Annotated in this window: 206 protein-coding genes and 1 tRNA gene (1 of these 207 only partly in view); 125 read left to right on the top strand and 82 right to left on the bottom strand. The window is 41.8% G+C overall.

Annotated features, from left to right (window positions below):
- Window positions 1-191: 191 nt before the first annotated feature.
- On the bottom strand, window positions 192-623 hold the full coding sequence (locus tag H0913_RS08755) for an SgcJ/EcaC family oxidoreductase (protein WP_181478550.1): 432 nt from the start codon (window positions 621-623) through the stop codon (window positions 192-194).
- Window positions 624-814: 191 nt separating this feature from the next.
- Here H0913_RS08755 and H0913_RS08760 point away from each other — a divergent pair, with 191 nt between their 5' ends.
- Complete coding sequence (locus H0913_RS08760; RefSeq protein WP_181478552.1) at window positions 815-1,807, top strand: acyltransferase family protein; 993 nt, start codon at window positions 815-817, stop codon at window positions 1,805-1,807.
- A 92-nt stretch (window positions 1,808-1,899) separates the two neighbouring features.
- On the opposite strand, the gene H0913_RS08765 is transcribed toward H0913_RS08760, so the two are convergent.
- Genes H0913_RS08765 through H0913_RS08775 form a run of 3 tightly spaced genes read right to left on the bottom strand, consistent with a single transcriptional unit; the run spans window position 1,900 to window position 6,475 of the window.
- On the bottom strand, window positions 1,900-3,135 hold the full coding sequence (locus tag H0913_RS08765; protein ID WP_181478554.1) for a c-type cytochrome: 1,236 nt from the start codon (window positions 3,133-3,135) through the stop codon (window positions 1,900-1,902).
- Window positions 3,132-3,683: a (2Fe-2S)-binding protein gene (locus H0913_RS08770; RefSeq protein ID WP_036954690.1), complete on the bottom strand. Its 552-nt coding sequence runs from the start codon at window positions 3,681-3,683 to the stop codon at window positions 3,132-3,134. The genes H0913_RS08765 and H0913_RS08770 overlap by 4 nt, the downstream gene beginning before the upstream one ends.
- Complete coding sequence (locus H0913_RS08775) at window positions 3,680-6,475, bottom strand: xanthine dehydrogenase family protein molybdopterin-binding subunit (RefSeq protein ID WP_181478556.1); 2,796 nt, start codon at window positions 6,473-6,475, stop codon at window positions 3,680-3,682. The genes H0913_RS08770 and H0913_RS08775 overlap by 4 nt, the downstream gene beginning before the upstream one ends.
- Window positions 6,476-6,682: 207 nt before the next feature.
- Here H0913_RS08775 and H0913_RS08780 point away from each other — a divergent pair, with 207 nt between their 5' ends.
- The 4 genes from H0913_RS08780 to H0913_RS08795 all read left to right on the top strand — a co-directional run bounded on the left by H0913_RS08780 (window position 6,683) and on the right by H0913_RS08795 (window position 9,269).
- Window positions 6,683-7,243, top strand: coding sequence for a nucleotidyltransferase family protein (locus H0913_RS08780; protein WP_181478558.1), 561 nt, complete (start codon window positions 6,683-6,685; stop codon window positions 7,241-7,243).
- Between the two features lie 25 nt (window positions 7,244-7,268).
- Window positions 7,269-8,234: an XdhC family protein gene (locus H0913_RS08785; RefSeq protein ID WP_181478560.1), complete on the top strand. Its 966-nt coding sequence runs from the start codon at window positions 7,269-7,271 to the stop codon at window positions 8,232-8,234.
- 137 nt (window positions 8,235-8,371) lie between these two features.
- Window positions 8,372-8,770 (top strand): hypothetical protein, encoded by a 399-nt coding sequence (locus H0913_RS08790; RefSeq protein WP_181478562.1) that lies wholly within the window; start codon window positions 8,372-8,374, stop codon window positions 8,768-8,770.
- 37 nt (window positions 8,771-8,807) lie between these two features.
- Window positions 8,808-9,269 (top strand): hypothetical protein, encoded by a 462-nt coding sequence (locus H0913_RS08795; RefSeq protein ID WP_181478564.1) that lies wholly within the window; start codon window positions 8,808-8,810, stop codon window positions 9,267-9,269.
- Between the two features lie 609 nt (window positions 9,270-9,878).
- Here the strand turns inward: H0913_RS08795 and H0913_RS08800 are convergent.
- From H0913_RS08800 to pth, 3 genes are all read right to left on the bottom strand, one after another.
- The gene (locus tag H0913_RS08800; protein WP_181478859.1) at window positions 9,879-11,390 is read right to left on the bottom strand and encodes a hypothetical protein; all 1,512 of its coding nucleotides are present in this window, start codon (window positions 11,388-11,390) and stop codon (window positions 9,879-9,881) included.
- A gap of 336 nt (window positions 11,391-11,726) precedes the next feature.
- Window positions 11,727-12,818 (bottom strand): redox-regulated ATPase YchF, encoded by a 1,092-nt coding sequence (gene ychF / locus H0913_RS08805; RefSeq protein ID WP_036954672.1) that lies wholly within the window; start codon window positions 12,816-12,818, stop codon window positions 11,727-11,729.
- 102 nt (window positions 12,819-12,920) lie between these two features.
- On the bottom strand, window positions 12,921-13,511 hold the full coding sequence (pth, locus tag H0913_RS08810; RefSeq protein ID WP_036954667.1) for an aminoacyl-tRNA hydrolase: 591 nt from the start codon (window positions 13,509-13,511) through the stop codon (window positions 12,921-12,923).
- A gap of 309 nt (window positions 13,512-13,820) precedes the next feature.
- Between pth and H0913_RS08815 the strand changes: the two genes are divergently transcribed.
- Complete coding sequence (locus tag H0913_RS08815; RefSeq protein WP_154638228.1) at window positions 13,821-14,093, top strand: DUF2583 family protein; 273 nt, start codon at window positions 13,821-13,823, stop codon at window positions 14,091-14,093.
- A 324-nt stretch (window positions 14,094-14,417) separates the two neighbouring features.
- Here the strand turns inward: H0913_RS08815 and prs are convergent, their stop codons facing one another.
- From prs to lolB, 3 genes are all read right to left on the bottom strand, one after another.
- Window positions 14,418-15,365 (bottom strand): ribose-phosphate diphosphokinase, encoded by a 948-nt coding sequence (gene prs, locus H0913_RS08820; protein ID WP_006661866.1) that lies wholly within the window; start codon window positions 15,363-15,365, stop codon window positions 14,418-14,420.
- A gap of 66 nt (window positions 15,366-15,431) precedes the next feature.
- Window positions 15,432-16,307 carry a 4-(cytidine 5'-diphospho)-2-C-methyl-D-erythritol kinase gene (gene ispE, locus H0913_RS08825; RefSeq protein ID WP_181478566.1) on the bottom strand — a complete coding sequence of 292 codons (876 nt, stop codon included), beginning with the start codon at window positions 16,305-16,307 and terminating at the stop codon, window positions 15,432-15,434.
- On the bottom strand, window positions 16,304-16,948 hold the full coding sequence (lolB, locus tag H0913_RS08830) for a lipoprotein insertase outer membrane protein LolB (protein ID WP_181478727.1): 645 nt from the start codon (window positions 16,946-16,948) through the stop codon (window positions 16,304-16,306). The genes ispE and lolB overlap by 4 nt, the downstream gene beginning before the upstream one ends.
- Before the next feature lie 356 nt (window positions 16,949-17,304).
- On the opposite strand from lolB, the gene hemA reads away from it, so the two are divergent.
- The 7 genes from hemA (at window position 17,305) to H0913_RS08865 (ending at window position 23,985) form a co-directional block, all read left to right on the top strand.
- Complete coding sequence (gene hemA, locus H0913_RS08835) at window positions 17,305-18,567, top strand: glutamyl-tRNA reductase (protein WP_036954652.1); 1,263 nt, start codon at window positions 17,305-17,307, stop codon at window positions 18,565-18,567.
- Window positions 18,568-18,598: 31 nt separating this feature from the next.
- Window positions 18,599-19,681 (top strand): peptide chain release factor 1, encoded by a 1,083-nt coding sequence (gene prfA, locus H0913_RS08840; RefSeq protein WP_006659989.1) that lies wholly within the window; start codon window positions 18,599-18,601, stop codon window positions 19,679-19,681.
- The gene (gene prmC / locus H0913_RS08845) at window positions 19,681-20,514 is read left to right on the top strand and encodes a peptide chain release factor N(5)-glutamine methyltransferase (protein ID WP_154638224.1); all 834 of its coding nucleotides are present in this window, start codon (window positions 19,681-19,683) and stop codon (window positions 20,512-20,514) included. The genes prfA and prmC overlap by 1 nt, the downstream gene beginning before the upstream one ends.
- 24 nt (window positions 20,515-20,538) lie before the next feature.
- Window positions 20,539-21,348, top strand: a complete 810-nt coding sequence (gene sirB1 / locus H0913_RS08850; protein ID WP_181478568.1) for an invasion regulator SirB1 — start codon at window positions 20,539-20,541, stop codon at window positions 21,346-21,348.
- A gap of 43 nt (window positions 21,349-21,391) precedes the next feature.
- Window positions 21,392-22,246 carry a 3-deoxy-8-phosphooctulonate synthase gene (kdsA, locus tag H0913_RS08855; RefSeq protein WP_154603938.1) on the top strand — a complete coding sequence of 285 codons (855 nt, stop codon included), beginning with the start codon at window positions 21,392-21,394 and terminating at the stop codon, window positions 22,244-22,246.
- 12 nt (window positions 22,247-22,258) lie between these two features.
- Window positions 22,259-23,161 (top strand): TIGR01212 family radical SAM protein, encoded by a 903-nt coding sequence (locus H0913_RS08860; RefSeq protein ID WP_181478570.1) that lies wholly within the window; start codon window positions 22,259-22,261, stop codon window positions 23,159-23,161.
- A gap of 71 nt (window positions 23,162-23,232) precedes the next feature.
- Window positions 23,233-23,985 (top strand): tetratricopeptide repeat protein, encoded by a 753-nt coding sequence (locus tag H0913_RS08865; protein WP_154603936.1) that lies wholly within the window; start codon window positions 23,233-23,235, stop codon window positions 23,983-23,985.
- 95 nt (window positions 23,986-24,080) lie between these two features.
- Here the strand turns inward: H0913_RS08865 and dauA are convergent, their stop codons facing one another.
- The 6 genes from dauA to H0913_RS08895 form a co-directional block, all read right to left on the bottom strand.
- A complete protein-coding gene (gene dauA / locus H0913_RS08870; protein WP_154638222.1) occupies window positions 24,081-25,796 on the bottom strand; it encodes a C4-dicarboxylic acid transporter DauA in 1,716 nt (571 codons plus the stop codon).
- 280 nt (window positions 25,797-26,076) lie between these two features.
- The gene (locus H0913_RS08875) at window positions 26,077-26,490 is read right to left on the bottom strand and encodes a hypothetical protein (RefSeq protein ID WP_154603934.1); all 414 of its coding nucleotides are present in this window, start codon (window positions 26,488-26,490) and stop codon (window positions 26,077-26,079) included.
- Entirely contained in the window at window positions 26,487-27,827 is a 1,341-nt protein-coding gene (locus H0913_RS08880) for a phosphatase PAP2/dual specificity phosphatase family protein (RefSeq protein WP_181478572.1), read from the bottom strand. Before H0913_RS08880 ends, H0913_RS08875 begins: the two co-directional genes overlap by 4 nt.
- A gap of 171 nt (window positions 27,828-27,998) precedes the next feature.
- On the bottom strand, window positions 27,999-29,765 hold the full coding sequence (locus tag H0913_RS08885; protein ID WP_181478574.1) for a bifunctional alpha/beta hydrolase/class I SAM-dependent methyltransferase: 1,767 nt from the start codon (window positions 29,763-29,765) through the stop codon (window positions 27,999-28,001).
- A 9-nt stretch (window positions 29,766-29,774) separates the two neighbouring features.
- The gene (locus H0913_RS08890; RefSeq protein ID WP_181478576.1) at window positions 29,775-30,398 is read right to left on the bottom strand and encodes a CDP-alcohol phosphatidyltransferase family protein; all 624 of its coding nucleotides are present in this window, start codon (window positions 30,396-30,398) and stop codon (window positions 29,775-29,777) included.
- A gap of 315 nt (window positions 30,399-30,713) precedes the next feature.
- Window positions 30,714-31,571, bottom strand: a complete 858-nt coding sequence (locus H0913_RS08895) for an AraC family transcriptional regulator (protein WP_154603930.1) — start codon at window positions 31,569-31,571, stop codon at window positions 30,714-30,716.
- A gap of 152 nt (window positions 31,572-31,723) precedes the next feature.
- Here H0913_RS08895 and H0913_RS08900 point away from each other — a divergent pair, with 152 nt between their 5' ends.
- The 5 genes from H0913_RS08900 to H0913_RS08920 all read left to right on the top strand — a co-directional run bounded on the left by H0913_RS08900 (window position 31,724) and on the right by H0913_RS08920 (window position 37,908).
- Complete coding sequence (locus H0913_RS08900; RefSeq protein ID WP_181478578.1) at window positions 31,724-32,674, top strand: 4-hydroxyproline epimerase; 951 nt, start codon at window positions 31,724-31,726, stop codon at window positions 32,672-32,674.
- A gap of 9 nt (window positions 32,675-32,683) precedes the next feature.
- Window positions 32,684-33,931 carry an NAD(P)/FAD-dependent oxidoreductase gene (locus tag H0913_RS08905; protein WP_154603928.1) on the top strand — a complete coding sequence of 416 codons (1,248 nt, stop codon included), beginning with the start codon at window positions 32,684-32,686 and terminating at the stop codon, window positions 33,929-33,931.
- A 15-nt stretch (window positions 33,932-33,946) separates the two neighbouring features.
- On the top strand, window positions 33,947-34,813 hold the full coding sequence (gene dapA, locus H0913_RS08910) for a 4-hydroxy-tetrahydrodipicolinate synthase (RefSeq protein ID WP_132495848.1): 867 nt from the start codon (window positions 33,947-33,949) through the stop codon (window positions 34,811-34,813).
- Window positions 34,814-34,824: 11 nt separating this feature from the next.
- Entirely contained in the window at window positions 34,825-36,309 is a 1,485-nt protein-coding gene (locus tag H0913_RS08915) for an aldehyde dehydrogenase (RefSeq protein WP_181478580.1), read from the top strand.
- Window positions 36,310-36,393: 84 nt separating this feature from the next.
- A complete protein-coding gene (locus tag H0913_RS08920; protein ID WP_181478581.1) occupies window positions 36,394-37,908 on the top strand; it encodes an alanine/glycine:cation symporter family protein in 1,515 nt (504 codons plus the stop codon).
- Between the two features lie 13 nt (window positions 37,909-37,921).
- Here H0913_RS08920 and H0913_RS08925 read toward each other — a convergent pair.
- Window positions 37,922-38,009 (bottom strand) — tRNA-Ser (locus tag H0913_RS08925).
- A gap of 340 nt (window positions 38,010-38,349) precedes the next feature.
- Here H0913_RS08925 and ghrA point away from each other — a divergent pair.
- The 3 genes from ghrA (at window position 38,350) to H0913_RS08940 (ending at window position 40,948) form a co-directional block, all read left to right on the top strand.
- Window positions 38,350-39,291, top strand: coding sequence for a glyoxylate/hydroxypyruvate reductase GhrA (ghrA, locus tag H0913_RS08930; RefSeq protein WP_181478583.1), 942 nt, complete (start codon window positions 38,350-38,352; stop codon window positions 39,289-39,291).
- Window positions 39,292-39,581: 290 nt separating this feature from the next.
- Window positions 39,582-40,142 (top strand): TorD/DmsD family molecular chaperone, encoded by a 561-nt coding sequence (locus H0913_RS08935; protein ID WP_181478585.1) that lies wholly within the window; start codon window positions 39,582-39,584, stop codon window positions 40,140-40,142.
- A gap of 86 nt (window positions 40,143-40,228) precedes the next feature.
- Complete coding sequence (locus H0913_RS08940; RefSeq protein ID WP_181478587.1) at window positions 40,229-40,948, top strand: YnfC family lipoprotein; 720 nt, start codon at window positions 40,229-40,231, stop codon at window positions 40,946-40,948.
- A 111-nt stretch (window positions 40,949-41,059) separates the two neighbouring features.
- On the opposite strand, the gene H0913_RS08945 is transcribed toward H0913_RS08940, so the two are convergent.
- Entirely contained in the window at window positions 41,060-41,620 is a 561-nt protein-coding gene (locus H0913_RS08945) for a lipoprotein (RefSeq protein ID WP_154603922.1), read from the bottom strand.
- Window positions 41,621-41,659: 39 nt separating this feature from the next.
- Complete coding sequence (gene mdtH / locus H0913_RS08950) at window positions 41,660-42,865, bottom strand: multidrug efflux MFS transporter MdtH (RefSeq protein ID WP_154603921.1); 1,206 nt, start codon at window positions 42,863-42,865, stop codon at window positions 41,660-41,662.
- 550 nt (window positions 42,866-43,415) lie between these two features.
- Between mdtH and H0913_RS08955 the strand changes: the two genes are divergently transcribed.
- On the top strand, window positions 43,416-45,671 hold the full coding sequence (locus H0913_RS08955; RefSeq protein WP_181478589.1) for a TonB-dependent receptor domain-containing protein: 2,256 nt from the start codon (window positions 43,416-43,418) through the stop codon (window positions 45,669-45,671).
- Window positions 45,672-45,810: 139 nt separating this feature from the next.
- Here H0913_RS08955 and H0913_RS08960 read toward each other — a convergent pair whose 3' ends face one another.
- Window positions 45,811-46,833 (bottom strand): alpha/beta hydrolase family protein, encoded by a 1,023-nt coding sequence (locus H0913_RS08960; protein WP_181478591.1) that lies wholly within the window; start codon window positions 46,831-46,833, stop codon window positions 45,811-45,813.
- Window positions 46,834-47,089: 256 nt separating this feature from the next.
- Between H0913_RS08960 and rimJ the strand changes: the two genes are divergently transcribed.
- The gene (gene rimJ / locus H0913_RS08965) at window positions 47,090-47,677 is read left to right on the top strand and encodes a ribosomal protein S5-alanine N-acetyltransferase (protein WP_154626691.1); all 588 of its coding nucleotides are present in this window, start codon (window positions 47,090-47,092) and stop codon (window positions 47,675-47,677) included.
- A 78-nt stretch (window positions 47,678-47,755) separates the two neighbouring features.
- Window positions 47,756-49,294, top strand: a complete 1,539-nt coding sequence (murJ, locus tag H0913_RS08970; protein WP_154638210.1) for a murein biosynthesis integral membrane protein MurJ — start codon at window positions 47,756-47,758, stop codon at window positions 49,292-49,294.
- Window positions 49,295-49,363: 69 nt separating this feature from the next.
- Here the strand turns inward: murJ and amtB are convergent, their stop codons facing one another.
- From amtB to argS, 3 genes are all read right to left on the bottom strand, one after another.
- Window positions 49,364-50,656 carry an ammonium transporter AmtB gene (gene amtB / locus H0913_RS08975; protein ID WP_181478593.1) on the bottom strand — a complete coding sequence of 431 codons (1,293 nt, stop codon included), beginning with the start codon at window positions 50,654-50,656 and terminating at the stop codon, window positions 49,364-49,366.
- Between the two features lie 12 nt (window positions 50,657-50,668).
- Window positions 50,669-51,007: a P-II family nitrogen regulator gene (locus H0913_RS08980; RefSeq protein ID WP_036954549.1), complete on the bottom strand. Its 339-nt coding sequence runs from the start codon at window positions 51,005-51,007 to the stop codon at window positions 50,669-50,671.
- 251 nt (window positions 51,008-51,258) lie between these two features.
- A complete protein-coding gene (gene argS, locus H0913_RS08985; protein ID WP_036954545.1) occupies window positions 51,259-52,989 on the bottom strand; it encodes an arginine--tRNA ligase in 1,731 nt (576 codons plus the stop codon).
- A 175-nt stretch (window positions 52,990-53,164) separates the two neighbouring features.
- Here argS and H0913_RS08990 point away from each other — a divergent pair, with 175 nt between their 5' ends.
- The 3 genes from H0913_RS08990 (at window position 53,165) to H0913_RS09000 (ending at window position 55,387) form a co-directional block, all read left to right on the top strand.
- Complete coding sequence (locus H0913_RS08990) at window positions 53,165-53,719, top strand: VOC family protein (protein WP_154603912.1); 555 nt, start codon at window positions 53,165-53,167, stop codon at window positions 53,717-53,719.
- Window positions 53,720-53,896: 177 nt separating this feature from the next.
- On the top strand, window positions 53,897-54,658 hold the full coding sequence (cutC, locus tag H0913_RS08995; RefSeq protein WP_154603911.1) for a copper homeostasis protein CutC: 762 nt from the start codon (window positions 53,897-53,899) through the stop codon (window positions 54,656-54,658).
- 300 nt (window positions 54,659-54,958) lie between these two features.
- Window positions 54,959-55,387, top strand: coding sequence for a hypothetical protein (locus H0913_RS09000; protein ID WP_154638208.1), 429 nt, complete (start codon window positions 54,959-54,961; stop codon window positions 55,385-55,387).
- 101 nt (window positions 55,388-55,488) lie between these two features.
- On the opposite strand, the gene cmoB is transcribed toward H0913_RS09000, so the two are convergent.
- The 5 genes from cmoB to H0913_RS09025 form a co-directional block, all read right to left on the bottom strand.
- Complete coding sequence (gene cmoB / locus H0913_RS09005; RefSeq protein ID WP_154603909.1) at window positions 55,489-56,460, bottom strand: tRNA 5-methoxyuridine(34)/uridine 5-oxyacetic acid(34) synthase CmoB; 972 nt, start codon at window positions 56,458-56,460, stop codon at window positions 55,489-55,491.
- Window positions 56,460-57,212, bottom strand: coding sequence for a carboxy-S-adenosyl-L-methionine synthase CmoA (cmoA, locus tag H0913_RS09010; protein ID WP_036948300.1), 753 nt, complete (start codon window positions 57,210-57,212; stop codon window positions 56,460-56,462). Before cmoA ends, cmoB begins: the two co-directional genes overlap by 1 nt.
- A gap of 108 nt (window positions 57,213-57,320) precedes the next feature.
- Window positions 57,321-57,719 (bottom strand): MAPEG family protein, encoded by a 399-nt coding sequence (locus H0913_RS09015; RefSeq protein ID WP_154603908.1) that lies wholly within the window; start codon window positions 57,717-57,719, stop codon window positions 57,321-57,323.
- A gap of 105 nt (window positions 57,720-57,824) precedes the next feature.
- A complete protein-coding gene (locus tag H0913_RS09020; RefSeq protein ID WP_181478595.1) occupies window positions 57,825-58,229 on the bottom strand; it encodes an NUDIX hydrolase in 405 nt (134 codons plus the stop codon).
- A gap of 72 nt (window positions 58,230-58,301) precedes the next feature.
- The gene (locus tag H0913_RS09025; RefSeq protein WP_132495863.1) at window positions 58,302-58,640 is read right to left on the bottom strand and encodes a DUF4377 domain-containing protein; all 339 of its coding nucleotides are present in this window, start codon (window positions 58,638-58,640) and stop codon (window positions 58,302-58,304) included.
- Between the two features lie 352 nt (window positions 58,641-58,992).
- Between H0913_RS09025 and aspS the strand changes: the two genes are divergently transcribed.
- The 6 genes from aspS to ruvB all read left to right on the top strand — a co-directional run bounded on the left by aspS (window position 58,993) and on the right by ruvB (window position 64,446).
- The gene (gene aspS, locus H0913_RS09030; protein ID WP_154603906.1) at window positions 58,993-60,762 is read left to right on the top strand and encodes an aspartate--tRNA ligase; all 1,770 of its coding nucleotides are present in this window, start codon (window positions 58,993-58,995) and stop codon (window positions 60,760-60,762) included.
- Entirely contained in the window at window positions 60,762-61,196 is a 435-nt protein-coding gene (gene nudB / locus H0913_RS09035) for a dihydroneopterin triphosphate diphosphatase (RefSeq protein WP_154603905.1), read from the top strand. The genes aspS and nudB overlap by 1 nt, the downstream gene beginning before the upstream one ends.
- 30 nt (window positions 61,197-61,226) lie before the next feature.
- Window positions 61,227-61,970: a YebC/PmpR family DNA-binding transcriptional regulator gene (locus H0913_RS09040; protein ID WP_154603904.1), complete on the top strand. Its 744-nt coding sequence runs from the start codon at window positions 61,227-61,229 to the stop codon at window positions 61,968-61,970.
- A gap of 225 nt (window positions 61,971-62,195) precedes the next feature.
- The gene (gene ruvC, locus H0913_RS09045; protein ID WP_036948281.1) at window positions 62,196-62,717 is read left to right on the top strand and encodes a crossover junction endodeoxyribonuclease RuvC; all 522 of its coding nucleotides are present in this window, start codon (window positions 62,196-62,198) and stop codon (window positions 62,715-62,717) included.
- An 84-nt stretch (window positions 62,718-62,801) separates the two neighbouring features.
- A complete protein-coding gene (ruvA, locus tag H0913_RS09050) occupies window positions 62,802-63,419 on the top strand; it encodes a Holliday junction branch migration protein RuvA (protein WP_006659946.1) in 618 nt (205 codons plus the stop codon).
- Between the two features lie 16 nt (window positions 63,420-63,435).
- Window positions 63,436-64,446: a Holliday junction branch migration DNA helicase RuvB gene (gene ruvB / locus H0913_RS09055; RefSeq protein WP_036948275.1), complete on the top strand. Its 1,011-nt coding sequence runs from the start codon at window positions 63,436-63,438 to the stop codon at window positions 64,444-64,446.
- Window positions 64,447-64,835: 389 nt separating this feature from the next.
- Here ruvB and H0913_RS09060 read toward each other — a convergent pair whose 3' ends face one another.
- On the bottom strand, window positions 64,836-65,816 hold the full coding sequence (locus tag H0913_RS09060; RefSeq protein ID WP_000082736.1) for an IS5-like element ISEc68 family transposase: 981 nt from the start codon (window positions 65,814-65,816) through the stop codon (window positions 64,836-64,838).
- A gap of 82 nt (window positions 65,817-65,898) precedes the next feature.
- Between H0913_RS09060 and H0913_RS09065 the strand changes: the two genes are divergently transcribed.
- A complete protein-coding gene (locus H0913_RS09065) occupies window positions 65,899-66,258 on the top strand; it encodes a hypothetical protein (protein WP_181478597.1) in 360 nt (119 codons plus the stop codon).
- A gap of 93 nt (window positions 66,259-66,351) precedes the next feature.
- Here H0913_RS09065 and znuB read toward each other — a convergent pair whose 3' ends face one another.
- Both znuB and znuC read right to left on the bottom strand, forming a co-directional pair.
- Complete coding sequence (gene znuB, locus H0913_RS09070) at window positions 66,352-67,137, bottom strand: zinc ABC transporter permease subunit ZnuB (RefSeq protein WP_036948270.1); 786 nt, start codon at window positions 67,135-67,137, stop codon at window positions 66,352-66,354.
- Complete coding sequence (znuC, locus tag H0913_RS09075) at window positions 67,130-67,897, bottom strand: zinc ABC transporter ATP-binding protein ZnuC (protein WP_154603903.1); 768 nt, start codon at window positions 67,895-67,897, stop codon at window positions 67,130-67,132. The genes znuB and znuC overlap by 8 nt, the downstream gene beginning before the upstream one ends.
- Before the next feature lie 72 nt (window positions 67,898-67,969).
- Here znuC and znuA point away from each other — a divergent pair, with 72 nt between their 5' ends.
- The 8 genes from znuA to H0913_RS18885 all read left to right on the top strand — a co-directional run bounded on the left by znuA (window position 67,970) and on the right by H0913_RS18885 (window position 77,427).
- Window positions 67,970-68,929, top strand: a complete 960-nt coding sequence (znuA, locus tag H0913_RS09080; RefSeq protein WP_154638203.1) for a zinc ABC transporter substrate-binding protein ZnuA — start codon at window positions 67,970-67,972, stop codon at window positions 68,927-68,929.
- A gap of 29 nt (window positions 68,930-68,958) precedes the next feature.
- Window positions 68,959-70,284, top strand: coding sequence for a murein DD-endopeptidase MepM (gene mepM, locus H0913_RS09085; protein WP_154603901.1), 1,326 nt, complete (start codon window positions 68,959-68,961; stop codon window positions 70,282-70,284).
- 117 nt (window positions 70,285-70,401) lie between these two features.
- A complete protein-coding gene (gene lpxM, locus H0913_RS09090) occupies window positions 70,402-71,376 on the top strand; it encodes a lauroyl-Kdo(2)-lipid IV(A) myristoyltransferase (RefSeq protein WP_181478599.1) in 975 nt (324 codons plus the stop codon).
- A 222-nt stretch (window positions 71,377-71,598) separates the two neighbouring features.
- On the top strand, window positions 71,599-72,456 hold the full coding sequence (locus H0913_RS09095) for a LysR family transcriptional regulator (protein ID WP_154603899.1): 858 nt from the start codon (window positions 71,599-71,601) through the stop codon (window positions 72,454-72,456).
- A gap of 186 nt (window positions 72,457-72,642) precedes the next feature.
- Window positions 72,643-73,164 (top strand): fimbrial protein, encoded by a 522-nt coding sequence (locus H0913_RS09100; protein WP_154603898.1) that lies wholly within the window; start codon window positions 72,643-72,645, stop codon window positions 73,162-73,164.
- Window positions 73,082-73,879 (top strand): molecular chaperone, encoded by a 798-nt coding sequence (locus H0913_RS09105; protein WP_154603897.1) that lies wholly within the window; start codon window positions 73,082-73,084, stop codon window positions 73,877-73,879. Before H0913_RS09100 ends, H0913_RS09105 begins: the two co-directional genes overlap by 83 nt.
- A gap of 3 nt (window positions 73,880-73,882) precedes the next feature.
- The gene (locus H0913_RS09110; protein WP_181478601.1) at window positions 73,883-76,396 is read left to right on the top strand and encodes a fimbria/pilus outer membrane usher protein; all 2,514 of its coding nucleotides are present in this window, start codon (window positions 73,883-73,885) and stop codon (window positions 76,394-76,396) included.
- An 8-nt stretch (window positions 76,397-76,404) separates the two neighbouring features.
- Entirely contained in the window at window positions 76,405-77,427 is a 1,023-nt protein-coding gene (locus tag H0913_RS18885; protein WP_181478603.1) for a fimbrial protein, read from the top strand.
- Window positions 77,428-77,501: 74 nt separating this feature from the next.
- On the opposite strand, the gene pyk is transcribed toward H0913_RS18885, so the two are convergent.
- Together pyk and H0913_RS09125 are read right to left on the bottom strand one after the other, a co-directional pair.
- Window positions 77,502-78,944, bottom strand: coding sequence for a pyruvate kinase (pyk, locus tag H0913_RS09120; protein WP_036948247.1), 1,443 nt, complete (start codon window positions 78,942-78,944; stop codon window positions 77,502-77,504).
- Between the two features lie 200 nt (window positions 78,945-79,144).
- Entirely contained in the window at window positions 79,145-79,990 is an 846-nt protein-coding gene (locus tag H0913_RS09125; RefSeq protein ID WP_154626743.1) for a MurR/RpiR family transcriptional regulator, read from the bottom strand.
- Between the two features lie 459 nt (window positions 79,991-80,449).
- Between H0913_RS09125 and zwf the strand changes: the two genes are divergently transcribed.
- On the top strand, window positions 80,450-81,925 hold the full coding sequence (zwf, locus tag H0913_RS09130) for a glucose-6-phosphate dehydrogenase (protein WP_154638197.1): 1,476 nt from the start codon (window positions 80,450-80,452) through the stop codon (window positions 81,923-81,925).
- 61 nt (window positions 81,926-81,986) lie between these two features.
- On the opposite strand, the gene H0913_RS09135 is transcribed toward zwf, so the two are convergent.
- Complete coding sequence (locus H0913_RS09135; protein ID WP_181478605.1) at window positions 81,987-82,295, bottom strand: hypothetical protein; 309 nt, start codon at window positions 82,293-82,295, stop codon at window positions 81,987-81,989.
- 77 nt (window positions 82,296-82,372) lie between these two features.
- Complete coding sequence (gene pdxK / locus H0913_RS09140) at window positions 82,373-83,221, bottom strand: pyridoxine/pyridoxal/pyridoxamine kinase (protein WP_181478607.1); 849 nt, start codon at window positions 83,219-83,221, stop codon at window positions 82,373-82,375.
- Window positions 83,222-83,876: 655 nt separating this feature from the next.
- Between pdxK and mdtJ the strand changes: the two genes are divergently transcribed.
- From mdtJ to H0913_RS09155, 3 genes are all read left to right on the top strand, one after another.
- Window positions 83,877-84,305 carry a multidrug/spermidine efflux SMR transporter subunit MdtJ gene (gene mdtJ, locus H0913_RS09145; protein WP_154603890.1) on the top strand — a complete coding sequence of 143 codons (429 nt, stop codon included), beginning with the start codon at window positions 83,877-83,879 and terminating at the stop codon, window positions 84,303-84,305.
- Between the two features lies 1 nt (window position 84,306).
- On the top strand, window positions 84,307-84,639 hold the full coding sequence (mdtI, locus tag H0913_RS09150; protein ID WP_154638195.1) for a multidrug/spermidine efflux SMR transporter subunit MdtI: 333 nt from the start codon (window positions 84,307-84,309) through the stop codon (window positions 84,637-84,639).
- Between the two features lie 543 nt (window positions 84,640-85,182).
- Window positions 85,183-87,465 carry an autotransporter domain-containing protein gene (locus tag H0913_RS09155; protein WP_181478608.1) on the top strand — a complete coding sequence of 761 codons (2,283 nt, stop codon included), beginning with the start codon at window positions 85,183-85,185 and terminating at the stop codon, window positions 87,463-87,465.
- An 87-nt stretch (window positions 87,466-87,552) separates the two neighbouring features.
- On the opposite strand, the gene H0913_RS09160 is transcribed toward H0913_RS09155, so the two are convergent.
- Window positions 87,553-87,900: a RidA family protein gene (locus H0913_RS09160; protein WP_036948225.1), complete on the bottom strand. Its 348-nt coding sequence runs from the start codon at window positions 87,898-87,900 to the stop codon at window positions 87,553-87,555.
- 148 nt (window positions 87,901-88,048) lie between these two features.
- Between H0913_RS09160 and H0913_RS09165 the strand changes: the two genes are divergently transcribed.
- From H0913_RS09165 to H0913_RS09205, 9 genes are all read left to right on the top strand, one after another.
- Complete coding sequence (locus tag H0913_RS09165; RefSeq protein WP_181478610.1) at window positions 88,049-89,974, top strand: ATP-dependent DNA helicase; 1,926 nt, start codon at window positions 88,049-88,051, stop codon at window positions 89,972-89,974.
- Window positions 89,975-90,077: 103 nt separating this feature from the next.
- Window positions 90,078-90,773, top strand: a complete 696-nt coding sequence (gene tsaB, locus H0913_RS09170) for a tRNA (adenosine(37)-N6)-threonylcarbamoyltransferase complex dimerization subunit type 1 TsaB (protein WP_181478612.1) — start codon at window positions 90,078-90,080, stop codon at window positions 90,771-90,773.
- Window positions 90,774-91,008: 235 nt separating this feature from the next.
- A complete protein-coding gene (locus H0913_RS09175) occupies window positions 91,009-91,611 on the top strand; it encodes a Slp family lipoprotein (protein ID WP_154603886.1) in 603 nt (200 codons plus the stop codon).
- Between the two features lie 333 nt (window positions 91,612-91,944).
- Window positions 91,945-93,633, top strand: a complete 1,689-nt coding sequence (gene fadD, locus H0913_RS09180) for a long-chain-fatty-acid--CoA ligase FadD (RefSeq protein WP_181478614.1) — start codon at window positions 91,945-91,947, stop codon at window positions 93,631-93,633.
- Between the two features lie 110 nt (window positions 93,634-93,743).
- Window positions 93,744-94,865, top strand: coding sequence for a ribonuclease D (gene rnd / locus H0913_RS09185; protein ID WP_181478616.1), 1,122 nt, complete (start codon window positions 93,744-93,746; stop codon window positions 94,863-94,865).
- A gap of 520 nt (window positions 94,866-95,385) precedes the next feature.
- Window positions 95,386-96,153 (top strand): Slam-dependent surface lipoprotein, encoded by a 768-nt coding sequence (locus H0913_RS09190; protein ID WP_154637758.1) that lies wholly within the window; start codon window positions 95,386-95,388, stop codon window positions 96,151-96,153.
- Window positions 96,154-96,232: 79 nt separating this feature from the next.
- A complete protein-coding gene (locus H0913_RS09195; protein ID WP_154637757.1) occupies window positions 96,233-97,681 on the top strand; it encodes a surface lipoprotein assembly modifier in 1,449 nt (482 codons plus the stop codon).
- Window positions 97,682-97,699: 18 nt separating this feature from the next.
- A complete protein-coding gene (locus H0913_RS09200; RefSeq protein ID WP_181478618.1) occupies window positions 97,700-100,729 on the top strand; it encodes a TonB-dependent receptor domain-containing protein in 3,030 nt (1,009 codons plus the stop codon).
- Window positions 100,730-100,779: 50 nt separating this feature from the next.
- The gene (locus H0913_RS09205) at window positions 100,780-101,559 is read left to right on the top strand and encodes an energy transducer TonB (protein ID WP_232368846.1); all 780 of its coding nucleotides are present in this window, start codon (window positions 100,780-100,782) and stop codon (window positions 101,557-101,559) included.
- Between the two features lie 72 nt (window positions 101,560-101,631).
- Here the strand turns inward: H0913_RS09205 and minE are convergent, their stop codons facing one another.
- From minE to minC, 3 genes are read right to left on the bottom strand one after another with little or no spacing between them, the layout of a single operon-like run.
- Window positions 101,632-101,928, bottom strand: coding sequence for a cell division topological specificity factor MinE (gene minE, locus H0913_RS09210; protein WP_036948203.1), 297 nt, complete (start codon window positions 101,926-101,928; stop codon window positions 101,632-101,634).
- A 3-nt stretch (window positions 101,929-101,931) separates the two neighbouring features.
- Complete coding sequence (gene minD / locus H0913_RS09215) at window positions 101,932-102,747, bottom strand: septum site-determining protein MinD (protein WP_154603880.1); 816 nt, start codon at window positions 102,745-102,747, stop codon at window positions 101,932-101,934.
- A 23-nt stretch (window positions 102,748-102,770) separates the two neighbouring features.
- Complete coding sequence (gene minC / locus H0913_RS09220) at window positions 102,771-103,496, bottom strand: septum site-determining protein MinC (RefSeq protein WP_154626774.1); 726 nt, start codon at window positions 103,494-103,496, stop codon at window positions 102,771-102,773.
- A gap of 129 nt (window positions 103,497-103,625) precedes the next feature.
- Between minC and H0913_RS09225 the strand changes: the two genes are divergently transcribed.
- From H0913_RS09225 to H0913_RS09260, 8 genes are all read left to right on the top strand, one after another.
- Entirely contained in the window at window positions 103,626-103,895 is a 270-nt protein-coding gene (locus tag H0913_RS09225) for a YcgL domain-containing protein (protein WP_036948197.1), read from the top strand.
- Window positions 103,896-103,944: 49 nt separating this feature from the next.
- The gene (locus H0913_RS09230; RefSeq protein WP_181478620.1) at window positions 103,945-105,048 is read left to right on the top strand and encodes a lytic murein transglycosylase; all 1,104 of its coding nucleotides are present in this window, start codon (window positions 103,945-103,947) and stop codon (window positions 105,046-105,048) included.
- 20 nt (window positions 105,049-105,068) lie between these two features.
- Window positions 105,069-105,725 (top strand): fumarylacetoacetate hydrolase family protein, encoded by a 657-nt coding sequence (locus tag H0913_RS09235; protein ID WP_154603877.1) that lies wholly within the window; start codon window positions 105,069-105,071, stop codon window positions 105,723-105,725.
- 17 nt (window positions 105,726-105,742) lie between these two features.
- Window positions 105,743-106,186 (top strand): YcgN family cysteine cluster protein, encoded by a 444-nt coding sequence (locus H0913_RS09240; RefSeq protein ID WP_196231028.1) that lies wholly within the window; start codon window positions 105,743-105,745, stop codon window positions 106,184-106,186.
- A 1,669-nt stretch (window positions 106,187-107,855) separates the two neighbouring features.
- Complete coding sequence (locus tag H0913_RS09245; protein ID WP_154603876.1) at window positions 107,856-108,431, top strand: fimbrial protein; 576 nt, start codon at window positions 107,856-107,858, stop codon at window positions 108,429-108,431.
- Window positions 108,432-108,519: 88 nt separating this feature from the next.
- The gene (locus H0913_RS09250; protein WP_132495887.1) at window positions 108,520-109,221 is read left to right on the top strand and encodes a molecular chaperone; all 702 of its coding nucleotides are present in this window, start codon (window positions 108,520-108,522) and stop codon (window positions 109,219-109,221) included.
- Between the two features lie 8 nt (window positions 109,222-109,229).
- On the top strand, window positions 109,230-111,704 hold the full coding sequence (locus H0913_RS09255) for a fimbria/pilus outer membrane usher protein (RefSeq protein WP_154603875.1): 2,475 nt from the start codon (window positions 109,230-109,232) through the stop codon (window positions 111,702-111,704).
- Complete coding sequence (locus H0913_RS09260) at window positions 111,695-112,711, top strand: fimbrial protein (RefSeq protein ID WP_154603874.1); 1,017 nt, start codon at window positions 111,695-111,697, stop codon at window positions 112,709-112,711. Before H0913_RS09255 ends, H0913_RS09260 begins: the two co-directional genes overlap by 10 nt.
- A gap of 236 nt (window positions 112,712-112,947) precedes the next feature.
- On the opposite strand, the gene H0913_RS09265 is transcribed toward H0913_RS09260, so the two are convergent.
- On the bottom strand, window positions 112,948-113,259 hold the full coding sequence (locus H0913_RS09265; RefSeq protein ID WP_181477127.1) for a helix-turn-helix domain-containing protein: 312 nt from the start codon (window positions 113,257-113,259) through the stop codon (window positions 112,948-112,950).
- Between the two features lie 620 nt (window positions 113,260-113,879).
- On the opposite strand from H0913_RS09265, the gene grxB reads away from it, so the two are divergent.
- Complete coding sequence (grxB, locus tag H0913_RS09270; RefSeq protein WP_154603872.1) at window positions 113,880-114,524, top strand: glutaredoxin 2; 645 nt, start codon at window positions 113,880-113,882, stop codon at window positions 114,522-114,524.
- A gap of 82 nt (window positions 114,525-114,606) precedes the next feature.
- On the opposite strand, the gene H0913_RS09275 is transcribed toward grxB, so the two are convergent.
- Both H0913_RS09275 and H0913_RS09280 read right to left on the bottom strand, forming a co-directional pair.
- Complete coding sequence (locus tag H0913_RS09275) at window positions 114,607-115,044, bottom strand: META domain-containing protein (protein WP_181477128.1); 438 nt, start codon at window positions 115,042-115,044, stop codon at window positions 114,607-114,609.
- A gap of 14 nt (window positions 115,045-115,058) precedes the next feature.
- A complete protein-coding gene (locus tag H0913_RS09280) occupies window positions 115,059-116,057 on the bottom strand; it encodes a 2-hydroxyacid dehydrogenase (protein ID WP_154603870.1) in 999 nt (332 codons plus the stop codon).
- Between the two features lie 276 nt (window positions 116,058-116,333).
- On the opposite strand from H0913_RS09280, the gene H0913_RS18650 reads away from it, so the two are divergent.
- The 4 genes from H0913_RS18650 to H0913_RS09300 all read left to right on the top strand — a co-directional run bounded on the left by H0913_RS18650 (window position 116,334) and on the right by H0913_RS09300 (window position 120,271).
- Window positions 116,334-116,843: an AAA family ATPase gene (locus H0913_RS18650; protein ID WP_232368774.1), complete on the top strand. Its 510-nt coding sequence runs from the start codon at window positions 116,334-116,336 to the stop codon at window positions 116,841-116,843.
- A gap of 235 nt (window positions 116,844-117,078) precedes the next feature.
- A complete protein-coding gene (locus tag H0913_RS09290) occupies window positions 117,079-119,721 on the top strand; it encodes a YdbH family protein (protein WP_181477129.1) in 2,643 nt (880 codons plus the stop codon).
- Window positions 119,722-119,759: 38 nt separating this feature from the next.
- The gene (locus H0913_RS09295) at window positions 119,760-119,945 is read left to right on the top strand and encodes a YnbE family lipoprotein (RefSeq protein ID WP_036948339.1); all 186 of its coding nucleotides are present in this window, start codon (window positions 119,760-119,762) and stop codon (window positions 119,943-119,945) included.
- Window positions 119,942-120,271 (top strand): YdbL family protein, encoded by a 330-nt coding sequence (locus H0913_RS09300; protein ID WP_154603867.1) that lies wholly within the window; start codon window positions 119,942-119,944, stop codon window positions 120,269-120,271. Before H0913_RS09295 ends, H0913_RS09300 begins: the two co-directional genes overlap by 4 nt.
- A 49-nt stretch (window positions 120,272-120,320) precedes the next feature.
- On the opposite strand, the gene H0913_RS09305 is transcribed toward H0913_RS09300, so the two are convergent.
- The gene (locus H0913_RS09305; RefSeq protein WP_181477130.1) at window positions 120,321-120,920 is read right to left on the bottom strand and encodes an FMN-dependent NADH-azoreductase; all 600 of its coding nucleotides are present in this window, start codon (window positions 120,918-120,920) and stop codon (window positions 120,321-120,323) included.
- 222 nt (window positions 120,921-121,142) lie between these two features.
- On the opposite strand from H0913_RS09305, the gene hrpA reads away from it, so the two are divergent.
- Window positions 121,143-125,042 (top strand): ATP-dependent RNA helicase HrpA, encoded by a 3,900-nt coding sequence (hrpA, locus tag H0913_RS09310; protein ID WP_181477131.1) that lies wholly within the window; start codon window positions 121,143-121,145, stop codon window positions 125,040-125,042.
- A gap of 242 nt (window positions 125,043-125,284) precedes the next feature.
- Here hrpA and H0913_RS09315 read toward each other — a convergent pair whose 3' ends face one another.
- The 3 genes from H0913_RS09315 to ydgH form a co-directional block, all read right to left on the bottom strand.
- Window positions 125,285-125,530 (bottom strand): hypothetical protein, encoded by a 246-nt coding sequence (locus H0913_RS09315; RefSeq protein WP_154603865.1) that lies wholly within the window; start codon window positions 125,528-125,530, stop codon window positions 125,285-125,287.
- 155 nt (window positions 125,531-125,685) lie between these two features.
- Window positions 125,686-127,077: an amino acid permease gene (locus H0913_RS09320; RefSeq protein ID WP_036948151.1), complete on the bottom strand. Its 1,392-nt coding sequence runs from the start codon at window positions 127,075-127,077 to the stop codon at window positions 125,686-125,688.
- 319 nt (window positions 127,078-127,396) lie between these two features.
- Window positions 127,397-128,347 carry a DUF1471 family protein YdgH gene (gene ydgH / locus H0913_RS09325; protein WP_154603864.1) on the bottom strand — a complete coding sequence of 317 codons (951 nt, stop codon included), beginning with the start codon at window positions 128,345-128,347 and terminating at the stop codon, window positions 127,397-127,399.
- A gap of 388 nt (window positions 128,348-128,735) precedes the next feature.
- On the opposite strand from ydgH, the gene pntA reads away from it, so the two are divergent.
- A complete protein-coding gene (gene pntA / locus H0913_RS09330) occupies window positions 128,736-130,265 on the top strand; it encodes a Re/Si-specific NAD(P)(+) transhydrogenase subunit alpha (RefSeq protein ID WP_154603863.1) in 1,530 nt (509 codons plus the stop codon).
- Window positions 130,266-130,278: 13 nt separating this feature from the next.
- Window positions 130,279-131,667 carry a Re/Si-specific NAD(P)(+) transhydrogenase subunit beta gene (gene pntB / locus H0913_RS09335; RefSeq protein ID WP_181478731.1) on the top strand — a complete coding sequence of 463 codons (1,389 nt, stop codon included), beginning with the start codon at window positions 130,279-130,281 and terminating at the stop codon, window positions 131,665-131,667.
- Between the two features lie 187 nt (window positions 131,668-131,854).
- On the opposite strand, the gene uspE is transcribed toward pntB, so the two are convergent.
- Together uspE and H0913_RS09345 are read right to left on the bottom strand one after the other, a co-directional pair.
- On the bottom strand, window positions 131,855-132,799 hold the full coding sequence (gene uspE, locus H0913_RS09340; protein ID WP_132495897.1) for a universal stress protein UspE: 945 nt from the start codon (window positions 132,797-132,799) through the stop codon (window positions 131,855-131,857).
- Window positions 132,800-132,925: 126 nt separating this feature from the next.
- Window positions 132,926-133,681: an FNR family transcription factor gene (locus H0913_RS09345; RefSeq protein ID WP_006659880.1), complete on the bottom strand. Its 756-nt coding sequence runs from the start codon at window positions 133,679-133,681 to the stop codon at window positions 132,926-132,928.
- A 342-nt stretch (window positions 133,682-134,023) separates the two neighbouring features.
- On the opposite strand from H0913_RS09345, the gene H0913_RS09350 reads away from it, so the two are divergent.
- From H0913_RS09350 to H0913_RS09375, 6 genes are all read left to right on the top strand, one after another.
- Window positions 134,024-135,034 carry an NAD(P)H-quinone oxidoreductase gene (locus tag H0913_RS09350; RefSeq protein ID WP_181477132.1) on the top strand — a complete coding sequence of 337 codons (1,011 nt, stop codon included), beginning with the start codon at window positions 134,024-134,026 and terminating at the stop codon, window positions 135,032-135,034.
- A gap of 403 nt (window positions 135,035-135,437) precedes the next feature.
- The gene (locus tag H0913_RS09355) at window positions 135,438-137,378 is read left to right on the top strand and encodes a pyridoxal phosphate-dependent decarboxylase family protein (RefSeq protein ID WP_154603862.1); all 1,941 of its coding nucleotides are present in this window, start codon (window positions 135,438-135,440) and stop codon (window positions 137,376-137,378) included.
- An 82-nt stretch (window positions 137,379-137,460) separates the two neighbouring features.
- Window positions 137,461-138,609 (top strand): tyrosine transporter TyrP, encoded by a 1,149-nt coding sequence (tyrP, locus tag H0913_RS09360; RefSeq protein ID WP_230086653.1) that lies wholly within the window; start codon window positions 137,461-137,463, stop codon window positions 138,607-138,609.
- 249 nt (window positions 138,610-138,858) lie between these two features.
- Window positions 138,859-139,419 (top strand): PadR family transcriptional regulator, encoded by a 561-nt coding sequence (locus H0913_RS09365; RefSeq protein ID WP_181477133.1) that lies wholly within the window; start codon window positions 138,859-138,861, stop codon window positions 139,417-139,419.
- 1 nt (window position 139,420) lies between these two features.
- Entirely contained in the window at window positions 139,421-139,639 is a 219-nt protein-coding gene (locus tag H0913_RS09370; RefSeq protein WP_154603859.1) for a DEAD/DEAH box helicase, read from the top strand.
- A gap of 177 nt (window positions 139,640-139,816) precedes the next feature.
- A complete protein-coding gene (locus tag H0913_RS09375; protein ID WP_072666889.1) occupies window positions 139,817-141,025 on the top strand; it encodes an IS4 family transposase in 1,209 nt (402 codons plus the stop codon).
- A gap of 143 nt (window positions 141,026-141,168) precedes the next feature.
- Here H0913_RS09375 and H0913_RS09380 read toward each other — a convergent pair whose 3' ends face one another.
- On the bottom strand, window positions 141,169-142,914 hold the full coding sequence (locus H0913_RS09380; protein ID WP_181477134.1) for an ABC-F family ATP-binding cassette domain-containing protein: 1,746 nt from the start codon (window positions 142,912-142,914) through the stop codon (window positions 141,169-141,171).
- A gap of 415 nt (window positions 142,915-143,329) precedes the next feature.
- On the opposite strand from H0913_RS09380, the gene H0913_RS09385 reads away from it, so the two are divergent.
- The 6 genes from H0913_RS09385 (at window position 143,330) to ahpF (ending at window position 151,645) form a co-directional block, all read left to right on the top strand.
- Complete coding sequence (locus tag H0913_RS09385; protein WP_132495902.1) at window positions 143,330-143,806, top strand: GNAT family N-acetyltransferase; 477 nt, start codon at window positions 143,330-143,332, stop codon at window positions 143,804-143,806.
- A gap of 400 nt (window positions 143,807-144,206) precedes the next feature.
- Entirely contained in the window at window positions 144,207-145,277 is a 1,071-nt protein-coding gene (locus H0913_RS09390; RefSeq protein ID WP_181477135.1) for an HlyD family secretion protein, read from the top strand.
- Window positions 145,274-148,030 (top strand): ribosome-associated ATPase/putative transporter RbbA, encoded by a 2,757-nt coding sequence (gene rbbA, locus H0913_RS09395; RefSeq protein WP_154603856.1) that lies wholly within the window; start codon window positions 145,274-145,276, stop codon window positions 148,028-148,030. Before H0913_RS09390 ends, rbbA begins: the two co-directional genes overlap by 4 nt.
- A gap of 2 nt (window positions 148,031-148,032) precedes the next feature.
- On the top strand, window positions 148,033-149,160 hold the full coding sequence (locus H0913_RS09400) for an ABC transporter permease (protein ID WP_036948121.1): 1,128 nt from the start codon (window positions 148,033-148,035) through the stop codon (window positions 149,158-149,160).
- Between the two features lie 220 nt (window positions 149,161-149,380).
- The gene (gene ahpC, locus H0913_RS09405; protein WP_006659869.1) at window positions 149,381-149,944 is read left to right on the top strand and encodes an alkyl hydroperoxide reductase subunit C; all 564 of its coding nucleotides are present in this window, start codon (window positions 149,381-149,383) and stop codon (window positions 149,942-149,944) included.
- Window positions 149,945-150,070: 126 nt separating this feature from the next.
- The gene (gene ahpF, locus H0913_RS09410; RefSeq protein ID WP_181477136.1) at window positions 150,071-151,645 is read left to right on the top strand and encodes an alkyl hydroperoxide reductase subunit F; all 1,575 of its coding nucleotides are present in this window, start codon (window positions 150,071-150,073) and stop codon (window positions 151,643-151,645) included.
- 109 nt (window positions 151,646-151,754) lie between these two features.
- Here the strand turns inward: ahpF and H0913_RS18890 are convergent, their stop codons facing one another.
- The 3 genes from H0913_RS18890 to H0913_RS09425 form a co-directional block, all read right to left on the bottom strand.
- Entirely contained in the window at window positions 151,755-152,081 is a 327-nt protein-coding gene (locus tag H0913_RS18890) for a hypothetical protein (RefSeq protein ID WP_181477137.1), read from the bottom strand.
- Window positions 152,082-152,326: 245 nt separating this feature from the next.
- The gene (locus tag H0913_RS09420) at window positions 152,327-152,908 is read right to left on the bottom strand and encodes a YebB family permuted papain-like enzyme (protein WP_154638500.1); all 582 of its coding nucleotides are present in this window, start codon (window positions 152,906-152,908) and stop codon (window positions 152,327-152,329) included.
- A gap of 95 nt (window positions 152,909-153,003) precedes the next feature.
- Window positions 153,004-154,491 carry a PLP-dependent aminotransferase family protein gene (locus H0913_RS09425; RefSeq protein WP_181477138.1) on the bottom strand — a complete coding sequence of 496 codons (1,488 nt, stop codon included), beginning with the start codon at window positions 154,489-154,491 and terminating at the stop codon, window positions 153,004-153,006.
- 102 nt (window positions 154,492-154,593) lie between these two features.
- On the opposite strand from H0913_RS09425, the gene H0913_RS09430 reads away from it, so the two are divergent.
- Window positions 154,594-155,052, top strand: coding sequence for a GNAT family N-acetyltransferase (locus tag H0913_RS09430; RefSeq protein ID WP_154603846.1), 459 nt, complete (start codon window positions 154,594-154,596; stop codon window positions 155,050-155,052).
- Between the two features lie 59 nt (window positions 155,053-155,111).
- Here H0913_RS09430 and H0913_RS09435 read toward each other — a convergent pair whose 3' ends face one another.
- Window positions 155,112-155,651, bottom strand: coding sequence for an NADAR family protein (locus tag H0913_RS09435; RefSeq protein ID WP_181477139.1), 540 nt, complete (start codon window positions 155,649-155,651; stop codon window positions 155,112-155,114).
- A 216-nt stretch (window positions 155,652-155,867) separates the two neighbouring features.
- Here H0913_RS09435 and H0913_RS09440 point away from each other — a divergent pair, with 216 nt between their 5' ends.
- Window positions 155,868-156,776: an AEC family transporter gene (locus H0913_RS09440; protein ID WP_154603844.1), complete on the top strand. Its 909-nt coding sequence runs from the start codon at window positions 155,868-155,870 to the stop codon at window positions 156,774-156,776.
- Window positions 156,777-156,854: 78 nt separating this feature from the next.
- On the opposite strand, the gene H0913_RS09445 is transcribed toward H0913_RS09440, so the two are convergent.
- Window positions 156,855-157,187, bottom strand: coding sequence for an MliC family protein (locus tag H0913_RS09445; RefSeq protein ID WP_132495912.1), 333 nt, complete (start codon window positions 157,185-157,187; stop codon window positions 156,855-156,857).
- Between the two features lie 464 nt (window positions 157,188-157,651).
- On the opposite strand from H0913_RS09445, the gene H0913_RS09450 reads away from it, so the two are divergent.
- The 4 genes from H0913_RS09450 to H0913_RS09465 all read left to right on the top strand — a co-directional run bounded on the left by H0913_RS09450 (window position 157,652) and on the right by H0913_RS09465 (window position 161,660).
- Window positions 157,652-159,118: an AMP nucleosidase gene (locus H0913_RS09450; protein ID WP_181477140.1), complete on the top strand. Its 1,467-nt coding sequence runs from the start codon at window positions 157,652-157,654 to the stop codon at window positions 159,116-159,118.
- Between the two features lie 18 nt (window positions 159,119-159,136).
- A complete protein-coding gene (locus tag H0913_RS09455; protein WP_181477141.1) occupies window positions 159,137-159,664 on the top strand; it encodes a GNAT family N-acetyltransferase in 528 nt (175 codons plus the stop codon).
- A 101-nt stretch (window positions 159,665-159,765) separates the two neighbouring features.
- Window positions 159,766-160,725: an acetyl-CoA carboxylase carboxyl transferase subunit alpha gene (gene accA, locus H0913_RS09460; protein ID WP_181477142.1), complete on the top strand. Its 960-nt coding sequence runs from the start codon at window positions 159,766-159,768 to the stop codon at window positions 160,723-160,725.
- Between the two features lie 44 nt (window positions 160,726-160,769).
- Window positions 160,770-161,660, top strand: coding sequence for a LysR family transcriptional regulator (locus H0913_RS09465; protein ID WP_181477143.1), 891 nt, complete (start codon window positions 160,770-160,772; stop codon window positions 161,658-161,660).
- A 57-nt stretch (window positions 161,661-161,717) separates the two neighbouring features.
- Here the strand turns inward: H0913_RS09465 and H0913_RS09470 are convergent, their stop codons facing one another.
- From H0913_RS09470 to H0913_RS09480, 3 genes are all read right to left on the bottom strand, one after another.
- On the bottom strand, window positions 161,718-162,185 hold the full coding sequence (locus H0913_RS09470) for a DUF1456 family protein (RefSeq protein WP_132495915.1): 468 nt from the start codon (window positions 162,183-162,185) through the stop codon (window positions 161,718-161,720).
- Window positions 162,186-162,286: 101 nt separating this feature from the next.
- Window positions 162,287-162,601 carry an AzlD domain-containing protein gene (locus H0913_RS09475; RefSeq protein ID WP_154603840.1) on the bottom strand — a complete coding sequence of 105 codons (315 nt, stop codon included), beginning with the start codon at window positions 162,599-162,601 and terminating at the stop codon, window positions 162,287-162,289.
- Window positions 162,598-163,299, bottom strand: coding sequence for an AzlC family ABC transporter permease (locus H0913_RS09480; protein WP_154603839.1), 702 nt, complete (start codon window positions 163,297-163,299; stop codon window positions 162,598-162,600). Before H0913_RS09480 ends, H0913_RS09475 begins: the two co-directional genes overlap by 4 nt.
- 460 nt (window positions 163,300-163,759) lie before the next feature.
- Here H0913_RS09480 and leuE point away from each other — a divergent pair, with 460 nt between their 5' ends.
- Both leuE and H0913_RS09490 read left to right on the top strand, forming a co-directional pair.
- Entirely contained in the window at window positions 163,760-164,401 is a 642-nt protein-coding gene (leuE, locus tag H0913_RS09485) for a leucine efflux protein LeuE (protein WP_154603838.1), read from the top strand.
- A gap of 367 nt (window positions 164,402-164,768) precedes the next feature.
- Window positions 164,769-165,368: a tetratricopeptide repeat protein gene (locus tag H0913_RS09490; RefSeq protein WP_181477144.1), complete on the top strand. Its 600-nt coding sequence runs from the start codon at window positions 164,769-164,771 to the stop codon at window positions 165,366-165,368.
- A gap of 103 nt (window positions 165,369-165,471) precedes the next feature.
- Here the strand turns inward: H0913_RS09490 and H0913_RS09495 are convergent, their stop codons facing one another.
- From H0913_RS09495 to H0913_RS09505, 3 genes are all read right to left on the bottom strand, one after another.
- Window positions 165,472-168,558 carry an efflux RND transporter permease subunit gene (locus H0913_RS09495; protein WP_181477145.1) on the bottom strand — a complete coding sequence of 1,029 codons (3,087 nt, stop codon included), beginning with the start codon at window positions 168,556-168,558 and terminating at the stop codon, window positions 165,472-165,474.
- On the bottom strand, window positions 168,555-169,646 hold the full coding sequence (locus tag H0913_RS09500; RefSeq protein WP_232368776.1) for an efflux RND transporter periplasmic adaptor subunit: 1,092 nt from the start codon (window positions 169,644-169,646) through the stop codon (window positions 168,555-168,557). Before H0913_RS09500 ends, H0913_RS09495 begins: the two co-directional genes overlap by 4 nt.
- Before the next feature lie 112 nt (window positions 169,647-169,758).
- Complete coding sequence (locus H0913_RS09505) at window positions 169,759-170,670, bottom strand: DMT family transporter (protein WP_181477146.1); 912 nt, start codon at window positions 170,668-170,670, stop codon at window positions 169,759-169,761.
- An 86-nt stretch (window positions 170,671-170,756) separates the two neighbouring features.
- Between H0913_RS09505 and H0913_RS09510 the strand changes: the two genes are divergently transcribed.
- Together H0913_RS09510 and H0913_RS09515 are read left to right on the top strand one after the other, a co-directional pair.
- A complete protein-coding gene (locus tag H0913_RS09510) occupies window positions 170,757-172,094 on the top strand; it encodes a PLP-dependent aminotransferase family protein (protein ID WP_181477147.1) in 1,338 nt (445 codons plus the stop codon).
- 28 nt (window positions 172,095-172,122) lie between these two features.
- Entirely contained in the window at window positions 172,123-172,602 is a 480-nt protein-coding gene (locus tag H0913_RS09515; RefSeq protein WP_232368777.1) for an NUDIX hydrolase, read from the top strand.
- Window positions 172,603-172,608: 6 nt separating this feature from the next.
- On the opposite strand, the gene H0913_RS09520 is transcribed toward H0913_RS09515, so the two are convergent.
- Window positions 172,609-173,232: a LysE family translocator gene (locus H0913_RS09520; protein WP_154638492.1), complete on the bottom strand. Its 624-nt coding sequence runs from the start codon at window positions 173,230-173,232 to the stop codon at window positions 172,609-172,611.
- Between the two features lie 202 nt (window positions 173,233-173,434).
- Between H0913_RS09520 and H0913_RS09525 the strand changes: the two genes are divergently transcribed.
- Together H0913_RS09525 and ddlA are read left to right on the top strand one after the other, a co-directional pair.
- Window positions 173,435-174,310: a LysR substrate-binding domain-containing protein gene (locus tag H0913_RS09525; RefSeq protein WP_181477148.1), complete on the top strand. Its 876-nt coding sequence runs from the start codon at window positions 173,435-173,437 to the stop codon at window positions 174,308-174,310.
- A 135-nt stretch (window positions 174,311-174,445) separates the two neighbouring features.
- The gene (gene ddlA, locus H0913_RS09530) at window positions 174,446-175,549 is read left to right on the top strand and encodes a D-alanine--D-alanine ligase (RefSeq protein WP_154603830.1); all 1,104 of its coding nucleotides are present in this window, start codon (window positions 174,446-174,448) and stop codon (window positions 175,547-175,549) included.
- A gap of 70 nt (window positions 175,550-175,619) precedes the next feature.
- Here ddlA and H0913_RS09535 read toward each other — a convergent pair whose 3' ends face one another.
- Window positions 175,620-176,408 carry a GNAT family N-acetyltransferase gene (locus H0913_RS09535; RefSeq protein WP_154603829.1) on the bottom strand — a complete coding sequence of 263 codons (789 nt, stop codon included), beginning with the start codon at window positions 176,406-176,408 and terminating at the stop codon, window positions 175,620-175,622.
- Window positions 176,409-176,930: 522 nt separating this feature from the next.
- Here H0913_RS09535 and H0913_RS09540 point away from each other — a divergent pair.
- Window positions 176,931-177,860, top strand: a complete 930-nt coding sequence (locus H0913_RS09540) for an acyl-CoA thioester hydrolase/BAAT C-terminal domain-containing protein (RefSeq protein ID WP_181477149.1) — start codon at window positions 176,931-176,933, stop codon at window positions 177,858-177,860.
- Between the two features lie 49 nt (window positions 177,861-177,909).
- Here the strand turns inward: H0913_RS09540 and H0913_RS09545 are convergent, their stop codons facing one another.
- Window positions 177,910-178,692, bottom strand: coding sequence for a GNAT family N-acetyltransferase (locus H0913_RS09545; protein ID WP_181477150.1), 783 nt, complete (start codon window positions 178,690-178,692; stop codon window positions 177,910-177,912).
- Between the two features lie 118 nt (window positions 178,693-178,810).
- On the opposite strand from H0913_RS09545, the gene yqfB reads away from it, so the two are divergent.
- The gene (gene yqfB / locus H0913_RS09550; RefSeq protein ID WP_181477151.1) at window positions 178,811-179,140 is read left to right on the top strand and encodes a N(4)-acetylcytidine aminohydrolase; all 330 of its coding nucleotides are present in this window, start codon (window positions 178,811-178,813) and stop codon (window positions 179,138-179,140) included.
- Window position 179,141: 1 nt separating this feature from the next.
- Here the strand turns inward: yqfB and H0913_RS09555 are convergent, their stop codons facing one another.
- The gene (locus H0913_RS09555) at window positions 179,142-180,008 is read right to left on the bottom strand and encodes a LysR family transcriptional regulator (RefSeq protein WP_154638490.1); all 867 of its coding nucleotides are present in this window, start codon (window positions 180,006-180,008) and stop codon (window positions 179,142-179,144) included.
- Window positions 180,009-180,116: 108 nt separating this feature from the next.
- On the opposite strand from H0913_RS09555, the gene H0913_RS09560 reads away from it, so the two are divergent.
- Window positions 180,117-181,040 (top strand): DMT family transporter, encoded by a 924-nt coding sequence (locus tag H0913_RS09560; protein WP_181477152.1) that lies wholly within the window; start codon window positions 180,117-180,119, stop codon window positions 181,038-181,040.
- Between the two features lie 45 nt (window positions 181,041-181,085).
- On the opposite strand, the gene H0913_RS09565 is transcribed toward H0913_RS09560, so the two are convergent.
- The 3 genes from H0913_RS09565 to H0913_RS09575 all read right to left on the bottom strand — a co-directional run bounded on the left by H0913_RS09565 (window position 181,086) and on the right by H0913_RS09575 (window position 184,261).
- Window positions 181,086-182,075, bottom strand: coding sequence for a D-cysteine desulfhydrase (locus H0913_RS09565; protein WP_181477153.1), 990 nt, complete (start codon window positions 182,073-182,075; stop codon window positions 181,086-181,088).
- Window positions 182,076-182,090: 15 nt separating this feature from the next.
- Window positions 182,091-183,518 (bottom strand): Na+/H+ antiporter NhaC family protein, encoded by a 1,428-nt coding sequence (locus tag H0913_RS09570; protein ID WP_181477154.1) that lies wholly within the window; start codon window positions 183,516-183,518, stop codon window positions 182,091-182,093.
- A 200-nt stretch (window positions 183,519-183,718) separates the two neighbouring features.
- On the bottom strand, window positions 183,719-184,261 hold the full coding sequence (locus tag H0913_RS09575; RefSeq protein ID WP_154603822.1) for a GNAT family N-acetyltransferase: 543 nt from the start codon (window positions 184,259-184,261) through the stop codon (window positions 183,719-183,721).
- 193 nt (window positions 184,262-184,454) lie between these two features.
- On the opposite strand from H0913_RS09575, the gene H0913_RS09580 reads away from it, so the two are divergent.
- The gene (locus H0913_RS09580) at window positions 184,455-185,297 is read left to right on the top strand and encodes an AraC family transcriptional regulator (RefSeq protein ID WP_154603821.1); all 843 of its coding nucleotides are present in this window, start codon (window positions 184,455-184,457) and stop codon (window positions 185,295-185,297) included.
- Here H0913_RS09580 and H0913_RS09585 read toward each other — a convergent pair.
- A complete protein-coding gene (locus tag H0913_RS09585) occupies window positions 185,294-186,193 on the bottom strand; it encodes a LysR family transcriptional regulator (RefSeq protein ID WP_181477155.1) in 900 nt (299 codons plus the stop codon). The two genes, H0913_RS09580 and H0913_RS09585, sit on opposite strands and share 4 nt — an antisense overlap.
- A 107-nt stretch (window positions 186,194-186,300) precedes the next feature.
- Here H0913_RS09585 and H0913_RS09590 point away from each other — a divergent pair, with 107 nt between their 5' ends.
- The 3 genes from H0913_RS09590 to H0913_RS09600 all read left to right on the top strand — a co-directional run bounded on the left by H0913_RS09590 (window position 186,301) and on the right by H0913_RS09600 (window position 190,535).
- Complete coding sequence (locus H0913_RS09590) at window positions 186,301-187,485, top strand: MFS transporter (protein WP_181477156.1); 1,185 nt, start codon at window positions 186,301-186,303, stop codon at window positions 187,483-187,485.
- Between the two features lie 76 nt (window positions 187,486-187,561).
- Window positions 187,562-188,626, top strand: coding sequence for a bifunctional DNA-binding transcriptional regulator/O6-methylguanine-DNA methyltransferase Ada (ada, locus tag H0913_RS09595; protein ID WP_181477157.1), 1,065 nt, complete (start codon window positions 187,562-187,564; stop codon window positions 188,624-188,626).
- 502 nt (window positions 188,627-189,128) lie between these two features.
- Window positions 189,129-190,535 (top strand): PLP-dependent aminotransferase family protein, encoded by a 1,407-nt coding sequence (locus H0913_RS09600; protein WP_230086646.1) that lies wholly within the window; start codon window positions 189,129-189,131, stop codon window positions 190,533-190,535.
- A gap of 97 nt (window positions 190,536-190,632) precedes the next feature.
- On the opposite strand, the gene ydeE is transcribed toward H0913_RS09600, so the two are convergent.
- Both ydeE and H0913_RS09610 read right to left on the bottom strand, forming a co-directional pair.
- Complete coding sequence (gene ydeE / locus H0913_RS09605) at window positions 190,633-191,826, bottom strand: efflux MFS transporter YdeE (RefSeq protein ID WP_181477158.1); 1,194 nt, start codon at window positions 191,824-191,826, stop codon at window positions 190,633-190,635.
- A 236-nt stretch (window positions 191,827-192,062) separates the two neighbouring features.
- Entirely contained in the window at window positions 192,063-192,875 is an 813-nt protein-coding gene (locus tag H0913_RS09610) for a helix-turn-helix transcriptional regulator (RefSeq protein WP_154603815.1), read from the bottom strand.
- Window positions 192,876-192,977: 102 nt separating this feature from the next.
- Here H0913_RS09610 and H0913_RS09615 point away from each other — a divergent pair, with 102 nt between their 5' ends.
- Window positions 192,978-194,396, top strand: a complete 1,419-nt coding sequence (locus H0913_RS09615; protein ID WP_181477159.1) for an MFS transporter — start codon at window positions 192,978-192,980, stop codon at window positions 194,394-194,396.
- A 58-nt stretch (window positions 194,397-194,454) separates the two neighbouring features.
- On the opposite strand, the gene H0913_RS09620 is transcribed toward H0913_RS09615, so the two are convergent.
- Window positions 194,455-195,612: an iron-containing alcohol dehydrogenase gene (locus tag H0913_RS09620; protein ID WP_181477160.1), complete on the bottom strand. Its 1,158-nt coding sequence runs from the start codon at window positions 195,610-195,612 to the stop codon at window positions 194,455-194,457.
- Window positions 195,613-195,713: 101 nt separating this feature from the next.
- Between H0913_RS09620 and H0913_RS09625 the strand changes: the two genes are divergently transcribed.
- From H0913_RS09625 to H0913_RS09640, 4 genes are all read left to right on the top strand, one after another.
- On the top strand, window positions 195,714-195,857 hold the full coding sequence (locus H0913_RS09625) for a hypothetical protein (protein WP_154638480.1): 144 nt from the start codon (window positions 195,714-195,716) through the stop codon (window positions 195,855-195,857).
- A 37-nt stretch (window positions 195,858-195,894) separates the two neighbouring features.
- Complete coding sequence (locus tag H0913_RS09630) at window positions 195,895-196,557, top strand: CerR family C-terminal domain-containing protein (RefSeq protein ID WP_154638479.1); 663 nt, start codon at window positions 195,895-195,897, stop codon at window positions 196,555-196,557.
- Between the two features lie 90 nt (window positions 196,558-196,647).
- Window positions 196,648-197,532: a 4Fe-4S binding protein gene (locus H0913_RS09635; RefSeq protein ID WP_181477161.1), complete on the top strand. Its 885-nt coding sequence runs from the start codon at window positions 196,648-196,650 to the stop codon at window positions 197,530-197,532.
- Complete coding sequence (locus tag H0913_RS09640) at window positions 197,533-198,051, top strand: ClbS/DfsB family four-helix bundle protein (RefSeq protein ID WP_154603809.1); 519 nt, start codon at window positions 197,533-197,535, stop codon at window positions 198,049-198,051.
- A 119-nt stretch (window positions 198,052-198,170) separates the two neighbouring features.
- On the opposite strand, the gene H0913_RS09645 is transcribed toward H0913_RS09640, so the two are convergent.
- Window positions 198,171-199,064 (bottom strand): alpha/beta fold hydrolase, encoded by an 894-nt coding sequence (locus tag H0913_RS09645; protein WP_181477162.1) that lies wholly within the window; start codon window positions 199,062-199,064, stop codon window positions 198,171-198,173.
- A gap of 136 nt (window positions 199,065-199,200) precedes the next feature.
- On the bottom strand, window positions 199,201-200,388 hold the full coding sequence (locus H0913_RS09650; protein ID WP_181477163.1) for an MFS transporter: 1,188 nt from the start codon (window positions 200,386-200,388) through the stop codon (window positions 199,201-199,203).
- A gap of 110 nt (window positions 200,389-200,498) precedes the next feature.
- Here H0913_RS09650 and H0913_RS09655 point away from each other — a divergent pair, with 110 nt between their 5' ends.
- Complete coding sequence (locus H0913_RS09655; protein ID WP_232368778.1) at window positions 200,499-201,425, top strand: LysR family transcriptional regulator; 927 nt, start codon at window positions 200,499-200,501, stop codon at window positions 201,423-201,425.
- On the opposite strand, the gene H0913_RS09660 is transcribed toward H0913_RS09655, so the two are convergent.
- The 3 genes from H0913_RS09660 to H0913_RS09670 all read right to left on the bottom strand — a co-directional run bounded on the left by H0913_RS09660 (window position 201,422) and on the right by H0913_RS09670 (window position 203,581).
- The gene (locus tag H0913_RS09660; RefSeq protein ID WP_036948015.1) at window positions 201,422-202,051 is read right to left on the bottom strand and encodes a helix-turn-helix transcriptional regulator; all 630 of its coding nucleotides are present in this window, start codon (window positions 202,049-202,051) and stop codon (window positions 201,422-201,424) included. The two genes, H0913_RS09655 and H0913_RS09660, sit on opposite strands and share 4 nt — an antisense overlap.
- 85 nt (window positions 202,052-202,136) lie before the next feature.
- Complete coding sequence (locus H0913_RS09665; protein WP_181477164.1) at window positions 202,137-203,105, bottom strand: threo-3-hydroxy-L-aspartate ammonia-lyase; 969 nt, start codon at window positions 203,103-203,105, stop codon at window positions 202,137-202,139.
- Between the two features lie 44 nt (window positions 203,106-203,149).
- Window positions 203,150-203,581 (bottom strand): RidA family protein, encoded by a 432-nt coding sequence (locus tag H0913_RS09670; protein WP_181477165.1) that lies wholly within the window; start codon window positions 203,579-203,581, stop codon window positions 203,150-203,152.
- Between the two features lie 388 nt (window positions 203,582-203,969).
- Here H0913_RS09670 and H0913_RS09675 point away from each other — a divergent pair, with 388 nt between their 5' ends.
- The 5 genes from H0913_RS09675 (at window position 203,970) to H0913_RS09695 (ending at window position 214,693) form a co-directional block, all read left to right on the top strand.
- Window positions 203,970-207,704: a DUF4132 domain-containing protein gene (locus tag H0913_RS09675; protein WP_181477166.1), complete on the top strand. Its 3,735-nt coding sequence runs from the start codon at window positions 203,970-203,972 to the stop codon at window positions 207,702-207,704.
- 38 nt (window positions 207,705-207,742) lie between these two features.
- Window positions 207,743-208,852 (top strand): ATP-binding protein, encoded by a 1,110-nt coding sequence (locus H0913_RS09680; RefSeq protein WP_154603801.1) that lies wholly within the window; start codon window positions 207,743-207,745, stop codon window positions 208,850-208,852.
- 63 nt (window positions 208,853-208,915) lie between these two features.
- Window positions 208,916-211,474, top strand: a complete 2,559-nt coding sequence (locus H0913_RS09685) for a DUF5682 family protein (protein WP_181477167.1) — start codon at window positions 208,916-208,918, stop codon at window positions 211,472-211,474.
- Window positions 211,467-212,627, top strand: a complete 1,161-nt coding sequence (locus H0913_RS09690) for a VWA domain-containing protein (RefSeq protein ID WP_181477168.1) — start codon at window positions 211,467-211,469, stop codon at window positions 212,625-212,627. Before H0913_RS09685 ends, H0913_RS09690 begins: the two co-directional genes overlap by 8 nt.
- Window positions 212,624-214,693, top strand: coding sequence for an SWIM zinc finger family protein (locus H0913_RS09695; RefSeq protein ID WP_181477169.1), 2,070 nt, complete (start codon window positions 212,624-212,626; stop codon window positions 214,691-214,693). Before H0913_RS09690 ends, H0913_RS09695 begins: the two co-directional genes overlap by 4 nt.
- A 49-nt stretch (window positions 214,694-214,742) precedes the next feature.
- On the opposite strand, the gene H0913_RS09700 is transcribed toward H0913_RS09695, so the two are convergent.
- Window positions 214,743-215,228 carry a MarR family winged helix-turn-helix transcriptional regulator gene (locus H0913_RS09700; protein WP_154603798.1) on the bottom strand — a complete coding sequence of 162 codons (486 nt, stop codon included), beginning with the start codon at window positions 215,226-215,228 and terminating at the stop codon, window positions 214,743-214,745.
- Between the two features lie 84 nt (window positions 215,229-215,312).
- Between H0913_RS09700 and H0913_RS09705 the strand changes: the two genes are divergently transcribed.
- The 3 genes from H0913_RS09705 (at window position 215,313) to H0913_RS09715 (ending at window position 218,010) form a co-directional block, all read left to right on the top strand.
- Window positions 215,313-216,191 (top strand): EamA family transporter, encoded by an 879-nt coding sequence (locus tag H0913_RS09705; RefSeq protein WP_154603797.1) that lies wholly within the window; start codon window positions 215,313-215,315, stop codon window positions 216,189-216,191.
- A 60-nt stretch (window positions 216,192-216,251) separates the two neighbouring features.
- Window positions 216,252-216,893, top strand: a complete 642-nt coding sequence (alkB, locus tag H0913_RS09710) for a DNA oxidative demethylase AlkB (protein WP_154604408.1) — start codon at window positions 216,252-216,254, stop codon at window positions 216,891-216,893.
- 91 nt (window positions 216,894-216,984) lie between these two features.
- Window positions 216,985-218,010, top strand: coding sequence for a threonine aldolase family protein (locus tag H0913_RS09715; protein ID WP_181477170.1), 1,026 nt, complete (start codon window positions 216,985-216,987; stop codon window positions 218,008-218,010).
- Window positions 218,011-218,057: 47 nt separating this feature from the next.
- On the opposite strand, the gene H0913_RS09720 is transcribed toward H0913_RS09715, so the two are convergent.
- Complete coding sequence (locus H0913_RS09720; protein ID WP_154638465.1) at window positions 218,058-218,645, bottom strand: TetR/AcrR family transcriptional regulator; 588 nt, start codon at window positions 218,643-218,645, stop codon at window positions 218,058-218,060.
- A gap of 111 nt (window positions 218,646-218,756) precedes the next feature.
- On the opposite strand from H0913_RS09720, the gene H0913_RS09725 reads away from it, so the two are divergent.
- The 4 genes from H0913_RS09725 to H0913_RS09740 all read left to right on the top strand — a co-directional run bounded on the left by H0913_RS09725 (window position 218,757) and on the right by H0913_RS09740 (window position 221,679).
- On the top strand, window positions 218,757-219,962 hold the full coding sequence (locus tag H0913_RS09725; protein ID WP_154603794.1) for an MFS transporter: 1,206 nt from the start codon (window positions 218,757-218,759) through the stop codon (window positions 219,960-219,962).
- A gap of 69 nt (window positions 219,963-220,031) precedes the next feature.
- A complete protein-coding gene (locus tag H0913_RS09730; protein ID WP_154603793.1) occupies window positions 220,032-220,490 on the top strand; it encodes a YaiI/YqxD family protein in 459 nt (152 codons plus the stop codon).
- A 109-nt stretch (window positions 220,491-220,599) separates the two neighbouring features.
- Window positions 220,600-221,247 (top strand): homoserine/threonine efflux transporter, encoded by a 648-nt coding sequence (locus H0913_RS09735; RefSeq protein WP_154638463.1) that lies wholly within the window; start codon window positions 220,600-220,602, stop codon window positions 221,245-221,247.
- 21 nt (window positions 221,248-221,268) lie between these two features.
- On the top strand, window positions 221,269-221,679 hold the full coding sequence (locus H0913_RS09740) for a hypothetical protein (protein WP_181477171.1): 411 nt from the start codon (window positions 221,269-221,271) through the stop codon (window positions 221,677-221,679).
- An 83-nt stretch (window positions 221,680-221,762) separates the two neighbouring features.
- Here H0913_RS09740 and mnmH read toward each other — a convergent pair whose 3' ends face one another.
- A complete protein-coding gene (mnmH, locus tag H0913_RS09745) occupies window positions 221,763-222,857 on the bottom strand; it encodes a tRNA 2-selenouridine(34) synthase MnmH (RefSeq protein ID WP_181477172.1) in 1,095 nt (364 codons plus the stop codon).
- Window positions 222,858-223,001: 144 nt separating this feature from the next.
- On the opposite strand from mnmH, the gene H0913_RS09750 reads away from it, so the two are divergent.
- Entirely contained in the window at window positions 223,002-223,265 is a 264-nt protein-coding gene (locus H0913_RS09750) for a DUF3811 domain-containing protein (RefSeq protein WP_132495964.1), read from the top strand.
- 173 nt (window positions 223,266-223,438) lie between these two features.
- Window positions 223,439-225,313, top strand: a complete 1,875-nt coding sequence (gss, locus tag H0913_RS09755; protein ID WP_181477173.1) for a bifunctional glutathionylspermidine amidase/synthase — start codon at window positions 223,439-223,441, stop codon at window positions 225,311-225,313.
- 67 nt (window positions 225,314-225,380) lie between these two features.
- On the opposite strand, the gene H0913_RS09760 is transcribed toward gss, so the two are convergent.
- A complete protein-coding gene (locus H0913_RS09760) occupies window positions 225,381-226,475 on the bottom strand; it encodes a porin (protein ID WP_154603788.1) in 1,095 nt (364 codons plus the stop codon).
- A gap of 292 nt (window positions 226,476-226,767) precedes the next feature.
- Here H0913_RS09760 and H0913_RS09765 point away from each other — a divergent pair, with 292 nt between their 5' ends.
- On the top strand, window positions 226,768-227,517 hold the full coding sequence (locus tag H0913_RS09765; protein WP_181477174.1) for a DUF4184 family protein: 750 nt from the start codon (window positions 226,768-226,770) through the stop codon (window positions 227,515-227,517).
- A 90-nt stretch (window positions 227,518-227,607) separates the two neighbouring features.
- Window positions 227,608-228,306 (top strand): DUF3592 domain-containing protein, encoded by a 699-nt coding sequence (locus H0913_RS09770; RefSeq protein WP_154603786.1) that lies wholly within the window; start codon window positions 227,608-227,610, stop codon window positions 228,304-228,306.
- Window positions 228,307-228,356: 50 nt separating this feature from the next.
- On the opposite strand, the gene H0913_RS09775 is transcribed toward H0913_RS09770, so the two are convergent.
- Both H0913_RS09775 and H0913_RS09780 read right to left on the bottom strand, forming a co-directional pair.
- Entirely contained in the window at window positions 228,357-229,547 is a 1,191-nt protein-coding gene (locus H0913_RS09775; protein ID WP_181477175.1) for an MFS transporter, read from the bottom strand.
- Between the two features lie 87 nt (window positions 229,548-229,634).
- Window positions 229,635-230,057 carry a MerR family transcriptional regulator gene (locus H0913_RS09780; protein WP_154603784.1) on the bottom strand — a complete coding sequence of 141 codons (423 nt, stop codon included), beginning with the start codon at window positions 230,055-230,057 and terminating at the stop codon, window positions 229,635-229,637.
- A gap of 212 nt (window positions 230,058-230,269) precedes the next feature.
- Here H0913_RS09780 and H0913_RS09785 point away from each other — a divergent pair, with 212 nt between their 5' ends.
- Window positions 230,270-230,686, top strand: the 5' end (the start) of a protein-coding gene (locus tag H0913_RS09785; RefSeq protein ID WP_154603783.1) for a LysR substrate-binding domain-containing protein. Its footprint extends 471 nt past the window's final position; 417 of the gene's 888 nt are visible here — the first part of the coding sequence; its start codon is at window positions 230,270-230,272; its stop codon lies off the right edge, out of view.

Here is a 230,686-nt window from a genome sequence, read left to right on the forward strand (position 1 = left end):
CATAAAAGTCTATAAGCGCTCAAATTATGAGCGCTTATAGTGATGCCAACTATTCAAAGAGAATATCTTGGGAATTTTATGCACGTAAATCACGCTATCAAAAATGCGAAAAAGCAGGGATATGGGGCTACTCAAGCTTGTTGCTTCTGTAACCCTACAATTACGTTAATTTAAACGCCAATTGAGCGTTTCTATTCCACATCTCTCAGCTTGATATGGCCTGTTCTCGGGTTAACCAAAGCTACATTTTCCAGTGCGCGGATTTGCCATGCATCATTTTGCTTGGTTAGAACCGCCATAATGACTGTATCAACTTTATGCGGACCAATAGGGTGCGCGTCTCCAGCCGATAATCGACTCCAAAAATGAACAATTACACTCTCTTCGCTTAAGGAAATAATATCGATAAGCTCATTCTTCATGGTTGAGTTACGATAGATAGTTTTGTGAAGGGGGATATGCATTTCGATAATTTCATTGATACCTTTTACATAATGTCCAAATCGATTTACAAACGTGGCATTAGCATGAAACAGCTCACCAAAGGCGTCCATATCATGGTGATTCCATGCAAATTCAAAGGATAAGGGTATATCTTCGGGATTTTTTACAACATGATTCACAGGAAAATCCTATCTTGGTTAGTTTGATATGTTATCAATACTAGACGAAATGCACGAATGTGGCAGATAGATGGAAAAATTTGCTAGGACTTTCCGCAAGGATTAGATTATTACTATGACGTTTGTTAAATTAGGGGAGTAGTTTTAAAGCACGAGGGTGCTAATCGAATAATGATAATACAGGGTGAAATATGCGTGATGGAACTCTTGCTATTCAGGTAAAAAATCGGCCTTTACCGAACTGGCAAACATTAAAATTAATATTGAGTTCTTTAATTGTCTTTAATTTTTATTTAAATGTTAATCCAGCTGTGAAATCCGATTATTCAATATTGATTGAAGTCTTTGATTGGGTATTAATCCCGATGTTTGTCTTTATCGCGGCATATTTAAGCAAAGGAATTTTATGGCAAGGTTTGCGAGCCCATTTAATCCCACCTTTAATTATCTATTTCACATTTCAAACGATAGATGCGATCCCGCTTTATTTTACAAATCGATTAACTATCGAAGAATATTTACTGTTCCCTCAAAATGGTGTTTGGTTTTTCTTAGCGGTACCGATATGGCAAGCCGTTTTTTTATTACTGCCCTCATTTATAAAGAATAATGTCGGGGGAGTGACTGTCACCTTGCTGTTATCCATCATTATTGCGTTTTTTTCTAAGATATACTTGTCGGATGTTACTGGTTTTTTAGCGATTTCCCAGTATTTTCCATTCTTTGTTATGGCTTACTTTTGTGATGATAGAAAAATAGCTTGGCTCAGACAAAATGTATTTTTTATCGTATCTGCAGTAATCGCCTTGGTTGTGATATATATTTACATCCCCGCAGGGATTGAGTCTGAGTTAATAAAGATTTTAGGTGAAAATCAACTTGCTTATCATTTCTTTGAACATGTTTTTGTATTTCTAATGGGCGTGTTAATTTCTATTGCGGTGATTTGTATTGCATTATCGACTGAGCGATTTGTGAAAATAGCCAATAACGCATTAGGGGTGTATTTAATTCATCCAATTATCTGTTTCTTACTATTGACTGGGTTAAACTCATTTCACATTGAAGCGGGTTTTCCACTTTTAATTTTACTGACTCTTTTTACTATTACATTAGCATTGTTTCTTGCCAAGAATTCGACCATTCATTGGTTTTTAAATCCTGAAATAAGGGCAAGGAAATAATAGAGAATGGTAAGATTAGGAGAGAACAAGTTTTATAAAATAAGGCTTACCGAATAATCTCGGTAAGCCTTTATTAAGAAGAGCAAAATGGTTTATTTACGCAGGGCTTTAACTTGTTCTGGAGTCACATCACCAGCTTGTCCGCCCCATTGAACGCGCAGGAAGTTGACCAAATCCGCGATTTGTTGGTCATTAAGCTTGTCGGCGAAACCTGGCATACTTTGCATGTTTTGGTTATTTGGGAACGCTTGCTCCGGCAAACCATCTAATACGGCATTAATGAGATTGGTACTGTCCACATCACGCAGGGTCGAATTACCTTTCATCGCCACTGCCACATTAGGTTTACCGCTGCCATCATAGGAGTGGCAACCTGAGCAACTTTCCAGATAAACCTGTTTACCTGCTGCGTTACCATCACCCATTTTGAGCGGTAATGTAGCTGGTGGATTATCACCCATTAGGTAGGTCGCAATGGCCTTATTATCTTCCGGGGTTAAATGTTGCGTGCTGAGGTAAATAACAGGGTGCATATCGCTGTAGGCTGAACCTTGCGGTGCTAATCCAGTCATAAAGAATTGCTGGAGATCTTCTTTTGTCCAACCACGGGCAGCCAGTGCTTCAGGGGTAATGTCAGGAGCAGTGAAACGGCCTAATGCGCCGCCTTTCATATACTTATCTAGCTCCATTTCGCCGAGTGCGCCTCTTGGAGTGTGGCATTCAGAGCAGTGTTCAAGCACATTGACTAAATACTTTCCGCGTTCCCATTCTGGAGAACTGCCTTGGGAGCTATTCGGCAATGGTTTATCATTGAAAAATAATAGGTTCCAGCCAATCATCGCCATGCGTTGGTTTAATGGGAAAGGCAGTGAGTTTTCTGGTGGTGCGACATCAACCGCTGGGCGACTCATTAAATAGCTGTAGATAGCGTCAGAATCACTGCGAGTTATCCCTTTATAGGAGGTATATGGCATCGCAGGGTAGAGGTTTTTGCTTGGTGGCGAAACACCCTCAGTTAATGCTTTATGGAACTCTTCTTTTGTCCAACGGCCAATCCCATAGTCAGCAGAAGGCGTTAAGTTACTACTATAAATAGTGCCAAAAGGCGTATCGAGAGGAAAACCGCCCGCTAAAGGTGCGTCGTTTGCGCTGGTGTGACATGCTGCACAGTCACCGGCAAGCGTTAAGTAACGACCACGCTCAATTTGCTCGGCACTCGCGGTGACTTTTTGTACAGGGCCGTCTGGTTTGCGACTCTCATACCAATACAGAATCGCCCAGACGACGATAGCTATCGCTATCAACCATAAAATAATACGTTTGATCATTTTATCGTCTCCTTGATTAGTCCCGGAGTACTCATCACCACATCACGCACTGCTTCATAATAACGAACATAACCCGTACAGCGGCAAATGTGATTATTTAAAGCCGTTTTGATGGCTTCTTCTAGCTCTTCCTCGGCAATCGGGTTGCGTTGCAATTCTTCAACGAAAATTGTCGCCGCATTGACAAAGCCTGGGGTGCAGTAACCACATTGGAAACTAAAGTGGTCGATAAACGCTTCTTGTACAGGGGATAATTTAACGTCACCATTTTCTTCTTTGGTGGCAGCCCCTTCGATGGTACGAATGCTTTTGTTGTTGAAAAAGTGTGCGCCTGTAATGCAGGTCCGAACTTCTTCACTAGTGCCTGATGGGTTATCCAAAATCACCACACAAGCGTGGCAAATACCTTGACCGCAGCCAAGTCGTGATCCCGTGAGGTCAACATACTCATGAAGAAAATCAATCATCATGAGACCTTCAGGAACATCCATCGGTCCATATTGTTGACCGTTAATGTTGATGGTGAGTGGTAGAAAATTTAGGCTCATGATAATACCTCTAGAATATCGTTAGGACGAACAGGCAGACTCAAGAAATGGTGCCCCGTTGCATCAGCAATCGCATTGACGATGGAAGAAACGACAGGGATCATAACAACTTCAGCGACCCCTTTTGGTGGGTCGGTATCGGATAACCCCGGCAGGATTTCGCTAGTTTGTTTCCAAACCGCAACATCATTTGCGAGGGGTAAGTGGTAACGGTTAAAGTTCCACGTTCCATTTCCGGGTCCATCTTCGTAGAGAGGTAAATATTCATGGAGCGCGTGACCAATGCCCATCGCTAATCCACCTTGAATTTGCCCTGAAACCAGTTGAGGAACAATTAAGTTTCCGCATTCAACCACGGTATGGTGGTCGAGTAATTCGACATGACCGGTGGCCTTATCAATGGCAAGTTCAGATAAGGTAGCGACGGCGCTGTAATAGGTAACGCCAGCATTGTTTCGTTGAGTATCAGGGTAATACGCTTTTTGGCGATGCCACACTTGATAATCTTTATTTGCAAAACGTAGGGAAAGACCATCAACAGGAAGGCGGCGGGTTTCATCATTAATTTTGAAATCAGCTTCAGCCCATTCCCAGCGGTTAAAGACATGGCAAACTGCGCCAGTTAAACCACCCATCTCAAATGTACGGTCGATTAAGCGTTGTAAGCTAAGCACTTCTAGCCCATCAGCGGTGAGACCATTGGCAACCCAACGGGCATCTTCACGACGAACCACGAGCGGCGCTGCTTGCCCACCACCAATGCCTTCTTGCCAAATTGACATTGCCGCTGGCCACAAACCATATTCAAAGACTAATCGAGCGGCTTCTTCCGTACTGTGGGTGAAATAATAAGCGGAGTTACTGGCACTGGCTGGAGAGCAGTAATTTGGTGTCCAGAGCGGGTTAGTGGCGAGGCGCTCTTGTTCATCTTGCGCCATCGCAAATGGGTTTCCTGTCGAAATCATCGGCAGAACTGACCAATCTACAACTGAGAAATGGGCTTCTTCCGCAGGTTTACCTAACCACTTGGCACAAACTACGGCTTGGGATGTGGACATCCCCGTACCAATCTCTGCACCACTATGATAAATGGCTATTTTTCCTTCAGGCGTGAGTTCAACGCGCGCAAAGGAGGATTCAGCACCTGTACCGAAGTCTTTTTGAACGCAAGAAATGCCGGTACCAAATAGTTTGCCTGCATTTTTAGCTTCAAAGTCGGCTTTACGTTTCGCTCTTTCTTTCCACATTGGATGCTCAGCGCAACGGCTTAGCACTTCATCTGCGCGAATTGCACCACCGGGGATCGCCCCTTGGGTATTCTTCATTCCTGACTTGATGATGTTATTCAGGCGAAACTCAATAGGGTCGGCCTTGAGTAATTTTGCAGCTTCTTCCATGATCATGTCAGTGGCAGCCATAGCCTGTAACGTACCATAACCACGGGCAGATCCCGCATCAACCGCACGAGAAGCGATACCCACCGCAGATAAATCACTGCGAGGAATATAGTAGATGGCTTGGGCGCCGGTGGCCGCAACCATTACAACGGAAGGTGTAAAGTTACATCGACCACCGCCATCCCCAATAAATGAGGCGGAAAGTGCTTCAATTTTATGGGTTTTCTTATTGACTGCGAGGGTGTAGTCCATGTCAAACGCATGGCGTTTGATGGTGGATTGGAACTGTTCATAACGGTCGTTGGCTAAACGGATCGGAACGCCATCACCATACAGAGTTGCCATCGCACCATAATAAGGGAATGGGGTGTGATCTTTCGAGCCATAACCCACCGTAAAGCATGGATGTAAGAATATTTGCTTTATCGGGAATTTGGATTTTGCGAGCATTTCAGGCAGTGATGCGGCCACTTCTTGCGGGGATTGGGTTGGGATCACTAAATGAAAAGATTGTGTTTTTGCATCATACCAGCCATTGGCGTTATCGGGTTCGAGCGCTGAGGTATCAATAGATTGCGAGAAGTATTTACGCTTGATAACCAGCCAATCTTCTGGCGGATTTTCTAACTGTTTTGCGAGTTCATCCGCATAATACATGCCTTCTTGATCAAGCTTTCCACCTTCACGACCTTCAGGCCAGATTGGGAGATGCTTTTTCATACCAATCGGGGAGATAGGCATATCTTTCATGCTGGAGTATGTATCAGGTGAGAATGGTGTTTCTCCGCCGATACGAACCCCACGATAAGTTCCCCAAGGATCTCGCAGTAATGGTCCCGTATAAGCACCATATTGGATGACATCATCGTGGAATTTGAGTGTCTCTTTAGCGAAGTTAAATTTGGCAAAATCATGATAAATCAGTAACGCGACGGCTTGCCCTAAGTAAGCAGGGGTTTTTCCTGTCGGTAATAGTAAATCTTCACCATAGAACTCCGGGAAGGCGACGCCATCTTTTTCTAAATCACTGGCGGTAACAATACGGTCAGGCATTAAGCCATCATTAAGTCGTTCGAGATTAAAACCTTCGTAGATTTTATCGGCTTGGGTGACACGTAGAAGAAAGGCGTGCCCTTGTTGTTTGGGCCAGTGAGGGATATCGCGGGCTCGAATATCTCTTGCAAAGACTTTTTCACCTTGCACTTTGGCATAGCCATCAATTCGGAATTTGATTTTTTTATCGACAGGGTTCCAGTCGGGAGCCTGAAGAATTTTTTCCTCGAATAGCACATCAAAAGCTCGGCTATACAAAGGGGCGATATAACAAGAGATCCCCGCAACAACAGCACATTTGATAAAGTGTCTGCGGGATAGTCCGACATGGTTATTGCTCATAATATACCCTTACACTTATTTTCATTGCTTCAATTATTATTTTTTATTTCATTGCTAGTTTCGTAATATAAATATTTATATATCCAATAATTTTCTATCGAAATATGAGTAGAATTGGATGGATAATAAAAATGATGACGATTAGCATAATCTGCATATTATTATTTATAATATAAACAATAAAATTAATTATGTATAATGTAAACCATGAATATAGGTATATTAATATTGGCAGCAGGAAAAAGTGAGCGTTTTCAACGTGCTGGTGGTGAAGGAAGTAAATTAAATTATCGAATTGACCAACAAACTGTGTTCGAAAAAACGCTTGTAAATTCAATGAATAGTGAACTGCCTATTCATGTGGTCACTCGCGCTGATAATGTGAGTGTCATTAACAATTGTTTACATTTTAATATTCCATTTTCCGTATTAAATAGCCATGGGCTAGGGGAATCGATTGCGTTAGGCGTAAAAAATACCTCTAATTGGAGTGGTTGGTTAATTCAGTTGGGGGATATGCCATATATTTCTCACGAAATATTTATTCGAGTTGCGAACGAATTAAAAAATTATTCATTAGTACGACCTGTATATAAAAACATACCGGGGCATCCTGTCGGAATATCAGAAAAATATCGACAAAACTTGCTTAATTTATCGGGCGATGATGGCGCAAAATCAATATTACATCATCAATTGGTTTACGAAATGCAGATAAATGATGAGAATGTCATTAAAGATATTGATTATCTTCCGAATAAAAACTAAGAATAAAAATCAATAGGGACTGAATATGCTACGTGAAGATGTTTTCGTGATTTCTCAAGCAATTAAGTGGGCAACGGATGAGCCAGTCTGGTTATGCACTGTGCTGAATACGTATGGTTCATCGCCGCGAAGCCCCGGCTCTTTATTGGTCGCTAAAGGAGATGGGATGTATGTAGGTTCTCTGTCTGGCGGCTGTATTGAAGAGGATTTTTTGCAACGAATTCAGCAAGGTCATTATTTAAAAGATAGCCAAGTTGTTCGCTATGGTCAGGGCGGGGTGGAAGCCAAAGTCAATTTACCTTGTGAAGGGAGTTTAGATGTTCTGATCGAATATTTACCCTGTAACCCGCATTCTCATCAATACCTCTCACAGATTCAAACAGCACTGCTCGGTTATACCGCCATCATCAAAAAACTGACACTCCCCCTGCGAAGTGAAATCACGACGGTGCCAAACTCACAACATCCCACCCATATTGAGCGCAATGGCGATGAGATCCAGTTTTATATCATGGCGCCACCCAAACTGATTATTGCGGGTATCTCTAATGTCGGCGTTTACTGTGCTAATTTCGCAGTCACATTAGGTTTTGAAGTTATTCTTTGTGAGCATCGCGATGACGAATTGTTACGTTTTGCTGGGCAAATTGCTGAACAAGTTGAGATTAAAAAAATATTCCCTGCCCGATTTTTAGAAGAGAATCCAAGCGCATCTAATACCGCTATTGTGTCTTTGACTCACGACCCTCGTATTGATGATTTAACATTAATGGAAGCAGTAAACACATCTGCATTTTATATTGGCGCAATGGGATCAACCCGAACCAGTGCCAAGCGGCGAGAGCGTTTATTAAACTCAGGGGGATTAACGCTTGAAATGCTAGACCAGATCCATGCGCCTATCGGTATTCCAATTGGCAGTAAAACTCCACCAGAGATTGCGTTAGCGATTATGGCAGACATAGTGGCGCATAAGAATGGGCGGGGTTAGTACTATAGTGAATCATTAGTCCTATTATGATGGGATCATATTTTGAATGAACAATTTAGGATAAGACTTGTTCATCGATTCTGATAAATCGATTATTCTAGACTATTCGCTAAAATCGATCCTGCAGGGAGGTTGTAATGTGGTATATCCATCCGACTCGGGCTCAATACATATTACTGTCACAGTACCTTTCTCCTCTAGAAGCAAGAATAGATGCGGGTTTGCTCAACTCTGAAGGAATTGATTCTCTATTATTAGACGAAAACATAGTCTGGAATAACCAAATGTATGCCCAAGCTATTGGTGGCGTTAAATTATTGGTACCAAAATGCGAGTTAGAGAATGCATTAAATGTCTTGGATAAACTGTACCAAGGTAAATTTGCGATCACAGATGAATATGAGGATGGAGAAGCTAAACCTAAAATCACGCAAAAAAATGGCGTTACCGACTATATGAATATGTTACTGGTCTTTTTGCTTTTTTTTGTTACTGGATTGGCATTACCAATTCAAAGAGATGAGAGTAAAAACTAAGAAAATCAGTATTTTTTAACATGTGAAGGGATTTACCATGCAATCAAAACTAATTTATCAATGGAAATATAAAAGACGAGCAAGATTATCTTTCTTAGGCGCGGAAATTTTTTGGATAATCGTTCTGAGTATCATTCAGGTATTAGTCTATCAATGGTATTTGGATTCACATCCCGAAGATGCTGAATTAGTGTTTAAAAGTAATTTTTATTACCAATTTTCTTTTAGCTTGTTTGGACTAATGGAATTAGTATCAGCGGCTGTTCAAATATATATTTTCTCACTTATTCTTACGCAACGAATTCGGGATATTGGCATTAAATATCCATTGGTCATTGCGCTTATCTTTACGTGTTCATCATTGTTTATCACGCCACTAACGTTTATCAATCAGTCTAGTTTCTTGATGATTTTTATGGCTATTCAGCTCATTTTTTCGCTGATTGTTTTATTTACGCCATCTGCGCGAGAAACAAAGGTTAGTGTAAAAATGATGTGATGAATTGAATAATAGAGAGGTTATTTGAAATTAGAAATATTTTAACTTTCATGCATATAGACTGTAAATAATATAAAAATCATGGTGATAATATTCACAATAAAATCTTGATAAGACTAAGGTAAATAGGTCTTATTCTTTAAGTAACAAGTAAATTATTTTTTTGATGTTATACTTATTTATTAAGTATAACAAAATTGGTACAGAATACACTATCATCAACTTTTGGTCTCGTCACTCTACGAATATTTCAAATGTCTATTTATTTGAAATAGTGAGATAAAATTAAGTGCTAGTGTATTTTTTCGTGCGGTAATAATCAAAGTTAGGCACCTAAGCGCTTAAACTGACTATTTTGTTAGACCTATTAAAAATAGTTGAAATTTTTAGTGGTGTATTAATTAATAATCAATAAGTTAAAATATAAAAATATAAAAATATAAAAATATAAAAATATAAAAATATAAAAATATAAAAATATATTATTTTTGCTAAAATAAAAATTTTCTTCTAGTTATAGTTGTCAACTTTTTAAAAAAATTAAGCTGACAACTAATAATGGTGAAATAAGATACTTTAATATAAAAATATCATCTGATATGAAGAATGCTATAATAACATCGATTTAATATCTCGAGGTATATTGCTACCGACACGCTTATCACTAGGTGTTTTTGCAAAAGTAACTTGGTATCTTGTATCATCAATAAATCTTAAATGATTGTGATTTCCATCTTCAATGATTTCCATCCCCATTTTTCTTAGTTCACTTTTAATTCTCGGGGTGATGCCATCGTAATTATTGAATATAGCTTTGCATTTTTCTAAATATGCTTTATTTAAGCCATCAATTTTATTGTTTTTAATCACATCTTGCAATAAATGCTGTTTTCGCGTATTTGCTTTGACACTATCTAAATGTGTTTTTAATATATCAAGGATATGATCTGATATCTCACCTCTGTAATGCTCTTTTTCATCACCATGAGCTAGTAGTAATTTACCTCGTTTATTATTACTTTGTTTTTGTTCTTTGAAACGTTGATCTAGGATATTATGACGCATAGTTAAATCGTCAAACTCATCTTGTAACATAATATTTTTATGCAGAGCATCGTATAGTTCTTTCTCATGCTTCTCTTTTAGTTGTTCAATAATATTTTCTTGTTCTTCTAATTGATCAAATGCTTGCTCAGCAAGATCTTGAAAATCATTGTCTTTTGTTAATTTATCAAAACGTTCTTTAAGCAACACTCGTTGGTCTTTTTGACGTTTTGCCCTAACATCTCTAGGGCTAAAGTGTTGTTTTTTATTGAAACCATTAGTTATATGAGTTATGTGTGAAAGGATTAAATGCATCACATTTATTCCTGATTCATTCTCATTATTAATAAAGGCTTTCGATAAAAGTTTGTTATAACATGTATCATTACCAAAGCAGGGGTAAATAATATTAATAGCACCATCCCATGCTGAATATCTTGGAGTTAAGACGGAAGACATGCTCCTACTATTAATTTTCTCTTCAGAATAGATGACTTGGGCTAAACCAAGAAGCTGTTCTTGTAATTTATGGGGATTAATAAGTGGTTTATTACTATCATTTAAATTACTGATAATTACTAGAGGGTAATCTCTATTCTCCCTATAAATTTCATGTTTTAATGCATTAAATGATACTGAAGAGTTTTCAAAGCTAAAAACTTTTAAACCAGGAGTGTCATGATGTAACTGAGCGTTTTTCTGTAAAAAATTTACTAACCTTGGTTTTGTAGATGAAGGGATTTCTTTTACTAATGTGCTCATATCTCTAGTTTCTAGCAATATAGAAATAGTAGTAGAATCATCAGACGTTCTAATTCCAATTTCAGTATCCCAATATCTTCCATTTACAGTATGGTCTGGATGAGTAAGTAATATTGAATATAGAAAAGGCTGTTTATCTACTGCAACGTAACTTCTTACCATTGCTTGGTCAACTTTAAATTCTTCACCGCTCTTTAAGTTATCAACTGTAAAGTGTCTTTTAGTTACACTTTTTAACCAACCAGATATTGTTTTAAAAGCAGTTTCTGAGCTGTTTTTCCCTATAAGCTCTAATTGATTCACATAGATTAACATTTAGGTGCCTTTTTAACATCGTATTAAATTTTATTGATGATGTTTATTATAAGTTCATTAATTATTAATTGCATTAATAACTATATGTAATCTATTTTTTAAGCTGAATATGCTATTTATTGAAAGAAGAGAAAAGACTAAATACGTTAAATTAAAGAAATCAAGACAAAAACTCGAGATAGAATGTAGATATATTTACAATACGAATTTCAAATTAATTGGTTTAAAACATAAGAGAATCGTACTATTTAAATTCAGTTAGGTATGTAGTTGGTGAGATTAAAATTAACCACCCATGAGACGGGTGGTTAAAGGTATACAAAAAATGTTAATTATTTACACGTTAAACAAGAAGTTCAACACATCACCATCTTTAACGATGTAATCTTTACCTTCTGCACGCATTTTACCGGCTTCTTTCGCGCCTTGTTCACCACGGAATTTGATGAAATCTTCGAATGCGATAGTTTGTGCGCGGATAAAGCCTTTTTCGAAGTCAGTGTGGATTTTACCGGCTGCTTGTGGAGCAGTTGCGCCAACAGGGATAGTCCATGCACGCACTTCTTTCACACCAGCGGTGAAATAAGTTTGCAGGTTTAATAATTCGTAACCTGCGCGGATCACACGGTTCAGACCTGGCTCTTCAATACCTAAATCAGCCATAAACTCATCGCGCTCTTCATCATCCAGCTCAGCGATATCAGACTCGATAGCCGCACAAACAGGCACAACAACAGAACCTTCGGCTTTAGCGATTTCGTAGACTTTGTCTAAATATGGGTTATTTTCAAAACCATCTTCATTGACGTTAGCAATGTACATGGTTGGCTTCAGGGTTAAGAAGCTTAAATAACGGATTGCGGCTTTATCTTCAGCGGTTAAATCTAGTGAACGCAGCATGCCAGCTTGTTCTAAGTGTGGCAGGCATTTTTCCAGCGCTTCTAATTCCGCTTTTGCGTCTTTATCGCCGCCTTTTGCACGTTTTTGTACGCGGTGAATAGCGCGTTCACAAGTATCTAAGTCAGACAGTGCTAATTCAGTGTTGATCACTTCGATATCAGCGGCTGGGTCAACTTGGCCAGCAACGTGGATGATATTGTCATTTTCAAAACAACGAACAACGTGACCAATCGCTTCCGTTTCACGGATGTTAGTCAGGAATTGGTTACCAAGACCTTCACCTTTTGATGCGCCTTTTACCAGACCCGCGATATCAACGAATTCCATCGTGGTTGGCAGGATGCGCTGAGGCTTCACAATTTCAGCTAATTGATCAAGACGTGGGTCTGGCATTGGCACAACACCCGTGTTTGGTTCAATTGTACAGAAAGGGAAGTTGGCTGCTTCGATGCCGGCTTTGGTCAATGCATTAAACAGAGTGGATTTACCCACGTTAGGCAGACCAACGATACCGCATTTAAAACCCATATGTTTCTCACCTTAATAGCGGGGGCAGGCGAGTGCTGCCCCTAATGTTTAGAAAATTGGCGCTGATTATACACAAAAACTCGTGTTTGATGAAATCAACTCTTAGGCTGTGGCTTTAAAACCATGTAAGCGATTGATAGCTTTGTCCATTCCGTCGGATAACAGAATGTCCGTGCAGCGCACAGATTCATCAATCGCATCATCAATAAGCTTCTGTTCTGACAGCGGTGGCTTGCCTAACACGAAACCAACAACTTTATTTTTATCGCCTGGGTGCCCAATACCAATACGTAAGCGGTAAAAGTTCGGGTTATTGGCAAATTTACTTTGAATATCTTTTAAGCCGTTATGTCCGCCGTTACTGCCACCGAGTTTCATTTTGGCAACACCCGGTGGTAAATCGAGTTCATCATGGGCGACTAAAATTTCATCCGGATTAATGCGATAAAAATTGGCCACTGCTGCGACGGATTTACCGCTCAAGTTCATAAAGGTGGTTGGAACCAGCAAGCGAATATCATTGCCATTAAGATTGATGCGAGCCGTATAACCAAAAAATTTAGGCTCTTCCTTTAACGATTGGTTATGGCGTTGTGCCAATAAATCAACATACCACGCACCAGCGTTATGGCGGGTTTGCGCATATTCAGCGCCCGGATTGGCTAATCCAACAATTAATTTTATTTTACTCACGGGGACTTTTTCACTGTCAATGTATAGAAATTGGCGACTAGTTTACCTCGTGTCGGGGTGGATGTACAAAATTGTCATTGATAAGATTGCGCTAGTGATAATTAGTTTATGAATTATTCGTCAATACTATCATCAGTTGTTAAATTGATAAAAAGCACTTTTTGAGTAGATATCCTTAAACTCTTCTATACATGTGAAGCTTATCGCAAATAATTTTACTTAAAGAGCTATACTCTTTACATAAATATAAAGTTTTATCGAACTTTTCTTCAATGCTTGCGTATCAGTTTACTGATATTGGAGGTAGATATGAAACGGAAAATGGTTACTCTCATTGGTAATGGCTTGATGGGTTTGGGTATGGTGGTGATGGGAGGAAGCATCGGTTTAAACCTGTTTTCTCATATTGTTGATTTAGGGTTGTCCGATGACATCATCAATGGCTCACTGTTTGGGATCTTTATCGGTGCGTTGGTTTGGTTAGTGGGCGCAAGAATGGGCGGTAAAGAGAAAGTGGAAGACCGTTACTGTTTGGTGAAACGTCAATTTCATTCCCGTAACGATAACCACCGCTACCCATAACGGGTTAGGCTGAAGTTCATTTGAAGTTTATCAATAGAGATGAACAGAAGTGTATTATTGAAAATAGATAAAATCTAAATAAGAGTGAAATTCGATATCAATGATTTCACTCTTATTTTTTGTCTAAAACCATGTAAAGCGAAGCGGCTCAAAAAATAAAGCCCCTACGGTTGATGAACAACAGTAGGGGCGCTACTTATAAATTTTTGTATCGTGACCACAATGCATGTGGTGCGATAAAGCACATTTCCCGTCTCAATAATTTCATGAAAAACGACTGAAACTAGGATGTTAAAACGGGGTCATTAAGACCCCGCTTTAGAATTAGTGCTCGAACATCGCAGAAATTGACTCTTCATTGCTGATACGGCGAATAGCTTCGGCCAGCATGCCTGAAAGGGTCAGGGTGCGAACTTTGTTCAGCGCCTTGATTTCAGGAGAAAGAGGAATTGTGTCACAAACAATGACTTCATCAATCACAGAGTTTTTGATGTTGTCTACAGCATTACCTGAGAAGATAGGGTGAGTTGCATAAGCGAATACACGCTTAGCACCGCGTTCTTTCAGCGCTTCAGCTGCTTTACACAGTGTGCCACCAGTATCAATCATATCGTCAACTAAGATACAGTCACGACCAGAAACGTCACCGATGATGTGCATGACTTGAGAAACGTTTGCGCGTGGGCGACGTTTGTCAATGATTGCCATATCAGTATCGTTCAGTAATTTCGCGATTGCTCTAGCACGAACGACGCCGCCGATGTCTGGAGAAACAACGATTGGGTTTTCTAAATCTTTCTGCAACATATCTTCCAGAAGGATTGGGCTACCAAATACGTTATCTACAGGAACATCAAAGAAGCCCTGGATCTGCTCTGCGTGTAAGTCAACAGTAAGAACACGGTCAACACCCACACTTGACAGAAAATCGGCAACAACTTTAGCGGTGATTGGTACACGGGCAGAACGTACGCGACGATCCTGTCTTGCATAACCGAAGTAAGGGATAACAGCGGTAATACGACCAGCAGATGCACGGCGCAGGGCATCGACCATAACAACGAGTTCCATCAGGTTGTCATTGGTTGGTGCGCAAGTTGACTGGATGATAAAAATATCACCACCGCGAACATTTTCATTAATTTGAACACTGACTTCGCCGTCGCTAAAACGACCAACAGCCGCGTCTCCAAGATTAGTGTAAAGGCGGTTAGCAACACGTTGTGCTAGTTCCGGTGTAGCGTTACCAGCAAAAAGCTTCATATCGGGCACGAGAAAAACCTCAGGCTTGCGTCCAGAGAGATATTGTTGACCAACAGCATGATGGATAAGTCATTACTATCGGTGCAATACACGGGTTATCCCAGCGCGGAATTTGTGCACAGGAGAAACATTCGCTCCTTGAGCGACGAATCCTTGCACCCACGATGGGGATTTATTTAACACCTTCAGGGCATCCGCTTGGGTTTCAAATTCAGAAAACACACAAGCGCCTGTTCCTGTTAGGCGAGACGGAGCATATTCTAACAGCCAAGAAACGAGCTGTTCAACCTCACGAAAACGTTTTCTTGCGATCGGTTCACAGTCATTTGCATACGGAGCCAGTAATAATGCGGCTAAAGAGCGTTTTGGAGAATTTCTATTTAATTCTGGATCTGTGAAGATCATCGGGGTTGAGATTTCAATTCCGGGGTGTGCGACTAAATACCAACGCTCTTTTGGTTCTGCGGGTGTTAAAATTTCGCCAATGCCTTCGGCAAAGGCAGCATGACCGCGAACAAAAACGGGGACATCGGCACCGAGGTGTTTACCTAATTCGGCTAAGACCTCATCAGAAACGTGAGTTCCCCAATGCTCGTTAAGCGCAATCAGCGTTGTCGCCGCATTTGATGATCCGCCGCCAATTCCACCGCCCATCGGCAGCACTTTGTTGATGCGAATATCCGCACCTAACGCCCCTTGATGATTGAAGGTTTCGCGACAATAGGTTTGCAAGCTTTTGGCGGCACGAATAATTAAGTTTTTTTCAACATCTACACCCGGCATCGGGGTGAGCAAATTAATCTGATCATCCGAACGCGTGGTAAAGGTGATTTCATCACCATAATCTAAAAATTGAAACAGAGTCTGTAGCTCATGATAACCATCAGCTCGCTGCCCAGTAATGTACAAAAAAAGATTCAATTTTGCCGGTGATGGCCACGTTAACGTCATTTTTTCAGTGTCCAACTATCCATTTTTAACTTGATGACTTTATCCCCTTGCTTCAGCTCCATGTGGTTCGGCAGCATTGGCGAGGTTTTGGTATCGTAAGAGAGATAATCCAATTTCCATGTTTCGCCATTGATTTTAAACGTCACGGATTTGAGCAGGTGGTTGCTATCGAGAGTGTATTCAGTGGCGCGTCCCGGTGAGCCGACCAACCAAGCGGTGAGATCGTCAATAGGAATATCCATGCCTGTTAACTGATAAATTAACTCACTCGGCACATCACTCATGTGAGTTTGCCCATCTTTAGTCGTTAATTTGGTTAAATCAGGCTCTACACTGAGTTCCAGTTCACGCGTGCCTAATGGGTTAGTCAGTAATAAACGGTATTTTTCTGGGGTATATTGCTGCCAGAAAAACTTCGCGTAAGTTTTGGTTTCTGTTCCGGTACCTTGACCGCCAATGTACACAAAGGAGCCACGAGTTTGATAGTCACGCAGTTCAACCACTTGCGATTGATGGGCTGTCCACTGCGCATCCGTTGAGGATGAAGTGCCTTTCGTGGTGTCTTGAGAGGTAGTCACACAGGCAGTCAGCAGCAAGCAGGAAAGGGGCATTAATCGCCAAAAATTTCTGGCTGGGCGCATAAACGACAGAGCTGAAGAAAGTTGCATATCGGTTCTCAAAAGGTAATTTTCAGGAATATTGCGCTAATCTGTAGTGGTTATCAATGAAAACCTACTCAAAAGTAGGGAATTTGCTTTCTGTGCCAAATAGCGGCATCCTTGATGCATCTTATTGATATTGATATCAGACAGTCCGATAATCAACGTAAATTTTGGTGTGCATCATCTTTCTGATTGTTGATGATAGGCTACCCGTAGAAACAGACGCGTTAATCATCTACAATATACGAATATAAATCGCAGTAATGAGCTAAATACTAGCATCATTCTGACAAATAAATTAGCAATGTGAGCAATGTGAGTAAGTCGTAAGCACAATGACCCTATTAGCCTTAGGCATTAATCATAAAACAGCACCAGTGGCTTTGCGTGAGCAAGTCGCTTTTGGTCCTGAAAAAATCGACCACGCACTTGAGGAGTTACTGAAACAACCTCAAGTGAGTGGCGGCGTTGTGCTGTCTACCTGTAACCGAACTGAACTGTATCTCAGCCTTGAGTCTCAAGAAAAAGCGCAGGAACAGTTAACTAAATGGTTATGTGATTTTCACGGGATCACCGCCAAAGATCTGCAACCTAGTCTCTATTGGCACCAAGATGCGCGCGCAGTCAGCCATCTTATGCGCGTAGCAAGTGGGTTAGATTCGCTGGTTCTTGGTGAGCCTCAAATTCTCGGTCAAGTGAAAAAGGCGTTTGCGCTTTCACAAGATAATCATTCTCTATCTAGCGAATTAGAGCGCTTATTCCAAAAATCGTTTTCTGTGGCTAAACGTGTGCGAACCGAAACTGATATCGGTGCGAATGCGGTCTCTGTCGCTTTTGCGGCTTGTACACTGGCGAGACAGATTTTCGAATCACTCAAACATTTGAATATCTTGTTAGTCGGGGCAGGGGAAACCATCGAATTAGTCGCACGTCATTTGCGTGAGCATGGCGTGCAAAAAATGATGATAGCTAACCGAACGCTAGAACGTGCTGAACTTCTCGCCAAAGAAGTGAACGCGCAAGTTATCTCATTAGCCGATATTGATAACCGTTTAGCTGAAGCGGATATTGTGATTAGTTCAACGGCTAGCCCGCTGCCAATTATTGGTAAAGGGATGGTCGAACGTGCGATGAAAGCACGCCGTAGTAAACCTATGTTATTGATTGATATCGCAGTTCCTCGTGATATCGAGCAGGATGTAGAAAAACTCAGAGATGTTTATCTCTACACTGTTGATGATCTGGAATCCATCATTGCCCAAAACTTGGCGCAACGTAAAGCTGCCGCGGTTGAAGCGGAATTTATTGTTGAGCAAGAAAGCGGTCATTTTATGGATTGGTTGCGCTCACAAGCCGGAGTCTCTACAATTCGCGAATACAGAGAGCAGGCGGAAGCAATTCGGGCAAGCATGACCGAAAAAGCACTTGCAGCCATTGCCCAAGGTGCCAACCCTGAGCAAGTGATTATGCAGCTATCACAACAGTTAACCAACCGCCTGATCCACGCTCCGACTAAATCTTTGCAGCAAGCTGCGGGAAATGGGGATGTTGAGCGTCTAAATCTACTTAGGGACAGCCTAGGGCTGGACCATCAATAACCACTTTTTAATCATAGGTCTGATATAACGAATGAAGCCTTCTATTGTCGCAAAACTAGAAGCATTACAAGAACGCTACGAAGAAATTGAAGCGCACCTTGCTGATGCGGGTGTGATTGCTGATCAAGACCGTTTTCGTGCTTTATCAAAAGAATATGCTCAATTAACGGATGTCGCGAAGTGTTTTACTGCGTGGCGCACCGTTCAGGATGATATCGAAACAGCCCAAATGCTGTTAGATGATCCTGAAATGAAAGAGATGGCTCAAGAAGAGCTAAAAGAAGCTAAAGAGCGCAATGAAGAGCTAGAGCAACAATTGCAATTGTTGTTACTTCCAAAAGATCCTGATGATGAATATAACTGCTTTGTGGAAATCCGCGCGGGCGCGGGTGGCGATGAAGCGGCAATTTTTGCGGGTGATTTATTCCGTATGTACAGCCGTTATGCGGAAAGCAACCGCTGGCGCGTTGAACTGATGAGCACCAGCGATGGTGAGCACGGCGGATACAAAGAAGTTATCGCAAAAATTTCGGGTGATAGCGTGTATGGCCGCTTGAAGTTTGAATCCGGCGGTCACCGCGTACAGCGTGTTCCTGAAACGGAATCACAAGGTCGTATTCATACCTCTGCTTGTACTATCGCTATTTTGCCTGAACTGCCAGAAGCGGAATTACCGGAAATTAGTCCAGCGGATTTACGTATCGATACGTTCCGTTCATCGGGTGCGGGTGGTCAGCACGTTAACACCACCGACTCTGCAATTCGTATTACCCATTTACCAACGGGGATTGTGGTTGAGTGCCAGGATGAACGTTCACAACACAAAAACAAAGCGAAAGCGATGTCTGTGTTGGGTGCGCGTATTCGCCAAGCTGAAATGGATAAACGCCATGCAGCAGAAGCTTCAGAACGCCGTAACTTATTAGGTTCCGGTGACCGTTCTGACCGCATTCGTACATATAATTTCCCACAAGGCCGAGTCACTGATCACCGTATTAACCTAACGCTGTACCGTTTGGATGAAGTGATGGAAGGAAAACTGGATACATTAATTCAGCCTATCATCAACGAATACCAAGCTGATCAGCTTTCTGCTTTATCTGAGCAGGACTAATGCGTTATAGCGAATGGTTACAGCAGGCAGTCGTCAGACTGTCTGCCAGTGATAGCGCTAAACGAGATGCGCAGATCCTGTTGCAACACACAACAGGGCGCAGCCGTACCTACATCCTCGCTTTTGATGAAACCGAACTCACTTCCTATGAACAACAGCAATTAGAGGCGCTATTAGCTCGCCGTGAACAAGGAGAGCCGATTGCCTACATTGTGGGTGAACGAGAATTCTGGTCACTACCGCTGTATGTTTCCCCCGCAACCTTGATCCCACGTCCAGATACCGAATGCCTTGTCGAGCAAGCGTTAGCGCGCCTTCCTCAAGACGCCTGTCGTATTTTGGATCTTGGCACAGGAACGGGGGCTATTGGGTTAGCCTTGGCGTCAGAGTTACCTAATAGTCGTGTAACGGGCGTGGATTTTAATCCCGATGCGGTGGCGTTAGCGCAACGAAATCAACAACGTTTAGCCATTTCAAATATTCAGTTCTCACAAAGTGATTGGTTTACTTCACTCCCCAATGAACTATTTGATATGATTGTGAGTAATCCACCTTATATTGATGAGAGTGATATTCACTTGAGCCAAGGTGATGTGCGTTTTGAGCCATCAACCGCGCTGATTGCTGATGAGCATGGTTTTTCAGATTTAGCACACATTATTGCCACATCAAAACAATACCTAAAACAACAAGGGTGGCTGCTGCTTGAGCATGGTTGGCAGCAAGGTTTAACAGTGCGAGAGCTGTTTAATGAAAATGGGTACACCAATGTCGAGACCTGTCTGGATTATGGTGGTAAAGAGCGAATTTCCCTTGGCCAATGGAATGGTTAAGCGGGCAATTGCAGTGGAATTGTAATGAAAACAATAGCAAATATTGAGTTTAATCAGTTACCGTTAAGCGAAGGCATTATGATGGTTTCACAAATCATTCGTGCCGATTTCCCCTTTATGCAGGTACAAACGCAATTAGATGATTTAGTCGCTAAAGCGCGTGAAGCAATTGATTTGACTGCTGATAATCAGTCAAAGATAGAGCAACTGATTGCACTGTTTTATGGTGAGTGGAAATTTGGTGCGGCGCACGGTGTTTATGCGCTATCTGATATGCTGTGGTTAGATAAAGTTTTAGTTTCTAAGCAAGGTACTCCGGTCTCTCTTGGCTCAATTTTCTTATTTATTGCTGAGCAGCTTGATTTAGAGATTGAAGCTGCAATTTTCCCGACTCAATTACTCTTTGTCTCGACAAAACGCGATGGTTCCCAGTGGTTTATTAACCCTGTTAGCGGTGAAACCTTGTCACAGCACACATTAACGATGTGGCTAAAAGGCACGGTTGATCCATACTCCGAATTTATTTTTGATGAATTGGATGTAGCTGAACATAGTATTATTGTTCGCAAAATTTTCGACACATTAAAAGCGGCGCTGATGGAAGAGAAAAAAATGGAGATGGCATTAAAAGTCTGTGAGACATTGCTGATCCTCGATCCTGAAGACCCTTATGAAATTCGCGACCGAGGGCTTATCCTCGCGCACTTGGATTGTAACCATGTGGCGCTGAGTGACCTTAACTATTTTGTTGAGCACTGCCCAGAAGACCCCGTGTCGGAAATGATTAAGATCCAAATTTATTCGCTGGATAACCTTCCAGTTGTACTGCATTGATTAACGTATAGACAGTTTTTGTCTTCCTATAAAGGGTAAGAGTATGCAACAGAAAGTAGTCAGTATCGGTGATATTAAGGTCGCAAACGATCTGCCATTTGTTCTGTTTGGTGGCATGAACGTACTTGAATCTCGCGATATGGCGATGAAAGTGTGTGAGCATTATGTCACTGTGACACAAAAATTAGGCATTCCGTATGTATTTAAAGCCTCTTTTGATAAAGCTAACCGATCATCTATTCACTCTTATCGTGGACCGGGTCTGGAAGAAGGTCTGAAAATCTTCCAAGAAATCAAACAGACTTTTGGCGTGAAAATCATTACCGATGTTCATACTCCAGAGCAAGCTCAGCCAGCTGCTGAAGTGGTTGATGTTATCCAATTACCTGCATTCTTGGCACGTCAAACTGACTTAGTTGCAGCGATGGCGAAAACCGATGCGGTCATTAACATCAAGAAACCTCAGTTCATCAGCCCGGGACAAATCGGCAACATCGTTGAGAAATTCATCGAAGGTGGCAACGATAACATTATCCTGTGTGACCGTGGTGCAAACTTTGGTTATGACAACTTAGTAGTTGATATGCTTGGTTTTAATGTCATGATGCAAGCTTCTAACGGTTGCCCTGTGATTTTTGACGTAACGCACTCACTGCAATGCCGTGACCCATTTGGCGCAGCATCAGGCGGTCGTCGTGGTCAAGTTGCTGAACTGGCAAGAGCAGGGATGGCGGTTGGCTTAGCAGGTCTATTCCTTGAAGCTCACCCAGATCCAGATAACGCGCGTTGTGATGGTCCTTCTGCATTACCATTAAACAAACTAGAGCCATTCTTACAGCAAGTTAAAGCCATTGACGAAGTTGTGAAAAGCTTTCCTGCGTTGGACACCAACAGCTAATCATCGTTTCAAATGCAATTAAATGATGTCGTTTCCATGTTCGGCGCTGATCTCCAGCGCCGATATGGTGAAAAAATCCATAAAGTCACCTTACATGGTGGCTTTAGCTGCCCAAACCGTGATGGTACGTTGGGGCGAGGTGGCTGCACATTTTGTAATGTGTCATCCTTCAGTGATGAGAAACAGTCCGAACAACCCATCACCCTTCAAATCCAGCAACAAGTCTCTCGAATTTCCCGCGCAAATCGCTATTTAGCGTATTTTCAAGCTTATACCAGTACTTACGACGAAGTACATCGTTTAAAACAGTTGTATGAAGAAGCGCTACAACAGGCGGATATGGTTGGCTTATGCGTAGGAACTCGCCCTGACTGTGTGCCTGAAGCGGTGTTATCGTTACTGTCGGATTATCGCCAACAAGGCTATGAAATTTGGTTAGAACTTGGCTTACAAACTGCTCACGACAAAACATTACACCGTATTAATCGCGGTCATGATTTTGCTGCTTATCAAGCGACCACCCAAAAAGCCCGAGCACTGGGGCTCAAGGTTTGTACTCATTTAATTTGCGGTCTGCCAAATGAAAATGCTGTCATGAATATGCAGACGTTAGAGGCGGTTTTGGCGTGTGGCACAGATGGCATAAAACTGCATCCGTTGCATATCGTTGAGGGTAGTAATATGGCAAAAAGCTGGCGAGCAGGTCGCTTAGAAACCCTATCTCTAGATGAATATACCGCAACCGCAGGGGAGATGATCCGCCATACGCCAACGGATATTCTGTACCATCGTATCAGTGCTAGTGCGAGAAAACCGACATTATTAGCGCCACAATGGTGTGAAAATCGTTGGGTAGGTATGAACAGTTTGTACCAATATTTGCTTGCTAATGGTGGGCAAGGCTCTGCGTTATAGCGTCTCAAGAACCGTTTTAAAAGCATCGTTTATCATCTGTATTAACGTTTATAAATAATAATAAGGCACCTATGTACCCAATCCTCTCTGCTATTAAAAATACCAGCCGCCAATTTTGCTTAGGCGCGGTGGGCTTAATGTTCTCACTACATGCAATGGCGCAATACGATATTACGCCTGAAGATAAGAAAATATTTGAACAGACCAAAACGGCGGCTCAAAACAATGACGCTAAAGCGCAATATGAATTAGCTGGAATGTATTTGGCGGGAATTGGTGTATTACAAAACCAAAATAATGCCAAGTTATGGGCAGAGAAATCAGCACAAGCAGGTAATGCAGATGCGTATTCATTATTGGCGGATATTACGTTAATTAGTGGAGACAGAACGTTTACTGAGGAATTTGTCAAAGCCCGTGAATATGCCACTAAAGCCGTTGCTGGTGGGAGTATTCGAGGGAAAATAAGCTTAGCTGAAACGTTGATTACTCCTGAGTCAGGTGACGTTGATTACCCGCGCGCCATTACGCTACTTGAGGAGGTCAGTGCGTTAAATGACAAAGATTATTTTAATGCGCCTTTATGGTTAGGCATCATTTATTATGATGGTAATGGGGTGCCGCAAGATGAGAAAAAAGCCTTGGAATGGTTTGCAAAAGCTGATGCATTAACCTTCGCTGGTTTTGCAGAAGGTATGGCTTCATTTCAATTTAATGATGGTAACAATGGTGCCGTCAGAGATGATGAGCAGAAAGCGACAAAACTCCGTGCGATGGCTTGTGAATTAGGTAAAACCGAAGGTAACGAAATGTACTGCTACTGATTTTTAGCATACAGAATTGAATAGAAAATGCCGCTCTTGTTCAGCAAGTGCGGCATTTTTATTGTCAGCGTTAAGCTAATAATACGGTAACGCTGTTATGACTTAAGCTGCTTTTTATTTTCCTGAATCTGATGAACTTCTTCTAATGCACTTTTCAGTGAATTTTGGAAGCTGAGCACGCCATCAATCGGACGAACATTGGCACGCGCTAATGTTTTCAGTGGTTGGAATGGAATATCACACACAATAATGTGGGTGTCTTTACGAACGATATCAATAAATTTATGGAAGGCTTCCAGCCCCCCTGCATCAAATACCGGTACTGCATCCCACTGCATCACAATCGTTTCATAACCGTGACTTTTTACCCGCAGCTCATCAAAAATACGCTCTGCGGCGGCAAAGAACAGGGGGCCATTCACTCGCACAACCAGTAGGCTTTTATCTTCTTGAGTCTCTGGTAGTTGGGTTACTCGTGTCATATTGGCAATTCGGCGCATAAACAGCAGTGATGCGATAACAATCCCGACAGTGATAGCAATAACCATGTCGAATAGGACAGTCAGTGACATACACAGCAGTAAAACAATAATGTCGTCTTTTGGTGCACGGCGGATCAACGTAAACACTTTGCCAGCGGCACTCATATTCCAAGCCACAATCAGCAGGAGTGAGGACATAGCAGCGAGCGGTAAATAGGAGAGCAATGGCGCTAAAATAAGCAGGGTCAGCAACACTAAAATAGAATGCACAATGGCAGAAATAGGGGATGTTGCACCTGCACGGACGTTTGCAGCCGAACGGGCAATCGCCGCGGTTGCGGTGATCCCACCAAAGAATGGAGCGGCAATATTCCCTAGCCCTTGGCCAATAAGCTCACTATTGGAATGATGCTTTTTCCCCGTCATGTTGTCGAGCACGACGGCACACAATAGGGATTCGATTGCACCAAGAACAGCCATCGACAAAGCGGCAGGCATTAATGCGGTGATCATCGACCAACTGATGGGCGCACTACCCGGTAACTCCCAAGGCAACATAAACTGCGGCAGAATAGGTGGAATACCGTTACCTTGAGTTCCATCCGGTAGTAAATAGCTAAATTTAGAACCGATAGTTTCCACCTGAATATCAAACAGGGTTAGTACCCACATAATTAGGGTACCGACAATAATTGCAGGCAAATGTCCCGGTAGGCGAACTTTGAGTTTAGGCCAGAAAATCAGCACCAATAAAGTTGCAAGCCCAATCAAGGTGTCACTGTATTGCAAGGTTGGAAATGCCTTAGTCAATGCAATTACTTTATCGACATAGTTTTCAGGGACATGCTCCATATGCAGACCAAAAAAATCTTTGATTTGCATGGTCGCTATCGTAATCGCAATCCCCGATGTGAAACCAAGCGTGACGGACACAGGAATATATTCGATAAACTTACCGAAGCGAGCAAAACCCATTGCCAGCAAGATAATCCCTGACATTAATGTCGCGACTAATAAGCCACTAAGCCCGTATTGTTGAGATACGGGGTATAAGATAACCACAAAGGCGGCAGTTGGCCCAGAAACGCTGTAACGGGAACCACCCGAAATTGCAATGACAATCCCCGCAATGGCTGCGGTGTAAAGACCATATTGAGGTGGAACACCACTGGCTATAGCGAGTGCCATAGCCAGTGGAATTGCAATAATCCCAACGGTAATACCCGCAATTAAATCCTTCATAAAGCGGGCTGCGGTGTATTTCTCTTTCCAACAGGAATCAATCAATGCGCTAAAAGGGCGCAATCTATTAATATTTTTTGTACTCATTAAAACCCTACCAAAATAACAGGGTGAAAAATAAACGAAATGAAGATATGAGGATACGCCTAACTGAATCAAAAAAATGTGTTATTTATCAATGAAACTACAATTATCATAACGTTTTCAGTATCAAAAGTAAAAAAGCGTTATTTACTCCGTTAAATATCATTAAACGTATTTAAAATAATTATTAACTATCGATTTGCTATTTTAAACGGCGATTTAAAAGGTGTGATAATTAATTAATAGTAAATTTACCGCTTATTTAAATATCACCCAAAACGAACTAAAAAATAAGCGAAAATAATAACCATCCCCACAAGAGAACCACGCAATAACTGGCACGCTGAAATAATTTACGAGTGCCTTCCCAGCGACTTTCCATACTTCGGTTTTCCCTATTTTGATTCCCTGAGGATTGAGGAAATAGGAACCCGAGTGCGTTATCAAAGGATTGAGTATCTCCCTGTCGATAAATCAGCGCAAAGAAATGGTGGTCTAGCCATAGGCGGAAAATAAAGTATTGGCTAGCCAAAAACAGCCCGACACTCACTGCGAGGCTAAAGTGTGATATCGAATCATGAAGCAGTAAAGCGAATTGCCCCAATAACGCGAGGATGGCACCTACGGCAAAATAGCGCCAACTGGCAGTGAATACTACAATCACATCTCCTTGGTTTTTATCCATCAGTGAACTCATTGGTGTGTTCTCCGTACATGAAATTGCTGATACCAGTGATGTAACTGCTCAACAGTCGCTGAATTTAAAATCACCTGAGGGCGAACGTGTTCCACATGGGCGATTGCCTCATCGATATTTCTCGCCATATTTTGATGCACCATCCAAGCTACCACTACCGTCGCACTACGAGAATAACCTAACTTGCAATGAACATACACCGAACCACTTTGGGCGAGTCTGTCCATAGTTGTAACAGCTTTCTCAATATCCTCGGGGCTTAGAGGTAACAAATCAATTTGCGGCTGACTACAATAATTTTTACCTTGGCTGTAATTATTGCGAGGCCACTCGCAAGTCATATCGAGAACAGCTTGAGTTTGCAGTGGATATAACGGGCGTCCTCCCAAAACAATTTTTTCGTTCACAATACTGGGTTGCTGGCAGCGCTTGGCGTAGTAATGATAGGTACCCCAAGCGATCAGGCGATAAGGAAGTAAAACTAATGTGGCAGAAGGAGAAACCTGTCCAGAGGCTGTTTTCTGGAATACAGAAGCACCAGCACCTAAATAGCCTAGTGTGACGAAAGTTAAGGCGATTGCAGGCCATAGGAGCCACCATGCTGCACCTTGCACGAGAAAGGCGAGAACATAGCAGGCGATAGCGCCAAGGCCATAGTTTTTCGCTATTTTCAGGCTACGAGGGCTACCGGTATAGCGCCATTGCCAGCGAGTGTTAATGGGTAACAAGTAACTGATAATGACACCAACGGCGAAGCCGGTGATCACATCGATAAAGTGATGCTGCCATGTGGTAAGAACGGAGATCAAAATAAGGATTGACCAACTGTGTAGCACCCAGCGCCATTGGGTTGGAGTATGAGCCCTGAAACGTAGCCACAATAACCACAGTAAAATAATATGCAGAGAGGGGGCTTGGTTATAGGGTAAGTCAAACAGCTCTAGGCTATCGAACATCCAGCCGAATGCCCCATTGGTTTCAGGGCGCGGAAAGCTGAATTTAAGTGGAAAAAGTAAAAAACCAGCACAGGCGATCAGCGAGGCGGTAACTAAGCGCAAACCATGGATGTACTGTTCACGGGGGGTGACACAGATAAACAAGGAAAGTCCATAGAACAGGTCGATGCTCCAATAGGGAATGATGGTCCACGGCAAAAATGGAATGCGTGTTTCCCATCCGTATACATAAGAAGGCACATTGGGCAGTGTCGCGGTGTAATTATTGACTTGCCCATAGGTTAAAAAGAAAAAAGGGGCTAAGAATAGCAACCAAACTAACCCATAGAGCCAAATCTGGCGTCGTGATGTCGGGCGCGTATCTTGGGCTAAATGGAGCATGGGTTCGGTTCCTATTCTTAATTAATCGCATCTTGATGTACTGATAAAGGTACATCAATAAGTCATCTGCAAGCCAAGTGAGTTATTCGCGGGCTAAATGAGTGCTGAGCAGATAAAAATACAGGTTATTGGTGATGATACCAATAACCTGTTAGTTAAAAAGAAAAGTAATTAACGGCGCCTTGCAAGGGAAACGCTAAAAATGCCCCAGTTATCGATGGACTGCGTGATTTTTTCGAAGCCAGCTTCTTCGACTAAAGCATCCATTTCGCCTTGGCTACGGCAGCGCATTACCCACGCTTGTCCACCTTGGTGACTTGGCAGTACTCGGGCAATCATTTCAACCTGTGGGTGCCATGGTTGGCAGGTGTAGACGAGTAAACCACCGGATGGAATGGCACGAGAAAGCCCATCAAGGGAAGCGCGGATCAGGTCATTGCTTGGGAAAAGCTCATATAGACCGCTGACGATTCCCAACGTTGGCACTGGAGAAACTGCCGCGAGGTCGTCGGCATCAAATGCGTTACCTTCTTCAAAGCGAACTTTGTCTTCTAAGTAACGTTCTTTGATATGTAAACGGCCTTGTTCAACGTTAATTGGGCTGTAGTCACGAAGTAGAACGGAATCGACTTTTCCGTAGTCATTAATGGCATCAAAAATGTAGCGACCTTGGCCCGCGGCAATATCCATAATACGAACGGGTTTTCCGGTATTAGTCAGTTCACGAATAGCTTGGCGAATAATGTTTTCAATGTTGACTTTGCGCTGGCGGATCCCTTGCCAGCCAATACTGTTGAGGTACTGCCTATCGATAATGCGACCAAACAGACCGGAACCTTGCGCCTCGTTGCGATAGACATAGTCGAGAGTTGAGCCGGAATCAAAGCCTTTGTCGTAGCCAATACGCACGCCTTCAGATGCTTTACCCAACGTGCTCATGGACTTGCTCATGATTTGATAAGCAAGGTTTTTCGGGCAGTATTGTGGCAGCGGTACACTCAATGAGCGGAATGCATCGGCACTGGTGCTCCAGGTATCTTCGAATTGATAATCATGTTGATACAGTGGAAGTGCAAATAATTTATCAACAAACTGGCGAATCATCTCGATAGGAATATGGCGCTCTTTTTCACCTAATATGTCGTGATAAAAACCGGGAAGAATGTGCTTCTCTTTAATTGGGGTATTTAGGCGGTCATAAAACTGATGCTGTGGTTTATGGTGAACCACATGGTCACTACCAGAAATAAACAACTGGGTTGGCAAAGTGATGGCAGCGGCATCCGCGACCACCCGGTCTGCGGTGGTATACAGTTCAAGAAGAATGTTCACGGCAATTGGACGGGTGATCAGCGGGTCATTGTTAAACGAGTGGATACGCTGCTCATCGTGGGTTAAAAACTTGGCTTTTACATAAGAATTCACGTAGAACAAACCGCGAATTTTTTGCATTAACCCTAAGCCTGTACGGGCAAATGGGACGTACAGTTTGACCTTAAATGCGGGGGAGGCTAGCACCATACCACGGATTTTAGGTGCATAGTCATGCACCCATGTAGAGACCAAGACTGCCCCAACACTTTGACCAATAACAATAATATTTTCGAGTGGGATCTGATATTGCTCTGATACGTAATGGACAAATTCATCCACATCACGGATGGACGTGCCTAGAGATGGGCTGTAGCCACGGGGGCCTTCATTTCGGCCGTGTCCACGAGCATCCCATGCAAACATAGCAAAATCAGGGAGATTCAACTCATCCACTAAATGCGCAACACGACCAGAGTGCTCATGACCACGGTGAAACAAAATAATGGCTTTATCGGTGATTTGTTCAGTTGGCCAATAACGATAAAACAAATTGGTATGATCACTGGTGGTAAATTGAGATTCGACAACGGGACGTTGAGTCGAATAGTCAGTTTGAGCGTTCATAATTCTTCCTTAATTATTTTCCGGTACTGCACTTAATTCAGTCAGTGCGCGGCGAATACGATTATAGCAGGTATAGAACAACAGCAAGGCAAGGATGACAAACAGGATATTGATCCAACTTGTGGTCATCAGTTGCGGAAAAATACAGACAAACAACCCGAGCGCGCCAAAAACAAAAGCACGATCACTTTTGCCTACGGGGCCATCATAACGACGAGATGCGCCAATCGCTTGAGCAATGACGCCGATAAATTCAGTCAAAACACTGAGGAATAGGATCAGTAAAATCCACCAAAATGCGTGCGGGAAAATCAGCACGAAAGGTAGGTATAAGGCAACATCAGAAATGACGTCGCCTAACTCATTTAGCATTGCGCCAAGGTGACTTTTTTGGTTATGTTCACGTGCCAGCATGCCATCAATAGCATTGAGCGCCATACGAATGAAAAGGATAAACGGCAGCAGGATAAACAAATAAGGGCTAGGGAAAATGGCTAATAGAGCGCCAACGATAATGGACAACCCTAATGCTGCGAGGGTGACTTGGTTGGCTGTAATTCCCGCCTCAAAGAGCTGACGAACGATAGGGCGTAACAGATTCTGAAACTTCGGCTTCAGATCATAAATGGTCATTCACTCATCCTTAATATATACCGCATAGCGTGCAGTTTAGTGCTATATCAATACGCGATTATGTTTTAGCTGCAATAAGAGCTGTCCTAAGTTCATGATTGCAACAATTTATCGTTACAACTATTTATCATGATAGCAATTCATCCTGATAGCAATTCATCGTGAAAGCGATTCATCGTGACAACAAAAAGAGGCTCAACGGTTTCTTTCTAAAAGAACAACTGAGAATTTAGAGGGAATGGATGGAAAAAAGTTCGCGTGTTTCAAAAAAGAAAAGACGCACATTTTTTAAAGAAAATGCGCGTTTTATGAGGGTTAAATAGAATAAGCCATATCCCATTTATTAACGGCTTTATTATCTATGTTTTTATTATCATTGTGTTTGTTATTATCAATAGTAGAACGCATACGTTTAAATTGGCTTGGGGTCATATTTGTGAGTTCTTTAAATTTACGGCAGAATGCGCTGTGATCGGCATAGGCACATTTAATTGAAATATCCGTAATCGAATAGTCCTCTTCTAATAACTCAATTGCGTGTTCAAGGCGTTTCTTCTGAATATATTGCTGGGGAGTAATATGAAAGACCGTTTTAAATTGACGATTGAGTTGTGATAATGACAACCCTGAAATTTCAGCCAATGTCGTTATTTTAATAGCGGTATCAAAATGCTGGCTAATATAGTGTTCAACGCGTCCCAATTGACCATTTAATTTGGGACTCACTGACTTCTCATCCTGCAAATCCACCGAAATTCCCGCAACACCGATAACCTGATTGTTAGTATCAAAAATCGGTACCTTGGTTGTTAAACACCAGCCTAATAATCCCGCCTTATAGAGATGTAATTCCAGTTTATTGATAACACTGATTTTTTTCTGCATCACCAAATAATCTTGGGAACTATAACTCTGACCTAAATCTGCATGGAAAATATCTTCTGCAGTTTTTCCTATTACGCCATTCGGTTGGTCGACTTTACACCGTTTAGCCAAATTTTCATTGGCAAGTAAGTATTTGGCATTACGGTCTTTGACGAAGAAAGTCACATTAGGAAGCGTATTAATCAGTGGCATCACCAATCCAAGATGATTTAACAAATTATTAATATTATCTACGGGGAAAAGCATGTTTTCCTGACTAATCAACAACAGTTTATTTAAATCAATCATATTGCGCTCCAATGCATTCAACTAATTTTAATAGTTATCTGAAATGTTTTTAAATTGTGCAGAAATACGCATGGGTTGATTCGAAAGATATCAAGAGTTGTTTACATAAATCAAGCATTCTATTAACAAATGATATTAATAAGGATGAACTGATGCAGAGTAAATATAAGAAAATTGAAGTCATTGACTCTCATACCGCAGGGGAACCGACACGTTTAGTGATTGAAGGTTTTCCTGATTTGGGGAATTCAGACATGGCGTCGCGCCTGCAAAAATTACGCACAGAATATGACCATTGGCGCTGCACGACGATTTTAGAACCACGTGGAAATGACATTTTAGTGGGCGCATTACTTTGCAAGCCAGTGAATCCAAAAGCGGTCGCCGGAGTGATTTTCTTTAATAACGAAGGCTACTTAGGCATGTGTGGTCACGGCACCATTGGTTTAGTTGCATCATTGCATTACTTAGGGCGCATTGGCTACGGAGAGCATTTAATTGAAACCCCTGTCGGGGATGTGACTGCTAAATTACATGAAGATGGTAGCGTGAGTATTCAAAACGTCTACGCATACCGTTATCGCAAAGCCGTTCAAGTCAACGTGCCGGAGGTTGGGTTAGTGACTGGGGATATTGCATGGGGCGGAAACTGGTTTTTCCTCGTCGAAAATTCACCACTCGCTATCCAATATGGCAACGCCAAAGCACTGACCGAAGTTTGCTTAAAAATCAAACAAGCCCTCGTTGACCAAGATATTTTTGGTAAAGATAACCAAGAAATCGACCACATTGAGCTGTTTGGCCACAGCGAAGGCGCGGATAGCCAAAGTTTTGTGTTATGTCCAGGCGGTGCCTATGACCGTTCTCCTTGTGGCACAGGTACAAGTGCCAAGCTGGCGTGTCTTGCGGCAGACAACAAACTCGCGGAAGGCAAAATTTGGCGTCAGGCAAGTGTCATCGGTAGTCAATTTCAAGCTAGCTATCAGATTGCAGATGCTAACGGCATCATCCCGACTATTCGCGGAAATGCCTATATCAGCGGCGAAAATACCTTGTTGATCGATGAAAACGACCCGTTCCGCTTTGGGATCACGGTGGAGTGAGGTAAGCCAATGGATAACAAATATTCTGTGATTGTGGTGGGTGGTGGCATTGTTGGGCTCAGTATTGCGTTATCTGTCCAGAATCAAGGCACGGACGTTTTATTGGTCGACAAAAACCAAATTGGCTCAGGCGCTTCGTTCGGGAATGCGGGGCATATCGCCACTGAGCAGGTGTTTCCTGTAGCGGACCCATCTGTTTTGAAATCAATTCCTAGCATGTTGCTCGACCCGTTAGGCGCACTACGTATTGATTGGCGCTATATATTGCCGCTGACACCATGGTTACTGAAATTGTTGGGTAATATGCGCCACAAGCCGTTTATGCATATTCATCACGTTCTCTCCATGCTCAATGGGGCGTCATTAGACGCTTGGCAGGCATTTTCGAAGCAGTGGCAGTTAGAGGATTTAGTCAAAATCCAAGGTTCGCTGCTGGTGGCTGAGAAACCACCGACCCTCGAAAAATTGCGTCGCCACGGAGAGTATTTAAATAGCATGGGGGTGCATAACCAGCTGTTGGATCAATCCCAACTGTTGGCACAGCAACCTGAACTTGCCAATAACCAGATTGGTGGATTGTTCTATCCTGAGACAGGACATGTGGTGGATCTCGCCTTGATGCATGAGCGTTTAACCCAAGCATTCGTACAGTTAGGGGGAAAAGTCCTGACTGAGTGTGAAGTCACGGCGATTGATTCGTCATCAGCGAGTCAAGCTCGCTTGACCACCTCACAAGGCGCATTTATCGCCGATAAAGTGGTGATTGCAGGTGGCGCATTTTCGAAATCGTTAGTGAAGATGGTGAGCCGCATTAATGTGCCGTTAGAAACGGAGCGCGGTTATCACTTGATGCTACCAAATGAAAAAGGGCGTTTATCCATCCCTGTTTCCAGTATGGATCGCCGTTTTATTATGACGCCAATGAACGGTGGGTTACGTCTTGCGGGTACGGTGGAATATGCAGGGCTAAAACGTCCACCGAATATGCAGCGCGCTCGTCACTTTTTACCGTTAGCTAACCCAATGCTAAAAACACCATTGGATAGCCAGAATACCAGTGAGTGGATGGGGTTCCGTCCCACTATTTCCGATTCCTTACCGGTCATAGACCAAAAAGGCCCGTATGTTTTTGCTTTTGGGCATCAGCATTTAGGGCTAACACAAGCGGCAATTACCGCAGATATCGTCAACAACATGATCCACGGGCAACCGACACCGCTCGATTGCTCGCCTTTTTCGATTAAGCGCTTTCTTTAATTCAGGAGAATTATAATGAATTTCCATGGCATCCTTGTTCCGTTAGTCACTCCGTTTCATGATGATCTTTCATTGAATATCACGGCGTTAGCAGAGTTAACCGAAAAACTGATTGCCAGTGGTGTGACAGGGTTAGTTGTCTGCGGCACCACGGGTGAATATTACGCGTTAAATGAAGATGAACGCAAAACTGTATTAACCACAGTCAGTAAAATCGCCAAAGGGCGTGTGACGCTGATCGCAGGGATTAATGACTTATCTACCGAGGGCGCAATTAAACGCGCAGCACAAGCGAAAGAACTGGGCTACGAAGGACTGATGCTGTCGCCACCTCCGTACAGCTTACCTGACCAAAATGGGGTTTATGCCCACTATGAAAAAGTGGCGAAATCCACCTCGCTACCAATCATTATGTACAACTTCCCAGCCCGTATCGGTATCGAAATTGAACTGGATACCGTGGTGAAATTAGCTGAAATCGACAATATCGTCGCTATCAAAGAGAGCAGTGGGAGCTTTAGCCGTGCTCTGCATTTGCTACAAACGCCATTTAAAAACTTCGAAGTCATTTGCGGTTGTGATGACCAACCTGTGGACTTTTTCTTCTGGGGCTCGAAAAGTTGGATTGCGGGTGCGGGCAACGTTTTCCCTGCGGAGCAAGTGGCGATTTTTAATGCCGCACAAAAAGGAGATTGGGCGAAGGCTAAGCAGATCATGCAAGAGATTTATCCTGCTATTTATTCAATGGAGTCAGGTAATTATAACCAAAAAGCCAAAGCGGGTTGCTTAAAAGGCACCTTTAACGTGGGGCCAGTTCGTTTGCCTCTGTCAAATATTAGCCAGCAAGAACGTCATGAGTTTCTTGCGTTGATCAAGCCGTAGGGAGGTTGACTATGTTGATCACCAAAGAGCAAATATTTGAACGAGCGAAACAGAGCCAACTGTGGGCGGGTAATTTAATTGCTGACTACCAAAGTGGTAGCGCCAAACTCAAAAATTATACGCCTATCGATAATAGTACGATTGGTTATATTGCCGATGGCAGCGCGCAAGATGTCCATGCAGCCGTGAATATTGCTCGTGAAACCTTTGAAGAAGGGTGCTGGAGTGGATTATCCCCTCAAGAGCGTAAGCAAGTGATGCTGCGCTGGGCACAACTCATTGAAAAACACAGTGAAGAGCTGGCAGCATTAGATTGCGTGGATGCGGGAAAACCGATTACAGAATGTTTGAATACTGACTTGCCCGCCACCGTCGAAACTTTTTATTGGTATGCGGAAGCCATCGACAAACTGTTCGGCAAAATTGCCCCAACGGGTCGCCAAGAAATGGGACTGATTGTTCATGAGCCGATTGGCGTTGTGGGGGCAGTTTTACCGTGGAATTTCCCTGCTCAAATGTTTGCATGGAAAGTGGCACCGGCCTTGGCTGTCGGAAACTCGGTGATTGTGAAGCCTGCAGAGTTAACTTCCTTAAGTGCCTACCGCATGGTGGAACTGGCTTATGAAGCTGGCGTCCCTAAAGGTGCGTTAAGTTTAGTGTGTGGGCTGGGTGAGAAAGTCGGGGAAGCCTTAGGGCGTCATCCTGATGTGGACGTGGTGTCGTTTACTGGTTCAACGGAAGTGGGGCGTTTATTCTTGAAATACTCCGCTGAAAGTAACCTAAAAGAGATTGTTTTGGAATGTGGTGGAAAAAGCCCGCAAGTGGTGTTTGAGGATGCGGACTTAGATGCGGCTATTCCACATATTATGGCGGCTGCGTTCTGGAATATGAGCGAAAACTGTAGCTGCGGTTCCCGTTTAATTGTGCATGAAAATGTCAAAAAGTCGCTGCTTGAAAAGTTAACGGCTGCAGCATCAACATGGCAAGTGGGCGATCCTCGCGATGCGAGTGTCTCTATTGGTCCAATGATTGAACAGGCGCATTTTGAGAAAGTGAAATCGTTTTTAGATACCACCGTCAAAGAGGGTGGAAAATTGGTGACAGGAGGAAAAATACGCAGTGATCTCGGCTCAGGATGGTATATCGAACCGACTATCTTTGATGCCGTTACGCCAGAAATGTCTCTCTTTCGACATGAAGTTTTTGGTCCCATTTTAGCCGTCACATCGTTTAAAACCGATGACGAGGCGGTCAATTTAGCCAATGACACTCACTACGGATTGGCTGCATCGTTTTATAGTCAAAATGTCCATCGAGTGATGAATATTGCACGTCGTATCAATGCGGGGACGGTGTCCGTCAACGGATTTAGCGAAGGTAATATCACCACGCCATTTGGTGGTTTCCGTCAGTCAGGTTTTGGTGGAAAAGACAACGGCTTAGAAGCCTTTGAGCAATACACCCAAACGAAAGTTATCTGGTTTATCAATCAGTAAAATGACATTGACCTGAACCTTGCGAGGTTCAGGTTTCGACCCTTGCAAATACACAAATACAATTACAATCGTCGAGGAGTACATATGGAAGCCATCGTTAATACCATCGTTGGTTACATCTGGGGTAATGCTCTCGTATTCTTATCTCTGGGTGTCGGTCTCTATTTCACATTAGCAACACGCGGTGTTCAGTTTCGTTACATCATAAAAATGGTCTGTTTATTAAAAGAAAATAAAGCATCAAAAGACGGGATCTCCTCATTCCAAGCCTTCTGTTTAGCATTATCGGGGCGTGTAGGGGTCGGTAATATTGCAGGTGTCGCAACAGCAATTGCAGCAGGTGGCCCCGGTGCAATTTTCTGGATGGTGGTCATGGGCTTACTCGGAGGCGCGAGTGCCTTTATTGAATCCACACTGGCGCAAATTTATAAGCAGCGCTCAGATGACCAATATCGTGGTGGTTCGCCGTACTATATTGAAAAAGGATTGAAATTAAAGCCTTTTGCTATCTTTGTTGCGGCTGTGATCTGTTTATCTTACGGTGTGTTGGTGCCGGGTATTCAAGCCAATACTATCGCGGATTCATTCCAAACGGCATTTAATATTCCACCAATGGCAACAGGTGCATTAGTTACCGTGTTGATGGCGTGGTTGATTTTTGGTGGCGTGAAACGTATTGCGAGCGCAGCCGATAAAATCGTTCCTATCATGGCATTAGCCTATATCGTGATGATGGTGATTATTCTGGGCAGTCACTGGGATAGCGTACCGGGTATGTTTAGCTTAATTTTCCGCAGTGCGATGGGAATGGATGCGGTATTCGGTGGGATCGTGGGAACCGCAGTATCTTGGGGCGTGCGCCGTGCTGTGTTCTCAAACGTAGCAGGGGCAGGTGAAGCGACGTTCAGTTCTGCAGCCGCAGAAGTGAGCCATCCGGTCAAACAGGGGCTCATCCAAGCATTTTCTATTTATATCGACACGGTGGTGGTGTGTACGGCCTCCGGATTGATGATCTTAGTTACCAATATGTACAACGTATTCCCTGATGGCTCAGCGACCGCGCTTGTGGAATATGTACCGGGTGTGGCGGCAGGCACAGCATGGACACAAATGGCCGTTTCCACCGTATTTACATCGGCGGGTGCGGGGTTTGTTTCTATCGCAGTATTCTTGTTCGCCTTCACAACGCTCATGGCTTACTACTATATTGCAGAAACTACCATTGTTTACCTTGACCGTAAGCTGAAATACCCTGTGCTTAAGCTGATTTTGAAATTTGTCTTCTTGGTGATTGTGTTTATGGGAAGCGTGCAATCAGTCAGTATTATGTGGGGGCTGGGTGATATCGGCTTCGGCAGCATGAGCTACTTGAACTTGATTGCGATTGTTTTCTTGTCGAAACCTGCGTTGAGAGCATTACGTGACTTCGAAAGACAAACCAAATTAGGCGTTGATCCAGTGTTTGATCCAAAAGCAGCAGGTGTAGAAAACGCAGAGTTATGGGAAGAAATCAGTCGTGAATATCATTCACAAGGTGTTGGGATTGATAAGATCGATGGTTCTGGGAAGATAAACGAGAAATTACTTAAGGAAGAATAACTTAGATTAGAAATGGCGGTGAGGGAGGGATTCGAACCCTCGATACGTTGCCGTATACACACTTTCCAGGCGTGCTCCTTCAGCCTCTCGGACACCTCACCGTTTTTCTAAATTTTGTTGTAGAATTTGTTATAAATAACTTGTCCTTCAACGGGGCGCTACTATAGGGAAAAGAGCGCCTTCCGTCAACTCCCAATTAAATAAAAATCTACTTTTTTCTATCGTTTAGCTAAATAAAAACCAATTTGGTTACTCTCTAATCTTAAACGATTATTGTTGATGAGAAATTAACAGAAAATTGTTTATTTAAACTTCAAGAGATTAATCTAAATTTCGTTAACTCCTTAACAAAATCCTTATGTTATGGTGACAAATGCGTAGTGTTGACTTGAAAATAAACACTATTACGCACACTCTGGTGGAAACCTATAAGGAGTTGCCATGAATATTTTATTTTACCATCCATTTTTTGATGCCAATCAGTGGATTGATGGCATGCGTGCTCGATTGCCTCAAGCCAATATTCGCCAATGGAAGCCGGGAGATACCCAACAGGCAGATTATGCCATGGTATGGCTTCCTCCTTATGAGTGCCTTGCGGGTCGCCAAGATCTAAAAGGGATTTTTGCGTTAGGCGCGGGGGTGGATGCCATTCTAAAGCAAGAGCATGATAATCCGGGAACATTACCCGCGGGTGTTCCGCTCATGCGCTTAGAAGACACGGGTATGGCCATCCAAATGGAAGAGTATGCCGCCGCAAAAGTGCTGTATTACTTCCGTCGCATGGATGAATACCGTCAATTGCAATCCCAACGTCAATGGAAACAACTGCCAGCTTACACCCATGACCAGTTTGTGGTCGGTGTGATGGGCGTAGGGGCGTTAGGTCAAGCAGTGGCAAAACGCTTAGCCAGTTTTGGCCTTAAAGTCAGAACATGGAGCCGCTCTGAAAAGCAAATTCCAAATGTGAAAAGTTACTATGGGCAAGAGCAGTTAGCGGATTTCTTGTCAGGAACCCGCGTGATTGTGAACTTGCTACCAAGCACGCCAGAAACGGTCGGTATTCTTAATCATCAATTATTCGGCCAGCTAGAACCAAATGCTTACATCATCAACCTTGCTAGAGGTGCTCACTTAATCGAGCAAGACTTGTTGGAAGCGTTAGAAAAAGGGCAAGTTGCAGGGGCCTCTCTCGATGTTTTTGCCACTGAGCCACTGCCGCACATGCACCCATTCTGGACACATCCACGTATCGCCATTACGCCACACGTTGCGGCGTTTACGTTGCCGAATGAAGCGATGGATATGATTGCGAGCAATATTCAACGGATTGAAAAGGGCGAGCGGCCAGAGGGGATAGTCAATTTAGCCCAAGGCTACTAAATCCTCTTCATACTTCACGCTGTGGCGTTGTTGTCTGCTCTCGGTCACTCGGGTCACATACTTTTGTATGCTCCCCGAGATAACCTCGTTTGACGCCTAGCCACAGCGCGAATTATTTTGAGGATGCTTCAGTTATCAGATGTCTGATTTTTTAAGAAATAGTCTCTATTCATCATTGATGTCTTATCTCGATTTCTCAAAGCGTGGGTTTTCTGTTTTTTCAGGTATACTGCATCGCATCATGATCACGAAAAAGTGATTGCAGGAAAATCGTCAACAGGAAGAAACCCATGAATGAATTCTCAATCGTCTGCCGCATTTTAGGTACCTTATTTCAACGCTCTCCGGACGATGCGCTTGTGAAGCCACTTATCGATATGATTGCGCAAGATAAGCTCAAAGCCTCATGGCCGTTAGAGCAAGATGAGCTGTGGGCAAGAATGGCGAAGGCCGTGGATCACAAGGCTATCACGGCGGATTATCAAGCAATGTTTGGTAGTGAACCCACGGTTCCACCTTTTGCTCATCGCTATGATGAAGAAATCACTGAAGCGGAAATTCGCGAATTCCTTGTGACCCGTGGAATGACCTTAACTGATGCCCCAACGGATGCATTTGGTGCGCTATTGTTAGCTGCATCATGGCTAGAAGACCAAGCCGCTGAAGATGAAACCGCCGCGCAGGAAGAGCTATTCGACAGCTATATTCTGAGCTGGTATGGCGTATTTCTGGGAAAAGTGGAAGCTCATGCAACAACGCCGTTTTACCGTACATTAGCGCAAATTACCCGAGATTCCGTAATTGCACTGCGTGATGAGTTAGAATCTGACTCAGAAAATGATGATGAATAAGTGACGGCGTCACTTAAAGGCGGATGATTGAGATAAGATAGGTGCGGAACTGTCTTCTCTCATCATAGGTTAAAAGGATAGACACGATGACCTCGACAAAACTTCATGGCTTGATGTTGCTCTTTATTTCACCGTTAGCACTGGCACAAGTGGATAATGATTTGCCTAGCTACAGTAAACGCATGGTCAATTACAGCACTGAATTTCAATTTGATCCGCTTTACGGAAAAGTAAAAGAATTAACGCAAATCATGAACGATGAAAAAGGGCTTAACAAAAGAGTGACAGTGTCCTTTAATCTCCACGGCTGTCTCAATAATTTAAGTTATTACAATCGAGACAGTGGAATAGCGTTTGTGATTGTCAGAAAATTTAAGCAGCTTTATTTCTTGACTGAGAAGAAAAAGTTCAAAGGTTATAGCATTGATAAGATGTGTAATTTACAAACCGGAGATCTGCAAGATTGGAAATATTATTACCGTGATGGCCTTGTTAATAAGATCATTCAAGGGAAGAAAGAGATAGCGACGTTTGTTTATGGTAAACATTTTTTACCGATAGAAACGACCTATTTCAATGAAGATGAAGTCATGAATACAAAAAACGAATACTTTTTCACTAATGGCTTAGTCACTAAAATTCTGTTTCATACGACGAAAAATCAGCAACCGTTTGTCGAAACTACTCAAAAATGCACGCATTATGATTCCCATAAAAACCCAACAGTATGTACCAGTGTGGTGACATACAGTGATGGACGGGTAGAAAAATTCGATTTTGAATACAAAACGAGTTATTACGAGTGACTTTTTAGTATTAAAGATAAATGGCATTCCAATAAAAAAGCAACCTATCACAAAGGTTGCTTTTTTCATTTTTAGATTATCAATTTATCAATCAAAAATATTTATGGTCAATTAATCAACCATTGGAATAACTAATTTACCCGGTTTGATTTCTAAACCTTTAGCGAGTTTTTTCGCGGTCGCTTCTGCGGCGCTGTTATCCGGGTTGAGCACATAGACAGGCTGAGTCGCGAAGAAGGTCTCAAGGGAGCTATTTAAATACGGGATCACCACGGAAATCGCGGTCTCCATATTTTCGGGTGTAATTTTATATTGGGTAATTTTCAGCTCTTTCAAATAGATAGAGCCTGTTTGTGCATCAAAAACAGGGCGCGCGGTTAAGGTCAGTGCAATATCGGCCGCCGCAGCACCAAGCAGTGAATTCATTGTGACAGTGGCTTCGCCTTTTAATGCAATAATGCCCGGTTCGCTACGACCAATTTCTGATTGCAAGTTATGCAAGGTGATATCCGCATCTGCAAACCCAGTAATACCGATATTATTTTCGTACTTAACCTTGGTCGCAAGGTAACTGTTAATTTGTGATTCACTGATAGTAAATTCGGTTAATTTGTCGCAACCCGTGAGAATAAATAGCAATCCAAAGATAGATGCTAAGAAAATGTTTTTCATAATCACTCCTTTATACAGTAATAACCCAAGTGTAACGTATTACTGCCCGCTCAACATGACTGTTTCAATTTTTTTACGGTTAAATTGGCGATGAAGCGCCCACAAGGTGATAAAACCAATAGTGCCGAGCAAGAACCAAGGAAGCTGAGGTATATTCCATTGATGCCCAATATCGTACATCCAACCGCCACCGGTATAGCCAACTGCACCGCCTAGCGCAAGACCGAGTCGACTAAAGCCCATATAGCTACCACGGGCACGAGGGTCGGCAAGGGAAGCGCTCAGGGTTTCACGAGCAGGATCCGCGGTGATAGTGCCTAAATAGAAAATGCCAATCAACACAAACAGTATATTAACCGATGCAGTCATACCAATAGGGAACATGCTCAGGCTCATTAAAAATAGCCCGGCCATCAAACGTTGTTCTAAGCGGAAATGTTTTTCGCTCCAACGGGCAATTGGATAAAGCAGTGTCAGGGAAATTGCCGCTTCAATGGCGTACATCCATTTCACCGCCGTTGGAGTTCCTGCCAATTCGTTAACGGCGATGGGAAACATCAGCATTACTTGTACTGACAGCATAAAGTAGCCAGAAAGGGTAATCACATAGGTCACAAAGCGGGTGTCTTTCAAAACGCGGCGCATCCCATCTCGAATAGGGGCTTTGATGGTGGAAATGCGATAAGCAGGAAGTAACCAAGCATTAAGTAGAGCCGCAATCACAAATACCGCCGCGCCAGCCCAGCAAACATAGTGGAAGTCATACTGCAAAAGCCAGCTACCAATTAATGCCCCAATCACCGCTCCGGCGCTATCCTGCATAAATAATAATGAGTAAAAACGCCCTCGCTCATAAGGGCGAGTCAATTTAATCACTAAAGCGGTACGAGGAGGGTCAAACAAGGTGCCGCCAAGGGCAGACAATATACAAGAAAGCCATAATACCCAAGGGTCATAAGCCAAAGCCATCAACACAAAACCAGCGGCACGCAATAGCATCCCAATAATAATTAACGGTTTTGCACCAAATCGGTCGGCAATCGCTCCCCCAAAAATTCCAAATCCTTGCTGCACAAATTGACGAAGTCCAAGGGCAAACCCAACCACCACAGCTGCCCAGCCAAGCTGCTCAACAAAGCGAATTGAAATTAAAGGGAAAACCACGAAAAAGCCAAGAACAACCAGCATATTATCGAGTAAAAGGAAATATTTGCCGAGGCTTCTTGCCCGTGATACCTGTGCCATGAAACACCATAAAAAAGTAGTAACGGAAGGAATGATTCTTATTAATAGTATCAGGAGTTTGGAGGGAATGATGGGGTGTTGACCATGATATTTTTTTATCGATAAATCCGTCATATTTCCCATTATAGGGGTGTTGGCTGCGCTCGCTCGCCCTCGTCACATACTGATGTATGCTCCTAGGGACTCATTTGCTTGCCGCCTACCTCTAATGTGAACTATTTAGTATTTGGTGAGAGGGATATTTCCATTATAGGGGGGGCTACGCTCGCTAGTGGGTCACTACATTACAAATATGATAATGATACTCATTATGATCTTGATAATTATTATCACTAATGTATATTTCAAAGCTTGTTAGCATTTGTAAGGGAAATGAATACGTAACCATTCAATAAATAAGGTTTTTCGAACGAGTTACATCTATGGCATTGCACTTAAATTTACTTTAAATGCATAAATTGAAAAGTATAAAAAATATATCCTCATATTTTTTATACGCTATTTCGTCACGTCTATTTAATCATCATTAATTAATGAAGGCATTACTTAAATGATATTTCAAAATAAAAACATAATTAGTTTAATTATTATATGTTCTACAAACACAGCCTTAGCAAATCAAACCAATACCTCGACTCAAAAAGATAAAATTCTCGTCACAGCCAGCAAAATAAAGCCAAATAGCAAGCAAATAGACGCCAATGATATTTCTACCGTAAGAGGAACAACCAATTCAGATATATTTGCTAATAAAACTTCATTGCAAGTTAATAATGCACGAAATGAAGCGGGTGCATTAGATATTGGAATTAGAGGATTGCAAGGAAATGGACGAGTGCCAATTATCATTGATGGCAGTTTGCAATCAACCAACACATGGCGTGGTTATCAAGGCAGTACAGATAGAACTTATGTGGATATGGATTTAATCGATACAATTGAAATCGAAAAAGGGGCTTCGATGAGTAAATTCTCAGGAGGAGCCATCGGAGGTACGGTTAAATTAAAAACATTATCAGCAAGCAGCATTGTTCCTGAGGGTGACCAATTTGGTTTCTTATTTAAGGGGAATATTTACAATAATAACCGACGCCCAACTATCGCTTCAGATGAAAAAGGAGAATCTGGGTATCGTGTTTCAAACGGCGTTAAAAATTCACATTTTAATAATGGCTCTATCACAACTGGGGTTGCATATCGAAATGATAAATTTGATATATTACTGGCACATAGTGATAGAAAACAAGGGAACTTCTTCGCCGGTAAAAATGGTTATCATAAATACGAAAATACAGATGCTCCTATTAAGCCAGGGCAAGAAGTGGTTAATACCAGTTATGAAAGCCAGTCAACATTATTAAAAACCAATATTTATCTTAACCCATACTCAAGTATTGAATTAAATTACCGCCATCATGAACAAAAAGCGGGTGAGGTTTTAGCGGCGTATTGGTATCAATACGATGGGAAAATGCCACAGTGGTCTTTAGGTACCGCAGATATTGATACTGCCTCTTTAAATTATTCTTATAAACCCGATTCATTATGGGTAGATATGAACTTAGGCCTATGGTGGACAAAAGGGAAATTTAAACAACGTAATGGCACAACGGATGATGTTACCGCTCACTATGGTAATCAATATCAGCACCGTTACACCGATGAGCGAGTGGGCTTTAATTTAGAAAATACGTCTGAGTTTGCAGATTATCCTATCGATATCACTTACGGTGTGGAATATATGCAACAAAAATCAAAGCCATTGACTAAAACCTATCAACCGATTTGGACTCCAGAAGGAACAATACCCGGTGAGGAATTAGACCCTGTAACGCGTAATGCTAAAGGAACGAATAAATCCGTCTTTACCAATATGGCATATCAAGGGGAATGGGTGAGTACTTTAGTCGGGTGGCGTATTCACGCTTTCGATGTTGATGACCATGTTTTAGGTAAAAGTATTAGCTACGGTCCGAAAAATGATTTAATGGGTGAACTGCGTTTTCATGTAACTGACGAATTTGATATTTATACAAAATATTCTGATAGCTATAGAGAACCGAGTTTATTCGAGAGCACTGTATCAGGACAAACCTATTCGTATTCTCCGGATGTTCCATTAAAACCAGAGCATGCTAAATCATTTGAAGTTGGGATGAATGTAGAAAAAGAAAATCTTATATTTGATGAAGATAATACTGAATTACGTGTGGCTTATTTTAATAATGATATTAAAGGGTATCTTTCTCAAGGTGTAAACCCAACGGGAGTTTATTCTCCATATGTGGTGATGAAAAACTATGACAGCTTTAAACTCTCAGGTTATGAAATTGAACTGAAATACGATTCTAATTACGCATTTGGTTCATTCGATGCGACTTTTTATAACAATTCTGAGTTATGTTCAAGAGATGAAATGGAGTTAGGTCGTCTCCCAACCGCATGTAATTCTGTTGGGTTTGCTTGGGGGTTATCACCTTCACGGATCCCACCGAAAAAGGTTGTGACCGGAATTGTTGGGGTGAAAATGTTTGATCAAAAACTACAAACAGGTTTACGAGTTCGTTATAACTCAGGCAAAGATTACCCTCATGAATGGCTAGCGGGAACCGCTGCTGCCCCAGTAACTAAGCTGTACTCAACCACGACATTTGATTTGTTAGGCCAATATCATGTTTCGAAAAATATTCATGTGAATTTCAATATTGATAACCTAACTAATCGCTATGCATTTGACCCAGGAACTGTGATTTATATGCCTATCCCTGGAAGAACGTTTAGGCTTGGTTTGGAAGCGAAATTTTAGTTAATATCGTGATTGTTACCTTAGGCTTATATTAGCCTAAGGTAACATAGAATTCTTTGAGTGGATTTAATGAATTGATTTTTATGGTTTTTTATGACACCTATGGCGTGCTACAAAGGCTTGACACCAGCTCCAACACCTATTTACGCATGTTGTTTATCATAAATTTAGAAATAAGCTCGGTCATTTCTTTATGTACTTCACTTCTATCTCTCTTGTTTCCATCCTTACAAATAATCCCTTCGCCAGCATACTCTGCATCCAATAAGGCAACTGCACCAGGTTTACATAATTGCATAAAGCTAAAATGCATAGTGTCAGGGATCACAATATAAGATGACGTATTTTTGGGGATATATTTATGTAAGTAACCTGACTCTAATTTAGCGGGCATATCACCAATATCGATACCAGCTGCAATAATCAATGTGGGAGTTTGAATTTTCGCCAAGCTTTCTTGAGAAAATCCTCTTAATAAACCGGCATCTAAGGATATAACGGTGGTGATCCTAGGGTCTGCCATGTTGTTATTTAATGCAGGATTATTCAGGTCTAAAGTTGATGATAATTTGCAAGCGGCTAGGATGGCGTGTTCAATACAATCTTCTTGAAATAGCTGGGTATCAAACCATCCACCCGCTAAAGCAACGACTGTCCAACCACCTAAAGAATGCCCGATAGCAATAATATTGTTGTTATCGATGCGCTTCTTAAATAAAGGGTCTAACGTTAAGTAATCGATAACTCGGCTGAGATCTCTGGGACGTTCCCACAGTTGTTTGGCTTGCTGGCTGTCTAGATTAAATGTTGTTGTACCCGGATGGTTAGGGGCGGCAACGATATACCCTTTATTAACAAGCTCGCTCGCTAGCCAACTTAAGTTATTCCAACTTCCCGCATAGCCATGAGAAAGAATAACTAATGGAGATTTAATATCAGAGGGTGATCCATCATTTATAACATCTATTCCGTAAAAAGCAGCATTATCACTGACTTTTATTGAGTTGTTATTGGGAGGAGTGGGGTACCAGATAGCAACATTTAGCGGTCTTTCGCTGTCTTTATCGATAGTGATATTTTTGAATCCAACGGACGATGAAATCTGTGCAATGACGGAATGAGAGAATAAGGTCAAGATTAAAGCGAAATATAATCGGGACATCGGAGGTTCCTGAAGTATTATTAGTTTATGTATTTCTAATGCTCTAGCTTAAGGTCAAAAGCACGAAATAGGAGTATCTAGGGTTTATCTGTAAACATCAATCGTGTGTTTTTTACGGACACATGAAATAAAACAAAACCAACCGCTCAAAAAATGACTTAATTATAGAGAGAATTGAATTAGTTAAGTGATAAATTTAAGTTATAATTCAAGCATCGAAAGTAAGACTGGTAACACTACTAATTAAGGGCTAACGATGTTTGGTTATCGTTCAAATGAACCCAAAGTGCGTCTAATGACTGACAGAATGATTATCCGTTTAGCCTATGAGCGAGATAATTACCGACTTGCAGATTATTACAGCTTAAACAAAGAATTCCTGACGCCATGGGAACCCACCCGTGATAGCTCCCATTTTAATCCTTCAGGCTGGAATAATCGCCTACATGCCATGAGCGAAATGCATCGCCAAGGCAGCGCGTTTCATTTCCTTTTATTGGATAAAGATGAAAACGAAGTGATTGGCGTCGCGAACTTTAGCAACATTTTACGTGGCTCATTCCACGCGTGCTATCTGGGCTACTCGCTGGGTGAAAAATGGCAGGGGCAAGGGCTGATGTATGAAGCCTTAACCCAAATCATTCGCTATATGCAAAAACACCAAGGCATGCATCGCATCATGGCAAACTATATGCCCCATAATATGCGCAGCGGAAGTTTGCTCACTCGCCTTGGTTTTGAACGTGAAGGTTATGCGAAGCAGTATCTCGAAATAAATGGAGAATGGCGCGACCACGTCTTAACGGCATTAACCGACAATGAATGGAAGTCGACTAAAGCCTAAACATTTACTCTACAATCGTAGTCAGTCTTGCCATCCGCTGTTAAACTGCTGCGATTGTCTTCTTTTAGTCTAGCAATCATGAATTTATTAAAATCTTTAGCGGCAGTCAGCTCGATGACGATGATGTCACGGGTTTTAGGCTTCATTCGTGACGCCATTATTGCCCGTGTCTTTGGGGCAGGAGCGGCTTCCGATGCCTTCTTTGTCGCCTTCAAACTCCCTAACTTATTACGCCGAATTTTTGCGGAAGGGGCATTTTCTCAAGCATTTGTTCCCATTCTTGCCGAATATAAAAACCAGCAAGGTGAAGAAGCTACTCGTACGTTTGTGGCCTATATTTCGGGAATGCTTACGTTAGCATTAGCGATTGTGACGGTTGTCGGCATGTTTGCTGCGCCGTGGGTCATTTATGTGACGGCACCGGGTTTTACCACGGATGCAGATAAGTTTGCGCTAACAACAGATTTATTGCGTGTGACGTTCCCCTATATTTTCTTGATCTCATTGGCATCATTAGCGGGTGCGATCCTTAATACGTGGAACCGCTTTTCGGTACCGGCGTTTGCACCGACGCTATTAAACGTCAGTATGATTTTCTTTGCGGCGTTTGCTGCGCCGTATTTTGACCCGCCGATTATGTCTCTGGCTTGGGCTGTTCTTGTGGGTGGTGTGCTGCAATTGGGTTACCAATTACCGCATTTAAAGAAAATCGGTATGTTGGTGTTACCGCGTTTATCGTTCCACAATAGCGGCGTTTGGCGAGTGATGAAGATGATGGGCCCAGCAATTATCGGGGTTTCCGTCGCGCAAATTTCATTGATTATCAACACGATTTTCGCTTCGTTCCTGCAATCCGGTTCGGTATCATGGATGTATTATGCAGACCGCTTAATGGAGTTACCTTCAGGGGTGCTTGGCGTCGCGCTGGGTACCATCCTGCTACCATCACTCTCTAAAAGTTTTACTAGCGGAAATCACCAAGAATATCGCCATTTAATGGATTGGGGATTACGTTTATGTTTGTTACTGGCACTGCCATGTGCGGTAGGGCTAGCGATACTGTCTGAAGCTTTAACGGTTTCACTTTTCCAATATGACAAATTTACCGCTCACGACTCCTTGATGACTCAGTATGCATTAATGGCCTATTGTGTGGGGTTAACGGGAATGATCTTAGTGAAAATCTTGGCACCAGGCTTCTATTCTCGCCAAGATATTCGTACTCCGGTCAGAATTGCGATAGTCACTTTGATCCTGACTCAGTTAATGAACTTAGCCTTTATTGGACCTCTACAACATGCTGGTTTAGCGCTGTCTATTGGGCTGGCGGCGTGTTTTAACGCGGGTGTTCTGTATTGGCAATTACGCAAGCAAGATATTTTCCAACCGCTAGCGGGCTGGCGTGGTTTCCTCGTTAAATTGTTTGTTGCCTTGGCGGTGATGGTCGTGGTGCTATTTGGTGTGCTGCACTTTATGCCACCGTGGCAAGACGGCAATATGCTGATGCGTATGTTACGCTTGATGGGTGTAGTGATTGTGGGAGCTGGTAGCTACTTTGTGGCGCTGTATGTGTTAGGCTTCCGCCCGCGTGACTTTATGAAGCGCAGTATTGCGTAGTTCTTAATCCCCATCTGTATTAGCTTTACATCGAACAAACTCCCCCCTCAATCGAGGGGGAGTAGACAATTACGGATGATAAGCGCGCTCGCCATGAGTGGTAAGGTCCAACCCATCGCACTCTTCTTCTGGGGAAACCCGCAGACCAACTAGCTTATCCGCCAGTTTAAAGGCGATAAATGCCACAACACCCGACCAAACAATGGTGACCACAATACTTTCAAGCTGAACAAAGACTTGGTGGGGTAAAGTGACGTTGTCACGATAACCGAGACCCCCAAACAGCGTCGAGGTAAATACGCCTGTGAGTACGCAACCAACAATACCGCAGGTACCATGGATACCAAAAACATCGCACACATCATCGGCTTTTAACCAACGCTTTAAGACGACAACACCCCAAAGCCCAATAATTCCCCCGACAATACCAATAACAAGCGCACCAATAGGACCAACAGTACCTGCTGCTGGCGTGATAGCGACTAATCCAGAGATACAACCGGAGCAGCTTCCGAGCATCGAAGGTTTTCCTCGCAATAACCATTCCGTGAATGTCCATGAAAGGATAGCACCAGCTGTTGCAATCACCGTGTTAATAAACGCCAATGCGGCAACATTATTGGCACTGCCTGCGGAACCTGCGTTAAAGCCAAACCACCCAATGTACAGGACTGCGGTACCCATAAAGACCATAGGTAAGTTATGGGGCTTGAGCACCACTTGGCTGTAATCACTGCGTTTACCCAGCAAATAGGCGCCGACCAGTGCAGCGACAGCGGCATTAATGTGCACCACGGTGCCGCCTGCAAAATCGAGAGCGCCATCATCGGCCAGCCATCCGCCTTCAGCCCATACCATATGTGCGATAGGCACATAGGAGAAAGTAAACCAAATCACGGTAAAAATCAGGAGTGCAGAGAAACGCACGCGCTCCCCTAGTGCTCCGACAATTAATGCGAGGGTAATAACCGCAAATGAGCCTTGGAAGGCAACATGGATATACCGATTAATGGAACCTGATAAATCGTCGATGGACATCGCGCTTAGAAACGTTAAAGAGCCATTCCCAAAGATTTTATTTCCTGCGGTGAAGGCGAGGCTGTAACCAAAGACAAACCAAAGAATAATCACCACACTAAAAATCAGCATGACTTGGGTGATCAGCGACAACACGTTTTTGCTGCGTAATAATCCGCCATAAAACAGTGCAATGCCGGGGATGGTCATAAAAAATACCAACGCCGTGCAGATCAACATAAAAGCATTATCCGCTTTATCAACGACATTCACTTCCGACGCATAGGCGGGAAGTGCGAAATAACTTAAGGCGAAGAGTGCGGCAGGTAACCATAATCGTCTCATCCTTTATCTCCCTTAGAGTGCGTCATCGCCGGATTCGCTGGTACGAATGCGAACGGCTTGTAGAAGTTCAAAAACAAACAGCTTTCCATCGCCCACTTTCCCCGTATCTGCGGTACGAATAATCGCATCGAGAGCGGGTTCCAGTAGGTCATCACTGATAGCGATTTCCATTTTGGTTTTGGGTAGAAAACTCACTTCATATTCGGCACCACGGTAAAGTTCCGCGTGACCTTTCTGTCTGCCATAACCTTTGACTTCACAGATGGTCATCCCTTGTATTCCTAATTCAGTGAGTGCTTCACGAACATCTTCTAATTTGAACGGTTTAATAATTGCGATGATGTACTTCATAAATCCCCCTGTCTTTTTGAAAAGGCAAAAGAGATAAAGCAAGCATCGTGCCAAATGTTAAATTTTTGTTTTTAGGGTGTAATGGATTGAAATGAGGGAAATAATGAGAGGTTGCTCACCAAATAAGTGCAAACTGACTATCGGTTACAAAAAGTTGCTCAAAAATAGTGCAGGCAAGAAGATGAAAAATAGAGAATGGAAGCTGGATAGTAAAAAGCCCACCGAAGTGGGCTTTAAACAAAAGAATAAAACTACATTCTTTCGACGGTTTCGATACCTAACGTATCCAGACCTGCTTTTAACGTTTTTTGCGTTAATAAGGCCAGTTTTAAACGGCTTTGACGCTGTGCATCGGTGTCTGCGGACAAAATAGGGCAATGTTCGTAGAAACTAGAGAACAGACCCGCTAAGTCATACAGATACGCACACATAACGTGTGGCGTCCCTTCACGCGCAACCGTTAAGATAGTCTCTTCAAACTGCATTAATCGTGTTGCCAATGCCATTTCGTGTGGTGCTTCTAATACGATTGGCAGCGTTAAATCCGCTTCGGTAATGTCTGCTTTTTTGAAGATAGAGGCAACGCGGGTATAGGCATATTGCATATATGGCGCGGTGTTACCTTCAAAAGCTAACATATTGTCCCAATCGAAAATGTAGTCAGTGGTACGGTTTTTAGACAGATCTGCATATTTAACCGCGCCGATACCCACGACATTTGCAAGATTCAGCAATTCCTCTTCTGCCATATCCGGGTTTTTCTCACGGATCAGCGTTTGAGCACGTTCAACGGCTTCATCTAACAGGTCGGATAGGCGAACAGTACCGCCTGAACGGGTTTTGAATGGCTTACCATCTTTTCCTAACATCATGCCGAACATATGGTGCTCAAGCGCCATGGATTCTGGGATATAACCCGCTTTACGGACAATAGTCCAAGCTTGCATTAAATGTTGATGCTGGCGGGAGTCGATGTAATACAAGGAGCGATCCGCATGCAAGGTTTCATAACGGTATTTTGCACAGGCGATGTCGGTGGTGGTGTACAGGAAACCGCCATCTTTCTTCTGGACGATAACGCCCATCGGTTCGCCTTCTTTGTTCTTGAATTCATCAAGGAAAACGACGGTTGCGCCTTCACTTTCTACGGCTAAACCTTTGGCTTTTAGGTCAGCAACGATGCCTGGCAGCATGCTGTTATACAGGCTTTCACCCATCACATCGTCTTCCGTCAACGTGACGTTTAAACGGCGATAGGTTTCTTGGTTTTGTTGCATGGTGATATCAACCAGTTTACGCCACATTTTGCGGCAGTATTCATCACCAGATTGTAATTTCACAACGTAACCACGAGCACGAACGGCAAAGTCTTCATCTTCGTCGTAATGTTTTTTCGCTTCGCGGTAGAATTCTTCGAGATCTGAAAGTGCCATGTCGCTAGCATCTTCATTTTGCACTTTTTCTAAGTAAGCAATTAGCATCCCGAATTGTGTGCCCCAGTCGCCCACGTGGTTAGCGCGGATCACTTTGTGACCGATAAATTCTTGGGTACGTGCCGCAGCATCACCAATAATGGTGGAGCGTAAATGACCAACGTGCATCTGTTTCGCAACGTTAGGCGCCGAGTAGTCAATCACGATGGTTTCGGCTTTAACAGGTGCTAGGCCTAAACGGTCGCTGGTCAGCGCGTTTTCCGCGTGAGTCGCAATCCATGTTGGGTCGATAAAAATGTTGATGAAACCGGGACCGGCGATTTCAATTTTTGATGCGATACCTTCGAGATCTAATTGGCTAACAATTTGCTCGGCCAGTTGTCGGGGAGGCAGGCCCATTTTTTTCGCAGCTCCCATCACGCCGTTAGCCTGATAGTCACCAAATTGCGCTTTAGCTGATTGACGAACAAGGGCGTCACAGCCTTCTGGAGCTCCCGCTGCTAGCATTGCAGCACTGATTTTATCTGAAAGAATAGCCTGAATATTCACCGGATTACCTTAAATAACGAACATAGTTACCGCATTGTGCCATTTCGTGGGCGTAACTAAAAGGTGGAAGAGAAAAAACGGCAGGTTTTATACCATATTTTGGGGGAGTCGTGCTACAGTCTGGCGCTTGTTTCACTTTTTATTATCTTTGTTTTCTATTTATAGAGTCATGTTAATGCTAGATTTCGATAAAATTCCTCAGTTAAATGATCTATGGTGCGACCTACCTGACTTTGATCAAAAGGTTGCGGCGATGGCGCACTCTCTCAATCTTTCCTTGACCGATTATGTGATTGACCATATTTCCGTGCGTTGCCACCATCAGGAAACTGCTGAGCGTTGGCATGACGGCCTATTACAATGCGCTGAATTACTTTCTGATAACCTGATTAACGGTCGCCCAATTCGTCTTTATGATCTGAAAAAGCCCATTCAAATCGCTGGGCAGGATGTCTATATTATTGAGCTCCCTTTTCCTAAAGATAAAACTTATCCTCAAGAGAGCTGGGAACATATTGAAATGGTCATTGAGGTCGCGCCCGAATTATTGGAAGAGACAGCGCGTCGTTTATTACCGGATACGTTACCGGAAGGATACTCCTATAAAGTGAGTCAACCTAAAGGTCAGCAAGAAAGACTACCAAATCCGACTTTGGCCGTGACAAACGGCTTAATTACTCTCAAATATCACCCATTTTCCCTTAGAAACATCGTTGAAAGCGAAAAATAAGTGATGCAATTAACGTTATTGATCATTATTTAGAGCCAACTCTAAATGGTGTGATATCACGCAGATAACATTTAACAAAAAGTGGCATAGTTAGTTGAATGCCTAATAAAAAGCACGTTTTGACCCTCAATTTTCAGCTCATATTCTACTGAGCTTATGACCATTTTGGAGAACTTCATGGCGAAACTGGAAATTTGCTGTTTTGGTATAGAGTGCGCCGAAGTCGCGCAAGAATATGGTGCAAATCGCATTGAGCTCTGTTCGGGGGCAGCAGATGGGGGGCTAACACCAAGCTACGGCTATTTAAAACTGGCGAGAGAGAAACTTCATATTCCTGTTCATCCCATTATTCGTCCTCGTGGTGGTGATTTTTGCTATAACGTGAGTGAATTTGATGTGATCCGTGAGGATTTACAGATGATCAAGGAGATGGGGTTTCCTGGCGCAGTGGTGGGGATCTTAGATACAGAAGGGCGCATTGATATCGAACGGATGCAGACCTTAATGGAAATTGCGAATGGAATGGAGATTACTTTCCATCGTGCTTTTGATATGTGTATCAATCCGTTACTGGCATTAGAGCAACTTAAAAACCTTGGGGTGGCACGTATTTTAACATCCGGTCAGCAACAAAGTGCTGAATTAGGTTTACCACTACTGAAAGAGTTGCACGAAAAAAGCCGTGAAATGAATGGTCCAATCATTATGGCTGGCGCGGGGGTTCGGTTGGCGAATATGACCAAGTTTATGGAAATTGGTCTAACGGAAGTGCACAGCTCCGCAGGGAAAACCGTTCCTTCCAGTATGAATTACCGCAAAGCGGGTGTAACCATGGCTTCAAACAGTGAAACCGATGAGTTCACGCACTACTGTGTGGATGGACCAACGGTGGAAGCGATGATGGACTTTATTTCTATAACGGAAAAAGTGCCTGCATAAATCATAAATTCGGAATAGGACTGACTGAATTTGTGATAGGGAGAGTTAAGATAGGGAGGTTAAATACCTCCCTGAGGTTGATAACAAAGAGGGATAAAAGCGTGGTTTTTCCCTCTTTGTGTTATCAGGCGAAAATCAATGAATTGATTTTCCTTGTTAATTTTACAACCCCAAAAGAGCCATTTCCAAACCTGATGGGTTTGTCAATGGTCTAAGGGAGGTTAAATACCTCCCTTTGTTGTTAGATTTTTGAACTGAGTAAAAACTAAAAACCGCTGAATGAATTTTAAGGAAAAAATCATGCTGAAAAAAATTGTATTAACGTCATCACTTTTGCTCATCACAACTTCCTCGTTTGCTTTTTCATTAGCTGAAAAAGAGAAGCACCAAAAGTATGAAACGGAAGTTTCCTCTCAAATCTCTGCATTAAATAAAACCTGTGGGTCAGACATTAAAGCGAACTTTGATTGGGCAACCTTTTCAAAAGAGCAACTCGAAACCATTGGTATCGATGGTTATAGCAAAGAGATGCTCAAGGGAATAGCCAATGTCTGTGAACACTCTGAACTCGCAAAACAGTCAGTCGGTGAGAAAATCAAAAACATTACCTATTCCTATACCAAGCCTAGAGCGATTGGGTTAAAAGATGGCACGCTATCATTAGGCATGGACTTTGATTCGGCTAATGACGCAAAAGCTGTTGAAGAGTATTTAATGAATAATTTGTAGTCGTTATTTTTGTGGCACAAAAATAAAAACCCCCGTGAGTTGTCGATAAACTTTTGGGGGTTTTGTTATGTACGGCCGGTGAGAATTGTCGCCTGACAAGATTACGGTTTTTTCGCCACTAAAATCGCACGTAGAGGGGCTGGATACCCTTCGATGGTTTTGGTTTGATCATTAGGGTCTAAAAATTCTGCTAATGAATCCGTTGGCATCCACTCTGTACGGCGCTGTTCGTCTAACGAAGTCACGGCTTGGTCAACAATGCGTACGTCGACAAAACCACATTTCTCTAACCACACTTTGAGCATTTTGGCGGAAGGAATAAAGTAAACGTTGCGCATTTGTGCATAGCGATCGCCGGGGATCAGGCATTGGAATTCATCACCTTCAATCACCAAACTTTCCAACACTAACTCACCTTCACTGACGAGTTGGTCTTTTAACTGCCATAAATGGTCGAGTGGGGAGCGACGATGATACAGAACGCCCATAGAGAATACGGTATCAAAGGCTTTTAATGCTGGCAGTTGTTCGATACCGAGCGGCAGTAAATGTGCGCGTTGGTCATCACCTAACAGTTTTCTAACGGCTTCAAATTGGCATAAAAACAGTTCGGTAGGATCGATACCGACGACAAACTCCGCTTCTTCGCCCAGCATACGCCACATGTGGTAGCCACTTCCGCAGCCTACATCTAACACATGGCGGCCTTTTAATGGGGAAATATGTGGCAGAACGCGATCCCATTTCCAATCTGAACGCCATTCGGTATCGATATTGACGCCATATAGGGAAAATGGCCCTTTACGCCATGGTTTCAACTGCCCTAAGATATTGTTTAAACGGCGAGTTTCGCCTTCGGTTAATTCTGGGTCGCGCGTCGCAGTAACGCTATTTTTAATATCTAACTGGGTCGGCGTCATCACTGGCAGGTTATCTAACATTTTCTCCCATGAAGAGAACCCACCGTGTAGACCTTCTTTTTTCCATGCCGCCAGTTGAGCGGGCAGGGTTTCTAACCAATGGCTAAGAGGGCCAACGGCAATTTGTTGATAAAAACGACCGAAATCGATCATTACTGCCCCTCTTTTAATGCTAATAATGAACCGAAGTTAAAACACTGGAACCAGACTTCACAATGTGTGAATCCGACGCGTTTTAAGCGAGCTTTATGCGCTTCAACAGAGTCGGTGAGCATGACATTTTCGAGCATGCTGCGTTTTTGGCTGATTTCGAGTTCGCTATACCCGTTGGCGCGTTTGAAATCATGGTGCATGTTAAATAACAACTCACCAATTTGCTTATCTTCAAAATTAAATTTCTCAGATAACACTAAAATGCCACCGGGTAGCAACCCTTGGTAAATTTTAGTGAGCAATTTTTCGCGGTCATCGGGATTTAAAAACTGCAATGTGAAGTTAAGGATAACCATGGACGCGTTTTCAATATGAATATCGCGAATATCTCCTTCGATAACCTCGACAGGCGTTTGTGCTTTATACGCATCAATATGACGGCGGCAGCGTTCGACCATAGCGGGTGAATTATCGACAGAAATGATTTTACAGTTTTCTACTGAAATATTTCGACGAACAGACAGGGTGGCGGCACCAAGGGAACAACCCAGATCATAGACTTGACTATTTGGTGTCACAAAACGACCCGCTAGCATCCCAATCATGGTGATGATATTGGAGTAACCCGGTACGGAACGTTGGATCATATCGGGGAAAACTTCAGCCACTTTTTCATCAAACTTCCAGTCACCTAAATTGGCGATCGGTGCGGAGAAAAGGCTGTCTTTATGGTTTGGATCCTGACTTGACATAGACTTGTATTAATTAGCAGAACAAAAGTAGTGGCGGATTGTAGCAGAAAGGCATATGACCTGAAAACAACATAACCTGAAAAACAATCCGCACAGAAGCTAAGGAAATTAAAAGGAGAACGACACCATTTGTACCCAAGGCAGGTAATAGGCATTGGCGATGACCATCAAGGCGAGAGCCAGATAAGTCCCCATCATTCCCATTCGGCGTTGTGAATAGTCATGGTTTTTTAAACCGTAAGAGTGGAGCATGCGGCTTGCAATCAGCAGAATGCCACAAACATGGATCATCCAAACTTTGGCGCCATTCATTTCCATTAACAGTAATAAAATTAATGAAATTGGAATGTACTCGATGGCATTGCCATGCACACGGATAGCGGTTTGCAATTCAGAAAACCCACCATCGCCAACAGACACACGGTACTGATTTCTTAGCTTTACGACATTGAGTGATAGTCTCAGTATCAGTAAGGCTCCTAGTACAGCGTATAAAGAACTGACCATTTTTTACTCTACCTCTGTGGAGATAAATTAAATTTTCTAAATTTTAAAACCTAATCAGTAAATCTACAAATAGAAATATATCGCTATTGATAATTCATTTTTGAATTACTTAATGAGATTATCCGCTTTGAGTTGTGCCAAGACAGCAATCGCAGTGATAGAGCAGCGGTCTGCATCATTGGAATCTAGCCACGCTAATTCAGCAATTTCAGCCGCGGGTTGAGGAATGCCGTCATAATCGGCTTGGTAACAACGGATACAAACCTGAGTGCCATCTTGTTTGCCATCAGCCAATCCGGTGAATTCTCCGTAGAAACGGATGGATTCAGGGTGCAAGGTTAATGTGAGCTCCTCATCGATTTCGCGAGCAAGCGCCTGTTGGTCAGTTTCACCTTGCTCACGTTTCCCGCCAGGAATATAAAATAGGGTTTTATTATGGGAACGAACCATGGCAACTTTGCCATTCTGAATGGTAATTAAACCTAATTTATCAATGATTTTAGTGCTCATTTTTAGCCTTAACGCGTTGTCGTTTGTCGTGACTCACAGAAAAGAGCAGGTGATTTTACACCTGCGCCGACATTATTTTTTCTCGATAACTTTGACTAACTCATAACGGATGCTTGGGGCATCAGCGGGTGGGTTAGGCACATCAAACTGTTGCACCTCTAGCACGTAGTTATAGCCCGGTTCATAGCTGAATCCTTGAATGGATGAGTAAAAATATTGCCAATCATCAGTTGGCTTTTCTTTAATTTTCATGCATTTCATCGGTGCAACGCCGACACAGTCAGCCAGAGAGGAGTCGATATAAAAGATTTTATTGTTGCTGTTGGTGGGCTTCATCGTATTGGTATTATTTCCGTTTTGGCATCCTGCAAGCAGAACAAGAAGGGATGATGCGAGTAGAATTTTTTTCATAAAGGTTCCTCTAGTTTCAGGCAAAAGTGTCTGAATATGAGTAATTATAGCAAAATGAAACGGGTAATTATTCCCAAAAAAATTATGATCTAACAAACAATCAGATTTTAATCATCAATTAGATGAGCAACTTTTCTTAGATTAGTTACGATCGTTTTGATAGATAAGAACCATTTTTATTGATTGGAGATGGTTTTTTTGTATCAATTTCGCAGTTAAGCTGTATAGCAAACTGTTTGTCTAACAGAATTTCCTATATAATGTCTGCCTTTTTTGACATTCTGAATTTTCAGCTAAATGCCAAATTCCCGCAGCAAGCAAAAGCACAACAAGCTGAGTAAAAGGATAGAGTATGCGTACTAATTATTGTGGGCAATTAAATATCGCTCATGAAGGCCAGAAGGTCACTCTTTGTGGATGGGTAAACCGCCGTCGTGACTTAGGTGGTTTGATTTTTATCGATATGCGTGATCGTGAAGGTATCGTTCAAGTTTTCTTCGATCCAGAGCGTAAAGACATATTTGAGAAAGCGTCAGAACTGCGTAACGAGTTCTGCATCCAAATCACAGGTACAGTACGTGCGCGTCCAGATAGCCAGAAAAACAAAGATATGGCAACGGGTGAAATTGAAATCTTTGCTGAAGGTCTGGAAGTCTTTAACAAATCTGAACCTCTGCCGTTAGACAGCAATCAAACCAACACGGAAGAGCGTCGTTTAAAATACCGCTATTTAGATTTACGCCGTCCGGAGATGTCAGACCGTCTGCGTACTCGCGCGAAAATCACCAGCTTTGTTCGTAACTTTATGGACAAAGAAGGCTTTATGGACGTTGAAACGCCAATGCTAACTAAAGCGACGCCAGAAGGTGCGCGTGACTACTTAGTACCAAGCCGTGTTCATAAAGGCAAATTCTACGCATTGCCACAATCCCCTCAGCTATTCAAACAGCTGCTGATGATGTCTGGTTTTGACCGTTATTATCAAATCGTAAAATGCTTCCGTGACGAAGATTTACGAGCTGACCGTCAACCTGAATTTACCCAAATCGATGTGGAAACCTCGTTCATGAGCGCGGAACAAGTTCGCGAAGTGATGGAGCGTATGATCCGCAACCTGTGGCTTGACGTGAAAGGTGTTGATTTAGGTGATTTTCCAATCATGACCTTCGCAGAAGCGATGCGTCGTTACGGTTCAGATAAACCAGACCTGCGTAACCCAATGGAACTGGTTGATGTTGCTGATATCGTTAAAGATGTTGAATTTGCAGTATTTGCGGGCCCAGCAAATGATCCTAAAGGTCGTGTTGCAGCCCTGAAAGTGCCAGGCGGCGCAGCAATGACCCGTAAACAAATTGACGAATACGGCAATTTTGTGGGCATCTATGGTGCGAAAGGCTTAGCGTGGATGAAAATCAACGAACGCGCGAAAGGCTTAGAAGGCATTCAAAGCCCAGTTGCGAAATTCCTAAGCTTAGAAATTATCGAACAAATTATTGAACGTACTGGCGCAGCCGATGGCGATATTATCCTGTTTGGTGCGGGTGCGAAAAATGTGGTGACTGACTCCATGGGCGCATTACGCCTGAAAGTGGGTCGTGACTTCGAATTGACCAACTTAAATAGCTGGCAGCCACTGTGGGTTATCGATTTCCCAATGTTTGAAGAAAATGGCGAAGGCGGCTTAACCGCAATGCACCACCCATTCACTTCACCGAAAGATTTCACACCGGAAGATCTGGCGAAGAACCCTGAAGATGCTGTTGCGAATGCCTACGATATGGTTATCAATGGTTACGAAGTGGGTGGCGGTTCTGTCCGTATTCACCGTAGTGAAATGCAACAAACCGTATTCGGTATTTTAGGTATCAATGAAGAAGAACAGCGTGAGAAGTTCGGCTTCCTGTTAGATGCACTGAAATATGGTACGCCACCACATGCAGGTTTGGCATTTGGTTTAGACCGCTTAGTGATGCTGTTAACTGGAACTGATAACATCCGTGATGTTATTGCCTTCCCGAAAACGACTGCAGCGGCATGTTTAATGACCAATGCGCCAAGCTATGCAAACCCAGATTCGCTGACTGAGTTAGCGATTGCAGTTGTGGCGAAAGAAGAAGAGTAATGAAAAGTTATAAGCGCCCAGAATCGGTATTAGTCATTATGGTGGCTGAAAACACGGGGCGGGTGCTTATGATGCGGCGTAAAGATGATCCAGACTTCTGGCAATCAGTGACCGGAAGTTTGGAACTTCATGAAAACAGTGCTGCGGATGCAGCGCTTCGCGAAATCAAAGAAGAGACGGGGTTTAACCCGCAACCAAGTCAGTTACATGATTTGTCGAAAAGTATCATCTTTGAAATTTTCTCGCATTTCAGACATCGTTACGCACCGGATGTAACCCACTGTAAAGAACATTGGTTTAAATTGGTGCTGAGTGATGAACAAACGCCATTACTGACTGAACACACTGAGTTTTGTTGGCTTGAACCGCAAAAGGCGGCTGAACTGACAAAATCGTGGAGCAACAGCCAGGCTATTTTAGAATTTGCTGTTTAATTATTTTATTGACGTTTTTGGAGATATTTCATGGCAGGTCATAGTAAATGGGCCAACACCAAACACCGTAAAGCGGCGCAAGACGCAAAACGCGGTAAGATTTTCACTAAAATTATTCGTGAGCTGGTCACTGCAGCACGTTTAGGCGGCGGCGATGTCGCAACTAACCCACGTTTGCGTGCTGCTGTGGATAAAGCATTATCAAACAACATGACCCGCGACACATTAAACCGTGCGATTGCGCGTGGTGTGGGTAATGATGAAAACGATAATATGGAAACCATCATTTATGAAGGTTACGGTCCTGGCGGCACAGCGGTTATGGTTGAATGTTTAAGTGACAACCGTAACCGTACCGTATCCGAAGTTCGCCACGCGTTTACTAAAACGGGCGGTAACTTAGGGACTGATGGTTCTGTATCTTACCTGTTCACCAAACGTGGCGTGATCACTTACGCACCGGGTGTGGACGAAGATGCACTGATGGAAGCAGCACTGGAAGCTGGTGCTGACGACGTTGAAACTTACGATGATGGTGCAATAGATGTTTACACCACCTTTGAAACGTTTGGTGCTGTTAAAGACGCACTAGATGCTGCTGGTTTCACTAGCGAAGCCGCTGAAGTTTCTATGATCCCATCGATTACGGCAGAACTTGATGTTGAAACAGCACCAAAATTAATGCGCCTGATCGACATGTTAGAAGATTCAGACGACGTACAGGAAGTTTATCATAACGGTGATATCTCTGATGAGGTTGCTGAGCAACTGTAATTAAGACGATATCTGCGTAGAGAAAGCGGGCTGTGTCCAGCCTGTTTTCTCTAACGCCTCTCCCATCTTCACCTTTTCTTTTATTTGCTATATTTATGATGGCAGGAATGCTATTTACACTGAAATTGCGGTGGAAACCGTGATATTCCCTTGTTGCCATTGTGGCTGTCATTAGATGGGGATAAGATGATATGAAAATTAATAAAGGGCAACTATAGGTTTTATATGGCGATTATTCTGGGTATCGACCCTGGTTCACGGATCACAGGATACGGTGTTATTCGCCAACAAGGTAGGCAATTACTCTATCTCGGAAGTGGGTGTATTCGCACTCAAGTTGATGATTTACCAAGCCGTCTGCAGCGTATTTATGCGGGAGTCTCGGAAATTATCACCCAGTACCAACCTGATGTTTTATCCATTGAACAAGTCTTTATGGCGAAGAATGCGGACTCAGCACTAAAGTTGGGGCAGGCACGTGGTGTGGCGATTGTCGCGGCAGCAAACCAAAATATTCCCGTTTTTGAATATGCGGCTCGCCAAGTCAAACAAACCGTTGTGGGAACGGGCGCGGCAGAAAAAAGCCAAGTTCAACATATGGTGAAATCTATCCTAAAATTATCGGCTAGCCCCCAAGCGGATGCCGCAGATGCGCTGGCAATTGCTATCACGCATTGTCATTTTAATCAAAACCTACTGAAAGTGGGGGATCCGCGTTTAGTGTTAACCCGCGGAAGATTAAGATGAGGGCTGGATATGCATCCAGCATTTTTTGTGGTATAAACAGCAGAGTCAAAATTTAAGACGCTAATCAAATTAAAGGGGTTCAGTGTGATAGGTCGTTTACGTGGCATCGTGTTAGAAAAGCAACCACCCATTGTGTTACTTGAGCTACAAGGTGTTGGCTATGAAGTTCATATGCCAATGACCTGTTTCTATGAATTACCTGAAATTGGCCAAGAAGCCATAGTTTTTACCCACTTTGTAGTGCGAGAAGACGCGCAATTGCTGTATGGCTTCAATGACAAGCAAGAACGTGCACTATTTAAAGAGCTGATTAAAGTTAATGGTGTCGGCCCTAAACTGGCACTCGCGATTTTATCGGGTATGTCCGCTCAGCAATTTGTGTCTGCCATTGAGCAAGAAGCGATTTCCTCTCTGGTGAAACTACCGGGTATTGGCAAGAAAACTGCCGAGCGTTTAGTGGTCGAAATGAAAGACCGCTTCAAAGGCTTGAATGGGGATCTTTTCAACTCAGTGAGCGATATTGATTTACCAAGCGTGAAGAGCCAAGGGCCAAGCCAAGCAGATATTGAAGCCGAAGCAGCTGCTGCCTTGATTGCGCTGGGATATAAACCGCAAGAAGCTAGCCGTATGGTGAGTAAAGTCGCGAAACCTGATAGCGATTCTGAAACCCTGATCCGTGATGCCTTACGCGCAGCACTTTAATTGAGAGATTAATACGATGATTGAAGCTGATCGCCTAATTACTGCTGAAGTGTTGCATTCTGAAGAAGAAGCCATTGATCGCGCGATCCGCCCTAAATTACTGGATGAGTATATTGGGCAGCCGCAAGTTAAGCATCAAATGGAAATATTTATTCAGGCAGCCAAAATGCGGGGTGATGCGCTTGATCATCTATTAATTTTTGGGCCTCCAGGGTTAGGAAAAACCACCTTAGCGGGTATTGTCGCCAATGAGCTTGGCGTTAATTTGCGGACAACGTCAGGGCCTGTATTAGAAAAAGCAGGGGATTTGGCAGCCATGCTGACTAACCTTGAACCTCACGATGTCCTGTTTATTGATGAAATTCATCGCCTTTCGCCAGTAGTTGAAGAAATTTTGTATCCTGCCATGGAAGATTACCAATTGGATATTATGATTGGTGAAGGCCCTGCGGCACGTTCCATTAAAATCGATTTACCGCCATTCACGTTAATTGGCGCTACTACGCGGGCTGGTTCCTTAACTTCTCCGCTGCGTGACCGCTTTGGGATCGTACAGCGCTTAGAATTTTACCAAGTTGATGATTTGCAACATATCGTGAAGCGTAGTGCTCAGTATATGGGACTGGATATCACCGAAGAAGGGGCATTGCAGGTCGCGATGCGCTCTCGAGGTACGCCTCGGATCACTAACCGCTTATTACGTCGTGTGCGTGACTTTGCTCAAGTAAAAGGCAATGGCAGTATTGATGAGTTGATTGCGAGCCAAGCGCTGGATATGTTGAATGTGGATGCGGCAGGCTTTGACTATCTTGACCGTAAACTGCTGGTGGCCATCATCGATAAGTTTATGGGGGGGCCGGTGGGTGTTGATAACCTTGCCGCTGCGATTGGCGAGGAGCGCGAGACCATCGAAGATGTGCTTGAACCTTATCTTATTCAGCAAGGGTTTATCCAGCGAACGCCTAGAGGGCGTATGGCAACGGCCCACGCTTATTCTCATTTTGGATTAACGCCGAAAGAAGTCTAGCTTTTAAACGCTTGATTGATATATATGCGTATTATTTAAATAATATCATACGTATTTCAAATGAAATGAACCCAGCAATTTAGCCACAATTACTGGGTTTTTTTGTATCTATATTTCACTAAATTGCGAAATTATCATTATTTATTCAGCGAAATGGTATTGAGAATATATATAGTAAATTTTAAAAACACAGACAATGATAATGATTTTTATTACCATGTGGTGTTTTTTCGTATATTAGGGAAGCTGCGATTAAGTGGTCCGCAGCTCCCGATATGACGCCCCAAACCGTCCTTTATCGACGTCCTGTGGCTCAATTTTCCAATTTTCAGCCCAAAATCGTCTCTTCGTGGCTGATTTTGGCCCTGTTTCAGGCCAATTTCCTCATTTCAGGTAGATCTCGCCTGTGCCCGTATCAATTGGTCAACTCGAACCAGGTTCGCCAGGGTGAATAACATCGCCAGTTGACTGTCATTTTTAGCCAGCCCCTTGTACCTGGCTTTGACGAAACCAAACTGACATTTTACTATCCGAAATGGATGCTCAACCTTCGCTCGGATACTCGCTTTCAGGTATTCGTAACGGATGGCCAGCTTGTTCTTGCGCGGGTGTTGCTTCAATGCATTCACTTTGCCGGGACGCTTGGCGATAAGCCAGTCTGCGCTGACATCGCTGAGCTCATCGCGCTTTTCGGCCCCCTGATAACCAGCATCGGCTGAGATAAACTCTTCATCGCCATGCAGTAACTTGCCAACCTGATTGAGGTCGTGCTCGTTAGCCGCCGTGGTCACCAGACTGTGGGTCAGGCCACTTTTGGCGTCCACGCCAATGTGCGCTTTCATGCCGAAGTACCACTGGTTACCTTTCTTGGTCTGGTGCATGTCTTCATCACGGCTGTTGTGTTTGTTTTTGGTAGAGCTGGGGGCTTGAATGATGGTGGCATCCACCAAGGTGCCCTGGGTCATTAGAACGCCACACTCTGCTAGCCAGTGATTAACGGTACTGAAGATTTTGCGGGCCAGTTCATGCTGCTCCAGCAAATGCCGGAAATTCATGATGGTAGTGCGGTCTGGAATGGCTTTATCCAGTGACAGGCGAGCAAATTGGCGCATGGAGGCGATTTCATAGAGGGCATCTTCCATGGCCTCATCGCTCAGGTTGTACCATTGCTGCATGCAGTGAATACGCAGCATGGTTTCCAGCGGATAGGGCCTGCGACCATTACCGGCCTTGGGATACACAGGCTCGATAACGCCAAGTAATTTGTCCCAGGGAAGCAAGTCATCCATTCTGCCAAGGAAAACTTCTTTGCGGGTCTGGCGGCGTTTACTGGAAAACTCACTATCGGCAAAAGTCAGTTGCTGGCTCATCCGGTTACTCATTCTGGGTTCAGGTTACAATACGATGATCTCACATCTCGGACTTATTCGCACCTTCCTTAGGATAGGTCACATGAATAAATCTTCTTACACATTTGCGCTCACAGCACTCTTATTTGCGACGGTTGTTTCTGGTTGCACAAAAAATACCAAAGCTATTACCAATAAGGAAACCATTGAAAGTTGTTCTCGATATCTACCTGAGGGATCAACATATTGGGTGAGTATCGAGGGTGAAATTGACTTAAACAAGAAATTTCATGGGGACTTAAACGTGAATGTTCCAAAAGATAAGTTAAATGATCCAAAATATTCCGATGAAGGATTTAAACTAAAAGTTAATCAATTTATGGATTGTGTCGGTGGATTCATAAACGATAGTGTCGGTGATGTAGAAACCCCCGCGAATAATGATAAAAAGAATGCTAAATAATACGTATTATTGAATTTTATTGGAACCCGCATAAAGCGGGTTTTCTATTTGTTTTTACCTAGATACGGTTTTATTCAGGCATTTTTTATACAACTAGTTTTTCGTTTTTACGCACAAACTTAGAATAAATAAAATGGCAGAAGTTAGTACAACGGATGGGCCTGCAGGAGTATCGTAAAATGCTGATAGGGTTAATCCGCCAGTAACGGAAACCATACCAATACCAATGGCTGTGAGCGCCATTTGTTCTGGTGTTTTTGCAAAACGTCGAGCAGTAGCAGCGGGAATGATCAGCAAAGAGGTAATGATCAGCGCACCAACAAATTTCATTGCTATCCCGATAGTTAACGCCGTGACCATCATCAACAATAAGCGAGAGCGTTGGAGATTAATTCCATCCACAAAAGCTAGCTCTGAGCTAACTGTCATCGATAAAAGCGCCCGCCATCGATAAAAAAGCAACCCACAAACAACAACCACGCCAATTAAAATCGTTATAATATCTTCGTATGTTACTGATAACAAATCGCCAAATAAGTAAGCCATTAGGTCAACGCGGACATTTGCCATTAGGCTGACAACAACCAGCCCTAAAGAGAGAGAGCTGTGAGCCATGATGCCGAGTAACGTATCCACGGCGAGTTGAGGACGTTTTTCCAGCCACACGAGGATCAGGGCCAATAATAAAGTCACTGCGATCACGGCGTAAAAGGGATTAATGTTTAGTAGCAAACCGAAGGCAACACCTAGCAAAGATGCGTGGGCGAGGGTATCCCCAAAATAGGACATACGTCGCCAAACCACAAAGGAACCTAAAGGGCCTGCAGCAATCGCGAGTAACATACCTGCAATCCACCCAGGTAGCAGTAACTCAATCATGGTGGCAATCCTTGCTATGTTGGTGGGATGAGATCACATTACCTTCTAAGTCATGTTGGTGATTGTGTTGATGACGGTAAACACCTAGTTGCTGTGCGCCTCGATAGCCAAACATAGCGACAAATTCTGGGTGGTTAGAGACAACATCAGGGGTACCAGAGCAACAAATATGCCCGTTGATACATAAAACTTGGTCCGTTTTTGCCATCACTAAATGCAGGTCGTGAGAGACCATGAGAACCGCGCAACCGAGTTCAGTTCTCAATTGATTGATTAAGTCATACAACGCAACTTGACCATTAATATCGACGCCTTGAGCGGGTTCATCGAGAACCAACAAATCAGGTTTATTGAGTAATGCACGCGCAAGCAGAACGCGCTGGGTTTCACCACCCGAGAGTTTTTGCATTGGCTGATCAATAAGATGCGTGGCTTTAACCCGTTCGAGAGCGGGTAATAAATGCTCCGTGCGGACACCTTGCTTTAACATCATAAACCGCTTCACGGTTAGAGGTAGGGTGGTATCTAAATGCAGTTTTTGTGGAACATAGCCAATAGAGAGTGACGAGGCTCTGCTGATAGTGCCTGATGTGGGCGCTAATAGCCCCAATACCACGCGAACAATCGTGGATTTACCAGCACCATTAGGCCCCAATAACGTCACGATATCACCTTTGTTAAGTGCAAAAGTGACATCCTTTAATACGGGTTTATCGCCAAATGAGACTGAGATTTTATTTAAAGATAGTAGTGGTTGCATATGAAAACATCTTGCAGAAATCAAGTTGTGTTATATTATAACATTTCAATTTTAAGATCACGGAAAATGTTCATGATACACAAATCGAAACTTATTACCCGTAAATTCATCTGCAAAGCTACGTTAGCCTCAGTTTTAACCGCATCAATGTTACCAATGGCCAACGCTGATGTCGTTACATCGATTCGACCTTTAGCCTTCATTGCTGCGGGGATCGCTGATGGTGTCACTGATACACAAGTTTTACTTCCAGATGGTGCTTCGCCACATGATTATGCACTGAAACCATCGGATTTAAAAAAGATAAAACAGGCTGATTTATTTGTTTGGGTTGGACCTGAATTAGAAATGTTTTTAGAGAAGCCAATCAATGTGTTAGACCAGAATAAACGTCTGGCATTGGCTGAGCAGAAAAATATTCATAACTTATTAATGGCCGAAAACCACGAGGAGGAAGATAGCCATCAACATGCCGATGAACCTAATCATGATGCGGATCACGAACATCATCACCATGGTGAGTATAATATGCACATCTGGTTGTCCCCAGATATTGCAAATTTGGCAGCCGATGATATTTACGCGCGTTTAGTAGAGCTTTATCCTGATCAGAAAGATAAGCTGGACGTAAACCTTCGTAAATTCAAAGAAAACATGGCGCAAAACAATAAGAAAATTGCTAGTATTTTAAAGCCGGCTCAAAATAAAGGGTATTTTGTTTTTCACGATGCTTATGGCTACTTTGAAAAACACTATCAGCTCGCTCCATTAGGGCATTTTACGATAAACCCTGAGATTCAGCCCGGTGCCCAAAAATTGCATCAAATACGAACACAACTGGTTGAGCATAAAGCGCAATGCGTTTTTGCTGAGCCACAATTCAGACCTGCGGTTATTGAAAGCGTAGCGAAAAATACGGGAGTCAAGATGGGTACTCTCGACCCACTCGGTAGTGGGCTGGCAATTGGACCAGATAGCTACATGAAGTTTCTGACTCAATTATCAGAACAATACGCAAGCTGCCTGAATTAAGCATAGAGGAATAGTTTAAAGTGCAGCAAATGGCAAGTGGTATTGTGCAGGCATTTAACGGCTTGTCCAAGACCCATAAAATTGTGTTGAGCACGCTCACCGTCGCTACCATGGCCGTCGCGATTTGGCGGCCTGTACATATCCCTACCACGTATGAAAGTGACAGTTCTCCTGATACCGTCATTCCTTTTTCTCAATCTGCAATTGAGGCAGAAGGTGATGATTTAATTCAAGATAGTAGCGAACAGTTACCCGATGAAGGCGTTGCAGACAGCGACACCGATGCATCAGATGCGGATGGTACACCGCTCGCACATGAATATGTTGTCTCAAGTGGCGATAATTTATCGTCTATTTTGACCCAGTTTGGTATTGAAGCTGGTGATGTTGCGACACTTTCAAACCAACATAAATCATTACGTAATTTAAAAATCGGTCAAACCCTTAGCTGGACATTGAATACGGACGGCGAATTAGAGTCCTTAACATGGGATGTTTCTCGCCGTGAAACGCGTATCTTCAAACGTGTTGGGGCAACCAACAAATTTGAAGAAGTGAAAGAGATCCGTAAAGGCGATTGGACAAACAGCGTGATGACCGGTTCTATCGACGGAACGTTTGCTCAAAGCACAAAGAAAGCGGGCTTAACTCGTACAGAAGGCCGTGAAGTTACCAAAGCATTACAGTGGCAGGTGGACTTTAACAAGCTGAAAAAAGGCGATAAGTTTACCGTTTTAATGGGCCGCGAGATGCTCAATGGGACTCATGAACAGAGTCAACTAGTTGGTGTGCGTTTACAGTCTGGTGGTAAAAATTACTACGCTTTCCGTGCTGAAGATGGTCGTTATTATGACAGTGAAGGTAATGGTTTAGAACGCGGTTTCTTGCGTTTTCCAACGGTTAAGCAGTTCAGAGTTTCATCGCACTTCAATCCACGTCGTGTTAACCCGGTAACGGGGCGAGTTGCACCACATAAAGGGGTCGACTTCTCAATGCCAGTGGGTACGCCGGTATTAGCGGTTGGCGATGGCGAAGTGATTGTGGCGAAATACAGCGGTGCAGCAGGAAACTTTATTGCTATTCGCCATGGTCGCCAATACACCACGCGTTATATGCATTTACGTCAATTGCTGGTGAAACCAGGGCAAAAAGTGAAGCGTGGTGATCGCATTGCATTATCAGGTAATACTGGACGTTCTACAGGGCCTCATCTTCATTTCGAAATGTGGGTTAACCAGCAAGCCGTCAACCCATTGACTGCGAAATTACCAAGCTCAGGTGGTTTAACAGGTAAAGAACGTAAAGAGTACTTAGAGCTGGTTAAAGAGACTAAACCTCAGCTTAAATTGAAATAACCATTTCAGTTTCTTCATCCAAAAACTGGCAGATACTTGTGTCTGCCAGTTTTTTTTGTAATGCTCTTACACATTCATTTTTGGTTATCAAAATAGCCGTGATTTCTTGGGTATAACATGAATAAAGAACAAGATACCGACAGCAAAAAGGGCTATGTGCCAACGTTTCATAAATCCTATTTATTACCTAAATATTGGGGCGTTTGGCTAGGTGCAGGCCTCTTTGTTGCGCTTGCTTATATCCCTGTAAAAGTGCGTGATCCTATGCTGGCAAAAATAGGCAAATGGGTTGGACGATTAGCGAAAAGCGCCCGTCGTCGGGCAAAAATTAACTTACTCTATTGCTTTCCTAATATGGAAGAGCAACAAAGAGAAGAGTTGGTTGACCGGATGTTTGAAACCGCACCACAGTCTTTTGTCATGTTAGCTGAACTGTGTGTGCGTGGCGCAGAGCGCACATTAGCGCGTACGCAGTGGCATAACAAACAGATTATTAAGCAACTGCAGGAACAGCAAAGCAATGTGATTTTTATGGTTCCTCACGGCTGGGCCGTAGATGCTCCTGCCATGCTACTAGCGGCGATGGGACAGAATATGGCTGCTATGTTCCATCACCAGAAAAACCCTGTTGCAGATTATTTATGGAACAAAGCACGTTACCATTTTGGTGGGCGACTTCATTCTCGTGAAGCAGGAATTAAACCTTTTATTGCATCGGTCAGGCAAGGTTACTGGGGTTTTTATCTACCGGATCAAGATCATGGGGAAGAGCATAGTGAGTTTGTTGATTTTTTTGGCACATACAAAGCGACCTTACCCGCTATCGGTAGATTAATGAAAGTGTGTAAAGCGAAAATTGTTCCTTTATTTCCGGTGTACGATCACGTTAATCATCAATTGCATATCTATGTTCGTGAACCAATGGATGATATTGATGGGCAAGATGATAACTATATTGCACGTCGAATGAATGAAGAGTTAGAGTTTTTGGTTGAGCCTAATCCAGAGCAATATACGTGGATCCTTAAGCTCTTGAAAACACGCAAGGAAGGTGAGATAGAACCTTACCAGCGAAAGGATTTATATCGCTAGATTTCTTTTCAGAATCATAAAAAGCCACGGTAATAATTATCCGTGGCTTTTGTTTTTTAGGGGATTATATGTTTATCAGTATATATAATTGTGGAATAAATTTAATTTTAAAGGTGACTTTAAAATAATGCTAAAAACCCAAAAAGGATGAGTGATATTCTAAATGCATTGTTATATTCTTCCCGAGATAAAAGCGAGTGAAGATGACGGGCTGGAAAAATTATGGATAAAACGAAAACAACATTAGATCAGTGGATAACTTTACAAGCTGTAGTCGATTATGGCGGGTTCGCACAAGCAGCCGAAGTATTGCATAAAACACAATCTTCGATTAGTTATACCATTAGTAAATTAGAACAAATATTAGATATTGAAATCTTTGTAGTAGAAAAACGACGAGCCGTATTAACAGAACAGGGTGAAGCGTTATTAACATTATCACGAGAAGTAACCAATAAAGCGATTGCATTAGAAATAGCCGCAAAATTAATAAATAAAAAAATAAACAATAAAATAAAAATTTTCATAGATGCATTATATAGCAGCGATGACCTATTAAATAAAATTGGGAGCCTAATAAAAAGTAGAAAAGATTATGATGTCGAATTAACTAAAACACTACTTAATCGGGAGGATATATTGTCATCCAAAGAATTTGATTTATTGATATCTCATCATTATGTTGGCTCATTAAATCCTATCTTTTTAGGAGAGGTTGATGCAGTTCTTGTTACAGAGCCAAATCATTATTTACAGCGATGCACGAAAGATAAAATTAGGCATAAACTGGAAAAAACACCACACATTGTTTTGTCCTCTACATTTCAAGATAAGATACAGAGTCACCAAATTGTTAAGGTTGCAAATACTGAAACAGCAATTAAATTAGCTAGAAATTCAGTTGGCTACTCTTGGTTCCCTAGAAATATCATTCATGAATTGATAGAGAAAAATATCCTAAAAGAAGTTGAGAATGATATAGGTAATTCAAAATATCAATTCTATATGTATAAAAACAAGAGTCCAATAATCAATGAAATAATAATAAATTACCTATTTAATGATTTCCGAACTAATTAATTTTGATTTTAAATTTATTCTGTAAAGCATATAAGTATTTTTGATTTAAATTTAAAAAATTCAATATAACCATTCATTAACTTAATTGGATGGTGGTGCTATATTTCTGGCGAACAGAAAATATAGATTACATTTCGTCTTTAAAAGATAAATTTAAAAACATACATTCTATTTATAGGAAATATTATGCATATTCTAAATAAATCCCTAACTTTATTGGGACTGACTTTGGCTATCACGATGTCACCAGCAGTATTTGCTTCTGGCGTGATTAATTTTACGGGAGAAATAACGGAGCAAGCTTGTACCGTAGACAGTCAATCACGTAACTTAAATGTTGATCTTGGTAGAGTCTCCACCAAAAGTTTATCTTCCGCTGGAGAAATGGCTGGATTAACGAATTTCACAATTAAACTCGTGGATTGCCCTGAAGATACCAAAGTTACCGTTAATTTTGGTGGAAACCGAGATTCGGTTGACCAAGATATTCTGGCGTTACATCATGGTGCTGGAACAGCAAAAAACGTGGGTATCGCCCTGTATGAAAAAAATGCAACTTCTCAGATCAAATTATATGAAGATAGCAAAGAGGTTGCTTTAGCTGGAAAATCAGCAGAATTGGAGTATGTTGCAGCGTTTAAAGCAACGGGGGCCGCAACGGCGGGGCAAGCGAATAGTAGTGCAGTTTATAGTATTCAATATCAATAATATGATGGGTGACGTTTGTCACCCATATTTATTTTATGTTGGCATTCATATGAAAATAATTTATTCAGTTGTGCTATTTTTTTTCTGTTTTGTTTCTTTAGCATCAGCATCTGGGATCAGTGTAGGTGGAACTCGTTTTGTTTACATGGATAATAAACGAGAAATTTCAATTCCAATTTTTAATAGTAATGAAAAAAAACCTTTTTTGATTCAAAGTTGGGTAACAGGATTTAATGAGGATATTAAAGCGCCATTTATTGCAACACCTGCTTTATTTCGTGTTGAGCCAAACAGTTATGGAGCGGCAAGAATTGCGTATTTAGGTCAGCCTCTTTCATCTAATCAAGAGAAAATATTTTTATTAAATATAAAATCAATCCCTCCTAAGGATGAGAATATTGAAAATGAGCTTCAAATTATTATTAACTCCCAATTTAAACTTTTCCTGCGCTCAAACGATATTGAGCCATTGAATTTTGAAAATATAATTTTAACAAAAGAGAATGATGGAGTGAAAATCAATAATAAAACACCATATCATTTATCAATTAAAAGTATTTTAATTAATGGCGAGAGTATAAAAGGAACGAAAATGGTCTACCCATGGGTAGATAATTATATCTTAAAAAGAAGAATGGATAAGGGGCATGTAGTTACTGTCGAATTTATCAATGACTATGGTGCTATTGTGGAAAAGAAAATAACCAAGAGCTAGTGTATGGAAACACACCATTTAATCAAAAACTGGTTGTACAGTAAGAAAATCATTTTTATTAAGATTACATTTCTTTCATCAATTGGGTTTCCGTCAATCCTCTGCGCAAGTGAAATATTTGACATCAATGCAGTTAATACAGGGATTGGAAATCAGTTATCTGACCCTTCATTATTAAATTACCTATCTAAAATGGAAGGGCAACTTCCTGGTCGTTATCAGGTCAATATTTATGTTAATGGAAGTAAAGTTGCGGATGAGTTAATTGAGTTTATTTATGATGATGAAGAAAAAAAACTAAAACCCAAGATAAATAAAGATCAGTTAATAAGATGGGGTGTTAAACCTTCAATGTTATTACAAGAAAACAAAATTTCCTCAGCCGATGAAATTTTAGATATTAAACACTCAATTGATGGTAGTGACATTCACCATGATTTTTTTTCAAGCCGATTGGATATTAGTATTCCTCAAATTGCAATGGAAATGACGAGCCGAGGCTATATTGATGCTGCCGAATGGGACGATGGGATCAACGGGATGTTTATTAACTATTCAGCGCGGTTTAACCGAGCTTGGGGAAGCTCGAACAATCAACAAAATATTTATGTAGGTTTACGAAATGGAATCAATTGGGGAGCTTGGCGGCTGCGTAATCACAGTTATTACAATGACACGAATGAAAAGATTATTTTGCATAGTTTGCAAACCTTCTTAGAGCGGGATATTCGTGATTTTAAAAGTCATTTAATTATTGGAGAAACAGCGTCTGATAACGGGATCATGGATGTTTTTCAATATCGTGGTATCAAGCTAATGTCGGAAGAAAGCATGTTACCGCAAAGTCTCCGTGGATTTGCTCCTGTCGTTAATGGTGTTGCAAATACTAATGCGGTGGTCACTGTTCATCAAAATGGTCAAATTATTTATCAAACGTCGGTACCTGCTGGGGAATTTATATTGAATGACCTTTATCCAACGTCGTTCAGTGGCGATTTACAGGTTATGGTCGCCGAAGCAAATGGTTCAATAAGAACATTTACCCAACCTTTTTCTAATGCTCCCATCATGCAAAGGGAAGGTTCATTAAAATACAGCATTGAACTTGGAAAATATCGAGAAGATAAAGGGACGCAAAAACCTTATTTTATTCAATTCTCTGGGATCTATGGTCTGCCAATCAATTTAGCAAATTATGGCAATGTGTCGTTATTAGGTGGTGCGCTTATCTCAGAAAATGAACAAGTTTATGTTTTAGGAACTGGAGTGAGTTTAGGTTATTTCGGGGGGATTTCACTGGATATGAAATACTCACAATCACACTGGCAGCAATATTCAAAGGTAACTGAGCAAACCTACCGTTTTCAATATACTAAAGTTATTCAAAATACAGGGACGGGACTAAATTTATCCGCTCAATACGCGTTAGAGCCCGATGAAAGTCATGCTTATTTTCAAACCATAAGCATCGAACGATTATCAAAGAAACAACGTTTACAGATTGCGTTGAGTCAAGCTTTAGGAACATGGGGCTCTTTAAACATTAATGGATATCAGCAAAAATATTGGGGACAGTCAGGGGCCGATAATAACCTTACGGTCAGTTTTGGCTCTCAGTATAAATCTATTAATTACAGTTTTTCCTATTCTCATTCTGAACAAAATAATCCCCATAGGGTGGATAAGTTGTTCTCCTTTAATTGCAGTATGCCATTTCGTTGGAAAGAAAATGCGTATTGGGCTGTTTATAGCTACAACACGAGCCGCAATGCCGGCGGAATAAGTACAGTTAGCTTGAATGGCTCAGCCTTCAATGCCAATCAATTACAATACGACATTACTCAACAATATCATCATAAAAATCGACAATTCAGCCATGGTATCCGTGGTAATTACTTAGCCTCTTACGGTGAATTTGGGGTGGGTTGGGATTATGCTCCTGAATATCAATCTGCCCATGCGGCGGCGACAGGGTCACTGTTATTTCATCAAGATGGAGTGACTGCTTCACGGGCGTTTTCTGATGCTATTGGACTGGTTAAGGCTCAAGATATTGGTCATTTGAAAGTGAATAATGTGCCTTCACTGCATACCAATGGGCAAGGGTATGCGGTGATCCCAATGTTAACGCGCTATGAGCGCAATAAAGTGAGTGTGGATACCGCTACGTTAAAGGGTAATGATGATGTGGAATTGAATTCAGCGACAGTTGTTCCCACAAGCGGTGCAATTGTTTTGGTGGATCTCAAAGCGAAGCGTGGTGGGCGAGTGGTATTAAAATTGAAGAAAAATAACCAGTTACTCATGTTTGGTACCCAAGTTAATCTTCTCGCACAGCAGCATGTCGTCTCATCGGGCATTGTCGCGAATGACGGAGAAGTTTATTTGAGTGGGGTTCCTGCGCAGAGCGTTGTTCAAGTTAAGTGGGGAGAAGCGCGTACGCAACAGTGCAAGTTGCCTCTTCAGATTGATTTGAACAATCCAAATATCCAATTTATCGAAGGGACTTGCCAATAAGGGGGCTTATGAAACAGTTTGCTATCTCCAGCGCTATCTACGCCATTATGTTGCTGTTCTCACCAAGAATTCTCGCAGACTACCGAGCTGAATTTTCATCTTACACGGTACCGATATCTCAAGCGTTGTATGTTCCTAAAAATGCGCCTGTTAACTCACACATTGCGACGATAGAGCTGGGAACCTATACGCCATGGGTATGGTGGAATGAATCGGGGACAACGCGAGTGGGAATTAATTTACCCGGGATCTTTGATGATCATTATCAGATAGCAGGGGTTGGCGCTATTAAGGAAATTGGCCTATCAGGTATCGGCTTTGCACTACACGGTTCAGTTAATAGCCCCTGTTCAGCGAGAGGATATGTGAATGGTAAAAATAACCGCGATGGAAATCCGGCGAATCGCTTGCTGTGTCCAAGCAGCGAATCAAGGGGTAATTACAGTGTTACCTTGAAAGCCGCATTCTATAAAATCCGCCCTCAAGTGAATTCTCAATTATTACAATCGACTAGCGCTGCGATGCTTATTGTGTTTAATGATAAGTTTATTACTCAGGATGCATTTGGAAATGTTGAGCCAAAAATTTGGTTGTCACCGATTAATGTGATTGCTAATGGATGTGAAGTTAAAAATCGGGTAGTCAATGTCGCCTTTGGTCAGGTGGAAAAGTCAGGCGCCAATGGGGTGGGTATGACAGTTGCGAATAGCCGTAAACGATTCAAAATTGAGCTTGAATGTGATGAATCCTCGCCAATAAAGATCCGTTTTATGGGAATGGCTGATGCGAGTGGATTAGGTGGAACGATTGCACTCAATAATCCGAATCATCAGAAAACTGCAAAAGGCTTTGGCATTCAAATTAAACACAAAGGAAAACCCATTAAACTGAATCAAACGGTGCAAGTTTCCCGCTTAAATCAAGCGCAACACTACGTTATTCCGTTAGAAGCGGCCTATATTCAAACCGCAGAGAAAACACACGGAGGAAAGGCAGATGGAACGCTGCAATTTAATCTGCAATATCATTGAGATGACAAAATAAAAGGGAGCCTAAGCTCCCTCTAAAAATTGAACGACTAAACTATTATTCAACTACCAAGCTATCATTCAACCACTAAAATACGGCAGGTATTGGTGCTGCCGATGGTGCCCATTTGGTCACCTTGAGTCACGATAACCGTATCTCCGACCATCAAGTAGCCATTGTCACGTAAACGTGCGATGGCTTCACTTGCTGCTGCAATACCATCAGTATGCGTGCTGCAAAATACAGGGGTGACACCACGATACAGAGAACATTGGTTCAATGTTTTTTCATGGCGAGACATCGCGAAAATTGGCAAGCCAGAGCTAATACGCGACATAATACGTGCGGTACGACCTGATTCAGTCATCGCAATGATCGCTTTAACACCTTTTAGGTGATTGGCGGCATACATGGTTGACATCGCAATCGCATCTTCGGAACTTTCAAATTCAGCGTCTAAACGGTGTTTTGAAATATTCAGGCCCGGCATTTTTTCCGCACCAAAACAGACTTGCGCCATGGCAGCGACAGTTTCCGCTGGGTATTGTCCTGCTGCGGTTTCTGCGGATAGCATCACTGCATCGGTTCCGTCTAAGACAGCGTTTGCCACGTCCATCACTTCTGCACGGGTTGGCATTGGGTTGGTGATCATGGATTCCATCATTTGAGTTGCCGTGATCACCACGCGGTTTAACTGACGAGAACGACGAATTAATTTCTTCTGTACGGCAACCAGTTCAGGGTCACCAATTTCAACCCCTAAGTCACCACGGGCAACCATCACAACGTCAGATGCAAGGATCACTTCGTCCATGATATCGTCAGTCGCAACGGCTTCAGCACGTTCGACTTTGGCGACGATTTGGCATTCGCAGCCTGCATCACGCGCTAAACGGCGAGCATAATCTAGATCTTCACCTGAACGCGGGAAAGAGACAGCCAAGAAATCCACATTGATTTTAGCGGCGGTAATAATGTCGGCTTTGTCTTTTTCTGTCAGCGCTTCTGCGGACAATCCACCACCGAGTTTATTAATGCCTTTATTGTTGGAAAGTTGTCCACCGACAGTCACTTCGGTGAAGACTTGCAAACCTTGAACTTCACGAACCTTTAACTGCACGCGACCATCATCCAGTAGGAGAATATCGCCAGGTACCACGTCAGCAGGAAGACCTTTATAGTCGATACCCACTTTATGTTGGTCGCCTTCACCTTTACCTAATGAAGCATCCAGCGTGAATTTATCGCCAACATTGAGGAAAACTTTACCGTCTTTAAAAGTAGAAACACGAATTTTCGGACCTTGTAGATCCCCAAGAATAGCGACGTGACGCCCTAATCGAGCCGCAATCTCACGCACTTTATTTGCGCGAGCCATGTGGTCTTCAGGAGTTCCGTGAGAGAAGTTCAGGCGAACAACGTTAGCCCCAGCATTGATAATTTTTTCTAGATTATTATCACGATCGGTTGCTGGACCAAGGGTTGTAACAATTTTAGTTCTTCTAAGCCGTCTAGACATGTATTACTCCGTGACCTGTAATGGTACAAATATAAGTGAAACCATTTCACTCCATTTCGAAACCTATTTACTGCAAATAGGGGTGCTGACACGAGCACAGCTATTATATACAGCAAATTTCTTAAAGCCATCGGGAGAATAAAAACTCTTTGGGCCCGGTAGAATTAAGAAACCTCTTTTAACATTGTCATTTCCATCTTTCAGACATTATCAAACCGCGAATCGCGTAACGCTTCTTTGACCCGTTTCAAGTTATCTCTAAATTTTTCGCCTCTACGCAAAGTAAATCCAGTGGTTAATACATCAATGACGGCAAGCTGTGCCATTCTAGAGACCATTGGCATGTACATATCGGTATCTTCAGGGACATCAATAATAATCGATAAGTTGGCTTCTTTGGCGAGAGGAGAACCTTCAGAGGTAATTGCGATGACCGTCGCATCATTCTGGCGAGCGAGTTGCGCCATATCGACTAAGGCTTTTGTGCGTCCTGTGTGAGAAATCAACACAATCACATCCCCCTCACTACTATTGATGCAGCTCATGCGTTGCATGACAATATCATCAAAGTATATGACTGGAATATTAAAACGGAAAAATTTATTCATCGCATCGTGGGCAACCGCCGCAGAAGCCCCAAACCCAAAAAAGCTGATTTTTCGCGCTTGAGTAAGTAAATCAACGGCACGATTAATGGCATGAGTATCGAGGGTATGTTTGACATTGTCTAACCCGGCCATTGCGGATTCAAAAATCTTGTGAGTATAGGTATTGACGGTGTCTGTCTCTTCGATATGGCGATTAACGTAAGGCGTGCCATTAGCGAGATTTTGAGCCAGTTTTAATTTAAAGTCAGGAAACCCTTTGGTTTCCATTTTGCGGCAAAATCGGTTGACGGTAGGCTCGCTGACATCCGCCAATTGGGCCAATGCAGCGATACTTAAATGAATAGCACTTTGGGGCATACTTAAAATGACTTCCGCCACTTTTTTTTCTGATTTACTCAAAAAATCGAGGCTAGTTTTCATTTGTTCTAAAATATTCATATAGCAAAAGTGCCTATTTCAGCAAAAGGAGAAATATTTCTGCCATCAGCGTATGGTGGCATTAACATCCGGATATGACTGAAAATATACTACGTGTTGATAGTAAGCTATCTATACACTGAGCGTAACTAATGGCTTTTTTACGAAAATATGACCCGTATCTAATTTTCAACTTAGTAAACTCACCACATAAACCGTGATTTTCTAACAAAGCTGGAAGCATTCAGTGATAAAAAATTTTATTGATGTCTGGGTATGCTGTATTTTTCAGCATAAAAACTGTGACCAGCGTCATCAATATTTACTGAGCAGGAGCAAACGGGTACATTAGCAGGCAACCGATTGTATTTTTATTAAAAACGACACTCAGAACCTATCTCATTAGAGTGAAATACCCCCTTATTTTCTCTGGGCTCTAATCAGATAGTTTCTAAATTCCGCAGATTGAGGAGAACCAACATGGCGGTACATAATGCTGCTCAAGCTTGTGACCTGATTATTTTCGGCACTAAAGGTGACCTAGCGCGTCGCAAGTTACTTCCATCACTGTATCAACTGGAAAAAGCAGGTTATATCCATCCAGATACTCGTATTATCGGCGTTGGTCGTGCCCAATGGGAACGGAACGATTATGTAGAATTTGTGCAAAAAGCCCTAAATGACTTTTTGAAAGAAGAGCTAGATCCTGCGCTGTGGGAGCGTTTAAGCGCCCGCTTAGATTTCTGCAATTTAGATGTCAGTGAAACCGATAACTTCGTTCGTTTAGCGGATATGCTCAAACAAGACGAACAACCTGCCATCCACTACTTCGCGATGCCACCAAGTACATTTGGTGAAATGTGTCAGGGGCTGGGTCACGCAGGGTTGAACAAGCAACCTAACCGCGTAGTGATGGAAAAACCATTAGGTACAGACTTAGCCTCATCCCAGCAGATCAACAACGAAGTTGCCAAATACTTCGATGAAAGCCAAGTTTACCGAATTGACCATTATCTGGGTAAAGAAACGGTTTTAAACTTACTGGCGCTGCGTTTTGCGAACTCCCTGTTTATCAATAACTGGGATAATCGCACCATTGACCATGTGCAGATCACTGTTGCAGAAGAAGTCGGTATCGAAGGTCGTTGGGGTTACTTTGACCAAGCTGGTCAGATGCGCGATATGGTGCAAAACCATTTGCTGCAGATCTTAACGATGATTGCCATGTCACCGCCGGCAGACTTAACCACTGACCGTATTCGTGATGAAAAAGTGAAAGTGCTGCGTTCTTTACGTCGCATTGACCACACAAACGTGCGTGAGAAAGCGGTACGCGGTCAATATACTGCGGGCTTTGTGCAAGGTAAGAAAGTACCAGGCTACTTAGAAGAAGAAGGCGCCAACAAGCAAAGCCAGACAGAGTCCTTTGTGGCTTTACGTGTGGATATTGATGACTGGCGCTGGGCAGGCGTCCCATTCTACCTGCGTACGGGTAAGCGTTTACCTGCAAAATGTTCAGAAGTTGTGGTCTATTTTAAAAAGCCAGCACTGAATATTTTCTCTGAAAGCTACCAAGATTTACCACAAAACAAATTGACCATTCGTCTACAGCCAGATGAAGGGATCGATATTGAAATTATGAACAAGGCGCCAGGCTTGGATCATAAACATCGTTTACAGACCACTAAACTGGACTTGAGCTTCTCCGAAACCTTCAACCAAACGCATCTTGCGGATGCTTACGAGCGTTTATTATTAGAAGCCATGCGCGGTATTCAGGCATTATTCGTGCGCCGTGATGAAGTTGAAGAGGCTTGGAAGTGGGTCGATTCCATTATGGAGGCGTGGGCAATGGATAACGACGCGCCTAAGCCGTATCAAGCGGGAACTTGGGGGCCAATTGCTTCAGTAGCAATGATTGCTCGTGATGGTCGCTCGTGGAATGAGTTTGAGTAATATTTTATCTTTATAAAATAGAATAATGAAATGGCGGGGAAGCATAATCCCCGCCATTTTTTTAGCTAATATTGTCTTCTTTATCTTTTTTTATTCTTTCCGCGATAGAAATTTCTGCAAGCCATTGAATTTCACGTTGGCTAAATGACAAAGTTTTATTTTTTTCTGTTAATTCAAATGAAAGCGATGAATTTTTTATTTTAAGCATAGGGTAGCTATTTATTTCTTTTATGATTTTTGGATCGGTGAGTTTAATGGTTGAATGAAATACAACAGGGACATGTTTTGCAGGTTTTGATCTTGAAAAGAAAGCGCTGATTGGCATTGTAAATCCTTTAGTGATGCATTTATTGAATGCGGAGTCTGCCATGACTCATGACGCTTCTCTTTAATAATGTGATGGTTACCATGATGTAGACTCAAGGTAACCATTCAATTTGGGTTATCTTAAAGCACTAGCTCACTTCGACCTGTCGCAGCCATATGAATAATACCTTGCTCGATACGTAAACACGCCATTTTAGCCGCATCAGGAACCGATAACCCGGCCAATAATTGAGCGGTAAGCTCAGCGCCGAATAGGTCGCCAGTGCCTTTGGGTGTTACAGGGTAACGTTTGTGGCGAATAACGGCGACATCCTGTTTCGTTACACAGACCACTTCAATGCTTTCCTCATCAGGTTGAAAAGCGCTCGTAATGATGACCCACTGCGTGTGACCTTTGAGCAACGAGCGAGCTGCACGGGTGGCATCGTCTAGATTATTGATCTCTTGTCCGCTGAGTGTGGAAAGCTCAAATTTGTTCGGGATAATTCCCGTCGCGAGTGGGATGACTTCATGCCGATAAACATCGGCAATCGCTGGAGGAATATAAAAGCCACTATCTTCATCCCCCATGACTGGATCGACAATGACAGGCATTTTAGGGTGTTTCTCGCGCACAGAGGCAAGCCAATTTGCCAGGTCGTGAGCTTTATCTGGGGAACCTAAATAACCCGTTAAAATGGCTTTAACGCTGTTTAAGCTGCCGCGTTCAACGAAGCCTTGTAAATAACCGCGAAACCATTCACCGGGTAATTCGCCACCATAACAAGTGGCATAGTGGGGTGTGTTGCTTAGAATAACGGTGGGAACCGCAGCAACGCGTAATCCCTGTTTGGTCAATGCAGGCACAGCGATGCTATTACCTACACTGCCATACACAACTTGTGATTGAATGGAGACGACATCATAAGGAAGCGGGGTGGCATCGGCGGCGTTTTGAAAGCTATTTGACGTTAGCGTAAAGGTATCCATGACTCTCTCTTATTGGTGTTCATTATTGCTATTTTCTAACGGATAACACGATAAGAAGCGTGTTGGCGTTGATTGTCAATGGTAACCGAAAAAATTCACATTGAATGGGATGGTTACAGCATAAAAAAGGGTGATAAAAAATTTTTTTGCTTAGATCCTCTAAAAATAAATGCGAGAAAAATAACGGAATTATTCGCAAAATAGACGCTGCCACTGTATTGCTTAGCATATTAATGAATATTTATGCATAAATGTGACAAATTCAAAAAGTGTTTGCATTCATTGACTTAATAATTTTGGCATGATAGAAATAGCTTGAAACTAACAATTATATGAGGGTTCGGAGTAACTTGGATGGATGTCCATCCGATGAAATGAATGAGATATCATGCTTAGCGTGACTAGCATAAAGATCAGTAAGTCCCAAAGAAGATCAACACACAAGCTTTTCCTTTCCGCTATTCTTTCCAGTGAGCATCACTGGTGTGGCGCATTATAGCGTCCTTCTAGATTATTCAATCCGCTGAATAAAATCAGCATTCTTTTGTTTTTATTTGAATTTTAAACAGCTTAAAGCTTAACCATTAAGCTCATTGCCTTTCTATCTTGTTCAAAAAACAGGCTATGGCGAAGCTGTATCTAGAGGGATACTATAATGATTTATTGGATATTTTTAGCATTAGCTATCGTGACTGAGGTCATTGGTACGTTATCAATGAAACATGCCAGCGTAAGCGGTGATTTCACGGGTATGGCCGTGATGTATGTGATGATTGCGACTTCCTATATTTTACTGGCGGTTGCGGTAAAAAAAGTGGCACTGGGTGTTGCTTACGCCATGTGGGAAGGTGTTGGTGTTCTGTTAATTACGACGTTCAGCGTATTGTGGTTTGGAGAATCGCTGTCACCAATGAAAGTCGGTGGACTAGTTTTTCTGATCACGGGTATTGCATTGATCAAATCAGGCACCAAAAAAGCGACTGTTAGACAGTCAGCTCAGAAGGTAAAACAAGCTGCCAAGAATGCGGTTGATTCCGCCAAAGCCCGAGCTTTAGTGACAAAGACCGCTAAATCGGAGGTGTAATATGGCCAGTCAATTTGAATGGTGGCATGCGGCATTTTTGATCCTCGCAGTGGTACTGGAAATTCTAGCCAACGTATTTTTAAAAATGTCGGATGGTTTTAGACGTTATTGGTTAGGAATTTTGTCTCTTGTTGCTGTATTAGGGGCATTTAGTGCACTGGCGCAGGCAGTGAAGGGAATCGAACTGTCAGTCGCTTATGCCTTATGGGGAGCATTCGGTTTAATCGCCACAGTTGCTGCCGGCTGGATCTTGTTTAATCAACGCCTAAACTATAAAGGCTGGGGTGGGTTAGTATTGCTGCTTATTGGTATGGTGCTGATTAAAATGTCGTAACAGATAATTTGCTCAACAAAAGCATATTGTCAACGAAGTCATTAGGTTTTATTTAATTATATTCAACCTAATGACTTCACTTAATTTTCCTCTCTTGAATTTAATGTACTTAGTAAGCGTACATTTATAGAATATTTCACTTCAAACAAGCGTATAACGTTCCATTATCAATTCATTATTATATTTTGATTTTTTTGGCTATATTAGTTTCGTACCGAAAATAAAATAATTCATATATTTTACAGAATATTCTTAAAAATATATTTTATTTGAATTTAATTTATTTAATAATAAATGGAAAGCAAATTTCCACAGAAAATTATTTGATTTCAATATGATGCGCATTGATTTCCAGGGTTTAACTTCATTGGGTAAATCATTGCTTTATTTGGCTTTCAATTCTTGATTTTACTAATGTATTTAATCTTTCTTAAGTGATATTCTTTTCCCTGCTTTAAAAAGGAATGGTTTCTATTGAATTTCATATTGAGAATTGATGATTAATTTAAATTCTCATAATAACAAAATTATGCGAAAAATATTATGAAGCTAAATAAATTAAGTCTGGCAGTGACTATTGGAATTTCCTTATTAACGTCTCAAGGATATTCTGCGAATAATAAGCTTGAAATTGAGAAAAAGGTTGATATCAATATTGGCCCTGGTATTGATTCTGAAGATCTTTCGATTTCAGGCGATGGAAAGGTTATTGCGGGAAATGAAAGTTCGGATAATCGTGATTCGGGTGTGTTTCGTTGGTCACAAGACAAAGGGATCATGCATTTAGGCACGCTGAAAGCAGATAACAGCGGTCGTGCGTCAACAAATGGCGTTTCAAAGGATGGCTCTACGATTATTGGTTATTCAAGTACAGATGATGGGCGCGGAAGTGCATTTATCTGGACTGAACGTGGCGGAATGGAAGGCTTAGGTAGTTTACGTACGGATGGCATTAACGGTTCGTATGCCCAAGCAGTTTCTGATGATGGGAAGGTAGTTACAGGGCAAGCGTCAGTGGACGATAACCGCTCTGTTGCGTTTATTTGGACTCGAGAGTCAGGCATGGTTGGGCTGGGAACATTAAAAAGCGATAACACAGGAACTTCTGATCCTAATGGATTATCCGCTGATGGCTCAACGGTAGTGGGGGATTCAAGCACTCACTCAGGAAATATGCATGCTTTCAGATGGCGTAAAGAAACGGGCATGACTGACTTGGGAATATTAACGTCGGATAATTCAGGAATTTCATCGGCAAATGGCGTGTCTGCCAATGGTTCAGTTGTCGTAGGTTCTTCTGACACAGATGGAGGGGATAGCAATGCTTTCCGTTGGACTGAAAAAACTGGAATGGTGGGTTTAGGCACGTTACGAGCCGATAACTCTGGGCATTCAGATGCTGATTATGTATCCAGAGATGGCACCGTCGTTGTCGGTGGGTCTGACTCTGATTATGACAGCTATTCCACAATGGCATTCCGCTGGACTGAAAAAGAGGGAATGAAAGGCCTAGGGACATTAAAGTCGGACAATTCAGGTTATTCAGAAGCTTATGATATCTCAAGTGATGGTTCAGTGATTGTGGGGGAATCGAACACGGATTCTAATCAATATATGCAGGCATTCCGCTGGACTGAAGCAACGGGTATGGTGAATTTGGGAACACTGCAATCTGATAACCTTGGTAACGCAACGGCGTATTCGGTATCGGATGATGGTTTGGTCGTGGCTGGAACCTCAATCACAGACAGTGGTGAGAGCCATGCTGTTTTGTGGAAAATTAAGGAAGCCTCAACGAAGCCAGTTGATCCAATAAAACCGGTCGACCCAACGAAACCAGTAGACCCAACTAAGCCAGTTGATCCAGTAAAACCCGTAGACCCAACAAAACCAACGATTGTGACGGTAGATGCCACCAATAGTAGCCGCGCAATGTCTCGTACAGCAAGTCGTGGATTTGAAGTGCTCGATCTCTACCAAAATAGCTTAGAGACTCTCAGTTCAAGTCGCTGCCAGTTAGGGCAGGACAACTACTGCGTTGGGTTATTTACGCAATATGATACCGTATCAAGCAACCATCGTGTTGCTACTGGCTTGCATGGAACTCTGCGTTTACCAGCAGAAAACTGGACTGTTGGTGTGGCGATGAACTTCGCCAATAACACAACACTCACTAGCAATTATGATACTCGTGGTAGCAATCATCCTGCGGTGGGCGGTTATATTCGCTATCAAGAAAACCGTAATAATGAAGGTCTCTATGCGGATTTGTCGGCATCATACCTGAGCCAAGGCTTAGTGATCACCCGTGATACCTTACAAAATACGGAAGGTGGGCAAGGCAATGCGACTATCAAAGGCTATCAAGCTCGTGTAGGTGCAGGTTACGGTATTTCCGTTGCTCCTCAAACTCAATTGCTACCAGAAGTAGCATTGACCTATAAAGATATTAATCGCAGTGGGTATACTGAAGCGAAAAATGCGGAATTTGCTGCGCAATATGGTCGTATGGGTAACAAACGTACAGATATCGACCTTGGTATTCGAGTGGATCACAATATCAATGATGTAGTCACGTTAGATGGAAAAGTGGGTAGCGCATTCAAGCTAAATAGTGTTCGTGATGCATTTACAGGCTATGTACCGTACATTGGCGCTTATGCTTATGACAAAGGCTCAGAGAAAAGTGTGACTCCATATGTGGCTGCGGGTATCAATGTGAATGTCACGAAAAACTCTACATTACGCGCCGATGCTGGGTGGCAAAAAACGGATTATAACCATGATGGCGTTCAAGCAGGGCTAAGCTATTCGTACCATTGGTGATAATAGACAAAAAATAAATAGGTACAAAATAAATAAGTAAGTAAAAAAGAGGGCATTTAGCCCTCTTTTTTCAAGTATCAATCAAGACTAATCAATCGCCGCAACGATTTTGATCTCAACTTTATATTCAGGCTTCATCAGTGCGGCTTGAACAGTGCAACGAACAGGCGCGCTACCCGCAACAACCCATGCATCCCACGCTTGGTTCATGCCAGCAAAATCTGCTTTATCTGCAAGGAAGATAGTCGCATCTAAAATTTTGCTTTTATCGGAACCCACACGGCCTAACATGACATCAATAGCGGCTAAGGTATCTGCGGTTTGAATAATAATGTCGCCATCCAGTTTTTCTGGGACGCTAGTATAATAGACCACGTTGTTATGGATAACAGCTTCAGACCAACGGGTATCTGGGTCAATGCGTTCAATAGTCATAATTGTTCCTTATTATCAATGCTGAACAAGGATATCAGTTTGCTACTATGATGAAAATCAGTTCATTGATGAAACGATAATTAGCTCAGCAGCCATCTTGAACTCATGGTAAAGTGTGCCCATCAACGGTAAGCAATATAGGTTCGTAGTGTCTAACGACTTTTCAGCAGATGGCTTTCTAGCAAAAACAATTCCCGGTTTCCAACCTCGAGCTGCGCAGGTCACCATGTCTGACGCGGTTACTCAATCTATTGAGCAGCAGCATGTGCTGGTGGCTGAAGCGGGAACAGGAACAGGAAAAACCTATGCGTACCTCGTCCCTGCATTACGTAGTGGCAAAAAAGTGATTGTCTCTACGGGGTCGAAAGCACTGCAAGACCAACTTTATCACCGCGATCTCCCTACGATTATCGATGCGATGAACTACACAGGAAAAACGGCGCTATTAAAAGGGCGTTCAAATTACCTGTGTCTTGAAAGGTTAGATCAGCAATCCCTAGGTGGAGGTAGCCTAGAACCGGAGATCCTCGCTGCGGTTGTGAGATTACGCAGTTGGTCCATCGAATCAGAATTGGGGGATACCAGTACCTGCCATGATATTGCTGAAGATAGCCCCGTTTGGCCTTTAGTTACTAGCACCAACGATAACTGTTTAGGCAGTGATTGCCCCCGCTACCAAGAGTGCTTTGTACTCAAAGCGCGTCGTAAAGCTCTTGATGCCGATGTGGTGGTCGTTAACCACCATCTTTTTATGGCTGATAGAGTGGTGAAAAATACAGGTTTTGGGGAGTTGATCCCTCAAGCTGATGTGATGATCTTCGACGAAGCCCATCAAATCCCTGATATTGCAAGCCAATATTTTGGGCAGCAACTCAGTAGCCGGCAACTGTTAGATTTAGCTCGCGATATGATAATGACGTATCGTACAGAGCTAAAAGACCAAGCCCAATTGCAAAAAAGTGCCGATCGACTGACGCAAAGCACACTGGATTTTCGTCTTAACTTAGGGGAAAACAGCTTTAGAGGGAATTTACGGGAATTACTGAAATTATCCGAAGTTCAGCGAGCGTTAACGCTGCTGGATGATGCACTGGAACTCTGTTATGAAGTCATCAAAACGTCATTAGGGCGTTCCCAAAGTTTAGATTCTATTTTTGAGCGCGTGACGATTTACCGCAACCGTCTTAACCGCTTAAAGGATGTCACCATACCGGGTTATAGTTACTGGTTTGAGAGCTACGGACGCCACTTTTTATTAGCCTTAACACCACTCACTGTCGCTGATAAATTCAGTGAAATGATTGCGAGTACGCCGGCTAGTTGGGTGTTCACCTCGGCGACGCTTTCTGTGAACGAAAAACTCAGTCACTTTACGGATAGATTAGGGCTAAGTTCCGCGAAAACGTTGCTGCTTGCAAGCCCGTTTGATTATGAAAGCCAAACGTTGCTTTGCGTGCCTCGCTTTTTACCGGAACCTAATCAACGGGGTAGTGCTCAAAAGCTTGCCAATATGTTGCGCCCGTTAATTGAAAAAAACCGAGGTCGTTGTTTCTTTTTATGCACCTCTCATTTGATGATGAGGGAGCTAGCCGAAGAGTTTAAAGCGTCGCTGACATTGCCTGTTCTTATGCAAGGGGAAAGCAGCAAAAATAAATTACTGGCACAGTTTATTGCGGCAGGAAATGCTGTTTTGGTCGCTACGAGCAGTTTCTGGGAAGGGGTCGATGTCCGAGGCGATGAATTGACCTGCGTGATCATCGATAAACTCCCGTTTACTGCACCGGATGACCCGCTATTACGTGCTAGGATTGAAGATTGTGAACTCCGAGGCGGAGACCCATTTGCCGACGTTCAATTACCCGATGCCGTCATCACATTAAAGCAAGGGGTTGGGCGGTTGATCCGCGACACAAAAGATTACGGTGTTATTGTGATTTGTGACAATCGGCTCGTGACACGCCCTTACGGAGAGGTGTTTTTGCGAAGCTTGCCCCCTTCGCCACGTACGCGAGATTTGAATAAAGCGATTGAATTTTTGGCAACAAAGCGCGCGGAAGCGATTGAGAAACACTAATTTTATGCAATCCTGTGGGCGGTTTATGCTAAGATACCGCCCATCTTTCAGGTTGCCGTCATAAGGCGACAACAAAAAAACTAATATTTGCCGGAGTTTAGGCATGTCGAGTCGTATTCTAGCTGTTGATACAGCCACTGAAGCTTGTTCTGTCGCATTACTGTGCGACGGTGAAATTATTTCGCGTTTTGCCATCTCTCCTCGCGAACATACTCAAAAAGTATTGCCGATGGCAGAAGAAGTACTGGCGCAAGCAGGCATTAAACTAAATCAATTAGATGCACTAGCATTTGGGCGTGGCCCGGGTAGCTTTACTGGGGTTCGAATTGGTGTGGGCATTGCTCAAGGACTAGCGCTGGGTGCCGATTTACCCATGATCGGCGTTTCTTCGTTGATGGCGCTGGCACAAGGGGTATACCGCACAACGAATAGTTCCCGTGTGCTGGTGGCGATTGATGCGCGAATGTCTGAAATCTATTGTGCGCAATATCAACGCGATGAACGCGGTTTTTGGTTAGGTGAAGAAACGGAAGCTGTGATGCTACCCGCTGATTTCAAATTAAAATTTACGGAATTAGAAGGGCAATGGAGTCATGCAGGAACGGGCTGGGCGGCTTATCCTGAATTATTAGAAGGCTCATTGTTGACCGACAGCCTAATCACATTACCTGCAGCGCAAGATATGCTGCCAATTGCAGAGCAGCTGTGGCAGGCAGGAAAAGTGACTGCGGTCGAGAATGTCGAACCGACTTACTTGCGTAATGAAGTGACTTGGAAAAAATTACCCGGTCGCGAATAACGGGTCGTGAATAAATAGAAGCAGCATGATTTTTGTCGAATGAAAAAAATAGCTATCAGGGTAAAACCGATAGCTATTTTTTTAATCTAAGATATAGAATCGCTGTTTAATTGAGCTATTATTGAATAAATAAGCGTTAATAAAAATTGGATTGCACATATAATGTGATAAGGAATACCAGCAGTTTTAATACGAACTATCTCATTCTATAATGACGGCTAATTGGAGGTGGTAAATGAAAATTCAATTTAGCTACCGCTCAGCAATGAAAACGCTATTACTTGCGGGCATATTAGCGCTAGCAGGTTGTGTATCAATCCCTCAGTCTATTAAGGGGTCGGTACCTAATCCTGCAGATAATCTTAAGTCGGTACAAAATGCACCGGAGATGTATATCGGTCAAGAAGCGCGTTTCGGTGGTAAAGTGCTGTCTGTCTTTAATGAGCCAAAAAGAACGCGGATTGAGCTAGCCGTCATGACATTAAATAAATATGACGCTGCACCTGAATTAAACTCTCCGTCGCTTGGTCGTATTTACGCGTATATCAATGGGTTTGTTGAGCCAAACGATTTTAAAAACCGCTATGTCACTGTTGTGGGTAACATAACTGGAGAACAAGCGGGGAAAATCGGAGAGGTACCTTATCAGTATGTGACAATGAATGTCACTGGCTTCCAGCGTTGGAGTATTGCACAAAGTGTGATGATGCCACCGCCGGCAGGTCCATGGGGTTACGGGTATTATGGTTCCCCATATTACTATAATCATCCTTGGGGATGGGGCTATGGATACCCTGTGGGGCCCGCCCAAGTGCAGACGTATTTAACGGAAGATTAAGCAATAGTATTATTCTGCTAAAAATCCTAGTTAAGCTAGGATTTTTTTTATAAAAAAACTGAGCGGGAGTGGGCTATTAACTGCTTAATTCTCCAAAAATTCCTGACAACGGTGTATAATTACGGGTTATAAGCAGACTAAAGTTCTGGTGAATTAATCATAAGTTGAATAGGGCGGCATTGACCGCCTTATTTTTATCTCGAAGGAATGAAATTTATTTAGTGATATAGCTCCCAACCTTAACATTGTCTAATTTTCAAACTGGTACAATGAGTTAATAATTTGTTAAAGGGTTGTGTAAAATAATAACTCACTAAATTCAGGAGTGACATTTTGGAAAAAATCTGGCTAAAAAACTATCCTGCTGATGTACCTGAAGAAATAAGTCCTGATGACTTCGCGTCATTAGCAGAGTTACTTGAAAATGCCGTTTCTCAATATGCGGATCAGCCAGCGTTCATTAATATGGGCGCCGTAATGACCTACCGTAAACTTGAAGAGAGAAGCCGCGCATTTGCCGCCTACTTACAAAATGGACTGGGTCTTAAAAAAGGTGACCGAGTTGCTTTAATGATGCCAAACTTGCTGCAGTATCCTATAGCGCTGTTTGGGATTTTGCGTGCGGGTATGGTGGCGGTTAATGTTAACCCTCTGTATACCCCGCGAGAGTTAGAGCATCAGTTAAATGATAGCGGGGCGACAGCGATTGTCATCGTTTCTAACTTTGCGCATACATTAGAAAAAATCGTTTTTAATACCAAAGTTAAACACGTTATTTTGACCCGCCTGGGGGATCAGCTACCGCGTCCGAAAGCCACAATTGTGGATTTTGTGGTGAAATATGTAAAACGGTTAGTTCCAAAATACAATTTGCCGGATGCCATTTCATTTCGTCGGGCCATGCATCAAGGTTATCGAATGCAATATATCAAGCCGAATATTATTGGCGAAGATTTAGCATTCTTACAATATACCGGTGGCACGACAGGGGTAGCCAAAGGTGCGATGTTAACGCATCGTAATATGCTAGCAAATATTGCCCAAGCTAAAGCTGCGTATGGCCCTGTTTTACATTTTGGTCATGAATATGTGGTAACGGCACTTCCGCTTTATCACGTCTTTGCGCTTACCGTAAACTGCTTATTGTTTATTAGTGTGGGTGGTGTGAATCTACTTATCACCAACCCGCGAGATGTGCCAGATACGGTGAAACAATTATCCCGTTATCCATTTACATCGATCACGGGTGTTAACACGCTCTTTAATGCATGGCTGCAAAACCCGGAGTTTCAGAAGCTTGATTTTTCCCGTTTAAGACTGTCTGTTGGAGGCGGAATGCCTGTCCATAAAGCGGTTGCTCAGAAGTGGCAAGCGCTGACTGGGCGGCATTTACTCGAAGGTTATGGCTTAACAGAATGTTCCCCATTAGTTTCTGGTAACCCATATAATTTAACAGCTTATAGTGGTAGTATCGGGCTACCTGTTCCATCAACGGATGTGAAGTTTTTAGATGATGATGGGCATGAAGTTCCTCGCGGTACTGCTGGGGAAATGTGGGTAAAAGGCCCGCAGGTGATGAAAGGGTATTGGAATCGCCCTGATGCGACCAGTGAAGCTATCGTTGATGGTTGGTTAGCAACTGGTGATATCGCCGAAATAGATGACGAAGGCTATATTCGTATTGTTGATCGCAAAAAAGATATGATTATTGTCTCTGGATTTAATGTCTACCCGAATGAAATCGAGGATGTTATTTCCATGCATCCTGATGTTATCGAATGTGCAGCGATTGGGGTTCCAAGTGAAAGTACAGGGGAAGCGGTGAAGGTTTTTGTGGTTACCAAAAATTCTGCATTGACCGCTGCTGATCTAAAAACATTCTGCCGTCGTTCATTAACGGCTTATAAAGTACCGAAAATTTTTGAGTTTCGTGATGAGTTGCCGAAATCTAACGTAGGAAAAATTCTACGAAAAGAACTACGAGCCGAAGAGCAGCAAGCACGAGAAAAATCACCTTCATAGTCAACTAGCTAGTGAATTAACAAAAGCAATGTGTGTAACGCCGGTTTTTACCGGCGTTACTGTGTCAATCAGATACACTTAACCAAATTTATAATAAAGAGAAACTTGTTTTGAATTACCGTTTAGTCACAACAGATAGCGAATTAGCCCAAGTCTGCCAAGAGGCCAGTGATGCGCCGTGGTTAGCATTAGATACCGAGTTTGTTCGCACCCGAACCTATTACCCACAACTGGGTTTATTGCAGTTGTATGATGGAAAACAGGTTTCACTGATTGATCCGCTATTAATGACGGATTTTAGCCCATTTAAGGCGCTGTTAACCAATCCAAACCAATTGAAATTTTTACATGCAGGCAGTGAAGATTTAGAAGTATTTATGCATGATTTCGGTTGCGTGCCAGAGCCGATGATAGATACCCAAATCGTAGCGGCATTTTTGGGTTATCCCATTTCTTGCGGCTTCGCTACGCTGGTGGCAGAGCATTTGGGCATCGAGCTAGATAAAAGTGAATCTCGAACAGACTGGCTCGCGCGCCCTTTAAGTTTGAAGCAGTGTGATTATGCAACGGCGGATGTACTTTATTTACTGCCACTAGCCAAAATTTTGATGGAAAAAGTGACAGAAGCAGGCTATTTAGCTGATGCCCAAGACGAATGCCAGCGAGTGGTTGCTCGTCGTCAAAAAACAGTTAAACCTGAAAAAGCCTACTTAAATATCACCAATGCATGGCAATTACGCGATGAACAGCTTGCTTGCTTACAGCTGCTGGCGGCATGGCGTTTGGATCAAGCAAAAGCGCGGGATATGGCGATCAATTTCGTTATTAAAGAAGAAAACCTGTGGAAAGTTGCGCGTTATTTACCGGGCTCTTTAGGTGAATTGGATGCACTCGGCTTATCGGGACAAGAAATTCGCTGCCATGGTCGCCGCTTGTTAAGTATTGTCGAAGAAGCGAAGAAACTGGACGCCAGCCAGTATCCAGAACCTGTTGCTAATATTACTGAGCAGAGCCAATACAAAAGTATTTTTAAAGAGATCAAAGGGGTGGTGAAAGAGATCGCCGAGAATGAAAAATTCAACCCAGAGTTATTAGCATCTCGTCGACAAATTAACCAGTTATTAGCGGTGCATTGGGGGCTAAAAGAGAAATCCTGTCAGCCTGAACTACTTGCTGGTTGGCGAGGTCGGTTACTAGAAGCGCCATTAACCCAATTACTTAGCCAAGCGTAATCATAATAAAGGCACAAAATAGCGATAATTTTGTGCCTTTATGCCATTTTCAAATCACTTTTTTCTCTTGGGTATTTTGTTACTCATATCAATAAGCTTTATTCTCATCCCGTCAATATTAAATATTTATTCTTCTTTAAATAATGAAGATTATTATTTAGCACCAATCTAAAAATAACACCGTGCTTTGATATTAACGGCTCTATTTAATGCATTTCAATTCTGTAATTACTCTTAAAAAATAATAAATATAAATAAAAATCGAACTTAAAATAACCCATTACAGCGATGATTAACATTTATAGGGGGAGGGTTGTTTTATAGTTAATTGAAAAATAAAAAGAAAAAATATCATTCTAATACAATGATTTTTAATTGAATTATAAATCCTCTATTTGTAAATAAAACTCATTCTCATAAAATTATTTCCAGTTTGTGGGCCCGCAAATACGTCCAAGAGTACAGAGCAAAAAGCATCATCTCCTTTTAATTTCTTATTAAATGTATAAGGAAATAACGTATGAATAAAAGCACTAAAGTTACATTAATTGCTATGTTGGTGGGTGTTTCTACTTGTGCGAGTGCGGTAACGGAATCTGCACAGAGCCAAACGTATGAAACAGAAAGATCGAATGTAACGGTAGGAGAAACCCAAGCTTCTCATGGGCCTCATGGGGGTGCTGTAGGTTCTCCGGGTATTGGCCATCGTTATAAAGGCGAAGGAAAAAGAATATCATTCTCAAGTTTAGCGAGAATTGTGATGTTCCCTAAAGAAGGTAATGTTTATGTTGTTCCTGCAACGCCAAACGGTAATATCGATATGGGGAAATTTCAGTTTTCTAAAATCGCCGATGCTGAAGTTTATTATGGGGATTGGTCACAAACTGGAACAGAAGACGATGCTAAGCACACTGCATTCTTCTCTGGCCAAGATGCGACAACAGCTGTGCCAACCGAAGGTAAAGTTACTTACACCATAGCGGGAATTAACCAATATGATGGTGAGAAGAAGCTTCCAGGTAGTTTTGAGGCGAACTTTGGTGATAAGGACTATGTTGGTTCATTACAAGGAACTGCACACCAGTATGATTTTAAAGGGCAAATAATGGATGGTGGATCGTTTTCTGGAGATGCCATTGTTAAAAATCTCGAAAATACTCAGCAGAATACAGGTTTGAGTTATGGGCGCTTCTTTGGTGAGAATGCGGAACATGTTGGTGGTGTGTTGGTATTTAATGATAATCACAAACATGATATCGCCTTTGGTGGTAGCCAAATCGAAGAGTAATTTCTTTATTTAACACTCTTTGTTTAGCAATATCGTTGTTATCAGGTAGGCAAAAGTTATTTTGCCTACCTGTGTTTTTATGGAAGAAGAAAAAGGAAGACGGATGAAAAAAATAATCAGCAAGATTGAGGTATTAATTCTATTATTGTTCTCTGTAAATTCATTTTCTGAGCAAAATTATGGACAACAACAATATGGGCAACAACAATATGAACAAATAATCGGGTTTTTAACTGAAATAAATAACACGAGAAATAACTCGTTAAATATAATTCCACTTAAAATAAACAAAAATGTCGACGACCTTGGTTTTATTCTTTATGATTTAGTCAATCGGCAGCAATTCCAAAAAATCGATGAAATATTGCCTGATTATATGAATGATATAAATCACGATAAAGGTATGGTGGATTATATTTCAGCAGAGAGAGCTTATTTTAATGGTGATTACCCATTAGCACTAAAGTTTTATTTAAAAATAGTTAATGGAAACCCTAACTCAGTGTTTGCTGAAATGAAATTAGCACATGTGTATATAAAAAATAGCTATCATCATGAAGCATTAACGTTATACAAGAAAATAAAAAACAAATATCGATTAGGTTTACCTGAAGAACGAATAAAACAGATAGACAGTGAAATTACAGCATTAGAAAATCGAGCTAATTGGCAGGGGAATTTTAATGCGGATTTAAAGTATGACACAAACTATACCGAGGCTCACGGTAACAAGGAGCAGCAATGTAATTCGATGTGGTGCATGCAAGGTAGCGAAATCAAATCCGGTTTGGTGTACGGGTTTTCAGGGAATACCAACAAAGTTCTTTGGCAATATCGAGGGCACTCGCTATTAGCTGGCATAGGTGGCCATGTGTTGGAATATCCACATCGCTCAGTAAAAAGGCGTTTTTCAACTTACTCATCAGTAAGTTATCAGTATCTTTATGGAAATAAAAAGGTCACGTTTTCACCAATTGTAGATATTAATTGGCGGGGGCATTTATTTGATTATTATAGTGTAGGGGCGAGCATTACTGGGGCATATTCCCCCAGCAATAAGCTTTATCTGCTATCCAATCTAACGTATAAAAATCAAATTTTCTTTGGTAAGCGAATATCACGCTCAGGTTATGATATTAATTATAGTATGACGGCAATTTACTCGGTTAATCCGCAATGGAGTCTATTTTCAAATATATATGGCGGTAAAAATATTGAAAAATATAAAAGTGATAGCTATCAAGTATCAGGTTTAACAGTGGGATCAGTTAATGTTTTTGGCTCGAATAAGTTAGTCAATAAACTGACAAGTAGCAATTATGATTTTTTTGATTTCGACAGTGCACTTAATACAAAACGTAGCGATGAATCGTGGGAGTTAAATAGCCAAATAACTCTATTAGGTCATACATTTCTATCATTAACACCAACACTCTATATTAATTACAAATTCAATGATAGCAGCGCAAAAATAAGCTATTCCTATAATAAAAGCGAAGTGGGTTTAAATTTAAGTAAAACGTTTTAGTTCGTATTGAGATTTAATATGAAAGTAACAGCAGTGGTGGCAATGAAAATTGCCACAGGGTTAACTATGGGTGTCATTTCACTTTCGTCTTATGCCAACTCAAGGGAACAGGTGGGCAATATACAGGTAAAAGACCAGACTGATACGATTAAAATGCGGGATCAAAAAGGTGCGGATGACCAATATGATAAAGATGAATCAAATATCTATATCAGTAAAGAAGCGGCCGAACGCTATAAAGGCACTAACCCCGCTGATATTTTGAACCACGGTGTCGGTGTTTATAGTGGGGATGCACGTAATAGTGGGGCGTTAGACCCAAATGTGCGAGGCATTCAAGGTCAAGGGCGTGTACCTGTTACTGTAGACGGTACGGAGCAAGCCATCACCGTGTGGCGTGGCTACAATGGTGCCAATAACCGAAACTATGTAGACCCCAATATGATCAGCAGTATTACTGTAATAAAAAGCCCGATGTTAGATCGTGATATTCGTACCTCTATTGGCGGTGGAGTGGCAGTAAAAACCCTCAGCATAGATGATATTGTCCCATCAGATGAACGTTTTGCTGTCGACCTTAAATTGGAAACACGCACTAATTCGACAAAACCTCGGATTAACCAATTGCACCTTGGGAGTGATTATCGAGATGACCCGGAACTGATGGAGAGTGCAGCCAAGTATAATGATAGTCTGTCGTTAGTGAAGTTCAGAGACCCTAAGACAGTAGCAGAGCCAGACCAACCAGGAAGTTCTAATTTTTTTAATTTAAAAGACAGTGCGATGCGAGTGGCTCTGGGGTTACGGCAAGATAAATTTAACTTGCTATTTGCTTATAGTCATCGAAACCAAGGTAACTACTTTGCAGGGCGTCATGGTGCAAACTATTTCCGCAAGCCTATTGTCACTCGAGACAAGAGATATTCTAGTAAAACATTAGACCCTAATGTCCCCTTTGTTGCCAATGTCTACTTACCGACCAAAGAAGTAGGGAATACCTCCAGTAATATCGAAACTTTCCTTCAAAAAATGAATTTGCAGCTCTCTGAATCACAGAGTGTCTCCCTCGGCTATGTACATACTAAAAGCCATTATGGGGAGATTATGCCCTCGCAAATTCGTTTTCATGACTTGGCAGGGGAAATTCCCCAATGGCCGTTGGCAAATCTTAGCTTAGGCTCTTTCTATGTTAACTATGGATTTAAACCCAGTGAACAACCGTTTATTGATTTTCAGTTAAGTTATTGGCTAACAAAAATGGATTTAAACTCCAATACGGCGGGTGACTTGCCTAGGCAAGCGATGGAGTATGACTGGTATGTAAATGGTAATCGTAGAAATCCACATGTTAATGGGAAATTAGTGGATGGAATAAAACTGAGTCAACTCAATGATAGACAAGGGATTTCCTTATCTAATAAGACCCAATTACTGCCTAGCTTTGATGTGACTTTTATTGGTAACTTTACGAATGAGAAAATTCACAGTCATGATGATATTTATGACCCTAATGCGGAAATACCTAAATACAGTACATTTCGAGCGATACCTCGTGAAGGAAAGCGCCAAGAGTACAGTGGAGCAATTAGATTGGATTGGCGACCAACGGATTGGCTAAATGTCAATGCAGGTATTCAGTATCAAAATTATTGGTCGCGAGATTTATTAAGAGAACGCCGATTAAAAGTAAAAGATGAGCGCTTTGCTGTGCATCAAATTGAGACAGCCATGAACTTTGAATACTCTCGACCGTTAACGGAAGAGGAAGCGCGTAAAGTGAGAGAATATGTGGATAGTCAAGGGCGTACTTTTGATGGTTACAATAAGATAGGTCTCTGGCCGGACAGTAGCATTGGTACATCTAAAATTGAATGGTTTGTCGCAGAAGCGTTATCACTCCCTAAGTATTCCCTAAAAAAAGCCGAACACTATTATACAATCCAAGAAGAGCATGAAGGATTTCGTATTACCGGATTCGACTATATCAAATGGCGAGTGGATGAAGATGGCAAACTCACTACGGAGAATAACCCATTCTATAATGGGGAAATTGACCTATCAGAAGAAGTGATTGACCCGATTAGCCAGAAAAAAGTGAAAGCAATCATAGCCTATCGCGCTCCAAATAAAGAATGGGACTATATTTCAGTCAGTGAGAATGAAAAGTATAAAAACCCAGGTAAACGTATTAATTCCGCGTGGAGCCCATCATTGGGAGGTTCAATTTACCTTTCAGAAAATGATCGCGTTTTTGCTCGCTATGCCGAAACCGTTAGAATGCCAAGTATTTTTGAAGATACCATCGGTTTTTCTGGTGGAGGTAAAGTCACTATAGTGCATCGCCCCTTTAAGCCAGAACGCAGCCATACTTTTGAAATCGGTTATGTACGTAATTTGCAAAGTTGGTTAAAAGCAGAAAATGCCGCCGATTTTAGAATCAACTATTACCATAATATTATCGATAATGCGTTTGACCGTGATGGTAATTTGGTTTTTGCGCAAATGGATCAGCACAGAACCGCCGGATTAGAAGTGTTAGCTCGCTATGATAATGGGCGTTTCTTTGGCGATTTAGGGGTAGATTTCCGGCTGAAAAATGAAGTTTGTGACGATGCTTCGATGGCTCGTTTAGACCCGTTGAACAAGTACAAAGGGTCAATATGTACTGAAGGCGGTTTCCCGCATGGTTACCTCCGAACTCAGTTACAACCTAAATACAGCATCCATACTAATCTCGGTATGCGCTTCTTTAATGAAAGTTTGGAAGTTGGCGGGCGTGTACGATATCACGCCAAGACAGAAAATAAAGATGAAGCACAGATGGCGAGCAAGTTTGGTCCTTCCTATTCACCTTTAAACAATAATCCGATGAGTTGGAATGCAGTATTTGTTACTGATGCCTATGTCACTTATCAAGTGAATAAGAACCTGTTAGTGGAGTTGTTAGCCTCTAACGTATTAAACGAATATTACATTGACCCATTGACGCGTAGCATGATGCCTGCGCCGGGAAGATCTCTTCGTTTAAGTGTGACCAGTCACTTCTAAGGCTCAGCCCCAGCAAGTATGCATTGCTGGGGCTGATTAGGAATATCGCCATGAATTATTTTCGAATTTATTATGGATTACCGCTTTCTGGCTTATTACACGGCACAATTATTTATTTCTGTTTTTTTGCGTTCAATTCATTGTCATTCAAAATGACAGCACCGTTAATTTCGCCCGTGGTGACCGTCGCGTTAACTCAGTTTTTAGTTGAGCAACAAGTGAGTATCCCCCAAGAAAGCCAATCGGTAACTGGCGGTGAACTCAATGCCATTGAAGAGTTTGAGTACGCGAATATCAAGGTTAGCAAACAGCGCAGCCAGCAAGATAATGCCTCAAATATCGTCGCTGAAAAAACACCCAAAGAAGTGAAATCTGAAAAGCGTAATCCTGTAAAAAATAAGGCTAAGCCAGAAGAAAAAGCCAAGAAAGAAAGCCTTCGGGATGATTTACAAACCCAAAGAGCAAAAGAAGGCGAAAACACAACAAATTCTTTAGCTGCAGGGCAGCAAGATGACCTCACTCATTTTTCTGATGGTGAAAATAACACCAATGCCAAACAACGCTATCTAGACCAGATCAAACGGGAAATTGATAGCCATAAACAGTACCCGCGACGAGCACGCAAAATGCGTATGCAAGGGGATATTCAGGTTCAGTTTGATGTCACAGAGAACGGTGAGTTGGTCAATGCAAAAGTGGTAGATTCAGAAATGAGTCAATTTTTCGAACAAGCGATATTGGATGCAATTAGGCGTAGCAAGCCACTCGGCAAGCCACCTGAAAACATGAATAGAAAAATGACATTAGAAATTAACTTCAGATTAGACTAGTACTGAAATCAACAATAAAATCAAGCCGCTATGGCGTTATTTAATATAGCGATATAGCGGCATTGTACAATATTACTGTTCTGCGGGTTTTGCTTCTTTGACGTCTTTACCTTCTTCCGCTTCAGGAAGGGTGACGTTTAATTCGAGAACAGAAATATCATCATCTTTTTGTTCAAATTGTACGGATAACATTTCTGGGTCAACTTGAACATACTTGCAAATAACTTGCAAAATATCTCGCTTCATATCAGCAAGATAAGCTGGCTCACTATCACCGCGGCGACGTTCAGCAACGATGATCTGCAGTCGCTCTTTTGCGATATTTGCTGTCGTCTTTTTTCTCGACAGAAAGAAATCCAATAAAGCCATTATTTATCCCCCAAATAGACGCTTTAAGAAGCCTTTTTTCTCTTCTTCAATGAAACGCATAGGGCGATCTTCACCTAAAATACGTTCTACACAGTCGCTATATGCTTGTCCTGCTTCAGAGTCAGAGTCCAGAATGACAGGTTCACCTTGGTTAGATGAACGTAAAACAGACTGATCTTCTGGGATCACACCCACTAATGGAATGCACAGAATTTCCAAAACGTCTTCCATACTCAGCATATCACCACGAGTTACTCGACCTGGGTTATAGCGAGTTAACAATAAACGTTCTTTAATTGGGTCTTGACCTTTTTCTGCGCGGCGTGATTTAGAGGATAAAATCCCTAAAATACGGTCTGAGTCACGAACAGAAGAGACTTCTGGGTTAGTTGTGATAATGGCTTCATCAGCAAAATAAAGCGCCATTAATGCACCACTTTCAATACCGGCAGGAGAGTCACAGATAATAAAGTCAAACGCCATTTCGTTGCTGAGTTCATCCAGAATTTTCTCAACACCTTCACGAGTCAGAGCGTCTTTATCACGAGTTTGTGATGCAGGAAGAATATAAAGGTTTTCAGTGCGTTTATCTTTGATTAACGCCTGATTAAGAGTTGCATCACCTTGGATAACGTTAACGAAGTCATAGACTACTCGACGTTCACACCCCATGATTAGGTCAAGGTTACGCAGACCGATATCGAAATCGATAACTACGGTTTTCTTCCCTTTTTGAGCTAGGCCGGTAGCTATGGCCGCGCTTGAAGTGGTTTTACCAACGCCACCTTTACCTGAAGTAACAACAATTATGCGTGCCATGAATAATTCCTTGTAAATAAGGTCTAATTTAAGTATTCAATATTAAGTTTGTTATCAACTAAACAAAGTTTAGCTGCTTTGGCGAGAAATTCAGTAGGTATCTGATCACTCAACCAATACTCGCCTGCAATGGACACTAGCTCTGCTTGCAAATGAGTACAATAAATCTGGCTTTCCATATCACCAGAGGCACCAGCAAGGGCACGACCTCTCATAACGCCATAGATATGAATATTACCATCTGCTAATAATTCTGCACCTGCACTAACATTACTTGTGACGATGAGATCACTATTTGGTGCATAAATACGCTGACCTGAACGAACAGGAGTATTGATAATACGGGTTTTGCGATAAGCAGATTCGATAGGAGCAGGTTGCGGGGCAATATCAGATTTCGCAAAAGAGACGTCATCCGTTGAAGGTTCTGGCGCTTTTTTGCTTTTACCTTCAATAAGCACTGGCAAGCCCGCTTCATTGATCTTTTGTCTTAACAGTGGATCAGTACAACCACTGACGCCCACAATTCGAAGACCAGCAGAGACAATCGCTTTGTGAATACTGTACATATCCGCGTGGTGAGTTAATTCTGCAACATTAATAACAACAGGGGCATTTTTAAGAAAATCAGGAGCCTGATTGACCTTGTCTTGCAGCGCTTTTTTGATGAGTTTAGGCTCTTCACTGTGTAAGTGAATGACTGAAAGAGTAAAACTGCTGCCTTTAAGTTCTATTGGCGATTGTGGCATCTATCTAGACTCAGCAAATTAAAATTTCCGAAACAATCCTCGGGTGAAGATACTCAGTAAAACAATAGCATGTTATAGTTACTGCATACTTCAAGCAAGCTTACGAACCAAGAAAAAGAGTTAAATATAATGATTTGTGCAATTTATAGAAGCCCGAACCGTGATCAAACTTATTTATATGTCGAGAAGAAAGATGACTTTTCACGCGTTCCAGAAGAACTCCTCAAGCAATTTGGCAAACCACAGTTTTCAATGTTAATTTCATTGGATAAACGTGAAAAGCTGGCAAATGCGGACATTGAGCGAGTTCGAGCTGACCTTCAAGACGTTGGTTACTACTTGCAATTCCCACCTCCGGTTGAAAATTTACTTTCTGAATATCGCGAATTAAACGACTAAGATAATTTAGGATGATCCTTAAAAAGCCATTATCGTCAGGAGGATAAAAATGAAGCCAACGTTATTATATACATTAGTCGCTGGTGTGCTTTTAGCAAGTTGTAGTGCTCCACAGACTCAAAAAGCTGCAACTCAAGCAAACGAAACTCGAATTCTGACAACGGCACAAGAAGCTGCGATTGAGAAAGAAGTTATCGCGCTAGATAAAGCTTTTCCAATTGAGCAACGTGAACCTTCACAATTCCCGGCTTATGTGGAATTGCTGAAACAACATGCTGCGGCTCAAGGTATCAAACAATCTACGATCGATCGTGGCTTTGCTAACATTTATTTCCTTGAACGTGTCGTAAAAGCGGATAAAGGGCAACCTGAAAAACGCGCAACAGTGACGTTAGCCAGCTATTTAAAAAATGTCTTACCACAATCTCGTATTAATGCGGGTGTTGAAAAGTACTATGAAAACCAAGCTGTATTAAACGCAATTAGCCAAAAATATGGCGTGCCGCCCCAATACATTGTCTCTTTATGGGGACTCGAAAGTGGTTTTGGTCGTTCACAAGGTAAAGAAGATGTGATTTCAGCGCTTGCCACACTCTCTTTTGAAGGGCGTCGTGAAGCACTGTTTAGTAAGCAATTATTAGCAGCACTGGAAATCATGGATAAAGGCTATATCCCAGAAGATCAGCAACTGAAAGGTTCATGGGCTGGAGCGATGGGGCAGAGCCAATTTATGCCAACTTCTTATTTATCCTATGCCGCAGATGGTGATGGTGACGGTAAAATGGATATTTGGAATAACAAAGCCGATGTCTTTGCTTCAGTTGCCAATTATTTATCCACCGAAGGGTGGCAAGCTGCATTACCATGGGGCTATCAAGTTTCACTACCTGCTGATTTTAACCGTAGTTTAGAAGGGGTTAAAACGGAACAAGGGAGAACCGTTCAGGAGTGGGAAAAATTAGGGGTTAAATTACCTGCATTTTCCCAACTTTCGCCAGATGTGAAAACATGGGTGGTTATTCCTGATGACCCTGAAGGTCGAACATTCTTAGTGACCCAAAACTTCCGCACGATTATGCATTGGAATCGTTCATATTATTTCGCATTAAGTGTTTGTATGATGGCGGATGGCATCGCTGCAAAAATACAATAACGATAATAGGAGTTACCGACATGTATCAACATCGCGACTGGCAAGGTGCTTTATTAGATTTCCCTGCCAATAAAGTAGTTTGTGTGGGCAGTAACTATGCCAAACATATTAAAGAAATGGGTTCAGCACTACCTGAGGAGCCTGTCTTATTTATTAAGCCGGAAACTGCCCTGTGTGATGTGAACCAACCAATTGTTATTCCTAAAGAATTGGGCTCAGTTCACCACGAAGTTGAGATGGCGATTTTGATCGGTATGCCTCTTAAAAATGCGGATGAAGATAGGGTTGCTCGTGCAATCGCCGGTTATGCGGTAGCACTTGATTTGACCCTAAGAGACTTACAGGCAAAGTTTAAGAAAGCAGGGCAGCCATGGGAAAAAAGCAAAGCTTTTGATGGTTCATGCCCGATTTCTGGATTTATTCCCGTCAGTGGTACCAGTGACCTGCAAAATATGTCACTGAGTTTAGAAATCAACGGCGAGGTTCGTCAGTCTGGCTCGACCCGTGATATGATCACGCCAGTTTTACCGCTAATTAGCTATATGTCCCGTTTCTTTACCCTACGTCCTGGGGACGTTATTTTAACCGGAACACCGGAAGGTGTGGGGCCATTGGCTTCTGGGGATATGTTAAAGCTAACGATTAATGATAATTCACTGACCACTAGAGTCATTTAAGTATAGGATTTTGCAGTATTATGTCTCAGTTTTTCTGGCAGGTTAAAACCTTAGATGAAATGACCGATGAAGAGTGGGAGTCTCTCTGTGATGGATGTGGGCAATGCTGCTTGCATAAATTAATGGATGAAGACACCGATGAGATCTATTTCACTAATGTGGCTTGCAACCAGTTAAATATTAAAACCTGTCAGTGCAGACATTATGCAGATCGTTTCAAATATGAAGCGGATTGCATAAAACTGACTCGGGATAATCTGGAAACATTTGCTTGGTTACCAAGTACCTGCGCATACCGCTTGTTAATGGAAGGAAAACCGCTTCCTGCTTGGCATCCATTGAAAACCGGTTCAAAAGCTGCAATGCATAATGAAGGTATCTCAGTTCGCCATATCGCAGTACGAGAAATTGATGTGGTAGAGTGGGAAGACCATATTATGAACCGACCAAACGACAGATAATGCATCACTAATCGACTCTTCTAAAAACCCGCTTCATTTATACTGAGCGGGTTTTTTTATCTCACGCCCTCAGCTAGATCCAACGCCATTAATTCGATGAAAAACGACAAATTGAATGAAAAACAACCAATCTTAATAGCCTGTCAAGATCTTTTGTTAAGAAGAAGATATTTGCACTTTGTGGATCCTATTGAAATTGATTACTGATAAATGAGAACAAATTTGATTTATATTTAGCAATATTTGAATGTTAAATATTCTTTAATAAAAAGTAGAGTGATATTTAAATAATATTCAGTCAGCCTAATTCACACGCATGGTGATTTTAAGTGCTATTTCATAGCATATTGAAATAATATACTTTTCCTGTCCTATTTCGCTCAAATATCTTATTGTCATTGAAGAACTAATTTAATGAGTCAATGTTATCGAAATAGAACTATGATTAACGTTATTGTCACGTTAGTTCACTGAAAAGATGAGTAGAATAGATAGTGTTAAAATCGATTAGCACTTAGCTTTAAATGCTTTTTTGTTCAAAATGAAGACATAAGGTAAATCAAAAACTCACAAAATGCGTTTTTAGGAATATTCCTAATATGCATTTTTTAGGCAATTTTTATAAATTTGGTCGAATTGTTATTTTTGAAAAATAACCTTATATATCACTGAATTACGTAAATATGTCAAATTTTGACGCAGATCAAGTTTTTGGCTAAAAAGTACCACTTATTTAGTATTGTTAGATCAGAAATGATTATTTCCGCTTACATAGCCTCATACCTTGATACTCTTAATAAGATTAAATTGTCAAAGCCTTATTATATGACAGGAGCATTATCTTGCGGTATTTATGATTTTTTATTATAAATATTTTCCCTGCCTCTTTACTGCATTTTTTCTATTCCCTCTATGATAGTGTTAGTCACTAAGAAATTGTTGTTATATAACTTTTTACTTCAACCTAAGGCGCAATAAAGTTATAGATAATTCCTTTACTCTTGTTGAGAGTTAATTGGGTGTTGGAATAATAATTCGATATTTAATTTTATTTATTGGCAAATGTTTCAATATGAACATCGAGTGATTCAATAAGAATAATTTATCAATTACGTATTTTTAACACGTATGGAGTGAATTTATTTTGTAATCAAAAGAATAGAAAAAGTGTCTAAATGTAAATAAAAATACAAAATTTAACTTATATCGCAAATTTAAAATATTCACAAAAATCTCATATATCTTATAAAAACAAATTTAAATGTTATATATTTGAATTTGTTCTTTGTAGTTATCTTATTTGGCCTCTAAATATGACTTATTAAGTGTAATTAATATATTGAATATTTCGATTAATAGATCGTTTGTAATAGTTTGAGCCTATCAAAATGTTAATAAGCTAAGGTAAAAACGATTTAATGACACATAAGTTTTTATGTATTCTTTGCTTCGAATTAGTGGTCATACAACTTGTTGGTCAAAAAACAGATATCACTGAGCTATTGCTGATGTGCGCATTACGGTGATCCGTTGAAGCTCTAAATATGCTGACTTCTGGCTGTATTTTAATACGGTCGGGCTCTGTTTTTGCTGTTACCCAAGAATGAATTAAAGACCTCTTAATAATTTGTATAAGCAATAAATAAAAAACTCATCTTAGGAATTGAAAATGAAAAAAGTTTTACTGACTGCTATCGCAGCAACAGTTCTTGGTTTCACAACAGCAAATGCAGCAACTTCAGTTGGCGGTGGCCAAGTTAACTTTAACGGTAAAGTTATGGATGTTTCTTGTAACGTTTCCGTTGATGGTCAAGGCAGCGATGCAACTGTGTATTTAGCACCTGTTTCTTTACAAGAAGTTAAAAACGGCGGCGCTAACACTATTTTAAAACCAAAAACTTTTGCTATTGAAATCAGTGATTGTGCACAAAGCGGCAAACCTGTTACTGATACTGCAGCTTTAGGTGTGCGTTGGACTGGTGGTAACTTAGCCGCTAATACTAACGGTAGCTTAGCTAACACTGTTGTTAACGGCGCTAAAAACATCCAATTAGCACTGTCTACTGACGGCGAAAAAACCACTAAAATTTTTCCAGGTCAAGCAAGCCAACCAAAAGCAATTGGTGAGAAAAACGGTAGCAATACCCGTTTCACTTACTATGTTGGTTACTCTACAGCAACTCCTGACACTGTAAGCGCGGGTGAAATCCAAAGCTACGCGACTTACGAAATTACTTATAACTAATTTTTCAGTCAGTTTTTATCGGCATTTTCGATAAAAGCATGAGTTAGTAAGCGGTGGGTTAACTGCCGCTTTTTGCTTTGAGGCCCACATGAAAGCCATTCTATTTAGTCTTTGCTTACTGTCGAGTGTGACAGCATTTGCAAATAACATCATCGTTAACGGTACTCGTTTTGTTTATCCTAGCGATGAAAAAGAAATCACTATCCAATTAAATAATACGGCTGACCGTCCTGCTATGGCCCAAACATGGCTTGATACAGGTGATGCATCTGAAACACCTGATACCATTAAAACGCCATTTCAACTCACGCCGCCGATTTCCCGAATTGAAGCAAAAGGTGGGCAAACCATCCGCATTAAGCTGATGGATAAATCCGCCTTACCGCAAGACAGAGAATCCTTATGGTGGCTGAATCTGTTAGATATTCCACCAATGGTCAAAAATAAAGCAGAAGAAAATCAAAATGTGCTGCAATTGGCTATTCGTTCTCGTTTTAAATTTTTCTATCGCCCATCAGGCCTAGGTAGTCGCGAGCTCGCTCCTGAACAACTCGTTGTTAAAGCAGATGGCAGCAAACTTAATATCGGCAACCCGTCGCCATACTTTATTACTATTACAAAAATTTCTACTGATGGTTCTAACGGATTGAATAATGAAACAATTTTTTTAGAGCCTAAAAGCCAGTCGACGGTGACGCTCAAGCGTGCACTGACGTCAGGAACTAAGATTATTATTAACAATATCAATGATTACGGCTCAGATGTAGCGGTAAAAACTACCGTTAAATAGGATTTAGAATGAAGCAGAGAGAGTTAAAAAATAAATATACAAACTTACTCTCAGTGACAGGTTTAGTCACAGTCTGTGCTTTACCGTCGTTTTATGCTTGGAGTGAAGAAGATACCACGTATGAATTTAACAGCGGTTTCATTATAGGTAGTCAAGAAAACGTTGATTTTGACAGATTTAATACGACAGGGATCGGCCCAGGAAAATATTCCGTTGATGTGTATACCAATGGGAGTTGGAAAGGGCGATACGACCTTGATTTCGTCGCAAAAGAAAATGGACAGTTAGGAACCTGCTATACCCCAGCTCTGTTATCTGACTTGGGTATTAATGTCGAAAAATTTGCACCGACGGCGAAACCCGATAGTAAAGAGTGTCTTTTTTTAACTCAGTGGAATAGTGACCCTGATGTTAGCGACACATTTCATTCATCAACGTTACGAGTTGATATTTCTGTTCCTCAAATTTATGAGCAGAAATCATCTCGTGGCTATGTCTCTGAACAATTCTGGGAGACAGGGATCCCTGCATTGAATCTGGGCTATATGAGTAACTATTATGATAGTCACTCAAACGGCAACAATAATGCGAGTGCTTATCTCGGATTAAATGCAGGATTAAGCTATGACGGTTGGTTATTAAAGCATATTGGAAATTTAAATTGGCAACGTAAAGAGGGTGCTAATTGGCACAGTAACCAAACCTATTTACAACGTCCTATTGTTGGCTTGAAGTCTAAGGCAACCGCTGGTCAGTTTTATACTGACGGGGATATGTTTGACAGTATCAGTTTATTAGGGGCTAAAATTGCCACTGACGATACGATGTATCCTGATAGCATGAGTTCTTTTGTACCTGAAATTCGTGGTGTTGCACAAAGCAATGCCCTTGTTACCGTCAAACAGAATGATGTCGTTATTTATCAAACCTCGGTTTCACCAGGGCCATTTAACCTCAATGATGTGTACCCATCTGGTTATGGTAATGACCTTGTCGTGACTATTAAAGAGGCCGATGGAAGTGAGTCTTCTTTTAGTGTGCCTTACACGTCGATGGCGCAGTTACTACGTCCCGGTTATACCCGTTATCAACTGTCAGGCGGTAAATCAGATGCTAAAGGTATCAGTAACCAACCGTTTATTATGCAAGGTACTTTGCAGCATGGTTTAAATAACACTTTCACACTGTATGGTGGTGTCACGGCATTTGATGACTATCAGGCTTATTTGCTAGGTGCGGGTGTGAATACGGTTATTGGTGCGGTTGCTGTCGATGTTACCCAATCAAGAACGGTATTCAATCAAAAAACGGATATGGGGCAAAGTTACCGTTTTACTTTCAACAAGTTATTTTCTGATACTGACACAAACCTTGTGCTAGCGGCATATCGTTATTCAACAGAAGATTATTACAGTCTTTCTAATGCGATTTACACGATTGATGCGGATAAGAAAGGAATAGATAGCTCATTAGGACGTGAGAAAAACGGTTTTAGCTACACAATTAACCAAAATTTACCGTACGACTTAGGAAGTTTCTATTTTACTGGACGTATTTCAAGTTATTGGAACCGTAGCGGTATCGAAAAACAGTATCAATTAAATTACAACAACCAATTTGAACGCTTTTCGTATGGCATCTCATTTATGCGAGTTTATTCAGATAATACGCAAAGAACGCAAGATGACCGTGTGAGTTTAAATGTGAATTTCCCCCTCTATTTCGGGGATCGCAATTACGCTGCCATTACCTCAAACACCATCTTTAATAATGATAAATTTGGTTCTTCACAAGTGGGCGTTAATGGATCATTTGATACAGAAAATAATTGGACTTATGGTTTAAATACGTCGTTTGAAGAACACGGTAATAGTAACTTTGCACTGAACACGGGATACCAAACTTCAGTTGTGAATACGAATGCTAACTACAGCCAAGGTAATGGTTATCGCCAATATGGTGCTTCAGCTAATGGATCAATGGTGGTGCATGCTGGTGGAGTCACATTCTCGCCAAATACCTCTTCAACGATTGCATTAATAGAAGCGAAAGGCGCGGAAGGGGCTTCTGTCATGGGATCACAGAATACCAAAATTGATAGCCATGGGTATGCGTTAGCGCCTTATGTTCGTCCTTATCGTATTAATAATGTCGACATTGACCCGAAAGGTAGCCCAGAAGATATCGTATTTAATAGCACCACTGCGCAAGTTGTACCGTATGAAGGTAGCGTCGTAAAAGTTGTTTTTGATACGAAAGTTGAGAAAAACGCGGTGTATAGCGTGGTTAGACCAAACAATAAAGCGCTGCCATTTGGTGCCAATGTTTTGGATCCTCAAGGGAATTACATTGGTGTTGTAGGGCAAGGTGGTACCGTTTTTATCAGTAATAATGAATCTAAACTTGCGACAGTGAAATGGGAAGGCGGCGAGTGCTCGTTCCCATTAACGGCGGAAAACAGTCAGGAGAGTCTATGTCAATGATCAAAAAATGGCGCTGGCTAATTGGTGCTGGTGTTCTCCTTACTACTCAGTATGCATTAGCTTTTGGGTATGCAGATGTTTGTTATCGCAAGAATGTAAGACCCATAGATCTCAATATGACTTTAGGCAATGTTGTTGTTGATCCAAACCTTCCTGTTGGAGGGGTTATTATGAGAAAACAATGGCCTATGCGTACTAATGGCTATCAATCGTATTTAACATGCTATGGAACGAATGCGCTTCAAGCTGAAGTGGTGATGGGCGGCCTGCGTCATTTAGGTGATGGCGTTTATCAATCCAGTATCCCAGGGATAGGAATGAAATTTGAACGTGGTGGAAACCAAGTCAATATTCTCTATCCCGGTACTCATACGATTTACGGCGGGCGAAATGGTGTAAGCGTATACCTTGAAAACTCAACGTTCACATTAACGTTGATAAAAACCGCACGAAAAACAGGTTCTGGCACAATTGCTAATGGGCAGTACACCGAATATGGTTACAAACATAATACGGATCCGCTAATTCGGACGTATCTACAAGGAAATGCAATCACCATTGTATCGCCATCTTGCTTAATCAATGGTGGACGAGAACAGAATGTGACACTCGCGCCGATAAAACGCAATCAATTGACCGCTTATCAAGCACCTGTGGGAGAAATTGATTTTGATATTACCATGGAGTGTAACGGTGGTATTACCTCTTCAGGCTTAACTACATTTAATATTGATTTTCGTGGAAATGCTTCGGCTAGTGATGTTAATGGTGTATTAAGAAATGAAGAAGCTGGAACTAATGGTGCAAAGGGTGTTGGTATTCAAGTGATAGAAAGAAGTAGTAAAGCACCATTAAGTTTTACTCATAGTTATAAAGTAGGTACCGTAGTGAATAATCAAGATGATTTGTTAATTTTTCCTTTAACAGCTCGATACTTTCCTTATGAAAGAGCGATTTCGGCAGGTGATGTTCGGTCGCATTTGGTTTTCAATGTAACCTACGATTAAAAATTACATTAATTTTCTATAATGAATCGCATATTTTTAATGAAAGATATGCGATTTTTTATTTTTAAATTAATACTGGTCAGTGGTGTGAGGTCGGATGTTTTATTATATATATAATATGCAATTTTAATTTTTCGAGATAAATAAAAAATACCCAGGAAGCTAATTTTAATCGATAAAGATTAATTACTACATTAGCCTTAGCTGGGTATTTTTAGATAATCAAAAAAAGATTATTATGCGTGATGTTTAGATGGAATAATTACACTTTCTGCTGCGTATTGTAATTCTCTATTCGGAATATCGAATGAATGGTCATCGTTATTATTAATTTCACTTTTATAACCGTTAAAGAACCATTCGATGGGGCACATTAAAATCTCAGCAATATCAAGCAGATGGTCGATTGGGATCTTGTTAATACCATTTTCATACCGCGATATTTGCTGCTGACTTAAATGTAACTTATTTGCTAGATTTGCACCTGACAAGCCTAGCTCTTTTCTCCGGTTTTTTATTCTAAGACCAATGACACTATGAATGTCCATATGACATACTCAACTTATTATTAAGGTTATTATCAGTCGTTTTCACTATATATTATATTAAATTACAAGCTGGTTTAAAAGCTAATAATTAAATTTAACGTCAAATTAAAGTGTTTAACTTTCAATGATAGTCTTTCATTTAATGATAGTCATATTAAAAAGTTTGACGCTTGTTGCTGTAATGCCATTTTGAATATTCTGAATTAAAATTACAATAAGAATATCCCGCTAGAATTATGCGGTTAAACCTGTCTGTTTAATAAAATCGACATTTTCTTGTTTGTAAGTCAATTGTTTAATATATTGATTAGTTTAGTTAAATTGTTCCATTTTGGAACTTTTTGGTTGGTTAGGAGATATTCTGTATTTCCCATCTCCTTAATAATTATTTATTTTGAATATAAATGGAAATATAAATTAATGAATTTAAAATACAACATTGTGATTTATTGGTGAATTAAAATTTAATTTGTATTTTATTTTATTTTTATTATCAAATATAACTAAATTCATTATATGAAATAATAAAAAAGAAATTTCTTTAACGCTACACTAAGTATAAATATCAAGTATACTTGAGTTAACTTAATTCGCTTTATCACTGAGTGTGCGAGGGTAACATGAAACTGTATATCTATGATCATTGTCCATTTTGTGTTCGTGCCAGAATGATTTTTGGCTTAAAAAAAGTTGCGGTAGAAGAAGTTATTTTGTTGGATAACGATATCGAAACCCCAACACGTATGATAGGGCGCAAAATGGTACCTATTCTAGAGAAAGAAGATGGTAGCTATTTACCTGAGAGTTTAGATATTGTGCGTTATGTTGACCAATTAAGTGAACCCCGTTTAGCAGCAGGAGAAATTAGCCCTGAAATTGATAGCTGGTATAAAGCAGTTTCTTCGACGGTATCTAAATTAGTGACACCACGTTTTACTGAATCTGAATTTCCTGAGATAGCGACAGAGGCGGCTAAAACCGCATATATCCAGCGTGTTAGCAAGTTTCATGGGGATGATTTATCCGTACTGCGTAAAGAAACGCACACGCTGTTGATTGAGTTAGAGCCGCATATGGATCTATTAGATGTATGGCTAGAAAAGCGTAGCAAAGCACTTGTGGATATTAACGACTTTATTATCTTCCCTGTGTTGCGTAGCTTAAGTATCGTGAAAGAAATAGGTTTTAGTACCACAATTCATGACTATATGGATCGCACATCAAAAGCGACGGGAATTAATTTGTTATTCAGCCAAGCTAAGTAGCCTTTAACGGATAGCAATAGAATAAGATAAAAAAACCGCCAGATTAAAAATGGCGGTTTTTTATTTTGTAATAAGGGCAGAATTACTGCATATAATCACTCAAGGTATAAACAAGTTTATAATGCCCTTGTGTCAACGTTAAATGATCTTTGGTTAATGTTACTGTTGCTCCATTTTTCAGCATACGGTTAATTAAGCTATCCCATCGTGAAAGATCCTCATCTACGCACTCTAATTCTGTTTTACTTAATGTTTTAACTTTTAATGTTGCATTATTAATTGTGCCCATTCCGTTAAAGTCATTACACATAGAAGCGGAGACAAACAATTTTTCACCGAATGAAATGGACGGTGCGGTCTGTTTTTTAGCAATGCGCTGACCATCCACTTCAGTTAAGACAAAATTATGATGCATCAACTGCTGCTCAAGGGATTGCTGACTGCTACCCGCCTTGACTTGATGGGTTTGGCAAGCGGCAAGTAACAAACCAAAGATAGTGAGCGGGATCAATCTTTTCATGATGCAAGATCCTGCTATGGCTTCACAACGTTCGGGCAGTTCTCGCCACGACTGATTTGCTGAATATTACTCAGTGTTGTTAAGCTGATACTTGTTAAGGCTTCTTCAGTTAAAAACGCCTGATGACCAGTAAATAAGACGTTATGGCAAGAAGACAATCGGCGGAAGATATCATCTTGAATCACATCATTAGATTTATCTTCAAAGAATAAATCTCTTTCATTTTCATACACATCCATGCCTAATGCGCCAATTTTTTGGGATTTAAGTGCATTAATAGCAGCCGCAGAATCGACTAAAGCTCCACGGCTGGTATTGATGATCATCACGCCCGATTTCATGCGATTAAATGCATTTTCATCCAGTAAATGGTGGTTCTCCGGTGTTAAAGGACAGTGCAGAGAAATAACATCGGATTCCCGATACAAGGTGTCTAAATCGACATACTCGGCACCCAGATCAAGGACGGCTTGGTTAGGGTATGGGTCATGAGCCAGTAAGCGCATCCCAAAACCTTTTAAAATTCGTAGTGTGGCTTGGCCAATTTTGCCCGTACCAATAATACCAGCAGTACGGTTATGCATATTAAAGCCAGTTAAACCTTCAAGAGAAAAGTTAGCATCCCGAGTACGTTGATACGCACGATGAATACGGCGATTCAAGCATAGCATCATGCCAACAGCATGTTCTGCAACAGCTTCAGGGGAATAAGCAGGAACGCGAACGACTTGGATGCCCAACTCATTGGCGGCATCTAAATCAACATTATTAAAGCCGGCGCAGCGTAACGCGAGAATATGCACATCGAGAGCAGCGAGCTCTTCCAGCACAGCACGGTTCGCTTCATCATTAACAAAAATGCAGACTGCATCAGCACCGACGGCGTTTTTAGCCGTCTGAACAGTTAATGGAAAATCAAAGTATTCAATATTAAAATTAAACTCTGATTGTTGGTTGACCTGTTCCATATGTTTGCGATCATACTGTTTGGTGCTATAGGAAACAATTTTCATCAGAGGAACTCCATAATTTATAGGAACCAATAAATGACAAAGTGTAGGTAAAATAAACAAACCTACAAAAATATGCGTTCAGAATAAGACAATTAGTGATGTAAATCACCTCTAAATTAAGAAAATATCTTACTGTTTACGTTTGATTTTCGTTTGCTCACTATCTTTAACAAAGACGGCCATTTTTAGTGTTAAAATAATGCAACTGTTAAGTTTTATTTTTCTTCTTTTACAGAATAGATTGGTTTTAAAGAATAAAGAAAGTTAAGGAGCAGCGTGAAAATTTGCATTATTGGTATATCGGGAGCAGGAAAAACAACGCTCGCTCAAAAGTTATCGGAAGAATTTAGTCTCCCCGCATATGGTTATGATGAAATTTATTGGGATAAAACCCAAACGGAGTACGTTAAAAATACGCCGGAAACTATGAATTCGCTGATTTCGGAGATCAAATCTAAAGAAAGCTGGATAATGGAAGGCTCTTATGACAAGCGTTTAGCGCCTTTTTTTGCCGATAGCTCATTAATTATTAGGCTCAACATTCCTTATCGAGTTTGCGCGTATCGGATCATTAAACGCTTTTTAATATCGCAATTAAAGGGTGTGCGACCAAAAGAAACCTTCATGAATACGATAGAGCTACTGCGTTTCGCAAAGCAATTTGATCAGCGATTGGATGATTTTTTTGCAGCTAATCCGATGTTTGCCGAAAAAGTGAAGGTTGTGCATGATGCACAATCATGTTTTCATGAAATTACCAACCATGCAACATCGCATAATCATTAAGAACTGACTGAAAATAATGAAGTAACAGAATGAACGGATAGGGTTAAGTTGTTCATTTCTGCTTTAAAAGATTAGAATATATTTATCTAAATAGAGAAAGTTATTATGGATATGACCTACATTGCAATGCAAGTTGTCGGACTGCTCGTTCCGATGCATCCTTTCGCTTTATTTTCGTCCATCTCATCAATGGTATTTATTGTTGCCTCATGAAGATGGTACTTAGAGAATATTCATGAAACGGGCAATAAAAATACTGTTTTTCTTATTAGGGGTGAGTGTTGTGCTCCTAATCATATTATGGACAACATTAACCCGTTGGGCGCCCGTTGTTGCTAAACATTTTTTACCCACACCAGTGACACTGTCACTTTCTGAACCACAACTTGTTAATCATCAAATTAGATTCCCGAGTGTGGGATTAAGTGCAAATAATTGTTCTCTTGCAACAGTAACGGATGCCCGAATCTCTTTTTTCCCGATTAGGGCCAAAGTTGATGGGCTTGATGTTAATGCGGAATGTTTGGATGGAATCAAAACGAGTGAGGAGTCACCAAGTTCTCCTATAAACATCACCGAGATACTGGATGCTATCCCTCAATTTTCACTCGTCATTGATAAGATCACACTGCATTCTTGGGAGCAGTATCAAGGTAGTTTATGGTTACGCAGTACCGCTGATTCTCCACTTATGTTGGATTATCAAGGGAAAAATGTACGGGTTTCTTCTTTTGTTAATTCGCAAAATCAACTGATTGTGCAGCAATTTTCGGCAACATTACCTCAGAGCACATTAGCGTTAGAAGAGTTGCAAGCTCTGGATCAAAATAAGCCACAAGAAGAGCCTCAACATATTGAATTAACAGCGCAATTGGCTTTACCTCTGACGACGGCTCAACTGCCCGAAACGGGAGATATCGAAGCCCAATTTAAGCTTATTGAGTTAAATAAACGCTTAAATACAAAACTGCATTGGCAGCGCGATCAAGGCTTACTGACCGTTACAGATCTTGAGCAGCAACAAGAATTATTCCATCTTCCATGGCAGGTTTCATCATCACAAGTGACCGTAACGGATGGGCAATGGCGCTGGAATGATGGACAAATTCCACTTCATGGTGGAATTGCATTTCAAATTGATAACTGGAATCAAACCCTGAGTGAGTTTGTGGTTTCAGGACGTTTGAACATGTTGACTGATGCGAAAAAAGGAAAAGCTAACTTAGTCCTTACGCTTGAGCCTAGTCGTATCAATCTCCTCGATGCGGATATTGATTTTAGACTCAACGGTCAAGTGAAATACGATGACATGGTACTGGATATCAATTTGCCAGCGAAAATTGCAGGCCAGTTGGTTTCACCCACCGTCGCATTTATGCCTGGTTCGTTATTGAGAGCCTATGGGCGGGTTTCACCGACGATTCTGTTACGAGAAATACGCTTACCTTTGGCGGGTACCCGGTTAAATGCCGAAGGAATTTCGGGGCGCTTACAAGCAATTTTAAAGGTAAAAGAACAATATTGGGGTGACTTTGATATTCATCTCGATGGCAGTGCGAATAAGTTTAATATTGATAAAGGTAAATGGTTCTGGAATTACTGGGGTAATGCTCAGCTGCCTGCGTTAGCGGCTCGTTGGGATGTTAAAGGCAACGGCAGTTGGCAAGATACACAATTAACGCTCAATAGCTTAAATACGGGATTTGACCAAATTAAATATGGTTTACTCTCCATGTCTGCTCCACGTCTTAAATTGACATCCCCGTTGGTTTGGCAGCGTGATCACGCAAAAGCGGATTTTTATGGCGCATTACAATTAACCAGTAATCGAATGTTATTTGGTGCAGATAGCTATTTGCCTAAAATTACGGCAAATGCGGAACTTAAGGGTACATCCCCAGCCAGTTTTCAGTTGAAAGGGGATTTAAGTACCAGACAAGTAGGGCCTATTGTTATATTTGGACGCTGGGACGGTGAACGTCTGCGTGGTGAAGCACGTTGGCCGGAGCAGTCAGTTAAAGCATTTCAGACATTAATTCCGAAAGACCTAGGTATTGAATTACGTGAAGGTAAACTATTTTCTCAAGCTGCTTTTTCCATGACTCCAGAAAATGGTTTTATTGCTGGTGGACATTGGCGAGTGCAAAATACGAGCTTATGGATGAAGGATGGTGAGCTTAATGGTTTGGATTTTGTCTTACCGTGGAAATTACATAATAGTACGTGGACATTAGGTGAGAAATCACCCGTTGAATTACGCATTAAGCACGTCTCGAATTTGTTTGAATTCACCGATATCAAAGCGGATTTATCAGGAACGTATCCGCCAACGGAGACTCATCCGATCCAGCTTAGCAATGTTGGTTTTAAAATGTTAGGCGGGGAAATCAATCTCGATTTACTGCGCTGGCCACAAAATAAACCGGCAACAATTAGTGTTCATCAAGTGGAGCTTAGCGAGCTATTCACAAAACTAAAAGTTTCACAATTTGCTGTTTCTGGTCGAGTAAATGGTGAGTTGCCATTTTACCTTAATAATCCTGATTGGATTATTAAAGGGGGATGGATGGAAAATAACGGGCCTTTGACATTACGCTTAGATACCAATTTTGTGGAGTCTATTGCCAAAGATAATATTTCAGCAGGATCGGCGATTGGATGGCTACAATATCTTGAAATTCAACGCAGTCGTACCGATGTGAATGTCACAAACTTGGGATTACTCACCATGTCGACTATTCTTGAAGGGTATAACACTAAAGAAGCCAAGAAGCGTGAAGTTCACTTAAATTATCACCATGAAGAGAATATTTTTCAGTTATGGCGCAGTTTACGTTTTGGTACTGGCTTAGAAGAATGGCTCGAAAAGAATATATAAAAGGGAAAAGGACTAACGTGAAAACATTAAAATTGATCATGATGATGGCAATGGCGTCGCTATTAACGGCATGTTTACGCGTAGAAGTCGCTACGCCAGATAAGCCAATTAACATCAATATGAATGTTAAGATTGAACATGAAATCCAAATTAAAGCTGACCGACAAGTCGAAGAATTATTAAAGGAAAACAGCGATCTATTCGGTGAGGTACCTGCAAAATGATGAACTGGTTTAAAGTCGTCACGTTATGTTCCACATTAAGCATATTTTCTGCATTTGCTCTGACGGTGGAAGAAGGTAAAACTCACGGTATGGTGGGAGAAACCTTATCGGGATATTTGGCGGTAATTGACCAAAGTAGTGCAGATGCAAAGCAATTGGTTGAACATATCAATGCCGAAAGAAAAAATCGATATACAGAAATTGCAGATAAAAATGGGCTTAAAACCAATGATGTCGCAAGAATGGCAGGGCAGAAATTGGTTGAACGGGCGCCGACGGGAGAATATGTACGCGGTATTAATGGGCAATGGATGCAGAAAAAATAAAATGCGCACGAAAACTAATATAGTGCGCACTATTTTACGAGGCCTACTGCTAAGCAATCAGTAAATCAATATGGTTTTTCGCATGTGATTGCGCTTTCTCTGCGGATTCAGCACCTAATGCAGTACCTTCTGCGAAAACGAATTCAATGTCTTTAATGCCAATAAAATTCAAAAATAGGGTGATGTAAGGCACCATGATATCCGTTGGGGTGTCTTTATAAATACCACCACGGCTTGTCAGAACATAAGCACGCTTATTGGTTAATAAACCCACAGCACCTTGTTCGGTATATTTAAAGGTATGCCCAGAACGGGCGATAAAATCAAAGTAATGTTTCAGCTGAGAAGGCACTGAAAAATTGTACATCGGTGCGGTTATTACTAAAACATCGCTCTGTTTAATTTCATCAATGAGCTGATTTGATAGGTTTAAATGTGTTTGTTGCTGCTCGGTTTTAGTGTCAGTAGGTGCAAAAGCTGCTAAAATTTCGCCATCAATCGCAGGGATTGGCTGGTTAACTAAATCTCGAACTGTAAATTCATCATCGGGATTTTTTTCTTGCCACTGTTGTACAAAATAATCAGCCATTTTATTGCTGTGTGAATAATCTGCCAAAATGCTTGATTTCAATAGTAATACTTTACTCATTATTTTCCTCGAAACTCATGTGTCTATCTCATCAGATAATGATGATACTCGGTATGTGGCAGATTAATAGGAAGAAATTTAGAAGTCATGCTTCAAAAAAACTGATGGTATTTGTATGAGATAACTAAAATCATAAAACAAACCTAAATATTATCTTTAGCCACCACATGATTATAGATAGATGAGTGGCGTTATAATGAATTGAAAAATAAGGATTTAAGAATGGATCCCATTCTATCAGCATTACATGCTGAAATTGAACAAACATCACTGCGTGATCAATGGCAACTGAAGAAACGCCTTCACGGTATTGCAAAAATACAAGATCAAAAATCTCGTATGGCAGTTATCGAAGTTATCAAAGGGGATATTGAAAAGGCAAAACAGAAGGTTGAGAAAAAACGCCTGAATATGCCGAAAATTGTTTACCCTGAAAATTTACCGGTTAGCCAAAGAAAACAAGCTATTTTTGATGCGATTAATCAGCATCAAGTGGTGATCATCGCGGGTGAAACGGGATCAGGTAAAACCACGCAAATCCCTAAAATTTGCTTAGAACTTGGCCGTGGCGTGAAGGGTTTTATTGGTCATACTCAGCCAAGGAGATTAGCGGCTCGCTCGGTGGCTTCGCGTCTTGCTCAAGAGTTAGAGTGTGAGCTAGGCACAAATGTCGGTTATAAAGTTCGCTTTAGTGACCAAGTGAGTGATACCACCCAAGTTAAATTAATGACGGATGGTATTTTGCTGGCGGAATTGCAGAATGATAAATTGCTGCTGCAATACGACACTATCATTATCGATGAAGCCCATGAACGCAGTTTAAATATTGATTTTATTTTAGGGTATTTGCGCCAATTATTGCCTAAGCGCCCTGATTTAAAAGTCATTATTACATCAGCGACGATTGATCCAGAACGATTCTCTCGACACTTTGGTCATGCGCCAATTGTAGAGGTATCAGGGCGGACATATCCAGTTGAAGTACGTTATCGCCCAATTATGGGGGATGATAATGACAGCGAACGCGACCAAATTGACGGTATTATCGATGCCGTTAATGAGTTAGGACGTGAAAGTGCTGGCGATATTCTGATTTTTATGAGTGGTGAGCGAGAAATTCGTGATACCGCCGATGCCTTATCCAAGCTACAACTACGTCATACGGAAGTCTTACCGCTGTTTGCACGGTTATCTAACAGTGAGCAAAACCGAATTTTCCATCCTCATGGTGGCCGTCGGATTATCCTTGCCACTAACGTCGCAGAAACCTCTCTGACGGTTCCGGGGATCAAGTATGTGATTGATACGGGTTATGCGCGTATCAGCCGTTATAGTTATCGCACCAAGGTACAACGTCTGCCTGTTGAGGCGATTTCGCAAGCGTCTGCTAATCAGCGTAAAGGGCGATGTGGTCGTGTCTCGGACGGTATTTGTATCCGCTTGTATTCTGAAGAAGATTTTTTATCTCGACCGGAGTTTACCGATCCTGAAATCCTGAGAACCAACTTAGCGTCGGTCATTTTGCAGATGACCTCAATCGGACTTGGGGATATCGCGGCATTTCCATTCGTTGAAGCACCGGATAAGCGCAATATTCAAGATGGTGTCAAATTACTGGAAGAGCTTGGTGGGATCCAACCTCATAAAGATGCAGATAAAGGTTATCGATTAACCGATATCGGACGCCAGTTAGCACAATTACCCGTTGACCCGCGTTTAGCGCGAATGGTGATTGAAGCCAGAAAGTATGGAGCGGTACGCGAAACAATGGTGATCGTTTCGGCATTATCGATTCAAGATCCCCGTGAAAGACCGCTGGATAAGCAGCAAGCTTCTGATGAAAAACATCGACGTTTCCATGATAAGCAATCGGATTTTCTGGCATTTTTAAATCTGTGGGACTATTTAAAACAACAGCAAGAGGAATTATCTAACGCACAATTTAGAAAAATGTGTCGTCAGGATTTCCTTAACTATTTGCGAATTCGCGAGTGGCAAGATCTCTACACTCAGTTACGCCAAGTTGTGAAAGAGCAAGGGTTTGCGATCAATAGTGTACCGGCAGATTTTCGCAGTATTCATGTCTCGCTATTGGCAGGATTGCTCTCTCATATCGGTCAGAAAGATGCTGAAAAACATGAGTTTACGGGGGCGAGAAATGCGCGATTTACTATCTTCCCAGGCTCCGGTTTATTCAAAAAACCACCGAAGTGGACGATGGTCGCTGAACTGGTTGAAACATCAAAGTTGTGGGGTCGGATTGCGGCTTCCATTGATCCTGAATGGATTGAACCGCTAGCTGAGCATTTGGTAAAACACCACTATAGTGAGCCCCATTGGTCAAAATCAGAAGGTGCTGTGACAGCATCGGAAAAAGTAACTTTATATGGGTTGCCGATTGTGGCTTCACGCCAAGTGAATTATGGTTCGATTGATCCATTATTATGCCGTGAACTCTTTATTCGTCACGCACTGGTGGAAGGCGACTGGAATACCCGTCATGCGTTCTTCAGAGCTAACCTAAAACTGTTATCAGAAGTGGAAGATTTGGAACACAAATCACGTCGCCGAGATATTTTAGTGGATGACGAAACGCTATTTGCGTTTTATGATCAGCGTATTCCGAATGATGTGATTTCCTCTCGTCATTTTGATAACTGGTGGAAAACTGCATCAAAACAGCAACCGGATTTGCTCAGTTTTGAAAAAAATATGCTGATCAAAGAAGATGCCGGGAATGTGTCGGCGCTTGATTACCCAAATTATTGGTATCAAGGTGATCTCAAATTCCGTTTAAGCTACCAGTTTGAACCCGGCACTGACGCTGATGGCGTCACCGTTCATATCCCATTAGCCATTTTGAATCAGGTACAAAATGTGGGCTTTGACTGGCAAGTACCGGGCCTACGCCACGAATTAATCGTTGCATTAATCAAATCATTGCCTAAACCTATTCGTCGGAACTTTGTGCCTGCGCCAAACTATGCTTCTGCATTTTTGGAGCGAGTTCCAACTCCTGAAGGTAGTGTATTAGATAAGCTAGAACGCGAACTGCGTCGAATGACGGGGGTAACGGTAGAGCGTGAAGCTTGGCAATTAGACCAACTTCCAGTGCATTTAAAAATGACCTATCGAGTGGTGAATGACAAAAATAAAACCATCGCGGAAGGGCAAGATCTGGATGCCTTAAAAGATAGCCTTAAGGAAAAAGTGCAAGAAACACTGTCCGAAGTTGTGGATGATGGAATTGAACAAAGTGGCTTGCATATTTGGAGTTTCGGTGAGTTACCACAACGTTATGAACAAAAACGTGGGGGATATTCAGTTAAAGCTTATCCAGCGTTAGTGGACGAAAAGAACAGTGTGGGGATCCGTGTTTTTGAAACTGAACTCGAGCAACAGCAAGCAATGTGGGGCGGAGTTCGTCGGTTGTTACTCTTGAACATTCCTTCACCAATCAAATATTTGCATGAAAAACTGCCGAATAAATCCAAATTAGGACTCTATTTTAACCCTTATGGCAAAGTGCTTGAATTAATTGATGATTGTATTGCGTGCGGTATTGATCAGCTGATTGCAACTTATGGCGGCGCCGTATGGACTGAAGAGCAGTTTGAATCATTAAAAGAGTACGCGAGAGCGGAATTGAACGATGTGGTTGTGAATATCGCCAAGCAAGTTGAGCAAATCTTAACGTCGGTATTTGCTATCAATAAACGGTTGAAAGGTCGCGTTGATTTTTCGATGGCGCTCGCATTGTCTGATCTCAAAGCTCAAATGTCAGGATTGGTATTTAAAGGGTTTGTGACGGAGCAGGGCTGGAAGCGATTACCGGATATTTTGCGTTACTTAAACGGTATTGAACGTCGGTTAGAAAAGTTAGCCATCGATCCAAATCGTGACCGCGCGCAGATGAGCAAAGTTGAACACGTGCAAACCATGTGGCAGCAGTGGATGAGTAAACTCACTCCATTGCAAAAGCAGTTACCGGAAGTACAGGAAGTTCGCTGGATGATTGAAGAGTTGCGAGTGAGCTTGTTTGCTCAACAGCTTGGAACGCCATATCCGATTTCGGATAAACGTATCATTCAAACCATGGAAAGTTTAACGCAGCAACTGTAGTTTGGGGTTAATGATAGCGTTAGGCTGATGATAATTTATTGGCTAATAAGATAATTAATGCGCGATGTGGTAACTTTATCACTCGCGCATTTTTTTATTGTGAAATAGCCATAGAATTGATTACGGATAAGCTTTATGGCTCAACCCTTTTTTAGTTACAACATGCTAATGGGTTTGCACTATTTCTGCATTAGCAACTGAGTTGTCCTCAATATATTTAGCAAGCTAGCGCTGTTTGGGATTTATCGCTCAATAGCTTGTTCTATTTGCTGCTGAGTTGCTAATTTAAATTGAAAGCCTTCGATACGATCTTGCGCTTTAATTTGAGGTAATTTTTGCTGAAAGTGGCTTGGCGATTGCGGAGGGAATGATTGGGTTACGGCTGTTATTCTTTGAGACATCGAATGTGTCGCTTCTGATGGGGAATGAATAAAAGTAGGGCGATCAGCAAATGTGACTGTACGCAGATTCGTTGGGGCTATGTGCATTTTAGTTTCCTTATTGGTGAATAGTCATTCAAAAACTACATCACAAAAAAGGATGAAAATTGTAAAAAACGTGGGGGTTGAGCAGGGGGAAATAAAGATAATAAAAAATGAGCTAAATTCAATGGGTTAAATTTAGCTCATTAATAAAGAGTGGATTACGCTAACAGGGAATATAAAGCTGGTACTGAGGCTATCGCAATCCCAAATGCTAAAATTTTCTCAATTAACTTCAATGGCGCTTTTGCTGTTTGTTGTGAACGAGCATACAGAAAAATAATGATCCCTGGTGCATAAAGTACCACGGAGAGCATCAAGTTAATCAATCCTGATGCGTACAATAGCCATAATCCATAGACAGCGGCAACAAAACCAACCGCGAGCAGGGCTTTGCTATGGCGTTGATAAGCAACTTTAACTAAGAAAGCACCGACCAAAAAGTAAGGAACCAAAATCATCTCTGAAGCGATAGTCAGCAGGGTATTGTAGTTACTGCCACTTAACCAAATCAGCACTAAAGATAATTGAACTGCACCATTGGTGAACCATAACGAAGAAGATGGCGCATCATTCTTATTTAATTTATTGAAAATTTTAGGGAATGATTGGTATTGTGCGGCAATATACGGAACTTCAGCCGCCATAATTGTCCAGCTCAAATAGGCACCACAAACAGAGATAATCAAACCAGCTGCAATAATGATGTCACCACTAGAGCCAATTAAAGAAACCATTAATGTTGCCATCGACGGGTTTTTAATCTCAGCCAGATCGGCTCGAGGCATGATCCCAAGAGATAAAAGCGTGACAAGAATATAGATAATTAATGCAGAGCTTACCGCAAAAATGGTAGCTAGACCGACATCTCGGCGGTTTTTCGCGCGAGCGGAGACGACAACAGCACCTTCAATACCAATAAAGACCCACAAAGTAATCAGCATGGTGTCTTTAACTTGCTCCCAAACGGGAATACCAAGGTCAATGCCGCTAAAATCGGCATCAAAAATATCGAGCTTGAAGGCAAAGAACGCGAGTACGATAAACAACCCAAGAGGGACTAATTTCGCCATCGTGGCGAGCTTGTTGATCCCCGCCGCCGTTTGCACACCGCGAAGAACTAAATAATGCACGACCCACAGTAAGATAGATTCACCGATCAGAGCTTGCCAAGTATTTCCATCGCCAAACACAATGTTATCCGGCGTGTCAGTAAAGAAGCTGATCGCAGCAAAAACAATGACTAAATAAGAAACGTTGGCGACAACAGCACACAACCAATAGCCCCATGCAGAGCAAAAACCAATAAACTCACCGAATCCTACTTTTGCATAAGTAAATATTCCACCATCCAGATCAGGACGAATTCTGGAAAGGAGTAAAAGAGAGAATGCAAGAAATAAGATCCCGACGCCCGTGATGGACCAGCCGATAATTAATGCTAATGGGCTTGCCACTTCAGCCATATTCTGCGGAAGGCTAAATACACCAGCACCAACCATTGAGCTAAGAACTAGCGCGGTGAGTGCAGTAAGGCTTAATGTATTTTTCAATGTATATCCTGGTTGTTGTGCAATCAAAAGTTAAAATCACGTTAAGATAGCAATGCTATAAATGGATTCACTGTCACAGCTTTTAAATCCAGTTGGATCGCCTGCTAAATTAGAGTGTGGATTCTACGAATGAAATGCGACAGATGCAATGGGAAAATATGCACAGAACAAGATGTTTTATTCACTTTCGTTGTTTATGGCAAATAGGCTCACATTTTATAAACTACTCACTCGAGGTTATAAAAAAGTATGGCAGAGCAAACAAAAAAAGCCAGCTTGATATTTAAGCTGGCTTTCATAACAAAATAGAGCTATCTAATTATTTGAACAGGTCTGCACTGATGGTGACGCTGCCACCATTCGACTGCCATTCACGAGTGATATGGTAGTATTTTGCACCTTTAGCTTCTGCACGCTTGGCGATTTGATAACGAACTTCTGGGGTATTGGTGTAATAACCGGAGAAGGTAATAGAATCAAATGGAACCATCATAGCTGCGGCTGTTTTGTTCACTTCTTCAATGACATAGCCACTTGGTAATGTCACGCTAGTACGACCTGGTTGACTTGAGGAAGTTTCGAAGAAACGGCCAACCGCTTCGGTTGGTTCTTCTGAGCTTGCAACGCCTGGGATCAGAACTTTATCAGCAGCTTCACCACCTTGTGCTAACAACGCACGACCCGCTTCTGAATCAGCGGGAACAACTGCTTCTTCTTTTTGAATTTGGCGCTTAGGTGCATCTTTCTTATAGATATATGCGGTTGCTAAAGTGTTACCGCCGTCATTCATGGCTACGTTACGAACCACATAAAATGAGGCTGCATCTTTTTCTTTGGCTTTTTTCGCGATTGCTTCGTATAAGTCAGGTTCAGATGGGTAGAAACCACTTACAGTGACGGCATCAAAAGGTTGGTACACTTTTGCGTCCGCTTTAGACATTTCTTCAACACCACCGAAAACTCGGCGAGCAGATTCTTCACGTTTTGATGCATCTTTTGCGTACACATCAGCAACAACACGCATGTTGCCGCTGTCACCTACATCATCAAGGCTTTGAATGTAAAAGGCATAAGCCCCCATCTTATCAGCCCTACGGGAAACTGCATCGGATGCTTCATAGATAGCATTAAAACGCCCAGTGACGGTTATACGCTCATAAGGTTGTAATTCAGTAGCCTGTTTTGGCGTTAATTCAACAGCCGCCTGTGTAGCGGTTATACTAGTTAATGATAGCACCGCGGCTGCGATGACCGTAGTTTTCAGCTTCATACAAAATCCTTCCGCCTTGCGCAATTTATTATAAACATGCTGAATAAATAGTGGTAACACATGGCGGTGATTATTACACGTAACTGCCCATGTTGTCGCACTATTTTATTTTTATAAGATACAAATAATGATTGACTAGTCAAATTTACCAGTTTTTTTAAAGTATCCAGTATTTTATTGACCTAAAACTAAGATTTCCACGGTGAATTCCATTTACTGTCTTAGAATCGTGATCAATTATGGATCAATAAGGCTAATTTCAGTAGGTTATTAGGACATTTTACATCTGTTCAACGACAAAATAGGACTTTTCCTTTTGATAAGGCAGTCATTTTTTTGGCGAATAACCTACAACATAGATTACTTCGAGCTTTAAAAAGGGAATATTATGCGAATTGGTATACCAAGAGAACGACTTGCCAATGAAGCGCGTGTTGCCGCTACACCATCAACAGTTACCCAATTGTTAAAATTGGGTTTTTCGGTGTGTGTCGAGCAAAATGCGGGACATTTAGCAAGTTTTGATGATGCAGCTTATGAGCAAGCTGGTGCAGAAATTGTCTCTCGTGAGAGTGCATTTTCTGCGGATATTGTATTTAAAGTGAATGCACCATTGTCGGACGAAATTCCTTTATTAAAAGAAGGGGCGACTTTAGTCAGCTTTATTTGGCCGGCGCAGAACCCTGAGTTAATGGAGGCATTAAAAGCCCGTAATATCAACGTAATGGCAATGGATGCAGTGCCGCGTATTTCTCGGGCACAATCACTCGATGCATTAAGTTCAATGGCAAATATCGCCGGTTACCGCGCGATTGTGGAAGCAGCTCATGAATTTGGACGCTTCTTCACCGGTCAAATTACTGCTGCTGGTAAAGTACCGCCAGCAAAAGTGATGATCATCGGTGCGGGTGTGGCGGGTCTGGCTGCGATCGGTGCGGCAGGTAGCTTAGGCGCGATTGTGCGAGCATTTGATACCCGCCCAGAAGTGAAAGAGCAAGTTCAAAGTATGGGTGCCGAGTTCCTCGAATTGGATTTTAAAGAGGAGGCGGGTAGCGGTGATGGTTACGCGAAAGTGATGTCTGAAGCCTTTATTAAGGCAGAAATGGCGCTATTTGCTGCGCAAGCAAAAGACGTGGATATTATTGTAACGACAGCGCTTATTCCGGGTAGACCAGCACCGAAATTGATCACCAAAGAGATGGTCGAATCAATGAAGCCGGGCAGTGTGGTGGTTGACCTTGCCGCACAAACGGGTGGTAACTGCGAGTTGACCCAAGCGGATAAATTAGTTGTCACTGAGAATGGTGTCAAAATCATTGGTTACACCGATTTACCAAGCCGTTTACCAACGCAATCGTCTCAGCTATATGGGACCAACCTTGTTAACTTGATGAAGCTGTTGTGCAAAGAAAAAGATGGCGAAATCACGATTGATTTTGATGATTTAGTCATTCGCGGCGTTACTGTTATCAAGCAAGGTGAAATCACTTGGCCAGCACCGCCAATTCAAGTTTCAGCTCAGCCACAAGCGAAGCCGAAAGCCGTTGAAAAGGTGAAAGCGCCAGAGAAAAAAATGTCACCGGTAACCAAGATGGCACTGATGGCACTGGCTATCATCCTGTTTGGATGGTTCGCCAACTCAGCTCCAGCCGAGTTTTTATCGCACTTTACCGTCTTTGCGCTGGCTTGTGTGGTGGGATACTACGTGGTGTGGAACGTCACCCATGCGCTGCATACCCCGTTGATGTCGGTCACTAACGCCATCTCAGGGATTATTGTTGTTGGTGCATTGCTGCAAATTGGCAGTGGTGGCTGGGTAAGTTTCTTATCCTTTATTGCGATCTTGATCGCAAGCATCAATATTTTCGGTGGGTTCACAGTAACTCAACGCATGTTAAAAATGTTTCGTAAGGGATAAGGGGTAACTTATGTTGTCAAGTGGAGTTGTGACAGCAGCCTACATCGTTGCTGCTATCCTATTTATTTTCAGCCTCGCGGGGCTATCTCGCCATGAAAGTTCTCAACGCGGGAACACATACGGCATTATCGGTATGGGGATTGCCCTGATTGCCACCATTTTGGGGCCTCATAGCGCCAATGTGGCTTGGATGATTGTGGCAATGGTGATCGGTGCCGTGATTGGTATTCGTTTAGCCAAAAAAGTTGAAATGACCGAAATGCCTGAGCTGGTTGCTATCTTGCACAGTTTTGTGGGTTTGGCAGCGGTACTTGTGGGCTTCAACAGCTTTATTGCAAGTGAAGGTCACGCCAGCAGCGTGATGGAAAATATTCATTTAACGGAAGTTTTCTTGGGTATTTTCATCGGTGCGGTCACGTTTACAGGCTCAATTGTGGCTTATGGCAAACTGTCAGGAAAAATGTCATCTAAGCCGATGATGTTACCAAATCGCCATAAATTAAACCTTGCGGCCTTAGTCGTTTCATTTATTTTGCTGGTTATTTTCGTTAAAACTGACAGCGTTGGCCTGCAAGTTTTCGTGATGCTAATCATGACTGCGATTGCATTAGCCTTCGGTTGGCATTTAGTTGCCTCTATCGGCGGTGCAGATATGCCAGTGGTGGTTTCCATGCTGAACTCATATTCAGGATGGGCAGCGGCAGCGGCAGGTTTTATGCTCAGTAATGACTTGCTGATCGTGACTGGGGCCTTAGTCGGTTCATCGGGTGCCATACTTTCTTATATTATGTGTAAAGCGATGAACCGTTCGTTTATCAGTGTTATTGCAGGCGGGTTTGGTACTGATGGTTCATCAACTGGCTCTGAAGAAGAGATGGGCGAATACCGCGAAACCACAGCGGAAGAAGTCGCTGAAATGTTGAAAAACTCAACTTCAGTGATTATTACTCCGGGCTATGGTCTGGCTGTGGCTCAAGCGCAGTATCCGGTGCACGATATTACGGCAAAACTGCGTGAGCGTGGCATCAATGTTCGCTTCGGTATTCACCCAGTTGCAGGGCGCTTACCGGGGCACATGAACGTACTGTTAGCGGAAGCGAAAGTTCCTTATGACATCGTATTAGAAATGGATGAAATCAATGATGATTTCGCTGAAACAGATACGGTGCTGGTTATCGGTGCGAATGATACCGTTAACCCAGCGGCGCAAGAAGATCCAAACAGCCCAATTGCGGGTATGCCTGTGTTAGAAGTTTGGAAAGCGAATAATGTCGTTGTGTTTAAACGCTCAATGAATACAGGGTATGCAGGGGTACAAAACCCACTGTTCTTTAAAGAAAATACCCAAATGTTATTTGGTGATGCGAAAGCCAGCGTGGATGCAATTTTAAAAGCGCTGTAATTGCTTATCATTGACGGTATAAAATAAAACGCCCTGAATTCAGGGCGTTTTTATATCTGAATATTTTCTTTTTTATTATTAATCGAATTATGAGTAATTGATAATGGCCACTAAGAAGATAATAGTAAAAAGCTCACAAATATGTCTATTTAAGAGCTTCTAAATTTGATGTTTATCGCCAATTTAATTAATCATCCGCGGCACTAATAGGGCATACAAAGCCGTCAGGTTTAATCGCTAATAAATCGCATTTTAGCTTATCAATAACATGTTCCGCCGTATTTCCTAAGAACGCAGCAGAAAGCCCAGTACGACCTAATATGCCGAGTACCACGACACCCGCATGTAGCTCTTCACACATGTCAGGAATGATTTTTTCAGGTAGCCCTTCACGAACATGGGTGTATTTCTCATCAATTGCAAACTTCTGCCGCAGGCTTTTCATGGCTATCAGATGCTGACCGCGTAGGGCATTGTTATACAAGCTTGGGTCAAAATCAGGCAGTTCAATGGCAATGTTCATTGGCGCAATGGGGTAAGCGCTGACTAAATGAATTTCCTGCTCTTTAATGATCCTTCGAGCGAGATCTTGGGTTTTCTCAACCAACTTGATATTTAGGTCATCATGGTAAGATTCTTCATTAGAAAGATTCACCGCAACCACCACCGAACCGTGATCTGGCCAGACTTTATCTTTCACCATCCAAACAGGACACGGGCATTTTCTTAATAAATGCCAGTCTAATGGGGTAAAAATGATGGATTCTAAGTTGTCAGTTTGGTGCGCCATTTTCAGTAGAAGATCATGTTGACCGCTAATGACTTCCTGAATGATGGCTTCATAAGGCTTGTTGTGCCAAATGACTTTAATTTCTATCTCAATACCCGCTTCTAAATAAAAATGGGCTTGTTGCTTGATCCACGCGGCTTTTTGGCTGATCACCCCTTTGCGCATTGCATTGCGTTCCTCAGGAGAAAGCAGGGTAGTCATATCATAAGATAGGTCATAGATAGGCAGGAAGGCTTTTATCCGTCCGCCATTACGCTGTACGATATAAACTGCACGCCTTAATGCCGGTTGATCATCCTGATTTGGGTCGATTGCTACTAAAAGATTTTTATAGTTAGCCATGCTGACATCCTCTCAATAAACGGATAGTTCCATCTCTCTAAACTATGTTATTGGGGATAAATACGCAAGAAATGTGATTAAAAAGTAACAACGGATCACAAAGTTTGTGACCCGTTTATAGGAATATTAGCAAGAAACTGGGGATACTTTACCAGCGATATCAGTTAGTTTTGCCATATCGTCGATGGTAATATATTTACCTTTAACGCTGAGCATACCGCTTTTTTGGAAGCGACCTAACAGACGGCTAATTGTCTCAACGGTTAAGCCAAGGTAATTACCAATATCACCACGAGTCATGGTGAGTCTGAATTCTCTTGGAGAGAAACCACGCTCAGCAAAACGATGAGATAGGTTAAGAATAAATGCAGCTAAACGCTCTTCCGCATTTTTCTTAGATAATAAGAGGATCATTTCTTGGTCCCCTTTAATTTCACCGCTCATCAGGCGCATAATTTGTTGGCGCAGGTTAGGCATTTTGCCAGATAAATCGTCCAGCGTTTCAAATGGAATTTCACAAACCATTGAAGTTTCTAGCGCTTGAGCAAAACTTGGGTGCTGTGTATGAATAATGGCATCAAAACCAACGAGGTCGCCCGCTAAGTGGAAACCGGTGATTTGCTCATCGCCTTCTTCAGTAATGGTGTAGCTTTTAATTGTGCCAGAGCGAATAGCGTATAAAGAACGTAATTCATCGCCTGCTTTAAATAAAGCTTGGCCTTTTTGAATAGGTTTTTTACGTTCGATAATATTATCGAGTTGATCCAGTTCGTGTTCATTCAGAGTAAAAGGAATACACAGCTGACTAATACTGCAATCCTGGCAATGAATAGCACAACCACCAGACTGGATGCGACGAACAACTCTTTTTTCTGGGATCATATTAAATGCTCAATCAGGTTAAAATTATTGATATGAGTCAATTTTAGCATAAGATAATTGAACAGGTAAGGGCTATATAAGACAGAAACGAGTTATTAAATAAAAAAGCAAAGAATGCTAAATTTACCAATCTAATAGATTCAGCAGATCATGCTAATTTACAGGATATTAGCAATTGCAAGATTTGACCTATATTAAATACATAAATTTAATATATAAAAAGAGAGATAAAAAACATAGTAAAAACATGTTTTATTTTACATAGTTTATTAGCATTAAATTAACACAAGAATAAACAGAAAAATATCATTTTTTCCTATTAACCTATAAAAAGAGGTCATAATGAGTAACAATTTGATGTCGTTGCCCCCATTAATGACAGCTGTCGACATTATTGATCCAAGCGTTTCGGATGAACTGCAGCTAATAGAGATTCCGCTCCCTAAACTCCTTCCTGGTCATTTAATCGTTAAAGTGGAAGCCGCAGGTGTTAACCGTCCTGATATTTTCCAACGCAAAGGTTCATACCCGCCACCACCAGATGCATCGCCAATCATGGGACTTGAGGTATCGGGTACGGTTGTGGCTAAAGCCGATGATGTGACGCAATGGACGATAGGTGACCGTATTTGTGCGCTTGTGGCAGGTGGTGGTTACGCCGAATACTGCTTAGTGCACCAAGATATCGCTTTGCCATTAGGAAATTTATCCTTTGAAGAAGGGGCGGCTATCCCAGAGAACTTTTTTACTGTTTGGGCGAATATGTTCCAGATTGGTCAGCTGAAACAAGGGGATACAGTACTTATTCATGGTGGCACCTCGGGTATTGGTAGTGTTGCTATCCAACTCGCAAAAGCATTTGGTGCCACGGTGATAACGACGGTTGGCTCAGAAGATAAAGCGGTAGCGGCGAAATCACTTGGTGCGGATTGTGTGATTAATTACCGAACAGACGATTTTGTGAAAGTGACTCAGGAGTATACAAATCATCATGGTGTGAATATGGTCGTCGATATTATTGGTGGCGACTATGTGAACAAAAACTACGTAGTAGCAGCAAAATTTGGGCGGATCATCCAAATTGGCATGATGAAAGGAAACCCAACTCAGCTGAACATGATGCCATTGATGGTAAAACGTTTAACCCATACAGGGTCAACAATGCGCTCTCGAAGTAATGAAGAGAAAGCGCAAATCGCTAAAGAGCTGCATCAGCAAGTATGGGGAATGCTACAGAACGGTAAGATAAAACCAATAATTAACAAAATATATACATTATGTCAGGTGGAAAGCGCACATCACCATATGGAATCAGGGGATTTGATTGGTAAAATTATTTTAGTAAACAGTTAGCTACGGCTTAACTATTTTTTAATGTTTATATAATTAGATAATAATTACGTATGTTATTATTTTTTTATTTATAACAAATAATTTACATTATCAAGTCTTTTAAGCGTAAATATCTCTTTACAGATGATTAATTTTTGAATTTTTGTGCCTGCCCACAAATCCGAACAAAATTAAGATGAGTTTGTTAATGTTTTAATGAAGATGGATTATATCTATAGACAAGTTGGCTCATTAACGGCTTGTCTACTACTGAATATAGGTTAAGGATATAAGTCTAGTCATATCATTAACAAGTTGTCATTCGACACAGACATCCCCCCGTTATTGCACTTTCCAATGATAATAAGTTGAGTAACTTAATGCAGCTGGTGCCAGCCAGCTGTAGTTTGAAGGTGTAGTGATAATGAATAATTTTAAAAATAAAAACATGAATGTCGATGCATTGTTCCTCGGACCTAAATCTGAAAATGCGGTATTTTTTAGAGAAATGATGGAATACGCAGTGACTGAGCATATGCATTGGCGTTCTGGTTATCATCCCGAAGATCCCGATTTAATTACTACCGTCGATAGATATGCACCTGAATATCGGGATACGTTATATCGCACTGAAGGTATCCTTAATCAGCTTTCCTCGAAATTGAAAACTACGTCAGTGCCTTGGTTTTCACCGCGTTACATGGGGCATATGAACGCGGATACACTGATGATCTCCAATCTCGCGTATGTCATGGCAATGATGTACAACCCAAATAACTGCGCACAAGAATCTTCGCCAACGACGACGGTATTAGAAATCGAAGCGGGGTTAGATTTATGCGGTATGTTTGGGTATGACGTGCAAAAATCTTGGGGGCACATTACCTCTGGTGGCACAGTAGCTAACTATGAAGGGTTATGGGTCGCGAGAAACATCAAAACCTTGCCTTTAGCCATGGCATCCCATCCTCAAGCCAAACAACTTTTAACGGATATTTCAGAAACCGCATTACTGAATATGCGAACTAGTGATGTACTGGATCTGATTGATGAGTTGAAAAAACAAGGATTGTTTGAAGAGATCCGTAATCTGACCTGCCGAGGTACCGGCGTTGAACAAGGTAAACTCGGTAAATTATTAGTGCCGCAATCCAAGCATTATTCGTGGATGAAAGCGATGGATATTTTAGGGTTAGGGCAGCAAAACATTGTTCAACTTCCCGTGGATAAACGTTATCGCACGGATGTGGCGCAAATGCGTGACATCGTTTTCTCTCTCATTGAAAAGGGTGAACCGATCCTAGCCGTGGTTGCCGTTGTCGGAACCACAGAAACAGGTGCTATTGATAACGTCGCTGAAGTCATCAAATTACGGGAAGAATGTGAACAACGCTTTGGCGTTTCATTCTATGTGCATATTGATGCCGCGTATGCGGGCTATGCCTGTGCGATGTTCCGTGATGAAAACAACCAATTCCTTGAATATGATGCGCTTATTGAGCGTTACCATAGCGAAGGTGTTTTCCCGCCAGATATCGTTTGGCCAAAGCCCGATGTTTATCAAAGTTTCCGTGCTTTAAACCAAGCTGATTCCATCACAGTCGATCCGCATAAAGTTGGTTTTATCCCTTATGCGGCAGGGGCGATTTGTATGAGGGACAAACGCATTGTCGATTTGATTTCCTATCATGCGGCCTATGTGTTTGAAGAAGTGAAAGAAAGTAGCCGTAAAACCGATAAGCAACAGAATGTATTACTGGGTTCATCGATTATGGAAGGCTCAAAAGCAGGTGCGACGGCAGCGGCGGTATGGGCTGCTCATCGGTTAGTTCCGCTGAACTTATTGGGGTATGGCAAGGTCATCGCAGCAGGGGTTACAACCGCCAATTGGATGATCGAAAAAATCAATGCCAGCGAGCCGTTTGTGATTGATGGGCGTGAGTTTACATTGGCAGCGATGCCTGCACCGGATTTCCACATGATCAATTTTATGTTCAGGGAGACGGGCAATACCTCATTAGAGAAGCAAAACCAGTTAAATAAACGTTTGTATGAACTCTGCTCTTATGCGGCAGGACGTACTTATGCAAATGACTTTTTAACCTCGTCAACATCACTAACCCATGAAGAATACGGTGATAATCCTCAGAATCTGTGTCTAGAAGCGAATTTCAAGGAAGAGGAATGGCATAAAGTCCATTCAATTTATGTATTAAGGGCCGCAATTATGACCCATTGCCTGCGTGATAAACAGCACTTCGAAAGCTACTGGAATGAATTAAGAAACATCTTTGAAGACAAACTACAACAGCTCATTGATGAAGAAAATAAACGTAATCATTCCATCCAAAAAGTTAGTGTTTAATTAATTTTGTTAGGATCTCAATATGAAAAATCGCACACTTGGTAGTGTTTTTATTGTTGCAGGTACTACGATCGGCGCTGGAATGTTGGCGATGCCAATTGCAGCGGGAAGTAACGGGTTTTCAGTCAGTTTAGTGATGTTGTTTGGGTTGTGGGCGCTAATGTGCTACACCGCATTATTGCTGGTTGAGGTTTACCAACATGAATCTCATGAAACGGGGATAGGTAGTGTTGCTCAGCGCTATTTAGGTTCTGGTGGGAAGTTCATTACTGGTTTCAGTATGATGTTTTTAATGTATGCCTTAACCGCCGCGTATGTGACAGGCGCAGGGCAAATTATTACTTCAAACCTGAAAGGCAGTTTTGCCATTGAAATGGCAGATTGGATGGGGATTGTCATCTTTACCATTATCGGTGGTGGGGTGGTTTGCTTTGGTACCTCGTCTGTCGATTTTATTAACCGCATCTTATTTACTGCCAAGATTGTGTTTTTAGTGATCATTCTTGCGATGATGTTCCCGCATGTTGAACAAGTGAACTTGCTTTCTTCACCAACAGAAAAAATCCTGATCCTCGCGGCTATCCCTGTCTTCTTTACATCATTTGGTTTCCACGGAAGTGTACCAAGTGTCGTGAAATATATGGGCGGTGATGTCAAAAAACTGCGAATTATCTTTATCTTAGGAAGTGCGATTCCGTTAGTTGCCTACATTTTATGGCAAATCGCTACGCTGGGCAGCATTAGCACAAGTACCTTTGTGGGGATTTTAGCTGAAAACTCAGGGTTAAATGGATTGCTTGAAGCCATTAAAGCAGTTGCGCAGTCAGGTAAAACTGAACTCGTCGCTCAAATGTTTATGAGCTTAGCATTAGCCACATCATTCCTTGGTGTTGCGTTAGGCTTGTTTGACTTCTTAGCAGACTTGTTTAAACGCCAAGATAACGCTTCAGGGCGTATTCAAACTGGGTTAATTACCTTTTTACCACCGCTGGTTTTTGCCTTGTTTTATCCGAAAGGCTTCGTGATGGCGTTAGGTTATGCGGCAATCGCGCTGTCTATCTTAGCGTTATTACTGCCAAGCGCGATGGCTCTGAAATCACGAGATGTTAACCCTCGTAAGTATCAAGTACTCGGTGGCAAGCCTGCATTATGGATTGTATTCCTGTGTGGTATTGCGGTTATTGGTATCCAGCTTGGTATTGTTTTCAAAGTTCTGCCTGATATTGGCTAACACTAACGAGTTATTGTTTTGATTTAGAAAGCCAGTTCTCTCGCAGAACTGGCTTTTTTCATTTACGAAGATCACTAAAAACACTTTTTGTACGCTAAGACGCTAATTTTCTCGTTATCATAATGATAATGGTTATCATTAGCACGCAATGATAAAAACAGATATATCTAATTCTGGCATTATTCAGAAAACCGATTATGATATTAGATATATCGGTTTTTAATTTTTGCACATTCACTGAGAGATCAAATGGACAATCCAAAAACCCTCGATACATGCCTATGCGAGGGTAAAAGTGTTCGGCGCATGTTTAATCCAAAACAACTGCGTATTTATATTTTGCATTTACTCGTAGATGGTGCGAATTATGGTTATGAACTGATAAAAAATATTAGTGAAGGAACGGCAGGATTTTATTGTCCAAGCCCTGGCGTGATTTATCCGACACTAACATTGCTGGAAGAGGTGGGTTTTATTTCAACCAGTAAAGGAACGGGCAAAGGGCGTAAATGCTTTGCCATTACGCCGGAAGGTCGCTGTTTTTTACTATTAAAGGCAGAGATTCTTGCTGAAGTGAAAATGAAGCTAAATTATGCACAAGAACTGAAAGCCGGAAATCAATTTGCCAATGAAATTGAGTTAGCGGTTGATAAATTCAAGTCATTACTCAGACACAAAATTGTTTTACAACAGTTATCGAAACAAGAATCCGCCCAAGTGGTCAACATTATTAACCAAGCTGTGAAACGCATTGAACAAGTGAATGCGGCGCTATTAATTTCAGAAGAGAACGTAGTAGAAGGAAAATAACATGGCAAAAACCCGTCATATTATCCAAGTTAAAGAGCAAATTCATATGAAAGAAACTATGCAGCCAGAACAAGTGATGCAGCCGGAAGAAAATAAGCAAATTGAGCCAAAAGAAGAACCGGCAGATTCTGCACCGAAGAGTAAGGTGAAATTTAAAGAGGTCGTTTGCCCAAGTGTGCCGATGTCATACTTTAAGCGAGCAAAAAAACAGAAATATTAAGTTGAGTTCCACGTAACATAGAGTGGCAAAACAGTTATTCATAAAATGAGAGTAAATAGGGTGATTGGCCCTGAGGAATCCCCTAATGATTTTGATAAAAATCATAAATTTAAGGTAGATGCACATCTTGTCATGTGATCAAATGGTTCTGCGAAAAATCAATAACCAGACAACAAGATGTGCGAACTCGATATTTTACACGACTCTCTTTACCAATTCTGCCCTGAATTGCACTTAAAACGACTCAACAGTTTAACGCTGGCTTGCCACGCATTACTTGAATGTAAAACGCTCACTCTTACCGAACTTGGTCGTAACCTGCCAACGAAAGCCAGAACAAAACATAACATCAAACGAATCGACAGATTGTTAGGTAATCGTCACTTGCACAAAGAGCGACTCGCTGTATACCGTTGGCATGCCAGCTTTATCTGTTCAGGTAATTCGATGCCCATTGTTCTTGTTGACTGGTCTGATATTCGTGAGCAAAAACGGCTTATGGTATTGCGGGCTTCGGTGGCACTACATGGTCGTTCTATTACTCTTTATGAGAAAGCGTTTCCGCTTTCAGAGCAATGTTCAAAGGCGGCTCATGACCAATTCTTAGCCGACCTCGCAAGCATTCTACCGAGTAACACTACACCGCTTATTGTCAGTGATGCAGGCTTTAAAGTGCCATGGTATAAATCCGTTGAAAAGCTAGGTTGGTACTGGTTAAGTCGAGTGAGAGGGAAAGTGCAATATGCAGATTTAGGTGCGGAAAACTGGCAACCTATCAGCAACTTACATGGCACCTCTTCAAGTCGAACAAAAACTTTAGGCTATAAGAGGTTGACTAAGAGCAACCCAATCTCATGTCAAATTGCACTGTATAAATCACGTCCTAAAGGCCGAAAAAATCAGCGTTCGACACGGACCAATTGTCATCATCCATCACCTAAAATCTACTCCGCTTCGACAAAAGAACCATGGGTTTTAGCGACTAACTTGCCCGTTGAAACTCGAACACCCAAGCAACTTGTTAAGATCTACTCAAAGCGTATGCAGATAGAAGAAACCTTCCGAGACTTAAAAAGCCAAGCATACGGTCTAGGACTCCGACATAGCAGAACTAGCAGCCCAGAGCGCTTTGATATCATGCTACTGATCGCCCTAATGCTTCAACTGACATTTTGGCTTGTTGGCGTACATTCACAGAAACAAGGTTGGGATAAACACTTCCAAGCAAACACTGTCAGGAATCGAAATGTACTCTCAACAGTGCGCTTAGGCATGGAAGTGTTGCGGCATTCTGGCTACACAATAACGAGGGAAGACTTGCTCGTAGCTGCAATCCTGCTTGCTCAAAATCTATTCAAACATGGTTGCGCTTTGGGGAAATTATGAGGGGATCCCTCAGTGATTGGCCTCCATTTCACCGATAAAGATTTGCGTTACTTTATTAATAATTATTTTGTCACAGTATTATTTTGACATTGAAGTAATAAAGAAGCCCCTAGCGCAAGTTTGCAGCTAGGGGCTTTATTATTTTAGATCTCGAGCATAGTTTGAATTCGTTCTATCTCTTCAATCCACTGCTGCTGAAGTAAAGGCTTCTGATGAGCAACTTTACGTTGTTTATCGGCTGCTAACTTTTCCTCCAATTCTAACAGTTGTTCAAGAAGGTCATCTTCATGAGAATGAGCAATGGCTTCTGGTATATTTTCAGAAATCAAACGGGTCTGATTCTTTTCTAATTCGTCCTCTGATAAGGCAGATTGGCTCTCTATCTTCAGGTAAATTTCCTCAAGACTCAGATACTCTTCCAAGCGATTATTGTGAATATACCAATAACGCTGGCAACTATTCTCAATTAACCATTTATCATGGCTAACCACCAATAGCGCCCCTTCGAATTGGGATATTTGCTCACTTAATGCTTCCTTACCTTCAAGATCAAGGTGGTTTGTTGGTTCATCCAGCAAAATCAACGCGTATTGCGCCAAACTGAGCCCAATAAATAACAAACGTGCGCGTTCGCCACCACTTAACGTTGCCACTTTTTGCTGATGGCGAGAATAGACAAAACCTGCACTGATCAGCGCCATTTTTCGTTGTTCATCGGTGAGAGGGGCAAAATGCCGCAACGCATCGATTAAACTATCGTGATCATTCAATTGTTCTAACTGCTGATCGTAATAACCCACTGAAATCGTTGGATGAAACTTTAACTGAGTTTCATAACGCAAATCCGCGAGGTATTGCTGCCAAATCAAACGCAATAACGTGGATTTTCCGCAACCATTGGCGCCCATAATGGCAATTCGGTCACCGCTTTTCACTTGCGAAAAGGGGACTGAAAACAGAAATTGTCCGTCCGGCGTGGTGACTTGCGTATTATCCAACTCAAGCACTCGATCGGCAGGAATCGCTTTGCCATTCAGCAGCAATTGCCATTGATAGCCTTCAGTGAGGTCGGTTTGATCCTCTTTTAAACGATCTATTTGCTTTTCCATCTGCTTCGCTTTGCGGGCAAGCCCTTCATTATCATAAACCTTACCCCAAATGGCTAACCGTTTGGCACTTGAAGCAATACGGTCAATTTCCTTTTGCTCAGCGTTAAAGCGATGCTCATCGGCGCGGTCGGTTTCTGCTAATGCTTGGCGTGCTTGGCTGCATGGAAGACGATAAAAATGCAGAGTTTTATCCCGTAAAATCCACGTACTGTTTGTCACCTTATCCAACAAGGATTGGTCATGAGAAACCAACACAAAGCTACCTTTCCAGCTCTGAAGGAAATTCCCTAACCAAATAAGGGTAGGTAAATCCAGATGGTTACTCGGTTCATCTAACAGCAATAAATCAGGCTGGCTGATTAACGCGCGTCCTAACAGTAAACGTGTATGTTGACCACCACTAATGGCATTTGCTGATTGCTCCCACTGATGAGGTGCAAATCCCAATTCCGTTAATAGCACTTCTGCTCGCCAACGTTCGGAAAGATGTTCTTGTGTAGGCAATTTTTGCAGTAGCGCATTTATCAAGGTTAACGGGGCGACTTCTGCCGGAAGATGCTGCTCGATATATGCCGTAACACAATGATTGGCATAGGTAATTTTCCCGTTATTTGGTGATAACTGGGAAGTTAACAGCTTTAATAAGGTACTTTTGCCGCTACCATTGTGACCAATCAGACCAATACGGTCACCTTGCAGTAAAGTGAAGCTGATATCAGACAGTAATGAGGTGGTGGATGTATCGTAGTTTAATGATTTTACAGATAATAATGTGCTCATAGCTTACTCAAATTCTAGGCGTAAAAACGCCGGGTATCGTCGATACGACAACCCAGTAAGCTGAGAAAAGACTCTTTAGCTGCTTTGCTCAGGCAGGGTTATCGCAGTGTAACACTGTGAAAGCCTGAGCTCTGGCGATTACCAAAGAAGTGTGAGTATTCAATAAGATCACACAACAGCATAAGATTAGCCTCCTTTTTTATTTTCAATATTTCGGTTGAACAATGGGCGGATGATAGCAAAGAGGAGGATTTTAGAGCAATAGCAACCATTCACTCTGTTTATCTGTTGTTATGAATCATTGGTTATAAATCATTCTTATAATGGCGTTGCTTTGATGAATAAAACTGCTGAGTGTTAGGGTTTAGCGCCATCGATGGTTAAAATTGAGCCTCAAACAACAAGAGAGATAATAATGGATATACAAATTAGAACGGCAACCCGTGAAGATGCCCCGTTGATTTTAGAGATGATTATTGAGTTAGCTGTCTATGAAAAAGCGCGTCATGAAGTAAAAGCCAGTGTTGCTGATATTGAAAACTCATTGTTCGCACCAGATTCCAAAACCGAAGCGTTACTGTGTTATGTTGACGGTAAACCGGCGGGTTATGCCGTATTTTTTACCAGTTATTCAACATGGTTAGGCAATAATGGGATTTATTTAGAAGATTTGTATGTTTCACCCGAATGTCGTGGCGCGGGTGCAGGGAAAAAGCTCCTCAAGCACATTGCTAAATTGGCTTTTGAACGTCAGTGCCAGCGCTTAGAGTGGAGCGTATTAGATTGGAATCAGCCAGCCATTGATTTTTACCAAAGCATCGGAGCACAACCACAAGACGAATGGGTGCGATATCGTATGGATGCTGAAACAATTGCGAAGTTTGCCAATTAATTTGCTAGCAAAGCGATATTAACTGCTAAAAAACATTAACGCTTAAATAATATTTTCATCACCAAACCAAAGCCAGCAAATAACGTTGCTGGCTTTATTGTTACTTTTTTATATTCCTATCTACACTTGAAACAATCCCTTTTTTCGAGTGGATGACTTTTTTGTGATATATAGCGACTTAACCTAAGTTAAATTCTGATAAAGTTATAATAAATAATAAGATAGCCTCGTGAAATGGCTGTTATATAGACTTTGTCCGTTATAAAAATAATAAAAAAATAAAATGTAGATGATATTTATTTCAAGAGAAAACAGTTTTGTGATGTGACTAATTAATTTAATTAACGACCAAAAACAACTGTGGTTCACTAATTTATTCAATGAATAGAGAAGGGATGGTATGAAAATAAATAAGCGCAAAGTATCGTTTTATCTTATTTTGGTTCTGGCAATTATGGCGGCCGGATATTATTACTGGAGCCAAAATTCGAGTAGTCTTCCAGAAGGGTTCGCACAAAGTAATGGCAGAATTGAAGCCACCGAGATAGATATTGCGACTAAAACCGCGGGACGAATCGATACCATCCTTGTCAAAGAAGGGGATTTTGTCCAACAAGGGCAAGAGCTCGCCCGTATGGATACCCGTGCCTTACAGGAACAACTCCATGAAGTACAAGCTCAGTTACGCCAAGCGATTAGTGCGGTTGCCACGGCAGAATCAGGGTTAGTACAGCGCAAAAGTGAAAAGCTGGCGGCTCAGGCTGTAGTCCGTCAACGTGAAGCGGAGTTAGATGCCGCGCAAAAACGATTAAATCGTTCTCGTGTTTTGGTTAAAACTAAAGCGGTCTCTCAACAGCAAGTGGATGATGATACAGCACAAATGCAAGGCTCGAAGGCTGCGCTTGAAGCTTCGAAGGCCCAAGTTGCTGCATCCACCGCTGCCATTGACTCTGCACAAGCGGGGATTGTCCAAGCGAAAAACCGCGTAGAAGCTGCAACGGCCACAGAAAGACGCATTACGGCTGATTTAGAAGACAGTGTTCTAAAAGCACCACGTAATGGCCGTATTCAATATCGAGTTGCAGAGCCCGGTGAAGTTCTAGGTGCGGGTGGGCGCGTGCTGAATATGGTTGATTTAAGTGATGTGTATATGACTTTTTTCTTACCAACAGAACAAGCTGGTAAGGTTGCTCTTGGAAGTGAAGTTCATATTATTCTCGATGCCGCCCCGAATATTGTGATCCCAGCCAAAACCTCATTCGTTGCCAGTGTTGCACAATTTACGCCTAAAACAGTGGAAACTCAAAATGAGCGTTTGAAACTAATGTTCCGTGTTCGTGCACGTATTTCCCCTGAATTACTGAAAAAACACCTTGAATATGTCAAAACAGGTTTACCTGGAAAAGCGTATGTTCGTTTAGATGCACAAGCTGCATGGCCAATCGATCTTGAGGTGAGATTACCAGAATGACCGATAAATTGATGGATGATGTGATTGTTGATTTACAGCATGTCAGCCAACATTACGGTGATAACTGTGCGTTGGATGACATCACTCTCGCCATTCCTGCTCGAAAAATGGTAGGGCTGATTGGCCCTGATGGCGTGGGCAAATCAAGCTTAATGTCACTGATTGCAGGCGCCCGTGTGATCCAGCAGGGGCAAGTCAACGTGCTCAATGGCGATATGCATAACAGCGACCATCGTCGCAATGTCTGCCCTAAAATTGCCTACATGCCTCAAGGGTTAGGGAAAAACCTTTACCATACGCTTTCCGTGTACGAGAACGTGGATTTTTTCGGCAGATTATTTGGGCAATCCAACGAAGAGCGGGCGTATCGCATTCAGGATCTTCTTGAAAGTACGGGACTCGCCCCCTTTAAAGACCGACCTGCAGGGAAGTTATCGGGCGGGATGAAGCAAAAGCTAGGATTATGCTGCGCGCTAATTCATGACCCAGATTTATTGATTCTTGATGAACCGACAACGGGGGTTGATCCCTTATCTCGAGCGCAGTTTTGGGATCTTATTGACCGTATTCGAGAACGCCAAACCAATATGAGTGTGCTGGTGGCCACGGCCTATATGGAAGAAGCGGAGCGTTTTGATTGGTTGGTGGCTATGGATGACGGCAAGGTGATGGCAACTGGGCATGCTTCTGAATTAAAAGCCCAAACGGGTTGTGATGACCTTGAAGCTGCTTTTATCGCGTTGTTACCTGAAGAAAAACGCGCGGGTCACCAAAAAGTGGTGATCCCGCCTCGAGATACACGAGATGATGATGTTATCGCTATCGAAGCTCAGGACTTAACCATGCGTTTCGGTAACTTTGTGGCGGTGGATCATGTGAATTTTAAAATTCCGAAAGGGGAGATTTTCGGCTTTTTAGGTTCCAATGGGTGTGGTAAATCCACCACCATGAAAATGTTAACAGGCTTATTGCAAGCCAGTGAAGGGCAAGCGTGGCTGTTTGGGCAAGAGATTGACCCAAAAGACATTGAAACCCGCAAGCGCGTCGGGTATATGTCTCAAGCTTTCTCCCTGTACAGCGAATTGAGTGTTCAGCAAAACCTTGAGTTGCATGCCAAATTATTCCACATTCCCGAAGATAAAATTAACCAGCGCATTGATGAAATGTGCCAGCGTTTTGACTTAGACGATGTGAGAGAAACACTCCCTGATGACCTGCCACTAGGGATACGCCAACGCCTCTCTTTGGCCGTGGCAGTTATCCACCAGCCGGAAATGCTGATCCTTGATGAACCGACTTCTGGGGTTGACCCCGTCGCGCGGGATATGTTCTGGAACTTAATGGTCGACCTTTCAAGACGTGACGGCGTCACTATTTTTATCTCCACCCACTTTATGAACGAAGCGGAACGCTGCGACCGCATTTCATTGATGCATGCGGGCAAAGTACTGGATTGCGATACGCCAGAAAACTTGATTAAAAAGCGTGGGTTAGACACTTTAGAAGCCACGTTTATTGCCTACTTACAGGATGCGGTTGGCGATAAAGATACAGGCAAAGAGACTGCCCCTGAATTTCATGTGGATGCAAAACTGAAAGAGCAAGCGGCGGAAGCACTCAAAAAACGCTTTAGTTTACGACGCTTATTTAGCTACAGCATTCGTGAAGGGATGGAGTTACGGCGCGACCCCGTGCGTTCCACATTAGCGTTATTAGGAACGGTGATCCTGATGTTTATCATGGGATATGGGATCAGCATGGACGTGGAAAATCTACGTTTTGCTGTACTCGACCGAGATCAAACCGGCTTAAGCCAGGGCTATACGCTGAATTTGGCGGGTTCTCGCTACTTTATTGAACAGCCTCCATTGCAGGATTATGAGCAGCTCGAGTCAGGGATGCGCAGTGGAAAAATCACTGTAGCCATAGAAATTCCGCCTAATTTTGCCCGTGATATTGCCAAAGGAAATAACGTTAAACTGGGCGTATGGATAGACGGTGCAATGCCAAACCGAGCGGAAACGGTGCGAGGGTATGTACAAGCGATGCATTTAGCGTGGTTAAGCACAATGGCGGCTCGCCAACCGGCTGGTGTTGCGGGAATTCCGGCTATTGATATCGAAACACGCTATCGCTATAACCCGGATGTTCGTAGCTTACCGGCGATTGTTCCCGCCGTTATTCCTCTGTTATTGATGATGATCCCTGCAATGCTCAGCGCGCTCAGTGTGGTGCGTGAAAAAGAGTTGGGTTCAATTATTAATCTTTATGTCACCCCGATCACCAAATTAGAATTCCTGCTCGGTAAACAACTCCCTTATATTGTTTTAGGGATGTTCAACTTTGTTTTACTTTGCATTTTATCTGTCTATGTTTTTGGTGTGGAATTTAAAGGTAGTTTCTTGTCATTGAGCTTGGCGGCGTTTTTGTACATCACCATAGCAACCGGAATGGGGCTGCTGATTTCCTGCTTTATGAAAAGCCAAATTGCAGCCATTTTCGGGACCTCAATTATTACCTTGATCCCCGCAACTCAATTTTCCGGCATGATTGACCCCGTTTCTTCCTTGGAAGGGATTGGTCGCTGGGTAGGGCAAATTTACCCAACATCCCATTTTTTGACCATTACACGGGGAACCTTCTCTAAAGGGCTTAATTTCTTTGATTTACAAGCCTCATTTATCCCGCTAGCCATCACGATCCCGATTGTGATTGGCTTGAGTGTTTATTTCCTGAAAAAGCAGGAGGCATAGGGATGTTTCGTAAAATACAGAATATTTTTAACTTGGGCGTGAAAGAGTTACGAAGCTTAGGGCGTGATAAGGCAATGCTGGCGCTGATTGTGTTTGCGTTTACTGTCTCGATTTATTCCTCTGCAACAGTGACGCCGGGCTCGCTGCATAATGCCCCGATAGCCATTGCTGACCAGGATAAATCCCAGCTTTCAAATCGTATTATTAATAGTTTCTATGAACCGTATTTCTTGCCGCCAGCGGATATTGTGCCGAATGAAATAGATGGCTTACTAGACAGAGGCGCTTATACATTTGCAATTGATATTCCCCCTAACTTTCAACGGGATGTACTTGCAGGGCGCCACCCTCAATTGCAAGTTAATATCGATGCAACACGCATGAGTCAGGCTTTTTTGGGTAATAGCTATATCCAAAATATTACCTTAGGAGAAGTGAACGAATTTCTGGCGAAATACCGTAGTCAAGGGCGTTTACCGGTTGATCTTGAAGTTCGTATGCGGTTTAACCCAAACTTAACGCAGTCTTGGTTTGGCTCGGTGATGGCTATCATTAACAACATCACAATGTTATCGATTGTTCTAACTGGTGCAGCGCTGATCCGCGAACGTGAGCATGGTACCGTCGAGCACTTAATGGTGATGCCGCTAACGCCTTTTGAAATCATGATGTCAAAGATTTGGTCGATGGGATTAGTGGTACTGATTGCCTCGGCAGTCTCGCTGTTGCTGGTGGTCAAAACCTTGCTGCAAGTACCGATTGAAGGGTCGATATTGCTGTTCATGTGTGGAGTTGCGCTCAGTCTATTTGCCACCACATCGATTGGGATTTTTATGGGGACCATTGCGCGCTCAATGCCACAATTTGGCCTATTGATGATCTTAGTGTTATTACCATTAAACATGCTTTCAGGGGGGATGACTGCCCGGGAAAGTATGCCGCAACTGGTACAAGACATCATGCTAACCATGCCGACAACCCACTTTGTTAGCCTAGCACAAGCGATTTTATATCGTGGTGCGGGATTCGAAATTGTATGGCCACAGTTTGTTATTTTAGTGGTCATTGGCAGTGTATTCTTCAGCTTCGCATTAATGCGTTTTCGCAAAACCATTGCCACAATGGCATAGTTTTTATTGCATCAGCTCCCATTAAATTATCTCGAATTATTTCTCACAAAACGCTTGCAGATTTTATTGGCAAGCGTTTTAATGCCACTCTATAAAATGCCATGCCTATCAATTTTTAATTAATGATTAGGTTTTGCCTATCAAATCGATAGCAACGACTGATTGGATTAAGTCTCTGCGAAACAGTAACTTAATAGTCAACCAAACAGGAGGACATCAAATGTCATTAATTAATACTCAAATCAAACCTTTTTCTAATCAAGCTTTTAAAGACGGTAAATTTATCGAAGTAACAGAGAAAGATGTTGCGGGTAAATGGAGCGTTTTCTTCTTCTATCCAGCGGACTTCACTTTCGTTTGCCCAACTGAATTAGGCGACATTGCTGACCATTACGCTGAATTCCAAAAAATGGGCGTAGATATCTATTCTGTATCGACTGACACCCACTTTACTCACAAAGCATGGCACGAAAGCTCTGAAACTATCGGTAAAATCAAATACGCGATGATCGGCGACCCAACAGGTGCTCTGACTCGTAACTTCGAAAACATGCGTGAAAACGAAGGTCTGGCTGACCGTGGTACATTCGTTGTTGACCCACAAGGTATCATCCAAGCTATCGAAATCACTGCGGAAGGTATTGGTCGTGACGCGGCTGACTTACTGCGTAAAGTTAAAGCTGCTCAATACGTTGCAAGCCACCCAGGTGAAGTTTGCCCAGCTAAATGGAAAGAAGGTGAAGCAACACTGTCTCCATCTTTAGATTTAGTCGGCAAAATCTAATCGATAACCCTCGATAAGAATATTGCAAAATAAGCCACGTTGCAGGCGCTAAACACAATTAAGTAAAAGCCTGCAACGGGCTATTCGACGGGTATATGTACCCGATTTTATGACCAAGGGGATTACATGCTCGATAATAATTTACAGGCTCAATTAAAAGCCTATCTGGAAAGATTAACTAAACCCGTAGAATTAGTTTCGAATTTAGATGACAGCGCAAAATCAATTGAAATAAAACAATTACTTGAACAAATTGCATCGCTGTCTGACAAGGTGACTGTGCGTGAAGAGCGCGATGCTGCACAAAGAACACCTTCATTTTTAATCACCAACCCAGGGACTAATATTGGCGTGCGTTTTGCAGGCTCACCATTAGGCCATGAATTTACCTCTTTAGTGCTAGCACTTCTGCAAGTGGGTGGTCATCCATCCAAAGAAGCACAAGAATTATTGGATCAAGTGAAAGGGCTGGAAGGCGACTTTAACTTTGAAACTTACTATTCATTATCTTGCCATAACTGCCCTGACGTCGTGCAGGCGCTGAACTTAATGGCGGTATTGAATCCGAACATCAGCCATACGGCGATTGATGGTGCGCTGTTCCAAAACGAAATTGACGAACGCAACATCATGGGTGTTCCCGCTGTTTTCTTAAATGGCAAAGAGTTTGGTCAAGGCCGCATGACATTAAGCGAAATCGTGAGCAAGGTAGATACCAATGCTGATGCGCGAGCGGCAAAAGCGATTAGCGGACGTGATCCATTTGAAGTTCTGATCATCGGTAGTGGTCCAGCGGGTGCATCCGCTGCGGTTTATACTGCGCGTAAAGGTATTCGAACTGGTGTTATCGGTGAGCGTTTTGGCGGGCAGGTCATGGATACCGTTGATATCGAAAACTATATTTCGGTATTGAAAACTGAAGGCGCAATTTTAGCTGGTGCTCTGAAAAATCATGTGGATAGCTACAATGTGGATGTGATTGATGGCCAATCCGTCACTAAGCTTATTCCTGCTGAACAAATTGGCGGATATCACCAAATCGAAACCACATCAGGCGGTGTGATGAAGGCCCGCAGTATTATTATCGCCACTGGCGCACGCTGGAGAAACATGGGTGTTCCGGGCGAACAAGAGTACCGTACAAAAGGGGTGACATTCTGTCCTCACTGTGATGGTCCACTGTTTAAAGGTAAACGCGTTGCAGTAATCGGTGGTGGTAACTCCGGTATCGAAGCCGCGATCGATTTAGCGGGTATCGTTGATCATGTGACGGTATTGGAATTCGCGTCAGAATTGAAAGCGGACTCCGTGTTACAAGCTAAAGCCCGTAGCTTGAGCAATATCGATATTATTTTGAATGCTCAAACCCTTGAAGTTAAAGGCGATGGCAGCAAGATGACTAGCTTAGAGTACAAAGACCGCACCGATGAAAGCGTGCATTCTTTGGAAGTGGCAGGCGCGTTTGTTCAAATCGGTTTATTACCAAATACCAATTGGTTAGGTGATACTGTTGCTCGCAACCGTATGGGCGAAATTGAAGTTGATGCTCGTAACGAAACCAGTGTGAAGGGCGTATTCGCCGCTGGTGACTGTACAACAGTGCCTTATAAACAAATTATCATTTCCGCCGGAGAGGGAGCAAAAGCCGCATTGAGCGCATTTGATTACCTGATCCGCACAAGTACCAGAACCGCTGAATAGCTCATAGTTTAGCGGGTTGTAGCCAAAAGGCACTCGGGGGCGAGTGCCTTTTTTTGTGTGAGCCTAAGAATCAAGATAAGAAAGGTATATTCATTAGTATAAGTATTAATCACTTCACCCACATATCCACAACCCTCGCAAGCACTGGCAGTAACTGAGTCAATATCACACTGCTCACAAACCATAGAATGATTTTATTGGCGCTGGCGGCTAAAGCTTCTTTGGTGGAATAGTTGGATTTAATCACGGCGATATTGGTTTTGACTTCATGCAGATCATTTTTCATTTTATTGATCTCTTTTTCTACGCTATTTAACTTTGAGTCCATATTATTTCCCCCATGAGATACCCTTTGGTGATGTTGTTTAAATGAATTATCGTTGTAAGAGACGAATAACATTAAAGGGGCTTGTTTTTCTCGGAATTGATTCGCCATTGCGTTTCTCCTCAATCCTTTTACTGAACGCGCTCATCCATTAATTGCGTTTTGAACAAACGAATGGGCATAAAAATCGGTGTATGGGTAGGAGGGTATTTTGATGAAGGATGAGAGTCAAAAAATAGCGTGAAGATAGCGTTGAAGTTACTCCTAAAAACGTTGGGTTATTAGCTAAAGCCCTGTGGAACAGGGCTCTTTATCAGTGTAGGCAGAGTCAATCAATCGGTTGTTAAAGTGAGAAATTAATGAATATCTTCGTGACTACGGTACACCAAAGAAAGCTCTGGATGGTGCCATAAGCTGGCTGGGGTGACAGTCGTGCGTTCCCAAGGAATGGAACCAATAAACCACAGCTTCCAGAATTTTAATTTGGCATTCGGATTTTTTGTTAATAATTCTTGGAAAGTTTCAATTTCACCAATACGAATAGATAAAGCAGATTGGTAAATGTCGAACACAAACTTTGAGCAAAATTGGCGTGATGAATCATATTTAAACCCGGTGTGATAAAACTTATTTAAGCGGGGGAAAACTTGAGTCACTAATGCTTGTTTTTGTGCCTCGGTTAAATGTGTGGATAAGCGACGCACACTGTAACGATGCTCAGATGAGCGGGCAATAAAACGGGATAATGTGGTGGTGGTCGATAAAGGAATGCGGCTTTCTGCGACTAAATAGTCGTCACCATCATGGCCGATGATCATGCCTACATGGTTACTCCAACACTTTGATGCAGATGCGATTTGGCGAAAAACTTCAGTGCCGATACTGGTGAAAACAATGTCGCCGACTTCTAGTTCATAAGGGTAATTTATTTTTGTCATAGTACACCTCAATAGGGTGAAAAATTGCATTGAGGTCATCTTATAAGCCGTTCAATACCGTCGGCAATCAGAATAGCGGCGAATATCATTTCTGTTTAACTCGGGTATATTTTCGCCAATGCCTCACTTAATAACTGAATATTTTGGACGATTTCGAGCTCGGTATGGGCGGCATATCCAAATAGAATGGCATCATTATTTTGACTGCTAATGCAATAACGAGATAGAGGTTGAGCTCCAAAACCAAGGTTACGACACTGATCTAGGATAATCTCTAAGCTATAGCCTTTTTTCACCAAGCAGACGGTATGGATCCCTGAATCATTCATCTGTGCAGTAAAAATATGCGGGAGATATTGATTGATAGATTGGCAAAAAACAGTTTGGCGTTCATAACAAATTTTGCGGATCTTTCGAATATGTCTCGCGTAATGACCTTCTTGAATAAACTGGGCTAAAGCGGCTTGTTCTAAATAACTACAATGGCTGTCACTGTAATATTTCATCATCGTAAAAGCGTCACTCAGACTTTCTGGCACAATTAAAAATCCAAGGCGAAAACCGGGATACATCATTTTGGAAAATGTGCCGGCATAAATAACGCGTTGATGATTATCCAGCCCTTGCAAAGCTTGGATCGGTTTGGATAAAAAACGAAACTCGCTGTTGTAGTCATCCTCAAATATCCAAGCATTATTCTGTTGCGCCCAATCTAATAATGCGAGGCGGCGGGGTAAGCTTAAGGTTGTTCCAAGTGGAAATTGATGGGATGGCGTGGTGTAAATTAATTTGGCATCACCATGGTGTGCAGCTGCATATTCAATATTCATTCCTTCATTATCGGAGGGGATTGGTGAAATATTGGCTCCAGCAGCGGTTAAAATAGCACGAGCACTGTCATAACCAGGGTCATCGAGCCAAACAGTATCATTTTGTTTTAATAAAACTTTTGCCGCCAAATTTATCGCCTGTTGGGTTCCATTGACGATAATAATTTGTTTTTCATGACAATGAACGCCACGGGTTGAACGCACATAATCAGCCAGCAATTTTTTGAGTGGTATATAGCCATCAGGGTGATTATAGTGCGTGATATCATGCTTGGATTTTCGCCAAACTCGCCCTAATAGTCGCCCCCATAGGTCATGGGGAAACTGATCAACACAACCAACGCCAATGTTAAATATTGAGCGCTTATTGGTATTTGGGCGAGACTGTTCCCAGAGTGGCTGAAGGTTATTCAATATGGGGTTCAGATAAAGTGCAGGGTTTTCTTGTTGGGAAACCGCTTGTTTGGTGCTAATTGGACGAACTAATTCATCAGGAATTTGTGCAGAAACATAGGTTCCAGAGCCTTGCTTTGAGTATAAATAACCTTCATCGATTAAGCGTTCAAACCCTGCAATTACCGAGTTACGAGAGATTGACATCATCTCAGCTAGCGCCCGAGTCGAAGGTAATTTTAGGCCAGCAGCAATTCGTCCATCCAATATTGCATTACGGATCGTATGGTAAACCCCTTCATTAATTCGACCCTGTTCAATCAATAACAGTGGGAACTGAGCTTGCTGCTTTCTTCTCATAAGTGGATCCTAAATAAATAACAAAAGTGTATCTTATACAGTACCAGATAGCTCTGTACTATAACCTCATTCAGTTATATGTCTACAAATGGAAGGGTTATTATGAATAATGCAGAACTACCGGTATCTATTGAGTTTGTTTCCCCTGAGCACTACCCAGAATGGTTAGTTTATTGGTTGGAGTATCAAAAATTTTATCAAGTGGATTTAAGCGAAGAAATTACATTAAAAGCATGGGCGCGTTTCTTCGATGAAAAAGAACCAATGCACTGTGCTGTCGCGTTGGAAGGGAACAAAGTGGTTGGTTTTGTTAACTATCTTTACCACCGTTCCACTTGGGCAGAAAATGATTTTTGTTATTTAGAAGATCTCTATGTGACCCCTGAAGTTCGTGGTCGCCATGTGGGAAAACAATTAATTGAGTTTGTTCAGCAACAAGCACAGCAGAAACAATGTGGACGTTTATATTGGCATACCCAAGAAACCAATTTACGCGGACAAAAGCTATACAATTGGGTAGCAGAAAAACCGGGCGTTATTGAATATAGAATGCCGCTATAATGGATATTTAATATGAAGTCCCGCTGCTTTTTAACAGCGGGATATTTGTACTGAAAATCTTAATTGGCTAATTGTGTCCGTACTTCCATTAATGCAAAGCCCAATAAGTTTAAGCCTTTCCACGTGAGTGGGTTTTCAATATTCTCCGCATCTTCCGCTAAGCCAATTCCCCATATTTTATCGACAGGGCTCGCTTCCACGAGGACACGCTCATTTGTTGCCAATAAGAACTGCTTTAGCGCATCATTTTGAGAAAATTTGGCTAAATTAGCTTTTACAACAATATCAAATCGGTTTACATCCCAGATATCTTGCTTAAAACCACGAACTTCTCGTCCATAGGCTTTTGCAGCCCCAGGATTCGGAGCATTGATAATTTTTTGCAGAATTTCACTATCGCCAAATAAACGCGCTTTTTCTGCCATCATAAAATGTTCGGCACTGGCGAAACGGTTACCATCAACGATAAAAGGAGCAGGGTACCATTGGCTAAAACAGCTTTTCGTGACTTGCTGTTGTTTGGATTGATGTCCCCAGAAAAAGACATATTTAAATTTTTTACCTGTTCGGTAGAGCTTACAAAGATTTTTTATATCCATAGGACTAACTTGAAAAATAATAATGAGATTTAGTGAGAGTAACGATAAATAAATGTGTTGGCTATCGGAATAACCTGCACTCTATTTTTGAATAAAGCTCACACTCTGGAAAGGTATCTACCTACATCGCTTTTTTTAACTAACATCTCATTGATTTTAACGATATAGTCACATTTATCAATTCATAATGGTTTGAAAAACAAGAATTTCTTAATCATGGAAAAGATCTTACTCGTGTTGTGGCCGTTGTTTGCTCTCATCGCAATGGGTTTTGTTTTACGTAGAACAGCACTATTTTCTGCCGATTTTTGGCCTAGCGCAGAAAAACTCAATTACTTTGTTTTATTCCCTGCATTATTAATAAACAGTTTAGCGAGTGCGCCACTCAATAATCCCAAATTACCCTATCTTGCCTGCGCCATTTTTTTCATTCTTGCTGTAAGCTCACTGCTTGTCGTGATAAATAAATATTTATTTAAAATACCCATTCCACGATTTGGGGCACACATTCAAGGGATTATTCGTTTTAATACTTATTTAGGGTTGGCGATTGTTGCGGATCTTTTTGGATCAGAAGGGATTGCGATTTCAGCAGTGATAATGGCGATTTTGGTTCCCAGCTGTAATGTCATTGCGGTACTGTCGTTAAGTGCAGGGAAGAAAGTGACATTAAAGCAATTGATCATGCCTATTGCTAAAAACCCATTAATTATTTCTTGTATCATCGGAATATTATTAAATTTATTACCAATAGGTTTACCATTTGGGTCTGATCAATTTTTAAAATTGTTGGCTGCAGCCAGTTTACCTTTAGGGTTAATTTGTATTGGTGGGGCACTGCAAACAGCAACACTCAGAAAAGAATTTAAACCTATTATGGTTTCAACATTGTTTCGCTTGCTTGCTATGCCAGTTCTAGCCTCATTTACGGCTTATTTATTTGAATTACCAACATTAGAAAGTGTGCTTTTGGTGATCTTTTTTTCTATACCTACCGCACCAACGTCCTATATTTTAACTAAGCAGCTTAATGGAGATAGCCAATTAATGGCAGGGATTATTACTTTCCAAACTATTCTTGCCGTTATTACATTGCCGCTAGTTTTAACATTAATTACCCAATAAGATTATTTTTATATAAAAAAGCAGCATCATAATAATTACGATGCTGCTTTTTACGATTATGTGCAGTTAGATATGCAATTATTTAACCAGTTTACAATCACGACCTTTGTCGTCAGAAATACGATTATTAACAGCATCATCTTCAGAAATAGTGGCTAAGTTTAAGCCTGCTTTGCTGCTCCATAGTTGGAAGTTTTCACCAACATAGCGAGCGCCGCTCGCGGCTTCTTTGCTTTTCAGTAAAATCAGTTCATCGCTGTAAAGCATCACTGCTGTATCTTGATTAGGAAAAGAAACTTTAATTTTTTGTCCATCACAGTTATAGGTTTGTGTTTTAGCTGCAAATGCAGATGAAGATGCAGCCAAAATTGATAATGCAGCGATAGAAGAAACTAAAAGCGTTTTTTTCATTGGATTTCCTTAATACCTTTTAAGTATTTATACCAGCGGTCATAAACATTGAAACCATAAGCTACAGCGATATAGTATTACTTTTAAATATAATTGCATAAACATTTAATCACTATTTGATTAAATTTAATAATATTCTTAATTTTATTTTCATCCCCTTCATAAGTAACGATATAAATATTTCAAGATGTTTATTTTATATTGCTAACAAAGGGACTAACGCTGGCTTAAGGGCTATTAAATAATCCATAAGCGTTATCTTAAAATTAATTTAATTATATATATTTTCTATATTCAATGAAGTACAAGATTAGCAATAGGTAAAAACAACTAAATAATAAATAGAATAAAATAAGATTTTAACTTATTAAATTTTCAAGGATTAAATGCAATTTCTTGTGAGTATTCGATGAATAACATACACTGAAGGCGTAAAATTTACGTCATTTGATAAGGAGTTAAGCGTGTCTTTGGAACAATGCCGAAAATATGAAAATCTTTCTATAGAAGAGACAATCGAAACACTCTCATTACTCTATTCAAATGCCATTGAAGCCTTGAGAAATGCCATTGCAACCTATGTTGAAAATGGAACGTTACCCGATGCTAACGCCCGAGAAAATGGGTTGTTTGCCTACCCTGAGTTGTGTGTAACTTGGGAAGGAAAGGTTGATCATTGTGAAAAAACGCGAGCTTATGCCCGTTTTGTGAAACGGGGAGATTACAGTATTACTGTGACTCAACCTGACTTGTTTCGAGCTTACCTCGTTGAGCAATTAACCATTTTTCAACAAGACTATGACGTATCTTTTGCAGTTCGTCCGTCTAAAACTGAAATTCCATATCCATTCGTTATCGATGGTTCAGATTTAATTCTTGATAGAAGTATGAGTAGCAGTCTGGCTGCTCATTTTCCTATTACCGATCTCTCTCATATCAGTGATGATATTACGGATGGTTTGTATCATGTGACGGATGATATGCCATTATCCCACTTTGATGCACTCCGTGTTGATTTCTCTTTAGCGCGACTAAAACATTATACGGGAACACCACCAGAGCACGTTCAGCCTTATATTTTGTTTACCAACTATAACCGCTATGTTGATGAGTTTGTGAATTGGGCCTGTGAGCAAATTCGTGATCCAGAAAGCCGCTATATCGCATTATCTTGTGTAGGGCATAACTATTTAACCGCTGAAAATGCCGATCCGCAATTTGCCACATCCGATTTAACGTGGAAAAAATTTCAAATGCCTGCATATCATCTGATTGCACGTGATGGGGCAGGAATTACATTAGTGAATATTGGCGTTGGTCCAGCAAACGCGAAAAACATTTGCGACCATTTAGCGGTATTGCGCCCTCATGCGTGGTTAATGATTGGTCACTGTGGCGGGCTACGAGAAAGCCAAAAAATTGGTGACTATGTTTTAGCACATGCCTATTTACGTGATGACCATATTTTAGATGATGTATTACCACCAGATATTCCTATTCCAAGTATTGCTGAAGTTCAACGGGCGCTATATGACGCTACTAAACAGGTGAGTAATATGCCTGGTGAGCTCGTTAAACAGCGTTTACGTACCGGAACGGTGGTCACAACGGATGATCGTAACTGGGAGTTAAGGTTTTTTGCAACCGCCCGCAGATTCAGCCTCAGCCGAGCCGTTGCGGTGGATATGGAAAGTGCCACAATTGCCGCACAAGGTTACCGTTTCCGTGTCCCTTATGGCACATTACTCTGTGTATCTGATAAACCGATTCACGGAGAAATCAAACTTCCAGGACAAGCAAACAGTTTTTATGAAGGCGCAATATCGGAGCATCTACAAATTGGGATCCGTGCCATTGACCTGCTACGACAAGAAGGTGATAAGCTGCATTCCCGAAAATTAAGAACATTCGATGAGCCGCCATTTAGATAATCTAGAGGAGGGGAATACGTGATCCCTAAACTTGAAACAGATAGATTAATTTTAGCAAAACATGAGGTTAGTGATTTTTCAGCACTTTCGCAGTTATGGGGACAACGCTCAATGGTTCAGCATATTGGCGGTGTTCCTTCAACGGAGCGCGAATCATGGATGCGTATGCTCGCATATGGCGGACTTTGGCCTCTACTCGGGTTTGGTTATTGGGCGGTGAGAGAAAAAGCGACAGGAAATTATGTGGGAGATCTTGGGTTTGCCGATTTTCATCGCATTGTTGAACCCCACGTTAAAGGTATTCCTGAAGCGGGATGGGTGATTGCGCCTGAATATCAAGGTAAAGGTTACGCGACGGAGGCGATGCAAGCTGCATTGTCTTGGCTGATCGCGGAGCAAAAACACCAAGAAAGTATCTGCTTTATAGGGCCTCAAAATATACCGTCACTGCGTGTCGCTGAAAAGTTAGGGTATACGCAAGATAAAGAGGTGTTTATGAACGGCAGCATCTCGGTATTGTTACGTAAAAATCTTACCCAGTCTTAATTATCCCACTTTTGATAACTATTAATCCTATTCTTGTTTATAGAATAGGATTGTTCCTCTCAGTAGACTCTTAAAATTATTTGGTCGATTTTAAGGTCACTATGTCTAGCCACTTTCTTGCATTCGAAAAACCCATTATTGAGCTTCATGAAAAAATCGAAGCATTAAATGCCTTTAAGCAAAAGGGTCATCCATCAGAACTAAAGCTTGATGAGGAGATCCAATTATTAGAAAAGAAATGCCAATCCCTCACGGAGAATATTTTCTCTTCTTTAGGTGCATGGGAAATTGTGCAATTAGCTCGTCATCCAATGCGTCCTTACACACTGGACTATATTTCTCTTATATTTACTGAGTTTCAGGAATTAGCGGGGGATAGAGCATTTGCTGATGACAAAGCGTTAGTGGGGGGATTAGCGCGTTTAGACGGTCGCCCAGTTATGGTAATGGGGCAACAAAAAGGGCGGGATACGAAGGAAAAAGTAAAACGTAATTTTGGAATGCCATCCCCTGAAGGATATCGAAAAGCACTTCGATTAATGAAAATGGCGGAGCGATTTAAACTGCCGGTTATTACATTCATTGATTCTGCAGGGGCTTACCCAGGCGTTGGCGCTGAAGAACGTGGGCAAGCAGAGGCAATTGCGCGCAATATTCAGGAAATGTCTTGCCTAACAACGCCAATTATTTGTGTGATCACCGGAGAAGGTTGTTCTGGAGGCGCTCTAGGAATCGGAGTGGGTGATAGAATTAATATGCTGGAATACAGTACATACGCTGCAATTTCTCCAGAAGGCTGCGCCTCTATTTTATGGAAAGATTCCCAAAAAGCGCAAGTTGCGGCTGAGGTGATGGGAATGACCGCGCCGAGACTAAAAGCGCTAGGAATTATCGACACGATTATTCCTGAGCCGTTAGGTGGAGCACATCGAAATTATGCATTAGCTGCACAATATCTTAAGCAGCAACTTATTCACGATTTAAGCGAGCTGAGTGCATTAGATCAGGATACATTATTGGAGCAGCGCTACCAAAAAATAATGGCAATTGGCTACTGCTAATGTTATTAGTGAGGCATTAATGAACACTAAAATTAGGCTGTATTATGTCTGTAGATCTTAATTTACTGAAAGTATTTGTTGCGGTGGCCACACAGGGAAGTTTTGCTAATGCAGCAAAACAACTTTCGATGCCAACATCAAATGTGAGTCGGCAAATTAAGCAGCTTGAAACTCAACTTAATTGCCGATTGATTGAACGAACTACACGGAAAATGCGCTTAACTGAGCAAGGTACTTTATTATTAAATAAGAGCCAAAAACTGTATTTAGAATTAAATGAAACCTTGCAAAAAATTAGCGCCTCAGAAATATTAAGTGGTACTTTGCGGCTAACGATTCCAAGTGAATCTGGCAGTGTATTATTTGCAGATTTACTGGCTCAATTTGCGCTTGCCCATCCGAGCCTTGCCATTCATTGTGATACGCAACTAGCGCCTTTAGATGTTATTAGTGATGAAGTGGATTTATTGCTAACTTTTCATCGCGGAGCGTTAATGGATAGTAGCTACCACTCAAAATTAGTTAAATCTTGGGAGAGTGTTGTCGTTGCAGCCCCGCAGTTAATTGAAAAACAGGGGCTACCCAGTACCGTAGATGAGCTCAGTATGATGCCCTGTATCACGAGTTTTAGTGCGCTGCAAGGGCAACCATGGGTTTTTAGTACGCATCATGGTCAGTTAAAAAAAGTCAGTATAAACAGTCAGTACCGTGTGAATAGCGGCATTCTTGCCAGTGCGGCGGCACTCAATGGATTGGGATTCGCTATTCTATCAAAAGAGGGATGCCAAAATGCAATTCAAGCGGGAACGTTGGTGGAAGTCAGTTTTGATGATATGTATCCAGCGCCGATTGAGTTACGCGCGGTTTACGCCTCAAAACGTTCACTTTCGCCGAAAGTTGATACCTTTTTGAGTTACTTACTGAAAAATATCTAGGCTGATATTGCTATCAGCCTAATGCCATAATGTTCGTAAACATTATGGTGGTCTGAACTATTTATTTCCGCGTAGGCGCAACGTTAAGCCTTTTAATAGGTAACGTAATAGTTGGTCGCCACATTCACGATAATTTTTATGTTCTGGGTTACGGAAAATAGCACTTAATTCTGGCTTTGAAACTCGGAAATCAACAGATTGGTAGATATCCAGTAAATCAACGTCTTTCAGTTCAAAGGCAACACGCAATTTTTTGAAAATAATATTGTTATTGATTCTATCTTCAACTTCTGGTGCTGGGCGACTTTCATCTTTGCCACGGCGATGATAAATCAATCCGTTAAGAAAGTGACCGAGTACAAGGTCGCTACATTCAACGTAGTCTGGATCGGTATCTTTCTTTAGCCAAAGGCTCATTTCTTCTTTTGTGACTGAAAAGTCTGCAAGTTTTACGATTTCAACCATCTGAGCATCGCTCAAATCCAACATATAACGAACACTTCGTAAAACGTAATTATTTAGCATGGGGTTAATTATCCAACGGATCGATTAAAAAACAGGCTTATATTAGCCATGAAACGTTATTATAAAGCAAAGGCGGCTACCGATGCTTTATAAATTATTGGTTAACCCATAAAGTAAATAAGTCCATAGAAAAAGACTAAAGTTAATCCGACAGTGACCAGCATATTTTTCAGTAAAAATGCTGCTACAACGCAAAATAGCGCTCCCCAGAGATAAGGATTATCAGGGAAACTGCGTAATTCATGATTTTCTAATAAAATGACAGGGGCACAAATTGCAGTAAGCAAACAAGGCGCAGAATAACTGAGTGCTTGGCGTACAATTAATGGTAATCGTATTGGTAATTGAGGGATCAGAAAAATATAACGCAGAGAGAAAACAACAGCCGTTAAACTGATAATTAAAATCCAGATCATTTTTCTTCCCTTAATAAACGAGAGACACCAACAGAAACAAACATCCCACCAACGCCGGCAATTACAATTGCACTACTGATCGAATACATCGATAGGGCAATCGCAGTAATTAGTGAAAATAAAACACCACAGGCGGTACTTATTTTTTTAGTGAGTGGAACGACAATGGCTAATAGTGTCGCGACAACTGAGAAATCTAAATGTAATTTACTTAAATCACCCACCAAATTTGCCATCACAATGCCGCATAGGCTGGTGACTAACCACACAAGATAGAAACTAAACCCCGCACCAAATAAATAGGCAAAGCTGAGTGCTTGTCGCTTGGCTGCACTAATGGCGAATAGCTCATCAGTTAATAGAAAGCCAATGCTTAAACGTTGTGGTGTCGTGAAATCTTTTACGTGAGGACGCATGGTTAACCCATATAAAAGATGCTGCGATGTAATAAAGAAAACAGAAATCACAATCGTAATATAGCCAGCTCCTGAATTGAGCAAACCTAGAGTGACTAACTGAGCTGCGCCTGCAAAAACCATGGCGGACATTGCGATGCTTTGCCAAAAAGAAAGCCCTGTTTCAATGGCCATGGAACCCGCAAGAATCCCCCACGGAATAACTGCAAGATTTAAGGGTAATGTGTGGACAGCTCCATCCATCATTGCGCGCTGCCATGGCTTTGGTTGTTGAGACGACATCGATGTGCACCTGTATGTTGAAATGTCATTCATTAAATAAAAGTTTAAAGAGAGACAATGTTGATTTAACTACAGGTATTTAGAGTAAAAATCATTATTCGATACGCTGTAGGCATCCATTGTTATATCGTGAAATGTGGAACAAATCACTATCTCTACCTACAAGCTTTAATTAGCATTAATAACTTACTTTTATTTAATTTATGAAGTTTTATATCATTTAAAAAATATTTTTAGCGTGCTGCTGATTAAGTGATTTTGATTGAAATTTAATTTCAATTTTCAATGTATAAATCTATACAAATGGCTAGTTATACAGCAAATAACTAGATTTATATTTCATATATAGATCTGTTAATGGTGATATCTTTTATTAAAAATAAAAGGTGTGTATCATAGTATCCATTAAGCAATAATGTGAATTAATTGTTATAACTTTTATTGAGTTAGCGGGTTTATTATGCTTGAAAATTTAGGTATTACAAACTTATGGACTTATCTTATCGGTGTGATTTTTATTACATTGGTACCAGGCCCTAATTCTCTATTTGTTTTAACGAGTAGTGCAAAATATGGTGTAAAAAATGGTTATAAAGCAGCACTTGGTGTATTTACTGGTGATGCATTGCTCATTTTTTTATCATTTTTAGGTGTTGCGTCTTTAGTCAAAACGTCTCCTATATTCTTTAGCGTGATCAAATATGCAGGTGCTGCCTATCTATTTTACTTAGGTATTAAAACGTTATACTCAGTATTGCATAAAAAAGAATCTGCAGCAGACGTTGATGGGATCATATTAGAAACAAAAGGGACTTATAAGAAAGCTGTCTTTTTAAGTTTGCTAAATCCAAAAATGATCATTTTTTATGTTTCATTCTTCATTCAATTTATTGATCCAGCGTACCCAAGTGCAGGGGTGCCGTTTTTTGTGCTCGGCGTGATATTAGAAGCATGCAGCATGTTTTATCTATCAATGCTGATATTTGGTGCTGTTGCAGTGACCAACATGGTAAAACACAATAAAAAACTATCAAAATTTTCAAATAGTTGTATTGGTGCCGTCTTTTTAATGTTCGGTGCGAAATTAGCATTAACAGCCTAATTTATTGATTTATAAATTTTTATCATAGAATAGCTGGCGAATGTGCCAGCTATTTTTTTGTTTCTAATTTATCTTTTCAGGTTTTTTCCTGTTTGCCTTCAGAGTGATGCCTGTCATCATGGTGCTAATTTAGTCACGACTAAGCAAGCCGCTGTACAAGGAAGTATGAGTACGGCCCAAAACCATCGAGTTGATATTCATTGAGGTTGTTATGCACATTCTGGGATTATTAATCTATTTTATTCCTGCGATTTATTTCGCTGTCCATTCAATAAAGAGTAATCAAAACTCTTATTGGTTGTTCATTTTATTTGTTTTCCCAATCTTGGGTTCGGTTGTTTATGCGCTGGTCGTTTGGATGCCGGCTATGCGCTATTCTCGCCATGGATATAAATTAGAAAAAGCGATTAAAAAACAATTAGCACCCAATAAAAGCATTAATCAAGCTCTAAAAGAGTATGAATTAAATCCGACCACGAATAGCTGTGTAACACTAGCTGATGCATATACCGATAAAGGTGACTATCAAAATGCGATTAAATACTATCAAGAATCACTGCAAGGAATTAATCAGTATTCACCGGATATTATGTTGAAATATGCGGATGCACTGTATGAAGTGGGGGAATACGCGCGTTGTAAAGAGACGCTAGACTTATTGTGTGAAAAAAATCCAACGTTCAACTCGAATGCGGGGCATTTTTTATATGCTCGTTCTTTAGTACGCTTAGGGTTGGTTACAGAAGCTGATAATGAGTTTCGTGCCTTATTAAGTCATCGTGATCATATTGAATACAAGGTTGCTTACGCTGAGTTTTTATTTGAACAAAAACGAGTGATTGAAGCGATGCCATTAATTGATGAAGTGATTAAAACCTATTCACTTTTACCCAAGGCAGCACAGAATTATAATAAGCACTGGTATCAAACGGCTGTAAAACTAAAAAACAGTAAGTTAATAGGGTAAGTTAGCTTTCAAGCACAATTATTAAAAACATCTCGTTATTGGCTCTCCATTGCTTGTATGGAGAGCCAAATTATTGCAGTTATTCTTATTATCGTAATTATTCCTACCAGCGTTTTACATCTCTATCAGATTGAGTGACGGAGGTACATTTTGCCAATAGTGGTAATGTTTTCTTTTTCAAATCATCCATCAAGCTATAAATAACGGGAACAAACAGTAAGCTGAGTACCGTTGAGCTCATTAACCCCCCGATAACTGCAACTGCCATTGGCGCCCTAAATCCTGCATCGGCTCCCGTTGTGAGCACGAGGGGGATCATTCCTGCAATCATGGCAAAAGTAGTCATAATAATTGGACGAATTCGCTCCTGACCTGCTTCGATAATAGCTTGTTGTCGATTTAAACCGGCTCGTTCTTTTTCAAGAATAAACTCTACCAAAAGTATCGAGTTTTTGGTGACGATCCCCATCAACATTAAAATACCGATAATGACAGGAAGATCTATCATCGCACCATATAACACTAAGGCGATAATGGCTCCCCCGATAGAGAATGGTAGTGCCACCAAAATCGTTATAGGTTGCATAAAATCTTTAAACAGAATAATGAGTATGGCGAATACCAGCAGTACACTGAAAAGCATTGTCGTACTAAAACGTTCAAACATGTCGAGCATGAACTCCATATCACCATACTCTAATGGCTCAATACTTTTTGGTAGTGATTGATATTCAGGAAGTTCGACAGCGTGTTCCAATGCTTCGCCAAGTGATAACCCATCTAAATTACCTTCAATAGACATTTTTCTGGCACGATTTATGCGGTCAATCTGTGATGGTCCATCGCTAAAATTAATGCTAGCAACGGATTTAAGTGGCACAGTTAAATCATTACCACTACGAATATAGAGATTACGCAACGCGCTTACGTCATTTTTTTGATTGTCAGGTAAAACAACCTGTAACGTTAATTGCCTATCCGGTAAATTAAACTTAGCGCTGCGAGAGTTTGATTCTCCCATTGTAGCCACTCTTAATGTATTGGCGATTTCTTCTACATTAACTGCAGTTCTTCCTAAATCTTGCAGGTCAGGGGAGATAATCAGCTCTTTACGTAAAAGTGGTTTAACAACACGCACATTATTAATGCCATTTACGTTGGCAATTGCATCGCGTAGCTTATGCATTTGAATTTCTAGCTCTTTGGGATCAGCTCCTGTAAAGGTTAATGAAAATTCTTTATTTCCTTCGCTATTACTGAAGGTATAGCGTGCATCTGGAGTTTGTTGTAATAGATGCGAAATTGAGTTTTCAAACTGTTTTTGTGACATTTCACGTTCATTTGGGTCTGTTAGTGTCAGAATTATTTGACCTTTATGCTGAGCGATTCCATCGGCGTCATCACTGATCCCCGCAATGGTATAGATTGACTTTATTTCAGTACGTGACTTCAATTGTTCAGCCATATTCCTAACCGCGTTTTGAGTTTCTTCGACAGGGGTTCCCGGCGGTAATTCCACTTCAATCTGGCTAACACTAATATCGCCTTCAGGCATAAAGCCAATAGGCAGATAAGTAATACTGGAGATTGAACCAATCAAAAATATAAATGCGAATGAAAGGGCGAGTTTGCGATGTTTCAATGTCATCACTAACAATTGAGAATATCGATTGATCCAGTTAGGTACAGAATGTTCGGCCGATTTCTTTTTTGCGGGTAATAAGACATAGGCTGCCATTAATGGCGTGACTAATCGGGCGACTAGTAATGAAGATAAAACAGCCGCGGAAACGGTAATACCAAAAGGCACAAAGTATTTACCAACAAAGCCGCCAATAAAACTGACGGGTAAGAATACCGCTACAATAGTGAGTGTGATGGCGACAATGGCAAAACCTATCGCGTCCGAGGCTTTTAAAGCTGCTAAATAAGGGCGCTCACCTCGCTCTATGTATTTTTGAATATTCTCAATTTCGACAATGGCATCATCGACCAAAATACCGATGACTAATGTCAATGCAAGCAGTGTCATACTATTAAGTGAATAGCCAAATATTGCCAATACCAAAAAGGTGGGAAGAATAGATAAAGGTAATGCAATCGCCGCGACTAAGGTAGCTCGCCAACTTTTTAAAAAGAAGAAGACAATGATAACGGTTAAAAACGCACCTTCTAATAAAGTTTGGATCGTTAAATGGTAGCTTGATTCTGTATATTTCACGGTTGATGAAACAAGCTGAATAGAAATATCAGGGTGTTTCAGTTTTAATTGTGCAAGCTCATGTTCAACATTATTTGCTACCTCGGTATCACTGGAGCCTTTAGCGCGAAATACGGCAAAGCCAACTACATCTTTACCATTTAATTGCGAAATAGTTTTGGCTGTTTTTTGTCCTTGATAAATTGCAGCAATATCCCCGAGCTTAATCCACTGCTGATTACCAATAGGCAATTGGATATCTTTAATTTCATCAACATCCTTTTTTTCACCTAAAATCCGAATCGTATGTTGTAGGTTATTATATTTAGACGAACCACCCGCGGAATTTTGATGCACGCTTCTGAGTAATTCATTAATGCTCAGAATAGACAATCGTAATGCTGCAAGTTTATCGGCATCTGGCTCGATGCGAATAACGCTATCAGCACCACCAAGGCGACTGACTTTTTGTACTCCGTGGGCCGTAATTAACTGTTTACTGACTGTATCATCAATAAACCAAGATAAATCGGCAAGGGATTGGCTATCTGATGAAACGGCGTAACGTAATATTGCACCGCCTTCGATATCAATACGGTTAATTAATGGTTCATCAATCGTTTGCGGTAAATCACTGCGGATTTGTGCGATTTGTTCACGAATATCATTGGTTGCAATATAGGCATCCACGGTTAAATCAAATTCAACGGTGGTGGTGGAAATGCCTTCTGTGATGGTTGAGGTAATATGGCGGATCCCTGGAATACCAGAGACCGCACGTTCAACGGGTTTCGTGATGGCGTTTTCCATTTCCGTTGGGGATGAGCCATCTTGCGTAATGGTCACTGTGACTATTGGAAAATTAACTACCGGGTTTGCAGTAACAGGCAATTGATTAAAAGAAAATATACCCGCAATCGTGAGCGCTAAGAACATAACGATAGTAGGAATAGGGCGTGTGATTGCCCATGAAGATAGCTGGAGTTTCATTGACTATCCTTGACTGGGGTCACAGTATCATTTTCAGTTAAAAAGGCTTGGGCATTGGTGACAACAACGGTATCAGGCGAAATAGGGGACAAAATCTCGATACGGCCATCATGAATTTTTCCGGTCGTTATTTTTTGCTGCTTCACTTTATTATCAACGACAGTAAAAATAACTCGTTCACCATTATCTAATGTTCGAATGGCACTGTATGGGAGCGTAGTTTGCAGTTTTTCTAAATTGGAAATAATCGCTGTACCTGATTCTCCGGCTTGCAGATTGTCTTTATTTTCAGCAAGAGAGATACGAACTTTTCCTTGTTGTGAAATAGGATCTACTTTTGGCGCTAAGTAACGTAATTTTCCTGCTATTTGCTGATTATTAGGCGTTTTTAATTGAATAGACGTCAGATTTGATAAACGTTTTAATTCTGAAATATGCGCTAAAGCATCAAATTCAATTTCACCATCTTCAATGATTTTAAACAGTAATTGGTTATCTGTTAGCATTCCTCGGATAGCATGGCGCTCACTAATAACGCCAGAAATGGGCGCAACGATCCGTGATTTATCTTGCTGACTTTTTTCTTTGGCAAGCTGTGCTTGCAGTTGGCGAAGTTCCGCTTTATTAGCTTCCAATAGCGCATTCGCCGCTACAGACTCAGATTTTGCTTTTTCAAAATCATTAGCAGAAATAACCCCAGTTTTAGCGAGAGGTGCAAGGCGAGAGAGTTCTTTCTGCGCCTGTTCTGCCACGGCTTTTTGCTGCTTAATATAGGCTGTGGCTTTTTCAGTTTCAGCTTGTAACTGACTTACAGATGCATTTTGGAGTGGGGATTCTAATATAGCCAGTAGTTGGTCCTTCTCAACCCATTGACCTTCTTCAACCAGTACATCAATCACCATTTGTTGCTGCAAAGGTGAGCCGATCGCAATCTCATTTTTTGCAACGAATGTGCCCGGTAAGGTCAACGTTTCCACATAGGGTGTTTGTTTAGGCGAAGTCACATTCAATCGCATGGTTTCAGAAAGAGAAACTAGCGATATAAACAGCATGTAGAATAACAAAGAGGTAATACTAAGACGTTTCATAAACCGATAAACCCTAATCGTGATATTGAGGGTAAATTAATGAAATCGCCTCAGCATTACCATAAACCAAAGTTAAACCTTAATTTTCCGTTAAGGTTAGTTATTTCAATACCTAACGTGAAAAACGTTTTGAACCTGCAACACACAAAATGACACCAAGCGTAGACATGATCATGATGCTATTAACTGTTTCATTAAGCAGCCAAGCAGAAAGCACTAAACCAATAAATGGTTGTAATAGCTGCAATTGACTAACGCCCGAAATTCCGCCTTCAGCAAGCCCTCGGTACCAAAAAAAGAAACCAATTAGCATACTAAATAGAGAGACATAACCTAGGCCCATCCATGCTTCAAATGGAACAGTAGAAAACGTTGATGGTAAGCGCAAAATACTGAATATCAACATGATGGGTAACGCTAGAACCAACGCCCAGCAAATGACCTGCCAGCTCCCTAATGATTTTGAAAGTACCGCGCCTTCTGCGTAGCCCAATCCACAGACAATCACAGCAATGACCATATATAAGTCACCTTGCCATGCGTGAGTGGCTCCTTGAAGAATTGCGAAGCCGATTACAAATAAACTTCCCATGACTGAAAACAACCAGAACAATTTGCGAGGGCGCTCGCCTGCTCGTAAAACGCCAAATAAAGCGGTAGACAAAGGAAGCAGTCCTAAATATACAATGGAGTGAGATGAGCTAATGTACTGCAATGCCACCGCAGTTAAGAATGGAAAGCCAAGTACCACACCAAATGTCACGATAAAAAGAGGAATCAAATTTTGTCTTGCTGGAATTTTTTGGCGTAGAACTATCAAAACAATCAGAGCCAAAATCCCAGCGATGGTAGCCCGCAGAATGGTCAAATAATCGGGTGAAAATCCACTGATAGCAAGTTTGGTTGCGGGAAGTGAGCCACTAAAAATAGCAACGCCAATAAAGCCACTGATCCAACCACGAGTGGTATGAGAGGGAGTCGTTATGGAAGCACCGTGCGATATTAATGATTTACTTTGATTCATAATTGACCGTTATTATTTGTAATTGAGTTTTGCTAAGCTAATCGACATAATCATGACAATCAAAAAATTGTCATAGGTACAATTTCATGACTCAGAATCGTTATAAGCAGTATGTTGACTTGCTTTCAGCGCAGATCATGAGTGGCGAATTGAAAGCGGGCGCTCGTTTACCAACACATCGCCATTTTGCGGAAAAATCGGGAGTTTCTTTAGTCACAGCTTCGCGAGTATATCGAGAGCTTATTGAGCGGGGCTTGATCATCGGGGAAACTGGGCGAGGTACCTTTGTTCGAGATATCAATCTATTGCCCAAGTTAAGTATTGAGCAAGATGTCGCTAAAAATACATTAGACCTGAATTTCAGTTATCCGATTGCGAAAGAACAAACCAAACTATTACGGGAATCGTTACGGGAAATAGCGGTTGGGGGTGATTTGGAAGGAATTCTTTATTATCAACAGCATACAGGGCGAGAGCATGAAAGGCAGACAGTCGCTAAATACTTAAAACAGCGTGGATTAACTCATGCAACGGCAGATACCGTCGCTTTAGTCAGTGGTGGGCAACATGGTTTAGCAACCATTATTTTAGGTATGTTCAGTCCTGGAGATATTATTGCCGTCGATGCTTTAACTTATCCGGGGTTTAAAGCTCTAGCGAAAATCTACCATTTAGAGCTTATATCCGTGCCTACGGCAGAAAATGGTCCAAACTTACAAGCGTTGGATAAGCTATGCCAACAGAGAACAATTCGAGCCTACTATGCGATGCCGACACTGCATAATCCGCTAGGTTGGGTGATGAGTTTATCGGAACGTAAAAAGCTGGTGGACTTAGCCAGGCAGCACCAATTTTTCTTAATTGAAGACGGGTCTTATGCCTTTTTGCAGCGACCAGCAGTTGTCCCATTAGCAACGCTTGCACCTGAAATTACATTTTATACAACAGGTTTTTCGAAGAATATTGCAACTGGCTTACGTGTCGGTGCGGTACTGGCACCCCAGCAATATATTGAAAATATCGAGCGTATCATCCGAATTACAACATGGAATACACCGGCAATAACCACTGCTATTCTCTGTGATTGGATCGAAAAAGGTGAGGTCGATAGCATTGAAAAAGATAAGCGGCGAGATGCAAAGATCCGGCAAAAAATAGTCCAGAAAATTTTCACGGATATACCCTATATTGCGCATCCAGCCAGCTATTTTGTTTGGCTACCCTTACCGGAAGGTGTGCGCGCAGATGTAGTGGTCAGTGAATTAAAAAAACAAAATATCGCGACTAGCAGTGCGGAGTCTTACAGCACATCAAACGCGGTACCGCAGGCGTTAAGAATAGCAATTAGCACCTTAACCCATGAAGAGTTGGCAGTGGCAATCGAAGCAATTAGGCGCGTTGTATTGTATTTGATTGATTTATAAAGATGATAAGTATGAAGGAATAAAAATAGTGGAACATATCAAACATTTTACTGCGACAGCGATGATCTGTAATGCTCGTGGGGAGTTTCTATTACATGAGCACCCTAAGCTAGGTATTTGGTTACCGCCTGGTGGCCACATTGATCCGAATGAAGAGCCGCAAGATACCGTTGTTCGTGAAGTGTTTGAAGAAACCGGTTTACGGTGCCGAGTGATTGATTGTCGCTATCCGTTACACGCTAAGGTTAACGATTCTGAAGGCACGTTTTCTTTACCGATTCCCTTAGCTATTTTAAAAGAATTTATTGCAGATAAACGCCAAGGTGATCATTGGCATATCGATATGGTTTATCTCTGTGAGCTAATAGACGAAGAAACCCAATGCAATGCGGATTTTCATTGGGTTTCTCTGAATAAAATGAATGACTTAAATCTTCCTAAAGATGTGGTGGAGCTTGCCATTATGGTGAATGAATATTTTCAAAATGGTTCGACTTATTCGAAATGAATTCAGTCATGATGAAATATTAAAAAAGAGCAGAGAGATACCCAGAATAATTAATAAGGCACCGATAACTCTATCCATAATGAATTGATATTTTAAGATTTTATTTCTAATCAACGGTGCTGCAAAGAATAGAGCAATTAAGCTAAACCAAACCCAATGTGCAAAAGAAATAAATAATCCGTAGCTGAAGTTTAACCATTGAGAGTTACCAGCTTGGATCACTTGGGTGTAGACCGAAACAACGAAAAACATCGTCTTAGGGTTGAGTGCATTAGTTAAAAAACCCATTTTAAATGCGGAAAATGAAGAGGGTATTGATGCCGGATTAAGGTCATCGCTGGCGTTAATTGCTGTTTTGTTTGTTAAGGATTTAAAACCAATATACACCAAGTAAGCGACACCAAGGAGTTTGGCTGTCATAAATAATGTAGGGGAACTCATAATGATTAGAGTTACGCCAAAAATGGTATACAGCACATGAACTTGTACTCCAGCAGCAATACCAAGGGCGCTGAGTAAACCCGTTTTGGTGCCGTAGGAGTAGCTATTTCTGGTGACCATAGCGAAGTCGGGACCAGGGCTAATAACCGCCAAAATAGTGATGGTGGCAACAGCGATAATTTCATTCATAGTGGGATCCTAATGGTAATAAAAACTGACTTAATTTCTGGATGGAAAATAAATTTGATTAACTTGATTTGTTGATTATCAATAGATTGTAAATAGAGGAAAAGCGATTTATTCTCAATGAAATCTGTCAGTTTTCATTACCTATTTAATTGTGAAGCTACTCATTTTATAAGCCCCTTAATTTTATGAAGACATCAATTCTATGAAACTGCCTCCATTAACATCGTTACGGTTTTTTGATGTTGCTGCACGCTATGAAAGTATTATTAAAGCCGCGCAAGAGCTGCATGTAACGCACAGTGCAATTAGCCGCCAGATAAAATTACTTGAGGAGCATCTTGGGATTTTACTGTTTGAACGACGTAACCGAGCTATCTTTTTAACAGAAGAAGGTAAATTGTTATTTCAAACGACGACGCATTTATTCCAACAACTTTCTGATACCGTCGAAATAATTACTCAGCGTCCTCATAACCGAGTTGTTAGTTTATCGTGTGAGCCGACCATCGCTATGAAATGGTTGATCCCTCGTTTAACCAGTTTTTATCAGCAATATCCTGAAATTACCGTGCATTTAATCGCCGCTGGTGGTCCGATTGATTTTAATAAGGCGGGAGTTGATCTTGCTCTTCGCCGTAATGATTTCACGTGGGATGACAATATTTATGCGAAGAAAATATGCGCGGAATGGATGGGTATCATCAAGAAAAATGATAGCCAGCCTTATAATGAGATGAACTTGCTTGTACCGGCCTCACGGCCAAATGTTTGGCGTACATGGCAAACCCGTAGTGGCATTAATTTACAACATAATAAACAAATTAATTTCGAACATTTCTACCTGTGTTTGCAGGCTGCATTAGCAGGACAGGGTGTTGCTATCGCATCGTTCCTAATGGTTGCTGATGAAATGAACACACAACAATTAATGGCTCCAGAAGGTTTTATTGAAGATGGTTCGGCATATTACTTGCTTTCACCTAAAGAAATAAAAGCAGACACCCCAGCAGCTATTTTTATGGAATGGTTGGAAACAAACGTGAATCAAAGCCTATTGTTGACTCAGCAATCGGCATAAAATTTGTATAATTTTAAGGGTTTGGTTATTTAATCACCGAACCTACTTGCGTAGTGAAGTTTTTATGCCCTAACTATTTCGCTGCGTGCTATATTTCCCAGAATCGTTTTTGATGTCTTTATGTTGGAGTAAATAATGAGCAAAATTCGGGTTGGTGTCATTTTTGGTGGTAAATCCACTGAGCATGAAGTTTCGTTGCAATCAGCTAAAAATATTATTAATGGATTAGATCGTAGTAAGTTTGATGTTTGTCTCATCGGTATCAATAAAGAAGGGCAATGGCATGAGTATGATGAAGCGAACTTCCTGTTACATGGCGATGATCCCGCTCATATCGCGTTAAATACTCCAAAGCGCAGCATTGCCGTTGTTCCGGGCAAACAAAGTGAACAATTCATTTCTTTAGAAGATGCTAAACCTCTCCCGCAAATTGATGTTATTTTCCCAATTGTCCACGGTAATTTAGGTGAAGATGGCTCTTTACAAGGTTTACTGCGTATGGTGAATCTGCCGTTTGTTGGACCGGGTGTTCTAGGCTCATCAGCTTGCATGGATAAAGATGTCACCAAACGCCTTTTAAGGGATGCAGGGCTGCACATTGCACCATTTATTACGCTGCTGAAAAGCGGTCGTGGTGAAATAAGCTATGCTGCAACGGTTGAGAAACTGGGCTTACCATTATTTATTAAACCAGCTAACCAAGGTTCATCGGTTGGGATCAGTAAAGTTAATAATGAAAGCGAGTTTAACGCGGCATTAGATTTTGCATTCTTATTCGACGTAAAAGTGCTGATTGAAAGCGCAGTAAAAGGGCGTGAAATCGAGTGTGCTGTTCTTGGAAATGAACATCCATTAGCTAGCCCATGCGGTGAAATCGTACTGCATGACAGCTTCTATGCATATCACACTAAATACATTGATGAAAATGGCGCGTCTGTTGTTGCTCCAGCGGATTTAGAGCAAGATGTGAGTGAAAAGATCCGTACAATTGCGCTTGAAGCTTATCAAGCTTTAAACTGCAGCGGTATGTCTCGTGTTGATGTATTTTTAACTGAAAAAAATGATGTTGTGATTAATGAAATCAACACATTACCGGGGTTCACTAATATCAGTATGTACCCGAAACTGTGGCAACAAGGCGGTATGACTTATCAAGAATTGATCAGTCGTTTAATTGAACTTGGGATTGAAAAATTCCAGCAAACAGCCGCATTAAAAACAGCCTGTGATGACATTTAATCTCTGATATTTCTCGAAAACTTTGCCGATAGCAGGCTGCTATCGGCAATATCACGCTAAAGCTAACGCATTAATTCACAACGTTTTTATTACACCAAACATAATTGATGTAACGGAATAACGGCTCAAATCCAAATTTTTTATATAAATCAAAGCCTGCTTCTGAAGCATCTAAGAAGCAATGTTCGACTCGTTGTTGACGACAAAATGCGAGAGCATAATCAATAAGCTGAGAAGCATAACCTTTACCCTGAAACTTAGGTTCAGTACCGATATCGTCGAAACGCGCCAATTCGCCTTCAATGGTGACCGTCATGGATGTTGCGGGCTCTCCATTGACCAATAAGACGAAATGGAACTGTGGTGCGCCTTGCTGCAGGGCATCTTCATGGTAGCGAACATACTCTTGGATCACCGTATCGTGTTCTTCTGAAAGATAGAACGCAGAAACTAATGGTTTAGCCCAAAGGGATAAATCATGGTTTGCGAGCACGATATCTACCTGATTATCAGGCAAATCAACTTCTTTTTGCTGCGACAAAGTTAGCGCCATGGCTGTCGTGACGCTGTCACGTTTATAGTTAAGTGCTTCAATATCTTTGACGACTTTTGGCAGCATCTCTTCGGGGATCACCAAAGTGTGGTTCTTTTTCTGCGATACGAACAGGTTGTATGCTTGCATAAAAGCATGATGAGTAGAGTCGGGTTGCAGATAGATAAAATTGAACGCCGGGGAATTTAATGGCGTTAAATAACAAATTGTATGTTGTGCAATCTGGATACTGTGCTCACAAATCGAAGTCCAAAACGTCTTTTCGATCGATTGGTAATGTCGTAAATAGTAGAGCGGTATATTCATTAGTCAGTTACCTGATACAAAATGTGTTAGTCAAAATGGAGCAAATAACAAATCTAACCCCATGTAAAATTTTGTTAACTTATTGGCAGTAAAGCCTTTGTGATCTATCTATTGATAATAACTAAACCTTTAAAATCAGCAACCGTTGCGGCAGTTGTCATCTTATCTTTGGCCTTAGCTCTCACTCTTATGCAACGTTTTCAGTGTCATTAATCAATATCTATAAAGTAAATTTAAAGATGAATTAAGGCGTTTCGTGCGATATGCAGATAGATTGTCATTTAATGCTATCTTACATTGCACATTTACTCTATAAAATGTCATGTAAATTTATAAAAAGCTTTGTAACTCAATGAGATTATCTTATGAAATTCTCCATTATGATAGTAGAAATAAAGAGATCGTACCTGCATAAATATGCTAAATAGAGTGACGTAAATAAGATAAATAGAGTTGTAAACGTTATATTTTTCAATGTATTGTTTTTGAAAAATAAAAGATGACTGAGGTTATGTTTAGGTAATGCAAAAATTTATATTAGCCGCCCTGTGTTTAGTGAGTTATTCAGTGTTTGCCGAATCAGCTGAAAATCCTTTTGATAGACAAATACTGAAACACGATGGCAAAGAGACTCATTATTACCTGCTTAAAAGTGACTCTAACCCCTCTAAAGAATTATTGGTATTAATCCAAGGCTCCGACTGCAAAAGTGTCGTTAATAACCAAAATATGATTAAGAATTTTAGGGGAGTATTACCTAATAGTGATGTGCTTTTAGTAGAAAAAACAGGCTTAACACCTGATGTGGGGCTAGATGATCCAAATGCCTTAGAAGAGGATTGCCCTGTAGAATATATGAAGAGCGACTCTTATTTTGAAAGAGTGGATAACTATATTGCTGTGCTGAACCAGTTGAAAAATCAGTATCAGCATATTGTTATATTGGGTGGTAGTGAAGGGGCGATAGTGACGAATATTATTGCGTCTAAAGTTGATTTTATTGATGCTGCTATTTCGCTAAATGGTGGCGGACAATTTTTTATTAATGATGTGATTTACAGCATTAATAAAAGTTTACCTGCTGAAGAAGCGCAAGGTGCAATAGAAGGGTTTAACCAGTTTGCAGATGCGGTTTTGCATGACCATTTAGACGATGACCAATTTCCCAGTAATCACGGGCAAAATTGGTGGTATGAAGCCTTAACGATAGATAATAAAAAACTACTTCAAGGTGTTCGTAAACCCCATTTAGTGATCCAAACGCTCACCGATATTAATGTGGACGTGGAAGGTTCACAAAAAATGATGAGTGAGGTTAATAACCCAAATATTACGTATAAAACATATTCCACATTAGACCACTATTTTAAAGACAGTCAGGACAATAATCAGACAGCAGTTGTTATCGCTGATATTCAGGATTGGTACACAAAATTAAATATCAAAAAATAGGTTGTGTAGATACCCAGCTAAAGAATTCTTAGTTGGGTATTTAGGGATTCTATTCTGAAATGTAGCTGTGATATTTAAAAATCGGTTTAAAACCTAGTTTTTGATAAACCGACAAACCATCGCTAGACGCTTCCAAATAACACTGCTTGATTTTATGTTGAAGACAAACCTGTAAGGCATGTTTAATCAATGCCGTGGCAAATCCTTGTCTCTGGAATTCAATATCTGTACCAATATCATCTAAGCGCGCAACGTCATTGTGTAGCGTGAGTGTTAGTGATGATACAGGGGTCTGCTGATTAAATAAGACAAAATGCATGATATTAGTTTGCTTGTCTAACGCACGCTGGTGATAGCGAATATATTCATCAATGATGGATTCATCATTATCACAATCAAGTTCATTGACTACAGGAAACGCAGTAATAAGCGGTTTCGACCAGTCAGAGAGATTATGATTGCTAAGCTTTATGTGATAGCCATCTGGTAACTGATTTCCCGTTTTGAGTTCATTTCCCGTAAGGTCAAAGACCATCGCTGTTGATTCACCATCATCAATAAGATCATGTTGTTGTATACAATTTGAAAACTTGGGTAATTCATCGGTGTGAACAACTAAAATATAGGGTTTTGATTGTTGTTGAAACAATGTATTTGCCGCTTCAAAGCCAGCAATAGTTGCTCCTGAATGCAAGTAAATATAATTAAATGCGGGAGTTTTTAGCTCAGTAAAATAGGCAAACGTATTTGGCTCTACATGATGAGTCCTTAGGCAAATAGCAGACCAAAAAATATCTTCTAATGAGTAAAAACATGCTTCGTTGTGAGTCATTTCATGGTGTCCTAATAAATTAACTGAACGTTTCTAGTCTATTGAGGAAATTGAGATTGCTGCCACCATGGTACATGGGATAGCATTTATTTAATTAAGAGAAGATTAAGGAATATCTGTGAATAATATCCCCGAAACCATCACGTTCTTTGAGCGTTTATTACCGCTAGTTGTTTCCGGTGAAAAAGTGATCACCATTCGTGATGAAAGCGAGAGTCACTACGTACCAGGCTCGGTTGTCAAAGTACATGCTTTAGAAACAGGCAAGTACTATACCGACATTGAAATACTTTCTGTTGAGCCACTAAACTACGATGATATTTCCGAATATCACGCAACTCAAGAAGCGATGACATTAGAGACGTTGAAAGCCTTAATTCGTGAAATTTACCCCACTGAAAACTGCCTGTATGTTATTCATTATCGATTAACAACCGCAAGCGCTTAAATCACGATAATTGTTTTTTCACTAGTTTGATAAATGCTTTTGTGGCTGGAGACGCATCACTGTAATTATTAACAGCGAAGGCAATATCCCGAGTTACGCGGGGAATTAATGGTTTTACGACGATATTGTTAATATTTTCGGGGATTGCGAGTTGAGCCACAATCGATACGGCTTCATTTCGTGCAACCAATGAAAAAGTGCTAAGAAGCTGGCGAGTTCTAAATTGAATTTTAGGTGTCAGCTTTTGTGCAGAAAATAGTCCCATCACAATTTTACCTGAGCCGGCTTGAGTTAAGTTGAAAGGGTACTCACACAATTGTTTTAGTGTAACCCCGTTGTACTGAGTCAATGGATGGTTTAGCGGCAAAATAGCCACATATTGGTCGTGCTTTATGGGAAAAGTATCAAATCGTTCGTCTGGCAAGACCACAACACCAATATCTATGCGCTTTTCTTGTAACCATTGAGCCACGCTCTCATCGTCGCCCTCATCAACAATAATTTCAATGCTCGGGTATTGCTGACGAAAGACCTTTAATAATGGGGGCAGAATACCTGTTGAAGAGCCGGGGCCGAAAGATCCTATCCGTAAAACACCTTTCTTTAATCCATTGGATGCTAGCGCTTCTTGCCGCATTGCTTCTTGAAGGCTCAGTATATGTTGGGCGCGATTTAACAGCGTATTACCAATTTCGGTCAGAGTGACTTGATTTTGTTCCCGCGTAAATAGACTGACATTGAAATCTTTTTCGAGAGATTTAATGGCATGTGAAACCGCAGATTGGGAAATACTCAACGACATTGCCGCTAAGGTAAAACTTTTTAGCTCAGCAACACGGGTAAATATTTCCAGTTGGCTTAGTGTCATGAGTAAATACTCATTTGATTATGATCTTGGATAACAAATACCTTATCCGTATCGAATGACTGAGTCAATAAAGTACACAATATCTGATATGGATGGGGAAACATCGCGATGGAATTAAAAATAACAAAAAGGCAAGTTCAACAAAAGTCAGTCAATATTGTTGCTCTGAAAATGATTTGTGTCTCGATTTTATGGGGGGGAACGTTCATTGCTGGTAGGGTGTTACAAACCGATATATCACCATTATTTTCAGCGACGGTTCGCTTTATTTTTGCGAGTGTTTCATTGGTTATTTTGCTGAGCTGCACTCGTATTGGTTGGGTTAGAGTGAATTCGCGTCAGTTTTTTCAAATTCTAATATTGGGATGTAGTGGCGTATTTGTCTATCAGGTATTTTTCTTCTATGGATTACAGCTTATTCCGGCATCACGAGCAGCATTATTAGTTGCAATAAACCCCGCAATGATTGCGTTAATTTCCTACCTATTATGGCGCGAAAAAATCACGAAAATTAAAGGAGTGGGGATTAGTTGCTGTGTATTAGGCGCCATCATATTACTCTCAGGGAAGAATTCAGATGCGAGTGACTTTTTAATAAACCAAGGGGATCTTGCCATATTGGGCTGCGTGGTGAGTTGGGGTATTTATACTGTGGCGGGTAAAAATGTGATCCGTGAAATTGGCGCTATACATACGGTTGCTTATGCTGTGCTATTAGGAACCGCATTATTGGTTATCGCGTCAAGTATCACGGGGCAATTAACACTTAGCGCGATTACATATTTAACAAATATCGATGTTATGAGCCTGTTATACCTTGGTGTATTAGGCTCTGCATTAGCTTATATTTGGTATTACCAAGGTGTTGACCTGTTAGGTGCAGCTGGGGCTGGTTCATTTATTGCACTTAATCCGTTGACGGCGGTAATAATAGGAACGTTGTTTTTAAATGAAGAAATTACATTCTCTGCGCTATTAGGTGGAGTGGTGATTATCTTCGGGTTATGGCTAACCAATAAACCTCGAGTATAAAATAGGCGCTCTATGGAAATAATTGACTCCATAGAGCGATATTCATTATTTAATGGTTTTGTTGATTTCTGAATAAGCGAACAGGGCTTGAGCTCCGCCAGTATGGACAAATAATACCGGTGTTTTTTCAGTGGAGTTGTCTAAATAATCAATTAAACCTGCCATCGCTTTTCCCGTATAAACTGGGTCAAGAAGGATCCCTTCTTTTTGAGCTAATAGCGCTATTGCATCTAAACCACCGCGGTTTGGCATGCCATACATTGGTGCGAAAAAATCATCCCAAAGTGCAATGTCAGGCGTTTTTTTAATTTGCAGTAATTCTGCTAATTCATTTTGCAGTTTTTCAACTTTTGGTGCCTGATCTTGCTGTTTACGAGAAACGGTGACCCCAATGAGTTGTGAAGTAGGGAGTAATTCTTGTAAGCCAATTGCTAAACCTGCGTGAGTCCCAGCACTACCGGAAGCTACAATCACTTTATCGAACTCAATATTGACCGGTTTTTGTTGGGCAATTTCAATCGCACATTGAACATAACCTAATGCGCCCAGACCGTTGGAACCGCCGACAGGGACGATATAAGCATCTTGCAAGTCTAACGATTTAATTAACTCAGCCATTTGTGCTTGTGGATCGGTTAATTCGTCACACATGACGCATTGAGTACCAAATAAATCGGTGAGGAGTTTATTGCCATTATGCAGGAAATTGCTGTCTTCACTTTGAATAGGATTTTCTAATAAAGCGACACATTTTAGTCCGTACATTGCCGCTACCGCAGCAGTTTGACGAACATGGTTTGATTGAATCGCGCCCGCTGTCACGATAATCTTTGCATTTTGGGCTAAGGCATCCGCCATTAAAAATTCAAGTTTACGTAGCTTATTTCCGCCCATTGCTAACGGCGTCATATCATCGCGTTTAATGTAGATTTCTCGACCATATAAACGCGATAAATTATCGAGTCGATTCAATGGGGTCGATGCTTTAAGCAAGTCAACTTTTTCGAATTGAGTTAATTTTTGTTGAAGAGACATCTAAATTCCCCTGTATTAATTGGTAAAGCCTAAATAGAGATAAATGGCAAGTACGAAGCTTGCTGTTACTAATGCATAAGGCATTTGAGTACGGATATGTTCAATATGATCACAATCAGTGGCCATAGAGGCAACAATGGCATCTGCAGAAATAGGTGAGGTCATGTCACCGAAAATAGATCCTGAAATGGCTGCGCCAATCATATATTCAATTGGCATATCGACGGATAACCCTAATTGGACACCAATCGGGATCATAATGGCAAAGGTTCCCCATGAAGTCCCCGTAGCCAGCGACATAATGGCGCTAATGATAAAGATAAAGCCGATGGAGAATCCAGGCGCCATAATGCCTTGGGTAACCTCAGCAATATAGGCACCAGTATTCAGTTCAGAAGATACATTTCCCATTAGGAAAGCTAAAATCATAATTGAGCTGATTTTTAACATGCTGGCATAGCCAATAAATAGCTCTTTAAAGAAGCTATCAATATTTAATAGCCTTCTTCCGATAAACCAACAAAAAGAAACTGCGGTACCGAACATAACGCCCCAATAAACGGACGTTGAGCCGCTCCCTTTGCTGAAATCACCATCACCTGTGATATATAAGGCCACAGGAACCATTAATACAGTCGAAAGAATTGGGATGAAAAAGTTCAAGGCTGAATGGGCATTTGGATGCTCAATAATTTCTTCTTCTTCATTTTTACGTGAAGATTCAGCTAATTTTCCTGCCATGAAATTTTCTTGATACTTCATTTCGGCTTTTTTCATTGGTCCCCACGAAATATTGGTGAACACATAGAATAAAATGGTGGCCAATGAGAGCCATGCCATTAAGTTGTAGCCGATAGATTTAATTAAAATATCGAAGGGTTCACCCGAAATAAGACCTTGGGAAATTTGCACACCAATGAGACCCATAATCACCGCACCCCAACCATTTATAATGGCGGATGAACAAACGGAAACACAGGCTGTTTGAATAAGATAGGACATCTTTTCTGGGGCAACGCCATATTGTCTGGCTAAATTCTTAGTGGATGCTCCCGCAACTAGTTGGTTAATGGAACTTTCAATAAAAATTAAGGCCGTGATGACAATGGCGAGTAATTGCGTCGCGGTTCTGTTCTTAATTAATTTTGTTTTATTTGTCAGTAACTGAACTAATGCACGAACGCCACCTGTGACGACCACTAGGCGCATGATCCCACCAATCATGACCATAAAGACGATGGTGCGAGTATTGCCAGCAGAAGAAAATGTATCGATGATGCCATCCACCGTTCCGCGAATACCGAGTAATACATTGTGGTCATTAATGACGGTAAAACCGACTAAAATACCGAGCATTAATGAAAGCATCACCTGTCGAGTGAGAATAGCCAAAAGGATAGTGACAATCGGCGTAATAATTGTCCAAATACCATAGTCGTGCATGTGTTTACCTTGGATATTTTTATTGTATGACGTGTAGTTTGTAAGTATCAGGAAATCATAGCATTGATGGAAGTGGGCTGTCGGATATTTTCATTGTATTGCAGTAGATTGTTACAAAATCCATGCTAAAAGTCAGATAAACTGCAAGATTATGGTATTGAAGGGTACGCTATCTTTTGGAGATAGCGTAATAAGGGAAATTAAATTTGAGATTGCCACTGTTGATAAGTGATACGACTAATTTCTTCTGTCTTTGTCTCGCCAATAAGCTCAATAAATTGTGGGCCTAATGTCGCATAATATTGAAAGCCACATTTTTCTTGAGCAATTTTAGATTGTTGATTGCCTTGGAAATAACCGCACCATAAATTATCCAGTTTGAGATTTTTAAATCCATGTCGCATGATTTCTCGGATAGCTTCAGGAATAAACCCTTTTCCCCAAAATGGTACGCCTATCCAATAACTCACTTCAGCATCGTTATCCCCAATTGGAAAATTACTCTCTTTTCCGATAGATAAACCAATCAAGCCAATGGCTTTATTGTCCTCTTTTAATGCAACGGCAAATACACCATCACGCATGAAAATGGATTGAATAATTTTCGCACTTTCTTCGACGCTTTGGTGAGGTGGCCAGCCTGCAATAGGGCCGATGCGTTCGTCTTTTGCATAATGATAAAGGTCTGCCGCATCAGCAATATTCCAAGGGCGTAAAATCAGCCTTTGTGTATATAAAATCATGTTATTTTCTCTTAATTGCCTTGATAGTCATGCTACTTATTTTAGGTATTTATTTGCTTCAGGTAAGGGTAAAATATAGGGAGTTTAGGTACTTTTGAAAACTAATATTTTGAAAATAGATATTATTGAAAATAACTGTGTAGAACCGGTCAATAAAACGAGTGATGTGGGTGAAGCGAAGGTGGATTAAGTCATGAAAGAGCTGCAGCAGCATCAATTTGTATGGGAAGGGGTAGTCAGCATTGGTTCGACGACACTGGAAGGATTGCAAAATACAGTATTGTCTCCAGACTATGTGACGCTATGTATTTGTAGGCAAGGGGTTGGGATTTTCAATATTAATTTTAAGCGCTATGCCTTACGCAAAAATGAACTCTTTGTTTTGTATGATGACACTTTTGTTATGTTACAGAAGCGTTCTCGGAATTTTATTGTAGATTACATCCATATTGATAAGACGTTTGCCACAGATATTGCATTTGTTTTACCTAATTCATTGTTTGCCTATTTTAATTTTCAACCACGTTTATCGATGTCACTGGTACAATCCATACTATTTTCACATTGGTATCAGCTATTTTTATATTACCAACAAGAACGTGCGGAGTATGGGAAATTACAATTACGCCAACATTTACAAAATCTATTTTTAGAAATTGCTAATCAAGTCAATCATGCACAATCCCATTTTTCAGATGAACGTAGCCGTAAATCACAATTATGTTGGCAATTTTGGGCATTAATAACCCAACATTGTAAACAGCAAAGAGAGGTTAAGTTCTATGCGAATCAACTTGCGATTACACCGTTTTATTTATCGCAAATTGTGAAGGACTTCTTCAATGACCCACCCAAGGCACTGATTGATAGACAAGTGGTTTTAGAAATTAAAGCACTGTTAGAGAGAGGAACGTTCACCATTCAAGGTATTGCTGATGAATTAAATTTTGAAGACACCTCGTATTTATGCCGCTATTTTAAGCGGCATACTGGCGCGACATTAAGTGAGTTTAGAAAACGAGTGAATAAGCATTAACTCGGATCGATTTTTGTCGAATGCTTTTTAATAAAATCAATAAAACAGCGAAGCCTTGGTGAAACGGCTTGGTTACGATAATAGACAGCATTAATCGGCTGTTTCATTGTTATTGTTTTTTGTTCGAGCACTTTCACGAGTCCACCATTGGCAAAAGCATCTAAGCTTACAAAGTCGGAAGAAGAGAGAATACCCGTTCCTTGCAGCGCTAAATGATGGAGTACTTCACCACTGGCGCAGGCGATATGGGGGATAATTTTGAGTAAGCTGCCATCAGTGTTTTCGAGTGGCCAATAATTTAATGACTCTGGTGTTGTGAAACCCAGTAAACAATGCTTATGGAGATCCTCTATCGTTTCCGGTATTCCATATTTTTCTAAGTAAGCGGGGCTAGCAACTAGCCTTTTCTGGGTATAACCCAATAGTGTTGCACTGAGTGAAGAATCCTTTAATGTGCCAATTCTAAACGCCACATCCGTCTTTTTCTCTAATAGGTTTGTCACACCTTCATAGTTATTTATTTCTAACTCAACTTGGGGATATCGTTCATAAAATAGAGGGATCAACGGAACGATTACATGGGTTAAAAACGGGGTAGAAGCATCAATGCGTAGCTTGCCTGATGGAATCGATTGGCGAGCGGATAGCAAATCTTCGGCTTCTTGAGCTAGCCGGACTATTTCTCGCGCTTTTTGCAAAAATGCGGCACCTTCATCACTGAGTTTGATGGCGCGAGTGGTTCGGTAAAGTAGCGTGGTTTTGACTTTCTCTTCTAAACGCAATAATGCGCGACTCACGGTGGATATCGTCATGCATTGCTGGTCGGCTGCCGCTGTAATAGAGCCGTAATCGACTACGCTGATAAATGTTTGGAGCTCTTCTAATGTGATTTTCATTATTGCATTTCTCGCAAAAGTTATTCTCACCATAATGGGTTTTTCAACCTCTTTCAATATGGAAGAATTGCCGCCGGTCAATTGAGATTGGTTTATAAGGCATAAAAATGAGAATAAACACAGCATTGCTCGCGTTATCCGTTGGCGCATTCGCCATTGGTATTACCGAATTTTCTCCGATGGGAATGCTTCCCTATATCGCTGAAAATCTTAATGAAAGCATTCCTTCTGTCGGTGCGATTGTGGTGATTTATGCGCTGGGAGTGATGATTGGAGCACCGATCATGACGCTATTATTAGTGAGTAAGCGTCCAAAGGTTGCGTTGGTTTTTTTAATGGCGATTTTCACGGTGGGGAATTTATTATCGGGTTTAGCGCCTAACTTGGTGACGCTGTCACTTTCAAGGTTGATTACTAGCCTAAATCACGGAGCATTTTTTGGTTTAGGTGCCATTGTGGCGGCTAGTGTGGTACCTGCTGGTAAACAAGCGAGTGCGATTGCAGCGATGTTTATGGGATTGACCATTGCGGGTATTGGTGGAGTTCCATTAGTCACTAAAATAACGCAATTAATCGGTTGGCGTGAAGCATTCTATTTAATTTCGGGTATTGGATTGCTCACGATCGCCAGTTTAATTTTTGCTATTCCTGCGCATTTACAAGGTAGCCAGGTTAACGTTAAAAATGAATTGCGTATTTTAAGACGCCCATTAGTGATGTTAGGTATGTTATCGACGGTACTCGGAGCAAGTGCAATGTTTACCTTGTATACGTTTATAACACCAATGTTGATGAATTTCATTCAGGCATCGGACCAGACAATTACAATGATGTTAATGGTCATTGGTGTTGGTTTTAGTATCGGTAATTATCTTGGTGGTTATTTTGCGGATAAGAACTTATATCCAACGTTATTAACTTTGTTTGTATTATCGGCAATAAGCATGGTGATATTCCCAATAATTGCGACAAACATCGCTGGGGCTACCGTGGGTTTATTATTCTGGAGTATTGTTAGTTTTGCACTTGTTCCACCCATTCAAATTTTAGTGATGAATGCGGCTGTTGGCGCACAAGCGCTAGCATCTTCCGTGAATATTGGCGCATTTAATTTGGGAAATGCCATTGGAGCGGCTGTTGGTGCGGCGATTTTATCCCATGGTTACAGCTACACGACGATGAGTTTTATGGGAGCATTATTGGCGATAGTCGGGTTTATAGTGATTTTGCTGATCGTACGTCGGAAAAATAGCGAAACACAAACGCAGGACGTAATGTGTAGTGCGAATTAAAAAGCAAGGTTTGGAGTGTTCGACATATAATAACCAGAGATACTGATCTCGGTGAAATCAGTAAAGGGTTAAATATATGTCGACGAAAAATCAATGGGTCACAGATGAGCAGCGCTGGAATGCGCTGAAACTACGAGATAAAACCGCAGATGGTTATTTTGTGTATGGTGTGAAAACATCGAAACTTTATAACCATCCATCCGCTGCGGGACGATTACCGAAGAGAGATAATGTGCTGTTTTTTGATAATGAACAGCAAGCGATAGCGCAGGGATTTCATTCGGGAAAACGTCGTCGTCATGAAATGTCACAGCAAGCTCAGTTTTATCAAGAAAAAATTGAACTTGCTTGCCGGTATATTGAGCAAAATACCCAGAAATATACATTGGCTGAGTTAGCTGATTATGTCGGAATAAGCCCGTTTCATTTTCATCGATTATTTAAATTACAAACTGGGTTAACGCCTAAAGCCTATCGCGATGCTTATCTTCATCAAAAAGTACAAACGCAATTGCAGGAAAATGAGCGGATCACTGATGCCATTTATGATGCGGGTTTTCATTCGAACAGTCGTTTTTATGAAACAGCTAATTCGCGATTGGGGATGACGCCGACAGCATGGAAATCAGGTGGTGAAGGGAGCCAAATCTATTTTGCTCTGGCAGTTTGCTCGCTAGGAAATGTACTGGTTGCACAAAGTCCGATAGGCATTTGTGCGATTTTATTCGGCGATGACCCTGAGCAATTGCTAAATAACTTACAAGATAAATTTCCCCATGCTCAGTTGATTGGTGGAAATAAAGCATTCGACCAAGTGGTTTCTAAAGTTATTGGGTTTATTGAAGCTCCAGAAATAGGTTTTGATCTTCCTTTGGATATTCGAGGAACTGCATTTCAGCAACGAGTGTGGCAAATATTAAGAAACATTCCTGTTGGGGAAACGGTGAGCTATCGTGAAATTGCAGAAAAGATGGGTGCACCTAAATCGTTTAGAGCAGTGGCGAATGCATGTGGTGCGAACATGCTAGCGGTGGCGATCCCATGCCATCGAGTGGTGAGAACGGATGGTGGGTTATCGGGATATCGCTGGGGGATCGATCGCAAGCGCGCATTATTGCTAAAAGAATCGGCGAAAAAATAATAAAGCCTGTTTTGAAAAAGAATAAAGCTGCGCCAAGATTGCTATTGTCGCAGCAATTTTTAATATAAAAAGCATATATATTCTCTAATTAGATAGTTTGTTTTGAAATTAAATTATATTTTGCTATTTATTATAGTATGCAGTTTCTGTTTTATACCCTTCAAAAATTAATTTAATTAAAATCGTTTTGGTTTTTTTAAATAAACCCTTAGATTTTTTGGTTTTTATATTTTTCATGTTTTTTCCTTATAAATAATGACGTTACCCACCGAAAGATGAAAGTGATTGGTTGGGCTAATATAAATTTTGGGTATGGTTTGCCCTTTATGTTTTTTTCATATTCCATAAATGAAATCCTATTGCTGTATTTTGTTTATTTAGCTTCGCATGAGAAATTGACTTAAAAAAGTGACAGATTGGTTTTTTTGTAAAATACAGATCATCTCGGAGAAATCTGTATTACATTACAGATACGGGATTCGATTTTAAGGAAATGAGTGCGATGCTCTATAAACAAATAGCTCAAATGCTGCAGAGCAAAATCCATCGAGGGGAGTTTCTTGGTGGGGAGAAAATGCCGTCGGTACGTGATATTAGTCGCTGCCATGATGTGAGCATCACCACGGCTCAACTGGCTTATCGTGAACTGGAACGGTGTCAGCTCATTTATGCAGTACCGAAATCGGGTTATTTTGTGATCCCTGAAAAGGCCACGGCACCATTGCCTAAAGTGGCTAACTATATTCAAAAGCCTGTTCATATTGATAAATGGAACCCAACGATGGACTTCCTGCGTGTTGAAGAGCGTGCAGGAGTCACATCATTATCGTGTGCGGTACCTAATATTGCAGATAAAACCTTAGAACCGCTATGGCAAGAAATGAATATGGTGGCGCGACGTCGTAATCCGCTAACACTTGAGTATGATAGCTTACAAGGGTTAGCAGCACTCAGGGAGCAAATCTATCATGTGTCCGATTATCGTCAGTCATTTACCCCCGATGATATCGTGACAACTACCAGTGCCCATCAATCACTTTCTATTGCAATTCAAGCATGTACGCAAGCTAATGATGTGGTTGCTGTTGAATCACCGACGTTTCCTGGATTATTGCAAACGCTTTATGGGCTGGGCCGTAAAATCATCGAAATTCCAGTTGATCCCCAAACAGGGATTAACTTGGATAGGTTAGAAGAAGCTTTCCAATGTTGGCAGGTCAAAGCGGTGGTGGTCACGCCGACGTGCAATAACCCGATGGGCAGTATTATGCCGGAAAAGAATAAGCAAAGGTTGCTCGAGATGACTAATCGATATCAAGGTACAGTTATCGAGAATGATTGCCTAGCACCTCTTGCTTATGCCTATCCGCGACCGTCAACGATCCAATCTCTGGATACCGAAGGTCATGTGATTCTGTGCAGTTCATTTTCTAAAACCGTTGCACCGGGCACACGGACGGGGTGGATCATCCCCGGTAAATACAAAGAGAAAGTTATGCACTTAAAATACTTATCGCATTGTTCTGGCGAAGTTTTTATGCAGCAAGTGATGAGTAATTTCTTAAAAGAAGGGCACTATTTTTTGCATTTACGCCGAATGCGTCAGCAATATCGTGAATTACAGTGCCAATATCGAGAATTAGTTGAAACACATTTTCCTGCTAATACTCGAATTTCTCGCCCTCAAGGTGGATTTTCATTATGGGTCGAGCATCCTGCCACAGATACGTCGAAATTGATGGAGATTTTGCATCGCAATAAAGTGACGGTATTGACGGGGGCCCACTTTGCTACAGGCGATTGTTACCCAAACCATCTGCGTATTAACTATGCTTTAGAACTGATCCCAAGACGGCGCAACGCGATAAAAATTCTCGGGGAAACTTTAAAAATGAGCATGCTGAAATAGGGCGGAAATAGAAAAAAGAAACCCGCTAATAATAGCTATTAGCGGGTAATTAAACATAAGGAATATTATTTATACAGCAAACTACGTTTACCGCAGTTTATATTGCCAATGCGAGAGTTTGTTTATTTTTAATTCGCATGCCGTTGAGCATACTTAACCATGCCAGCACTGTCACCACCATTAAGATAATAAAGATAAAATACGGAGGAAGTTCAGTCAGAACGAAACCCGTCATCATAGGGTTAAATGCCCCGCCAAGTAATCCTAGCGCCTGAGCAGAAAAATAGCTGGATTTCATGCCTTCAGGGGCAATGCTATCAATTAGCATATATTCCCCCGGTGCGTAAATGAGTTCGCCCAAAGTGAAGATAAATGAGCCTAGCGCCCATAAATAGAGGTTATCTCCAGATCCCATAAAGACAGCTAATCCCCCTAAAAAGAATATGCTACCAATGGTCATTAAGCGTCTTAAGTTATCCGGCGTAATACGTTTGCCTACCGTATATTGCAAAGTGACAACGACGACGGCGTTGACGGGTAAAATCACACCAATTACCGCTTGTGCAAAATCACTGTTGGCTACAGTGATCACATATTGGGAGATCCACGTGGTAAAAGAGCCAAATACGAGTGAACCAAGAAAAGTGGAGAGAATAAACCAAGCCAATGCACGGTCGTGGAGCATTGCTTTGGGGTTCCACACTCGAGGTTGACCATCAACATGGCTTGCAGGTTTGGTGCTTTGAACAAACCGCTGAATAAAAAAGATTGGAGCGGCTGCGGAGACCGCCGCCAGCCAAAATGGCAAATTAATGCTGTACATTAATAACCATGTGCCCATTGGTGGCCCGACCGTCCAACCGATATTAATAAAGGTGTAGTTGAGCGAAAATACTTTAGTCTTTAAGGAAAATGACAAAGTATCTGCAAAATAGCCTTTTAAAACAGTTGAAAAAACAGAATAAGAGCAGTTAATTAGTGAGAAAAATATAATCACCAATAGTGCATTGTTCATGAGCGGAATGGCGATAAATCCACAAATAAACGCTATCACCGCAATAAGCATGCAGCGTTTTTTGTCGACTTTATCCGCCAGCATGCCAAATCCCATACTGAACAACACGCCGACCGTTAAGGCGATAGTCATAGCAACACCGACGATATCGATCGCCATATGGTATTGGCGTGTCAGATAGATCGCCATAAATGGTAATGTGGCGCCGCGCCCGATGGTTAATAGCAGCGAAGACGCGAGCAGGGCAGTATTCGAGATATTGGATTTAGAAAACATGGCTCACGACCTAGGAGTACATTGTTGTTATAAAAATGATTGTTATAAAAATGTTTTATGTGATTTTGTTATATAAAATACATAAAATTACGGCACCAAGAAACGGGTTATTAGGGCGGGAAATCAAAACAATATTTTGATCATGCTATTGTGCCATTGCCAACCAATTATCTGGCTAAAGATAGCGATAGCACAGATAGTAGAGTTATCTGCTATCAGCTTAACTGCATAAAAAATCAATTAATTATTGACTCATCATCCGATTTAATCGGCATATAAACCAAGAGTCGGTTGCCTTTCTCAATATCAAAAGTTAGCGAGGTATAATCATATTGCTGAGCGCGACCTTGATAAATAATATCTCGGACTCCAGTACACGGCTGGTAAATCTCATGGCGATGCCATAAATCATAGAATGTCGATGATTCCGTACTTAACGTTTCAATGAGTTTTTTAATATTAGGATCGTGTTTGGTGCGTGCATAATCTCGGCGGAAACTGGCTAATAGTTGCTGTGCGACCTGTGACCAGTTTGCAAATCGCTCTTGATAACGCGGATCCATAAACAATAAATACAAAAAATTACGGTAGTAAGGTTCGGCTTGTGAGAAATGGAAATGTTCGTCTGCTTGTGAGTTATAGGCCAATACATCCCAGTGCAGATTGAGCACATAGCATAAATAGTGACTCGGAAAATCTGCGATTAATCGTGAAATTGCAGGAGGAACCGTATGCTCAGTATTCGCTGAAACGCTAGGTTCACGGTTTTGAGTAAGCAGATATAAATGTTGGCGTTCTGCGCTATTCAAACGTAATGCCTGAGAAAGACTGTCTAAAAATTGATTAGAAACGCCAATTTCACGTCCTTGTTCTAGCCACGTATACCAAGTTAGCCCAACTCCAGCTAATGCAGCGACTTCTTCTCGACGTAATCCTGGAGTACGGCGGCGCGTCGAGCAGGGTAAACCTACCTGTTCTGGCGATACGCTTTCACGTTTGTTTTTTAAAAAATTGGCGAGTTCAGGACGAGTTCGTTGTCTATTTTTCATAGCCTAATACTTTTAGTAATAGTATAAGTGGTTAAATTGTAACAGGATAATAGGTTGATTATAGTCCTCATTTATTCATCTGTCTTGGTTAATGAGTGTACTATGAATCAACAACAAAGAGCGGCATTAGGTGTTTTATTATTGGCGGGGTTTGTCACCATATTTGACCTGTTTGTGGTGAATGTCGCCATCGTGAGTATCGAGAAATCGTTAAATGCTAATTTGACAGAATTAACGCTAATTATTGTCGGCTATGAGCTGGCTTTCGGTTTATTGCTGATTACGGGGGGACGACTGGGGGATATTTTTGGTAAGCGAACGCTATATCGGATTGGAATGTTTTGGTTTGTATTTTCATCATTATTATGTGCGATTGCGCCGACTGCTTTATTACTCGTTGCAGCACGTCTCATTCAAGGATTATCTGCCGCGCTACTTTTCCCGCAGGTGTATTCCAGCATTCGGATTAACTTTACAGAATACCAAGCTAAAAAAGCGTTTGGTTATTTAGGCATGACATTAGGTTTAGCTGCAATTGCTGGGCAGGCATTAGGTGGCTGGTTAATTACGCTTGATCTTTTTGGGCTAGGATGGCGAACTATTTTTCTGGTTAACTTACCGATTGGCGTTATTGCATTAGGGTTTTCCCGTTATTTACTTGAAGGGGATAAATTGCAAATTAATCTTGATTGGTTGGGTGTGCTGTTATCCAGTGTTGGCATTGGTTGTGGATTATTGCCGTTTTTAATGCTGCCAGTATGGGGCTGGAATATGATGAGTAGCGGGTTATTCGCAGTGGGTTGTTTGGTTTTAGGCTGCTTTGTTTATTACGAAATTGAGCGAGAAAAACGCCAATTAACACCTTTATTCAGTATGCGAATTTTGCTCAATATACCTTTTATTATTGGGCTAATGGTCGTCATGAGCGTGTATGCAACATCATCAGTATTTCCTTTGTTACTTTCTATTCTGCTGCAAAATGGGTTTGGCTTAACGCCACTTACTGCAGGGTTGGTGTTTGTTCCTTCCAGCATTGGATTCGTTGTATCGTCTTTTTTGACACCAAAATGGGTTTACCGCTGGGGAGATAAAACCCTGTTATGGGGAGCTATCCTGTATGGGGCAAGCTATCTTTTGTTAATCGTCGCGTTAAGTGGTGGCCAATTTGGTGCCGGAATTTGGGCGTTATCACCCATTTTATGTGCGATTGGTTTTACTCAAGGCATGATTATGACGCCAATGCTTAATTTAGTCCTTTCCAAAGTGTCTCACAGAGAAACGGGAATGGCTTCAGGTTTGACGGCGACACTCCAGCAAATAGGTGCAGCGGTTGGTGCTACGGTCGCTTCGGTGATCTTGCAGTATGGATTGATTCATTTCGAAGATGGAAATTCTCTGGAAACTTTACGTCAAGCAACATGTTTAAGCTTGAGTTTCAATGTATTAATGGCGATATGCGCGGCGTTGTTGCTGAAGAGGTTGGTTGCGAAAGTGAACTTCAAACCCTGTTCGAATCATTAAAAAGAGCGCAAGGGAATGCGCTCTTTCGAACTTTCAACCTTTCAATAAAATGCGGTCATTATAATGAAGCGAGATAAATTCGGCGGCTCACTTCAGGGGTAATATCACGATGTTCTCCGAGTGTCACCATGCTATGTGCCACAAGGCTTTCGACTAAAGGCTCTACGATTTCTTGGTTGAGCTGATAATCTTTAAAGCGAGTTTTCACGTGCATTGATTCGAAAAAGTCTCTTGTTAATTCAATGGCTTTGAGTGCTTTTTCTTTTTCGCTGCCTTCACGGATATCCCAGACACGTTCCGCATACTGCGCCATTTTCGCTTGTTTCTGAGGTAGTTTTTCTTCCATTAAGGAAGGCAGGATGATAGCTAAGGTTTGGGCATGATCTAAACCGTAGAGAACGGTGATTTCATGACCTAACATGTGGGTTGCCCAGTCTTGCGGTACGCCAACACCAATTAAACCATTTAACGCTAATGTTGCTGTCCACATTAAATTGGCGCGAACATCGTAATTGGTTGGATTTGCTAAGGCTTTCGGACCAATATCGATCAAAGTTCTCAGTAGACCTTCAGCAAATGCGTCTTGAACATTGGCATTCACAGGGTAGGTGAGGTACTGCTCGATAACGTGTACAAACGCATCCACAACCCCATTACTGATTTGGCGAGGCGGTAATGTGTAGGTTTTAACTGGGTCTAAAATAGAAAATTGTGGGAAAACTTTATCACTCATAAAGGCTAATTTTGCATGTAATTCCTCACGGGTGATCACAGAACCTTTGTTCATTTCAGAGCCAGTTGCAGGGAGGGTCAACACTGTACCAAAAGGTAATGCGTGTTTAATAGTGGCACCACCGCTGGTCACTACTTCCCATTTATCTCCTGCGTAATTGACTGCTGCCGCGATAAATTTAGTGCCATCAATGACGGATCCACCGCCAACGGCCAGTAAAAAATCATAACCTTCGCGTTCAATCTGCGCGACAGCTTTGATTAAGGTTTCATAGCGAGGGTTGGCTTCAATCCCACCAAAATAGCCAATTTGGCGATTTTTCAATGCGCTAGCAACTTCATCGAGGGTGCCATTCTTGCGAGCACTTTCACCGCCAAATAGCACAAGGACTTTTGCATTCGCGGGAACCAATCGGTCCAATTCACTTATTTTACCTTCACCAAAAACAATGCGCGTTGGGTTGTAAAACTCAAAATTATTCATATACAAACCTTTGGTTGGGAATGGTAGGGGATGTCATTTGGCATCGGTTAGGGTTAAAAACGTTGAGATCACACTAGTATACACTCGAAACTATTCAAAGGATGATCAAAAAATTTGATTGGGACTTGGTTTATTTATCGCTGTATTTTCAATTTACTATCTTAGGCGGTACCGTGATTGTGGGGAAAGACAAAGGGATAGAATTAAATAATAATTCGACGCATTTAATGCGTGCCGACGTATAATATGACTCATTTAGTGTAATTAGGGTTTCAGCTGCATATGACAGAAATAAATAAGAACACACTCTCTTCGGAGTTGACGAAAGAAAAATTAATCAATGAAGGCATCAAACAGTTTGCTCTTTATGGTATTAATGGCGTAAGAACTCGTCAACTGGCTGAATGTGCGGGAGTTAACCAATCAGCCATCCCTTATCATATGGGAGGAAAGATGGGTGTCTATGCAGCTGTTATCCATAAAATTGCGGCAGATCTTGCCCAAATGAGCAATGTGAGCGTATTTGATGTGCAGTTTGAGCAATTAAAAGCACAGGCAAGCCATGAGGTAATAGAAGCTGAATCATTACTCCGGTTATTAATAAAAGGGCTGGGGTTGGCGTTGTTGTCACCGGGGCATGAATATTATTCCATATTAATCCTAAGAGAGCAGTTGGAGCCTACCGAAAACGCCGAGATTATTTTTAAAGAGTTTATTGAGCCTTTTCATTCTCGATTAACGTCACTTGTTCAATTTATTACGAATGAAGATCGGGCGACGGCGATTATTTCTGCACATGCTTTAATTGGGCAAGTTTTGGGATTCGTGATTGCGAAAAAATCACTATTAAAACGATTGAATCAAGAAAATATTGATAAAGATTTATTGGATAAAATCCTAGAGCAAGTGAGTGTATTTGCGTGTAATGCCATCATATCTCGTTAATTTTTAATTTATGTCATGTTAATTTTAAACCGTTGCATTAAGATGATAGAAAGCGATTAAGCTTAATCATCAAAGGTAAACGAATAGATTATGCGGCGGTTCATTCAATTAGATCTTCCTCCAGAACCTGTTATTAATGAAAAGTGTGTCCATAAGCGCTTGAAAAATAGTGTTTGTGACAACTGTGCGAGCAGTTGTCCAGTGGGTGCGATTTCTTTTGGTTTTATGGATGCGAAAATTGATAATGAACTGTGTTATCAATGCGGTAACTGCCTGTTTACCTGTCCAGTCGATGCCATTGAGAATATTCAGCCTCATGAACGAACCTACCAAAATGGTTTTTTGGTTATCAGCCATGATGAACCTCTCGCCAGCCCTGAAGAACTGATTGTTTGGCATCGCCAATATGCTATTCGAGGTATGCAAATTCCTGAACCGCTGGTGGACAAATGGTTGCCAGCCTTAGCCGCATTAAATTTAAAATTGGAAGCATTACAAGAGCCTATTTGGAGTTTGACCATCACCAAACCTGCGGAAGTGGACAATGGGCGTCGTAGAATGCTTTTTCGTCAAAAATTAGATAGTCAGCCATTAGACAGTGACAAGGTCAAAACGGGATTGAATGCCAGAAAACAGTTTTATCCTGAAGATAGCTGGTTCCATATTGCATTAGATACGGCGAGCTGTATTTTATGTGGTGCGTGCGCAAAAGTGTGCGATGAGCAGGCGATAGAGCTTGAAGACCATCAATTTAGTTTAGACGATAAGCGTTGTACAGGCTGTATGAGTTGCCAAGTGGTCTGTTTCCCAAAATCAATTCAAGTTCATCCTCATGTTGCAAAAAATAGCGAACCACAGAATTTCCATTATTTCGATGGAACATGCCAAAAATGCCAATTACCTTTTTCGGCATGGACTGCGGAAGAAACTCTGTGTCCAATTTGCGCACAACATAAACAGCAAGGCTGGTTATAAATGAGTGTGCCGCAAACAAAAGCTGAACTGCTTTTAACTATTGATAAAAACTTTAGTAAATTAATTAGTTACCTCAACTCAATCCCGCCAAAAATGACCTCAGATAACTCAATGGATGGACATGCCAAAGGAACGGAAATGAGTGTTCGTGACCTCGTTTCGTATCTGATCGGATGGAATGCACTTGTTGTAAAGTGGATCACTTCTGATGCTAAAGGCCAGCCTGTCGATTTTCCAGAAACTGGCTATAAGTGGAATCAGCTTGGTCTTCTTGCTCAAAAGTTTTACTCAGATTACCGTGAGTTAAGTTATGAATTGTTAGTGGTTGAACTTCAGGCTGTAAAAAATGAAGTTGTGAAGCTTATTGATGAGCGTACCGATGATGTTTTATATGGAAGATCATGGTACACAAAATGGACGATGGGGCGAATGATCTCATTCAACACATCTTCGCCGTATGCCAACGCTAATGGAAGATTAAGAAAGTGGGCAAAAAATAATAATATCAGTTTAAAGTAAGAATCAGAGTGAAATTATATGGACGAAAAATCGCTCTATGCCTAAATTGTTAACCTGACTACTTTTAATGTATAAAATAAGCGCCTTTATTCAGGCGCGTATTTACAAACTTAACGTTATTAATTCACTTCACTCTCTCGCATATTCTCAATAATCATTTCAGCAATTTGAGGGTTTAATGCGGCTGGCGTATCGTGCCCCATACCTTCAATCACTTCTAATTTTGCTGTTTCAATATTATCAAAAATATCCTGACCTGAAGTGACGGGGAATAATGGGTCAATAGAACCGTGGATCACCAGCGTTGGGGCAGTGATAGCACCGAGGAGAGGTCTTAGATCACCCGTTACTGCAACGGCAGCTAACTGACGTTTAGTACCTTCAGGGGAGTAATTACGCTGGAATGCTTGTGTAATATAGTCACGGCAATTTTCTTCATCGAACGGCACGCACGTTGAACCAATACGACGGTAAAATGCGAGTTGCCCAGCAACGTATCCGTCAAAATCTTGTTTAGGATCTACGCTAGGAGACATTAGCATTTTCATGACATCCGGCTCGCTTTGCGGCAATTGAGGATTGCCAGTTGATGACATAATTGGGCAAAGTGAAAGAGTGCGGTTCGGAACTTTTGATGCAACCACTTGCGCTATCATTCCTCCCATCGAACGCCCTACAATATGGGCTTTCTCAATGGATAAGCTATCTAGCAAGGCGATAATATCATCGGCCATTTCAAATAAGGTGTAGGGAACATCGACATGCTCGCCGTTTTGTAAGCGCTCAGCCATTTCTCCGATATTTAGTGGCGGGTAATTATCTAAATGTGGCGATAAACCCGCATCACGGTTATCGGGACGAATAATATAAAAACCTGCATCGACAATTTGTTGGCAAAATTCTGATGTCCAACTAATGTTATGTCCACCTAACCCTGCAATAAGTACGACTGCAGGGTGTTCTGGCTGACCAAAGGTATCGTAGTACAATGTTAATGGTGCTGTTTTTGTCATTTTATTTCCCTATTTTTGGCGATAGCTATTTATGCAATAACTCAGCAAGAAAGGCTAGCGCTAAAAAAAACAATCGTTACCAATTTAAACGCCATTTACTTTAGTTATTAATAATAAATCGACTTTGTTAGAGAACTTAGAGAGCTTTTTTCTGGTAATAATTGATCCCTAACAGCGCAAGCGCAGCCACAAATGACAATACCGCGACATGTAAATTGCCCATTAATCCATACAGAGAGACGAAAACACCACCAAGCGCAGAGCCTAAGGCGATTCCGCTATTAAAAAAGGCAATATACAGGGAGCTTGTGGCTTCAATATTGTGGGCGCTGTAACGCATCATCCAAGTCATTAAAGCGACAGATACGCCACCATAAGCAATTCCCCAAAGTACCATAGTGGACAATACCATCCATACACTCATTGGAAAGAATATATATGCGCCTAAACTTAAGATAAGACCGCTGGCTATCATCACGACCACAAAATTTAAGTGTTTGTTGGCGGTGAGCCCAAATAGAAAGTTACCTACGATACCTGCCAACCCGTAAATCAGTAAGATGCCCCCTAAAAGGTCGTTTGAAATCAAACCATTACTGGATAGCAGCGCACGAATATAGGTAAACGCCATAAAATGCCCGGATACAATAAGCAGCGTTATCAGCAGCCCATTGATAATGATGGGACGCTTAATTTGAGTGATAAACGTTTTAAATGTGGGAGACGTCATCGCGGGAAGAGAAGGCAATTGTGTGAGCAAAGAGAATAAAAGTAACAATGAAATAAAGGACATTGAGGCAAATGCGGCACGCCAACCTAGCCATTCGCCCATTAAAATGCCGAAAGGTACGCCCAGTACAGACGCTGCTGCCACGCCACCAAAAACTAACGAAGTTGCTAGCGCGACAGAGGGGGCTGCCACTAAGCGAGGCACTAACCCGCCTGCTAATGCCCAAATAATGCCAATACAAACGCCAACAAAAAGACGACTGATCAAGAGTAGCCAATAATACGGTGTTAAAGCCGCCACTAAGTTACAAAGGGTCAGTAAAATTGCTCCAATCAGTAACAGTGTTTTGCGGTCAACAGAACGCGTAAATAACACAATCAGCGGTGAGCTGATGGCGGCGGTGATAGCAGGAAGTGTCATTAAGAAACCGGTGGTTGCTAAGGAAACAGAGAAATCCTCCAAAATTGGCGTTAATAGCCCTACGGGGATCATCTCGGTTGTCACCACACTGAAGGTCGCCAACATGAGCGTCAGAATAGCCCCCCATCGCTGTTGAAAAGTTACATTGCCTTCAATCGTTATTGTGTTCGTCATATAAAGTTCCAAATAATTGCGGTCAGTAAATAGTTTCAAGCGTGAGTTGATCTTATCTGGGACATTATTGATAATAAATATCACTTCTGTGGCTTCATTGGGGACAAATCGTGTCTAATTCAGCGTCATTATTGATGGATAATTTGTTGGATTTAAAAGTCTTTGTGGATGTGGTCGAAACGGGAAGCTTTACGCATTCAGCGGAAAGGTTGGGTATTTCACGTTCGGCCGTGGGGAAATGTGTCACGCGATTAGAAAGCCGGCTACAAATTCGCTTATTGCATCGCACGACCCGCAGCCTTCGCTTAAGTGATGAAGGGCAAACCGTATATGAAGGGGCGCTCAAGATTTTACGTGAAGTCGCCAATATCGAAAATGAACTGAGTCAGGGACAACTACAGCCAAAAGGATTATTGCGTATTACAGTTCCAGTCATATTTGGGCGTTTGTACATCATGCCTATCGTTAAAGAATATGTACGGCGCTGGCCTGATGTGGAGGTAGATGTTCATTTCTCAGATGACTATAGCGATATTGTAGGTGAAGGGTTTGACCTTGCTATTCGTATTGGGGTAAATGATGATAACCGGCTGATCCGCAAAGTCTTAGCGCCGCATCGATTGATCACTTGCGCATCCCCTGCCTATTTACAACAGTATGGCACTCCACAGAGCATTTCAGAGTTAGTGAAGCATCAAAAGCTGGTATTTAAACATCGGGGCAGTGCTGTTCCATGGCAATTTCATACCCCGCATGGAAAGCAATTATTACCCGTATCAGGGCGCCTGACATTGAATGACACACAGGCAATTTTAGATGCCAGTATTGAAGACGAGGGAATTTGCCAATTAGGGGCTTTCTTAGTGGGAAATGCTATTCAGCAAGGGCGACTGATACCGATATTGAGTGAATTTTCTCGTCAAGAATCCTCGATTTGTGCGTTATATCCGACAAAACGTTATTTGCCGCTCAAAGTGAGCTACTTCTTAACGTTGATCGAGGAATGCTGGCAAGGAAAAGCGATTTGGGACATTTAACTGTCTTTCTTGGCATATAAATAGACCGAAGCCCGAGAAACCCCAAGGTGTTGCGCGATGGTATCCATGGATTTTTTAATATCAAGAAGGCCTTCTTTACGTAAAATTTCGATTAAAGCAACGCGGTCATCCGCCTTCAAGGTACGCGGAGTGGCGGCGATAGAAGCGGCGTATTGATCGATGCGAGTACGGATTGCTTCGCTGCCATTAGGTTCCAGATGCTCTTTAACGGGGCTGCATCCCACTTCTGTAAATTGTGACAGCATACTTTGCATACTGCGAAACTGGGTCATATCTAAATTGAGGCACAATGCGGCAACATATTGCCCAGTTTCATCTTTGATACCGATGGATGTACTTTTGGCTGGGCGTCCATCTGGAAATTGATTGGCATAATTGGCAATGATATTGGGGAAATCGGCAGATTCAATACGGGCGAGACCCAATTCGGTTGTCGGTTGACCTTCTTTACGACCAGATAGATTGTTATGAATCGAAATAATCGAATGCTCAGGATTTTTTAGATCATGAACAACCACTTCACAGAAAGGTGCAAATGTTTCACTTAGCCCTTGTGCTATGGCTTCAATTTGTGCCAATAAACTGTTTTCTTGTGGTTTTGCCATAACTCTACCCCTTCATCTATTTTGGATATCTCTTTAAATATTAAACTATTTTTTTCAATTCTAATAGAGAAGGGGCATAAATTGCTTAAGCTAACATTAATTCTGCGAAGCGCTTAATGTCCACATTTCCGCCGCTGATAATAATCCCAACGCGTTTGCCGCGCAGCTGTTCTTTCATTTTCAAGGCGGCAGCGAAAGAGAGGCAACCGGTCGGCTCCACAATCATTTTCATGCGTTCAGCATAGAACTTCATGCGATCGACTAATTGCGCATCGGTCACGGTTAAAATGTCATCCACATTCTGTTTGATCAGCTCAAATGTGTAGTTCCCAACATGTTGAGTTTGAGCGCCATCCGCGATAGTTTTCGGAGTTTCAATATGCACGATTTTCCCACTACGGAAAGATTGTTGCGCATCATTGCCCGCTTCAGGTTCCACACCGTAGATTTTGCAGTTTGGTGATAAAGCTCGTGCTGCCAACGCACAACCAGACAGTAATCCACCACCGCCGAGACAAACAAATAGGGCATCAAGCTCGCCAACTTCCTCGAACAGCTCTTTCGCGGCAGTACCTTGACCCGCAATAATGTCCACATGGTCGTAAGGTGGGATGATGGTCAGCCCTTCTTTTTCTGCAAGATCGCGACAAAGTTGCTCTCTATCTTGGGTATAGCGGTCAAATCTAATCACTTTAGCGCCATAGCCTTGGGTGGCGGCAACTTTGACTTCTGGAGAGTCAATCGGCATCAATATGGTGGCTGGAATCTTCAAAATTTGCGCCGCCAGCGCGATACCTTGCGCATGGTTTCCTGACGAAAATGCGATAACTCCCGCTTTCTTTTGCGCAGGGGTGAGCTGTGAAAGGGCGTTTAACGCGCCGCGAAATTTAAATGCCCCCATACGTTGGAAGTTTTCACATTTAAAGAATAACTCAGCGCCAAACTCATTGTTGACTGTCGTGGACGTCATCACTGGGGTTTTGTGTGCAATACCTGCAATGCGCTGTGCTGCGGCTTCGATATCTTGATAGGTCGGTAATGTTAATTCAGACATGATATACCCCATTATTAAATGGCTGATTGGTAATAACTTGATTTTTATAACAATGAACTAGCCGCTACAGCGGTTGCTTCAATTTCGATCCCCGCACCAAAATGCAGTTCACTGACACCCGCAACAGCGCGAGCAGGACGAAACTCGCCAATCCAATTGGCATAAATTTGATTAAACACCGGCCAATTGCCCATGTCCGCGATATACACCCGAACCTGAACCAATTGTTGCCGACCGACACCACTGGCAGATAAGCAAGCCTCTAAATTTGCTAATACAAGTTCAGCTTGCTCAGCAAAGGGAGCGTCCGCATGGACATTTCCTTGGCTATCCGTGGGCAATTGCCCCGATACAAACACGAAACCATTCGCCGTGACGGTGTGGGAATAGTGCCCTCTTGGTGGAACCAACTGGGAAGCATTAGTGTAAACAATATTGCTGCAAACGATATTGGTAGAAACGGTATTTTGGCTCATTGATTTTCCTCATTCGGAAATTTAATTTATATAATTAGTCTAATATTGGACTATATGTTTAGTCAATGGCTTTTTTGCTGTTTAAATGAACTAAAAATTTTCGTCAAATTGCCGATGATATCTGTGCAGATCAGTCTAAAAATGAGAAAAATTGTTATAGACGGCATTTTGCTCACGACTTTATACATTGCTGGTCAATCTTCCATAATTAGGGGGATTTGGTGCAAGAATTGGGAAAATAGCGGGGGAATATTTAAATTATTGGTATTTAATTCCAGATGAATAATTAAGCAGTAAAGTTAAATAATTAGGAATAAGAATAATCAAATTGAGATGAATAACTAAAAATGATAAGAAGTTGTTATATAACTACATTTAGGAAATTAACATGGCTAAAATTACCTTTGACCTTCTGGCTATTTATGGCGAAAAAGGGGACACCGCAGGATTACAATATTTACAAGAATCCCTGCTTCCTTTCGCTGCATTTGAAGAAAGCTTACCCAAATCGCTCTTTGATTATGTGATGGAGAGTAAATCCCCTGAAATTCTTATGAAACTGGGGCAGTTGGACAAAGAAAAAGCCACAATTTTGTTAGACAAACCGGGAACGGTGGATTGGTGGTGGGGAAGCCACAGTTTTGATGCCGGCTCGTATAGCAAAGTGATCCGCCAAGGTAAAAATGCTCGCCATAAACTGTATTCCAAAGTGGGTGATGATATTACGCCAGCGCAGATCGCGCGTTTTGCAAAAGTGGTCGCGGCGGCTTGCCAAGAGGTGAATATCAAAATTCTGACGCCAGAATTGCCGTCTTGGATGCTGTATTTACTGTGTGATGCGTTTGTAACCACCTTTGAAAATTCACGCCATGCTAAATATGAACACCGTAAACACTGGAACTACGATCTGCTCAGTCAGTTAGTGGAAAATGAAGCCGAACAACCGGGTAACACCGTGCTATACGGTATTTTTGATAGACAAAACCTGTCTGATTATCACTACGAAAATATGGCGTTATTATTCGCTATCCCAGGTTTAAAAGAATACTTAATTGCTGAGCAAGATTTTATTCGCCAAAGCCTGCTGAGCAATTTATCCGCCAGTGGTCAGATCCAATTGATCGATATCCTGAGAAAAGACGAGGCGCTGTATAGCGTGTTTGCCGATATTTTAGTGCTATTGGCAACCAGTTCACTGAAAACCGTGCGCTCAGCGGCTGAGCCAGTAATGTCTATTCTGCCGGAAGAGGCGGTTAAAACCCACTTAACCAAAGTACTGCTTGAAGGAACGCCAAAACAGCGTACGCAAGCGGCGGATCTGTTTGCCCGTATTGGTAAAGATAGAGATATTCTTGAAGCAGCATTGAAAGTGGAAACCAATAAAACTGTCCTCAAGAGTATTGAAAGTGCGATTTCTCGTTTTGATGTGATGGATTGTGCGAGCGAAGTGGAAGCGGTAGAAATTCCAGACGTTATTCCGATGGAAGATACGCCATTGCCAGCAAGCGCCGTCGATATTTTGGTCTCTAACTTCCGTGAAATGCTGCAAAAAGCGAAAGAAAATGCTGAGCGTGAACTGGAAGAAAATAAACAAGAAAAGCATAAATACACGTGGTCACAACGCCATTACAAAGAGTTCAGTCAACACAGTGAAGACGAATGTGCGGGCTTATTAGCTAAATTAAACTCGGGCGTTGGGGTGATCACCGATCATGAATACAATGTCATCAAGCACAAAGAGCGCATTAATAATTTACCGGAATTCACGCTATTCCACGCGTTGCGTTTGCTGAGTCATAACCGTTCTGATGTTGAGCATTTTTCTCACTATCAACTCACTCGTGATGTTCCTGTTCGTATCCTATCGCAGCTCGATTTACGCCAATTAGAAAAAGGGCTTGAGCAGTGCCATTTTAAAAATGCGAGCCGCTTAATTGCTGACTTATGCCTGCGTTCATACAGTGATGGATTAGGGCTATTTAGAGCGCCGGAACAAATTTGGCCGTTCTTTATGCAGTACCCTGATTTCTTAAGTGAAGCGCTGGGTCTTATCCCACAGCACCAAGGGCATCGTTATTATCAAGAGTATGATGCGTCTAACGCGGTAACCATTTTAGGTAAATACCCGACCATTCCAGCGCGATTCATTCCTCGCATTATGGAGTTGGCGCTGGGTGAAAACAAAACCCACCGTTTAAGCGCTCAAAAATTGCTGGAAACCTTACCAAGCATTCACGTCAATGCGGCAGAAGGATTGGACTCTGGTAAACAAGAGATCCGCGTGACTGCCATCGAATGGTTAGCTCGCTTAAAACATCCAGATTCCCTAAAACCGCTGTACGCGTTGCTGAAAAAAGAGAAACGTGAAGTGGTAAGAGCCGCATTATTAACGGCATTAGAGCAATTTGGCGAAGATATTTCCGGTTACTTAGCACCAAAAGTTTTGCTAGCAGAAGCGCAAAAAGGCTTAAAAGCCAAAGCACCGGCGAGTATGGCATGGTTTGATCTGGACGCTATTCCAGCCATGACCTGGCAAGATAATAAAAAGGTGGACGCGGACATCATCCGCTGGTGGATCATTCTGGCGGTGAAGTTAAAAATGCCTGCGGGTAATGGGCTATTACAGCGATATATCAGCTTATTATCATTAGACAGCCAGCGTAAGTTAGGTAGCTTTATTCTGAACAGTTTTATTAGCCAAGATGTGGCGGGACCGTCACTGGAAGCGGCGATGGCGGAAGCGGAAAGAGACGCTCCATCACGCTTGAAAAACTACCAAGATTGGGTAAAACGCTGGCCTGAATACTATGCCAAGTATGAAAACTTCACCCTTGAGCAGACCATCAACGAGATCAAAAACGAAGTATTAGGTCGTTATTTAGGCTCGGCTATCAGTGAAAAAGGGATGCTTGCGCTGATTTGTGGTGTGGAGGGACATGTTGCCGTAACCATGCTGCGTAACTATATGCGAGACCATTACCAGCGTCGCGCTCAAATTGAAGCGATGATTGACGCGATTGCCGTCAGTAACGACCCGCTGATCATCCAGCTTTTATTATCACTATCGCGTCGTTATCGTACCGCATCGGTCCAAGAAAAAGCTCGCGGATTAGTCTCTGATATTGCGCAGCGTAACGGTTGGAGCGCGGATGAACTGGCAGACAGAACCATCCCAACTGCAGGTATGGACGAAACTGGCACCTTAGTACTGGAATATGGCGATCGCACATTTACGGCTAAACTCGATGCCCAACAAAAACTGGTGTTATTTAACCCAGAAGGCAAAGAGATCAAAGCACTGCCAGCGGCACGCAAGACTGATAATGAAGAGCTGATTAAAGAGTCGAAAAAACTCCTGACATCCAGCAAAAAAGAGCTTAAGCAAGTTATTGAATTACAGACTGCGCGTTTGTATGAAGCGATGTGTGCAGAGCGTCTGTGGAGTACGGCAGATTGGCAGGAATACATTCAAAATCACCCAGTGATGCGTGGTTTAATTGAGCGACTGGTTTGGTTAGAAGTGAAAGATGGCAAAGTGATCAACCAATTCCGCCCATCCGATGATGGTTGCTTATTGAACCTCGATGATGATGAAGTCGAATTAAGCGCAGACTCCAGCATCAAGTTGGGTCATGCGGCGTTACTGTCTGATGCAGACCGTAAAGCGTGGATTGCCCACTTTAAAGATTACAAAGTTAAATTCCTATTCTCGCAGATGGATCACACCATTCCAGATCTGGCGTTAACGCTCACGGAAATCGAAGATAGAAAAGGCTGGCTAACGGATACCTTCACCTTACGCGGCGTGTTAACCAAAATGGGGTATCAGCGCGGTCAAGCGGAAGACGGGGGAAGCTTCTGTCATTACTTCAAATATTTCTCCAGCCTAGATTGCTATGTGTATATGGAATTCAGTGGTAGTTATGTCCCAGAAGAAAATATCCCTGCGGTACTGTATTCCTTGAGTTTCGACCAAGCACAAAAAAGTTCGTGGGATAGAGGCTATGTGGAACTGAAAAACGTGCCGCCGATCCTGTTAGCCGAAAGCTATGCTGACTACCTGAAAGTCGCGGATGCCTGTAGCGGTTTTGATCCTGAATGGGAAAAGAAAACCCCGTGGTAATCATTGATTAATCGACGCATAAATTTAGGAAACCAAACATGGCTAAGGCGAAAAAAGTAACAGAAGGCGTTCTGCGTGAAAGCGCAGAAGTGCGCTTTGCGGATGAATTAGAGCGATTAACCCAAGCGGATAAAGCCAACCCAAAACCACAAGGTTGGCTACGTTCCCCGCGGGCGGTTCGTCAATTTATTCTTGGGGATGAAGCACTGCAAATTACCCCCAAGTTTTTTGGTGACGATGCGCTAGTAGATCGCGCCATTGTGACCTTACTGGGTAAACAAGGGTTAATGCTGGTAGGAGAGCCGGGTACGGCGAAATCCATGCTGTCCGAGTTATTAGCGGCGGCGATCAGCGGTGACTCCGGTTTAACCATTCAAGGCACGGCGGGTACCACGGAAGATCATATTAAATATTCGTGGAACTACGCGCTGTTACTGGCGGAAGGTCCAACTGAGAAAGCATTAGTGAGTTCACCGCTCTACCAAGGAATGCAACAAGGCAAAATTGTGCGTTTTGAAGAGATCACTCGCTGCCCACCTGAAATTCAGGACGTGCTGGTCAGTATGATGTCTGAGAAGCAAATGATGATCCCTGAAATGAAAGATAATGCGCGGATCAGCGCCAAATCAGGCTTTAACTTGATTGGTACTGCCAACTTACGTGACCGCGGTGTGCATGAAATGTCATCGGCACTTAAGCGTCGATTTAATTTCGAAACCGTCAAACCCATCCAAGATCCGGCATTTGAAATTGAACTGATCAACAAACAATTGACCGTTGAACTTGGCGAGCTGGATGGCAAAGTGACAGTCCCAACAGATGTGATCGAATTATTAGTCACGACGTTCCAAGAATTACGTTCAGGCAATACCAAAGATGGTGGGAGTATTAAAACCCCAGATGCGGTGATGTCTACGGCGGAAGCGGTTAACATCGCTTATGCCTGTGCATTGGAAGCGCATTATTTAGGGGATGGCACGCTGAGCGCAGGCGCGGTCGCGCGCCAGTTGATTGGTGTGGTACTCAAAGATAATGCGGATGATATCAAACGGATGCGTTATTACATTGATAACGTTGCCCGCGAACGTGCGAAACAGAGCGAAGCATGGAAAGCCTTTTTCGATGCATCCCGTGAATTCTGGCAATAATATCCGTCGTCGCAGTGTGGTGGTAAATACATCACCACACTGTCCCTATGAGAGACATCATCGGTGAGTTTATCAAACATCACATTGCCAGAACGGCTACAGCAGGCGCTTGAACAGTGGAAAACACTGGGGGAGCAACAGCTCTATTTTGCCCCCGTTCGTCACCATAGTCCCGCCTGTGCTTATAGCGTATTGAGCTTAATTGAGCAGGTTAAGCCTGATTACGTGCTGATAGAAGGTCCCGACAGTTTTAACCCATTAATCGCGGGTTTATTGGATAAAGAGACTCGGCCGCCAGTGGCGATTATGGGGCAAACTACCCTGAAAAGTGCGCCCACTGAACAAGATGAAAGTGACGCTGTCACGAGGTCGGCTTATTTCCCATTTTGTGAATATTCCCCTGAGTGGCAAGCGTTACACGTAGGGCAGCAGCATCAAGCTCAACTGCGTTTTATTGACTTGCCATGGACAGCGCAGGTGGAACTTGACTTAGAAGGCGAGAATCAGCATCAAAGCTTGCAACGGGAACGTTATCTTGCCCATAGCTTATTTATTGCTCAGTTGGCGAAAAAGTGTGGGTGCCGTGATCACGATGAGCTGTGGGAACATCTGTTTGAGTTGCGCCCATTAACCTCGGTTGCCAATTGGGTTGATTTCTTCCGTGATACCTTTATTTGGTGTGCCTTAGCACGATTGGATTATGAGCCGGAAGTGCTTGCTTCTGAAGGATCAATTCAGCGTGAAGCCCATATGCAGGCGCATATTCAAGCGATTAAATCCGCAGAGCCAAACGCGAAAATTGTGGTCGTGACGGGCGGTTTTCATACCCTGGCACTGCTTGAAGGGCTTGGGGATGGGGCGGCGCAGCAATTTAAACTCTCTTCCGAGCAACAAAAGCAATTTACGGCTCAGCAAAAGTTGGCAGAACGCGACAGCGCTTGGCTTATCCGTTATAGCTTTGACCGGCTCGATGCATTAAATGGTTACGCCTCCGGCATGCCTTCTCCCGCATTTTATCAAAAAGTGTGGGAAGGGTTGTTGGCGCAGCGAGCGGATCAGGCAGCGCAAAAAGTGGCAGCGACGGCTGCATATCGAAATCAGCTCGGTATTCAGTTTTTGGCTTACGTGGCTGAAGTATTACGAGCAAAGCAATTTGATGCAGCGCCGGGATTCTTATCCGTCAAACTCGCCGCAGAACAGAGCTTGAGACTTGCCGCATTTCGTGGGCACACGGGGGCGGGTCGCTATGATTTATTAGATGGGCTGCAAAGTGCGTTTATCAAAGGCAGCTTAGATGAAAGCCAAGATGAGCTGTGGCAGCAAATCAAAACCTGTTTTTCTGGCTTTACCTTGGGGCAGATCCCCAAAGGCACCATCACACCGCCATTGGTGTCTGAAACCTATTCATTGGCGAAAGGCTTTCGCTTTAAATTGGATGACACGTTAGCCAAAGTGAGTCGCTTAGACGTTTATCGCAATAAGCAACACCGCTTGCGCAGCCGTTTTCTGCATCTTTTGAGTTTCTTAGAGATCCACTTCGCCAAACCGCTTTCTGGACCTAATTTTCTTTCAGGCAATCAGATGGATTTACTGTTTGAAGAGTGGCAATACGCGTGGACGCCGAATGTGGAAGGGGAGCTGATCGCGCTTTCAGAAAAAGGCACCCAATTAAAAGCCATTGCGCTGAATAAAATTTTGGCAATGGAAAAACAGCTTGAAGAGCAAGGTATCAGCCGTTCAAGCCAAAGCGCGGTGACGTTGCTGATGCAGGCAGCGTTGATTGGACTTCACCAACGCATTCCAACGCTGTTTACCTTGTTAGACCGTTATATTCAGCACGATAGCCAGTTTGAATCATTAGTGGCCTGTGGCCATAAGCTGGTGCATCTATGGCGCGGGCGTAGCTTTTTTGATCTTGAAGAAGAAACGGGCATCAAACAGCGGATTGATAAAGTACTCTCTCAGGCTTTTTTCTGCTTAGATCAGGTGGCTCAAGGGGATGAACAGCAGCAAGAACACTATTTTAATGCGTTACTATCTTGCCGTGAATTAATCACCTTTATGCCGGAAATTAGCCGCGATACGGATTATTCCGCAGAATTTTATGCACAATTGAGCCGGTTGGATGGACGCCTTAATCACGCACCGCTGATTAAAGGGGCGGTGGATGCTATTCGTTATCTTGGTGGCCAAATTGATGAATCGGTACTGACCCAGGAAATTCAGCGGACGTTCAGTTTAGGTAGCGACCCGGAACTGGCTATCGGCTACTTCATTGGCATTATGCGTACTGCACCGGAATTGGTTGTGCGTTTACCCCTATTAATAGAGTTACTCAATGAACTGTTGGGTGAGTGGGATGATGGACGTTTCTTGCAAGTGTTACCGGATCTGCGCTTTGCTTTTAGCCAATTAACCCCGAAACAGAATGCGCAAATGGCGCGGGTGGTCGCGCAAAAATTATCGATGGATACCCAAGATTTAACCCTCCATCAGACACAATTCAATCAGCAACAATTACTCCAAGCCATGGAACTCGAACAAAAAATTCAGCATCAGATTGAAAATCAAGGGTTAACGGAGTGGTTTTCACTGCAAAATGAGGGGCTATCTCATGGATAAGCAGCCAGAAGACGCGCAACTAACCGAAGAGCAGCTTCAATTAGCGAAACGCTGGCGTCTTATTTTAGGTCAATATGCGGATGGCGCACTGGGACAAGCGGCACTAAATGGCGATGAGCTCAGAATCGAGCGGTCATTGGATTTTTTATATCGTCGTGAATATCAACGTCGCGGTTTACGCCAAGAAGACGGGCGTCATGGATCGCTAGATGCGTCCCAACTGACAGCGGTTAACTGGCTGAACCAAGCCCGTAAATTGTTCCCAAACAGCACCTTTGAGCGAATGCAGTCGCAGGCATTAGAGCGTTATGAAATCAGTAGCTTATTAAAAAGTCCACAAGCCTTGAATGCGATGGAGCCCACCAAAGCCTTAGCCAAATCGTTATTAAGTTTGCGCGGTAAAATGAGTGAGGAGACGCGGGATGCGGTGAAGAATATTATTCGCAAAGTGGTGGATGATATTTTAAGCCAGATGCGTAATCAGTTTCGCCAAGCGCTAACGGGACGTCGTAACCGTTTTAAGCGATCGCTGCTCCCCAATAGCCGTAATTTTGATTGGCGAGCCACCATTGCCGCGAATTTAAAGAATTATGATCAACAAAATCAGCGCTTAGTGATTAAAACCCCGTATTTTAACTCCCGCCAGCAACAGCACTTGCCGTGGGATGTGATTTTGTGCGTCGACCAAAGTGGCTCTATGGCGAGTTCGATTATGTATGCGGCGGTGTGTGCCAGTATTTTAGCGGCATTACCGACGGTACGTGTCTCTTTGGTGGTGTTTGATACTCAGGTGGTCGATCTCAGCCATTTAGCCCACGATCCGGTAGAAGTACTAATGACCGTGCAGCTCGGCGGGGGAACTGATATTGCGAAAGCGATGCATTATTGCGAGAGCTTGATCCGTAACCCGAAACGCACGGTGATTTCCTTGATCAGCGACTTTGAAGAAGGCGGGGCGTTGAATAATTTGCTCAATTGCACGGAGCGCTTGAATAGCCAGCAAGTGAAATTGTTGGGATTAGCTGCTTTAGATGATGATGCATTACCAGTTTATGATACGGAGATTGCCCAGAAGCTGGCGGATCGCGGTATGAGTGTGGCGGCGTTAACCCCAGAGCATTTTGCTCACTGGCTGGCTGAGGTGATGCAATGAGTTGGAAAACCGTTTATTTACATTATGATGACGACGCATTAGCTGTATTTGCCAACGTCGGATTGGTGCGCCGAGCTCGTAAGGATCTGGAAAGTGGTAAAGTTTCTCCGGTTTGTTTAGCGGATGGAACTTTTACCAGCGATGGCCAGAACGTCACATTAGATCCTCAAGGGGTTCAAAAAGCCAGCTGCGACTGTTCGGCTTCGGTTTGCTGCAAACATATTCTGGCGGCGGTACTTTGGGTACAAACAAACAGCGATGAACAATCGATTGATTCTACAGAAGATAGTTCGGAGTCTGTCGATATTGAACCACTATTACCTGAGCTGTTGGCATTCGATGTTCCCACATTAATCAAGCAAAACAGTAAGCCCGATTGCCGCTTGGCGGTGAAGATCTTACAGGATTGGCAAGATCACACCGTGATCTTAGACGACCAAGCTAACCAACTGAAAATCACGATCCCTCAGTACGACGAGCCAATTATCTATATTCGGGGTAATGGTTTTCAAGGGATGCTGTCGTCACTACCTGAGAAGCAGCAAAAAGCCCTACATTTGGCCGCGATCGCTAAGGTCTTTCTTCAGCATAATCAGACGTGGAATTGGCCTGACGATCTCATGCCTAACCGCGAGGCCACGCTAGCATTGAGCGACGATGAGCAAGCGGTGATTGCGACTATCCAGCGTTTTATTCACGATATGCTGCGTCAGGGGCTTTCTCATATAAGCCAAAGCAGCGCCGCGCAGTTGCATTTATTGAATATGTCAGCGCGTGCGGAAGGTTTGCCTCGCTTAGCCAATTATTTAAAGCGTTTAAGCTATCAAGTGAAATTATTAGCCCAGCGCCATTTCACGATGGATGAAGGGCAGGTTTTGCGGTTTATCGCGCAGATCAGTGGCTATCTTTACCAATTAACTCACTCCAGCGACGATAAAATTGCACAATTGCGCGCCTTTGGTCGTCGCCAATATGACAGTAAAACGGACATTCTTTCTTTGATCCCTATTCATGCCGAGTGGTGGCAAACTCAAAGTGGCGCCATCGGGGGAACATTTAGTTTTTGGGATAACCAAGAGAAAAAAGTGGTGCAGTGTAGTCAAGCGCGGGCCAATACCCTCGACCCGAATTTCACCCGTCACACTGTCTGGCAAACGCTAGCGATTTGGAAACAAACGGCAGATAGCCTGATGCACAGTGGTTTTGAATTGCACAATCCACGCTTATCCGATGAGGGTAAACTTGCGGCTAGCGGCGATAGTTATGCCGTCAGTAGCAGTGCAGTTAGCCAAGCACCGCACATTTCATTCGATGATTACCAAGCATTGAAAAGTGAGCTGGGGTTTGATGATTGGAAATCGGCAACGGCCTATTTCAATGCGCTCACCGATGATACTCAGTTTGAACCGGTTGTTCTGCATATCGACAGCTACGAACCGCTGCATTGGAATGAAATCGAGCAGTGTGTCAGTTGGGCTGTGCTGGATGGAAACCAAAATCGGGCATTTTTGCGATTAGACTGGCAAGGTACGGAAAATCACAAAATTGAAGAGTTGCGTTTTATCACTCAGAAAGGTTGGGAAATTAGAGCGGTATCCGTTCAAGTCAGCGTGTCTCAGCAGCAATTACAGCTAACTCCGAAAACCCTCTGGTTGAAAAAAGAGCAGGGTATTGAGCTGTTCTACCTTGATTTTGAATCGGTACCTCGTAAAAAACAGTCATCCAAGTTTATGACGACGATTGCTGAATATATGGCGAAAAAGCAGCAAGACCGCACAGCATTTGCGCCAGTGCCAACACTGGCACAGCAGATTACCCGTCCAATCTTGGCGGTATTGGAAACACAAAGCTGCACAGGGCGCGCACAGTTATCAGCGAGTCAAATTGACGAGTTAAACTTTGTGGTCAGGACATTGCAGGATTTGGGGATGTTATGGTTTGCTAAGCAACTGGCGCACTATTTAAAACGGGAAAACCAAACCGCCGAAAATTTATTGCGCTTGGTATACCTTTGCGACCAATTTGAGCGTTCGCAAAAATTGATGCCTTTTGAGTTGAATAGCTAATTTAGCTCGTAAAAATAGAACGGGGAAAAGGAGTTCCCCTCTAAAAGTTTCATGATTCTAAATGAGTTAGAAACGTCCGTAGTAGCTGATTCAGCGCTTGTTGCTCTTCATTCGACAATGACGCCACCAAACGGGATTGGTTTTCAGTATGGGCGGCGACCACTTGGTTAATTAAATCCAACCCTTCCGTTGTTAAACTCACCAAAAAACCACGGCCATCATCAGGATTGACATGACGCGCGACATAACCGGCTTTCTCGAGCTGATCGATGCGGTTGGTCATCGTGCCAGATGTCACCATCAAGGTCGCTAGCATATCGCTGGGTGATAGTGTGTAAGGGGAACCTGCACGGCGCAAAGTGGCGAGCACGTCAAAACTTGATCGGTTTAGACCAAATTGGGCAAATACCTTCTCCATTTCACGGGTCAGGTGATGGGCAACGTTGCCTAAGCGACCAATCAGCCCCATGGCGCTGATATCAAGGTCGGGGCGTTCACGTTCCCACTGTTGAGTGATTTTATCGATTCTATCCATAGGCAAATCATACAATAATCTATCTTGACGTCAAGGTAGTTTGAATTTATCTTGACCTCAAGATAAATCAACGTGAGCGTATTCATGAATAGATATTGGGTTCTGTTTTTAACGGCATTAGCACCGATAGTTTGGGGAAGCACCTACTTGGTGACAACGGAAATGCTGCCTGCGGGTATGCCTCTGACGTTAGCGATGCTCCGCGCCTTGCCGGCGGGTTTGCTGTTGTTGCTATTTTTACGCAAATTGCCTCAGGGGATTTGGTGGGGACGAGTACTGATTCTTGGCATTTTAAATTTTTCGCTATTTTGGTGGTTGTTGTTTATCTCCGCATACCGTTTACCGGGTGGCGTGGCGGCAACGGTGGGAGCGATTCAACCGCTGATTGTGTTATTTCTTAGCCGTTGGCTATTAAGCAGCCCGCTATCGAGTATTTCGATATTTGCCGCACTAAGCGGTATTTTCGGGGTGGCTATTTTATTATTGACGCCAAGTGCTGCGTTAGATTTAACGGGGATTATTGCGGGCTTAGCTGGGGCATTTTCTATGGCTGCAGGAACGGTACTGAGCCGTCGTTGGCAGCCTCCAGTCTCAGCATTGACCTTTACCTCGTGGCAATTAACCGCAGGTGGGTTAGTCTTACTGCCTTTCGCCCTATTACTTGAACCTACGTTACCTTCCTTGAGTTTGTTAAATATCGCGGGTCTGAGTTATTTAACTTTGATCGGTGGCGCACTGACTTATGCATTATGGTTTCGTGGTCTCGCTATCTTAGGACCCAGCTCAGTAGCATCGCTGGGATTCTTAAGCCCGATGAGCGCTGTTATCCTCGGGTGGCTGTGGCTAGACCAGCAACTCAGTCCATTACAGTTACTCGGTATGTTGGTGATTTTACTCAGTGTTTGGGGTAGCCAAAAAGCAGAGCGTCAATTGGCCTTGAAAAGGCAGCAACAAGCCGTTTAAATATCAAGGGCACTTCTAGGTGCCCATTTTTAATGCGTGGTGACTATATGTGTGGTGACAATGTTATTTCCTGATGAAGAGAATACGATTGAGATTGCGCCTGATGCTTATCTCCTTAAAGGCTTTTTGCTTGGGCAAGGAGAGCCGTTATTAGCTGCATTATTTGAGGTGATTGCTCAAGCGCCTTTGCGTCATATGGAAACCCCAGGCGGGTACGCCATGTCTGTGGCAATGACCAATTGCGGTGATTGGGGCTGGGTTACGGATAATAAAGGTTATCGCTATTCTGCCGTCGACCCGATGACTCAGCGGCCATGGCCCATGATGCCCGCTCTATTTAAACAGCTGTCGGAGAATGCCGCTGAAAAAGTGGGTTTCTCTCATTTCGATCCCGATGCTTGCCTTGTTAACCGCTATGGTGTCGGGGCTAAAATGTCGTTACATCAAGATAAAGATGAAGCAGATTTCTCCCAACCGATTGTTTCTTTTTCATTAGGATTGCCCACTATCTTTGATTTTGGAGGAAAGACGCGAGAGTCTCCACGTCAAGCTGTTCCATTGGAGCATGGCGATGTTCTGGTATGGGGCGGGCGTTCGCGGCTCAATTATCACGGTGTACGACAAATCAAATCAGGCGTTCATCCTCAACTTGGGGCTTACCGCTTCAATCTGACCTTTCGTCGCTCGCAACCTAAGAAGTGACTCGTTTCTGCAAGCTAAAAAATATCATTGAACATTGAATGATATGCGAATATAACTGTTGGCTTGTTTTTAACTTAACGGTAGGTTGCCAATGTACAGCTTTATTAATGATTATAATGAAATAGCGCACCCAGCAGTGATGGAAGAACTCAATAGCTTAGTGGGTAAGCGTTTTGAAGGGTATGGTACCGACACGTTATGTGCCAGTGTGGCTGAGCAAGTGAAACAGCGCATTGGACGCCCAGATGCAGATATTCATTTCTTTAATGGTGGAACGATCACCAATTTAACCACCATCTCCCATGTTTTAAGACCTCATCAGGCGGCTATCGCGGTAGATTCAGGGCATATTGCGGTGCATGAAACAGGGGCAATTGAAGCTACAGGGCATAAAGTTTTCACTGTTCCTTCAGCATCGGGTAAGTTAACCCCAGCGCTGATTGAGCAAGTTTTGGCACATCATACCGATGAACACTGTGTACAGCCAAAATTGGTGTATATCAGTAACTCCACAGAAATTGGTACTGTGTACCGTAAAGATGAGCTGGTTGCGCTGCGTAAAGTGTGTGATGAGCATGGTTTATGGCTGTTTATGGATGGCGCGCGTTTAGCCTCCGGTTTAATGTCCCATGCGAGCGACGTAACGATTGAAGATATCGCTCAGTTGACGGATATTTTTTATATCGGAGGCACTAAGATTGGCGCATTGACCGGTGAGATCCTGGTGATTTTAAACCCAAGCTTGAAATCTGATTTCCGCTTTAGCATCAAGCAAAAAGGGGGGTTACAGGCGAAAGGTTGGTTATTAGCGGCTCAATTTAAAGCGCTGTTTAAAGATGACCTTTATTTCAAATTGGGTAAGCATCTCAATGAGATGGCGATGCACTTAGCGGCATTCTTTACTCAGCAAGGTTTTGAGTTCTTAGCGCCTGTTGAATCAAACCAAGTGTTTGTGGTGCTACCGGATGATTTAGCGAAGAAATTGCTGGAGCATTATGTTTTAAGCAGTATGCCAGCGCCGGAAGCGGGTAAAACCTGTGTGCGTCTGTGTACTTCATGGTCCACAAGCGAACAAGATGTCGAGAAATTTATTCGCGTATTTAAATCACTGCGTTAATCTCAAGTCAATAACGGTAAGCCCATATAGCGGGCTTACTTTTGTTATTATTCTGCTGGTTTTTTTAATCCGTTCAGAAGTATATCGATACTGGCAATACTCTGTTTTAGCCGCGTTTCACTCTTATCTTGTGCTATCCAATACGCTGCTTCGGACAAGCCGCCATTGAGTAATGCTGCGAGGGCGCGAGGCTCTACGTTGGCAATGGTTTTATCCTCCACCAGTTTGGTGATGATCTTTTCAATGGCATCCGCACACTGTAAGTTAGATTTCGCGATGGCTTCCCCTAACACCGCTTTAGCATCCCGTAAAATTACTTGCTGATATTCAGGCTCGAGCGCCATTTCTAAATAGGCATGACAGCGGCGTTGAAAGCTTGACCACAGGTCATCGCTGTTGTCCGTGATTGTCTGTAAACGTTGGTTCATTTCAGCATCTATTTGTTCGACAACCGCCAAGAATAATCCCTGTTTGTCTCCAAAATGGTGATATAGCGCTCCGCGAGTCAGTTCAACACTGGCCGTTAAATCATCCATTGATGTTTCTGCATAGCCTAAACGGCAGAAGAAATCTCGTGCCGTCGCCAGTAATAGGGCGCGAGTTTGTTCCATTTGGGCTTGTGTTCGTCTTGCCATAAAACCTCTTACATACATTGCGTATGATTATTTACATTCATCTCGTATCAATATATCATTTTTATACATACATACCGTATATATATTGAATTTTTATTATGGAGATACTACATGCTGAGCCGTTACCAACAACTTTTCCACGCTTCAGGAAGCTTCCAATTTGCTTTGGCAGGGCTTTTGGCTCGCTTAGCGTTACCCATGATGGGGATTGGGATTATTACCATGCTGTCAATGTTGCAAGGAAGTTATGCACTGGCAGGTGGCGTTTCAGCTACTTTTGTGCTGACTTACGCCTTATTATCGCCGCAAATTTCTCGCCAAGTGGATAGCCATGGTCAGTTTCGCGTATTGCCGTTAGTGACTTTTATTAGTGTTCTGGGTATGGGGCTAATAGTGGCGTCTACGTGGTTAGGGCTTTCTTATATTTGGCTATTTTTAGGGGCATTTCTGTCGGGCTTTATGCCGAGCATGTCCGCTATGATCCGTGCAAGATGGACGCAGATCTACAAAGGGGATCCGCTGCTGCAAACGGCTTATTCATTGGAAACTGTCTTCGATGATTTGACGTTTATTGCGGGGCCTCCGCTATCCGTCGGGCTGACTGTGACACTGTTCCCACAAGCGGGAATCATGATTGCGGGTATTTTATTATTATTGGGCGTTTTACTGTTAGTTTCTCAACGTAAAACGGAACCTACCTTAATCGATAATCACCAGATGATGAGCAAAAAGACGTCTATTTTGTGTCTACCTAGCTTGCAGTTGCTGATTATTCTCATGATTTCGTTGGGCGTAATTGTGGGAACGGTGGATATTTTGAGTGTGACGTTGGCGCAGATGCAAGGGCAACCTGCGATGGCGAGTTTAGTGTTATCTCTGTATGCCATTGGTTCTTGTGTGATGGGGGTGGTATTTGGAGGAATGCGTATATCAATGCCTTTGCCGCGTATGTTGCTAATCAGCGGGGTTCTGACATTGCTATCGATTATTCCTTTGCTTTGGGTGACGGGCATTTGGTCGCTGGCGATTGTGATGTTTATTTCAGGATTATTTTTTGCGCCAACGATGATTATCGGTATGTCGCTGGTGGAGAATATTGTTCCCGATCACCGTTTAACGGAAGGGATGACATGGCTGCTGGCGGGACTGAATATTGGAGTGGCATTTGGTGCGATGCTTTCAGGTAAAATGGTGGATGAACTCGGAATATATGCAGGATATTGGGTTGCTATTGTTGGCGGTATTTTGGTGGTGCTGTGTTCGCTACTGAGCTATGGAATATTGATGCGCCAAGAAACGTCAGTTTGTTCCTCCTAAGGGATTGATGACATGCTATGATGTGCAGCAATTCATTCCTAGAAATAAAATCGATAGGTTAACGTCAATATGGTGATTTGGGTGGATGCGGATGCGTGTCCGAAAGTGATTAAAGAAGTGTTATATCGCGCGGCCGATAGAGAAAAAGTGCAAATTACATTTGTGGCGAACCAGCGTTTGTCGGTTCCTCCTTCTTTATTTTTAAAGACACTGCAAGTTCCTGCAGGGTTTGATGTCGCAGATAATGAAATTGTTTTACGTGCACAGGCCGGTGATTTAGTGATTACAGCTGATATTCCATTGGCGGCGGAAGTGATGGAAAAGGGCGCGGTGGCATTGAACCCTCGAGGTGAACGTTACAGTGAAGCTACGATCCGTGAACGTCTGACCATTAGAGACTTTATGGATACGATGCGAGCTAGTGGCGTGCAAACCGGTGGGCCCGCTAGCTTAAACCAACGAGATCGCCAGCAATTTGCTAATGAGTTAGATAAGTGGTTGCTGCAACGTCGAAAATCATTGGGATAGTTTTTTAGTTCGTTCACATACGGTGGATTTTCAATAACCTGACGTAGGTTGCATCCCGAAGGGTTATCCCTGTCTATAATAAAAAAATCCTCCGATAATGTGAGACACCATGATGGATCCACTACACAGTATTCTGATCACCTTGTTTTTGTTTGTTTTGACCTTTTTTAACCCCGGTGCCAACCTATTTACGGTAGTTCAAACGACATTAAGTTCAGGTAAAAAAGCTGGATTAACTTGTGGTTATGGGGTTGTTCTGGGGGATGCGATTTATTCAGGGTTAGGGCTATTTGGGCTGGTGGCATTAATGACGCAGTTTGAATCGCTATTTTCCCTGATTAAGATTCTAGGTGGATTATATTTATTGTATTACGCGATCAGTGTCTTTCGAAATAAAACGCAACTGTCTCTTGCTACCGAAAAAAATACAGAAAATTTCCCAACAGGTGTTTATTTTCGTCGAGGGTTAATTGCTGACTTATCTAACCCTCAAACTGTTCTATTTTTCATGAGTATTTTCTCTACTACTATTTCACCTTCGACACCATTGTGGACTAAGTTGGTGATTTGGTTAGGAATTGTGGTGGCTTCTTTAGTTTGGCGTATTATCTTATGCCAGACATTTTCACTCTCTTCTGTAAGACGAACGTATTCCCGTATCCATAAAGTGATAGGCAAAGTGGTCGGATTGATTTTAGGCGGGTTAGCTTCTAAATTAATTTACCAAGGTATTACTGAGATTGCCTTTAAAAAATAAGCTTCACTGAAAGGATCATAAATGGGAATAACTGCATTGTATTTAGCTGCTGTGTTGACATGGATTGTTGCGCTATTGCATTTTGCGTGTCTGGTTTGGGGCGCTGCTGGATTTAAGTGGCTCGGAGCAGGGGAACGGATCGTTAAACAATCTCAAGAAGGGCACTGGTACCCACCATTTACGGCGATTTTTGTCGGAACGGTATTAACCATTTGGGGGTTGTACGCATTCAGTGCAGCTCAAGGTTCTTTTTCTTTACCCTTTACTCAACCCATTCTAATTGCCATTGCTGCTGTATTTTTAATTAGAGCAGCAATATTTCCACTGATCAAAAGCCGCTTTAAAGGTAATAGCGACCTATTTTGGTATGTCAGTTCTGGGTGTTGTTTGATATTAGGTTCACTGTTTTTAGTGGGCGCACTGTTACGCTAAACAGGAAGTACGTTAAACAGGCTTGGAAATGGTTAATAAGGTGACAGTTGTCACCTTATTAATATTGAAGAACACGCGTAGCATTATTGAGCGGTGGATTTTACCCACTCAGTGACTTCTTCAAATGTCCCTTTGAAAACAATTCGATCCTGTTTTTTGCTCAACTGATAGCGGTACATCGGATCATAATATTCATGAAGTAGTGGTGTAAGCCATGAGAAATGAACATCTGTTTTTTCCGTTTTACGTTGAGCAATCAGCGCATCATCAAGTAGTTTAGTTAGCTCAATCGCTCGCTGGGAACCTAAACGTTTACGGATGGCATGTAGACCATGGTGTAGGTATTCGCTGTAGGCATTCCAACCTTGTTCTTCACCAAATGCGGCAAGAAAATCGTGGGTCATTCGGTCAAAATATTCCTCTTTTAACCTTTCCATTCGGCGCTCAATGGGGTCTTCAACCACTGCAATTGTTGCTGCTTCCATTGCTTGGCGTAGTGAATCAGGAAGGCTGTTCACCCCAATGGCACGTCCTTCATCCTCAAGTACCCACCGGTTGTGATTAGGGGCTTTTTTTAACATAGAAACCGCTAAATGGTTTTCAAATGTAGCCTGTGAAAATTGGGCTTCTAAAGTACGACCAAAGGAAGAGCCTCGATGATGAGCAATACCTTCTAGGTCAATACTATCTTCAAGCCTTTGAACTAATAGCGTTTTGCCATTCCCAGTGCAACCACCAATTAATATGACTGGACGCTGAGCTAATTCGTCAATTGCATCAATAGTCGTTTGGCGTAAGTTTTTATAGCCACCATTGATAAGTGGGTACTCAATGCCCGCTTCTTTTAACCATTGTTGGGCTATATGGGAGCGCATTCCGCCGCGAGCGCAGCAAAGATAACCTTCTGGATGTTGTTGACACGCTGTTTTCCACGCATTAATTCGATTTTCACGTAATTCACCAGAGACTAATTGATGACCCAACTCAACTGCTTTATCGGAACCTTTTTGTTTATAACAGGTTCCAACGGCGGTGCGTTCATCGTCATTCATTAAGGGTAAATTGAGTGCCGATGGCATGGCACCTTGTTGAAATTCAACGGGGGCACGAACATCAATGATTGGGGTGTCAGAAGCAAGGATCTGGCGAATTTCGGGTGTGGAGAGCGCTAATTCCATAATAAATAAAATGATTCATATCAATTCGGATTTCGATAAAGGCTACTATACTCCTAAATAGGGATGATGGCACCTTATCTGGGACGAAAAGAGAACGGAGTGCTATATTGGAAGTCGTCTTTCAACTTTCGAAGGAGTAATGACATGAAAACCCTAACACTGCAAGAGATGACTGAAACGCAAAGAATGCGGGTGAGGCAACGACTGGCTCAAGAGCGTAAAAGTTTAGGGCGCGAGTTGACCAATTCAGAAGAAAGCAAAGTCAAAAAATTGATCATTACCGAAATCTCGGCTGAAGTTGAAAAAGAAGCCAAAGCCTTAAGAACCCAGAAGAAAAAAGAGCGCGTAACTGGAAGCAATGCGACTTACAACTGGTCATCTAATAACCATACTCGCGGTTATCGCTAGCAAGTTTTTTGTCGTAAATTCAACATCAACACCACAAAGCACCTATTAAGTAGGTGCTTTTTTTATGTCATGAAAAAACACAGTGTTTTGATTATTACAAGCGTATACTGATTATTAGCATTCTTATAATTGCAATTTAAATAATATCAGTGAGCTGTAATAGGAGTCTGGTCATGACAGAAGAACACGAACCGTTTGGCACTTTACTTGGCTACGCCCCCGGTGGTGTTGCAATTTACTCTTCCAATTACAGTTCCATTCCCGATTTAGGTGAACGGGACGATATCTCGTTTCGCAGTTATATCAATAATGAATATATGGGATATAAATGGCAATGCGTTGAATTCGCTCGTCGCTTTCTCTATCTCAATTATGGTGTGGTATTCACCGATGTTGGCATGGCATATGAGATTTTTTCATTACGTTTCTTACGTCATGTAGTGGATGACGGTATCTTGCCATTGCGCGCGTATCAAAATGGCAGCCAAATGAAACCCACTGCAGGAAGTTTACTGATTTGGGCGGAAGGTGGTGAATTTGAGCATACTGGGCATGTTGCTGTGATCACTCATGTGCTTGAGAATAAAGTGCGAATTGTGGAACAAAATGTTTTACACCATAAACTTCCTGCCGGACAGCAGTGGACCCGAGAACTCCCTCTAAGCGTCGATAATGGAAGTTATACATTGTCTGATACATTCACCGATACGACGATCCTCGGTTGGATGATACAAACGGATAATAACCAGTATGCTTATAAAGAACCTGAAATTAATCCACAATTAATGGAGCTGCACGCGGCTCAGTTGGGTAGCCAAATCAACTTCAATCAAAGCTGGTTAGATGAATCTAACCCGATTGAATTAGCTTATATAAAGGCTAACCATGGGCATAAATTGAATGCCAATCCCCATGAATATTTCACGATTTCCAGTACTGCCGAAAATCAACTAATGCAGGCAACAAATGAAGTTCATCTGATGTATTTGCATGCGACTGAAAAAGTCCTCAAAGATGACAACTTACTGAAACTTTTCAATATCCCCGAAATTCTCTGGCCACGTTTGCGTTTATCATGGCAAAACCGCCGTCATGATATGGTAACGGGTCGCCTTGATTTTTGTATGGACCATCGAGGGTTGAAAGTTTATGAATACAATGCGGATTCAGCATCTTGCCACACTGAAACAGGACTAATTATTGATAAGTGGGCAAAAATAGGGGGGCTCAGCACTGGCTGGAATCCAGGTGGGCGTCTGCAAGAGTTACTTACGGATACATGGAAACACACTACTGCAAAACCGTTTATTCACATCATGCAAGATAAAGATAGTGAAGAGGATTATCATGCGCTATTTATGGCTCAATCCATCACGGCAGCAGGTTTTGAATGCAAAATCATCCATGGTTTGGATGAGTTGGTTTGGAATGAAACTGGCCAAGTGGTGGATGGTGAAGGGCGAGTGCTTCAATGTGTATGGAAAACATGGGCATGGGAAACCGCTCTGGAGCAGTTACGCCAAGAGAGCGAAAGTGACCTTTCTGGTCTACCTATCTTAACCGGTCACCCTCATCATAATGATGTCCGGCTGATTGATGTGCTGTTGCGTCCAGAAATTCGTGTTTTTGAACCGTTATGGACGGTGATCCCTGGAAATAAATCAATCCTGCCGATTCTATGGTCACTGTTCCCGCATCATCCATATTTATTGGATACGGATTTTGAAATTAACGATGAGCTACGCCAAACAGGGTATGCCGTGAAGCCTATCGCAGGGCGTTGTGGTAATAATATTGGTCTGGTTGATCATCAAGACGATATTCTGGATGAAACTTGTGGGCAATTTGCCCATCAAGAGAATGTTTATCAGCAATTATGGTGTTTACCGAAAGTGGCAGAACGTTATATTCAGGTCTGCACATTCACTGTGGGAGGGCATTATGGTGGTGCATGTTTACGTTCTGATCCTTCTTTAGTCATTAAGAAGGACAGCGACATAGAACCGCTTTGGGTGCTTGAAGACGATGACTATCTGAAGCAAGGCTAATAAGAATAAAAGCAAAAAAATGGCACTATCTTTAATACTGAAGATAGCGCCACTTTCGAGATATAGATTAGAACTGGTACACTAAACCCAGACCTAAGACATTATCAGTATTGATGTTGTGATCACGAGTGAACTCATTTTTATTCAATAAGTTAATTTTGTAATCAACGACGGCGGACATGTTGTTGTTGAACTCATAAGCTGCGCCAACAGCCAGGTATTTTACTAAATCTTTGCTGCCATATTCGCCAAGATCTTTCCCTTTAGATTGGTTATAACCAATTGAAGGGGTTAAACCGAAATCTAAGGTATAAGTCGCAACAACTTCTAAGTTTTCTGTTTTATTAGCAACGGCTTCGGCATCATCTTCTCCGTAGCGAGTTGCATTCAGTGCTTGACCATACATAGCTGCGATGTAAAGGTCTTCCCACTCAAATTTACCCCCGACGTTCCACACTTGCGCGCGTTCGCCTTTTGCTCCAATAGCACCATCACGCTGGCTTGGTGTGCGACTTGAGTTTGCATAGCTTCCCCCTAAGGTGACGCCGTAACCTAATTCATAAGCGGTTGATAAACCATAACCATCACCGTTATTTTTTAGTGCATCTTCACCAGAGGATTTATTCTGATCGCCATTTTTGCCTTGGTATTGCAAGGCAAAGCTTAAGCCATCAACATAGCCGAACATGTTATTGTTACGATAAGTCAACAAGTTACGGTTGCGTCCCATCATGAAATTATCTTCTTGATCCATGGTATCCGCGCCCCAAAGTGGGAGAACGTCAGTCCATGCATTGACATCGTAGTTCACACCATAATTGCGACCGTAATCCAAAGAACCAAAATCAGCGAATTTTAAACCGGCATAAGCTAAACGGTTTTGATTTTCATGGTCACTTTCTGATTTGTTGGTTGGAGTTTCCCATTCAAAACGGCCATAACCTGTGAGTTGGTCGTTGATTTGAGTATCACCACGGAATCCTAAACGAACGCGTGAATCATCACCATCTTCACCACTTTTTGAGTCGGCGATATAGTGGCGAACATCAACTTGTCCATAGACATCAAACTTGTTGCCGTCTTTGTTATAAACTTCTGCCGCGTTAGCTACGCCTGCGACTGCCAGAGTTGTGATAAGTGTTGCTAATTTACTGTATTTCATATAAAAACCCTTTAAACCACGTATAAAACAGTTGATTTTGTGTATGCATAGGAAATAAACCGCGCTTATTATCAACGGAAGGTATCAATTCAGGCAATATATAATTAAATGAGAATCATTCAATAAGTCGATTCTACTGAACTAAATATAACTACTCGCAAATTATTTCGTAAAACCGCTATTTGGGGAGTGCGGATGGAGGAAGGGGATTTCAGGATTATCGTATAGTGAACTGGAACGGCAACATTTAGAATGTGATGCATACCAGATGGTCATAGAAGGATAATAATTGATGCCATGGACGTTTTCTCATCCTGCTGTTGTTTTTCCTATTAAGCATTCTTTCTTGGGAAAATGGCTAAGTTTACCTGCGATGATCCTTGGGAGTTTGAGCCCAGATTTATTATATTCGTTTGGATTGTATCGATTAGCTTCAGAAGCTCATCATATTGTGGGATGGCTATCTATTGGGTTACCTCTTTGCTTTATTATTTATGTCATTATTCTGAAGCTGGCTTCGCCATTATCAACCGTTATACCTTTTGTGATTAAAAAAACACAGGCCTGGTCTATCCTCAGTATTTGTATTCTCGCTATATCTTTCTTTATTGGCGCATTAACGCACATTGTTTGGGACTCTTTTACTCATGATACGGGCACGATGGTGCGGTCATGGTCATTTTTGCAATTCAATTTATCCATGACTGATAAACAAGAAATTGCTATCTATAAAGTTTTACAACATTCAGGTTCATTACTAGGTTTGCTCTATTTAAGTTATCAATATTGGCGATATTATCGAAAGCAGACAAAAGTACAGCAAAACATTGATAACCAAAAACTCAAAAAGATAATAGGGATTGGGACTGCTTCCTTACTATTCGCACTGCCGATTGCCTATTACCTCACACCCAAATTACCCAATTTTCACTTTAACCGCTTCGTTTATTTAGAACTTACCATGACGGTGCCATTTTTCTTTGGTGGTTTAGTTATTTATGGGATATGGGTAAATTTCCATCAGTACGGTAAACAGTCTTAAATATCACCATTAATTCACACTTATCTGAAATTAATTATTGATTTGTTCCATAATAGAAGCCAATGAAAACTCAACTAAAGGAATACAAGGGTGAAGATTAAAAATATCATATTTACGGTTTTTTTAGTGATTGGGATCCTATTTCTGCTTGGTACCGCATTCTCGCTCTATTCCAGCATGAATATGACAAAAAATGGGGTAGAAACAACAGGGATTGTGACTGATCTGGATGTCAGTGTTTCAGAGGATAAATCAAAAAGCTATTTCCCGATTATTGAATTTACGACGCAAGATAATCAAAAAATTGAATTTCGCTCTTCCATGGGTAGCAGTAGCTATCGTGGCAGCATAGGGCAATCTATTGATGTGTTGTATGATCCAACTAACCCCCATGATGCGGTGATTAATTCTTTCTTTGGAATTTACGCGTTAAGTATTTTTTGTGGTATTTTCGGCGTTGTATTTACATTAATTGGCGGTGTTCCGTTTGCTTTTGGTATGGTAGGTAAAAAGAAAAATACGCGCTTATTACGTGAAGGTACACCAATCCAAGTAAAAATTACTGGGGTTGAAGAAAATACGATGATCCAGATAAACAAGCAGTCGCCATACCAAATTTTGGCGGATGTGCATGATAAAAGCACGAATACAATCAAGCGTTATAAGAGTGAAAATATTTATTTTGACCCATCGCCATATATTGATAGAGAAACAGTCACAATTTACCTCGATAAGAATAATGCCAATAAATATTATATGGATATAAGCTTCCTACCAAAAATGAAATAGTGAAGGTTAGCCGCCTCGATGAATTTAGGTTCGAGGCGGTTATTTTTACACTAAGATTTAGCCAATTCGGGTGTTTCACTCATACTACGACGAAGCAATAGCATCACGGAAAAAATAGCCACGCCAACAATAAATCCAATCATATTGGTCACTTGCCAGCCGACAAAATAAAAGGCGACTCCCGCTAATAAGCTGCCAATAGCACCAAAACCAAAAATAAGAAAATCGGTCATTCCCTGTATTTTACCTCGTTCATGATCGCGGTATGTTCGCGGTAATAAGTGTGTGGTGCCAATTAAAATACAGTTCCAGGCAAGTCCTACTAGTGTCATTGATATTAAAAAGTGCGTATAACTGGCCCCCGTTAAATTTAATAAATTCGCCACCATCAGGCAGGCTATTCCCAACCACAAGAAAGGTTTTACGCCAAAGCGACTGATCAAATGTCCTGTAAAAAAGGAAGGGGCAAACATACCTAAAATATGGCATTGGAAAACAAAGGCGATGGAAGTGAATGTAAAGTCTTGAGCTTTCATTGCCAATGGAAATGCGCCGACCATGTAAACGACCAAGGCATAACTTATTGCGCTAACGAAAGCGATTAAAATAAGTAATGGTTGAGAGTAGAGTTTTGAATATGAACGCGCTTGTGGAACATCTGCAGAAAATGTCGTTTTACGCTGAGTTGTTAACGGGATCATTAATAAAAGTATAAATGCCAAAATATAAATGATCGTCAGTGCCGCGAAGGTGCCCATAAATGGATATTGGGCAATAAGTGTGCGTGTTGACATCGCTAATGTAGGCCCTACTAATACCGCGACAATACCACCACTCATGACTAATCCGATGGCTTTTGCACGCAGAGCAATTGGTGCTTCTTCTAAAGCGGCGAAGCGATATTGTTGAGCTGTACCAATCGCGATACCTGTAAAAAAAGTTCCCAGAGAAAATAGCCAAAAACTTTGAGTGTAAATACCTGAAATAGCGAAAATTGCGCCCATTAATCCACCAATATTTCCCAACATAAAGCCAGCTCGACGGCCAAATCGCATCATGAAATGCGCCATGGGAATGGAGGCTAAAATCAAGCCAATATATTGTGACAATAGAGGGATGGTTGCATAGGCTGGGTCATCCGCTAATTGCGAACCAATCAGCACAGCAACAGAAAGAACGAGGGCATTACCCGTTGTAAATAATGCGAGAGCGGCGGCGAGCCAAAAAACTGAGCGAGGCATAATCATTCCTTATTGTTCATAAAAATCAACAATAGTAGAGGGAGAAAACGAATATGCCGGATGATACAACTTCAAGTTAACTTTAAGTCAAGCGAGGTTTTTGGCCAATTTTGCGATATTTTGTTTTAAGCTGGTAGAGAGAATTTTTTGGAACTTAGGGCACTGTAAATGGTTATCTGCTGAGCACTGTTCGATATGCTGTAACCCTTGTTTAAGCTTTTGGAGTTCTTGGATTTTCTGATCAATTTCATCTATTTTTTCTCGCAAAATAGGGCGTTCAATTCCATTTTCTGGCAGGCGATTTAGCATGTTTGCTATTTCATCCAGTGAAAATTGAGCCTGTTTAGCCAGAATAATAAGGGAAAGATGAGTAAGAACTTCAGGGGCATACAACCGAGTTAAACCTTTTCGGCCAATCGGTTGAATCAAACCTTTGCTTTCATAGAAGCGAATAGTTGCAGAGGTAAGGCCGGTTAATTCAGCAACGCGAGTAATAGTGAGCGTTTTCATGATGATTGACCTTGAAATGAGTATCCTATAGCTAATGGAGATAAATTCGGACTTGGAATTACTTTGATAAATGTACACCAAAATAGTCAATGACGAGACAGATGATTGCGTTGTCTGTGCTTCTTCCTTTAAAAATATCGATTCAGTGGTTATTATCGTTTCATAAAAATGAATTATTATTAAATAATAATACTGATTATCAGGATGATTAAATGCCGAAAAGACCGCTCACCTTTGATTCTGACGCTTTACGTTCCTTTGTTACAGGGATTGAATTAGGCAGCTTTGCATTAGCGGCTGCGCGGTTAGGGCGTTCTACATCTTCCATTAGCGCTCAATTGAAAAAACTTGAACAACAAGCTGGCACTGATTTAGTTCAAAAATCAGGTCGAAATTTAGTGCTAACACCGCGCGGGGAAATCATGTTTAGCTATGCACGCCGGTTGTTAGAGTTAAATGATGAAGCGAGTTCTGCTTTAGCTGCATGTGGCCTTCAAGGGGAAGTGCGGGTCGGTTTTCAAGAGGATTTTGGTGAAGTACTTTTGCCGCCGGTGCTGAGCCAATTTTCTCGCGCGCATCCTGATGTGCAAATATCAGCAACAGTCACGCAAAACCCACCGCTTATTCGG

This window comes from Providencia rettgeri, assembly GCF_013702265.1.
Classification (GTDB): domain Bacteria; phylum Pseudomonadota; class Gammaproteobacteria; order Enterobacterales; family Enterobacteriaceae; genus Providencia; species Providencia zhijiangensis.

Excerpts from the sequence above, each read along its gene's own strand:
- H0913_RS08760 (WP_181478552.1), top strand. The coding sequence starts at position 815 with ATGCGTGATGGAACTCTTGCTATTCAGGTAAAAAATCGGCCTTTACCG.
- H0913_RS08765 (WP_181478554.1), bottom strand. The coding sequence starts at position 3,135 with ATGATCAAACGTATTATTTTATGGTTGATAGCGATAGCTATCGTCGTC.
- H0913_RS08770 (WP_036954690.1), bottom strand. The coding sequence starts at position 3,683 with ATGAGCCTAAATTTTCTACCACTCACCATCAACATTAACGGTCAACAA.
- H0913_RS08775 (WP_181478556.1), bottom strand. The coding sequence starts at position 6,475 with ATGAGCAATAACCATGTCGGACTATCCCGCAGACACTTTATCAAATGT.
- H0913_RS08780 (WP_181478558.1), top strand. The coding sequence starts at position 6,683 with ATGAATATAGGTATATTAATATTGGCAGCAGGAAAAAGTGAGCGTTTT.
- H0913_RS08785 (WP_181478560.1), top strand. The coding sequence starts at position 7,269 with ATGCTACGTGAAGATGTTTTCGTGATTTCTCAAGCAATTAAGTGGGCA.
- H0913_RS08790 (WP_181478562.1), top strand. The coding sequence starts at position 8,372 with ATGTGGTATATCCATCCGACTCGGGCTCAATACATATTACTGTCACAG.
- H0913_RS08795 (WP_181478564.1), top strand. The coding sequence starts at position 8,808 with ATGCAATCAAAACTAATTTATCAATGGAAATATAAAAGACGAGCAAGA.
- H0913_RS08800 (WP_181478859.1), bottom strand. The coding sequence starts at position 11,390 with ATGTTAATCTATGTGAATCAATTAGAGCTTATAGGGAAAAACAGCTCA.
- ychF (WP_036954672.1), bottom strand. The coding sequence starts at position 12,818 with ATGGGTTTTAAATGCGGTATCGTTGGTCTGCCTAACGTGGGTAAATCC.
- H0913_RS08815 (WP_154638228.1), top strand. The coding sequence starts at position 13,821 with ATGAAACGGAAAATGGTTACTCTCATTGGTAATGGCTTGATGGGTTTG.
- ispE (WP_181478566.1), bottom strand. The coding sequence starts at position 16,307 with ATGACGTTAACGTGGCCATCACCGGCAAAATTGAATCTTTTTTTGTAC.
- lolB (WP_181478727.1), bottom strand. The coding sequence starts at position 16,948 with ATGCGCCCAGCCAGAAATTTTTGGCGATTAATGCCCCTTTCCTGCTTG.
- hemA (WP_036954652.1), top strand. The coding sequence starts at position 17,305 with ATGACCCTATTAGCCTTAGGCATTAATCATAAAACAGCACCAGTGGCT.
- prfA (WP_006659989.1), top strand. The coding sequence starts at position 18,599 with ATGAAGCCTTCTATTGTCGCAAAACTAGAAGCATTACAAGAACGCTAC.
- prmC (WP_154638224.1), top strand. The coding sequence starts at position 19,681 with ATGCGTTATAGCGAATGGTTACAGCAGGCAGTCGTCAGACTGTCTGCC.
- sirB1 (WP_181478568.1), top strand. The coding sequence starts at position 20,539 with ATGAAAACAATAGCAAATATTGAGTTTAATCAGTTACCGTTAAGCGAA.
- kdsA (WP_154603938.1), top strand. The coding sequence starts at position 21,392 with ATGCAACAGAAAGTAGTCAGTATCGGTGATATTAAGGTCGCAAACGAT.
- H0913_RS08860 (WP_181478570.1), top strand. The coding sequence starts at position 22,259 with ATGCAATTAAATGATGTCGTTTCCATGTTCGGCGCTGATCTCCAGCGC.
- H0913_RS08865 (WP_154603936.1), top strand. The coding sequence starts at position 23,233 with ATGTACCCAATCCTCTCTGCTATTAAAAATACCAGCCGCCAATTTTGC.
- dauA (WP_154638222.1), bottom strand. The coding sequence starts at position 25,796 with ATGAGTACAAAAAATATTAATAGATTGCGCCCTTTTAGCGCATTGATT.
- H0913_RS08875 (WP_154603934.1), bottom strand. The coding sequence starts at position 26,490 with ATGAGTTCACTGATGGATAAAAACCAAGGAGATGTGATTGTAGTATTC.
- H0913_RS08880 (WP_181478572.1), bottom strand. The coding sequence starts at position 27,827 with ATGCTCCATTTAGCCCAAGATACGCGCCCGACATCACGACGCCAGATT.
- H0913_RS08885 (WP_181478574.1), bottom strand. The coding sequence starts at position 29,765 with ATGAACGCTCAAACTGACTATTCGACTCAACGTCCCGTTGTCGAATCT.
- H0913_RS08890 (WP_181478576.1), bottom strand. The coding sequence starts at position 30,398 with ATGACCATTTATGATCTGAAGCCGAAGTTTCAGAATCTGTTACGCCCT.
- H0913_RS08895 (WP_154603930.1), bottom strand. The coding sequence starts at position 31,571 with ATGATTGATTTAAATAAACTGTTGTTGATTAGTCAGGAAAACATGCTT.
- H0913_RS08900 (WP_181478578.1), top strand. The coding sequence starts at position 31,724 with ATGCAGAGTAAATATAAGAAAATTGAAGTCATTGACTCTCATACCGCA.
- H0913_RS08905 (WP_154603928.1), top strand. The coding sequence starts at position 32,684 with ATGGATAACAAATATTCTGTGATTGTGGTGGGTGGTGGCATTGTTGGG.
- dapA (WP_132495848.1), top strand. The coding sequence starts at position 33,947 with ATGAATTTCCATGGCATCCTTGTTCCGTTAGTCACTCCGTTTCATGAT.
- H0913_RS08915 (WP_181478580.1), top strand. The coding sequence starts at position 34,825 with ATGTTGATCACCAAAGAGCAAATATTTGAACGAGCGAAACAGAGCCAA.
- H0913_RS08920 (WP_181478581.1), top strand. The coding sequence starts at position 36,394 with ATGGAAGCCATCGTTAATACCATCGTTGGTTACATCTGGGGTAATGCT.
- ghrA (WP_181478583.1), top strand. The coding sequence starts at position 38,350 with ATGAATATTTTATTTTACCATCCATTTTTTGATGCCAATCAGTGGATT.
- H0913_RS08935 (WP_181478585.1), top strand. The coding sequence starts at position 39,582 with ATGAATGAATTCTCAATCGTCTGCCGCATTTTAGGTACCTTATTTCAA.
- H0913_RS08940 (WP_181478587.1), top strand. The coding sequence starts at position 40,229 with ATGACCTCGACAAAACTTCATGGCTTGATGTTGCTCTTTATTTCACCG.
- H0913_RS08945 (WP_154603922.1), bottom strand. The coding sequence starts at position 41,620 with ATGAAAAACATTTTCTTAGCATCTATCTTTGGATTGCTATTTATTCTC.
- mdtH (WP_154603921.1), bottom strand. The coding sequence starts at position 42,865 with ATGGCACAGGTATCACGGGCAAGAAGCCTCGGCAAATATTTCCTTTTA.
- H0913_RS08955 (WP_181478589.1), top strand. The coding sequence starts at position 43,416 with ATGATATTTCAAAATAAAAACATAATTAGTTTAATTATTATATGTTCT.
- H0913_RS08960 (WP_181478591.1), bottom strand. The coding sequence starts at position 46,833 with ATGTCCCGATTATATTTCGCTTTAATCTTGACCTTATTCTCTCATTCC.
- rimJ (WP_154626691.1), top strand. The coding sequence starts at position 47,090 with ATGTTTGGTTATCGTTCAAATGAACCCAAAGTGCGTCTAATGACTGAC.
- murJ (WP_154638210.1), top strand. The coding sequence starts at position 47,756 with ATGAATTTATTAAAATCTTTAGCGGCAGTCAGCTCGATGACGATGATG.
- amtB (WP_181478593.1), bottom strand. The coding sequence starts at position 50,656 with ATGAGACGATTATGGTTACCTGCCGCACTCTTCGCCTTAAGTTATTTC.
- H0913_RS08980 (WP_036954549.1), bottom strand. The coding sequence starts at position 51,007 with ATGAAGTACATCATCGCAATTATTAAACCGTTCAAATTAGAAGATGTT.
- H0913_RS08990 (WP_154603912.1), top strand. The coding sequence starts at position 53,165 with ATGCTAGATTTCGATAAAATTCCTCAGTTAAATGATCTATGGTGCGAC.
- cutC (WP_154603911.1), top strand. The coding sequence starts at position 53,897 with ATGGCGAAACTGGAAATTTGCTGTTTTGGTATAGAGTGCGCCGAAGTC.
- H0913_RS09000 (WP_154638208.1), top strand. The coding sequence starts at position 54,959 with ATGCTGAAAAAAATTGTATTAACGTCATCACTTTTGCTCATCACAACT.
- cmoB (WP_154603909.1), bottom strand. The coding sequence starts at position 56,460 with ATGATCGATTTCGGTCGTTTTTATCAACAAATTGCCGTTGGCCCTCTT.
- cmoA (WP_036948300.1), bottom strand. The coding sequence starts at position 57,212 with ATGTCAAGTCAGGATCCAAACCATAAAGACAGCCTTTTCTCCGCACCG.
- H0913_RS09015 (WP_154603908.1), bottom strand. The coding sequence starts at position 57,719 with ATGGTCAGTTCTTTATACGCTGTACTAGGAGCCTTACTGATACTGAGA.
- H0913_RS09020 (WP_181478595.1), bottom strand. The coding sequence starts at position 58,229 with ATGAGCACTAAAATCATTGATAAATTAGGTTTAATTACCATTCAGAAT.
- H0913_RS09025 (WP_132495863.1), bottom strand. The coding sequence starts at position 58,640 with ATGAAAAAAATTCTACTCGCATCATCCCTTCTTGTTCTGCTTGCAGGA.
- aspS (WP_154603906.1), top strand. The coding sequence starts at position 58,993 with ATGCGTACTAATTATTGTGGGCAATTAAATATCGCTCATGAAGGCCAG.
- nudB (WP_154603905.1), top strand. The coding sequence starts at position 60,762 with ATGAAAAGTTATAAGCGCCCAGAATCGGTATTAGTCATTATGGTGGCT.
- H0913_RS09040 (WP_154603904.1), top strand. The coding sequence starts at position 61,227 with ATGGCAGGTCATAGTAAATGGGCCAACACCAAACACCGTAAAGCGGCG.
- ruvC (WP_036948281.1), top strand. The coding sequence starts at position 62,196 with ATGGCGATTATTCTGGGTATCGACCCTGGTTCACGGATCACAGGATAC.
- ruvB (WP_036948275.1), top strand. The coding sequence starts at position 63,436 with ATGATTGAAGCTGATCGCCTAATTACTGCTGAAGTGTTGCATTCTGAA.
- H0913_RS09060 (WP_000082736.1), bottom strand. The coding sequence starts at position 65,816 with ATGAGCCAGCAACTGACTTTTGCCGATAGTGAGTTTTCCAGTAAACGC.
- H0913_RS09065 (WP_181478597.1), top strand. The coding sequence starts at position 65,899 with ATGAATAAATCTTCTTACACATTTGCGCTCACAGCACTCTTATTTGCG.
- znuB (WP_036948270.1), bottom strand. The coding sequence starts at position 67,137 with ATGATTGAGTTACTGCTACCTGGGTGGATTGCAGGTATGTTACTCGCG.
- znuC (WP_154603903.1), bottom strand. The coding sequence starts at position 67,897 with ATGCAACCACTACTATCTTTAAATAAAATCTCAGTCTCATTTGGCGAT.
- znuA (WP_154638203.1), top strand. The coding sequence starts at position 67,970 with ATGATACACAAATCGAAACTTATTACCCGTAAATTCATCTGCAAAGCT.
- mepM (WP_154603901.1), top strand. The coding sequence starts at position 68,959 with ATGGCAAGTGGTATTGTGCAGGCATTTAACGGCTTGTCCAAGACCCAT.
- lpxM (WP_181478599.1), top strand. The coding sequence starts at position 70,402 with ATGAATAAAGAACAAGATACCGACAGCAAAAAGGGCTATGTGCCAACG.
- H0913_RS09095 (WP_154603899.1), top strand. The coding sequence starts at position 71,599 with ATGGATAAAACGAAAACAACATTAGATCAGTGGATAACTTTACAAGCT.
- H0913_RS09100 (WP_154603898.1), top strand. The coding sequence starts at position 72,643 with ATGCATATTCTAAATAAATCCCTAACTTTATTGGGACTGACTTTGGCT.
- H0913_RS09105 (WP_154603897.1), top strand. The coding sequence starts at position 73,082 with ATGTTGCAGCGTTTAAAGCAACGGGGGCCGCAACGGCGGGGCAAGCGA.
- H0913_RS09110 (WP_181478601.1), top strand. The coding sequence starts at position 73,883 with ATGGAAACACACCATTTAATCAAAAACTGGTTGTACAGTAAGAAAATC.
- H0913_RS18885 (WP_181478603.1), top strand. The coding sequence starts at position 76,405 with ATGAAACAGTTTGCTATCTCCAGCGCTATCTACGCCATTATGTTGCTG.
- pyk (WP_036948247.1), bottom strand. The coding sequence starts at position 78,944 with ATGTCTAGACGGCTTAGAAGAACTAAAATTGTTACAACCCTTGGTCCA.
- H0913_RS09125 (WP_154626743.1), bottom strand. The coding sequence starts at position 79,990 with ATGAATATTTTAGAACAAATGAAAACTAGCCTCGATTTTTTGAGTAAA.
- zwf (WP_154638197.1), top strand. The coding sequence starts at position 80,450 with ATGGCGGTACATAATGCTGCTCAAGCTTGTGACCTGATTATTTTCGGC.
- H0913_RS09135 (WP_181478605.1), bottom strand. The coding sequence starts at position 82,295 with ATGGCAGACTCCGCATTCAATAAATGCATCACTAAAGGATTTACAATG.
- pdxK (WP_181478607.1), bottom strand. The coding sequence starts at position 83,221 with ATGGATACCTTTACGCTAACGTCAAATAGCTTTCAAAACGCCGCCGAT.
- mdtJ (WP_154603890.1), top strand. The coding sequence starts at position 83,877 with ATGATTTATTGGATATTTTTAGCATTAGCTATCGTGACTGAGGTCATT.
- mdtI (WP_154638195.1), top strand. The coding sequence starts at position 84,307 with ATGGCCAGTCAATTTGAATGGTGGCATGCGGCATTTTTGATCCTCGCA.
- H0913_RS09155 (WP_181478608.1), top strand. The coding sequence starts at position 85,183 with ATGAAGCTAAATAAATTAAGTCTGGCAGTGACTATTGGAATTTCCTTA.
- H0913_RS09160 (WP_036948225.1), bottom strand. The coding sequence starts at position 87,900 with ATGACTATTGAACGCATTGACCCAGATACCCGTTGGTCTGAAGCTGTT.
- tsaB (WP_181478612.1), top strand. The coding sequence starts at position 90,078 with ATGTCGAGTCGTATTCTAGCTGTTGATACAGCCACTGAAGCTTGTTCT.
- H0913_RS09175 (WP_154603886.1), top strand. The coding sequence starts at position 91,009 with ATGAAAATTCAATTTAGCTACCGCTCAGCAATGAAAACGCTATTACTT.
- H0913_RS09190 (WP_154637758.1), top strand. The coding sequence starts at position 95,386 with ATGAATAAAAGCACTAAAGTTACATTAATTGCTATGTTGGTGGGTGTT.
- H0913_RS09195 (WP_154637757.1), top strand. The coding sequence starts at position 96,233 with ATGGAAGAAGAAAAAGGAAGACGGATGAAAAAAATAATCAGCAAGATT.
- H0913_RS09200 (WP_181478618.1), top strand. The coding sequence starts at position 97,700 with ATGAAAGTAACAGCAGTGGTGGCAATGAAAATTGCCACAGGGTTAACT.
- H0913_RS09205 (WP_232368846.1), top strand. The coding sequence starts at position 100,780 with ATGAATTATTTTCGAATTTATTATGGATTACCGCTTTCTGGCTTATTA.
- minE (WP_036948203.1), bottom strand. The coding sequence starts at position 101,928 with ATGGCTTTATTGGATTTCTTTCTGTCGAGAAAAAAGACGACAGCAAAT.
- minD (WP_154603880.1), bottom strand. The coding sequence starts at position 102,747 with ATGGCACGCATAATTGTTGTTACTTCAGGTAAAGGTGGCGTTGGTAAA.
- minC (WP_154626774.1), bottom strand. The coding sequence starts at position 103,496 with ATGCCACAATCGCCAATAGAACTTAAAGGCAGCAGTTTTACTCTTTCA.
- H0913_RS09225 (WP_036948197.1), top strand. The coding sequence starts at position 103,626 with ATGATTTGTGCAATTTATAGAAGCCCGAACCGTGATCAAACTTATTTA.
- H0913_RS09230 (WP_181478620.1), top strand. The coding sequence starts at position 103,945 with ATGAAGCCAACGTTATTATATACATTAGTCGCTGGTGTGCTTTTAGCA.
- H0913_RS09235 (WP_154603877.1), top strand. The coding sequence starts at position 105,069 with ATGTATCAACATCGCGACTGGCAAGGTGCTTTATTAGATTTCCCTGCC.
- H0913_RS09245 (WP_154603876.1), top strand. The coding sequence starts at position 107,856 with ATGAAAAAAGTTTTACTGACTGCTATCGCAGCAACAGTTCTTGGTTTC.
- H0913_RS09250 (WP_132495887.1), top strand. The coding sequence starts at position 108,520 with ATGAAAGCCATTCTATTTAGTCTTTGCTTACTGTCGAGTGTGACAGCA.
- H0913_RS09255 (WP_154603875.1), top strand. The coding sequence starts at position 109,230 with ATGAAGCAGAGAGAGTTAAAAAATAAATATACAAACTTACTCTCAGTG.
- H0913_RS09260 (WP_154603874.1), top strand. The coding sequence starts at position 111,695 with ATGTCAATGATCAAAAAATGGCGCTGGCTAATTGGTGCTGGTGTTCTC.
- H0913_RS09265 (WP_181477127.1), bottom strand. The coding sequence starts at position 113,259 with ATGGACATTCATAGTGTCATTGGTCTTAGAATAAAAAACCGGAGAAAA.
- grxB (WP_154603872.1), top strand. The coding sequence starts at position 113,880 with ATGAAACTGTATATCTATGATCATTGTCCATTTTGTGTTCGTGCCAGA.
- H0913_RS09275 (WP_181477128.1), bottom strand. The coding sequence starts at position 115,044 with ATGAAAAGATTGATCCCGCTCACTATCTTTGGTTTGTTACTTGCCGCT.
- H0913_RS09280 (WP_154603870.1), bottom strand. The coding sequence starts at position 116,057 with ATGAAAATTGTTTCCTATAGCACCAAACAGTATGATCGCAAACATATG.
- H0913_RS09290 (WP_181477129.1), top strand. The coding sequence starts at position 117,079 with ATGAAACGGGCAATAAAAATACTGTTTTTCTTATTAGGGGTGAGTGTT.
- H0913_RS09295 (WP_036948339.1), top strand. The coding sequence starts at position 119,760 with ATGATGATGGCAATGGCGTCGCTATTAACGGCATGTTTACGCGTAGAA.
- H0913_RS09300 (WP_154603867.1), top strand. The coding sequence starts at position 119,942 with ATGATGAACTGGTTTAAAGTCGTCACGTTATGTTCCACATTAAGCATA.
- H0913_RS09305 (WP_181477130.1), bottom strand. The coding sequence starts at position 120,920 with ATGAGTAAAGTATTACTATTGAAATCAAGCATTTTGGCAGATTATTCA.
- hrpA (WP_181477131.1), top strand. The coding sequence starts at position 121,143 with ATGGATCCCATTCTATCAGCATTACATGCTGAAATTGAACAAACATCA.
- H0913_RS09315 (WP_154603865.1), bottom strand. The coding sequence starts at position 125,530 with ATGCACATAGCCCCAACGAATCTGCGTACAGTCACATTTGCTGATCGC.
- ydgH (WP_154603864.1), bottom strand. The coding sequence starts at position 128,347 with ATGAAGCTGAAAACTACGGTCATCGCAGCCGCGGTGCTATCATTAACT.
- pntA (WP_154603863.1), top strand. The coding sequence starts at position 128,736 with ATGCGAATTGGTATACCAAGAGAACGACTTGCCAATGAAGCGCGTGTT.
- uspE (WP_132495897.1), bottom strand. The coding sequence starts at position 132,799 with ATGGCTAACTATAAAAATCTTTTAGTAGCAATCGACCCAAATCAGGAT.
- H0913_RS09345 (WP_006659880.1), bottom strand. The coding sequence starts at position 133,681 with ATGATCCCAGAAAAAAGAGTTGTTCGTCGCATCCAGTCTGGTGGTTGT.
- H0913_RS09350 (WP_181477132.1), top strand. The coding sequence starts at position 134,024 with ATGAGTAACAATTTGATGTCGTTGCCCCCATTAATGACAGCTGTCGAC.
- H0913_RS09355 (WP_154603862.1), top strand. The coding sequence starts at position 135,438 with ATGAATAATTTTAAAAATAAAAACATGAATGTCGATGCATTGTTCCTC.
- tyrP (WP_230086653.1), top strand. The coding sequence starts at position 137,461 with ATGTTGGCGATGCCAATTGCAGCGGGAAGTAACGGGTTTTCAGTCAGT.
- H0913_RS09365 (WP_181477133.1), top strand. The coding sequence starts at position 138,859 with ATGGACAATCCAAAAACCCTCGATACATGCCTATGCGAGGGTAAAAGT.
- H0913_RS09370 (WP_154603859.1), top strand. The coding sequence starts at position 139,421 with ATGGCAAAAACCCGTCATATTATCCAAGTTAAAGAGCAAATTCATATG.
- H0913_RS09375 (WP_072666889.1), top strand. The coding sequence starts at position 139,817 with ATGTGCGAACTCGATATTTTACACGACTCTCTTTACCAATTCTGCCCT.
- H0913_RS09380 (WP_181477134.1), bottom strand. The coding sequence starts at position 142,914 with ATGAGCACATTATTATCTGTAAAATCATTAAACTACGATACATCCACC.
- H0913_RS09385 (WP_132495902.1), top strand. The coding sequence starts at position 143,330 with ATGGATATACAAATTAGAACGGCAACCCGTGAAGATGCCCCGTTGATT.
- H0913_RS09390 (WP_181477135.1), top strand. The coding sequence starts at position 144,207 with ATGAAAATAAATAAGCGCAAAGTATCGTTTTATCTTATTTTGGTTCTG.
- rbbA (WP_154603856.1), top strand. The coding sequence starts at position 145,274 with ATGACCGATAAATTGATGGATGATGTGATTGTTGATTTACAGCATGTC.
- H0913_RS09400 (WP_036948121.1), top strand. The coding sequence starts at position 148,033 with ATGTTTCGTAAAATACAGAATATTTTTAACTTGGGCGTGAAAGAGTTA.
- ahpC (WP_006659869.1), top strand. The coding sequence starts at position 149,381 with ATGTCATTAATTAATACTCAAATCAAACCTTTTTCTAATCAAGCTTTT.
- ahpF (WP_181477136.1), top strand. The coding sequence starts at position 150,071 with ATGCTCGATAATAATTTACAGGCTCAATTAAAAGCCTATCTGGAAAGA.
- H0913_RS18890 (WP_181477137.1), bottom strand. The coding sequence starts at position 152,081 with ATGGCGAATCAATTCCGAGAAAAACAAGCCCCTTTAATGTTATTCGTC.
- H0913_RS09420 (WP_154638500.1), bottom strand. The coding sequence starts at position 152,908 with ATGACAAAAATAAATTACCCTTATGAACTAGAAGTCGGCGACATTGTT.
- H0913_RS09425 (WP_181477138.1), bottom strand. The coding sequence starts at position 154,491 with ATGAGAAGAAAGCAGCAAGCTCAGTTCCCACTGTTATTGATTGAACAG.
- H0913_RS09430 (WP_154603846.1), top strand. The coding sequence starts at position 154,594 with ATGAATAATGCAGAACTACCGGTATCTATTGAGTTTGTTTCCCCTGAG.
- H0913_RS09435 (WP_181477139.1), bottom strand. The coding sequence starts at position 155,651 with ATGGATATAAAAAATCTTTGTAAGCTCTACCGAACAGGTAAAAAATTT.
- H0913_RS09440 (WP_154603844.1), top strand. The coding sequence starts at position 155,868 with ATGGAAAAGATCTTACTCGTGTTGTGGCCGTTGTTTGCTCTCATCGCA.
- H0913_RS09445 (WP_132495912.1), bottom strand. The coding sequence starts at position 157,187 with ATGAAAAAAACGCTTTTAGTTTCTTCTATCGCTGCATTATCAATTTTG.
- accA (WP_181477142.1), top strand. The coding sequence starts at position 159,766 with ATGTCTAGCCACTTTCTTGCATTCGAAAAACCCATTATTGAGCTTCAT.
- H0913_RS09465 (WP_181477143.1), top strand. The coding sequence starts at position 160,770 with ATGTCTGTAGATCTTAATTTACTGAAAGTATTTGTTGCGGTGGCCACA.
- H0913_RS09470 (WP_132495915.1), bottom strand. The coding sequence starts at position 162,185 with ATGCTAAATAATTACGTTTTACGAAGTGTTCGTTATATGTTGGATTTG.
- H0913_RS09475 (WP_154603840.1), bottom strand. The coding sequence starts at position 162,601 with ATGATCTGGATTTTAATTATCAGTTTAACGGCTGTTGTTTTCTCTCTG.
- H0913_RS09480 (WP_154603839.1), bottom strand. The coding sequence starts at position 163,299 with ATGTCGTCTCAACAACCAAAGCCATGGCAGCGCGCAATGATGGATGGA.
- leuE (WP_154603838.1), top strand. The coding sequence starts at position 163,760 with ATGCTTGAAAATTTAGGTATTACAAACTTATGGACTTATCTTATCGGT.
- H0913_RS09490 (WP_181477144.1), top strand. The coding sequence starts at position 164,769 with ATGCGCTATTCTCGCCATGGATATAAATTAGAAAAAGCGATTAAAAAA.
- H0913_RS09495 (WP_181477145.1), bottom strand. The coding sequence starts at position 168,558 with ATGAAACTCCAGCTATCTTCATGGGCAATCACACGCCCTATTCCTACT.
- H0913_RS09500 (WP_232368776.1), bottom strand. The coding sequence starts at position 169,646 with ATGAAACGTCTTAGTATTACCTCTTTGTTATTCTACATGCTGTTTATA.
- H0913_RS09505 (WP_181477146.1), bottom strand. The coding sequence starts at position 170,670 with ATGAATCAAAGTAAATCATTAATATCGCACGGTGCTTCCATAACGACT.
- H0913_RS09510 (WP_181477147.1), top strand. The coding sequence starts at position 170,757 with ATGACTCAGAATCGTTATAAGCAGTATGTTGACTTGCTTTCAGCGCAG.
- H0913_RS09520 (WP_154638492.1), bottom strand. The coding sequence starts at position 173,232 with ATGAATGAAATTATCGCTGTTGCCACCATCACTATTTTGGCGGTTATT.
- H0913_RS09525 (WP_181477148.1), top strand. The coding sequence starts at position 173,435 with ATGAAACTGCCTCCATTAACATCGTTACGGTTTTTTGATGTTGCTGCA.
- ddlA (WP_154603830.1), top strand. The coding sequence starts at position 174,446 with ATGAGCAAAATTCGGGTTGGTGTCATTTTTGGTGGTAAATCCACTGAG.
- H0913_RS09535 (WP_154603829.1), bottom strand. The coding sequence starts at position 176,408 with ATGAATATACCGCTCTACTATTTACGACATTACCAATCGATCGAAAAG.
- H0913_RS09540 (WP_181477149.1), top strand. The coding sequence starts at position 176,931 with ATGCAAAAATTTATATTAGCCGCCCTGTGTTTAGTGAGTTATTCAGTG.
- H0913_RS09545 (WP_181477150.1), bottom strand. The coding sequence starts at position 178,692 with ATGACTCACAACGAAGCATGTTTTTACTCATTAGAAGATATTTTTTGG.
- H0913_RS09555 (WP_154638490.1), bottom strand. The coding sequence starts at position 180,008 with ATGACACTAAGCCAACTGGAAATATTTACCCGTGTTGCTGAGCTAAAA.
- H0913_RS09560 (WP_181477152.1), top strand. The coding sequence starts at position 180,117 with ATGGAATTAAAAATAACAAAAAGGCAAGTTCAACAAAAGTCAGTCAAT.
- H0913_RS09565 (WP_181477153.1), bottom strand. The coding sequence starts at position 182,075 with ATGTCTCTTCAACAAAAATTAACTCAATTCGAAAAAGTTGACTTGCTT.
- H0913_RS09570 (WP_181477154.1), bottom strand. The coding sequence starts at position 183,518 with ATGCACGACTATGGTATTTGGACAATTATTACGCCGATTGTCACTATC.
- H0913_RS09575 (WP_154603822.1), bottom strand. The coding sequence starts at position 184,261 with ATGATTTTATATACACAAAGGCTGATTTTACGCCCTTGGAATATTGCT.
- H0913_RS09580 (WP_154603821.1), top strand. The coding sequence starts at position 184,455 with ATGAAAGAGCTGCAGCAGCATCAATTTGTATGGGAAGGGGTAGTCAGC.
- H0913_RS09585 (WP_181477155.1), bottom strand. The coding sequence starts at position 186,193 with ATGAAAATCACATTAGAAGAGCTCCAAACATTTATCAGCGTAGTCGAT.
- H0913_RS09590 (WP_181477156.1), top strand. The coding sequence starts at position 186,301 with ATGAGAATAAACACAGCATTGCTCGCGTTATCCGTTGGCGCATTCGCC.
- ada (WP_181477157.1), top strand. The coding sequence starts at position 187,562 with ATGTCGACGAAAAATCAATGGGTCACAGATGAGCAGCGCTGGAATGCG.
- H0913_RS09600 (WP_230086646.1), top strand. The coding sequence starts at position 189,129 with ATGCTCTATAAACAAATAGCTCAAATGCTGCAGAGCAAAATCCATCGA.
- ydeE (WP_181477158.1), bottom strand. The coding sequence starts at position 191,826 with ATGTTTTCTAAATCCAATATCTCGAATACTGCCCTGCTCGCGTCTTCG.
- H0913_RS09610 (WP_154603815.1), bottom strand. The coding sequence starts at position 192,875 with ATGAAAAATAGACAACGAACTCGTCCTGAACTCGCCAATTTTTTAAAA.
- H0913_RS09615 (WP_181477159.1), top strand. The coding sequence starts at position 192,978 with ATGAATCAACAACAAAGAGCGGCATTAGGTGTTTTATTATTGGCGGGG.
- H0913_RS09620 (WP_181477160.1), bottom strand. The coding sequence starts at position 195,612 with ATGAATAATTTTGAGTTTTACAACCCAACGCGCATTGTTTTTGGTGAA.
- H0913_RS09625 (WP_154638480.1), top strand. The coding sequence starts at position 195,714 with ATGATCAAAAAATTTGATTGGGACTTGGTTTATTTATCGCTGTATTTT.
- H0913_RS09630 (WP_154638479.1), top strand. The coding sequence starts at position 195,895 with ATGACAGAAATAAATAAGAACACACTCTCTTCGGAGTTGACGAAAGAA.
- H0913_RS09635 (WP_181477161.1), top strand. The coding sequence starts at position 196,648 with ATGCGGCGGTTCATTCAATTAGATCTTCCTCCAGAACCTGTTATTAAT.
- H0913_RS09640 (WP_154603809.1), top strand. The coding sequence starts at position 197,533 with ATGAGTGTGCCGCAAACAAAAGCTGAACTGCTTTTAACTATTGATAAA.
- H0913_RS09645 (WP_181477162.1), bottom strand. The coding sequence starts at position 199,064 with ATGACAAAAACAGCACCATTAACATTGTACTACGATACCTTTGGTCAG.
- H0913_RS09650 (WP_181477163.1), bottom strand. The coding sequence starts at position 200,388 with ATGACGAACACAATAACGATTGAAGGCAATGTAACTTTTCAACAGCGA.
- H0913_RS09660 (WP_036948015.1), bottom strand. The coding sequence starts at position 202,051 with ATGGCAAAACCACAAGAAAACAGTTTATTGGCACAAATTGAAGCCATA.
- H0913_RS09665 (WP_181477164.1), bottom strand. The coding sequence starts at position 203,105 with ATGTCTGAATTAACATTACCGACCTATCAAGATATCGAAGCCGCAGCA.
- H0913_RS09670 (WP_181477165.1), bottom strand. The coding sequence starts at position 203,581 with ATGAGCCAAAATACCGTTTCTACCAATATCGTTTGCAGCAATATTGTT.
- H0913_RS09675 (WP_181477166.1), top strand. The coding sequence starts at position 203,970 with ATGGCTAAAATTACCTTTGACCTTCTGGCTATTTATGGCGAAAAAGGG.
- H0913_RS09680 (WP_154603801.1), top strand. The coding sequence starts at position 207,743 with ATGGCTAAGGCGAAAAAAGTAACAGAAGGCGTTCTGCGTGAAAGCGCA.
- H0913_RS09690 (WP_181477168.1), top strand. The coding sequence starts at position 211,467 with ATGGATAAGCAGCCAGAAGACGCGCAACTAACCGAAGAGCAGCTTCAA.
- H0913_RS09695 (WP_181477169.1), top strand. The coding sequence starts at position 212,624 with ATGAGTTGGAAAACCGTTTATTTACATTATGATGACGACGCATTAGCT.
- H0913_RS09700 (WP_154603798.1), bottom strand. The coding sequence starts at position 215,228 with ATGGATAGAATCGATAAAATCACTCAACAGTGGGAACGTGAACGCCCC.
- H0913_RS09705 (WP_154603797.1), top strand. The coding sequence starts at position 215,313 with ATGAATAGATATTGGGTTCTGTTTTTAACGGCATTAGCACCGATAGTT.
- alkB (WP_154604408.1), top strand. The coding sequence starts at position 216,252 with ATGTTATTTCCTGATGAAGAGAATACGATTGAGATTGCGCCTGATGCT.
- H0913_RS09715 (WP_181477170.1), top strand. The coding sequence starts at position 216,985 with ATGTACAGCTTTATTAATGATTATAATGAAATAGCGCACCCAGCAGTG.
- H0913_RS09720 (WP_154638465.1), bottom strand. The coding sequence starts at position 218,645 with ATGGCAAGACGAACACAAGCCCAAATGGAACAAACTCGCGCCCTATTA.
- H0913_RS09725 (WP_154603794.1), top strand. The coding sequence starts at position 218,757 with ATGCTGAGCCGTTACCAACAACTTTTCCACGCTTCAGGAAGCTTCCAA.
- H0913_RS09730 (WP_154603793.1), top strand. The coding sequence starts at position 220,032 with ATGGTGATTTGGGTGGATGCGGATGCGTGTCCGAAAGTGATTAAAGAA.
- H0913_RS09735 (WP_154638463.1), top strand. The coding sequence starts at position 220,600 with ATGATGGATCCACTACACAGTATTCTGATCACCTTGTTTTTGTTTGTT.
- H0913_RS09740 (WP_181477171.1), top strand. The coding sequence starts at position 221,269 with ATGGGAATAACTGCATTGTATTTAGCTGCTGTGTTGACATGGATTGTT.
- mnmH (WP_181477172.1), bottom strand. The coding sequence starts at position 222,857 with ATGGAATTAGCGCTCTCCACACCCGAAATTCGCCAGATCCTTGCTTCT.
- H0913_RS09750 (WP_132495964.1), top strand. The coding sequence starts at position 223,002 with ATGAAAACCCTAACACTGCAAGAGATGACTGAAACGCAAAGAATGCGG.
- gss (WP_181477173.1), top strand. The coding sequence starts at position 223,439 with ATGACAGAAGAACACGAACCGTTTGGCACTTTACTTGGCTACGCCCCC.
- H0913_RS09760 (WP_154603788.1), bottom strand. The coding sequence starts at position 226,475 with ATGAAATACAGTAAATTAGCAACACTTATCACAACTCTGGCAGTCGCA.
- H0913_RS09765 (WP_181477174.1), top strand. The coding sequence starts at position 226,768 with ATGCCATGGACGTTTTCTCATCCTGCTGTTGTTTTTCCTATTAAGCAT.
- H0913_RS09775 (WP_181477175.1), bottom strand. The coding sequence starts at position 229,547 with ATGCCTCGCTCAGTTTTTTGGCTCGCCGCCGCTCTCGCATTATTTACA.
- H0913_RS09780 (WP_154603784.1), bottom strand. The coding sequence starts at position 230,057 with ATGAAAACGCTCACTATTACTCGCGTTGCTGAATTAACCGGCCTTACC.